At 65.0% G+C, this 230,686-nt stretch carries 196 protein-coding genes and 2 tRNA genes (1 of these 198 running past the window's edge); 95 read left to right on the top strand and 103 right to left on the bottom strand.

Annotated elements, in window-relative coordinates; genetic code table 11:
* Nucleotides 1-126: 126 nt before the first annotated feature.
* From ctrA to AC3WJR_RS05250, 3 genes are all read left to right on the top strand, one after another.
* On the top strand, nucleotides 127-831 hold the full coding sequence (gene ctrA / locus AC3WJR_RS05260) for a response regulator transcription factor CtrA (RefSeq protein WP_354281618.1): 705 nt from the start codon (nucleotides 127-129) through the stop codon (nucleotides 829-831).
* Nucleotides 832-1,078: 247 nt separating this feature from the next.
* Nucleotides 1,079-3,244, top strand: a complete 2,166-nt coding sequence (locus tag AC3WJR_RS05255) for an alkaline phosphatase family protein (protein ID WP_492722891.1) — start codon at nucleotides 1,079-1,081, stop codon at nucleotides 3,242-3,244.
* A complete protein-coding gene (locus AC3WJR_RS05250; protein WP_492722890.1) occupies nucleotides 3,244-3,900 on the top strand; it encodes a hypothetical protein in 657 nt (218 codons plus the stop codon). The genes AC3WJR_RS05255 and AC3WJR_RS05250 overlap by 1 nt, the downstream gene beginning before the upstream one ends.
* Nucleotides 3,901-3,903: 3 nt before the next feature.
* Here the strand turns inward: AC3WJR_RS05250 and AC3WJR_RS05245 are convergent, their stop codons facing one another.
* Both AC3WJR_RS05245 and AC3WJR_RS05240 read right to left on the bottom strand, forming a co-directional pair.
* Nucleotides 3,904-4,911, bottom strand: coding sequence for an SGNH/GDSL hydrolase family protein (locus AC3WJR_RS05245; protein WP_492722889.1), 1,008 nt, complete (start codon nucleotides 4,909-4,911; stop codon nucleotides 3,904-3,906).
* 71 nt (nucleotides 4,912-4,982) lie between these two features.
* Entirely contained in the window at nucleotides 4,983-6,674 is a 1,692-nt protein-coding gene (locus AC3WJR_RS05240; protein WP_492722887.1) for an amidohydrolase, read from the bottom strand.
* Between the two features lie 149 nt (nucleotides 6,675-6,823).
* On the opposite strand from AC3WJR_RS05240, the gene AC3WJR_RS05235 reads away from it, so the two are divergent.
* Together AC3WJR_RS05235 and AC3WJR_RS05230 are read left to right on the top strand one after the other, a co-directional pair.
* On the top strand, nucleotides 6,824-8,071 hold the full coding sequence (locus tag AC3WJR_RS05235) for a threonine ammonia-lyase (protein WP_492722885.1): 1,248 nt from the start codon (nucleotides 6,824-6,826) through the stop codon (nucleotides 8,069-8,071).
* A 175-nt stretch (nucleotides 8,072-8,246) separates the two neighbouring features.
* The gene (locus AC3WJR_RS05230; RefSeq protein ID WP_492722884.1) at nucleotides 8,247-9,050 is read left to right on the top strand and encodes an arginyltransferase; all 804 of its coding nucleotides are present in this window, start codon (nucleotides 8,247-8,249) and stop codon (nucleotides 9,048-9,050) included.
* A gap of 27 nt (nucleotides 9,051-9,077) precedes the next feature.
* Here the strand turns inward: AC3WJR_RS05230 and AC3WJR_RS05225 are convergent, their stop codons facing one another.
* The 5 genes from AC3WJR_RS05225 to AC3WJR_RS05205 form a co-directional block, all read right to left on the bottom strand.
* Complete coding sequence (locus AC3WJR_RS05225; RefSeq protein ID WP_354281631.1) at nucleotides 9,078-9,887, bottom strand: transglutaminase family protein; 810 nt, start codon at nucleotides 9,885-9,887, stop codon at nucleotides 9,078-9,080.
* Nucleotides 9,887-10,822, bottom strand: a complete 936-nt coding sequence (locus tag AC3WJR_RS05220; protein WP_354281633.1) for an alpha-E domain-containing protein — start codon at nucleotides 10,820-10,822, stop codon at nucleotides 9,887-9,889. The genes AC3WJR_RS05225 and AC3WJR_RS05220 overlap by 1 nt, the downstream gene beginning before the upstream one ends.
* Nucleotides 10,822-12,336, bottom strand: coding sequence for a circularly permuted type 2 ATP-grasp protein (locus AC3WJR_RS05215; protein ID WP_492724173.1), 1,515 nt, complete (start codon nucleotides 12,334-12,336; stop codon nucleotides 10,822-10,824). Before AC3WJR_RS05215 ends, AC3WJR_RS05220 begins: the two co-directional genes overlap by 1 nt.
* 104 nt (nucleotides 12,337-12,440) lie before the next feature.
* Nucleotides 12,441-13,292, bottom strand: coding sequence for a subclass B3 metallo-beta-lactamase (bla, locus tag AC3WJR_RS05210; protein ID WP_492722882.1), 852 nt, complete (start codon nucleotides 13,290-13,292; stop codon nucleotides 12,441-12,443).
* The gene (locus AC3WJR_RS05205) at nucleotides 13,289-15,361 is read right to left on the bottom strand and encodes a protein-disulfide reductase DsbD family protein (protein ID WP_492722880.1); all 2,073 of its coding nucleotides are present in this window, start codon (nucleotides 15,359-15,361) and stop codon (nucleotides 13,289-13,291) included. The genes bla and AC3WJR_RS05205 overlap by 4 nt, the downstream gene beginning before the upstream one ends.
* 96 nt (nucleotides 15,362-15,457) lie before the next feature.
* Here AC3WJR_RS05205 and AC3WJR_RS05200 point away from each other — a divergent pair, with 96 nt between their 5' ends.
* Entirely contained in the window at nucleotides 15,458-17,110 is a 1,653-nt protein-coding gene (locus AC3WJR_RS05200) for an alkaline phosphatase family protein (protein WP_492724171.1), read from the top strand.
* Between the two features lie 96 nt (nucleotides 17,111-17,206).
* Nucleotides 17,207-17,584 carry an avidin/streptavidin family protein gene (locus tag AC3WJR_RS05195; RefSeq protein WP_492722878.1) on the top strand — a complete coding sequence of 126 codons (378 nt, stop codon included), beginning with the start codon at nucleotides 17,207-17,209 and terminating at the stop codon, nucleotides 17,582-17,584.
* 66 nt (nucleotides 17,585-17,650) lie between these two features.
* Here AC3WJR_RS05195 and metH read toward each other — a convergent pair whose 3' ends face one another.
* The 4 genes from metH to AC3WJR_RS05175 all read right to left on the bottom strand — a co-directional run bounded on the left by metH (nucleotide 17,651) and on the right by AC3WJR_RS05175 (nucleotide 23,597).
* Nucleotides 17,651-20,362, bottom strand: coding sequence for a methionine synthase (gene metH / locus AC3WJR_RS05190; protein ID WP_492722876.1), 2,712 nt, complete (start codon nucleotides 20,360-20,362; stop codon nucleotides 17,651-17,653).
* A gap of 151 nt (nucleotides 20,363-20,513) precedes the next feature.
* The gene (locus tag AC3WJR_RS05185; protein WP_492722874.1) at nucleotides 20,514-21,560 is read right to left on the bottom strand and encodes a homocysteine S-methyltransferase family protein; all 1,047 of its coding nucleotides are present in this window, start codon (nucleotides 21,558-21,560) and stop codon (nucleotides 20,514-20,516) included.
* 133 nt (nucleotides 21,561-21,693) lie between these two features.
* Complete coding sequence (gene metF / locus AC3WJR_RS05180; protein WP_354280547.1) at nucleotides 21,694-22,632, bottom strand: methylenetetrahydrofolate reductase [NAD(P)H]; 939 nt, start codon at nucleotides 22,630-22,632, stop codon at nucleotides 21,694-21,696.
* Nucleotides 22,629-23,597 carry an ArsR/SmtB family transcription factor gene (locus AC3WJR_RS05175; RefSeq protein WP_354280545.1) on the bottom strand — a complete coding sequence of 323 codons (969 nt, stop codon included), beginning with the start codon at nucleotides 23,595-23,597 and terminating at the stop codon, nucleotides 22,629-22,631. The genes metF and AC3WJR_RS05175 overlap by 4 nt, the downstream gene beginning before the upstream one ends.
* A gap of 172 nt (nucleotides 23,598-23,769) precedes the next feature.
* Here AC3WJR_RS05175 and AC3WJR_RS05170 point away from each other — a divergent pair, with 172 nt between their 5' ends.
* The 3 genes from AC3WJR_RS05170 to AC3WJR_RS05160 are packed head-to-tail and all read left to right on the top strand — an operon-like array spanning nucleotide 23,770 to nucleotide 25,261.
* Nucleotides 23,770-24,105, top strand: coding sequence for a hypothetical protein (locus AC3WJR_RS05170; RefSeq protein ID WP_492722871.1), 336 nt, complete (start codon nucleotides 23,770-23,772; stop codon nucleotides 24,103-24,105).
* Entirely contained in the window at nucleotides 24,102-24,314 is a 213-nt protein-coding gene (locus AC3WJR_RS05165; RefSeq protein ID WP_354280541.1) for a hypothetical protein, read from the top strand. The genes AC3WJR_RS05170 and AC3WJR_RS05165 overlap by 4 nt, the downstream gene beginning before the upstream one ends.
* On the top strand, nucleotides 24,311-25,261 hold the full coding sequence (locus AC3WJR_RS05160; protein WP_492722869.1) for an aldo/keto reductase: 951 nt from the start codon (nucleotides 24,311-24,313) through the stop codon (nucleotides 25,259-25,261). The genes AC3WJR_RS05165 and AC3WJR_RS05160 overlap by 4 nt, the downstream gene beginning before the upstream one ends.
* A gap of 40 nt (nucleotides 25,262-25,301) precedes the next feature.
* Here AC3WJR_RS05160 and AC3WJR_RS05155 read toward each other — a convergent pair whose 3' ends face one another.
* The 3 genes from AC3WJR_RS05155 to acnA all read right to left on the bottom strand — a co-directional run bounded on the left by AC3WJR_RS05155 (nucleotide 25,302) and on the right by acnA (nucleotide 31,709).
* Nucleotides 25,302-26,897 (bottom strand): isocitrate lyase, encoded by a 1,596-nt coding sequence (locus AC3WJR_RS05155; RefSeq protein WP_492722867.1) that lies wholly within the window; start codon nucleotides 26,895-26,897, stop codon nucleotides 25,302-25,304.
* Between the two features lie 285 nt (nucleotides 26,898-27,182).
* The gene (locus tag AC3WJR_RS05150) at nucleotides 27,183-28,571 is read right to left on the bottom strand and encodes a helix-turn-helix domain-containing protein (protein ID WP_492722865.1); all 1,389 of its coding nucleotides are present in this window, start codon (nucleotides 28,569-28,571) and stop codon (nucleotides 27,183-27,185) included.
* 465 nt (nucleotides 28,572-29,036) lie between these two features.
* Entirely contained in the window at nucleotides 29,037-31,709 is a 2,673-nt protein-coding gene (gene acnA, locus AC3WJR_RS05145) for an aconitate hydratase AcnA (RefSeq protein WP_492722863.1), read from the bottom strand.
* A 409-nt stretch (nucleotides 31,710-32,118) separates the two neighbouring features.
* On the opposite strand from acnA, the gene AC3WJR_RS05140 reads away from it, so the two are divergent.
* From AC3WJR_RS05140 to AC3WJR_RS05130, 3 genes are all read left to right on the top strand, one after another.
* Entirely contained in the window at nucleotides 32,119-33,102 is a 984-nt protein-coding gene (locus tag AC3WJR_RS05140; protein ID WP_492722861.1) for a ferritin-like domain-containing protein, read from the top strand.
* A gap of 40 nt (nucleotides 33,103-33,142) precedes the next feature.
* The gene (locus tag AC3WJR_RS05135; protein WP_354280530.1) at nucleotides 33,143-34,153 is read left to right on the top strand and encodes a ferritin-like domain-containing protein; all 1,011 of its coding nucleotides are present in this window, start codon (nucleotides 33,143-33,145) and stop codon (nucleotides 34,151-34,153) included.
* A 140-nt stretch (nucleotides 34,154-34,293) separates the two neighbouring features.
* Nucleotides 34,294-34,830, top strand: coding sequence for a superoxide dismutase family protein (locus AC3WJR_RS05130; protein WP_492722858.1), 537 nt, complete (start codon nucleotides 34,294-34,296; stop codon nucleotides 34,828-34,830).
* A 33-nt stretch (nucleotides 34,831-34,863) separates the two neighbouring features.
* Here the strand turns inward: AC3WJR_RS05130 and AC3WJR_RS05125 are convergent, their stop codons facing one another.
* Nucleotides 34,864-36,435 carry a spinster family MFS transporter gene (locus AC3WJR_RS05125; RefSeq protein ID WP_492722856.1) on the bottom strand — a complete coding sequence of 524 codons (1,572 nt, stop codon included), beginning with the start codon at nucleotides 36,433-36,435 and terminating at the stop codon, nucleotides 34,864-34,866.
* Between the two features lie 281 nt (nucleotides 36,436-36,716).
* On the opposite strand from AC3WJR_RS05125, the gene AC3WJR_RS05120 reads away from it, so the two are divergent.
* From AC3WJR_RS05120 to AC3WJR_RS05105, 4 genes are all read left to right on the top strand, one after another.
* Nucleotides 36,717-37,451: a Bax inhibitor-1/YccA family protein gene (locus tag AC3WJR_RS05120; protein WP_492722854.1), complete on the top strand. Its 735-nt coding sequence runs from the start codon at nucleotides 36,717-36,719 to the stop codon at nucleotides 37,449-37,451.
* 99 nt (nucleotides 37,452-37,550) lie between these two features.
* Nucleotides 37,551-38,330 (top strand): transglutaminase-like domain-containing protein, encoded by a 780-nt coding sequence (locus tag AC3WJR_RS05115; RefSeq protein WP_492722851.1) that lies wholly within the window; start codon nucleotides 37,551-37,553, stop codon nucleotides 38,328-38,330.
* Nucleotides 38,331-38,386: 56 nt separating this feature from the next.
* Nucleotides 38,387-38,686, top strand: a complete 300-nt coding sequence (locus tag AC3WJR_RS05110; RefSeq protein ID WP_354280521.1) for a hypothetical protein — start codon at nucleotides 38,387-38,389, stop codon at nucleotides 38,684-38,686.
* Nucleotides 38,687-38,914: 228 nt separating this feature from the next.
* On the top strand, nucleotides 38,915-39,454 hold the full coding sequence (locus tag AC3WJR_RS05105; protein ID WP_492722847.1) for a hypothetical protein: 540 nt from the start codon (nucleotides 38,915-38,917) through the stop codon (nucleotides 39,452-39,454).
* A gap of 6 nt (nucleotides 39,455-39,460) precedes the next feature.
* Here AC3WJR_RS05105 and AC3WJR_RS05100 read toward each other — a convergent pair whose 3' ends face one another.
* The 4 genes from AC3WJR_RS05100 to AC3WJR_RS05085 all read right to left on the bottom strand — a co-directional run bounded on the left by AC3WJR_RS05100 (nucleotide 39,461) and on the right by AC3WJR_RS05085 (nucleotide 42,929).
* Nucleotides 39,461-40,216, bottom strand: a complete 756-nt coding sequence (locus tag AC3WJR_RS05100) for an NUDIX hydrolase (RefSeq protein ID WP_492722844.1) — start codon at nucleotides 40,214-40,216, stop codon at nucleotides 39,461-39,463.
* The gene (locus AC3WJR_RS05095) at nucleotides 40,216-41,061 is read right to left on the bottom strand and encodes an oxygenase MpaB family protein (RefSeq protein WP_492722842.1); all 846 of its coding nucleotides are present in this window, start codon (nucleotides 41,059-41,061) and stop codon (nucleotides 40,216-40,218) included. Before AC3WJR_RS05095 ends, AC3WJR_RS05100 begins: the two co-directional genes overlap by 1 nt.
* 67 nt (nucleotides 41,062-41,128) lie before the next feature.
* Nucleotides 41,129-41,797, bottom strand: coding sequence for a hypothetical protein (locus AC3WJR_RS05090; RefSeq protein WP_492722840.1), 669 nt, complete (start codon nucleotides 41,795-41,797; stop codon nucleotides 41,129-41,131).
* A gap of 130 nt (nucleotides 41,798-41,927) precedes the next feature.
* Nucleotides 41,928-42,929, bottom strand: coding sequence for a sterol desaturase family protein (locus AC3WJR_RS05085; RefSeq protein ID WP_492722838.1), 1,002 nt, complete (start codon nucleotides 42,927-42,929; stop codon nucleotides 41,928-41,930).
* Between the two features lie 473 nt (nucleotides 42,930-43,402).
* On the opposite strand from AC3WJR_RS05085, the gene AC3WJR_RS05080 reads away from it, so the two are divergent.
* Complete coding sequence (locus AC3WJR_RS05080; protein WP_492722836.1) at nucleotides 43,403-45,955, top strand: TonB-dependent receptor; 2,553 nt, start codon at nucleotides 43,403-43,405, stop codon at nucleotides 45,953-45,955.
* Between the two features lie 69 nt (nucleotides 45,956-46,024).
* On the opposite strand, the gene AC3WJR_RS05075 is transcribed toward AC3WJR_RS05080, so the two are convergent.
* Nucleotides 46,025-47,593, bottom strand: a complete 1,569-nt coding sequence (locus AC3WJR_RS05075; RefSeq protein ID WP_492722834.1) for a sulfotransferase family protein — start codon at nucleotides 47,591-47,593, stop codon at nucleotides 46,025-46,027.
* Nucleotides 47,594-47,789: 196 nt separating this feature from the next.
* On the bottom strand, nucleotides 47,790-48,137 hold the full coding sequence (locus AC3WJR_RS05070; RefSeq protein WP_492722832.1) for a UrcA family protein: 348 nt from the start codon (nucleotides 48,135-48,137) through the stop codon (nucleotides 47,790-47,792).
* A gap of 222 nt (nucleotides 48,138-48,359) precedes the next feature.
* Here AC3WJR_RS05070 and AC3WJR_RS05065 point away from each other — a divergent pair, with 222 nt between their 5' ends.
* The gene (locus tag AC3WJR_RS05065) at nucleotides 48,360-48,749 is read left to right on the top strand and encodes a hypothetical protein (RefSeq protein WP_492722830.1); all 390 of its coding nucleotides are present in this window, start codon (nucleotides 48,360-48,362) and stop codon (nucleotides 48,747-48,749) included.
* A gap of 258 nt (nucleotides 48,750-49,007) precedes the next feature.
* Complete coding sequence (locus AC3WJR_RS05060; protein WP_492722828.1) at nucleotides 49,008-49,895, top strand: Vgb family protein; 888 nt, start codon at nucleotides 49,008-49,010, stop codon at nucleotides 49,893-49,895.
* Nucleotides 49,896-49,953: 58 nt separating this feature from the next.
* Here the strand turns inward: AC3WJR_RS05060 and AC3WJR_RS05055 are convergent.
* Nucleotides 49,954-50,029, bottom strand: a tRNA-Ala gene (locus tag AC3WJR_RS05055).
* A gap of 245 nt (nucleotides 50,030-50,274) precedes the next feature.
* Here AC3WJR_RS05055 and AC3WJR_RS05050 point away from each other — a divergent pair.
* Nucleotides 50,275-51,324, top strand: coding sequence for a DUF2171 domain-containing protein (locus tag AC3WJR_RS05050; protein WP_492722826.1), 1,050 nt, complete (start codon nucleotides 50,275-50,277; stop codon nucleotides 51,322-51,324).
* A 136-nt stretch (nucleotides 51,325-51,460) separates the two neighbouring features.
* On the top strand, nucleotides 51,461-52,450 hold the full coding sequence (locus tag AC3WJR_RS05045; RefSeq protein WP_492722824.1) for an NADP-dependent oxidoreductase: 990 nt from the start codon (nucleotides 51,461-51,463) through the stop codon (nucleotides 52,448-52,450).
* Between the two features lie 190 nt (nucleotides 52,451-52,640).
* Here the strand turns inward: AC3WJR_RS05045 and ypfJ are convergent, their stop codons facing one another.
* Nucleotides 52,641-53,549 (bottom strand): KPN_02809 family neutral zinc metallopeptidase, encoded by a 909-nt coding sequence (gene ypfJ / locus AC3WJR_RS05040; protein WP_492722822.1) that lies wholly within the window; start codon nucleotides 53,547-53,549, stop codon nucleotides 52,641-52,643.
* Between the two features lie 159 nt (nucleotides 53,550-53,708).
* Between ypfJ and AC3WJR_RS05035 the strand changes: the two genes are divergently transcribed.
* From AC3WJR_RS05035 to AC3WJR_RS05025, 3 genes are all read left to right on the top strand, one after another.
* Nucleotides 53,709-54,869, top strand: coding sequence for a patatin-like phospholipase family protein (locus AC3WJR_RS05035; protein WP_354280499.1), 1,161 nt, complete (start codon nucleotides 53,709-53,711; stop codon nucleotides 54,867-54,869).
* 30 nt (nucleotides 54,870-54,899) lie between these two features.
* Nucleotides 54,900-55,685, top strand: coding sequence for a 3-hydroxybutyrate dehydrogenase (locus tag AC3WJR_RS05030; protein ID WP_492722820.1), 786 nt, complete (start codon nucleotides 54,900-54,902; stop codon nucleotides 55,683-55,685).
* 105 nt (nucleotides 55,686-55,790) lie between these two features.
* Nucleotides 55,791-56,447: a DUF4893 domain-containing protein gene (locus tag AC3WJR_RS05025; RefSeq protein WP_492722818.1), complete on the top strand. Its 657-nt coding sequence runs from the start codon at nucleotides 55,791-55,793 to the stop codon at nucleotides 56,445-56,447.
* A gap of 16 nt (nucleotides 56,448-56,463) precedes the next feature.
* Here the strand turns inward: AC3WJR_RS05025 and AC3WJR_RS05020 are convergent, their stop codons facing one another.
* From AC3WJR_RS05020 to AC3WJR_RS05000, 5 genes are all read right to left on the bottom strand, one after another.
* On the bottom strand, nucleotides 56,464-56,652 hold the full coding sequence (locus AC3WJR_RS05020) for a hypothetical protein (RefSeq protein ID WP_354280494.1): 189 nt from the start codon (nucleotides 56,650-56,652) through the stop codon (nucleotides 56,464-56,466).
* A 78-nt stretch (nucleotides 56,653-56,730) separates the two neighbouring features.
* Nucleotides 56,731-58,149, bottom strand: coding sequence for a sensor histidine kinase (locus tag AC3WJR_RS05015; protein WP_492722816.1), 1,419 nt, complete (start codon nucleotides 58,147-58,149; stop codon nucleotides 56,731-56,733).
* On the bottom strand, nucleotides 58,146-59,261 hold the full coding sequence (locus AC3WJR_RS05010) for a DUF2336 domain-containing protein (protein WP_492722814.1): 1,116 nt from the start codon (nucleotides 59,259-59,261) through the stop codon (nucleotides 58,146-58,148). Before AC3WJR_RS05010 ends, AC3WJR_RS05015 begins: the two co-directional genes overlap by 4 nt.
* Nucleotides 59,262-59,323: 62 nt before the next feature.
* Nucleotides 59,324-60,484 (bottom strand): hypothetical protein, encoded by a 1,161-nt coding sequence (locus AC3WJR_RS05005; protein ID WP_492722812.1) that lies wholly within the window; start codon nucleotides 60,482-60,484, stop codon nucleotides 59,324-59,326.
* 111 nt (nucleotides 60,485-60,595) lie between these two features.
* Nucleotides 60,596-60,889, bottom strand: a complete 294-nt coding sequence (locus AC3WJR_RS05000) for an Hpt domain-containing protein (protein ID WP_354280488.1) — start codon at nucleotides 60,887-60,889, stop codon at nucleotides 60,596-60,598.
* An 83-nt stretch (nucleotides 60,890-60,972) separates the two neighbouring features.
* Between AC3WJR_RS05000 and AC3WJR_RS04995 the strand changes: the two genes are divergently transcribed.
* A complete protein-coding gene (locus AC3WJR_RS04995; RefSeq protein ID WP_492722809.1) occupies nucleotides 60,973-63,315 on the top strand; it encodes a hypothetical protein in 2,343 nt (780 codons plus the stop codon).
* A gap of 186 nt (nucleotides 63,316-63,501) precedes the next feature.
* On the opposite strand, the gene AC3WJR_RS04990 is transcribed toward AC3WJR_RS04995, so the two are convergent.
* From AC3WJR_RS04990 to AC3WJR_RS04955, 8 genes are all read right to left on the bottom strand, one after another.
* Entirely contained in the window at nucleotides 63,502-63,888 is a 387-nt protein-coding gene (locus AC3WJR_RS04990) for an Hpt domain-containing protein (protein ID WP_354280620.1), read from the bottom strand.
* A gap of 237 nt (nucleotides 63,889-64,125) precedes the next feature.
* The gene (locus AC3WJR_RS04985; protein ID WP_354280485.1) at nucleotides 64,126-64,473 is read right to left on the bottom strand and encodes a glycine zipper 2TM domain-containing protein; all 348 of its coding nucleotides are present in this window, start codon (nucleotides 64,471-64,473) and stop codon (nucleotides 64,126-64,128) included.
* Nucleotides 64,474-64,550: 77 nt separating this feature from the next.
* Nucleotides 64,551-65,372, bottom strand: a complete 822-nt coding sequence (locus AC3WJR_RS04980; RefSeq protein ID WP_492722807.1) for an SDR family NAD(P)-dependent oxidoreductase — start codon at nucleotides 65,370-65,372, stop codon at nucleotides 64,551-64,553.
* On the bottom strand, nucleotides 65,369-66,355 hold the full coding sequence (locus tag AC3WJR_RS04975) for an aldo/keto reductase (RefSeq protein ID WP_492722805.1): 987 nt from the start codon (nucleotides 66,353-66,355) through the stop codon (nucleotides 65,369-65,371). The genes AC3WJR_RS04980 and AC3WJR_RS04975 overlap by 4 nt, the downstream gene beginning before the upstream one ends.
* Nucleotides 66,356-66,585: 230 nt before the next feature.
* Entirely contained in the window at nucleotides 66,586-66,846 is a 261-nt protein-coding gene (locus AC3WJR_RS04970) for a hypothetical protein (protein WP_492722803.1), read from the bottom strand.
* A gap of 89 nt (nucleotides 66,847-66,935) precedes the next feature.
* Complete coding sequence (gene fghA, locus AC3WJR_RS04965) at nucleotides 66,936-67,796, bottom strand: S-formylglutathione hydrolase (protein ID WP_492722801.1); 861 nt, start codon at nucleotides 67,794-67,796, stop codon at nucleotides 66,936-66,938.
* Nucleotides 67,796-68,905, bottom strand: coding sequence for an S-(hydroxymethyl)glutathione dehydrogenase/class III alcohol dehydrogenase (locus AC3WJR_RS04960; RefSeq protein WP_242137124.1), 1,110 nt, complete (start codon nucleotides 68,903-68,905; stop codon nucleotides 67,796-67,798). Before AC3WJR_RS04960 ends, fghA begins: the two co-directional genes overlap by 1 nt.
* A 90-nt stretch (nucleotides 68,906-68,995) precedes the next feature.
* A complete protein-coding gene (locus AC3WJR_RS04955; RefSeq protein ID WP_492722796.1) occupies nucleotides 68,996-70,303 on the bottom strand; it encodes a spinster family MFS transporter in 1,308 nt (435 codons plus the stop codon).
* Between the two features lie 123 nt (nucleotides 70,304-70,426).
* Here AC3WJR_RS04955 and AC3WJR_RS04950 point away from each other — a divergent pair, with 123 nt between their 5' ends.
* From AC3WJR_RS04950 to AC3WJR_RS04940, 3 genes are all read left to right on the top strand, one after another.
* Nucleotides 70,427-71,392 (top strand): LysR substrate-binding domain-containing protein, encoded by a 966-nt coding sequence (locus AC3WJR_RS04950; RefSeq protein WP_492722792.1) that lies wholly within the window; start codon nucleotides 70,427-70,429, stop codon nucleotides 71,390-71,392.
* 90 nt (nucleotides 71,393-71,482) lie between these two features.
* Complete coding sequence (locus tag AC3WJR_RS04945) at nucleotides 71,483-71,620, top strand: hypothetical protein (RefSeq protein ID WP_492722788.1); 138 nt, start codon at nucleotides 71,483-71,485, stop codon at nucleotides 71,618-71,620.
* Nucleotides 71,617-74,730, top strand: a complete 3,114-nt coding sequence (locus AC3WJR_RS04940; RefSeq protein ID WP_492722787.1) for a helicase-related protein — start codon at nucleotides 71,617-71,619, stop codon at nucleotides 74,728-74,730. Before AC3WJR_RS04945 ends, AC3WJR_RS04940 begins: the two co-directional genes overlap by 4 nt.
* 101 nt (nucleotides 74,731-74,831) lie before the next feature.
* Here AC3WJR_RS04940 and AC3WJR_RS04935 read toward each other — a convergent pair whose 3' ends face one another.
* Nucleotides 74,832-76,166 (bottom strand): MFS transporter, encoded by a 1,335-nt coding sequence (locus AC3WJR_RS04935; RefSeq protein ID WP_354280475.1) that lies wholly within the window; start codon nucleotides 76,164-76,166, stop codon nucleotides 74,832-74,834.
* Nucleotides 76,167-76,291: 125 nt separating this feature from the next.
* Between AC3WJR_RS04935 and cyoA the strand changes: the two genes are divergently transcribed.
* The 13 genes from cyoA (at nucleotide 76,292) to AC3WJR_RS04870 (ending at nucleotide 90,586) form a co-directional block, all read left to right on the top strand.
* Nucleotides 76,292-77,398: a ubiquinol oxidase subunit II gene (gene cyoA / locus AC3WJR_RS04930; protein WP_492722784.1), complete on the top strand. Its 1,107-nt coding sequence runs from the start codon at nucleotides 76,292-76,294 to the stop codon at nucleotides 77,396-77,398.
* A 12-nt stretch (nucleotides 77,399-77,410) separates the two neighbouring features.
* Nucleotides 77,411-79,414: a cytochrome o ubiquinol oxidase subunit I gene (gene cyoB, locus AC3WJR_RS04925; RefSeq protein ID WP_492722782.1), complete on the top strand. Its 2,004-nt coding sequence runs from the start codon at nucleotides 77,411-77,413 to the stop codon at nucleotides 79,412-79,414.
* Nucleotides 79,411-80,034: a cytochrome o ubiquinol oxidase subunit III gene (cyoC, locus tag AC3WJR_RS04920; RefSeq protein ID WP_354280469.1), complete on the top strand. Its 624-nt coding sequence runs from the start codon at nucleotides 79,411-79,413 to the stop codon at nucleotides 80,032-80,034. The genes cyoB and cyoC overlap by 4 nt, the downstream gene beginning before the upstream one ends.
* Nucleotides 80,031-80,426, top strand: a complete 396-nt coding sequence (cyoD, locus tag AC3WJR_RS04915; RefSeq protein WP_492722780.1) for a cytochrome o ubiquinol oxidase subunit IV — start codon at nucleotides 80,031-80,033, stop codon at nucleotides 80,424-80,426. Before cyoC ends, cyoD begins: the two co-directional genes overlap by 4 nt.
* On the top strand, nucleotides 80,423-81,127 hold the full coding sequence (locus AC3WJR_RS04910) for an SURF1 family protein (RefSeq protein ID WP_492722778.1): 705 nt from the start codon (nucleotides 80,423-80,425) through the stop codon (nucleotides 81,125-81,127). The genes cyoD and AC3WJR_RS04910 overlap by 4 nt, the downstream gene beginning before the upstream one ends.
* Entirely contained in the window at nucleotides 81,124-82,425 is a 1,302-nt protein-coding gene (locus AC3WJR_RS04905; RefSeq protein ID WP_354280465.1) for an ATP-binding protein, read from the top strand. The genes AC3WJR_RS04910 and AC3WJR_RS04905 overlap by 4 nt, the downstream gene beginning before the upstream one ends.
* Before the next feature lies 1 nt (nucleotide 82,426).
* The gene (locus tag AC3WJR_RS04900) at nucleotides 82,427-82,960 is read left to right on the top strand and encodes a response regulator transcription factor (RefSeq protein ID WP_492722776.1); all 534 of its coding nucleotides are present in this window, start codon (nucleotides 82,427-82,429) and stop codon (nucleotides 82,958-82,960) included.
* A 336-nt stretch (nucleotides 82,961-83,296) separates the two neighbouring features.
* Nucleotides 83,297-84,961, top strand: coding sequence for a ShlB/FhaC/HecB family hemolysin secretion/activation protein (locus tag AC3WJR_RS04895; protein WP_492722775.1), 1,665 nt, complete (start codon nucleotides 83,297-83,299; stop codon nucleotides 84,959-84,961).
* 52 nt (nucleotides 84,962-85,013) lie between these two features.
* Entirely contained in the window at nucleotides 85,014-87,506 is a 2,493-nt protein-coding gene (locus tag AC3WJR_RS04890; RefSeq protein WP_492722773.1) for a two-partner secretion domain-containing protein, read from the top strand.
* A gap of 1 nt (nucleotide 87,507) precedes the next feature.
* Nucleotides 87,508-88,155 (top strand): L,D-transpeptidase, encoded by a 648-nt coding sequence (locus AC3WJR_RS04885; protein WP_492722771.1) that lies wholly within the window; start codon nucleotides 87,508-87,510, stop codon nucleotides 88,153-88,155.
* A 68-nt stretch (nucleotides 88,156-88,223) separates the two neighbouring features.
* Nucleotides 88,224-88,607, top strand: a complete 384-nt coding sequence (locus AC3WJR_RS04880; protein WP_492722769.1) for a ribonuclease H family protein — start codon at nucleotides 88,224-88,226, stop codon at nucleotides 88,605-88,607.
* Nucleotides 88,608-88,609: 2 nt separating this feature from the next.
* Nucleotides 88,610-89,230, top strand: a complete 621-nt coding sequence (locus tag AC3WJR_RS04875) for a glutathione S-transferase (RefSeq protein WP_492724168.1) — start codon at nucleotides 88,610-88,612, stop codon at nucleotides 89,228-89,230.
* Between the two features lie 51 nt (nucleotides 89,231-89,281).
* Complete coding sequence (locus tag AC3WJR_RS04870; RefSeq protein ID WP_492722767.1) at nucleotides 89,282-90,586, top strand: Hsp70 family protein; 1,305 nt, start codon at nucleotides 89,282-89,284, stop codon at nucleotides 90,584-90,586.
* A gap of 4 nt (nucleotides 90,587-90,590) precedes the next feature.
* Here the strand turns inward: AC3WJR_RS04870 and AC3WJR_RS04865 are convergent, their stop codons facing one another.
* The 6 genes from AC3WJR_RS04865 to AC3WJR_RS04840 all read right to left on the bottom strand — a co-directional run bounded on the left by AC3WJR_RS04865 (nucleotide 90,591) and on the right by AC3WJR_RS04840 (nucleotide 96,650).
* Nucleotides 90,591-91,181: an NADPH-dependent FMN reductase gene (locus AC3WJR_RS04865; protein ID WP_492722765.1), complete on the bottom strand. Its 591-nt coding sequence runs from the start codon at nucleotides 91,179-91,181 to the stop codon at nucleotides 90,591-90,593.
* Between the two features lie 101 nt (nucleotides 91,182-91,282).
* On the bottom strand, nucleotides 91,283-92,092 hold the full coding sequence (locus AC3WJR_RS04860; protein WP_492722763.1) for a TorF family putative porin: 810 nt from the start codon (nucleotides 92,090-92,092) through the stop codon (nucleotides 91,283-91,285).
* A 170-nt stretch (nucleotides 92,093-92,262) separates the two neighbouring features.
* Complete coding sequence (locus tag AC3WJR_RS04855; RefSeq protein WP_492722762.1) at nucleotides 92,263-93,792, bottom strand: SulP family inorganic anion transporter; 1,530 nt, start codon at nucleotides 93,790-93,792, stop codon at nucleotides 92,263-92,265.
* Complete coding sequence (locus AC3WJR_RS04850; RefSeq protein WP_492724166.1) at nucleotides 93,789-94,484, bottom strand: carbonic anhydrase; 696 nt, start codon at nucleotides 94,482-94,484, stop codon at nucleotides 93,789-93,791. The genes AC3WJR_RS04855 and AC3WJR_RS04850 overlap by 4 nt, the downstream gene beginning before the upstream one ends.
* 145 nt (nucleotides 94,485-94,629) lie before the next feature.
* A complete protein-coding gene (locus AC3WJR_RS04845; RefSeq protein WP_492722760.1) occupies nucleotides 94,630-95,937 on the bottom strand; it encodes an ATP-binding protein in 1,308 nt (435 codons plus the stop codon).
* Complete coding sequence (locus tag AC3WJR_RS04840; protein WP_354280444.1) at nucleotides 95,937-96,650, bottom strand: response regulator; 714 nt, start codon at nucleotides 96,648-96,650, stop codon at nucleotides 95,937-95,939. Before AC3WJR_RS04840 ends, AC3WJR_RS04845 begins: the two co-directional genes overlap by 1 nt.
* 185 nt (nucleotides 96,651-96,835) lie before the next feature.
* Here AC3WJR_RS04840 and AC3WJR_RS04835 point away from each other — a divergent pair, with 185 nt between their 5' ends.
* From AC3WJR_RS04835 to AC3WJR_RS04820, 4 genes are all read left to right on the top strand, one after another.
* Nucleotides 96,836-97,090 carry a hypothetical protein gene (locus tag AC3WJR_RS04835; RefSeq protein WP_492722758.1) on the top strand — a complete coding sequence of 85 codons (255 nt, stop codon included), beginning with the start codon at nucleotides 96,836-96,838 and terminating at the stop codon, nucleotides 97,088-97,090.
* 206 nt (nucleotides 97,091-97,296) lie between these two features.
* Nucleotides 97,297-97,983, top strand: coding sequence for an NAD(P)H-dependent oxidoreductase (locus AC3WJR_RS04830; RefSeq protein ID WP_354280441.1), 687 nt, complete (start codon nucleotides 97,297-97,299; stop codon nucleotides 97,981-97,983).
* 248 nt (nucleotides 97,984-98,231) lie between these two features.
* Nucleotides 98,232-100,055 carry a methyl-accepting chemotaxis protein gene (locus tag AC3WJR_RS04825; protein WP_492722755.1) on the top strand — a complete coding sequence of 608 codons (1,824 nt, stop codon included), beginning with the start codon at nucleotides 98,232-98,234 and terminating at the stop codon, nucleotides 100,053-100,055.
* Nucleotides 100,055-100,813 (top strand): TorF family putative porin, encoded by a 759-nt coding sequence (locus AC3WJR_RS04820; protein WP_492722752.1) that lies wholly within the window; start codon nucleotides 100,055-100,057, stop codon nucleotides 100,811-100,813. Before AC3WJR_RS04825 ends, AC3WJR_RS04820 begins: the two co-directional genes overlap by 1 nt.
* A 204-nt stretch (nucleotides 100,814-101,017) precedes the next feature.
* Here the strand turns inward: AC3WJR_RS04820 and AC3WJR_RS04815 are convergent, their stop codons facing one another.
* From AC3WJR_RS04815 to AC3WJR_RS04800, 4 genes are all read right to left on the bottom strand, one after another.
* Nucleotides 101,018-101,845 carry a hypothetical protein gene (locus AC3WJR_RS04815; RefSeq protein ID WP_492722750.1) on the bottom strand — a complete coding sequence of 276 codons (828 nt, stop codon included), beginning with the start codon at nucleotides 101,843-101,845 and terminating at the stop codon, nucleotides 101,018-101,020.
* 1,024 nt (nucleotides 101,846-102,869) lie between these two features.
* Nucleotides 102,870-105,635, bottom strand: coding sequence for a TonB-dependent receptor (locus AC3WJR_RS04810; protein ID WP_492722747.1), 2,766 nt, complete (start codon nucleotides 105,633-105,635; stop codon nucleotides 102,870-102,872).
* A 233-nt stretch (nucleotides 105,636-105,868) separates the two neighbouring features.
* Nucleotides 105,869-107,731, bottom strand: coding sequence for an acetyl/propionyl/methylcrotonyl-CoA carboxylase subunit alpha (locus AC3WJR_RS04805; protein WP_492722744.1), 1,863 nt, complete (start codon nucleotides 107,729-107,731; stop codon nucleotides 105,869-105,871).
* 1 nt (nucleotide 107,732) lies between these two features.
* Nucleotides 107,733-108,224: a nuclear transport factor 2 family protein gene (locus AC3WJR_RS04800; RefSeq protein ID WP_492722740.1), complete on the bottom strand. Its 492-nt coding sequence runs from the start codon at nucleotides 108,222-108,224 to the stop codon at nucleotides 107,733-107,735.
* A gap of 95 nt (nucleotides 108,225-108,319) precedes the next feature.
* Between AC3WJR_RS04800 and AC3WJR_RS04795 the strand changes: the two genes are divergently transcribed.
* Nucleotides 108,320-108,664: a GIY-YIG nuclease family protein gene (locus tag AC3WJR_RS04795; RefSeq protein WP_492722736.1), complete on the top strand. Its 345-nt coding sequence runs from the start codon at nucleotides 108,320-108,322 to the stop codon at nucleotides 108,662-108,664.
* 172 nt (nucleotides 108,665-108,836) lie between these two features.
* Here the strand turns inward: AC3WJR_RS04795 and AC3WJR_RS04790 are convergent, their stop codons facing one another.
* Nucleotides 108,837-110,438 (bottom strand): carboxyl transferase domain-containing protein, encoded by a 1,602-nt coding sequence (locus AC3WJR_RS04790; protein ID WP_492722734.1) that lies wholly within the window; start codon nucleotides 110,436-110,438, stop codon nucleotides 108,837-108,839.
* Between the two features lie 137 nt (nucleotides 110,439-110,575).
* Between AC3WJR_RS04790 and AC3WJR_RS04785 the strand changes: the two genes are divergently transcribed.
* A complete protein-coding gene (locus tag AC3WJR_RS04785) occupies nucleotides 110,576-112,639 on the top strand; it encodes a M13 family metallopeptidase (protein ID WP_492722732.1) in 2,064 nt (687 codons plus the stop codon).
* 147 nt (nucleotides 112,640-112,786) lie between these two features.
* Here the strand turns inward: AC3WJR_RS04785 and AC3WJR_RS04780 are convergent, their stop codons facing one another.
* Nucleotides 112,787-113,953 carry an isovaleryl-CoA dehydrogenase gene (locus tag AC3WJR_RS04780; RefSeq protein ID WP_492722730.1) on the bottom strand — a complete coding sequence of 389 codons (1,167 nt, stop codon included), beginning with the start codon at nucleotides 113,951-113,953 and terminating at the stop codon, nucleotides 112,787-112,789.
* 86 nt (nucleotides 113,954-114,039) lie between these two features.
* Here AC3WJR_RS04780 and AC3WJR_RS04775 point away from each other — a divergent pair, with 86 nt between their 5' ends.
* The 5 genes from AC3WJR_RS04775 (at nucleotide 114,040) to AC3WJR_RS04755 (ending at nucleotide 120,984) form a co-directional block, all read left to right on the top strand.
* Complete coding sequence (locus AC3WJR_RS04775; protein WP_354280421.1) at nucleotides 114,040-114,222, top strand: hypothetical protein; 183 nt, start codon at nucleotides 114,040-114,042, stop codon at nucleotides 114,220-114,222.
* 133 nt (nucleotides 114,223-114,355) lie between these two features.
* On the top strand, nucleotides 114,356-115,558 hold the full coding sequence (locus AC3WJR_RS04770; protein WP_354280419.1) for an efflux RND transporter periplasmic adaptor subunit: 1,203 nt from the start codon (nucleotides 114,356-114,358) through the stop codon (nucleotides 115,556-115,558).
* 6 nt (nucleotides 115,559-115,564) lie between these two features.
* Nucleotides 115,565-118,780, top strand: coding sequence for an efflux RND transporter permease subunit (locus AC3WJR_RS04765; RefSeq protein ID WP_354280417.1), 3,216 nt, complete (start codon nucleotides 115,565-115,567; stop codon nucleotides 118,778-118,780).
* Nucleotides 118,777-120,369: an efflux transporter outer membrane subunit gene (locus tag AC3WJR_RS04760; RefSeq protein WP_492722728.1), complete on the top strand. Its 1,593-nt coding sequence runs from the start codon at nucleotides 118,777-118,779 to the stop codon at nucleotides 120,367-120,369. Before AC3WJR_RS04765 ends, AC3WJR_RS04760 begins: the two co-directional genes overlap by 4 nt.
* A 90-nt stretch (nucleotides 120,370-120,459) precedes the next feature.
* Nucleotides 120,460-120,984, top strand: a complete 525-nt coding sequence (locus AC3WJR_RS04755; protein ID WP_492722726.1) for a GNAT family N-acetyltransferase — start codon at nucleotides 120,460-120,462, stop codon at nucleotides 120,982-120,984.
* A gap of 65 nt (nucleotides 120,985-121,049) precedes the next feature.
* On the opposite strand, the gene AC3WJR_RS04750 is transcribed toward AC3WJR_RS04755, so the two are convergent.
* From AC3WJR_RS04750 to AC3WJR_RS04725, 6 genes are all read right to left on the bottom strand, one after another.
* A complete protein-coding gene (locus AC3WJR_RS04750) occupies nucleotides 121,050-121,385 on the bottom strand; it encodes a phasin family protein (RefSeq protein ID WP_354280412.1) in 336 nt (111 codons plus the stop codon).
* A gap of 136 nt (nucleotides 121,386-121,521) precedes the next feature.
* On the bottom strand, nucleotides 121,522-122,937 hold the full coding sequence (locus tag AC3WJR_RS04745) for a hypothetical protein (RefSeq protein WP_492722724.1): 1,416 nt from the start codon (nucleotides 122,935-122,937) through the stop codon (nucleotides 121,522-121,524).
* A 1-nt stretch (nucleotide 122,938) separates the two neighbouring features.
* The gene (lpdA, locus tag AC3WJR_RS04740; protein ID WP_492722722.1) at nucleotides 122,939-124,333 is read right to left on the bottom strand and encodes a dihydrolipoyl dehydrogenase; all 1,395 of its coding nucleotides are present in this window, start codon (nucleotides 124,331-124,333) and stop codon (nucleotides 122,939-122,941) included.
* Nucleotides 124,326-124,724, bottom strand: coding sequence for an acyl-CoA thioesterase (locus AC3WJR_RS04735; RefSeq protein WP_354280408.1), 399 nt, complete (start codon nucleotides 124,722-124,724; stop codon nucleotides 124,326-124,328). The genes lpdA and AC3WJR_RS04735 overlap by 8 nt, the downstream gene beginning before the upstream one ends.
* A complete protein-coding gene (locus AC3WJR_RS04730; protein WP_354280406.1) occupies nucleotides 124,717-124,938 on the bottom strand; it encodes a hypothetical protein in 222 nt (73 codons plus the stop codon). The genes AC3WJR_RS04735 and AC3WJR_RS04730 overlap by 8 nt, the downstream gene beginning before the upstream one ends.
* A 1-nt stretch (nucleotide 124,939) precedes the next feature.
* Nucleotides 124,940-126,307 (bottom strand): pyruvate dehydrogenase complex dihydrolipoamide acetyltransferase, encoded by a 1,368-nt coding sequence (locus AC3WJR_RS04725; RefSeq protein ID WP_492722719.1) that lies wholly within the window; start codon nucleotides 126,305-126,307, stop codon nucleotides 124,940-124,942.
* A gap of 128 nt (nucleotides 126,308-126,435) precedes the next feature.
* On the opposite strand from AC3WJR_RS04725, the gene AC3WJR_RS04720 reads away from it, so the two are divergent.
* Nucleotides 126,436-126,891: a universal stress protein gene (locus AC3WJR_RS04720; protein WP_010163162.1), complete on the top strand. Its 456-nt coding sequence runs from the start codon at nucleotides 126,436-126,438 to the stop codon at nucleotides 126,889-126,891.
* Nucleotides 126,892-127,218: 327 nt separating this feature from the next.
* Here AC3WJR_RS04720 and AC3WJR_RS04715 read toward each other — a convergent pair whose 3' ends face one another.
* A complete protein-coding gene (locus tag AC3WJR_RS04715) occupies nucleotides 127,219-127,839 on the bottom strand; it encodes a glutathione S-transferase family protein (RefSeq protein ID WP_492722717.1) in 621 nt (206 codons plus the stop codon).
* A gap of 27 nt (nucleotides 127,840-127,866) precedes the next feature.
* Nucleotides 127,867-129,276, bottom strand: coding sequence for a dihydrolipoyl dehydrogenase (locus AC3WJR_RS04710; protein ID WP_492722715.1), 1,410 nt, complete (start codon nucleotides 129,274-129,276; stop codon nucleotides 127,867-127,869).
* 152 nt (nucleotides 129,277-129,428) lie between these two features.
* Between AC3WJR_RS04710 and AC3WJR_RS04705 the strand changes: the two genes are divergently transcribed.
* The gene (locus AC3WJR_RS04705) at nucleotides 129,429-130,742 is read left to right on the top strand and encodes a M20/M25/M40 family metallo-hydrolase (RefSeq protein ID WP_492722713.1); all 1,314 of its coding nucleotides are present in this window, start codon (nucleotides 129,429-129,431) and stop codon (nucleotides 130,740-130,742) included.
* A gap of 207 nt (nucleotides 130,743-130,949) precedes the next feature.
* Here the strand turns inward: AC3WJR_RS04705 and AC3WJR_RS04700 are convergent, their stop codons facing one another.
* Together AC3WJR_RS04700 and AC3WJR_RS04695 are read right to left on the bottom strand one after the other, a co-directional pair.
* Nucleotides 130,950-131,360, bottom strand: a complete 411-nt coding sequence (locus AC3WJR_RS04700) for a hypothetical protein (RefSeq protein WP_492722711.1) — start codon at nucleotides 131,358-131,360, stop codon at nucleotides 130,950-130,952.
* Between the two features lie 65 nt (nucleotides 131,361-131,425).
* The gene (locus tag AC3WJR_RS04695; RefSeq protein WP_492724163.1) at nucleotides 131,426-131,911 is read right to left on the bottom strand and encodes a GAF domain-containing protein; all 486 of its coding nucleotides are present in this window, start codon (nucleotides 131,909-131,911) and stop codon (nucleotides 131,426-131,428) included.
* Nucleotides 131,912-132,039: 128 nt separating this feature from the next.
* Between AC3WJR_RS04695 and arfB the strand changes: the two genes are divergently transcribed.
* Nucleotides 132,040-132,462: an alternative ribosome rescue aminoacyl-tRNA hydrolase ArfB gene (gene arfB, locus AC3WJR_RS04690; protein ID WP_131528881.1), complete on the top strand. Its 423-nt coding sequence runs from the start codon at nucleotides 132,040-132,042 to the stop codon at nucleotides 132,460-132,462.
* Nucleotides 132,463-132,644: 182 nt separating this feature from the next.
* Here the strand turns inward: arfB and AC3WJR_RS04685 are convergent, their stop codons facing one another.
* The gene (locus AC3WJR_RS04685; RefSeq protein WP_492722709.1) at nucleotides 132,645-133,319 is read right to left on the bottom strand and encodes an RluA family pseudouridine synthase; all 675 of its coding nucleotides are present in this window, start codon (nucleotides 133,317-133,319) and stop codon (nucleotides 132,645-132,647) included.
* Nucleotides 133,320-133,390: 71 nt separating this feature from the next.
* Here AC3WJR_RS04685 and AC3WJR_RS04680 point away from each other — a divergent pair, with 71 nt between their 5' ends.
* Nucleotides 133,391-134,197, top strand: a complete 807-nt coding sequence (locus tag AC3WJR_RS04680; protein ID WP_492722707.1) for a M15 family metallopeptidase — start codon at nucleotides 133,391-133,393, stop codon at nucleotides 134,195-134,197.
* Nucleotides 134,198-134,302: 105 nt separating this feature from the next.
* On the opposite strand, the gene AC3WJR_RS04675 is transcribed toward AC3WJR_RS04680, so the two are convergent.
* Nucleotides 134,303-136,699 carry a TonB-dependent receptor gene (locus tag AC3WJR_RS04675; RefSeq protein WP_492722705.1) on the bottom strand — a complete coding sequence of 799 codons (2,397 nt, stop codon included), beginning with the start codon at nucleotides 136,697-136,699 and terminating at the stop codon, nucleotides 134,303-134,305.
* 194 nt (nucleotides 136,700-136,893) lie between these two features.
* Here AC3WJR_RS04675 and AC3WJR_RS04670 point away from each other — a divergent pair, with 194 nt between their 5' ends.
* Nucleotides 136,894-138,084 (top strand): molybdopterin molybdotransferase MoeA, encoded by a 1,191-nt coding sequence (locus AC3WJR_RS04670; RefSeq protein ID WP_492722703.1) that lies wholly within the window; start codon nucleotides 136,894-136,896, stop codon nucleotides 138,082-138,084.
* Between the two features lie 56 nt (nucleotides 138,085-138,140).
* The gene (lexA, locus tag AC3WJR_RS04665) at nucleotides 138,141-138,815 is read left to right on the top strand and encodes a transcriptional repressor LexA (protein ID WP_492722700.1); all 675 of its coding nucleotides are present in this window, start codon (nucleotides 138,141-138,143) and stop codon (nucleotides 138,813-138,815) included.
* Here lexA and AC3WJR_RS04660 read toward each other — a convergent pair.
* Nucleotides 138,806-141,001 carry a ComEC/Rec2 family competence protein gene (locus AC3WJR_RS04660; RefSeq protein ID WP_492722698.1) on the bottom strand — a complete coding sequence of 732 codons (2,196 nt, stop codon included), beginning with the start codon at nucleotides 140,999-141,001 and terminating at the stop codon, nucleotides 138,806-138,808. The genes lexA and AC3WJR_RS04660 overlap by 10 nt on opposite strands.
* 136 nt (nucleotides 141,002-141,137) lie before the next feature.
* Between AC3WJR_RS04660 and gltX the strand changes: the two genes are divergently transcribed.
* From gltX to AC3WJR_RS04645, 3 genes are read left to right on the top strand one after another with little or no spacing between them, the layout of a single operon-like run.
* Nucleotides 141,138-142,592, top strand: coding sequence for a glutamate--tRNA ligase (gltX, locus tag AC3WJR_RS04655; RefSeq protein WP_492724161.1), 1,455 nt, complete (start codon nucleotides 141,138-141,140; stop codon nucleotides 142,590-142,592).
* An 18-nt stretch (nucleotides 142,593-142,610) separates the two neighbouring features.
* The gene (gene gltA, locus AC3WJR_RS04650; RefSeq protein ID WP_354280383.1) at nucleotides 142,611-143,897 is read left to right on the top strand and encodes a citrate synthase; all 1,287 of its coding nucleotides are present in this window, start codon (nucleotides 142,611-142,613) and stop codon (nucleotides 143,895-143,897) included.
* Nucleotides 143,894-144,079, top strand: coding sequence for a hypothetical protein (locus AC3WJR_RS04645; protein ID WP_492722695.1), 186 nt, complete (start codon nucleotides 143,894-143,896; stop codon nucleotides 144,077-144,079). Before gltA ends, AC3WJR_RS04645 begins: the two co-directional genes overlap by 4 nt.
* 759 nt (nucleotides 144,080-144,838) lie before the next feature.
* On the opposite strand, the gene AC3WJR_RS04640 is transcribed toward AC3WJR_RS04645, so the two are convergent.
* Together AC3WJR_RS04640 and AC3WJR_RS04635 are read right to left on the bottom strand one after the other, a co-directional pair.
* On the bottom strand, nucleotides 144,839-145,786 hold the full coding sequence (locus AC3WJR_RS04640) for a cation diffusion facilitator family transporter (protein WP_492722692.1): 948 nt from the start codon (nucleotides 145,784-145,786) through the stop codon (nucleotides 144,839-144,841).
* A gap of 27 nt (nucleotides 145,787-145,813) precedes the next feature.
* On the bottom strand, nucleotides 145,814-147,226 hold the full coding sequence (locus tag AC3WJR_RS04635; protein ID WP_492722688.1) for an amino acid permease: 1,413 nt from the start codon (nucleotides 147,224-147,226) through the stop codon (nucleotides 145,814-145,816).
* A 352-nt stretch (nucleotides 147,227-147,578) separates the two neighbouring features.
* Here AC3WJR_RS04635 and AC3WJR_RS04630 point away from each other — a divergent pair, with 352 nt between their 5' ends.
* The gene (locus AC3WJR_RS04630; protein WP_492724159.1) at nucleotides 147,579-148,778 is read left to right on the top strand and encodes a multidrug effflux MFS transporter; all 1,200 of its coding nucleotides are present in this window, start codon (nucleotides 147,579-147,581) and stop codon (nucleotides 148,776-148,778) included.
* A 177-nt stretch (nucleotides 148,779-148,955) separates the two neighbouring features.
* Nucleotides 148,956-150,134: a zinc-dependent alcohol dehydrogenase gene (locus AC3WJR_RS04625; protein WP_492722685.1), complete on the top strand. Its 1,179-nt coding sequence runs from the start codon at nucleotides 148,956-148,958 to the stop codon at nucleotides 150,132-150,134.
* 109 nt (nucleotides 150,135-150,243) lie between these two features.
* Here AC3WJR_RS04625 and AC3WJR_RS04620 read toward each other — a convergent pair whose 3' ends face one another.
* Entirely contained in the window at nucleotides 150,244-150,519 is a 276-nt protein-coding gene (locus AC3WJR_RS04620) for a hypothetical protein (protein ID WP_492722683.1), read from the bottom strand.
* A gap of 614 nt (nucleotides 150,520-151,133) precedes the next feature.
* On the opposite strand from AC3WJR_RS04620, the gene otsB reads away from it, so the two are divergent.
* Genes otsB through otsA form a run of 3 tightly spaced genes read left to right on the top strand, consistent with a single transcriptional unit; the run spans nucleotide 151,134 to nucleotide 155,058 of the window.
* Complete coding sequence (gene otsB / locus AC3WJR_RS04615; RefSeq protein ID WP_492722681.1) at nucleotides 151,134-151,886, top strand: trehalose-phosphatase; 753 nt, start codon at nucleotides 151,134-151,136, stop codon at nucleotides 151,884-151,886.
* Nucleotides 151,883-153,664, top strand: a complete 1,782-nt coding sequence (locus AC3WJR_RS04610) for a glycoside hydrolase family 15 protein (protein WP_492722679.1) — start codon at nucleotides 151,883-151,885, stop codon at nucleotides 153,662-153,664. Before otsB ends, AC3WJR_RS04610 begins: the two co-directional genes overlap by 4 nt.
* Complete coding sequence (gene otsA / locus AC3WJR_RS04605; RefSeq protein ID WP_492722678.1) at nucleotides 153,661-155,058, top strand: alpha,alpha-trehalose-phosphate synthase (UDP-forming); 1,398 nt, start codon at nucleotides 153,661-153,663, stop codon at nucleotides 155,056-155,058. Before AC3WJR_RS04610 ends, otsA begins: the two co-directional genes overlap by 4 nt.
* A gap of 246 nt (nucleotides 155,059-155,304) precedes the next feature.
* On the opposite strand, the gene AC3WJR_RS04600 is transcribed toward otsA, so the two are convergent.
* On the bottom strand, nucleotides 155,305-156,240 hold the full coding sequence (locus AC3WJR_RS04600; protein WP_492722676.1) for an ROK family protein: 936 nt from the start codon (nucleotides 156,238-156,240) through the stop codon (nucleotides 155,305-155,307).
* A gap of 421 nt (nucleotides 156,241-156,661) precedes the next feature.
* Here AC3WJR_RS04600 and AC3WJR_RS04595 point away from each other — a divergent pair, with 421 nt between their 5' ends.
* From AC3WJR_RS04595 to AC3WJR_RS04585, 3 genes are all read left to right on the top strand, one after another.
* Nucleotides 156,662-157,942, top strand: coding sequence for an MFS transporter (locus AC3WJR_RS04595; protein ID WP_492722674.1), 1,281 nt, complete (start codon nucleotides 156,662-156,664; stop codon nucleotides 157,940-157,942).
* A 166-nt stretch (nucleotides 157,943-158,108) separates the two neighbouring features.
* Entirely contained in the window at nucleotides 158,109-159,260 is a 1,152-nt protein-coding gene (locus tag AC3WJR_RS04590) for a DUF3182 family protein (protein WP_492722673.1), read from the top strand.
* Nucleotides 159,257-160,015: an alpha/beta hydrolase family protein gene (locus tag AC3WJR_RS04585; RefSeq protein ID WP_492722671.1), complete on the top strand. Its 759-nt coding sequence runs from the start codon at nucleotides 159,257-159,259 to the stop codon at nucleotides 160,013-160,015. Before AC3WJR_RS04590 ends, AC3WJR_RS04585 begins: the two co-directional genes overlap by 4 nt.
* Before the next feature lie 22 nt (nucleotides 160,016-160,037).
* On the opposite strand, the gene AC3WJR_RS04580 is transcribed toward AC3WJR_RS04585, so the two are convergent.
* The 3 genes from AC3WJR_RS04580 to AC3WJR_RS04570 are packed head-to-tail and all read right to left on the bottom strand — an operon-like array spanning nucleotide 160,038 to nucleotide 165,787.
* A complete protein-coding gene (locus AC3WJR_RS04580; RefSeq protein ID WP_492722669.1) occupies nucleotides 160,038-161,450 on the bottom strand; it encodes an efflux transporter outer membrane subunit in 1,413 nt (470 codons plus the stop codon).
* Nucleotides 161,437-162,600 (bottom strand): efflux RND transporter periplasmic adaptor subunit, encoded by a 1,164-nt coding sequence (locus AC3WJR_RS04575; RefSeq protein WP_492722667.1) that lies wholly within the window; start codon nucleotides 162,598-162,600, stop codon nucleotides 161,437-161,439. Before AC3WJR_RS04575 ends, AC3WJR_RS04580 begins: the two co-directional genes overlap by 14 nt.
* Entirely contained in the window at nucleotides 162,593-165,787 is a 3,195-nt protein-coding gene (locus tag AC3WJR_RS04570; protein WP_492722665.1) for an efflux RND transporter permease subunit, read from the bottom strand. Before AC3WJR_RS04570 ends, AC3WJR_RS04575 begins: the two co-directional genes overlap by 8 nt.
* A gap of 187 nt (nucleotides 165,788-165,974) precedes the next feature.
* Between AC3WJR_RS04570 and AC3WJR_RS04565 the strand changes: the two genes are divergently transcribed.
* Entirely contained in the window at nucleotides 165,975-166,883 is a 909-nt protein-coding gene (locus tag AC3WJR_RS04565) for a LysR substrate-binding domain-containing protein (protein WP_492722663.1), read from the top strand.
* A gap of 173 nt (nucleotides 166,884-167,056) precedes the next feature.
* Complete coding sequence (locus tag AC3WJR_RS04560; RefSeq protein ID WP_492722661.1) at nucleotides 167,057-168,052, top strand: M48 family metalloprotease; 996 nt, start codon at nucleotides 167,057-167,059, stop codon at nucleotides 168,050-168,052.
* Nucleotides 168,053-168,116: 64 nt separating this feature from the next.
* Here the strand turns inward: AC3WJR_RS04560 and AC3WJR_RS04555 are convergent, their stop codons facing one another.
* Nucleotides 168,117-168,374 carry a hypothetical protein gene (locus AC3WJR_RS04555; RefSeq protein ID WP_492722659.1) on the bottom strand — a complete coding sequence of 86 codons (258 nt, stop codon included), beginning with the start codon at nucleotides 168,372-168,374 and terminating at the stop codon, nucleotides 168,117-168,119.
* A gap of 282 nt (nucleotides 168,375-168,656) precedes the next feature.
* Here AC3WJR_RS04555 and AC3WJR_RS04550 point away from each other — a divergent pair, with 282 nt between their 5' ends.
* The 3 genes from AC3WJR_RS04550 (at nucleotide 168,657) to AC3WJR_RS04540 (ending at nucleotide 173,829) form a co-directional block, all read left to right on the top strand.
* On the top strand, nucleotides 168,657-169,544 hold the full coding sequence (locus AC3WJR_RS04550) for an alpha/beta hydrolase (protein WP_492722657.1): 888 nt from the start codon (nucleotides 168,657-168,659) through the stop codon (nucleotides 169,542-169,544).
* A 104-nt stretch (nucleotides 169,545-169,648) separates the two neighbouring features.
* Entirely contained in the window at nucleotides 169,649-170,092 is a 444-nt protein-coding gene (locus AC3WJR_RS04545) for an NIPSNAP family protein (protein ID WP_492722655.1), read from the top strand.
* Nucleotides 170,093-170,943: 851 nt separating this feature from the next.
* A complete protein-coding gene (locus AC3WJR_RS04540; RefSeq protein ID WP_492722653.1) occupies nucleotides 170,944-173,829 on the top strand; it encodes a TonB-dependent receptor in 2,886 nt (961 codons plus the stop codon).
* A gap of 316 nt (nucleotides 173,830-174,145) precedes the next feature.
* Here AC3WJR_RS04540 and AC3WJR_RS04535 read toward each other — a convergent pair whose 3' ends face one another.
* The 4 genes from AC3WJR_RS04535 to AC3WJR_RS04520 all read right to left on the bottom strand — a co-directional run bounded on the left by AC3WJR_RS04535 (nucleotide 174,146) and on the right by AC3WJR_RS04520 (nucleotide 180,900).
* On the bottom strand, nucleotides 174,146-175,660 hold the full coding sequence (locus AC3WJR_RS04535; RefSeq protein WP_492722647.1) for a tryptophan halogenase family protein: 1,515 nt from the start codon (nucleotides 175,658-175,660) through the stop codon (nucleotides 174,146-174,148).
* Between the two features lie 123 nt (nucleotides 175,661-175,783).
* The gene (locus AC3WJR_RS04530) at nucleotides 175,784-178,717 is read right to left on the bottom strand and encodes a TonB-dependent receptor (protein WP_492722645.1); all 2,934 of its coding nucleotides are present in this window, start codon (nucleotides 178,715-178,717) and stop codon (nucleotides 175,784-175,786) included.
* A gap of 893 nt (nucleotides 178,718-179,610) precedes the next feature.
* A tRNA-Gln gene (locus AC3WJR_RS04525) sits at nucleotides 179,611-179,685 on the bottom strand.
* A gap of 63 nt (nucleotides 179,686-179,748) precedes the next feature.
* Nucleotides 179,749-180,900 (bottom strand): branched-chain amino acid aminotransferase, encoded by a 1,152-nt coding sequence (locus AC3WJR_RS04520; protein ID WP_492722643.1) that lies wholly within the window; start codon nucleotides 180,898-180,900, stop codon nucleotides 179,749-179,751.
* Nucleotides 180,901-180,972: 72 nt separating this feature from the next.
* On the opposite strand from AC3WJR_RS04520, the gene AC3WJR_RS04515 reads away from it, so the two are divergent.
* Entirely contained in the window at nucleotides 180,973-181,461 is a 489-nt protein-coding gene (locus tag AC3WJR_RS04515) for a MarR family transcriptional regulator (RefSeq protein WP_492722641.1), read from the top strand.
* Nucleotides 181,462-181,483: 22 nt separating this feature from the next.
* On the opposite strand, the gene proC is transcribed toward AC3WJR_RS04515, so the two are convergent.
* The 5 genes from proC to AC3WJR_RS04490 form a co-directional block, all read right to left on the bottom strand.
* Entirely contained in the window at nucleotides 181,484-182,263 is a 780-nt protein-coding gene (gene proC / locus AC3WJR_RS04510) for a pyrroline-5-carboxylate reductase (protein ID WP_492724156.1), read from the bottom strand.
* A 34-nt stretch (nucleotides 182,264-182,297) separates the two neighbouring features.
* On the bottom strand, nucleotides 182,298-182,801 hold the full coding sequence (locus tag AC3WJR_RS04505; protein ID WP_492722638.1) for a type III secretion system chaperone family protein: 504 nt from the start codon (nucleotides 182,799-182,801) through the stop codon (nucleotides 182,298-182,300).
* Nucleotides 182,802-182,906: 105 nt separating this feature from the next.
* On the bottom strand, nucleotides 182,907-183,194 hold the full coding sequence (locus AC3WJR_RS04500; RefSeq protein ID WP_354280330.1) for an accessory factor UbiK family protein: 288 nt from the start codon (nucleotides 183,192-183,194) through the stop codon (nucleotides 182,907-182,909).
* Between the two features lie 19 nt (nucleotides 183,195-183,213).
* On the bottom strand, nucleotides 183,214-183,798 hold the full coding sequence (locus AC3WJR_RS04495) for a TspO/MBR family protein (protein WP_492722635.1): 585 nt from the start codon (nucleotides 183,796-183,798) through the stop codon (nucleotides 183,214-183,216).
* Nucleotides 183,799-183,875: 77 nt separating this feature from the next.
* Entirely contained in the window at nucleotides 183,876-184,664 is a 789-nt protein-coding gene (locus tag AC3WJR_RS04490) for a TlyA family RNA methyltransferase (RefSeq protein ID WP_492722633.1), read from the bottom strand.
* Between the two features lie 262 nt (nucleotides 184,665-184,926).
* On the opposite strand from AC3WJR_RS04490, the gene AC3WJR_RS04485 reads away from it, so the two are divergent.
* Nucleotides 184,927-185,598 (top strand): RBBP9/YdeN family alpha/beta hydrolase, encoded by a 672-nt coding sequence (locus tag AC3WJR_RS04485; RefSeq protein WP_492722631.1) that lies wholly within the window; start codon nucleotides 184,927-184,929, stop codon nucleotides 185,596-185,598.
* A gap of 10 nt (nucleotides 185,599-185,608) precedes the next feature.
* Here AC3WJR_RS04485 and AC3WJR_RS04480 read toward each other — a convergent pair whose 3' ends face one another.
* Nucleotides 185,609-186,346 (bottom strand): Crp/Fnr family transcriptional regulator, encoded by a 738-nt coding sequence (locus tag AC3WJR_RS04480; RefSeq protein WP_492722629.1) that lies wholly within the window; start codon nucleotides 186,344-186,346, stop codon nucleotides 185,609-185,611.
* Nucleotides 186,347-186,385: 39 nt separating this feature from the next.
* Here AC3WJR_RS04480 and AC3WJR_RS04475 point away from each other — a divergent pair, with 39 nt between their 5' ends.
* Together AC3WJR_RS04475 and AC3WJR_RS04470 are read left to right on the top strand one after the other, a co-directional pair.
* Nucleotides 186,386-186,574, top strand: coding sequence for a hypothetical protein (locus AC3WJR_RS04475; protein WP_492722627.1), 189 nt, complete (start codon nucleotides 186,386-186,388; stop codon nucleotides 186,572-186,574).
* 47 nt (nucleotides 186,575-186,621) lie between these two features.
* Nucleotides 186,622-186,828, top strand: coding sequence for a hypothetical protein (locus AC3WJR_RS04470; protein ID WP_492722625.1), 207 nt, complete (start codon nucleotides 186,622-186,624; stop codon nucleotides 186,826-186,828).
* An 8-nt stretch (nucleotides 186,829-186,836) separates the two neighbouring features.
* Here the strand turns inward: AC3WJR_RS04470 and AC3WJR_RS04465 are convergent, their stop codons facing one another.
* The 3 genes from AC3WJR_RS04465 to AC3WJR_RS04455 form a co-directional block, all read right to left on the bottom strand.
* Nucleotides 186,837-187,547 carry a hypothetical protein gene (locus tag AC3WJR_RS04465; protein WP_492722623.1) on the bottom strand — a complete coding sequence of 237 codons (711 nt, stop codon included), beginning with the start codon at nucleotides 187,545-187,547 and terminating at the stop codon, nucleotides 186,837-186,839.
* Between the two features lie 138 nt (nucleotides 187,548-187,685).
* Nucleotides 187,686-188,036, bottom strand: coding sequence for a DNA primase (locus AC3WJR_RS04460; protein ID WP_492722622.1), 351 nt, complete (start codon nucleotides 188,034-188,036; stop codon nucleotides 187,686-187,688).
* Nucleotides 188,037-188,132: 96 nt separating this feature from the next.
* Nucleotides 188,133-189,365: a multidrug effflux MFS transporter gene (locus tag AC3WJR_RS04455; RefSeq protein WP_492722621.1), complete on the bottom strand. Its 1,233-nt coding sequence runs from the start codon at nucleotides 189,363-189,365 to the stop codon at nucleotides 188,133-188,135.
* Between the two features lie 197 nt (nucleotides 189,366-189,562).
* Between AC3WJR_RS04455 and AC3WJR_RS04450 the strand changes: the two genes are divergently transcribed.
* Nucleotides 189,563-190,516, top strand: a complete 954-nt coding sequence (locus AC3WJR_RS04450) for an isopenicillin N synthase family dioxygenase (protein WP_492722619.1) — start codon at nucleotides 189,563-189,565, stop codon at nucleotides 190,514-190,516.
* A 95-nt stretch (nucleotides 190,517-190,611) separates the two neighbouring features.
* Complete coding sequence (locus tag AC3WJR_RS04445) at nucleotides 190,612-191,898, top strand: homoserine dehydrogenase (protein ID WP_492722617.1); 1,287 nt, start codon at nucleotides 190,612-190,614, stop codon at nucleotides 191,896-191,898.
* Between the two features lie 122 nt (nucleotides 191,899-192,020).
* Here AC3WJR_RS04445 and AC3WJR_RS04440 read toward each other — a convergent pair whose 3' ends face one another.
* From AC3WJR_RS04440 to AC3WJR_RS04430, 3 genes are read right to left on the bottom strand one after another with little or no spacing between them, the layout of a single operon-like run.
* On the bottom strand, nucleotides 192,021-192,557 hold the full coding sequence (locus AC3WJR_RS04440; RefSeq protein ID WP_492722615.1) for a hypothetical protein: 537 nt from the start codon (nucleotides 192,555-192,557) through the stop codon (nucleotides 192,021-192,023).
* A gap of 33 nt (nucleotides 192,558-192,590) precedes the next feature.
* On the bottom strand, nucleotides 192,591-193,019 hold the full coding sequence (locus AC3WJR_RS04435) for a CoA-binding protein (RefSeq protein WP_492724154.1): 429 nt from the start codon (nucleotides 193,017-193,019) through the stop codon (nucleotides 192,591-192,593).
* Nucleotides 193,016-193,978: an Mrp/NBP35 family ATP-binding protein gene (locus AC3WJR_RS04430; protein ID WP_492722613.1), complete on the bottom strand. Its 963-nt coding sequence runs from the start codon at nucleotides 193,976-193,978 to the stop codon at nucleotides 193,016-193,018. The genes AC3WJR_RS04435 and AC3WJR_RS04430 overlap by 4 nt, the downstream gene beginning before the upstream one ends.
* A 71-nt stretch (nucleotides 193,979-194,049) precedes the next feature.
* On the opposite strand from AC3WJR_RS04430, the gene hflK reads away from it, so the two are divergent.
* The 4 genes from hflK (at nucleotide 194,050) to AC3WJR_RS04410 (ending at nucleotide 199,497) form a co-directional block, all read left to right on the top strand.
* Nucleotides 194,050-195,207 (top strand): protease modulator HflK, encoded by a 1,158-nt coding sequence (gene hflK / locus AC3WJR_RS04425; RefSeq protein WP_492722611.1) that lies wholly within the window; start codon nucleotides 194,050-194,052, stop codon nucleotides 195,205-195,207.
* Between the two features lie 38 nt (nucleotides 195,208-195,245).
* Nucleotides 195,246-196,061 carry a protease modulator HflC gene (hflC, locus tag AC3WJR_RS04420; protein WP_354280604.1) on the top strand — a complete coding sequence of 272 codons (816 nt, stop codon included), beginning with the start codon at nucleotides 195,246-195,248 and terminating at the stop codon, nucleotides 196,059-196,061.
* Between the two features lie 110 nt (nucleotides 196,062-196,171).
* The gene (locus tag AC3WJR_RS04415) at nucleotides 196,172-197,710 is read left to right on the top strand and encodes a Do family serine endopeptidase (protein ID WP_492722609.1); all 1,539 of its coding nucleotides are present in this window, start codon (nucleotides 196,172-196,174) and stop codon (nucleotides 197,708-197,710) included.
* Nucleotides 197,711-197,817: 107 nt separating this feature from the next.
* Entirely contained in the window at nucleotides 197,818-199,497 is a 1,680-nt protein-coding gene (locus AC3WJR_RS04410) for a helicase HerA-like domain-containing protein (RefSeq protein WP_492722607.1), read from the top strand.
* 184 nt (nucleotides 199,498-199,681) lie between these two features.
* On the opposite strand, the gene AC3WJR_RS04405 is transcribed toward AC3WJR_RS04410, so the two are convergent.
* From AC3WJR_RS04405 to AC3WJR_RS04375, 7 genes are all read right to left on the bottom strand, one after another.
* Nucleotides 199,682-201,514: a M2 family metallopeptidase gene (locus tag AC3WJR_RS04405; RefSeq protein ID WP_492724152.1), complete on the bottom strand. Its 1,833-nt coding sequence runs from the start codon at nucleotides 201,512-201,514 to the stop codon at nucleotides 199,682-199,684.
* Between the two features lie 56 nt (nucleotides 201,515-201,570).
* Entirely contained in the window at nucleotides 201,571-202,332 is a 762-nt protein-coding gene (locus tag AC3WJR_RS04400; protein WP_492722605.1) for an alpha/beta fold hydrolase, read from the bottom strand.
* Nucleotides 202,313-202,759, bottom strand: a complete 447-nt coding sequence (locus AC3WJR_RS04395) for a GFA family protein (protein ID WP_492722603.1) — start codon at nucleotides 202,757-202,759, stop codon at nucleotides 202,313-202,315. Before AC3WJR_RS04395 ends, AC3WJR_RS04400 begins: the two co-directional genes overlap by 20 nt.
* A gap of 188 nt (nucleotides 202,760-202,947) precedes the next feature.
* Nucleotides 202,948-203,976, bottom strand: coding sequence for an aspartate-semialdehyde dehydrogenase (locus AC3WJR_RS04390; RefSeq protein WP_354280295.1), 1,029 nt, complete (start codon nucleotides 203,974-203,976; stop codon nucleotides 202,948-202,950).
* Nucleotides 203,977-204,037: 61 nt separating this feature from the next.
* Complete coding sequence (locus AC3WJR_RS04385) at nucleotides 204,038-204,754, bottom strand: MgtC/SapB family protein (protein WP_492722600.1); 717 nt, start codon at nucleotides 204,752-204,754, stop codon at nucleotides 204,038-204,040.
* A 150-nt stretch (nucleotides 204,755-204,904) separates the two neighbouring features.
* On the bottom strand, nucleotides 204,905-207,139 hold the full coding sequence (locus AC3WJR_RS04380; protein ID WP_492722598.1) for a S9 family peptidase: 2,235 nt from the start codon (nucleotides 207,137-207,139) through the stop codon (nucleotides 204,905-204,907).
* 92 nt (nucleotides 207,140-207,231) lie between these two features.
* Nucleotides 207,232-208,569 carry a DUF418 domain-containing protein gene (locus tag AC3WJR_RS04375; RefSeq protein ID WP_492722597.1) on the bottom strand — a complete coding sequence of 446 codons (1,338 nt, stop codon included), beginning with the start codon at nucleotides 208,567-208,569 and terminating at the stop codon, nucleotides 207,232-207,234.
* A 113-nt stretch (nucleotides 208,570-208,682) separates the two neighbouring features.
* Between AC3WJR_RS04375 and AC3WJR_RS04370 the strand changes: the two genes are divergently transcribed.
* Together AC3WJR_RS04370 and AC3WJR_RS04365 are read left to right on the top strand one after the other, a co-directional pair.
* Nucleotides 208,683-209,372, top strand: coding sequence for a pentapeptide repeat-containing protein (locus AC3WJR_RS04370; protein ID WP_492722595.1), 690 nt, complete (start codon nucleotides 208,683-208,685; stop codon nucleotides 209,370-209,372).
* Between the two features lie 74 nt (nucleotides 209,373-209,446).
* Nucleotides 209,447-210,151 (top strand): hypothetical protein, encoded by a 705-nt coding sequence (locus AC3WJR_RS04365; RefSeq protein ID WP_492722593.1) that lies wholly within the window; start codon nucleotides 209,447-209,449, stop codon nucleotides 210,149-210,151.
* Here the strand turns inward: AC3WJR_RS04365 and AC3WJR_RS04360 are convergent.
* From AC3WJR_RS04360 to AC3WJR_RS04340, 5 genes are all read right to left on the bottom strand, one after another.
* Nucleotides 210,135-210,527, bottom strand: a complete 393-nt coding sequence (locus tag AC3WJR_RS04360) for a SpoIIAA family protein (protein ID WP_492722590.1) — start codon at nucleotides 210,525-210,527, stop codon at nucleotides 210,135-210,137. The two genes, AC3WJR_RS04365 and AC3WJR_RS04360, sit on opposite strands and share 17 nt — an antisense overlap.
* A 1,002-nt stretch (nucleotides 210,528-211,529) precedes the next feature.
* Nucleotides 211,530-211,922: a 50S ribosomal protein L19 gene (rplS, locus tag AC3WJR_RS04355; protein ID WP_010164172.1), complete on the bottom strand. Its 393-nt coding sequence runs from the start codon at nucleotides 211,920-211,922 to the stop codon at nucleotides 211,530-211,532.
* 1 nt (nucleotide 211,923) lies between these two features.
* Nucleotides 211,924-212,655 (bottom strand): tRNA (guanosine(37)-N1)-methyltransferase TrmD, encoded by a 732-nt coding sequence (gene trmD, locus AC3WJR_RS04350; RefSeq protein ID WP_492722587.1) that lies wholly within the window; start codon nucleotides 212,653-212,655, stop codon nucleotides 211,924-211,926.
* A complete protein-coding gene (locus tag AC3WJR_RS04345; protein WP_492722585.1) occupies nucleotides 212,652-213,026 on the bottom strand; it encodes a type II toxin-antitoxin system VapC family toxin in 375 nt (124 codons plus the stop codon). The genes trmD and AC3WJR_RS04345 overlap by 4 nt, the downstream gene beginning before the upstream one ends.
* Nucleotides 213,023-213,295, bottom strand: a complete 273-nt coding sequence (locus AC3WJR_RS04340; protein WP_492722583.1) for an AbrB/MazE/SpoVT family DNA-binding domain-containing protein — start codon at nucleotides 213,293-213,295, stop codon at nucleotides 213,023-213,025. Before AC3WJR_RS04340 ends, AC3WJR_RS04345 begins: the two co-directional genes overlap by 4 nt.
* A gap of 82 nt (nucleotides 213,296-213,377) precedes the next feature.
* On the opposite strand from AC3WJR_RS04340, the gene AC3WJR_RS04335 reads away from it, so the two are divergent.
* Nucleotides 213,378-214,283 (top strand): NAD(P)/FAD-dependent oxidoreductase, encoded by a 906-nt coding sequence (locus tag AC3WJR_RS04335; protein WP_492722581.1) that lies wholly within the window; start codon nucleotides 213,378-213,380, stop codon nucleotides 214,281-214,283.
* A gap of 30 nt (nucleotides 214,284-214,313) precedes the next feature.
* On the opposite strand, the gene AC3WJR_RS04330 is transcribed toward AC3WJR_RS04335, so the two are convergent.
* From AC3WJR_RS04330 to AC3WJR_RS04310, 5 genes are all read right to left on the bottom strand, one after another.
* Complete coding sequence (locus AC3WJR_RS04330) at nucleotides 214,314-215,252, bottom strand: sensor domain-containing diguanylate cyclase (RefSeq protein WP_492722579.1); 939 nt, start codon at nucleotides 215,250-215,252, stop codon at nucleotides 214,314-214,316.
* A gap of 214 nt (nucleotides 215,253-215,466) precedes the next feature.
* Nucleotides 215,467-217,830, bottom strand: a complete 2,364-nt coding sequence (locus tag AC3WJR_RS04325; protein ID WP_492722577.1) for a ribonuclease R family protein — start codon at nucleotides 217,828-217,830, stop codon at nucleotides 215,467-215,469.
* A gap of 123 nt (nucleotides 217,831-217,953) precedes the next feature.
* Nucleotides 217,954-220,734, bottom strand: coding sequence for a TonB-dependent receptor (locus AC3WJR_RS04320; RefSeq protein WP_492722575.1), 2,781 nt, complete (start codon nucleotides 220,732-220,734; stop codon nucleotides 217,954-217,956).
* A gap of 215 nt (nucleotides 220,735-220,949) precedes the next feature.
* The gene (locus AC3WJR_RS04315) at nucleotides 220,950-222,017 is read right to left on the bottom strand and encodes an acyl-CoA dehydrogenase family protein (RefSeq protein WP_492722573.1); all 1,068 of its coding nucleotides are present in this window, start codon (nucleotides 222,015-222,017) and stop codon (nucleotides 220,950-220,952) included.
* Between the two features lie 106 nt (nucleotides 222,018-222,123).
* On the bottom strand, nucleotides 222,124-223,341 hold the full coding sequence (locus AC3WJR_RS04310) for an acyl-CoA dehydrogenase family protein (RefSeq protein ID WP_492722571.1): 1,218 nt from the start codon (nucleotides 223,339-223,341) through the stop codon (nucleotides 222,124-222,126).
* 369 nt (nucleotides 223,342-223,710) lie between these two features.
* Here AC3WJR_RS04310 and AC3WJR_RS04305 point away from each other — a divergent pair, with 369 nt between their 5' ends.
* From AC3WJR_RS04305 to AC3WJR_RS04275, 7 genes are all read left to right on the top strand, one after another.
* A complete protein-coding gene (locus tag AC3WJR_RS04305; RefSeq protein WP_492722569.1) occupies nucleotides 223,711-224,937 on the top strand; it encodes a TCR/Tet family MFS transporter in 1,227 nt (408 codons plus the stop codon).
* A 43-nt stretch (nucleotides 224,938-224,980) separates the two neighbouring features.
* Entirely contained in the window at nucleotides 224,981-225,673 is a 693-nt protein-coding gene (locus AC3WJR_RS04300) for a glutathione binding-like protein (RefSeq protein ID WP_492722567.1), read from the top strand.
* Nucleotides 225,674-225,885: 212 nt separating this feature from the next.
* Nucleotides 225,886-227,403, top strand: a complete 1,518-nt coding sequence (locus tag AC3WJR_RS04295; RefSeq protein WP_492722565.1) for a class I adenylate-forming enzyme family protein — start codon at nucleotides 225,886-225,888, stop codon at nucleotides 227,401-227,403.
* Entirely contained in the window at nucleotides 227,400-228,185 is a 786-nt protein-coding gene (locus AC3WJR_RS04290) for a thioesterase family protein (RefSeq protein WP_492722563.1), read from the top strand. Before AC3WJR_RS04295 ends, AC3WJR_RS04290 begins: the two co-directional genes overlap by 4 nt.
* Nucleotides 228,186-228,350: 165 nt before the next feature.
* Nucleotides 228,351-228,827 carry an EF-hand domain-containing protein gene (locus AC3WJR_RS04285; protein WP_492722561.1) on the top strand — a complete coding sequence of 159 codons (477 nt, stop codon included), beginning with the start codon at nucleotides 228,351-228,353 and terminating at the stop codon, nucleotides 228,825-228,827.
* Nucleotides 228,828-228,914: 87 nt separating this feature from the next.
* Nucleotides 228,915-229,634 carry a response regulator gene (locus AC3WJR_RS04280; RefSeq protein WP_354280257.1) on the top strand — a complete coding sequence of 240 codons (720 nt, stop codon included), beginning with the start codon at nucleotides 228,915-228,917 and terminating at the stop codon, nucleotides 229,632-229,634.
* Nucleotides 229,635-229,663: 29 nt separating this feature from the next.
* Nucleotides 229,664-230,686, top strand: the 5' portion of a protein-coding gene (locus AC3WJR_RS04275; protein ID WP_492722558.1) for a sensor histidine kinase. The gene runs 282 nt beyond the window's last position; 1,023 of the gene's 1,305 nt are visible here — the first part of the coding sequence; its start codon is at nucleotides 229,664-229,666; the stop codon falls past the right edge of the window.

The following is a 230,686-nucleotide window of genomic DNA, read 5'->3' as shown; positions in this document are numbered from 1 at the left end:
ATCGGGTAATGCCCCGGATTAATTGCAAATTAACCTTTTGCCTTCATTGATGTTGAGGTTAATAGTTACTGCGAAGGTTGGTCGGGCCAAGGGAGGTACCGAAGCCTTGGAACGGGGAACAGCAAGATGCGTGTGCTGCTGATCGAAGACGAGCCGACGACCGCCAAGGCGATCGAGCTCATGCTGACGACCGAAGGCTTCAATATTTACACTACCGATCTTGGCGAAGAAGGCCTCGATCTTGGCAAATTGTACGATTACGACATTATTCTGCTCGATCTCAACTTGCCCGACATGCACGGCTACGACGTGCTCAAGCGGCTGCGAGTCGCACGCGTGCAGACCCCGGTGCTGATTCTCTCAGGCATCAACGAGATGGACTCGAAAGTCCGCTCGTTCGGGTTCGGCGCGGACGATTATGTGACCAAGCCGTTCCACCGCGAGGAACTGACGGCGCGGATCCATGCCGTTGTGCGGCGGTCGAAGGGTCACAGCCAGTCGGTGATCCGGACCGGCAAGCTTGCGGTCAACCTTGATGCCAAGACGGTCGAGGTGGACGGTTCGCGCGTGCATCTGACGGGCAAGGAATATGCGATGCTCGAGCTGCTGTCGCTGCGCAAGGGCACCACGCTGACCAAGGAAATGTTCCTCAACCACCTGTATGGTGGAATGGACGAGCCCGAACTCAAGATCATCGACGTGTTCATCTGCAAGCTTCGCAAGAAGCTCAGCATGGCATGCGAAGGCGAAAACTACATCGAGACCGTCTGGGGCCGTGGCTACGTACTACGCGAGCCCGATGAGATGATCAGCTCGGCCGAAGTCGCTTAACGTACCTTTTCAGTTTCAACGGGACGGCCAGGCCGGAAGATGATCGCATCATCTTCCGGCAGCGACTTCCCGCGCGCCCCTGAGACGTCTGCTTATCCGCCAGGTTTATGACGCGAAAACAGCTGTTTGCGTGACATTCCGTTTACCATACGTCCCGCTTTGATCATGTCCGCAACCTAGCATGTAAAAATCGGCGGCCGCGCATCGACTGCGGCCGACCAGGAATTTTTGGGGCTATCCTATGAAGATGCAATCCGCTTGGGCCGCATTGTGTGCGACCAGTCTCGTCCTGTCGGGCTGCGGTGGCGGCGGTGAGAGCGACGCTACACCCGCCCCGGCCCCCGCGCCTGCCCCTACGCCGACACCGACCCCAGCCGCGGGTGCGGTCCGCACGATCGTGATGGTATGGGATGGGCTGCGTCCCGACGACGTGAATGCAACCGATACGCCCAACCTGCTCGCGTTGCAGCAGGGGGGCGTCAACTTCCAGGACAACCACTCGACCTATCCGACGTTCACGATGATGAACGGATCGTCGTTCGCGACCGGGTCTTTCCCGAAGACGTCGGGCTTCTTCGGCAACACCGTCTGGACGCCGCCGCAGGGCACGGGCAACACCATCCCGGCCGGCAAGACCGCCACCGGCGCCACGCAAAGCTACAGCGACCCCGTCTTTACCGAGGATTATCAGGTCCTCTCGACGCTGAACGACTATTACGGGGGTCAGCTGCTGCTGGTGAAGAGCCTGTTCGCGACCGCACAGGCCGCCGGGCTCACCACGGCGGCGATCGGCAAGTCGGGGGCAGCCTTCATCCAGGATCTCGGCAAGGGCGGGCTGTTCCTCGACGAGAATACGGTCATGCCGCGCAGCCTCGCAACCGAACTGCAGACGGCGAACATCCCGCTGCCCGCGAACGTCGTCAACACCTACGCAGGCGGCGAAGCCGTCACGCTCGCCGGGACCAACGGCAACCCGACCGGCCGCGCAGGCTACGTCACGTTCGACACCACCGCGTATGATCCCGGCGGCTCGATCGCCATCGCCGCGCGCGACTCGAGCGACGAGACGCAAGGCGCGCCCGAGGATGCCGCCAACAAGTACATGCTCAACGTCTTCACGTCGTACATCCTGCCGCAGAAGAAGCCGATGCTGTCGGTGATCTGGTTCCGCACCCCCGACAATGTCGAGCATGGCTATGGCCCCGGCAGCGCGAACGGGAACGCGGGTCTGCGGTCGCAGGATGCGCGGCTCGGTGAGTTGATGGCGGCGCTCAAGGCGCAGGGTCTCGACACCACCACCAACATCGTCGTCGTGTCCGATCACGCGCATTCCAGCGTGTCTGGCCCGCTCAACCTGTATCCGCTGCGGACGATCAATCCGTCGGCATCCGCGCCCAACGGTCCCACGGTCAACGGCGCGACCAGCGGCACCAGCGCGGCGAGCCTCGGCGGGATCAATCCGTCGGGATATTCCTTCTCGGGCGACGTCCGTTCGGCCGATCTGCTGACCTATCGCGGCTTCCGCGCGTATGACGGTGCAGGCTGCTCGACCAGCGCGATGTACGGCATCTCGGCGACCGGCACGCCCACCGTTCCGGTGCGGCTCGATACGTCCGGCTCGGTCTGTGGTGCGGCCAACACCCGATATCAGGCGATCAGCGCGACGGGCACGTTCCGCGTCCCTGCCCCCGGCAGCCTGCCGACCAACGGCATCGTCGTCGCAGCGAACGGCGGATCGGATTACTTCTATGTCCCCAGCCACGACCTGACGACGATCCGCAACCTCGTCACCTTCCTGCAGCAACGCGAGGAATATGGCGCGGTCTTCGTCGACAGCCGCTATGGCGCGATCCCCGGCACGCTGCAGATGAACCAGGTCAATTTGGAGAACGCCAACCGCAGCGGCAACGGCCAGCCCGATGTCGTCGTGTCGTTCAACTGGGACGATCAGGCGGTCGTCCACGGCAAGACCGGAATAGAGTTCTCCAGCGTCGGCGGACAGCGCGGGATGCACGGCAGCTTCAGTCCGGTCGACGTGCGCAATACACTAATCGCGTCGGGTCCGTCGTTCCGCAAGGGTGCGACCGTGACGACGCCGACGGGTAACGTCGACGTCGCGCCGACCGTCGCCTATCTGCTGCGGCTGGCGATGCCGCAGGCCGACGGGCGCATCATCAACGAAGCGTTGTTGTCCCCCGCAAGCGGCGCGACCCCGACCGTGGCAGCCTCCTCGATCTCGCCGAGCGCGCCCGCGACCGGCCTCTCGTTCGAGACCCCGCTCGATCCGACCGGACGGACCCGCGACACATCGCTGCCGCTCGGCACCTATACGATCACGTTGCAGGTCAAGGACCTCACGATCGACGGCAAGACCTATCGCTACTTCGATTACGCGAAGGCGACGCGCCAGTGATGTGCGTTTCCCGCATCGTTCCCCTGCTTGTGTTGATCCCGGCGCTGGCTCAGGCCGCCCCGCCCCCGCGTGCGGGGTCGTTCGACGCTACCTTCGCGGCAAAGGGCGAGCCCGCGTCGCTCCATTATCAGGTGCTGTACGTTTCCAACGGCGCACTCCACCGGATGGACGTGTGGCGCGACGGCGACCGCCGCATCAAGCGCGTCACGGATGGCGCGATTGCCACATATGCCACGCGGAAACCGGGAGAGGTCGGCTACACGCTCAAGGTGCTCGACCTGAAGCGCCGGATCAGCACGGTGATCGACCGGACCAACCTGTACCGGATCGGTCAGTTCACCGACTGGTACGATCTTGGCCACGGGTTGCGCCATCCCAAGGGTGCGTACCGCCTGGTGGCGTCTGGCGCTGCGCCTGCGGGGATGCCGCGGATCGGACGGGCGTGTCGCTGGTACGATCTGGTCGAAGGCCCCCGGACGACGCACATTTGCTGGGACAATGCGGTAAGGCTGCCCCTGCTCATCGCCCCTGCTGGCGGCGCGCCAATGTGGCGAGTGCGAGCGATCGATCAGGGCAAAATTCCCGCCGCGACCTTCGTCGCCGATGACCGCGGCTTCATCAGGAACGATGCAAACCGCGATATCGAAGCCGACTGATCGCTAGGCAGCAGCTCGCGCAATCCGGAGCCGCGGCATGCGACGCATTGCCCCGCCGACCAGCGCGAACCCCAACAGCAGCATCGTCCAGGTTGCCGGTTCGGGCACCGCCGCCTGCATCGCGATCCGATTGGCGATGACCGCGTGGATCTGCGTCGTCGGGTGCAGGTCGTCGAAGTAAAGATACCCCGAACATCCCTCCGCCACCGCGCCCGCAGCGACACAGGACGTATCGCGGATCAGCGTCGATGGCAGCCCGAACGCCGTGGGATCGGCGGTGAGCGACGCTTCCAGGCCCAGCAAGTCGAAGAACTGCACGTTTGCGCCGGTGGCTTGCGCCACGGTCGCGCTCGTCGTTTCAAAGGCGCTGCTCAGTGCCGCCGAGCGTTCCGTAGCCAGCGTGAGGATCGAGGGATTGCCCAACGCGTCGGCAACTTTGCGCGACCCCGGCAAGTCGCCGATGTCGGGGACGCCCGTCACGACGATATTGCGCGCGCCCGCGGAGATCAGCGCGCTCAGACCATTGCTCAGTGCCGAGATCGACGCGCTGAAGTCGGCGTTTCCGGTATTGCCCAATGTCGCACGAACATCATTGCCGCCGAACGTGACGAGTACCAGGGCTGAGCTTGAGATCGGCTGGTTGAGGCTGCCGAAGATCGCAAGTTGCTGGGCGAACCCTGGAATGGCACCGCCGGCCGTATATGCCTGCGCGCCGCCGACCCCGAAGTTGGAGCCGCCTTGCAGATAGGGCGACGACAATCCTCCACCGATACCGGCGGAAAGGATGTCCGCAAAGTTCGCGCCGTTGGAGAAGCGCCCGTTGAAATACCCGACCGATGCCGGAGCAGGATCGGGCAAACCGGCGGCGAGCGATCCGATCTGCGCGTTCCCCGTATCGACCAGACTGTCGCCGAACACCAGGAGGCTGGTGAAGGTCGCCGCCGAGACCGGCTGCGCGGTCAGCGCCGCCATTGTCAGCCCAAGCGCAACGGCACGTTTTGCGATCATCATGGCAACTCCCCCATATACTGTACGTCACGTTTACCATGTTCGGTATGCGTGCCAAGATGAAACACAGGGTGTCAGGGTCGCGTGAACACCTTCTCACCCCCTACCCAGGTCTGCTCGACCTTGGTCGCACGCAGGTCGGTCGGGCTTGCCAGCAACGGATCACGGTCGACGATGATAAAGTCCGCGCGCTGGCCGACGCCAAGACGCCCGAACTTCTCCTCCGCGAATCCGGCATAGGCCGCGGCCCCGGTAAACGCCCACCACGCTTGCTCGCGCGTCACACGTTCCTCGGGACGCCAGCCGCCATAGGGCTGCCCGTCGGCACCCTGCCGCGTGAACGCCGCCGCCCAGCCGGCGAAAGCGTCGGGCTGCTCGACCGGATAGTCTGATCCGAACGCAAGCGTCGCGCCGTTGCGCAGCATCGATGCCCAGGCATAGGCCCCTGCGAGCCGTGCGGACCCTAGCCGGGCTTCCGCCATCGTACGGTCGCTCGTCTCGTGCGTCGGCTGCATCGAGGCGATGATGCCGTTCTTCCCGAACCGGGGAAGATCGACCGGATCAACAATTTGCGCATGTTCGATCCGCCAGCGTCGATCGCCCTTGTAGGTATCGACCATGTCGTCGATCGCGCCCAACACCTCTGCATTGGCGCGGTCGCCGATTGCGTGGACCGCGACCTGATAATGGTCGACCGCCGCCCGGCTCATCAGGTTGCGCATCACGTCGTCCGACATGAACCCCGCGCCCGTCTGCCCTGGCGCGTCACTATAGGGCGCTTTGAGCCACGCGCCGCGCGACCCCAATGCGCCATCGGCGTAGAGCTTGACCCCGCCCATCCGCAGCTTGTCGGCATAGAGCCACGGGGTCGGCCCGGAGCCGCCGATCCGGATCGCGGTATCCACCCCGAACGCATAGCTCATGATCCGTACGCGCAGCGCGCCGCTATCGCCCGCCCGGCGATAGCTCAGCCAGTCGTCCATCGAACTGCCCATGTCGCTGGTCGCGGTGATGCCGTGGCTGAGCAACGCCTCCTGCGCTTTCAGGAACGCGAAATCGCGTTCCTTGGGCAGCGGCTGCGGTGCGGCCTTCTCGACCAGTTCGCGCGCGGAATCGACGAACACGCCGTTCGGCACCGTTCCGGTCTTCTCGATCCGTCCACCTGCGGGGGCGAGCGTCTTGGCGGTGATACCCGCCGCCTTCATCGCGGCACTGTTTGCCCATCCCGCATGACCATCGGCACGCTGCAGCCAGACCGGGCGATCGCTGACCACCGCATCCAGATCGGCGGCGGTCGGGAAACGACCGAGCGCCCACGCTTCCTGGTTCCATCCGCCCCCGACGATCCATTTGCGATCCGGGTTCGCCGCGGCATAGGCGGCGATCCGTGCCTTGGCTTCTTCGAGCGACGTCGCGCCCGACAGGTCGAGCTCCAGCGCGCGAAAGCCCAGTTCCATCACATGCCCGTGCGCATCGATGAACCCCGGCAACAACACCTTGCCATGCTCGTCCGCGCGCCAGTCGAGCTTTGCTGGGCGCTTGTCGTTCTCGGCAAGCAGCTTCACGACTTTGCCGTCGGGCGACATCAGCAACCCGGTAAAGCGGACCACCTTGCCGTCCTTGTCGAGCGTAATGCCGTTGACGTTGTCGATCAGCGCGTCGGCGCCGGCAATGCCGGGCAGGATCAATGCGGAAAGCGCAACGGCATAAAGAGTCGGCGCGGAAAGCAGCGACGTGGCGAGGCGGGCACGGGATGTGGTGAGCATGGCTCCCGCGATAAGGCTTGTTCCTTCATCGCGCCAGATGGTCTAGGCGACGGACGCTCCCGCGTGCCGAGCCTGTCGACGCACCGCCCACCCGTGGCGAGGGAAAGCAAGGCTGCCCCCTCCAGGCTCAGGGCGAACGGAAGTGAATGATGGCGACGCAAGCGAAGTCCGAAACCCTCCCCGTCATCCTCGCAGACGTCGAGGCGGCCCATATGCGGATTTCGGACAAGATCGTCCGCACGCCCTGCTTCATCAGCCGCACGCTGTCGGAACTGACCGGCGCGACCGTCTATCTCAAGTTCGAGAATCTGCAGTTCACCGCGGCCTATAAGGAACGCGGCGCGCTCAACACGTTGCTGCAACTGCCGGCCGACACCACCGGCGTCATCGCCGCGTCGGCGGGCAATCATGCGCAGGGGCTGGCCTATCACGCCAACCGGCTGGGCATACCGGCCACGATCGTGATGCCCACCAACACGCCGATCGTGAAGGTCACGCAGACCGAGGGACACGGCGCGACGGTCGTGCTGTACGGCGACACGTTCGACGCGGCCTATGCCCATGCGCGCGAGCGCGAAGCCGAATGCGGGCTGACCTTCGTCCATCCGTTCGACGATGCCCGCGTCATCGCAGGCCAGGGCACGGTTGCGCTCGAAATGCTCGAGGACGTGCCGCAGATCGACACGTTCCTGACGCCGATCGGCGGGGGCGGCCTGATCTCGGGCATGGCGGTCGTCGCGGAAGCGTATAGCCTCAAGCCCGGCGGGCATCGCATCGAAGTCGTTGGGGTCGAGGCCGAGCTGTTCCCCTCGATGTACAACCGCATCAACGGGACGACGATGCCGTGTGCCGGTGACACGCTGGCGGAAGGCATTGCGGTCAAGGAACCGGGCGCGATCACCTCGCAGATGGTCGAGGCGCTGGTCGACGACATCGTGCTGGTCAGCGAGCGCAGTCTCGAACAGGCGGTCAGCCTGTTGCTCCAGATCGAGAAGACCGTGGTCGAAGGCGCTGGTGCCGCAGGGCTGGCCGCGTTGCTCCAGCATCCGGAGCGCTTCGCCGGGCGGACCGTCGGTGTCGTGCTATGCGGCGGCAATATCGACACGCGCCTGCTGGCAAACGTCCTGCTGCGCGATCTGGCGCGGTCGGGACGGCTGGCCCGGCTGCGCATCCGCCTGCAGGATCAGCCCGGCGCGTTGTTCAACGTCGCCCGGATCTTCGATGCGCAACGCGTCAACATCCTCGAACTGTCGCATCAGCGGATCTTCACGAAGCTCCCGGCGAAGGGGCTGTTCCTCGACGTCGAATGCGAGACGCGCGATCGTGCCCATCTCGACCGGTTGACCGATGCGTTGCAGGTCGCCGGATACACCGTGACGACGGTCGAACTCGCCTGAGCCACGTCCGTTAAGAAGATGGAGGGAATTGGTACGTATACGCGTTCGAGGCCGGTCGGGCAGGATTGACCGGAATATTCGTATACGACCTTTTCAACGCGACCAGGACCCATCATAACTAATGCCAAGCCGGGATCGCAGACCGCACTTTCCCGCTTCAGAGGACTCCCGCTCGGTGACTGCGCCCTTCCGCTTCCCGCGTTTCTTCGTCACCAGCCCTGCCCCCTGTCCGTATCTTCCGGGCCGGCAGGAGCGAAAGGTGTTCACCGAGTTGCGCGGAGAACAGGCAAGCGATTTGAACGACGCGCTCGGGCGGATCGGCTTCCGGCGCAGCCAGTCGGTCGCCTACCGCCCCAGTTGCGCAGGGTGCACGGCCTGTGTGTCGGTGCGCGTCGTCACCGCCGACTTCGAGGCCAATGCGACCCAGCGCAAGCAATTGCGCCGCAACCGCGATCTTGAGGTCACCGCCTGCCGCCCTTGGGCGACCGACGAACAGTTCCAGTTGCTCAGCCGCTACCTCGGATCGCGCCATCCCGGCGGCGGCATGGCCGAGATGGACGAAGGCGATTATGCCGACATGGTCGAGCATTCGCCGGTCAACAGCTTCATCGTCGAATATCGCGAACCCTCCCGCCACGGCGAGCGCGGCAAGCTCGTCGGCGCGTGCCTGACCGATCAGCAGGCGGACGGGTTGTCGATGATCTATTCCTTCTTCGACACCGAGCATCCCACCCGCGGGGGCCTTGGTAACCTGATCATCCTCGATCACATCCTGCGCGCCCGCGCGGTCGGCCTGCCCTATGTCTATCTCGGCTATTGGGTGAAGGGATCGCCGCGGATGCAGTACAAGATCCGCTATCGCCCGATCGAGGCGCTCGGGCCAACCGGCTGGAGCTTGCTGATCGACGAGAACGCGAAGTTCGCGCCCCCTGCAGAGAAGTATGCGGTGATGGCGGAGCAACTGATCGAGACACGGTAAGAACACGCAGCGCGTTCCTTTAGGCGCTTACTGCCCGTTCCGGCCGACGTGCAGATCCACGTCGAGCGTTTCCTCGCCCTCGCCCAACCGCGATCCCGCCACCGGGGCTGCGCCCGCCGAATCCAGCGCAACCGCCACGCGGACATACGCCGTGTCGGCGCTGAGCCCGGTCGAGGGATCGAACGCCACCCAGCCGAGCCGGTCGACATAGGCTTCGGCCCAGCCATGCGGCGCGGGACGCCCGTCGGCCTCGGCCTGGCATACCGGGCTGTATCCGGACACATAGCGCGCAGCGACACCCAGCGTCCGGGCCGCCGCAATAAAGACCTGCGCCATGTCGCGCGAACTTACCGACCCTTCGGCAAACGCTTCGATCGCGGTCCGTCCGGCGATCGGGCGGCCATGATCCAGCGCGAACCGCCGCTTGATCGCGATGTTGAGCGCGTGCAACCGCGCGACCGGATCGGTCTCTGCAATATCGGCGGCGAACGCGTGGATTTCGGCGTCTGCCCGCGTCAGCGGCGTATCCCGCAGAAACAGCGCGGGGGGCAGCGGCTCCTGCGCACCGTGGACGATCCCATTCGACGGATGGGTCAGCACCTCGCCCGAGACCGCGATCTCAATGTCGGAGATGGGACCGGCGACATACAGCATCGTCACCCGGTTGCCGAACCCGTCGCGCCCGTGCCGCATTCGCGCATCGCAATCGACATGCAGGTTCCAGCCCGTCACCGATTGGTCATGGGTATCTTCCGGAATGAGCCGAAGCAGTTGGGTTAGTCGCGCTTGCGGCGCGGAAAAGCGATATATCGTCCGATGATCGACCGACAGGCGCATCAACTGAACTTGAACTGGCGGCCGACGGCTTCGTGAAGCCGGTCGTTCTCGCCGATGAAGCCCTGCAGATACTGGTGCAGCCCGCCCGCGATCACCTGACCCGATCGGGTCCGTGCGATCCGTGTGTGGCGCGCGCGCGCCATGCGGTCCGCTTCGCCGTGAAGACCGGTACGCTTCGCCAGCAAGTTCAGGATGTCGACCGCTTCCTCGACCGAGGCCGCCAGACTGCGGGGGAGTTCCGAGCGCGCAATGAGCAAGTCGATGACGTTGGCGGGGCGCAATCCTTCCGAATACAGCCAGCGATACGCGGTTACTGCAGATACCGTCTGCAGGATCGTCGTCCACTGGTCCCGGTCGACCACGCCACCCACCCGCTCACCCTCGGGCAGCAAAATATGGTATTTGACGTCGAGCAGCCGGGCAGTGTTGTCCGCACGCTCGATTGCCTGGCCCAGCCGGATGAACCACGTCGTCTGGTTGCGCAGCATCCGGTGGATCGCGCCTTCGAACCCGCGCGTCTCCGCCTTGACCGCCTCGACGAGGTTCAAGGTCGCCATCGCACTGCCCGCGCTCGCGCGGCGGTCGAAGATCAGCCACGCGCCGTTGATCGCGGTCCAGGACTCACGCGTCAGCGCGGTGCGCACCGCGCGCGCATTGTTGCGCGCCATATCGAGCGACCGGACGATCGATCCCGGATGGCTCGAATCGAGCGTCAGGAAACGTGCGACGTTGGTCTTGCTGATCTGCTGACCGGTCTTGGCAAAAGCGGCATCGGTCTCGGTCACCGCCAGCGCCGAGGCCCACGCCGCCTCACCAGCGGGACGTGGCGACAATACGTCGAGCCGCACCGTCGCCTCAACGAGCCGCGCGATGAAGTCCGCACGCTCGACGTAGCGCCCGAGCCAGTACAGAGCGGAAGCGGTCCGACTGAGCATCAGAGTGCTCCCCCGAACGTCTGGCTCTGCGTCTGCTCCTGCGCCTGGCCCAGTGCCTCCAGCCCTTCGCCAGGCTCGCCCGCGCCATTGTCCATCAGCACGAAGCTGTCCTTGGTACCGCCGCCCTGTGATGAATTGACCACGAGCGACCCTTCCTTGAGCGCGACCCGCGTCAGTCCGCCGGGCACGACCTGCACGCCCTTGGATCCGGTCAGCACGAACGGCCTGAAGTCGACGTGGCGCGGCGCCAAACCTGCTTCCGCCAGCGTCGGAACGGTCGAAAGCGCGAGCGTAGGCTGTGCGATATAGCGGTGCGGTTCGGCAATCAGCGCCGCGCGGAAGGTCTCGATCTCCGCCTTGGTCGCGGTGGGGCCAACGAGCATCCCATAGCCGCCTGAGCCGTCGACCAGCTTGACCACCACGTCCTTGAGATTGTCGAGCACGTACTTCAACGCCTGCGGCTCGCGGCAACGCCACGTCTCGACGTTGGGCAATTTCGGCTCGCCACCGGAATAGAACCGCACGATCTCGGGCATGTACGAATAGATCGCCTTGTCGTCGGCAATCCCGTTGCCGGGCGCATTGAGCAAAGCGACATTTCCGGCGGCATAGGCTGCGATCAGACCGGGCACGCCGAGCATCGAATCCGGCCGGAACACCAGCGGGTCGAGATAATCGTCATCGATGCGACGATAGATCACGTCGACCTTCACCAGCCCCGCGATCGTCCGCATCCAGACGATGTCGTCATCGACCACCAGATCGGCCGCCTCGACCAGTTCGACGCCCATGGAGTCCGCGAGGAAACTGTGTTCGTAATACGCCGAATTATAATGCCCCGGCGTCAGGACCACGCACACCGGTGCCGCCACGCCCACCGGCGCGACCGACTTCATCGTCTCTAGCAACTTGTCCGGGTAGGAATCCACCGCCGCGACCCGGAATGAGCGGAACAGCTCGGGACAGAGGCGCAGCATCGCCTCGCGGTTTTCGAGCATGTAGCTGACACCCGACGGCGTCCGCGCATTGTCTTCGAGCACGTAAAAATCATCCGGCCCGGTACGCACCAGATCGATCCCGCAAATATGCGCCCAGATGTCGTGCGGCGGACGGATCCCGGCGATCTCGGGACGGAATTGCGGATTGCCGAAAATTAGGTCGGCCGGCAGCACGCCCTCCGCCAGGATGCGACGCTCGCCGTAGATGTCGTGCAGGAAGGCGTTGATCGCCTCGACCCGCTGGACGAGTCCCTCGGAAAGCCGGGTCCATTCATCCGCTAGGAAGATGCGCGGCACGATGTCGAATGGAATGATCCGCTCACTCGCATCGCTGTCGCCGTATACCGCGAAGGTAATGCCGAGTTGGCGAAACGTCGCTTCCGCAGACTGCTGCCGACGGCGCAGTTCGTTGGAGGGCGTGCTTTCGATCCACTCGCCGAGGGCGGCAAGCTCCGATCGCGGGATCATGCTCCCGCCCTTGCCCATGATTTCGTCGAACGCCCGCCCTATCCCCATGTGACGATAAAGCCTCCAACTGCGTCCGGGTTCCATGCTGCGATGGATTGTTGCGTCGCACAAGCGGATATTGTTGTCGGGATGTTAACCGTCCCGAACTGTGGCTAGTGCTTGCGCTGCGATGCCAATGCCACGGCATAGTCCTTGCGCGCCGCCGCCACGATCCGCGGCAACACCGTCGGATCGATGAAGGCACGCGCATCCCCGGCGTCGCGGCGCTCGGCACGTTCCAGCACATCGGCGATCTCTGGATGCATCGGCAGCACGATATCGGCATGTACCGCCGCAAGCCGCGTGAAACTACGGCGATAATCTGCGTCGATCGTGGGGTAGGCGCGGTTGCCGTACAGATGATTCCCCGCGACCGTGATGCTGCACGGGAACACAACCCGCAGCGTTTTACGCCCCTCAGTCACAGGGAGCAGCCACGTTGTACAGCCCGCGGTATGGCCCGGCGTCAGCAGAGCGGTAACGGCGAGTGTTCCCGTGCGCACCTGCTCCCCGTCGCGGACGATGCGATCCACCGCTACGGGCGGAAATCGGGTAAAGCCGTTGTCGTTGTCCGCTTCATGCCGCCCGCGCCGCAAAGCACTGGCGTCGCCCGCCGACGCGACCAGCTTGGCACCGCTCCATCGGCGCAATTCGGCGAAGGCGGCGGCATGATCGAAATGCGCGTGCGAGTTGAGGATCCACTTCACCTGCCGCGGCTGCACGCCGATCGCCGCGAGGTTGCGTTCCACCTGCCCCGCCTCGCCCGCCATCGGTCCGCTGATCAAGATCGTGCCCTCGCGCGCGACAATCGCATAGGCCGCAAGTCCGCGTGTCCCGACATACCAGACCGGTCCGGTGATGTGGAACGGCTTGATCGGCTGCGACCAGGACGGCGGCGCGTCGATGGCGCCCCCGGTCAGCAACAGCAACGGCGCGACGAGCGCGGCAAGGATGCGGCGTTTCATAATCCGGACAGCATTGCAGAGGTCAGCACCTGCGGCAACACGCGTGGCTCGGCAGCATTTGGTGCATAATAGAGGTACAGCGGCACCCCCGCGCGGTTATGCTGCTCGATGAAGCGGCCCATCACGGGATCGCCGTTGGTCCAGTCGCCGATCAGCACCGCGACCTTGTGGTCCGCAAACGCCTTGCGCGTCGCCTCTGTTTCGATCGCAGCCTTCTCGTTGACCTTGCACGTCAGGCACCAGTCCGCCGTGAAATAGACGAATACCGGCCGCCCCGCCTGTCGCAGCGCTGCCAGGCGCGCCTCGGTGAACGGCTCAGCGCCCCCCGGCACCGTCGCCATGGCGGCGCTCTCGGGACGACGCCCGGCGATCAGCCAGACGCTTGCGGCAACCGTCGCCAGCAACGACACGACGATTACCGCGCCAATCGCCCGCCCTTTCTTCTGCCGCACACCGCCAACCCATAGCAGCACCGCGAACAGCAACGCGACGACAAGGCCGATCGCCATGCCGTCGACACCCGCCTCATGACCGAGCACCCACGCCAGCGCGATCGCTGTCAGCCACATCGGGATCGCAAGAACGCGCCGGAACGTCTCCATCCACAAGCCCGGCTTGGGCAAGCGACGCCGCAGCGCCGGGACGAAACCGAGCGCGAGGAACGGCAACGCAAGTCCGATCCCCAACCCGGCGAACACCGCCAGCGCTGCCACCCACGGCAGCACCAGCGCCGCGCCCAATGCCGCCCCCATGAACGGTCCCGTGCACGGCGTTGCGATGAACGCCGCCAGCGCGCCGGTCGCAAACGCCCCGCCGGCACCGCCGCTGCGATTGACGAAGGCGGGCGTCGGAATCTCGAACAGCCCGCTCAAATTGAGCGACAGCGCAACCGTCAACAGCAACAACACGACGATCGCGCGCGGATCCTGCAACTGGAACGCCCAGCCGACCGCGGTTCCGCCCGCGCGCAAGGCAAGGATCACCCCGCCCAGCCCGACGCAAACCGCGACGACGCCCGCAGCATAAGCCAGGGCCTCCTGCCGCGCATGTCGCTCATCGAGATGCCCGCGCGCCAGGCTCAACGCCTTCAGGCTAAGGATCGGGAAGACGCAGGGCATGATGTTAAGGATCAACCCGCCGAGCATCGCGCAGGCAAAGGCAATCAGTGTCGCGCTCAGCACGCCGGCTCCGCCAAGGCCTGCCGCCGTGGCGGACGTACCTGCCGAAGCGGCAACCGTCCCCGCGCCCGCCGTCACGACCAGCCCCTGTTGTGCGCCGATCTGCAATACCCCCTGCAACGGTCCCGTACCCGCCGCCGGACTCGCCGCTGCCTTGGTCTCGATCACGATGCGGTCGCCGTCCTGCGTGACGGTCTGCGCGGCGGCATAATCCAGCGCACCCGTGGTGATCGGATAGAAATACGCCTGCCCCAGCGCAGCTCCGGCTGGATAGGGAATCGCGATCCGAATGCGCCCGTTGCTCGACTGGAACGTCGCTTGTGCATCGAGCGGCTTGGGCACCGCGCGGCGCCATGCATCGAACCGCGCCCGCATTTCCGGTGAGATCGTGCCGTCGCCAACCACCAGATCGATCGCAAGCTCAGCCGATTCGGGGACGCATACTTCCGCTGAACAGACGAGGTAGTTGGTCTTCAACCGAACCGGCAACGCCGTGCCGACCGCCAATCCGGCAGGAATCTTGAGCGTCACGAGCGGCGCATACGGTTTTTCGAAAACGTAATTCATCAAATCCGCGACGATCAGCCGTCCCGGCACCGGATAGGCAGGCTCGCTCGCAGTCACGCCCTTCGGCAGCGTCCAGTCGAGCTTCGCGGGAAAGCCCGCATCGCCCGGATTCTGCCAGTATCCGTGCCATCCGGGCGCGGGCACGCTCTGCAGTGCGAGCGTGACGGTCTGCCCTGCGGCTGGCGTGCGACTTTCGGCGACCAGGGTGATCTTCAGGTGCGCGCCGGATCCGACGGGATCGAGGGTCGCCGCACTGGCTTGCGCGCTGCTCCCCAGAAGAAGCAGTGCGAGCAGCGTAACAACGACGTCATGAAACCAGCGCATCGCACATCCTTGTCGAGCTCGAACCCTCGGGCCATAGCGGCGAAATCGGCCCGCCGTCCAACTCGGAGAATTCGTTTGAACCGCTACGCGTCCATCCTGGCGATCGCTTTCAGCCTGGCCAGTGTTCCGATCGCCGCAAAGACCGCGCCAGCCCCCGCCCCGCAGGCGGTTGCAGCCGCAACTCCCGCGCCTAACACCGCGCCCAAACTGATCGTCGCGATTTCGGTCGATCAATTCTCCGCCGACCTGTTCGGCGAATATCGCGGCACCTTCACGGGGGGCCTGGCAAGGCTGCAGAAGGGCGCGGTGTTCCCGAGCGGCTATCAAAGTCATGCTGCAACCGAGACGTGCCCCGGCCATTCGACGATCCTGACCGGTTTCCGCCCCGAGCACACCGGCATCATCGCCAACACCTGGACTGACCTTGGCATCGCGCGCGAGGACAAGCAGGTTTACTGCGCCGAGGACGAGACCGTTCCCGGTACCACCCACGCTGGCACCTACACGGTATCGGACAAACACCTGCTCGTCCCCACGCTTGGCGAACGGATGAAGGCCGCGAACCCCAAGGTGCGAGTCGTATCGGTCGCGGGCAAGGACCGCGCCGCGGTGATGATGGGCGGGCACAATGTCGACGAGCTCTGGTGGTGGAACGGCAAGGCGATGGTCAGCTACGCCGGGCGCGCGACCCCGCCGGTCGTCGCACGCGCCAACGCCGCGATTGCCGCGCGCATCGCAGCACCACAACCCGCGCTCGACGTTCCACAAGTCTGCAAGGCGCATGACGTCGCGGTGTCGATCGGCGAAGGCAAGAGCGTCGGCGCAGGCCATTTCGCGCGCGAGGGCGGCAACGCCAGCGCGTTCCGTGCGTCCCCCGCCTTCGACGGCGCGATCGTCGCGCTTGCGGCGGGGCTCGTCCAGGACATGAAGCTCGGCCAGGGCGACACCACCGACATCATCGACGTCGGCGCTTCCGCCACCGATTACGTCGGCCACACCTTCGGCACCGAGGGCGCGGAAATGTGCATCCAGCTCCAGCAGCTCGATGCCACGCTCGGCTCGTTCTTCGACCTGCTCGATTCGACCGGCGTCGATTATGAAGTCGTGCTGACCGCGGATCACGGCGGCAACGACATCCCCGAACGCGAGATCAACGCGGGTCTGCCGGGCGCCCAGCGCGCGCGGATCGCACTGTCCCCCACCGTGGCGGGCAAGGCGATCGCAGCGAAGCTTGGGATCGCCAAGTCAGTGCTGTTCGGCGACATGCCCAACGGGGACATCTACATCGCACGCGATCTGACCCCGGTTCAGCGCAAGGCGGTGCAGGACGCCGCGGTCGCCTATTACAAGGCCGACCCGCAAGTCGCCGAGGTCTTCACCGCTGCACAGATCGCCGCCACCCCGACGCCCAAGGGCCCGCCCGAAGGCTGGACGATGCTGCAGCGGGCGCGGGCTTCGTACAAGGCGGGCCGTTCGGGCGAGATGCTCGTCCTGCTCAAGCCCCGCATCACGCCGATCCCCGACCCCACCAAGGGCTCGGTTGCGACCCATGGCAGCCCGTATGATTACGACCGCCGCGTGCCGATCCTGTTCTGGCGCAAGGGCATGACCGGGTTCGAACACCCCGCCGGGATCGAGACCGTGGATATCGCCCCGACGCTCGCCAGACAGATCGGGTTGAAGATCGTGGCGCCGCAGATGGACGGGAAGTGCCTCGACCTCGCCGACAACGGGCGCCCCTGCCGCTGACGTTCCTACCCGCGCCGTCCGTTTTAGGGGACATCCCCTAATCGCGGAAACGGACGGCGCGCTTATACTTGCGCTACGGATCGCAGGAGCATCGTCATGGCCTATCAACCGCCGCTGCATGCCGCGCTGTCCGGCACCGGGCCGACGATCGATGTCTCGGGACGATGGGTCAACGAACTCGGGTCGATCATGGTAATCGCGCAAGCCGGAACGCTCCTGACCGGGATTTATACCAGCGCAGTCAGCGGGGGAACCTCAAGCACGTCAGGCGCACTACAGGGTTCGGCCGACGGTGCGTTGATCGCCTTCGTGGTGCACTGGGACGACTTCCAGGCCATCACCGCCTGGGTCGGGCATCAGGATACGACCAGCGGCGCACTCGCCACCTTGTGGCAAATGACGAGTGCAACCGATCCGGGTGATGAATGGAGTTCGATCAACGCGGGAGCGGATACCTTTACGCGCCTGCCGTGACGCGACGGGGGATCCGCCCTCCCCAGTCTCCTTGCGAGAGCGCTTCCCGGAAACGCGAGGCGTGCGTCAGTCCAGGTTGGGCCGCAACCAGCGCGTCGCGGTCGCCAGATCGACCCCGCGCCGCGTCGCATATTCGTGCAACTGGTCGGGCCCGACGCGCGCCACGCCGAAATACTCCGCCTGCGGGTGCCCGAAGTAGAAGCCCGACACCGCCGCGGTCGGCAGCATCGCGAAACTGTCGGTCAGCGTGATGCCCGTCGCCGCGGTCGCATCGAGCAACTCGAACAGCATCGGCTTTTCGCTGTGATCGGGGCACGCGGGATACCCCGGTGCGGGGCGGATGCCGCGATATTGCTCGCGGATCAGCGCCTCGTTGGTGAGCTGCTCGCCCTCGGCATAGCCCCATAGCGTCGTGCGGACATGCTGGTGCAGCCGCTCGGCGAACGCCTCGGCGAGACGGTCGGCGAGCGCTTTCAGCAGGATGTCGGAATAGTCGTCGTTATCCGCCTTGAAGCGCTTGAGATGCACGTCGATGCCGTGGCCGGTGGTGACCGCGAACCCGCCGATCCAGTCGCCTGCGGGATCGATGAAGTCGGTCAGGCACATGTTCGCCCGCCCCTCGCGCTTCGCGATCTGCTGGCGGAGGAACGGCATCCGAACTTCCGATAGCCCCTCCCCTTCAGGGGAGGGGTTGGGGTGGGGCAGTCCAGCAGACACGCCGTCGGAGGCAGGCACGGCCCCACCCCCAACCCCTCCCCTGAAGGGGAGGGGCGTAGAAGAAATCACCACATCGTCCCCCTCACGCCGGCAAGGCCAAAGCCCAGCCACACCCTTCGCCGTCAGCCACTTCTCCGCAATGATCTGGTCGAGCATCTTCTGCGCATCGGCAAACAGCGACCGCGCGCTTTCCCCAACGATCTCGTCGTCCAGAATCGCTGGGTAATTCCCCGCCAGCTCCCACGCCCGGAAGAACGGCGTCCAGTCGATCAGCTCGCGCAGATCCGCCAGATCCCAGTCGTCGAACACATGCACACCTGGCTGCAAAGGCGCGGCGGGCTTCAACGCCATGTCGGCCACGAACCCGTTCGCCCGCGCGACCTCGATCGGGACGAGCTCGCTTTGCCCCTTGTTCGCGCGCGCCACGCGCACCGCCTCATATTCATCCGACGTCTTCTGCACGAACTCGTCGCGGATCGTGTCGCTGACCAAGGTCGACGCCACCCCGACCGCGCGGCTCGCGTCGAGCACGTGCACCACCGGCCCCTTGTACGCGGGCGCGATCCGCAAAGCGGTGTGGACCTTGGACGTCGTCGCGCCCCCGATCAGCAGCGGCATCGTCATGCCCGCCCGCTGCATCTCCTCGGCGACCGTCACCATCTCGTCGAGCGACGGCGTGATCAGCCCCGACAGGCCGATCATGTCCGCGTCATTCTCGTTCGCGGCTTTCAGGATGTCCGACCACGGCACCATCACCCCCATGTCGACCACGTCGAAGCCGTTGCACTGGAGCACCACGCCGACGATGTTCTTGCCGATGTCATGCACGTCGCCCTTCACGGTCGCCATGATGATCTTGCCCTTGCCGCGTGCGCCGGGCTCCTTCGCCGCCTCGATGAAGGGGAGCAGATGCGCCACAGCCTTCTTCATCACGCGCGCCGATTTCACCACTTGCGGCAGGAACATCTTGCCCGATCCGAACAGGTCGCCGACGACGTTCATCCCGTCCATCAGCGGGCCTTCGATGACCTCGATCGGGCGTCCGCCCTTGTCGAAGATCGCCTGGCGCGCTTCCTCGGTGTCCTCGACCACGTGCATGTCGATGCCCTTGACGAGCGCATATTCGAGCCGCTTGTTGACCGGCAGCCCCCGCCATTCCGCCGCTGCCTTCTCGGCCACCGCATCGGTGCCCTTGAAACTCTCGGCGAGCGCGATCAGCCGCTCGGTCGCGCCATCGTCGCTGTTGAGGATGACGTCCTCGCACGCCTGCCGCAGCTTGGGGTCGATCTGGTCGTAGATGTCGAGCTGCCCGGCATTGACGATCGCCATGTCGAGCCCGGCGGGGATCGCGTAATAAAGGAACACCGAGTGCATCGCGCGGCGCACCGGCTCGTTGCCGCGGAAGCTGAACGACAGGTTCGACAGGCCGCCCGAGATATGCGCGTGCGGGCAGCGTGCCTTGATGTCGCGGCAGGCCTCGATGAAGTCGACCGCGTAATTGTTATGCTCCTCGATCCCCGTCGCGACCGCGAAGATGTTGGGATCGAAGATGATGTCCTCAGGGGGAAAGCCGATCCCCATCAGCAGGTCATAGGCGCGCCCGCAGATCTCGAGCTTGCGCGCGCGCGTGTCCGCCTGCCCGACCGTGTCGAACGCCATCACGACGACCGCTGCGCCGTAGTGCATGACCTTCCTGGCCTGCGTAAGGAACTGCTCCTCGCCTTCCTTCATGCTGATCGAATTGACGATCGGCTTGCCGCTGACGCACTTGAGCCCCGCCTCGATCACCGACCATTTCGAACTGTCGACCATGAACGGGATGCGCGCGATGTCGGGCTCGGCGGCGATCAGCTTGAGGAAGGTGACCATCGCATATTCGGCGTCGAGCAGGCCCTCGTCCATGTTGACGTCGAGCACCTGCGCGCCGCTCTCGACCTGCTGCCGCGCGACCTCGACCGCGGCGGGATAATCCCCCGCCATGATGAGCTTCTTGAAGCGCGCCGAACCGGTGACGTTGGTGCGCTCACCGATGTTGACGAAATTGGCGGTGGAGGTGGTCATAATGGTTTCGTTCTTCTTCTCCCTCTCCCCGCTTGCGGGGAGAGGGTCGGGGAGAGGGGCAGTGGGAAGAGGTGGCGCTCGATACTGCCCCTCTCCCGACCTCGCTGCGCTCGGCCACCCTCTCCCCGCAAGCGGGGAGAGGGAGAAAAGATCACGCCGCCATCGTCATCGGCTCGAGCCCGGCAAGCCGCGTCACCACCGGCGGCACCGGCAACGCGCGCGGCGTCAGCCCGCGCACCCCGTCCGCGATCGCCTTGATGTGCGCTGGCGTCGATCCGCAGCAGCCGCCGAGCACATTAACCTGCCCCGCGGTCGCCCACTCGCCGACCAGCCCGGCGGTCGTCGCGGGCATTTCGTCATACTCACCCAGTTCGTTGGGCAGCCCGGCGTTGGGATAGACCATGATCAGCGTATCACAGATATCGGAGAGCGTGCGCACATGCGGCCGCAACTGCTCCGCGCCGAACGAGCAGTTGAGCCCGATCGTCACCGGCTTGGCATGCCGCACCGCGTGCCAGAACGCCTCGACCGTATGCCCCGACAGGTTGCGCCCGGACAGATCGGTCAGCGTCATCGACAACATGATCGGCACGTCGCGCCCGAGCGCCTCGCCCGCTTCGAGCGCCGCCATGATCGCGGCCTTGGCATTCAGCGTATCGAACACCGTCTCGACCAGGATGAAGTCCGCCCCGCCCTCGATCAGCGCGTCGGTCTGCTCGCGGTAGACACCCTTCAGATAATCGAAGTCGATCTCGCGGAAGCCCGGATCGTTGACGTCGGGGCTGAGCGACAATGTCTTGTTGGTCGGCCCGATCGCGCCGGCGACGAAGCGCGGGCGGCCGTCCTTCGCCTGATATTCGTCCGCCAGCGCACGCGCGAGCTTCGCGCTCTCGACGTTGATCTCGCGCACCAGATGCTCGGCGGCGTAGTCGGCCTGGCTGATGCGGTTGGCCGAGAAGGTGTTGGTCTCGGCGATGTCCGCGCCTGCCTCGAAATAGGCGCGGTGGATCGCTTCGGGCACTTCGCGCTTGGTCAGCGCGAGAATGTCGTTGTTGCCCTTCTGGTCCTTGGCGAGGCCGAGGTCGCCGGCATAGTCCGCTTCGGACAGCTTCCAGTTCTGGATCTCGGTGCCGAACGCGCCGTCGGTGATGAGGATGCGCTTGGCCGCTTCGGCAAGGAATGTTTCACGGATCGTCATACTACAGGTCCACTATCTAAAGCCCCTCCCCTTCAGGGGAGGGGTTGGGGGTGGGGAAGTGCCTCGCAGAGAGCGCGCCCCCGCTGCACGGCCCCACCCCAACCCCTCCCCCAAGGGGGAGGGGCTAAGAAAATTACGCCGCCGCCGCTTTCGCCGCGGTCTTCGCCCGCAGCCCCAGCAAATGGCAGATCGCGAAGCTCAGTTCGGCACGGTTGAGCGTGTAGAAATGGAAGTTCCGCACGTCGCCCGCATACAGCTTGCGGCACAGCTCGGCCGCCAGCGTCGCCGCGATCAGCCCGCGCGCGCCCGCATGATCCTCGAGCCCTTCGAACAACCGCCCCATCCACGCCGGAACCTCGGTGCCGCACATCGCCGACATCTTCACGATGCTCTGAAAATTGGTGACCGGCATGATCCCGGGCACCATCGGCGCATCGATCCCCGCCGCCGCAGCGCGATCGCGAAAACGGAAGAAGGTCTCGGGTTCGAAGAAGAATTGCGTGATCCCGCGCGTCGCGCCTGCATCGAGCTTGCGCTTGAGATTGTCGAGATCGTCGCTGTGGCCCTGCGAATCCGGATGGCATTCAGGATAGGCCGCGACCGAAATCTCGAACGGATGGAGCCGCTTGAGCCCCGCCACCAGATCCGCCGCATTGGTATAGCCATCGGCATGCGGGACGAAGCCCCCCGCCCCCGGCGCATCCCCGCGAAGGGCCACGATATGCCGAACGCCCGCCGCCCAGTACTGCTCGGCGATCTCGTCGATCTCGCCGCGCGACGCCTCGACGCAGGTCAGATGCGCCGCCGCCGGCATGCTTGTCTCGCGCTCGATCCGCGCGACGGTGGCGTGCGTCCGGTCGCGCGTCGTCCCGCCAGCGCCGTACGTCACCGAGACGAACTCGGGCGCAAAGGGTTCGAGCGTGCGCACCGTCTCCCATAGCGCCTCTTCCATCTTCTCGGTCTTGGGCGGGAAAAATTCGAACGACACCGCCGCGTCGCCCGCCAGATCCGCGAACAGCGGCGCTTCGAGCGCGCGCCGCGCCTCCTCGAGCTGGTTTACCGAAATCGTCATGCCGCCATCGCCTCTCGTATTCCGGAACGCTCTGCACCGCGCTTGCGCGCGAGCCACAATTTCACCGTCAGTTCGCCGCCCTGCAGCGTCTCGATCCGCGCCGGCACCAGACCGGCAGCGGCGAACCACGTCGCCATCTGCTCATCGGCAAAGCCGAGCCGGGTGTGCCCGTCCTGCGTGCGCAGTTCCTCGCGGTCGTGTGCCGCGAAATCTGCGATCAGCAGCCGCCCGCCGACCGTCAGCACGCGCGCGGCCTCCGCAATGGCGGCCCCCGGCTGCTGCGCGAAATGCAACACGTGATGCACGATCGCGACGTCCGCCGCACCGTCGCCGAGCGGCAAGGCGTACAGGTCCGCTTGCCGCAATTCGGTATTGGTCAATCCGCGCTCGGACAGTTTGGCGCGCGCGAGCCGCAGCATTTCGGACGATCGATCGATCCCGAGCGCCTGATCGGCGCGCCCGGCAAACAGTTCGAGCATCCGTCCGGTGCCCGTCCCGATGTCGATCAACTGCCCGATCGCGGCGTCGCCCAGCACGGCGGAGATCGCCGCCTCGACTTCGCTTTCCGCGATATGCAGCGACCGGATCGCGTCCCACTGCCCCGCGTTCGCCTCGAACCAGCTCGCCGCCGACGCTGCACGATCCGCGCGCACCGCCGCAAGCCGCGCCGCATCCGCGACTGCCCAGTGGTCCGGCGACAGCGCCGCCCATTGGTCGAGCGCGGCCAGCACCGGTCCGACCGTCGCGCCTTCCCCGAGCGCGACAAACACCCAGCTGCCTTCTTTCCGCCGTTCCGCCAACCCCGCGTCGCACAGGATCTTGACGTGCCGCGACACCCGCGGCTGACTCTGCCCGAGCACCTGCGCGAGTTCGCCGACGGACAGCTCCATCGATCGCAGCAACGCCACGATCCGCAGTCGGGTCGCGTCCGCAAGTGCGCGGAAGATGTCGAGGGCGATGGTCATCGTCGATGGGATATAAAGATATCTTTATATGAGGTCAACGACCGACACCGCTCTGTGCGACTTTCGCAACGTATCGCGTGATCCGATCCGGTCGTCTCGTGCACGGACCTTTGCACGATTGCGCGGGTTAGACCCCTTCGATACCTTCCACGTCTGTTTCACGGGAGTTCTTATGACCAAATCGATCCTCCTCCTGCCGATCCTCGCGATCGCCGCGACGGGCATGTCAGCCTGCAGCGAAAAGGCGCAAAACGACGCCAGCACCGCAGCAAACTCGATCGCCGGCGACGTCAACGAGACCGCGCGCAAGGCGCGGGACGACACGGACGCAGCGCTTGGCGCGGCAGAATCCCGCATGGACAATTTCGGGGATACGGTGGACGCTAAGGCAGGCCGGTTGAACGAAGACGCCGACCGTGCGGCCCAGCGTATCGGCGACAAGGCAGATCGCGCGGCCGATCGCGCCGGCGAAGCCGCCCGTGACATCGGCAACGAGATCGACAATTGATCCGCTGGGGCGTCCTGCTGGTGGCGGCGCTGCTCGCGGCGTGCTCGAGCGGCACGCCCAGCGGTGGCAATACGGCAGCAAGTGAGGATCTTGCGTCCAATGCCGCTGCCGTATCGCTGGACGAGAATAGTGCCGACATGAACGCTGCCGAGATCGTCCCCGACGATGAGGGCGGCACCGAAGAAGAGCCTGGAGCCAAGCCGCAATGATCGAACACCGTCGCCTCGGCGCCACCGACCTCCGTATTGCGCCGCTCGTCCTGGGCGGCAACGTCTTCGGCTGGACCGCGGACCAGACCACCAGTTTCGCGGTGCTCGACGCCTTCGTCGCGGGCGGCGGCACGATGATCGACACCGCCGACGCCTATTCCGCCTGGGTACCGGGGCACAGCGGTGGGGAATCGGAAAGCGTGATCGGCGCGTGGCTCAAGCACAGTGGCAAGCGCGACCAGGTCCAGATTGCCAGCAAAGTCGGCATGTTACCCGGCGACGGTGGCGAAAAGCTGGCGCCAGCGCGGATCGCGGCGGCTTGCGATGCTTCGCTTCGGCGGCTTGGGGTGGAGACGATCGACCTGTATTTTGCGCATCAGGACGATGAGGCGGTGCCGCAGGAGGAGGTGCTGGCGGCGTTCGGAAAGCTTGTGGATGCGGGCAAGATCAGGGCGTTAGGGGCGTCGAACTTCCATGCCAGGCGGCTGAAATCGGCGAACGACGTTGCGCGGGAGATGGATTTGCCGCGGTATCATGTGCTGCAGCCGGAATATAATCTGGTCAGCCGCCACAAATTCGAGGGCGAATTGCAGTCGTTTTGTGTCGAAAACAACATCGGCGTGGTGCCATATTATGGCCTTGCGTCCGGTTTCCTGACCGGAAAATACCGGAATGCAGACGATTTCAGCAAGAGCGTCCGCGGCGGGCGGATGCAGGAATTCCTCGATGGCAATGGCCCCGCCGTGCTTGCCGCGATGGACTCGATCGCCGAGGAAACGGGTGCGAGCCTCGCCCAGATCGCACTGGCGTGGCTCAAGGAGCAGCCAGCCGTTACCGCGCCCATCGCGAGCGCTACTTCGGTGGAGCAGGTCGAGGACCTGCTGGGCGCGATGAGCCTGACGCTGACCACCGAGCAACTGGACCGGCTGACGGTCGCGGGCGCCTGAACTTCCCTTCCCCGGCCTTCGCCGGGGAAGGAGGTTTGCGTCACGCGGCGAACTGGTTCATCGTATTGTGCGCGCCGCCGGCCTTGAGCGCGGCCTCGCCTGCGAAATACTCCTTGTGATCGTCGCCGATGTCGCTGCCCGACATGTTCTGGTGCTTGACGCAGGCGATCCCCTCGCGGATTTCCTTGCGCTGGACGCCCTTCACATAGCCGAGCATCCCCGCCTCGCCGAAATACTCGCGGGCGAGATTGTCGGTCGAGAGCGCCGCGGTGTGATAGGTTGGCAGCGTGATGAGGTGATGGAAGATCCCCGCGCGCGCCGCTGCATCGCGCTGGAAGGTCCGGATCCGCTCGTCCGCCTCGTCCGCCAGTTCGGTGCCGTCATAGTCGACCGACATCAGCTTCGCCCGGTCGTACGCCGACAGGTCGCGGCCTTCCGCAGCCCAGGCGTCATAGACTTGCTGGCGGAAGTTGAGCGTCCAGTTGAACGAGGGCGAGTTGTTGTAGACCAGCTTGGCGTTGGGGATGACCGCGCGGATACGATCGACCATGCCGGCGATCTGTTCGATGTGCGGCTTCTCGGTCTCGATCCACAACAGGTCCGAACCGTGCTGGAGCGAGGTGATGCAATCGAGCACGCAGCGATCCTCGCCCGACCCGGCACGGAACTGGAAGAGGTTGGAGGGCAGCCGCTTGGGGCGCAGCAGCTTGCCGTCGCGGTTGAGGATGACGTCGCCGTTGCGCGCGGTTGCGGGGTCGATCTCCTCGCAATCAAGGAAACCGTTATACTGGTCGCCGAGGTCGCCCGGCTCCTTCGACACCGCGATCTGTTTGGTGAGGCCAGCCCCCAGCGAATCGGTGCGCGTGACGATGATGCCGTCGTCGACACCCAGCTCGAGGAAGGCGTAACGGCATGCGCGGACCTTCGCGAGGAAGTCCTCGTGCGGGACGGTGACCTTGCCGTCCTGATGGCCGCACTGTTTCTCGTCACTGACCTGGTTCTCGATCTGAAGCGCGCACGCCCCCGCCTCGATCATCTTCTTCGCAAGCAGATAGGTTGCCTCGGCATTGCCGAAGCCGGCGTCGATATCGGCAATGATCGGAACGACATGCGTCTGGTAATTCTCGACCGCGTTGAGCAGGCGCTGCTCCTCGATCGCATGGCCCGAAGCGCGGGCCGCATCGATGTCACGGAACATCATGCCGAGCTCGCGGGCGTCGGCCTGGCGCAAGAAGGTGTAGAGTTCCGCGATCAGCGCGGGGACGCTGGTCTTCTCGTGCATCGACTGGTCGGGCAAGGGGCCGAACTCGCTGCGGAGCGCCGCGATCATCCAGCCCGACAGGTACAGATAGCGCCGCTCGGTCGAGCCGAAGTGCTTCTTGATGCTGATCATCTTCTGCTGCCCGATGAACCCGTGCCAGCACCCGAGCGACTGCGTATAGTTCGCCGGATCGGCATCATACGCCGCCATGTCCTTGCGCATGATCGCCGCCGTATAGCGCGCGATGTCCAGCCCGGTCTTGAACCGGTTCTGAAGCCGCATCCGCGCGACCGATTCGGCCGAGATGCCGTCCCAGGTGCCATTGTGGCTGCGGATCAGCGCGTTGGTTTGAGCGATGCTGGACTGGTACGTCATCGAGGACCTCACTGTGTAGCGATTTCCACGGAATAGCGTTCTTTACACGAACTCGGACGCAAAACCCGCGACGCACAGCGTCACGGCGTCAAATCTTCCGCCGAACATTTGTAACATTGTGACTATTTTGACAGGCAAACGTGCCCGATCGCAAAGGAAGGGGCGGGCAGAATGGCATCTTGTTGCCCCCTCCCTCCGCGGAACCGATGCCCGGCCCTGCCCACCTTACGCTATGGACGCCTCGCCAGATACGGCAAAGCTCCCTTGGCCCAGGCTGCACACGGCCTAGTCGCCACCGAACGAGAAGCCGCTGATCCCGCGCTCCCGTTCATTGACGATCAGCGCGCGACCCGACGGCGGCAGCGACCGTTGCGGGCATTGCCCGCGCCCGCACGCGCGGCATCCCAGCCCGATCGGTGTCGCCTCCCCTGTGAGGTCGACTCCGCGCGCCGCGGCGAGCGCGCCTGCGTGCCCGGCGGCAACGCCGACCCCGACGACGAACTCCGCGGGTACCGTCCCATACCGCCGCCCTTGCGGGGTGACGGTGCGCGCGATCGTGAACCAGCGCGAACCGTCCTCCAGCGCCACCAGTTGCACCGCGAGCGTTCCCGGACGCTCGAACGCGGCGTGGAGCCGCCATAGCGGGCAGCGTGCCTCCGCCTCGGCGAGCGGCGACGCGCTCGCGCCCGAGAAACGCTTCGACGCCTGCCCCGCCCGGTCGATCCGCACTAGAAAGAACGGCAGCCCACGCGCGCCGACGCGTTGCAGCGCGGTCATACGATGCGCGACCTGCTCGAACCCCGCGCCGAAGCGGCGTTGCAACAGTTCGATGTCATAACCCGTCGCCTCGCATGCGCGGAGAAACCGGGCGTAGGGCATCATCAGCGCAGCGGCATAATAATTGGCGAGGTGGCGGCGGTAGAGCCGCTCGGCGGCGCGGTCGGCAAAACCTGCGCCCTTGGCCAGCGCCTCGATCTCGTCGCGCGCCTCGATCTGCGCGAGCTGGACCGCCACGGCAAACGTGCGGCTGGCGGGGTCGAGCACCTCCGACAATTGCACTTGCCGGGCGTGCAGATCGGTGCGGCGCAGCAGCTCGGGCATCACGTCGACCGGCAGGACACGGATCGTCAGTTGGTGCTTGACCCGCAACCGTTCCGAGATCGCGCCGTAGAGATCCCCCGCGCCCATCCGCAATTCGTCCGCGAGCGCCTCGGCCGCCGCATCGAGGTCCGGGAAATGGCCGCGCCAGCGCTCGATCTCGCGGCGGACCTCGCTGATCGGATCGACCGCGGCGGGATCGTCGGGCGTCCCGCCCGCGCGGATCCGGTCGAAGGCGCGCGCAAAGGCTTCCGCGCCGCCGGGTGCGCCGGCGAGCCACTCCTCGATCTCGTTGCGATCAATCTCGAGGTCGGCGAACATCGGGTCGGCGAGCCTGCGCCTGAGCGCCGCCTCGCCGCCGCCGGGTTCGCCTGCCGCCAGTGCGCGCGGATCGAAGTCGAAGGTCTCGGCCAGCTTGACCAGCAGCGACGCCGACAGCGGACGCTGGTTCTTCTCCACGAGGTTGAGATAGCTGGGCGAAATCGTCAGGACTTCGGCCATCGCGGCCTGGGTCAGTCCCGCCCCGCGCCGCAAGCGACGCACTGCGTGTCCGGCGAACAGCTTGCGATCGGCCACTTCCTGACTCCATTCCGTCAATACTTTACAAATGTACGTACGCTTGACGACGGAACGTTACAAGCCGACCGCACTGCGATGCGATGCCCCGTTACGCGCGTGAGATTCGCCGCCTAGGGACGGGTCAAGAAAGTTTCCTGGGGAGGAAAGGATGCCCGCCACACGCAAGTGTGGCGGGCATTTCCCGTTCTGGGGCAATGGGTTGTGCCTCACCGGGGACGCTGCTCCCTCGCCACGAAAGCGCTTCCCCGGCGCAGGCCGGGGCCCAGTGGTGAAGGTCGCTGTAACCGAGCGCTGCCGCCGCCATCTACCGCCCGCTACTGGCCCCGGCTTTCACCGGGGAAGCGCCAGCGTGGATACCAGCGTGGACAACGGCCAACTCTGCCACGCATAGAAAAAGGGGCAGGTTTCCCCGCCCCTTCTTGCACCTCACAAAACCGGCGGGCCGAAGCCCGCCCGCCCCGCTTACGCGGCGAGCTTGCGCAGCACGTATTGCAGGATGCCGCCGTTGAGGAAATATTCCAGCTCGTTGACGGTATCGATCCGGCAGCGCGTCATGAACGTCTCGACCGTGCCGTCGGCGCGGGTCATCGTCACTTCGACGTTCTGGCGCGGGCGGATTTCGGAGACCTTCATGATCGTGAAGCTTTCCAACCCGTCGAGGTTCAGCGTCTTGCGATCGACGCCCTCGGCGAACTGCAGCGGGAGCACGCCCATGCCGACGAGGTTCGAGCGATGGATCCGCTCGAAGCTCTCGGTAATGACGACGCGGACGCCAAGCAAATTGGTGCCCTTCGCCGCCCAGTCGCGCGACGAGCCGGTGCCATATTCCTTGCCCGCGATGACGATCAACGGAACGCCGTCTTCCTTGAAGCGCATCGCCGCATCATAGATCGGCATCGTCTCGCCCTTATAGGACGACATGCCGCCCTCGACACCCGGGACCATCTCGTTCTTGATGCGGATGTTGGCGAAGGTGCCGCGGACCATGACATTGTCGTTGCCGCGACGCGCGCCATAGCTGTTGAAGTCCGCACGCGCGACCTGGCGCTCCATCAGCCAAGCACCCGCCGGGCTGTCCGCCTTGATCGAGCCGGCGGGCGAGATGTGGTCGGTCGTGATCGAATCGCCGAGGATCGCGAGCGGGCGTGCCTCGATGATGTCCTGCACCGGTGCCGGGGTCATCGACATGCCCTCGAAATACGGCGGGTTGGCGATGTAGGTCGAGCTTGCCGGCCACGCATAGGTGTCCGACCCGTCGATATCGATCGCCTGCCACTTGGCGTCGCCCGTGAAGACGCTGGCGTAGCGCGACTGGAACATGCCGCGGTCGATGTTGGCGTCCATCACTTCGCGGACTTCGGCATTCGTGGGCCAGATGTCCTTGAGATACACGTCCTCGCCCGCGGTCGACTGGCCGATCGGCGTGGTGGTGAAGTCCTCGGTCACCGTGCCCTTGAGCGCGTAGGCGACGACGAGCGGCGGCGAGGCCAGGAAGTTCGCGCGCACGTCGGCCGAGACGCGGCCTTCGAAGTTGCGGTTGCCCGACAGGACCGAGGCCGCGACGATGTCGTTGCCGTTGATCGCTGCCGAAATCGCAGGCGCGAGCGGGCCCGAATTGCCGATGCAGGTGGTGCAGCCATAGCCGACAAGGTTGAAGCCGACCGCGTTCAGGTCGGTCGTGAGACCGGCCTTGTCAAGATAGTCGGTGACGACCTGCGAACCAGGGGCAAGCGACGTCTTGACCCACGGCTTGGGCTTGAGGCCCAGCGCGTTCGCCTTGCGCGCGACCAGCCCTGCGGCGACCAACACCGACGGGTTGGAGGTGTTGGTGCAGCTGGTGATCGCCGCGATCACCACGTCGCCGTCGCCGATGTCATGGTCACGGCCTTCGACGGGGACGCGAATGGCGTTCGAATGGCCATAGACCTTGGCGAGATCCGCGTTGAACGTGTCGTCGACCTCGGTGAGGATGACCTTGTCCTGCGGGCGCTTGGGACCGGCGAGCGACGGAACGACGTTCGCCATGTCGAGGCCGAGCGTGTCGGTGAAGACGGGGTCGGGCGCATCCGCCAGACGCCACATGCCCTGTGCCTTGGCATATGCCTCGGTGAGCGCGATCTGCTCTTCGCTGCGACCAGTGAGGCGCATGTAGTCGAGCGTTGCGTCGTCGACCGGGAAGAAGCCGCAAGTCGCGCCATATTCGGGTGCCATGTTGGCGATCGTCGCGCGGTCAGCGAGGCTGAGCGCATCGAGGCCCGGGCCGTAGAACTCGACGAAGCGGCCGACGACGCCCTTGGCGCGCAGCATCTGCGTGACGGTGAGGACGAGATCGGTCGCGGTGATGCCCTCGGCGAGTTCGCCGGTGAGCTTGAAGCCGACGACTTCGGGGATCAGCATCGAGACCGGCTGGCCGAGCATCGCGGCTTCCGCCTCGATCCCGCCAACGCCCCAGCCGAGCACGCCGAGGCCGTTGACCATCGTGGTGTGGCTGTCGGTACCGACGCAGGTGTCGGGATAGGCGATCGTCTTGCCGTCGGGTGCTGTCGAGGACCACACCGCCTGCGCGATGTTCTCGAGATTGACCTGGTGGCAGATGCCGGTGCCGGGGGGCACGACCTTGAAGTTGTCGAGCGCCTTCGAGCCCCACTTGAGGAACTCGTAGCGCTCGTTGTTGCGCTGATATTCGAGCTCGACGTTATCCTCGAACGCCTTGGGCGTGCCGAATTCGTCGACCATGACCGAGTGATCGATGACGAGGTGGACGGGGACGAGCGGGTTGATCTTGACCGGGTCGCCGCCGAGCTTGGTGATCGCGTCACGCATCGCCGCGAGATCGACGACGCACGGGACGCCGGTGAAATCCTGCATCAGCACGCGCGCGGGGCGATACTGGACTTCGCGGTCCGACTTGCGCTCCTGCTGCCAGTCGATGATCGCCTGGAGATCCTCGGTGGTGACGGTGACGCCATCCTCGAAGCGGAGCAGGTTCTCGAGCAGTACCTTCATCGAGAACGGCAGGCGGCTGATATCGCCCAGTTTCTCGGCGGCGGCGGCGAGGCTGTAATAGTCGTAAGCGGTGCCACCAACGTCGAGCGTGGTGCGCGTGCCGAGTGTGTCCTGGCCAATGGCGGTCATGTGCAGCGGGTCCTTCCCTATGCGTCGGGCCGCGGCGGGGAGGCGAAACCGTTTGGGCTCCGCGCGGGCGCGACCGACTGTGCGAATGCAAGAGTCGGGGTGCCCTTAGCAAGGGGGCTGCGCGGGGGAAAGGGCGCGTCTGCGTTCGCCTGCTGTTCGCGTGCAACCAGACCCCGAGCGATACATTCTATTACCGCGAAGAAACACGACGTAATTTTTCATCGGACGTGCGTCCCTTGCGAAATACAGATCGTACCTGCGCCACGACGGGAGAGGGTTCGGTTCATGCGGTTCCGGGCACCGTCTGCGCGTGCCTTGGATTTCGGTTTTTCCCTTTATTCTCAAGGGGTTGGAACCGTTTCCCGATGTACGGGTTAGCGAAGTACCATCCACAGGGAGGTCGAGTTCAATGACCGAAGATGTAAACCAGCAGTTGATCGAAGCCCTCGATCGGCGCGTAGAACGACGCAACGATCGTCGCGCCTTCTTCAAATCCGCATTCGGTGCAGCCGCGGTGGCCGGCATCGCAGGCGGTGCCGCCATCGGCCTCGCGGGCCGCGCCGAGGCGCAGACCGCACCGAGCGATGCCGACGTGCTCAACTTTGCGCTCAACCTCGAATATCTCGAGGCGCAATTCTACAGCTATGCCGCCAACGGTACCGGCCTTGCCGCGAACCTGCTGACCGGCGTCGGCACGCAGGGCGCCGTGACGGGCGGTCGCAAGGTGAACTTCACTGATCCGATCGTTGCCGCCTACGCCAAGGAAATCGCGGGCGACGAGCTTGCGCACGTTACCTTCCTGCGCACCCAGCTCGGCACCGCTGCGATTTCGCAGCCGGCGATCGACATCGACGTGACCGCGACCTCCGCCTTCAGCAACGCCGCACGCGCGGCCGGTCTGATCGGCGCGGGCGAGGCGTTCGACGTCTATGCGAACGACAACAACTTCCTGCTCGGCGCGTACATCTTCGAGGACGTCGGCGTCACTGCCTATAAGGGCGGCGCGACGCTGCTGACCAACAAGACGTATCTGGAAGCCGCAGCGGGCATTCTTGCGGTCGAGGCCTATCATGCCGCGCTCGTCCGGACCGTGCTGTACCGCAAGGGCGTCGAAACGCCGGCATTGCGGACGTCGGCCGATGCGATTTCGAATGCACGCGACAGCCTCGATGGCACGACCGATCTGGACCAGGGTATCTCGCCGACCACGGTCAGCGGTGCGCTGGTATCGAACATCGTACCGCTCGATGCGAACGGGATCGCGTTCTCGCGCACCGTCGCGCAGGTTCACAACATTGCGTACCTCACCAACGCGCGCGTGATGGCAGGCGGCTTCTTCCCCAACGGGACGAACAACCCGAACGCCGATCTGCGGTTCAGCGGCGCCAATTGAGCCGCTTTCAACATCACGCCTTCTCCAAGGGAGAGTAGCAATGGACTCTACGAATATTCTCACGCAGGTGCTGGAGGCGAGCGACCGTCGCCGCGACGAGCGCCGCAACTTCCTCCGTGTCGCCGGTCAGGCGACCGTCGCAGCGGGCGGGCTTTCGCTGCTGGCCGCATGCGATGACGGGCAGAAGGGCTTCAACCCGACGCCGACACCCACCCCTACCCCCACGCCAACCGCAACGGCTGCAACCGATGCGGACATCCTCAACTTCGCGCTCAACCTCGAATATCTCGAAGCGCAATTCTACTCGTTCGCGGTGTACGGGACCGGCCTCCCCGCGTCGCAGTTGACGGGTGTCGGAACGCAGGGTGCGGTTACCGGTGGTCGTCAGGTGACCTTCACCGATCCGATCGTGGCGCAATATGCGCGTGAAATCGCGGCGGACGAGATCGCCCACGTCGCCTTCCTGCGCACCGCGCTCGGGTCGGCTGCGGTCGCAATGCCCGCGATCAACATCGACGGAAGCGCAACGGGTGCCTTTACCGCAGCCGCACGTGCAGCCGGTGTCGTCTCGGCGACAGGGACGTTCGATCCCTATGCCAGCGACAACGCCTTCCTGCTCGGCGCGTTCATCTTCGAGGACGTCGGCGTCAGCGCCTATAAGGGCGCGGCACCGTTGCTCACCAGCAAGACTTATCTCGATGCTGCAGCAGGCATCCTTGCGGCAGAGGCGTATCACGCGGGTTTGATCCGTACGATCCTGTACGGCAAGGGCTTCGACGCGGGTACTGCCTCGGGTTCGATCTTCGATCAGGTCCGGATGATCAGCGACGCGCGTGACAGCCTGGACGGCTCGACCGACGATGACCAGGGAATCGCGGGCGCAGATTCATCGATCTCGAACATCGTCCCCACGGACGCGTCGGGCATTGCCTACAGTCGTACTGCGGCGAACGTGCTCAACATCGTCTACCTGACCAAGTCCGCCACGGTCGGCGGCGGGTTCTTCCCCAATGGCGTCAACGGGTTCATCAAGACCAGTAACGCCAACTGACACGCCAACGCGTGACGGTTACATTATGGGGGTCGCGCGATCACACTCGCGCGACCCCTTTTTTTGTGCCCCGTCCGGGTCCGCTTGTGGCGCGACGCGTTAATGGGCAACACGATACCGAAACAATCAGGAGACTTCCCATGCGCGTACCAATCCTCGCGGCGGCAACCCTGGCGGCGCTCAGCCTGTCGGCATGTGACAAGTCTGGTCCCAAGACCGGCGCACCGATGGCGAACGGCGCGCGTTCGGTGGCGATGTTGCGCACCGCGGACGGCGCGGACGTCGGTCGTGCAACTGCTACCGAGGTTGGCGGCGGCCTGCGTGTCACGGTCGACGTGACCGGGATGCCCGCAGGAACGCACGGCGTCCATGTCCACACGGTCGGCAAGTGCGACGCACCCGACTTCGCAACGGCCGGCGGACACTGGAACCCCACCTCGACCAAGCATGGCGCGATGAACCCGCAGGGTCCGCACACCGGCGATCTGCCCAATCTGATCGTCGGGGCCAACGGACGTGGCACGATCGGCATGGTCCTGCCGGGTGCTACGATGGCGGGGCTGCTCGATACCGACGGATCAGCCTTCGTGGTTCATGCCAATCCGGACGACCTGATGACCGATCCGTCGGGCAATAGCGGCGGACGGGTTGCCTGCGGCGTGTTCGCCACCAGCTGAGCCGAAGCGCGCGGGCGGCAGGTCAGGGACGGATCAGATATCCTCCCCCGCCGCCCGCGCCCAGACTTCGCGCTGCGCCTCGGCGCGCGGGACGAGCCGGTACGCTGCGATTCCCGCTGCGATCGTGATCGGTGCCGCAAACAGCAGCGACAGCACGCCGACCGACAGGCTCCCCGACAGAGTCGAGATGCGTCCCGCAAGATATGGCCCCATCGCAAGGCCGAGCAGCGTCGTTCCGATGAAGAAGGTTCCCGTCGCGGTGCCACGCATCCGCGGCAGGACGAGATCCTGCATCGTCGCCCCCGCAGCGCCCAAGGCGGTGCTCGCGAAGATGCTGGAGATGAAGAAGCACGGGAAGAACACGGCGGTCGTCGTCGCGGTGAACGCCCCGATCACGAACGGGATCGGCGCGATCGCGCCGAACAGCACGACGATCACGCGCCCGGCCGGATTGCGGCGGCGCAGGCGATCCGCGACCAGACCCCCGAGCATCACGCCGAGAAAACCCGCCAGCGCGCCGGTCGATCCGACCAGCAGCCCCGCCATCGCCGGCGTAGCACCCAGCGTCCGCAACACGAACGGTGCCGCCCAGAAGCTGATGGCGTAGGCCATGAATGCGTTAAGACCGTAGGCCACGACGATGCACAGGAATGCAGGATTGCCGACAATCAGCCGATAGGTCGGCGGATCGCGGCGCTTGAGGGCCGCGGCCCACGAAAACACCGCATAGACGCCCACCCCGATCGCGATCCACTGCGGCCACGGCTCACCGACCGCGTGCAAGCCGAGGACTGCGGCGACGACGATCCCGAGCGCGAGGATATTGACGAGAAATGCCTGAATCCCCCCGCGCGCCGCACCGATCAACGTCAGCGGCGGCAGGATGGTGAGCAGTTCTGACAGGAACGCGCTGAACGGCGCGGGATGACGTTCGGGCCGCGGAAGCCCTTCGACCGCGCCGCGGATCGGCTCGCGCAGCGTCGCGACCACCGCCGCCAGCAACAGCCCGGGGATGCCGACGATCATGAACGCCGCCTGCCAGCCGTGCAGCCCGAATGGCCCGCCATCGGGATAGGCCTGATTCCACCGCTGGACGATCAGCCCGCCAACGCCGAGCGACAATCCGCCACCGACGTACAGCCCCGACGAATAGATCGCGAGCGCGGTCGCGCGAAGACGTTTGGGGAAGTAATCCGAGATCAGCGAATAGGCCGAGGGACTCGCGGTCGCCTCCCCCACCCCCACGCCGATCCGCGCACCGGCGAGCGCGCCGCCACTTTGCGCCAGCCCGGAAGCCGCAGTCATCGCCGACCACAAGCCTAGCCCGAGCGTCATCAACCGAACGCGATGCCATGTATCGGCAAGCCGGCCGAGTGGGATGCCAAACAGCGAGTAGAACACGCCGAACGCGGTTCCGTACAGGAAACCGAGATCCTCATCCTTCAAATTGAGGTCGCGCTTGATGTCTTCGGCAAGGATCGAGATGATCTGCCGGTCGACGAAATTGAGCACGTACACCAGAAACAGGATCCCGAGCACAAGCCACGCATAGCGCGACACACGCGCGGATTCGGACGTGTCGGTGATCGCCGGACCGGTGTGCATATGCTGGCTCCTCTCGGACTTTTCTGTTCTTGGCCGGAGCGTAGCAGAGCATACCCTGATTACGAAAGCGATTTAGCAGTGGCCTGCATCCACGGTCGTACGGGCCGTTCGGCCACGCCGGACGCCGTGTCGGCGCGGCTGTTCCTGGCCCCGCGGCCAGCATACGCATGTTACGCTATGTTGCTGGTGCAGGAAGCGGCCCGGATTCGCTTGAAATACGCCTGCCGTGCGCCGATATTCCAGGCAACCGGCACACGGCCGGCTGCAAGGAGCTTTTCGTAATGGCAAACTGGTCTGATCCCCGTCCGAACGCCTCCGCGTTCCAGACGGCCGGGACCACCCGCTCGGAAGCGTATGACGCCGGTCTGCGGCGGTACATGCTGTCCGTCTACAACTACATGGCCTCCGCGGTGCTGTTGACCGGCATCGTCGCTCTGGGCTTCGTGGCCAGTGGCGCAGCGGCGACCGTGTTCGGCGGCCCCGGCATCCTCAAGTGGGTGATTACCCTCGCCCCGCTCGGTTTCGTGTTCGGCATGAGCTTCGGCCAGGCACGGATGTCGGATTCCACGCTGCAGATGATGTTCTGGGGCTTCGCGGTCGCGATGGGCCTGTCGCTCTCGACGATCTTCCTGGTCTACAGCCCAACCGCGATCGCACAGTCGTTCTTCGCGACGGCAGCGGCGTTCGGTGGCCTGAGCCTCTACGGCTACACCACCAAGCGTGACCTGTCGGCGTTCGGTACGTTCCTGACGATGGGCCTTGTCGGCCTGATCGTGGCGAGCCTGCTCAACCTGTTCTTCCAGTCGAGCGCGATCACCCTCGTCATCAGCTTCGTCGGCGTCCTGCTGTTCGCAGGCCTGACGGCCTATGACACGCAGCGCACCAAGGCGCTGTACGCACAGGTCGCGGGCACCGACATGGAACAGCGCGTGACGATCATGTCGGCGCTGAGCCTGTACCTCGACTTCATCAACATGTTCCTGTTCATCCTACGCCTGTTCGGCAACCGCAACTAAGCGCAGACCAGATCTGGACTTTTCCGGGAAGGGTCCGATGGTGAAAGCCATCGGGCCCTTTTTGGTTTGACCGCTCTCCCATCCCTTCAAAGGACCATCATGCGCATCGCGATCGAGGCCATGCTCGACTATACCATCGACGGGGCGGCGGACGTTCTACTGCTGATCGAGGCGGCAAAACAGCCCGATCAACATCTCGAAATGCAGGACCTCCGCGTCTATTCGCCCGAGCCGCTGCGCGCGGTGCGTGGCGAAGACGGGATCGGACAGCGTTGCTGGGCGCGCGGCGAAGGGGCCTTCCGCGCGGACTATCGCGCGATCGTGCGGATCGACCGGCCTGCCATCGATTTCTCGATCCTGCCCGACACGCCGGTGCGCATGATGCCGCCCGAGACGATCCCGTATCTGTTGCCCAGCCGATATTGCGAGTCCGATCGCCTGGAAGGGTTCGTCGATCAACATTTTGGGGGATTGCGCGGCGGGCCGCTTGCCGCTGCGCTGGTCGACTGGGTTGCCGGACACCTGCGGTATGAAGGCGGCGCGTCGAACGGCACGACCACCGCGATGATGACCTTCGCGGAACGGCACGGCGTGTGCCGGGACTATGCGCATTTGCTGGTGGCGCTCGCGCGCGCGGGCGGCATTCCGGCACGGTGCGTGTCCGCTTACGCCCCGGGCGTCGATCCGCCCGACTTCCACGCGGTTGCGGAACTCTGGGTCGGCGGCGGCTGGCATCTGGTCGATGCGACCAGGATGGCGTGCTGTGCGGATCTCGTACGGGTCGCCGTGGGACGCGATGCGACCGACATTGCGTTCATGACGGTGTTCGGACGCGCAGCCTTCGTTGCGCAGCGGGTTTTGGTAACGCGTCTGGAATGAGGGAACAGGCGAGCGGGTCGGGTCGTTCTCCTATGCTAACGATCAGGAGTGACATAATGACCGACGACCCCAAGCTGATCGACGACAAGGCGCTCGACAGCCTTTCGGTTGCCCCCGGCGATCCCGACGAAGAGCCGACCAGCGGCAAGCAGGACGCCGGCCAGGACGCGTCGATCGCGCACCGTCTGGAGCGCAATCCGTCGAGCCCCGATGCCGCGCGTGACAATGCGCTGGACGAGTCGATGGACGCGTCCGACCCGCCCTCGACGAGCCGCCCGGGCGATAACAGCGAGCCGCCGCGGTCTTCGGGCTATAACGAAGACGACGAAGCGAAGCGGTCCGCCGAAAAGCACTGATCGCCGTCAGCACCGCCCAGCCCCGCGCAACCCCGGTTGCGCGGGGCTTTTTCGTGCGGGATCGTTTCAACGCATTTTCTGCGCTCGGTCGCATCGGATGTTGCGTTGCAACACGAATTATGGTCGCTTCGTGTCGCGGCGGTGATCGGCGTTAACCACGGAGTAATTCCAGGAGCGCATGATTACCGGACTGCAAGACCGTAGTGGAGTGGCGCGATGGGTTCTCGGATGAAAGCTGCCAACGGCACGATGACGCTGGCCGAGATGAAGGAATTCGCCGGGTTCGCGGCATCGACCCAGCGCTATATCCGCCGCTCGCTCGACATCGGCCTCGACCGCGACGATGCGATGCTGCGGTGGTCACGCGACGTGATCGAAGCCGCGAGCATTCGCGCGCAGGCCCGGTTGTATAGCCGCCTCCCCGACATTCGCATGACGATGCCCGATGGGGGCGGTCTCGAATCCGTCGAGCCGGTGTTGGGGCCTTTGCTCACGCTTTCGGCGTTCGATCTCGGCCAGGGGCGGCTGACGACCTTCGCGGCTTATCGCTTTCTCTATGAGCGGCTGATCGGCGCCGAAGTGCGACCGTGGTTGCCCGCCGCCTTCTGCTCGGCTGCGGCTTTACCGCATCTTCACCCTGAGCTGCGCCGCACGTTGCTCCAGTCGATCAGCGAAGCGGCGGCGACGGCTTCGGGCTGGTCCAACCGGCAGCCGGGGTTTTTCCCGAAATGGGTCGAGAAGGTCGAAGCCGCCGCGCTGCCGCACTGATCCGCGTCAGCCGCGGACCACGTCCGTCATGGGTTCCTCGGTTATAGGATAGCCGAGGTCGGTCGGGATACACAGGTGCGGCACGCCGTCGCGCTGCTCGGTCCACGGGGTGATCGTGCGGATCGGATGGTTGGCGGCGTCGGCCTTCGCCGCGTCGAAGCTGTCGAATTGCGCGAGCCGTTCCAGATTGCGGCGCGTCGGGAAGATCAGCGTGGCTCTCCCCGCATCGGCCATGTCGAGCACGGCCTGCGCGGTCGCCCAGAAGACGCGAACGTTCTCGGTATCGTCTACGATCGGGTCGGGCGCATGCGGTGAAACTTCGGCGAGATAGAAATGCGTATCGAAGATCCGCGCCGGGACATGGGATGGGCACCAGCGCGCGAACGGGACCAGGTCCGCGATCGACAGATCGAGGTCGTGGGCAGCAAGCACGGTACCCAGCGGTTCCCCGGCACTCAGCGCCCGACGCACTTCCGCGATACTGTCCGCCGTCATCGCGCCTAGCCCGACCGGTACGCCGACTTCCTCGAGCGTCTCGCGGATCGCAGCGATCCGGCCCGCGACGTCCTCCGGATCGCCGTCGTACCGTGTCGCCAGCGCGTGATCGCCCGGATCGACGCGCCCGCCGGGAAACACCAATGCACCGCCCGCAAACGCCATCGCCTTGGAGCGTTCGACGAACAGTAATTCAGGCTTTCCGGCGCGCTCGCGGAACAGGACGAGGGTTGCCGCGGGGATCGGCACCGTGGAACGCTCCGCCATCACCGGAACGCCCAGCGCAGCGTGCTCGCGACCCCGAAGGTGCCCGCACGCAACAGAGGTAACCCGACGCCGGGCTGTTCCAGGCCATGCATCGTCCGCGCCCAGCCGGGCAGCAGGTCGATCGCGGCCTGCATCGTCATCGTCTGAAACGGGCGCGCGGCAAACGACGGCGAGGGTTGGTTGAGCAACACCCCCGCCACGTCACGCGTCCGCGCATCCACCCGCAGGCTCGGCCGCATCGCGCGCTGGATCGCTTCCGCCTCGGCGCGGGTCGTCGGGATCGGATCGACACCCAGCGGCTCCGCGATCCGCGCCATCTCGGCGACATAGCGGTCCTGGTCCGCGCGGCTCATGCCGGGTTCGCCGTAGCGGATCCAACCGTCGAGAAAGCTCAGCACTTCGCTGACATGCACCCAGGCGAGGAGATCGGGTTCGCTCGCACGATAGGGCGTGCCGTCGGGGAGCGTTCCGCCGATGTGATCGTGGATCTTCCGGACCTTTGCCAGCAGCGCGCGGGCATCGTCCGGCGCACCATAGGTCGTGACGGCGATGAAGCGCGCGGTGCGCCGCAGCCGCCCCTGCATGTCGTCGCGAAAACCTGAATGATCCCAGACACCTGCAAGCACAGCCGGATGCAGCATCTGAAGCATCAGCGCCGCCACGCCGCCGACCAGCATCGACGTCACGTCGCCGTGCACCCGCCATGCCACCGAGTCCGGCGGGAACAGTGCGTCCTGCCGCCGCTGGACGGGTCGTTCCCCACGTGTCTTGTCGTTGAACAAGGCCCGCACCTGCCCGACGATCAGACCTTTGAGCGGACGAGCAAGACGATCGGCGGGAGACATCGGGTTCATGATGCCGCAACGAAGCGCGCGGTGCTAGGCTCCAGCACCGCGGGAGATTAGGGTAGCCTTATTCCGGCGCAAACACGCCACGCCGAACGTCCTCCGGGTTCGCGACGGTGCCGGCGGTGCTCTCCTCCGCCAACATCGTGCGGAACCGCCGATGGATCCGGACGTGCTCGAAGATGCGGCCAGCGACCCACAAGGCGAAGAAGATGCCCATGAAGACATAGGCAGTCGTCATCGTGGGCTTCCGGTTTTTCTTGCCGGGCTCCTCGTCGCCCTTTTTCTTCTCGGGCTTGGGGGCGCCGAGGAACTTGTCTACCGCGCTCATCGGCACGGTCTCGGGCTTGATCCGCGATCGCTTCTTTGCGGCTTCGGCCTTTGCCTTGACCACTTCGGGCGGGTTGCGCCACTTGTCGAGCGCGACACCGGCATGGCCGACCGCAAAGAACAGCAGCGGCGCAAGGAAGCACGCCAGCAACGCGCGGCTGATCATATCGTACCGCAGCACCCCGTCCGCGACATGCAACGTACCGGAATCGAAGACCGACATCCTGTCCTGCGGAAGCTGGTCCTTCTTGGTGAACGTCAGCGTCTCTTCACCAACGTCGTAGGTGGTGTTCTTTTCCTGAAACAGGCTGTCGAGCTTGCCGAAGACGGTCTCTGCGGATTGCGGCGGATCGATCGGGACCGTTCCCCTGATCCGCCAGATCCAGTCGATGAAACGAAACGTCACACGATGTTCCCCTGAGTAACGCGTCATGCAATGGGGACTTCACGATACGTCCTGGAACTCCGCGGAGCCCCCGCCCCCTGCCAACCAATCCGCAACGCGGGCGTACCGGTCGCGACCGGTACGTCCCTGATCATTCCGCCGGGACTGCGACCATCGGCGGCTGGCTGCGGCGGCGGGCGAATTTCGACCGGAGCAGCTTGTAGGGCTCGGTGAACGTGTAGTGCAGCGTTTCCCAGACCGACATGCGACGCCCGCCTTCCTGACCCAGCAGCTCCGCCTCACCATCCTTGCAAGTGCCGTGGATGCGATCGATGAAGATCCACGTGCCCGAATAATTGCTGCGCGTGCTTTCGTAATCCTGCGCGTGATGCAGGCTGTGATGTTCGGTCGTGTTGAAGATCTTGAACCACCATTTGGGCGTGTTGAAACGGATGTTGCAGTGCTGATAGCTGCTGACCGCCAGGCCGAAGGCCCCCGCCAGCAGCGCGGCGCGCGGGAGGAAATCGAACAGACCGCCGACGCCGAGGCCGATCAGGAAGATCTCGACCGGGTTTCCCACGCTGCCTTTCTGGACGTTGAGCTGGGTGAGGTAGTGGTGCGGTGCGTGCGCAACCCACAGCGGATACCAGTTGTGCATCCCGCGGTGCATCCAATATTGGAAATAATCGCCGATGAAGGAGATCAAGAACGCTTGGATCAACAGCGGCGCGCCGATGAACCAGGCGAACTTGGCAATGTCGAAATTGTCCTGGAACCAGCCGATGATCGCGTCGCTGTTGATCGGGCCGAACACTACCCGGACGATCATCATCCCCATCGCGACGTAGAAGGTGTCGCAGACGAGCTCCTTCCACGTGTGCTCCCAGCTTTTGTAGCGGGGGCTGATCCATTCCATGCCCAGCATCATGAACTTGACGATCAGGCCGATCCACAAGGTCACCGACGGTTTGATCCACGCCGATGGGGCATAATAATAGAAGCCGATCACCGCGATCAGGAACACCGGCTGAAAATGGGTGAAGAACGCCTGTTTGAAAGGTCCACCCTCAACCCGGCCAAGGTTGTCGAGTCCCTCTGTGATAGGGGCGCTCACCATATAGGAGGGTCTTTCGACCGCGACCGTTCCAGTCATTGGCAGATCTCTCGATGAAGCTTTTGGAGCCGTTTCTTGCGTGTCTGTTGCTTTGTATGAGAGATGCGCGATTCTGCCGTTACGTCGTTTAACGTAGGCAAGCGTCTCGACACGCTCGATTTCCCAGCTGACGGCGCTGAACGATCGTCGACGCCGCGCGGCACTTTCGCCACGGACCCGCATCATCCCCAGCACTATTCAACGAATGCAGCCACTAAGCCGCGACACGAAGCCTGACCCTGCGGGGTATGACCGCAGCGAACGCGCAAGCTGACCAGCGTTCGATCGTCAGGACCGCTGGCAGCCCTACGTCAAACAACCCATTTGTTACAGTCTGCCCGCCCCATAGCCTGAATGAACAAGACCGAGACGCTGCGCCAAGACCCACATGCGGCATGGAGCCGCAAACACCGGCACATATCCCGGGGGGGACAGCCAGTCAGGCAAATCAGGCGGGCAAAAGGGGTACTATCGTGATCGATCGCGCACGGATGCGGCTACGGCTGCTATCTGCTACTATTCTCTCGGGCGTCGTCATGAGCCCGGCATACGCGCAGCAGCAATCTGCGGCCGAGACGCCCAGCGCGACGGCGATCGCGGCGGAAACCGAGGAACCGCAGGGTTCGAACGATATCGTGGTCACCGCGACACGGCGCGCCGTGTCGTTGCAGACCGCCCCGATCAACATCTCGGCAATCGGTGGGGCGGCACTGGAGAGCAACCGGCTCGACGACGTCGGCGACCTCGGGCTCTATACGCCTGGGCTGACCGTGCCCGACACCGGCCCGCGTACGGCCAACAGCATCGTGATGCGCGGCATCACGTCGGGTGGTCCGGGCGGCAGCAATCGCAGCACCGCGGTCGGCGTGTATCTGGGCGAGATCCCGCTCTACGTCGACTTCAAGTTCCTCGACATCAACCGGGTCGAAACGTTGCTCGGGCCGCAGGGGACGCTGTACGGCCTCGGTACACTGGCGGGCGCGATCCGCTACATCCCCAACCGCCCCAACTTCAGCAAGATCGAAGCCACAGGTCATGCGCGGATCTACGACGTCGCGCATTCCGACGGCGTCGGCGCGGTCACCGATGCAACGATCAACCTGCCGATCATCCGGGACAAGGTCGCGCTGCGTGTGACCGGCGGCTATTACCGCGATCCGGGGTTCATGGACTCCCCCTATCTGGTCAAGACCCTCGGCGTGTCGTTGCCGCAGCCTGACTTCAACGATCCAGCGGCGGTGGCGGCCAACCTGCGCCGCGGCAAGGATCTGAACGACGAGAATACCTATTCCATCCGCGCACAATTGGGCTTCGACTTCGGCTGGCTGCGCCCGACGTTCAGCTACATCCGGCAGGACACGAAGACCCACGGAACGCAGACCAACGGCGGCTTCGGCGCGAAGTACACGCTGAACAGCAACGGCGTCGCCTTCCCTGACGGGCAATGCGTCTATGCCAATTGCCAGGGCGTGCTCGGGACCGGAAGATACGAAAATGGCGGGCGCGTCGAGCAGCCGTCACGCCGCACGCTCGACATGTTCGCAGCCGAAGTCGAAGTCGACATCGGAAGCGTTGCGCAGCTTGTCTCCGCCACCGCTTATTCCAAGCAGCATCTCTCCAGCCAGAGCGACATCGCCGACCTGCTGCTCGATCTCGATTATGATTACGAGCTGTTCCCGGCCTTTGCGGGCACGACCACGTCGGACAGCGACCCCAAGCAGTTCAACCAGGAACTCCGGCTCGTTTCGACCCACGGCGGGCCGATCAACTGGATCCTCGGAGGCTTCTACAACCACTATAAGAGCTACACGTTCAGTGCCGAGCGGATCCCCGGTTTCCCCGAGTTCGGCGCCGCCAACTCGACCGGTCGCGGCAGCCTGTACGGCACGCTGTACCGCGGGCTGGTCCGGCCGGACGGGCTGGAATACATCTCGTTCACCGACACCTATACCAAGGAATATGCGGCGTTCGGCGAAGCGACGTGGCACATCACGCCCAAGCTGCAAGTCACCGGCGGACTGCGCTACTACACGTACAAATCCTACATCTCCGGCGCGACCGACACGCCGCTGCTGTCGGGCGGCCGCCGCCGCACGCCCTATCCGCTGATCCAGTTCGATCCCTCGCGCGTGCGGACCGGGTCCACCACGGACGACGGGTTCGTCTACAAGGCAAACGTCTCCTATCAGTTCAGCCCGACGGTGTTTGGCTATGCGACCTATTCGACCGGCTACCGCATCGGCGGCGTCAATCGCGTTGCCCCTTGCATCGTACCGCTCCCGCCCGGCCAGAACGTCTGCGCTCTTCCGAACGAACTGGCCTATGGTCCTGACAAGACTACCAATTATGAAGTTGGTCTGCGGTTCAGCCTGCTCAACCGGATGCTGCAAGGCACGATCGACATCTACAACATCGACTGGTCGAACCTCCAGTTGGGCAGCCAGACCGCGAACGGTGCGGTGGGCATTACCGCCAATGCCGGCGGCGCGCGCAGCCGCGGCGTAGAGGGAACGCTGTCGTTCACACGCGGCAAGTTCAACCTGTCAGGCAATTACACCTATCTCGATGCCAAGCTGACACAGGACGCACCCGGGCTGATCGGAGGGTTGAGCAACAATTTCAACGTTCCGGGCGCGGGCGATGCGTTTTCAGGGGATCGTCTGCCTGGGTCGTCCAGACACGCCGGGTCGCTCACCGCCACCTATTCGGTGCCGATGGCGAGCGGTGCCGATCTGGGCTTCGTGTGGAGCACGGCGGCGCGTAGCGACACCTATTCCACCACGGGTCTGCGTGGGTATGGCGAGGCGATCCCGGGATATTCGACCAGCCGTGCGTCGATCACCTACAAGAAGGATAATTGGGAAGCGTCGATCTTCTCCAACAACATCTTCGACAAATATGCCGTCACCAGCGTGGCGAACGACTACACAATGGCGCGCCAGAACGATGGTGTGCAGATCCGTTCCTACGGCTTCGGCGTGATCCAGCCGCGTACCGTCGGTGCGGAGGTCCGCGTCCATCTCTGAGAAAGCGTGACGAGACACGGCGCCACTTGATCGGTACGATCAGGTGGCGCTTTGCCGTCCATGGGTACGTCAGTCCACGACGATGCCATTCGCCTCGAAGAAGCGGCGCACGGGTTCCAGCGCCTCGGCGTGGACTCGCCAGCGTCTGACCGCGTCGGCGTTGATCGGGCGGCGGACCTGGGCCGCGCTCGGTGTCGCGACGGCGGCGGTGTTTGCGTGGAAGGCGAGCGTTGCGGCGTCCCAGCCGAGACCGCAATGGTCGAGCAACCGTCGTGTCTCGCCCTCCTGATCGGCGACGAGCGCCTCATAGCCGAGTTCGAGAATGCGGCCGGGGAAGCGGGACTGCCAGAACGCAACCAGCCGATCGAACCGCGCATAATAACGCGCGATGTCCATCAGATCGTTGGAATAGAAGTAGTAAGGCGAGCCCGGCGCGAACAGATTCTTGAAGTTGCTCCACACCGTGTCCATCGGATTGCGGCGCAGGCAGACGATCCGCGCATGCGGCAGTGCGCGGGCAATATGGCCAACATACAGCATGTTGGCGGGTAATTTGTCGACGAAGTGCAAACTGCCCGCAGGCCAGTGCGGGGTTGCGCGCGCCATGTAGCGTTCGCCTAATACGCGCGGGTCCGCTGTCAGCGACGCAGCAATCGTGGCCGCGTCCACCACGACGCGCGACGGGGTGGCGGCAGCTTCCTTCACCGCGAGCGGCATCGCCTGCAACTCGCCCGCCGACGCCACGTCTGGGTGCGACGACAGGATCCGGTCGACCAGCGTGGTGCCGGTGCGCGGCATGCCGACCACGAAGATCGGGGCACGCGTGTCCAGTCCCTCCCCCGGCAGGACATCCGCCGCAAAGCCCGTCTCCAGCGCATCGAACAGTGCTGCATCGCTCGCGAAGTCATAGCCGAGGTCGTGCTTCCGCGCGGCGTTGGCGATGGCGAGGTGCGCATAGGCGTCGTGGTGGCAGCCGAGGTCCTCGAGTTCCTTCGCCAACGCATAGCGCAACCGCATCATATCGAGCGGGTCATTCGTGCTTGCCAGCACCGCGCGCAGCCGATCGATGTGGTTGCTGCTGGCAGTCTGCCGCTCGAGGATCGCGAGCGCGTAATGCGCGCGGGCGTAGCGCGGCTCGCGGTTGAGCAGGACTTCGTAATGGTCGCGCGCCTCGGCAATACGACCGGTGAAGCCGCACGCCGCCGCGAGGTTATAGCGAAAGCCGATATCGCCGGGCTCGCGGGTCACCGCCGCCTTGAAGGGGGCGATCGAACCCTCGTGATCGCCAAGCCGCGCCAGCACGCACCCGATCGTATCGAAGCTCAGCGCATCTTCCGGACCTGATGCGAGTGCCTCGCGCGCCGTGCGCCCCGCCTCGCCGTCCCGCCGCCCGAGGCTAAGCAGCCGTGCATATTGCGCGAGCCGTCGTGGCGTCGGTGCCTGCGCGACCGCACGCTGCACCAGCGGAAGCCCACGAGAGACACGGCCGGCAGCGGCTTCGGCCAAACCAAGCAAATACCAGCCGTCGGGAAGATCGGGTCGCTGGTCGCACAGCGCCGACGCCAAAGTGACGGCCTTGGCAATATCACCGCGTTCGAGCGCCGCTTCCGCCGCGGCGATACGGGGGTCGTGGCTCACATCGACCCGACGCGCGTGCCGACTTGGGGACGATGACAGACGATAGCTCTACCTCCAGAACCGCGAACGGTCTTGAGGTCTGCCACGGGGTGCTCGATGGGTATACGCACAATGACGCATCCGGCGCATCGGACGCCTCCCCGACATGCTCCCCGGGATACGCCCGTATCCGCGGGGAGCAATCATCGACGCCCGATTAGCGCAGCGACGCCAATGCTGTGCGCGATGGCAGCGATGCATTGGCAACGGTCGAGGCACCGCGCGCCTCGATCCGCGAACGGACGTCGGCGACGACTTCTGCGCGGCACGTGCGCGCTTGCTCCTCGAGTGCCAGATGGATCGTGGCGAGGCCCGAGCCGCATACCGCGCGCGCCGCCTGATCCATCCGGATCGCAAGGCGCCGCTGACCGCTTACCGTCGCCAGATCGATGTTCTTAAGATCGAGAACCACGGCATCCTTTACCAATGGGTTCTCCGGGACCGCGGCCGAAACCGCGGGCACCATCGCGAGGGTCGCAAGCGCGCCCAGAGCCAACTTCAACATCACAATCTCCTACGGTGTATCAAGATCGTTCTGCGACGACCTTGCAAACGCTGTACACCACCTCACGCTTCTCGCCAAACAACGCGTCAGTTCTGCGAAAGCTCACATCTCGTGGCAAAAGAACGATTTGCCGGGGATCAAGCAACGAGCAACGCCCATCCGCCCCGCCCTACGTCAAAAAGCGTATGGGCTGTTTGGACACGCTGTTCGATCACCGTGCGCATGGCACCACCCCCCATCCGCCTCCTCTGTACGCTTGGCGTGTCGTTCCTGGCGGGCGGCGTGGCGGACGCAGCACCGCGCGTCGAGGCACGGACCTATCTGCGACACTGTGGTGCCGAGACGTGCCTGATGGTGACGGGACGGCGGCCCGATACCAAGGCGGCGGTTACCCTGGGCGATCATCTCGTCCCTGTTTCGGGGGCGCGCACCTGGCGTGTGGCTGTGCCGCTGCAGACGGTCCGCACTTGGTTTCCACCGTTGACGCGGACGATCACGGTGCACGTCGGCGAGACTGACGGCGGGACCGGCGGGGAAGCCATCGTACCTCTGCCGATCGGGCTGCTCTTTTCGGGCGTTCAGCTCGCCTCTCTCGAAGTACGGGCCCGCTAGGCGTCCATCATCTTTCGACGCGAACCGCCCATCTCATTGTCACGACGGCATAGCGGCGATCGACGCTCAGACGCGAGACCATTCACCGCGCCAGAAATCCAAAAGGACCAAACCGTGATCGCCCTTCAATTCCGCCGCCGCACGATCTGCACGACCCTCGCCATGCTCGCCGCCGTTACGAACGCCGGCGGTGCGAGCGCCCAGAACGGAACCGCCGCAACAGAGGGGCAGCGGCCATCCCCGCCCATCGTCAGGCCGATGACAGACCTTAAGATCGCCGCAACGATCCCGATCGGAAAAACTGCGGACTGGGTGGCGATCACCGCGGACGCCGTGTGGGTCGGCAGCAGTGGGCCTAACTCGGTCAATGCGATCGATCCCCGCACCAACCGCGTCACGACGATCGCGCTGCCGGGTCGTCCGTGTGCGGGCATTACCGCGGACGCGGACTTCGTGTGGGTGCCATTGTGCGGACCGATGCCGAAACTCGCTAAGGTCGACTTGAGGAAGCGCGTGCTCGATCGCGTGTTCGACGTGGGGCCGGTGCGGGGCGAACAGAGCATCGCGGTCGGCGCGGGCAGCGTCTGGCTGGTCACCGACAAGACCGGTTCGCTCGCGCGGATCGATCCCGTCAGCGGAGCGGTTCTCAATGTGATCCAGCTCCCGCCGGGCTCCTATAACCCGGTATTCAGCGACGGCTTTGTCTGGGTCACCCGGGTCGAGGGTGGCGAAGTGACGGTCGTTGATGCGCGCACGTCCAAGATCGTGGGGTCGATCCCCGTCGGCAAGGCTCCGCGTTTCGTGACCGCCGGTCATGGCGCGGTGTGGACGCTCAACCAGGGCAACGGCGACGTGAGCCGGATCGACATCGCGACACGCCGGACGACGGTGACACTCCCGCTCAACACACCGGGCCCCGGCGGGGACATTGCATTCGGCGCGGGACGGGTCTGGACGACGATGATGAAGACCCCGCTGACGGTCGTCGATGCCGCCACCGCGACCGTGCTGTGTCAGTGGACCGGGGATGGCGGGGATTCGCTGTCGGTCGGCCACAAGGCTGTCTGGCTGACCAACCTGCGCTCCGGGACGGTATCGCGCATCCCGCTGAAAGCCTTGCCGAAAGATTGCCGCGCCCGGCGCTGAAGCGCCGTTTGGGCCTACCAAGGCTGTACTCGGACATTCTTTCGGGCGGCAAGTGGCGTGGTGGAGCTGAGCGGAATCGAACCGCTGGCCTCTGCAGTGCGATTGCAGCGCTCTCCCATCTGAGCTACAGCCCCGCACCACGCCTCGTCCGCCTTGTGGGCGGTGCTGCCGCCTTAACCGCGGTTTGCGCGGCACGCAACGACAATGCGACGGTGCCATACGCAATCTTCGGAAATGCTCCGGGCGCGCGGCGACGACGTGCCCCAAGCCTGCGGCAAAGAGCGGAACCGGTTCGGTTTTTCCCGAGTTTATCCCCCTGTCAATGCGACGCGACAAACGCCGCGCCATTTGATGACCATTGTCTCAGGAGGACGCTATCATGGTAGATGAACGCTATCCCCGGTCGTATTCGGACCGTACCGGCAACCGCGACCAGAACGACGGCTACGGCCAGAGCGACTATGGCGACCGCGGATCGTACGGACGCGGGTCCGACCGATACCAGAATTACGGATCGTCCGAAAACAACCGCGGTGACTACGGTCGTGAGCGCGGCGGATACCAGGGCCAGGGCGGCAACGATCGCTATGGTGCAGGCGGCTACGGTGACCGGTCCTACGGCCAGGATGATGGTCGTGGTTATGGTGCGAACCGCAGCAGCGGTGATCGCTTCCAGGGTCGTTCCCAAGGCCAAGGCGACAATCGCGGCGATTATGGTCGACAGCAGTCCTATGGCAACCGTGGTGCCAGCCAGGATTATGGTCGGGGCCAGCAGTCCGGCGGTGGCCAGCAAGGCTACGGTCGCCAGCCGCAGGGCTATGATTATGACGACCGCGGCTTCTTCGATCGCGCAGGCGATGAGGTTCGTTCGTGGTTCGGCGATGACGAGGCACAACGCCGTCGTGAATTCGATGCGCGTTTCGACGACCAGCGTTACGGCAACGAGCGGAGCCATAACGACGATCACTACACTGGCTGGCGCCGGTCGCAGATCGACGCGCTCGACCGCGACTATGACGAGTATCGCCGCGAAAACCGTACCAAGTTCGAGTCGGAATTTGGCTCGTGGCGCAGCAATCGTCAGACGCAGCGTTCGTCCCTGTCCAAGGTCACCGAGCATATGGAAGTCGTCGGTTCGGACGGCGCGCATGTCGGCACGGTCGACAAGGTGCGTGGCGACCGGATCGTGCTGACCAAGACCGACTCGGATGCAGGCGGACGCCATCATTCAATCCCGTCGAGCTGGCTGCAGACCGTCGACGACAAGGTGACGATCTCGAAGACCGCCGACGAAGCCAAGGCGCATTGGCGTGACGAAGAGCGTAACCAGGCACTGTTCGGCGATGACGACAAGAAGCCCGGCACGTCCGACACCAAGACCAGCGATGGCCCGCACACGCTCAACCGGAGCTTTGGCGGGACCTACTAAGGTCTTTGTAACGCCAGCAAACTTTGGCGTCGCTTCGAAGGCCCCTTCCCCGCCATCGCGGGGGAGGGGTTTTTTCGTTGCCAGCCGCGCTTGCACGGCATACCTCCCGTTCGAAATCACCAAGGAGTAAGTAACAATGCCCCGTTCCTGGACCTTGAAAAGCCGCCCGGCAGGGATGCCCACTGCGGACAACTTCGCGCTCAGCGAAACCCCGTCGACCGCGCTCGGCAACGGCGAAGTGCGCGTCGCCAATCGGTGGTTGTCGGTCGATCCCTACATGCGCGGCCGCATGAACGACACGAAGTCCTACGTTGCCCCCTTCGCGCTGGGCGAGCCGATGCAGGGCGGCGCGATCGGCGAGGTGGTCGAGAGCAATGCGGACGCGATCAAGGTCGGCGACATGGTCCAGCATATGCTTGGCTGGCGTGACGAAGCAGTGCTGCCAGCATCGCAGGTGCAGAAGCTCCCTGATCTTGGGGTGCCGGTGCAGCAGTTCCTCGGGATGCTCGGGATGCCGGGGACGACCGCTTATTGGGGGCTGCTCGACGTGGCGTCGGCAAAGGCGGGCGAAACCGTGTTCGTGTCGGCGGCAGCTGGCGCGGTCGGATCGACCGTGGTGCAGGTCGCCAAGGCCAAGGGCATGACCGTGATCGGTTCAGCCGGCGGCGCGGACAAGTGCGCATGGGTCAAGTCGCTCGGGGCGGACCATGTGATCGATTACAAAGGCGACGTGCCACTGGTGAAGGCGCTCGGCGCAGCGGCCCCCGACGGGATCGACGTCTATTTCGACAATGTCGGCGGCGACCATCTCGATGCCGCGCTCGCGCATGCGCGCGACGGGGCACGGTTTGCGATCTGCGGAATGATCGACGGGTATAACAGCAGCACGCCGACGCAGCTCAAATATCTGATGCGGGTGATCGCTGCGCGCATCCGGATCCAGGGGTTCCTCGTCACGCCATATTTCGCGCGGGCGAGCGAGTTCTACGAGGACATGGCCGCGATGGTGAAGTCCGGGGCGCTGCAGAGCCAGGATACCGTCCACGAGGGTCTGGATGCGACGCCGGATGCGTTCATGGGGCTGTTCAGCGGGGGCAATACCGGCAAGATGCTGGTGAAGTTATAAGCGGTTGGACGGGAGCTTCGCGGTGCGACGCTCCCGTTCTTCCCCTTTCTTTTTTCGCTTCCCCGGCGAAGGCCGGGGCCCAGTAGCGGAACGATGATGATCGTCGGATCGCGCTTCGTTACCCCCCTTCTCGCTACTGGGCCCCGGCCTTCGCCGGGGAAGCAGAAGAAAGATAAAAGTCAGCGATCGCTCAGATCGCGCCCTCGAATGTGTTGCACGCATTCGGATCACCGCTTTCCATGCCGACCCGCAGCCACTTCATCCGCTGTGCCGACGTACCATGCGTGAAGCTGTCGGGAACAACGCGCCCCTGTGACTGCTTCTGCAGCGTATCGTCACCGATCGCGCGAGCGGCGGTCATGCCTTCCTCGATATCGCCGGGTTCGAGCCGATCACGGTTTTGCGCCGCCCATACGCCCGCATAGCAATCGGCCTGCAGCTCGAGCTTTACCGACGCCTGGTTGCCCTCGACTTCGCTGCCGCTGCGCTGGATGCGCGACACCTGATCGGACGTACCCAGCAGGTTCTGGATGTGATGCCCGAATTCATGCGCGATGACGTAATATTGCGCGAAGTCGCCCTTGGCACCGAACTTGTCGGCCAGTTCGGCAAAGAAGCTCGTGTCGAGATAGACGCCCCGGTCACGCGGGCAATAGAACGGCCCCATCGCGCTTTGCGCCGCGCCGCAGCCCGACTGGCCGTTGCCGCCGTAGAAGACGAGCTTGGGCTGCTGGAACTGCTGTCCGTTGCGCTGGAAGATCGCGGCCCAGGTCTTGTCCGCCGAGCTGAACGCATTGCACGCGGCCTTGCTCTCCGGGTTGACCGAGCACATCGACTGCGTGTCGGTGCCCGCGCGGGGCTGGCCGACTTGCTGCGTCGGTGCGCCGCTTTGCCCGCCGCCACCGCCGAGCATCCCGAGACCACCACCCAAGAAGAACATCACCGCCAGCAGGACCGCGACCCCGCCGCAGCCGAACCGGCTGAAGATCATCGGCACCAGCCCGAACAACAGGCCGCCGCCACCGCCGAAACCGCCGCCGCCGCCCTGCCCGCGCTGGTCCTCGACGTTGATGTTGGGATCGAAATCATCAAGACGCATGGCGGGAGTATTCCGAAAGTCGTTGCCGTTGCGGCATGAATGCGCGGCGGCCCGGCTTGTTGCAAGCGACGTCGCGCGCAGCGTTCTTTTGTAGCCGGTTATGCCACGTTCACCGCAACCGGCGTTGATCCCGCACTGCAACAGCCCCATGTCTCGTGCATGGCGGATATCGAATCGATCAGACCGAAACGGCGGGCAAAGTCGTTGCCGTTACCCGAATGCGTCGCCCTGGTGTTGCAGGGCGGCGGCGCGTTGGGGAGCTATCAGGCCGGGGTGATCGAGGGGCTCGCATCGAGCGGGATCGAGGTCGACTGGGTCTCGGGCATCTCGATCGGCGCGATCAACGCGGCGATCTTCGCGGGCAACCCACCCGAAAAGCGTGTCGAGAAGCTTGCGGCATTCTGGGACACGATGACCGGGTCGTTGCCCAGTTTCCCGATCTTTCCCGATGACCGGATTCGCGAATTTCTCCACGAATGGTCCGCCGCGACGGTGATCGCCGGCGGCGTGCCCGGCTTTTTCTCGCCGCGTTTCGTCCCGCCGACGCTCGCGTTGCCCGGTACGCCGGAAGCGACGAGCTTCTATGACAGTTCCCCGCTCAAGGCGACGCTCGACGGGCTGATTGACTGGGATCTGCTCAACACCGGTCCGGTGCGTCTGTCGGTTGGCGCGGTCGACGTGGAGAGCGGCAACTTCGCCTATTTCGACACCACCGAGACGCGGATCGATGCGCGCCACATCATGGCGTCCGGCGCATTGCCGCCGGGCTTGCCCGCGGTCGAGATCGACGGGCGGCTGTGGTGGGATGGCGGGCTCGTCTCGAATACCCCGCTGACGCATGTGCTCGAGCATCAGCAGGGCGAATTGCTCGCCTTCCAGATCGATCTGTTTCCCGCCGCGACCGAGCGCCCGCGTACGATCATGGACGTGATGGCGCGCGAGAAGGAGATCCGCTTCTCGAGCCGCACGCGGCAGGTGTCGGACATGATGATGCGCGACCGCAAGGATCGCGAGCTCGCGCGTCGGGTGCTCGCGAAGCTGCCCGCCGAGATGCGGGACGATCCCGACGTCATGGCGCTGGCCGCACGGACCAATGCGGATCCGGTCAACCTCGTCCACCTCATTCACCGCGCCAATGCTTGGGAGGGCGGGAGCCGCGACTTCGAATTTTCTGCGCGGACGATGCGCGAGCATTGGAATGCGGGCATGAAGGCGGTTGCCGAGACGATGGCCAACGCGCAATTGATCGCGCAGAATATCGAGACCGGCAAGAGCGCCGCTTTCGACCTGACCCAGCCGATCACGCCCCGCCCGATCTGACCCTTCACCGCACCATCGGAGACCCCCGCTATGTTCCTCAAGGGTAAAACCGCGATCGTGACCGGATCGACCTCCGGCATCGGACTGGAATATGCGAAGGTCTTCGCCGCCGAAGGCGCGAGCGTAATAATCAACGGGTTCGGCGACCCCGCCGGAATCGAGGCCGAACGCGCCAGACTGGAAGCGACCAGCGGTGCGAAGGCACTGTACGACCCCGCCGACATGACCAAGCCCGACCAGATCGCTGCGATGGTCGCGCGGTGCCATGCGGAACTCGGCGGACCCGACATCATCGTCAACAATGCGGGCATCCAGTATGTCGCACCGATCGAGGACTTCCCCGTCGACAAGTTCGAGGCGATCATGCAGATCAACCTGCATTCCGCCTGGTACATGATGCAGGCCGCGGTGCCGCACATGAAGGCCGCGGGGTGGGGCCGGATCATTTCCACCGCATCGGCGCATTCGCTCGTCGCAAGCCCCAACAAGTCGGCCTACGTGATGGCCAAGCACGGGCTTGCCGGCCTGACCAAGACGATCGCGCTCGAAACCGCGACCCACGGCGTCACGGTCAACTGCATTTCGCCCGGTTATGTCTGGACCCCGCTGGTCGAGGCGCAGATCCCGGACACGATGAAGGCGCGTGGACTGACCCGCGAGCAAGTGATGGACGACGTCCTGCTTGCCGCGCAGCCGACCAAGGAGTTCGTCACGATCGAACAGGTCGCCGCCCTCGCCTTGTTCCTGTGCCGCGACGAGGCGAAGGCGATCACCGGCGCGAACCTGTCGGTCGACGGCGGCTGGACCGCCGCCTGACCGCTGCGTAACGCGCGGGGATAACGGAAGTCCTTGGCATTGCTGGAACAGCGTGGTTGATGGGGGTCATGTCCCATCGGTCCGCAAGATGCCCAACATGACCCTATGCCGGTGAACGGCCTGGCCCGCGTATCGGGGCTGATCCTGTGTACGATGGTCGGCGTGTTCGGCGGCTGTGCACGACAGGCGCCCGCGCAGCCCGCGCTCGTCCCGCCCGCGGACCGGCAAACCGACTGGCGCCGCGTGGCGACCCCGCCCGACCGAGCCCGGTTACGATCGTGGCGCGGTGCATGGCTCGAAGCGCTGGCCAAGGTCCGGGGTGCCGGGCTGATCGCGTCGATCGAGGCCGATCCGACGCTGTTCGACCCTGACCACGCCTTGCCCAACCCGACGCCCCCGGCGGGACGCTATCGCTGCCAGATGATCAAACTGGGGGCGAACGGCACCGCGATGCGCGACCTGACGCGCTATCCCCCGGTTGAATGCCGGGTTGAGGTCGCGGACGGTGCCGTCTGGCTCTACAAGGTCGATGGGGCACAACGCCCCGTCGGGACGCTGTATGATGACACGTCGACGCGCGCGGTGTTCCTCGGGACGATGCTGTTCGCCGATGAGCAACGCCCGCTTGCCTATGGGCGGGACGGCAACCGCGACCTTGCGGGGTATGTCGAACGGATCGAGCCGGAACGATGGCGGATGGTCCTGCCCTCGCCCCGGTTCGAATCCTTGCTCAACGTCGTCGAGATCGTGCCTGCGCCGTAAAGCGCGTTAAAGGCCGTCAGGCAGGCTTCGCACCCGGCGTCCCGCACTTCGCGAACTTGCCATTGAGGCGGCATTTGCCGGCCTTGGGCGCTACCGTCGGGCATTTGGTAAACCGGCCCTTGGCATCCTTGCACGGTGCCGCCACGGCTGGCGCGGTGCCGACCGCGAACGCCAGCACGGACGCTGCCAGAATAAGCTTACGCATACGAACACTCCCAAAACCAACCGCCCGTACCTGGGCAGCGTCGAAGCTACCCAGCAGACGCGCCGCGTCAATTGACGATTATGTCATGTCCGACGCATCGCGCGGCAGGGTGAAGACGAACCGTGCCCCCTGTCCGGGTGCGCTGTCGACCGTCACGTCTCCCCCCATCGCCCTCGCCAGTCTCCGTGCGATGTACAGGCCAAGGCCGGATCCGCCCGCTTCGTGCGGATCGACGCGTTCGAACTTGTTGAAAATCCGGGCCTGATCCACCGCCGCGATCCCCTTGCCCTGATCGCCGACGATGATCGCGGCGAAATGCCCTTCGCGTTCGACCCGGATCCAGATCATGCCATCGAGCGGCGAATAGCGCACCGCATTGGCGATGAGATTGACGACGATCTGCAACCCCCGGCGTGCATTCCCCATCGCGCGCACCGCCTGCTCCGCAGAAGGCCCGTCGATCTGCACGCGCGCGGACGACGCACGCATCCGCAACATCCCGGTCGCTCGGCGCGCGATCTCGGCAAGGTCGACGGGCTGCGGCAGGATCGTGAACCCCGGAAGTTCGATCGTCTGAAGGTCGACCAGATCGTCGACCAGACCGACCAGGTGGCGTCCTGCATTGGCGATATCGGCCGCATAATCTGCATAGTCCGGGCGCAGCGGTCCGTCCGCCTGCGCCCGGATCGTTTCCGCCGTCGCGATGATCCGGCCGAGCGGTACGCGCAGCGTCCGGTCCAGCCGTTCCGCGATGGTGCCGGTGAACCCCGCGAGATCATGTGGTGTCGGAGGCAGCAGCGTATCGGTGACGGCGCGGTCGGGTGCGTCGTCGCAATTCGCCGTGCCCATGAAACCGCAGAATGCCCCTTGCGCATCAGTTCGCGGCATCGCCGACAGCAGCACCGCCTGCCCGGTCTGGCGAACCGTGGCGCGCTGCCGATCGAACGGCTGACGCAGCGCCAGACCGCTGAGGATCGGCAAGGCGCGGACGTCGTCCTCGGCAAGAGCGAACAATCGGGTCAGCGGCTGACCAAGAACCGTGGTCCCGTCGAAATCGGGCGACACGGGTGAGCGCGCCGACAGATGCGTCAGCGCCAACGCAGAGTCGGTTTCCCACACCCAGTGCGCGGCGCTACGCAGGAAGTCCTCGTCGCGGGTCTCCTGCGATGCAGCGGGCTGCCACGGATCGCGCAACCGCCACCCGACCAGTATAAGGTCGACCCCCTTGCGGTCACCATCCGCGATGGGATCGGCGCGCGCCCAGAGATCGAGATCGTCCCCGCCGTCCGCGACGATCACCGTCCGCGCCACCGGAATGCCCAGACGCAACGCCAGCCGCACCAGCTTGGCCAGCGCGGGAACCGCAAGGGGCGCTCCGACCATGCCCCCCGCCCCCGCATTCAGTGCGATCAGCCGCCGGTCCGCGGCAACCAGCCGGCCCGCGGCATCCAGTGTCGCGTGCACCGTCGTTGATAGCACCGGGTCATCGAGGCTCACCCCCGCGTGCCTGCCGAAGGCCAGGCCCGCCGCACGCCGCGCTCTATCGCGCTGAGCGCCGCACGATACTCGCGGTGCAGCAGCAATGGGGCCAGCGCCTTGGACGCCGCGACGTGATCGGTGGCCATGATCTCGTCGAGCGCGTCGGCGAAACCGTCCACGTCGCGCCGCGGGTCCGCCTCCGCCATCGCCAGACCGATCCGCGCCACCGTCGTGCGGTCCAGGTCGAGCGCGCGCAACGCCAGCCACAAGCGCTCGCCTTCCGGATCGAGGACGATCTCGCGCATGTCGGCATAATCGAGCCCAAGCCCCTGCGCGAGCAACGCGATCACCAGCGACAGGCGACGATCGGACAATGCCTCGACCAGCAACCGTGCGCGGGCTTTCGCGTCGGGGTCCAGGGCGCCCGCCAGCCGCATCGCGACCGCTTCGAGCCGATCCTCCTCGACATGCGCGGCAATCTCGTGCGCGGCCGCCTCGGCGAGCGCGCGATCGAGCGCCCACAGCGCTCCGTCCCCGGCATCGGCCACCGCGATCCGCAACGCCGCCGCGCTCCACCACACGAGGTGGTGGTGGAGGTCCGCGGGCAAGTCGCTCGATTGCGGCGTGCCGATCGGCATATGGCTGCGTCGTTGGCTTTCGGCAGCGAGCAACGCCCCCGACGCTGCGCCGACCGCCGGGTTCACATGGTGCAACAGCCGGGGCAGCAGGCTCGGCTGGTCCGGGTCGTCGGGCGCACGGATGGGCAGCGCGTCGGCCATCAGATCCTGACGCACCCGCCCGAGCAATTCCCGGATCAGCGCGGGATCGCGCAGCAGGCCGCTCGCATTCAGCCGCGCGAAAACGGGGGCCGCGGTGATGCGCAACCGTTCGGCAAGGACTGCTTCGTCCCGCACGATCAGCAATCGTGCAGCGTGGCTACGCAACGCCGCCTCGATCCCGCCGGCCAGCTGCGCCAGTACGGCGCGCATGCGCAACCGGGTGCGATCATCCAGCCGGACGGCGTCGTCCATCAACACATCGTCGATCGCGCCGTACAGCCGATCCGTCGTGCGTGTTTCCGCGGCACTCGCACGCGCCAGCAACACCGCAACGCCTTCCGTGGCTCCCAAATCCTTATCGCGACCGTCAATCGACATGACTGCGGCTTACGCGGTTTGCCGCGACGGGTGGACTACGGCTTTTGGCGAAAAGCCTCGATTGCGGCCGCAAGTGTCCCAGCGCCGTACAGTGCGGCCACCGCCAGGCCGACCAACGGCCACCCCACGAGCACCAGCGGCAGCAGGATCACGAGATAGGCGGTCGGGCTCGCCCACCAGCGTCGCAGCAGCGCGGGCAAGGCGGCGCGTTCGAGCAACGCCCCCGCGACAACCAGCGCACCCGCCAGTGCCGTTCCCGCTACGGGGTCTGCGCGTATCCCGACGGCCAGTGCGACGCAGGCGACGATCCCGGAGCGCGCATGGGTCGCGATCGTCGCGATGCGGTTCTCCTCACGGATCCAGCCAAGCGCCGACGCGATGCTGACGCTTACCAGCGCAAGTGCCGCGAGCAACAGCCCGATCACGGGATGCTTTGCCCAGATCGCCGCCACCGCACCGATGCTCAGCGCGCCACCGATCGCAAGCGGCGCCAGCGTCGAGACGAGGCGCGCCATCAACGGCGGCAAGGCGAACCGGACCAGGGGAGCGAGCAGGAAACGTTCGGCCCAGCGCACCGGTTTGGCGACGAGTGCGGCAACCGTGCTGGTCCCGCGCCGGATCAGCGCGTCCGCGCTGCGTTCGATCGCATGTTTGGGGGCGTCGTGCGGATCGAGACGGACTTGCTCCGCCCCGGCCTGCGCCGCGACACGCAAGAGCGTCGATTGGAAATTATAATCGCGGGGCATCGCGGCGACTTCGCTGACCCGCTTGCATTCGAGCAGGGCGAGACCCGCCCACGCCGCTTTGGCGCTGACGCGTTCGTAGCGGTGATCGTCGGGATCGCAGATCACCAGCGTATCGTGCCCGGCGGATGCGAGGCTCTGAATGATGTCGCCGCTCGTCACCACGCCGTCCGCTACGATCAATACGCGCGCGAGCGGGTGAAGCTTGGCGACCGCCTCCTGCGCGGTTCGCACCGCATCAACCGATCCACCGCGCCGTCCAATCCGCCCGATCACGCCGAGCAACTCGGGCGTCATCCGCGATACGACGAGGATGATCTGCGTCGCCCCCGCCGCTGCCAGCAGCCGCGCCTGGAATTCCACCAGCGTCAACCCGCCAAACGGCAAGGTACCCGCAAGCGTCCCAGGCCGATCATCGGCGTCTTCGGTCGTGAAAATCAGTCCAGCCAGCATGGTCGCGCTGTTACGGCGTTCGGATGAGCTTGGCAAAGGCCGCGCACGGTTGTGCGATGCCCATGACGCACAAAGCATCGCGCACGACGGGTGCGCGCCATGAGATCACGATTAAAGCCGCTCGACCGCGCGTCTCAAGCGCCGCATCAGTGTCGGATCCTGCACATCGCAATCAGCCGCCTCGGTCGCGAGCGCCATCAGCCGCACCGCGCCGAAACTCGCCGCGAGCCCGCGCAGCCGCCAAGCCGCGCTTGTCCATTCCGCCTCGTCCGTCGCGATCTCCAGCCCCTGGAGCCCGCGACGAACACTTTCCAGAAACGCGACCCGCAATTCAGCGATCAGCATGGGCTCGTCGCCCACTGCCGCCGCCAGCGTCGCATCGATTGCACCCGGTTCATACGCCATGAATCGGACCGTATGGAGCAAGGACTTAACGTCGGGTTTCGCTATTCGCTTTGCGTCAGCGCTTTTCATGATAAACGACCCTTATGAACGGGGGTTCTCGCATCATCGATCTTCGGCCCAATAATCGTCCGAAACCCGGCTCCGCGCCGCACGGCGATCTGCTGCCCGACCCGCAAGCCCTGTCGTCCGACGCGGAAACCGTGCCCATGCAAAATCCTTCCCGCCCCGAAGCCTTCAGCGAAGTGATTTCGGACGAAGACGAGGTTCCCGGCAAGCCTTTTCCGTGGCTGATGGTCGCTGGCGTGGTGCTGTCGCTCGGCTGGATCGTCACGATGCTGCTGTTGTCTGGGCCGTCGCTGTCCAACATGACCGCTCCCGAGCTGGTGAGCTTCGTCGCGGGCCTGTGTGTGCCCCCTGCCCTCATCGGTATCCTGTTGCTGCTCGCGCTGCGCACCAGCACCGCGGAAGCGCGCCGTTTCGGGCGGACCGCCCAGGCGATGCGCGCGGAAGCCGCCAACCTCGAACGGACGATCAACCGGCTTTCTACCCGGATAGACGATCACCGCATTCAGCTTACCGAACAGAGTGAATGGCTCGGCACGCTGGGCGACAGCGCGGTTGCGCGGCTCGCAGGCGTCGGCAACGGTCTGCGCGACCACATCGCCTCGGCAGACTCGCATGCGACGACGCTCGCCAAGGCCGCGGAGAATGCGCAGACCCGGCTCGACGTCCTGCTCGCGCTCCTGCCACGCGCAAATCACGAAACGGACGCGCTCGCGCAATTGCTTAAGGCGACGGGTGTCACCGCCACCGAACATGCTGCAGCGCTCGACGCGCAACTGGCGGCGCTGGCCGAACGCGGACGCGAGGCAGATGCGGTCGCCAATGGTGCCGCGCAGAAGCTCGCGGCACATATCACGCGGATGGAAGCGACCAGCGAGACCGCCGGAGCGCGGCTCGAGCGGGTGACCGGCGACATGTCGCTCGCGGTCGACGGGCTGCTCGGCCGGACCGCGGACGCGATCGACGAAGCGCGCCGCGGGATCGCCGCGCAGGGCGACGCACTGCTCGCGATGCTCGGCACCAACCAGGCGGCGCTCGAACGGGTCGCGCATGACAGTGCCGATGGCCTGGCCACGCGGATCGTCGAGATCGAGGGGCTGATCGAGCATGTCGCCGCCCGGCTCGACGCACAACGCGGTACGGGCAGCGAAATCTTCGCCGAGCTCGACCATCACATCGTCCACGTGTCGGGTCGGTTCGATGCGCTCCATGCACAAGGGATCGATCGCAGCCAGGCGCTTGCCGCGTCGATCGGCGCGCTCGGCGGCTCCGCCCATGCGATGACCGAAGCGCTGCGGATGGGTGACACCGTCGCGCAAACCGCGATCGAGACGACCGAGCGCCTGCTGCTGGCGCTGGACGCCGCCGCACGCGAGATCGACGAGACGCTGCCCGATGCGCTGACCCGGCTCGACACCAAGGTCGGCGATACGCGTCGTCATGTCGGTGCAACCAAGCCCGAACTGCTTGCGCTCGTCACCGCTGCCGAAAGCACGCACGACGCGATCGAGGCGATCGCGCATGTCGTCGCGACACAGCACGATACGGTCGAGAAGCTCGCGGGTACGCTGATCGACACGTTGAGCGACGGCAAGCTCAAGGCGGATGCGCTCGGCCAGATCGTCGATGACACGATCGGCCAGACCAACCGCTTCGCCGACGAAGCCGCACCGCGACTGGTCGAGGCATTGCTGCGCGTTCGCGACACCGCCAATGCGGCGGCCGAGCGCGCGCGCGAAACGCTTGCCAGCGTCATCCCCGATGCGGCGCTGGCGATCGAGCAGCATAGCGCTGCCGCCGTCGAGCGCGGCGCAACGCATGCCGTCCAACAGCAGCTCGCGGCGATCGCCAGCGCTGCCGACACCGCTGCGGAATCGGCTGCCCGCGCGTCCGAGCGGCTTGTCGACCGCATCACCGCACTGGCCGATGCCTCTGCGGTCCTGGAAGCCCGGTTCGAGGACGACCGGCTTGACCGCGAGGAAGCCGACCAGAACTCGATGGCGCGCCGCGTCTCGTTGCTGGTCGAGGCGCTCAACTCGGCGTCGATCGATATCGCCAAGACCTTCTCGGCGGACGTATCCGACAGCGCGTGGCCAGCATATCTCAAGGGCGATCGCGGCGTCTTCACGCGGCGCGCGGTGCGGTTGCTCGAGACGACCGAAGCGCGTGAGATCGCCTATCTCTACGACGACGACGCGGCATTCCGTGAGCATGTGAACCGCTACATCCACGATTTCGAATCGATGCTGCGCGCGATCCTGTCGGGTCGTGACGGATCGCCGCTCGGCGTGACGCTGCTTTCGTCGGACATGGGCAAGCTTTACGTCGCGCTGGCACAGGCGATCGAGCGTTTGCGGACCTGATCACACAGCTCTTCCCCGGCGAAGGCCGGGGCCCAGTCGAGGGCGGCTGGTGGCGAAGGCTGCTCGCTGTAATATAGGACATCACGACTGGGCCCCGGCCTTCGCCGGGGAAGCGCAATTCTTTCAGCGAGAGTGCGTGTTACCGATCGCTTTCCGCGTCACGTGTATTCGCCCCGCGATTATTCGTCAGCCGATCCGGCGCCCAAACCCCTGCCGACGCGGGACGACCGGGTTCGCCTCGGCCTCGAGGATCGCGAGCGTCCGACCGAACAGTCCGCGAAGCGCCGCAACGTCCGCCATCGCCTGATCGGGGGTGTCGTGACTCTCCACGCAGTCGCGCGCGACGATTTCGATCTTCTCGGCAAGCTCACCCAGCGGTTCCGCCCCGAACTGGCGCGCCTCGCCCTTGAGCGTATGCGCGGGGATGACCAGCGCCGCTGCATTCTGCGCCCGCATCGCCGCCTCGATCGCGGCGACCGATTTCACCCCGTCCTCCCGGAAATAGCCGAGAATCCGTACGAATCCCGCACCGAGTTCACCACGCGCGCGGGCAAATACGGCCCAGTCGATCAGGCTTCTGTCGTCGAGTGGCACGGTCGTCTCCAACAATCCCGTCCCACGCGGACGGGAAGGTCCTGACGCAGGTGTAGCGGGAGATCGTAAACGAGCGATTGACACACACCGTAATATTGCCCGCGGATGACCGTTTCGCGCCGCGTTGAGCACGAAAAAACCCCGCTCCCACAATGGGGAACGGGGTCTTCGAGAGAAATTTCGCGCGCATCGCTGTGATGCGCGCGGAAGATCCGATCAGCAACCGTTCTTGCGGTTCTGCGAGGCGTCATGCTTCTTGTCGAGATGACGTCCGAGCAATGCGCCACCGACGCCGCCGGCTACCGTCCCCAGCGTTCCGCCACCGAGCACGTTACCGAGCACGGCACCGCCAGCACCACCGGCCAGCGTACCGGTCGTGCCGCTGCTGCGCTTGCAATCCTGGTAACGGCGCGAGTCACGCCCGCGATAGTTGCGGCCGCGGTCGCGATAGTCACGATCGCGATAGCCATCACGATACCCGTCGCGATCACGATCCTGCGCCGCGAGAACCGGACCTGGCAGTGCCACTGCAGCCATCATGACCGCCATCATCAACTTCTTCATGGTGTCGTCCTCTGTCTTTAAACCCTGTGGCCGATCAACCATCGACCCCTTCGAAAGTTCATTTGGACCGCATCGGCTTAGCCGCGCATGAACGTTTCGAATTGGTCCTTCCAATCCGGATGCCACCGCGACAATGCCGGTCGGTTCTCGGCGACGTCGCCCGCCGTCCACAGGATCCGTTTGCGATCCTGTTCGGGGGTGGTCTCGTTATCCGGGCACAGCAGATAGAAATCGCCCGCCCCGATCCCCTCCAGCATGAACGCTACCACCTGTTCCGCAGACCATGCGGCGTCAGGCTTGTCCGGCGTGTTGGCGGCGGTCATCCCGGTGAACGTATAGCCCGGGATCAGCAGATGCGCGGTTACCCGGTCGCCCGCTTGTTGCCGGAGCGTGTGCGCCAGCCCCTCGGTCAACGCCTTCACCCCCGCCTTGCTGACATTGTACGCGGTGTTCCCCGGCGGCTGCGTGATGCCCTGCTTCGATCCGGTGTTGATCACGATCCCGGGTTGTCCGCTCTCGATCATCGCAGGGACGAAGCTCTGGATGCCGTGGAGCACACCCATCAGGTTGACACCCAGCACGCGCTCCCATGCGGAAGGATCGGCAAGCACATCCCCGCCTGCCCCGACCCCGGCGTTGTTCATGAGGACCGACACCGGGCCATAGTGTTCCGCGACGGTAACGGCGAGCGCCTCGACCGCGATCCGGTCGCTGACATCGACCGCCATGCCCACCGCCTGGTCGCCGCACGCCGCGACGGTGCTGTCCAGAGAATCGCCGGGTTGGTCGACGATGACGACGCGCATTCCCATGCCTGCGAAGGCTTTCGCCGCCGCAAGTCCAATCCCGCTCGCGCCACCGGTGACGATCGCGAGGTTACCCGATGACAGCGCGCTCATAAGTCGAGTGCTGCCATCTGCGGTGCGGCATAGCGCGTTCCGGTCGCCGCACCCGGCGGCAGGATCGACTCGATCCGTTCGAGATCGGCGCTGGTCAGCGTCACGTCGAGCGCGCCGAGATTGTCCTCGAGATAGCGGCGACGCTTGGTGCCGGGGATGGGGACAATGTCATCCCCCTGCGCCAGTACCCACGCAAGCGCGAGTTGCGCGGGCGTGCACCCCTTGTCCTTCGCCATCGCGCCGACCGCCTCCGCGAGCGCGAGGTTCTTTGCGAACGCCTCGCCCTGAAAGCGCGGGTGATTGCGCCGGGTGTCGCCCTCGGGAAGATCGTCCGGCGTCTTGAACTGCCCGGTCAGGAACCCGCGCCCTAGCGGCGAATAGGGAACGAAGCCGATCCCGAGCTCGCGCACTGTCGGGAGCAGCGTGTCTTCGGGATCACGGCTCCACAGCGAATATTCGGTCTGGAGCGCGGTGATCGGATGGACCGCATGCGCACGCCGGATCGTCTCGGGCGCGGCTTCTGACAGGCCGAGATACTTGACCTTCCCCGCCTTCACCAGTTCGGCCATCGCGCCGACGGTTTCCTCGATCGGCACGTCGGGGTCGACGCGGTGCTGATAATAGAGGTCGAACAGGTCGAGCCCGGTCCGCTTGAGGCTCGCGTCGCAGGCCTGGCGGACGTATTCGGGGCGGCCGTTGATGCCCTGGAAGCTCCCGTCCGCGCCACGAACGTTGCCGAACTTGGTGGCGACCTTGACCCATTCGCGCCGCTCGCGAACGACGCGGCCGACGAGTTCTTCGTTGCGCCCGACGCCGTACATGTCGGCGGTGTCGAGAAAGTCGACACCCATATCGATCGCACGATTGATCGTGGCTGCGGACTCGACGTCGTCCTGCGTGCCGTAAAAGTCGGACATGCCCATGCAGCCCAGGCCGAGTGCGGACACCTCCAGGCCTTGTGATCCGAGTTTGCGCATTTTCATTAGCGATCTCCTTGGCCGGGCATTGCTAGCGTGCCCGTTGCCACCGATCGCCCAATGTTCCGCCGGGGAAAGGGTTGCAGTACGCAGTGGGGTGGGAAGGAGCCCTTCTTCCTTAGCCCCCCCCTTCAGGGGAGGGGTTGGGGCGGGGCAGTCCAGCAGAACCTTGCTCTCTGCGAGGCACTGCCCCACCCCCAACCCCTCCCCTGAAGGGGAGGGGCTTTACATTTGCATCACCCCTCGGTCGCTACAACCTCGACAATATCCAGCGCGAAGCCCCGCCACCCGCGCATCTTGGATGCCTCCCCAGCCGCTGCGGTCTTGCGCTTGGCCTCGGCGAGCGACTTGGTATGCCCCCAGAAAACCTCGGTCTTGCCGTTCTCCAGCGTTGCGACGATCCGCCAGTAATGCGTAAAGGCAGTGGTCGTAGGCCCGATCGTCTTGACGTACCCGTCGGGGAGCGTTGCGGTAAGGTACGTGCGCTTCTTGGCCATGAACTACCCGCTTAGAATTCTCCCTGTTTTCCCGCGAAGGCGGGGATCCAGAGTTGCAAACCAACCACCCTGGAACCCTGGACTCCCGCCTACGCGGGAGAACGCAAGCGCAATTGCTCCGCATGCCACGCGACATGGTCCGCCATGAACGTCGAGATGAAATAATAGCTGTGGTCATACCCCGGCTGCATCCGCAGCGTCAGGTCGATCCCCGCCTCCTTGCACGCCGCCCGCAGCAATTCCGGACGGAGTTGTTCCGCCAGGAAATTGTCCGCCTCCCCCTGATCGATCAACAGCGCCGGTACCCGCGCGCCATCCTCGATAAGCGCAACCGCATCATGTCGCCGCCACGCCGCCCGGTCCTCGCCAAGATACCCGCCGAGCGCCTTCACGCCCCACGGCACCTGCGACGGCGCGACGATCGGCGCGAACGCGGACACGCCCGCGAAGCGATCGGGGAACGTCAGCCCGATCGTCAGCGCGCCGTGGCCGCCCATCGAATGCCCCATGATCCCCTGACGGCCCAGGTCCGCCGCGAACGTCTCGCCGATCAGCGCCGGGAGTTCCTCGGTGACATAGGTCCACATCCGGTAATGCTCGGCGAACGGTGTCTGTGTCGCATCGACGTAAAAGCCCGCGCCCAGCCCGAAGTCATACGCGCCGTCCGGATCGTCCGCCACGCCGTCCCCGCGCGGACTGGTATCGGGCGCGACGAGGATCACGCGATGCTCCGCGCAAGCCGCGCGAAACTCGCCCTTCTCGGTCACGTTCGCCTGGGTGCAGGTCAGCCCCGAGAGGAACCACAGCACCGGCAGCGTCTCGCCCTCGGCATGCTCCGGCACAAACACCGAAAAGGTCATCTCGGTCCCCGTCGCGGTCGAGGCGTGGCTGTAGACGCCCTGCACCCCGCCATGCGCCTTGACCTCGGAAACGGTCTTCACCGTCGCCATCAGAACAGCACCACGCTGCGGATGCTCTCGCCCGAATGCATCAGGTCGAACCCCTTGTTGATCTCGTCGAGCGTCAGGACGTGGGTGATCATCGGGTCGATCTCGATCATCCCGTTCATGTACCAGTCGACGATCTTGGGAACGTCGGTCCGCCCCTTCGCGCCGCCGAACGCGGTCCCGCGCCAGTTGCGCCCGGTGACGAGCTGGAACGGCCGCGTGCTGATTTCCTTGCCCGCTTCCGCCACGCCGATGACGATCGAGGTGCCCCAGCCGCGATGGCACGCCTCGAGCGCCTGCCGCATCACGGTCGTGTTGCCGGTGCAATCGAACGTATAGTCCGCGCCGCCATCGGTTAGCGCGACCAGATGCGCGACGAGATCGCCGCTCACGTCCTTGGGGTTGACGAAGTCGGTCATGCCGAAGCGCCGACCCCATTCCTCGCGGTCCGGGTTGATGTCGACCCCGACGATCTTCGCCGCGCCCGCAAGCCGTGCGCCCTGGAGCACGTTAAGCCCGATCCCGCCGAGCCCGAACACGATCACCGTATCGCCGACTTCGACCTTGGCGGTGTTGACCACCGCGCCGACGCCCGTCGTCACGCCGCAGCCGATGTAGCAGCTCGTCTTGAACGGCGCGTCTTCGCGAATCTTCGCGACCGCGATCTCGGGCAGGACGGTGAAGTTCGAGAAGGTCGAGCAGCCCATATAATGGTAGATCGGCTGGCCCTTGTAGGAGAAGCGCGTCGTCCCGTCGGGCATCAGCCCCTTCCCCTGCGTCGCGCGGATCGCGGTGCACAGGTTGGTCTTGCCGCTGAGGCACGACTTACACTGGCGGCATTCGGGCGTGTAGAGCGGAATGACATGGTCGCCCGGCTTGACCGAGGTGACGCCCGGCCCGACCTCGCGGACGATGCCAGCGCCCTCATGCCCCAGCACGCTCGGGAACAGCCCCTCGCTGTCGAGCCCGTCGAGCGTATAGGCGTCGGTATGGCAGATGCCCGTCGCCATGATTTCGACCAGCACTTCACCCGCCTTCGGGCCTTCCAGGTCGAGTTCGACGATCTCAAGGGGCTTCTTCGCTTCGAACGCGACGGCGGCACGGGTCTTCATGGCATACTCCGGTCTTTGGGCTCGGCGCTTATAGGCCGGCCTTCCATTGCATAAAGCGCAGAGTGGCCGAACGGTCCCGCCAAATGATCCCTAAGCGGCGCCGGGTTTGCCCGGATGCCCCAGGCGCACGTCGTCGCTGTCGAACGTCCGCACGCTCGTCAGATAGTGATAGCCCGCCCAGAAGCCGGTCAGCGACAGCGCGAGCAAAGCATAGCGCAGCGACTCCGCATTGCTCCCCAGCCCAGGCGCAAGCGTGTCGCTGATCCAGCCGACGACCGTGGGCGCGACGATCAGGTTGCAGACGTTGGCAGCGAGCAGGCTGATCGCCATCCCTTGCGCGCGCATCGTCGGCGGCAGGAAGTTGAGCAGCAGCGCCATCGTCGGCCCCATGTAGAGATAGACGCACGGGATCACGATCCACAGCATCGCGGTGGCGACGTTCAGCGAATGCGTCCAGAAGATCAGGAAGGACGGGATCGTCGACAGGATCACGATAGCAGCGAGGAACCAGGCGATCCGCTTCACGTCCTGCATCTGCGGCAACGCTAGCAGCGCGCCGGTCGCGATCGTCGCTAGCGTGCCTGCCCAGAAATAGATCGTCCCCAACCGCGCGCCCGCCTCCGAGGTCGAAAGGCCATAGGCGCGCTCGAAATAGGTCTGCATCCAGAACAGCATCCCCCAGCCCCACAGGCAGATCACCGCGCCTGCCGCATTGATGTGCCACGCCGATCGCTGGGTCCACAGGAAGCGGCACGTCTCGACGAAGGTCGCCGCGTCGTCCGCCGTGCCGCGCAGCTCGAACCGCCCGCGCACCGGCTCGCGCACCGTCAGGAAGATGATCGCCCCGAACAGCACGCCTGGGACACCCAGCGCGATGAACGCGGCACGCCAGCTATGGAAGTGGTCGACGATCGCCCCGGCGACGCTCGATCCGAGCCACGCGCCGAGCGGAAGCCCCAGCGCCCAGAGGGTCAGCGCGAACGCGCGCCGTCCGCGCGGGAAATTGTCCGCGATGATCGAGGTGGAGGGCGGCGTGCAGCCCGCCTCGCCGATCCCGACCCCGATCCGCGCGAGCAGGAACTGCCAGAAATTGTGTGTCAGCCCGAGCAGCGCGGTCATCCCCGACCACGTCACCAGCGCAACCGCGACGATGTTGCGCCGGTTGCCGCGATCGGCATAGCGCGCGATCGGAAGCCCGGCGATGATGTAGAAGAACGCCAGCGACACCCCCGTCAGCCAGCCGACCCCGGTATCACTCAGCCCGAATTCCTTGCGGATCGGCTCGAGCACGGTCGACACGACATAACGGTCCGCGATGTTGAGCGCATAGACCAGGGCGAGGATCGTCACGACATACCAGCGCGCGGGGGACAGGGTTGGCGTCGTCTCGCTACTCAAAAACCGATCTCCGCGGACGTCGTGTCCGCGCATCCTCAATGTTCGCGTCGACGGGGTTGTGCAAGAGCGGGACCAGAGCAAAGCGTGCTCGTGGGGATTGCCTTTCGCCGACAAACCGGATTGATGCGCGCGGGCATCCACCGCCCGCCCGCGTCCGGAGTACAGGCGATCGCCGCGTCCAAGACCATCAACCGTCGCTGGCTCCCGCTCAATGCGCTGCGCGCGTTCGATGCGGTCGGGCAGCGGATGAGCTTCACCGCGGGCGCGCAAGACCTCGACGTCTCGCAAAGTGCGGTCAGCCGGCACGTCATCAGCCTCGAGGACGTGCTGGGACAGAAACTGTTCGACCGTTCCGGCCAGCGTCTTGTCCTGACCGCGGCGGGTGCGGCGCTGCTGCCCGAAGTGCGTCGCGCGTTCGACCTGCTCGAACAGACGATGGCCGCGGTCAGCCAGGATCCCCTCAACGGCCGCCCGATCCGCATCCACATCCCGCCGTCGCTGTTGCAACAGGTCGTCATGCCGATGATCCGGGACTTCCACCGCGCCTATCCCGACGTTCGCATCGATGTGTCGAGCTCGCCCGTCACCGGCATGCCGAGCCACGAGACCGACATGGCGATCGTGTTCGACCGGCCCAACATCGATGACCGCATCACCGACCTGTTGTGGCTCGTCCGTGTGGCGCCAGTCTGCTCCCCCGCCTTGGCGCAGGCGAATGCGGGCAAGTCGCTCGAAGCCTTCCTGTCCGACAACGACTTGCTCCACGTCACGCTGGAGGGCGAGGAGCGCGGACTGTTGTGGAGCACGTTCGCGCAGACGATTGGTATTTCGCTCGATACCAACCGTGGTCATGCCTTCGACACGGCATCGTTGGCCGCGCATTATGCGATCCAATCAGGTGGCGTTGCGCTCGCCGACGTCGCGATGTTCGCGCCCGAGATCGCCGGCGGGCAGTTGGTCGTCCCCTATGATGCCGCGATCGACGACGGGTTCGGCTATTATCTGAAACTGCGCGCCGACGATCTCGCCGATCCGACGGTGAGCCTGTTCCGCAGCTGGCTGATCGCGCAATTCGCCGCCCGGCAATAGTTGCTCTGGAGTTGCTCTGGATCAGGCGGATATTTTCCGTCTCGGCATGCCACCATCGTCCGTCGGTGCGTTCTCCTTCTCGCTGGTAGAATGACGAAGGACACCCCGCTGGAACATATTGCCCAATGGATCGCGCCCGTAGCGGCGATGATCGACCGATCCGGGACGGATCCGCGCACGCCCGCACGGCAGGAATTGCCCCCGCAACAGGGCGGCAAAGCCATATGAACATCGCCTATCTCGCAACCCGCATCGCCGAAGTGCTGCGGAAGGACGATCTGATCTTCCTGGCCAACGATGATCAGCAAGCCGAGGCGATAAGCTGCGCGCTCGAAGCGGTCGTAGCCAGATCGCGCGTTTATTTCGTGCCGTCGAGCGACACGCTTCCCGGCGATGTCGCCCCCCCATCGCCTGCCAATGCGGGCCGGCGGGTTGCCGCGCTCCATGCGCTGCGGGTGGCGCAGTCGGAAAAGAAACGGGAGCGGATCGCGCTCATTCTCAGCGGCGAGGCGGCGGCGCGACGCTATCCCGCCCCGCCCGCGTTCGACCGCGCACCGCCGACGCTGCGGATCGGCGATGCCGTCGATGTCGCGGCATTCGCACCGATGATCGCAGACCTGGGCTATGTCGCGGACGACCGTGTCGATGAACCGGGCGAAGTCGCCGTCCGTGGCGAGGTCATCGATATCTTCCCCGCAGATGCCAAGCGGCCTGCGCGTATCGATATCGTGGACGGCAAGATCACGGAGATCCGCTGCTTCGACCCGGCAACGCAGCGCACGCTGGACTCGCTGGACTTCCTCGAAGTCGGCCGTGCGGCGGAACCGCCGATGAGCGATCCCGTGGCCATCCTGATGCATCTCAAGCCCGGCCAGATCGCGCTGGCGGACAAGGCCGACCAACGCCGTCTGCGCTTCGTGCAGCTTGCTGGCGACGTCGCGGCACGCGGAACCGGCAAGGTGGATGCGATCGAGGATGCCGACTGGCAGGCAGCGCTCAAGGACTGGCAGGCGATCGCGTTCGACGACGCGGTGGACGCGGTTCCCCGGTTCGCCGAGGTCAAGGCCCCGCTGGCCAAGCTGGTGCGGTTCACCAAGCCGTTGCTCGCAGACCATGCGCTGGTGTTGGCCGGCAGCCGCCGTGACCTGCGGTTTCTGCGCGGCCGGGTGGCGAAGCGCCTGAGCGTCGAATTTACGACCGTTCAGGACTGGAGCGACCTCCGCGACCTGGCCCCGGGGGAGGCCGCAATGGTCGAAATGCCCGTCGATTGCGGGTTCGTCGACGACAAGCTCGTCCTCATCACGGCGTCCGATTTGCTCGGCAGCCGGGCGATGCTCGACGATGTCGAAGCGGGGAGCGCCAATCCGCTGGCCGGAGGTGCCGAAATCCGCGTCGGCGATGTCGTGGTGCATGAGGATCATGGCGTCGGCCGCGTGCTCGGGCTCGAACCCGCGCCGAGCATCGGGGCGACCTCGGGCGAGTTGATCGCGCTCGAATATGCAGGGGGCGCGCGGCGTCTGGTCGAGATCGACGACGCCGACCGGATCTGGCGCTACGGTGCCGATGCCGATGCAGTTACGCTCGACAAGCTCGACGGATCGTCGTGGCTGAAACGCCGTGGCGATATCGATGCGGCCATCGCCCAAAGTGCGCGTGGCCTGACCGAACTCGCCGAAACCCGCGAGACGCTCGAGGCACCCGTGCTCGCCCCTGATCCCGCTGCGTATGAACGGTTCGCCAACGGCTTCCCGTTCAATGAAACAGCCGATCAGGCCCGCGCAATCCATGCGGTGCGCGACGATCTCGCACGCGGCAAGCCGATGGACCGGCTCGTCGTCGGCGATGTCGGCTATGGCAAGACCGAAGTCGCGCTGCGAGCGGCCGGCATCGCCGCGCTCGCGGGCTATCAGGTCGTTGTCGCAGCCCCGACCACGGTGCTGGTCCGCCAGCATCTCGAAAGCTTCCGTCGCCGGTTCGAGGCGGCAGGGATCAAGGTCGCGGGTCTCTCGCGCCTGTCGAGTGCTGCCGAGAAAAAGGCGACCAAGGCGGGCCTTGCGGACGGGTCGATCCGGGTCGTGATCGGCACCGGCGCGGTCATGGCGAAGGGCGTCAGCTACGCCAATCTCGGGCTCGTCATCATCGACGAAGAACAGCGCTTCGGTGCGGCCGACAAGGTGCGGCTTCGCGGATCAGGCAACGTCCATTTGCTCACGCTGAGTGCCACGCCGATCCCCCGCACGCTTCAGATGGCGTTGGTCGGCTTGCAGCAGATTTCGATCATCGCGACCCCGCCCGCGCGCCGCCAGCCGATCCGCACGAGTCTCGACCAGTATGACGAAGGACGTGTCCGTACCGCGCTGCTGCGCGAGAAGGGCCGCGGCGGGCAAAGCTTCGTCGTCGTCCCGCGGATCGAGGACATGGCGGGCGTGGGCGAGAAATTGCGGCGCGCGGCCCCCGACCTCAAGATCGTGGAGGCGCACGGCAAGATGCCCGCCACCGACATCGACGAAGTCATGGTGGCGTTTTCGGACGGCGACGGTGACGTGCTGCTCGCCACCAACATCATCGAGGCGGGGCTGGACGTGCCGCGCGCGAACACGATGGTGGTGTGGCGCGCCGACCGGTTCGGGCTCGCGCAATTGCATCAGTTGCGCGGGCGCGTCGGGCGCGGCAACCGGCGTGGGCAGGTCATCCTGCTCACCGATTCCGAGGACGCGATCGCCGAGCGGACCGTCAAGCGGTTGCGTACCCTTGCGACGTTCGACCGATTGGGTGCCGGGTTCGACATCAGCGCGCAGGATCTCGATATGCGGGGTGCCGGCGACCTGCTCGGCGAAACCCAGGCCGGGCATACCAAGCTGATCGGGATCGACCTGTATCAGCATCTGCTGGGCGGTGCGCTGCGCCATGCGCGGGGCGAGGATGTCGAACGCTGGACGCCGCAACTTCATCTCGGTGCCGCTGGCGGTTTCCCGGCCGACTGGATTCCCGAGGACGATGTCCGTTTGTCGCTCTACATCCGGCTCAGTCGGGTGACCGACGATTCCGCGCTCGATGCGTTCGAGGACGAGTTGGTCGACCGGTTCGGGGCGTTGCCGGACGATGCGGTCGCGCTGCTCGCGCGGGCGCGGGTGCGCTTGCTTGCGCGCGATGCGCGGGTGGAGCGGATCGACGCGGGCGCGGCGGCAATCGCGCTGACGCCGCGGCGGGGTTTCATCGCGGATACGGCGGATGCCGGATTGGTCGAGAAAAACGGCCGCTTCCTGCTGACGGAGCCAACCGAAGATGCTGCGCGGACCGGCCGGGTGCAGGCACTGCTGGAGGAACTGGTCGCCTGATACCGAACGGCCCAACGGTCCGATCTGACCTGGCCTGAATCAAAAACGCCCCCGGCACGGATGCCGGGGGCGTTTCGTTTGATGGTCTTGGACGACCCGGATCAGGAAATCCGGCGACCCAGTTCCTTGTTGACGCCCAGCGCGATCAGCGTGGCGAGTGCGCCCGACAGCAGGTATCCGCCGGCCGCAATCAGCCCGAAGTTGCTGGCGAGCAGCAAGCCGACCAGCGGCGCGAACCCTGCCCCGACCAGCCACGCCAGATCCGACGTCAGCGCGGCACCGGTATAGCGGCGCGTGCTGCCGAAGTTCGCCGCGACCGCGCCCGAGGACTGACCGAAAGCCACACCAAGCAGCGCGAAGCCGATCAGCACGAAGGTCAATTCACCGGTATACCCTGCCGACAGCAACTGCGGCGCGAAACCGCTGAACGCTGCGATCCCGGCCGCCGTGACACCGAGCAGATAACGACGCCCGACGCGGTCCGCGATCAACCCCGACGCGATCACGCCGATGACGCCGACGATCCCGCCGAAGATCTCGATCGAGAGGAATCGCTCCGGGTTCTGGTTGGTGAACAGATGCACCCACGACAGCGGGAACACCGTGACCATGTGGAACAGCGCAAAGCTTGCCAGCGGCGCGAAGGCACCGATGACGATGTTGCGCCAATCGCTCTTGATCGTCTCCATGACATGCGACGGCTCGAGCTCGCGGCTCTCGAACATCGCGGCATAATGCGGCGTCGACACCATACGCAGACGCGCGAACAGCGCGACGACGTTGATCGCGAACGCGACGAAGAACGGATAGCGCCAGCCCCAATCGAGGAAGTCGGCAGGCGACAGCGTGGTCAGGAAGAAGGCGAACAGCGCGCTCGCGACGATCAGCCCAAGCGGCGCGCCGAGCTGCGGGATCATCGCATACCAGCCGCGCTTGTTCTCCGGAGCATTGAGCGCGAGCAGCGAGGCAAGACCGTCCCATGCCCCGCCGAGCGCGATGCCCTGCCCGATGCGGAACAGCGCGAGCAATACGATTGCCCAGCCGCCGATCGTCTCATAGCCCGGCAGGAACGCGACCGCCGCGGTCGACCCGCCAAGCAGGAACAGCGCGATCGTCAGCTTCGTCCCGCGACCGAGCACCTGGTCGACCGAGAGGAAGATCAACGACCCGATCGGGCGCGCGACGAATGCCAGCGCGAAGATCGCGAACGAATAAAGCGTACCGGTCAGCCGGTCGACGAACGGAAAGATCAGCGCCGGGAACACCAGCACCGACGCGATCGCGTAGACGAAAAAGTCGAAGAATTCGGAGGTACGGCCGATGACGACGCCGATCGCGATTTCATTCGGATCGACATGGCCATCGCCGTGCGCATGGCGCGCGTTGATCGCACGCGCATCGCGTTCGGCATTATGGGATGCGGTTTGTACAGTCATCGTTGGCGTCTTCCTGGACCGCGGGACGATCGGTCATTGCAGCTTCTATGCCTCATACCATGTCGCGATGGCATTGGACAAAATGTCCAATGTCGCAGCGCAGCATCTGTGTATAGCGCGCCGCTATGCCCTCCCTACGTCACACCCCGATTCCCCGTCGCCCGATTCGCAATACGCTGGCCGCGGGCGCGCTCGCGCTGCTGCTCGGCGGTTGCAACATGGTCGTCATGAACCCCGCCGGCGACGTCGCCCTTCAGCAACGCGATCTGGTCATCTTCTCGACCGCGTTGATGTTGCTGATCGTGCTGCCGGTGATCGGGCTGGTCTGCCTGTTCGCGTGGAAGTATCGCGCGAGCAACGAGACGACCGACTATGATCCTGACTGGGATCACTCGTCGCAGCTCGAGTTGCTGATCTGGGCAGCGCCGCTGCTGATCGTGATCTGCCTCGGTGCGGTGACGTGGACGGGGACGCATCTGCTCGATCCGTATCGCCCGATCGGTCGCATCGCGGCGGGCAAGCCGCTGGTGGCGAACGTCAAGCCGCTCGAGGTCGAGGTGATCGCGCTCGATTGGAAGTGGATGTTCGTCTATCCGGAATACGGCTTCGCGACCGTCAACGAGCTCGCGGCACCGGTCGACCGGCCGATCCATTTCCGCCTGACCTCGTCGTCGGTGATGAACGCTTTCTACATCCCGACGCTCGCCGGCATGATCTACGCGATGCCGTCGATGGAGACCCAGCTCAACGCGGTGATCAACAAGCCCGGCAATTACGCAGGGTTCTCGTCAAACTACTCGGGTGCCGGTTTCTCCGACATGCGCTTCCGGTTTTACGGGATGACCGATGGCGACTTCAACGCCTGGGTCGCGCGGAACAAGGCGGCGGGTGGAAACCTGACGCGGGCTGACTATCTCAAGCTTGAAAAGCCGTCGGAGAAGGTTCCGGTGATGCGCTTCGCCAACGTCGACCCGACGATCTACAGCGCCGTCGTAAACCAGTGCATCCGCCCCGGCACGACGTGCATGAGCGAGATGATGAAGAAAGACATGCAGGACAGCGCGGCGATGGAAGGCAAGCCCAACAGCGGCAACGCTGAAGGCAAACGGACCTCGTCCCCGCTGACGACGCGTGACGCCGGGCAGGCACCGCCGAAAAGCCCGTCCGACGTCCCGCAACGCGGGCCTTCGAAACCCGAAGACTCCAATACGCCCAAGCAGCGCCCCCTCTAAATGGCCAGTACCATGCAAGCTTCACCCCTCAACGTCAGTCCGATCCTCGGCCGCTTTACGCTTGAGTCGCTGCCGCTCCATGAACCGATCGTCGTCGCCACCTTCTGTGGCGTCGCACTCGGCGGGATCGCGCTGCTCGCGGCACTCACCTACTTCAAACTGTGGGGCTATCTCTGGAAGGAGTGGTTCACCAGCGTCGATCACAAAAAGATCGGGATCATGTACATGGTCCTCGGCATCGTCATGCTGCTGCGCGGGTTCTCCGACGCGATCATGATGCGTGCACAGCAAGCGATGGCGTTCGGCAACGAAGGCTATCTCAACGCACATCACTATGACCAGGTGTTCACCGCGCACGGTGTCATCATGATCTTCTTCGTTGCGATGCCGTTCGTGACGGGCCTGATGAACTACGTCGTCCCGCTCCAGATCGGTGCGCGCGACGTGTCCTTCCCCTTCCTCAACAACTTCAGCTTCTGGATGACCACTGCAGGCGCGGTGATCATCATGATGAGCCTGTTCGTCGGTGAGTTCGCACAGACCGGCTGGCTCGCCATGCCGCCGCTGTCGGGGATCGGCTACAGCCCGGGGGTCGGTGTCGATTATTACATCTGGTCGCTCCAGATCGCGGGTGTCGGCACGCTGCTGTCGGGCGTCAACCTGATCGCCACCATCGTCAAGATGCGCGCGCCGGGCATGACCATGATGAAGATGCCGATCTTCTGCTGGACCGCTCTTTGCACCAACATCCTGATCGTCGCAGCCTTCCCGGTCCTGACCGCGGTGCTCGCGCTGCTCAGCCTCGACCGTTACGTCGACACCGCGTTCTTCACGAACACGCTCGGCGGCAACCCGATGATGTACGTCAACCTGATCTGGATCTGGGGTCACCCCGAGGTTTACATCCTAATCCTCCCGATGTTCGGCGTGTTCAGCGAGGTCACCTCGACCTTCTCGGGTAAGCGCATCTTCGGCTACACCTCGATGGTGTATGCGACCATGGTCATCACCCTGCTCGCCTACCTCGTCTGGCTGCACCACTTCTTCACCATGGGGTCGGGCGCGAGCGTCAACTCGTTCTTCGGCATCACCACGATGATCATCTCGATCCCGACGGGCGCGAAGATCTTCAACTGGCTGTTCACCATGTACCGTGGCCGGGTGCGCTTCGAGTTGCCGATGATGTGGACGATCGCGTTCATGATCACCTTCACGATCGGCGGCATGACCGGCGTCCTGCTCGCAGTGCCGCCAGCCGACTTCGTGCTCCACAACTCGCTGTTCCTCGTCGCGCACTTCCACAACGTCATCATCGGCGGCGTGGTGTTCGGTGCCTTCGCCGGGATCAACTACTGGTTCCCCAAGGCGTTTGGGTTCCGCCTCAACGACTTCTGGGGCAAGGTGTCGTTCTGGTGCTGGGTCGTGGGCTTCTACCTCGCGTTCATGCCGCTCTACGTGCTCGGCCTGATGGGCGTCACGCGTCGCCTGCGGACCTTCGAGGATCCGAGCCTGCAGATCTGGTTCATCATCGCAGGGATCGGCGCGTTGCTGATCGCCGCAGGGATCGGTGCCATGCTGCTTCAGTTCGCGGTCAGCATCCGCGATCGCGAGAAGCTGCGCGACACCACCGGTGACCCGTGGAACGGCCGTACGCTCGAATGGGCAACCTCGTCGCCGCCGCCAGATTACAACTTCGCCTTCACCCCGGTCATCCACCAGGGCGATGCGTGGGCGGACATGAAGACGCGCGCCTATGAGCGTCCGATCACGGGCTTCAAGGACATCCACATGCCTTCGAATACCGGCTCGGGTGTCATCCTCGCGGGTCTGTGCGTCGCCTTCGGCGTCGGCATGATCTGGTACGTCTGGTGGCTTGCGGCGATCAGCTTCGTCGCCATCCTGGGCGTCTCGATCGGCCACACGTTCATCTACAAGCGTGACTATTACATCCCGAAGGCGATCGTCGCCGCAAAGGAGGACGCCCGAACGGCGGCCCTCGCGGAGGCAAAGGCATGAGTGCGTCCACGTCCGATTACGATATCGACACGTTCCACCTGGCGGAGGAGCCGCATCATCCGGAGGGGTCGAGCACGATGCTCGGCTTCTGGCTCTACCTGATGAGCGACTGCCTAATCTTCGCGATGCTGTTCGCGACCTACGGCGTGCTCGGCACCAGCTACGCGGGGGGCCCCGGCCCCAAGCAGCTATTCGAGCTGCCGCTGGTCGCGGTCAACACGGCGATGCTGCTGTTCTCGTCGATCACCTACGGTTTCGCGATGCTCGCGATGACCAACGGGAAGGTGCGTTCGACCCAGCTGTGGCTGTTCGTCACTGCGCTGTTCGGCATGGCGTTCATCAGCATCGAGCTCTACGAGTTCGCCAACCTGATCCATGAAGGTGCGACCCCGCAGAAGAGTGCGTTCCTGTCGTCCTTCTTCACGCTGGTTGCGACGCACGGGCTCCACGTCACCTTCGGGCTGATCTGGCTGTTCACGCTGATGGTGCAGATCCAGGTCAAGGGCCTGATCCCCGCCAACCAGCGCCGCCTGATGTGCCTTAGCCTGTTCTGGCACTTCCTCGACGTCATCTGGATCGGCGTCTTCACCTTTGTCTATCTGCTGGGAATGCTGCGATGAGCGCTGACCTCCACCACGCCGCGCACGATCACGCAGGCCATGACGATCACGACGCGCATCTGCACGAAGAGTCGCATGGCTCGTACAAGAGCTACTTCATCGGCTTCGGCCTGTCGGTCATCCTGACGGCGATCCCGTTCTGGCTGGTGATGACGCGGACGCTGACCAACCAGGCGACCGCGCTGATCATCATGGCGTTTGCCGCGGTGCAGATGGTCGTCCACATGATCTTCTTCCTGCACATGAACCGTCGTGCCGAAGGCGGCTGGTCCATCATGGCGCTGATCTTCACGATCGTCATCGTCGGGATCGCGCTCAGCGGGTCGCTCTGGGTCATGTATCACATGAACGCGAACATGATGCCGACCGAAGACATGAGCCAGATGGGGTGACCACGTCCGGGCAGCGGATCCGACGCGGCGCGGTCATCACCGCGTGGCTGCTCGTGATCGTGGCGCTGCTCGGGCTTGGTACGTGGCAGGTCCAGCGGCGTAGCTGGAAGCTGGACCTGATCGCGCGGGTAGAAGCGCGCATCCACGCTCCACCGGTCGCCGCGCCGGATACCGCGGGCAAAAACGATTCCTATCTGCGGGTCCGGGCCACAGGGACCTACGTCGCGGGTAAGGACACCTTCGTTCAGGCCTCCACCGTGCGGGGTCCCGGCTATTGGGCGATGACCCCGTTACGGCGCGCCGACGGATCGGTATTGCTCGTCAACCGCGGCTATGTCCCGGACCGCAAGGCGCTCCCTCCCCCGACCGGTGTGGTCGGCGTAACCGGATTGCTCCGGCTGAGCGAACCCGGTGGCGGGTTCCTGCGCAGCAACGCGCCCGCGGCCGACCGCTGGTATTCACGCGACGTTGCGGCGATTGCTGCGCACCGGGGGCTCGGCCCCACGCAAAGCTATTTCGTCGATGCCGACGCCGGCGATAAACGCCCTGGTGCGCCGGTGGGCGGGCTGACCGTGGTGCGCTTTCCCAACAGTCACCTTGTTTATGCGGTGACATGGTTCATTCTGGCCCTCATGTGCGCCGCCGGATTCGTGTATTGGATACGCCAGGAACGGCACCGGCCCGACGATCGCGCGGCATGAGCGCGACCGTGGCGAACTGGCGCGGTGTGCCGGTCTCGCAGACCGCGGGCCACGCCAACATGCTGCAACTCGTCGAGCTGCGCTGGATGGCGGTTGCAGGACAATTGGCGACGATCCTGCTGACGCATCTGGTGTTCGGCATCCGCCTGCCGATGATGCCGATGCTCAGTGTGCTGACCGGGCTGGTCATCCTCAATGCCGCCAGCCTGCTGCGCCTCCGGCGGGAATCGCCGATCACCAACGGCGCGTTGTTCGGTGGCCTGCTGCTCGATGTGCTCGGCCTCAGTGCGCAACTGTATTTCAGCGGCGGGGCGACCAACCCGTTCGTCTCGCTGTTCCTGTTGCAGGTCGTCCTTGGATCGGTCTTGCTGGCAAGCTGGTCCGCCTGGACGATCGTTGCCGCGACGAGCCTGTCGTTCATTTTCCTGACGGCATTCTATCGGCCGATCACCCTGCCCCACGACTTCGACCGGTCGTTGTTTGCGTTGCACGTCCAAGGCATGTGGGTCTGCTTCGCGCTTGTCGCCGTGCTGCTGGTGGCCTTCGTCGGCCGGATCAACACCAACCTGCGGGCGCAGGACAGTCGGCTGGCGGATATCGAGCGGCAGGCGGTCGAGGAAGAGCATATCGTCCGGATCGGCATGCTCGCGTCCGGGGCCGCGCACGAGCTGGGAACGCCCCTGTCGTCGCTGTCGGTGATCCTCGGCGACTGGCGCCGCAACCCTACCGTCGCCCGCAACGCCGAACTGATGCGCGACATCGAGGAAATGCAGGCCGAGGTCCATCGCTGCAAGGCGATCGTGACGAGCATCCTATTGTCGTCGGGCGACGCGCGCGGGGAGCAATCCGCCGCGACGACGGTGCGCGGGTTCGTCGACCGCGTGGTCGCCGACTGGATCGCCGCGCGGGGCTTCGCCCACGCCACCTATGACGACCGCTTCGGCGCGGACGTTCCGATCGTATCGGATCTCGTTCTGCAGCAGGCGGTGTTCAACATGCTCGACAATGCCGCGGAATATTCGCCGCAGCGGATCGACATCACGCTCGCCCGCGATGACGACGACGTGGTGCTGACGGTCCGCGACGCCGGCCCCGGCTTCGCAGCGCAACAGCTCGGCAACATCGGCAAGCCGTACAACAGCACCAAGCCCGAGCTTGGCCGTGGCATGGGCCTGTTCCTCGCCAGCAATGTCGCGCGCAAACTCGACGGCGCGCTGACGGCGCGCAACCAGCCGCGCAGTGGGGCCGAGGTCACGTTCCGGCTGCCGCTGGCAGCAATCGCCCTGGGAAGGGACTGACATGTCCGGCAATCCATTGTTGCTCATCATCGAAGACGACGCCGCGTTCGCGCGCACGTTGCAGCGATCGTTCCAGCGCCGCGACTATGAGGTCGTCGTGGCGGAGGGCCCCGCCGAACTCGCCGATGTGCTGACATCGCGCACGCCCGACTATGCGGTCGTCGACCTGAAGCTCGCGAGCAGTTCGGGGCTTGCCTGCGTCGAGACATTGCGCGCGCACGATCCCGACACCGTCATCGTCGTCCTGACCGGCTATGCGAGCATTTCGACCGCGGTCCAGGCGATCAAGCTCGGCGCGACATCGTACCTCGCCAAGCCCGCCAACACTGACGACATCGAACGCGCGTTCGGCATGACCGTCGGCGATGCGGACGTTCCGATCAGCAATCGGCAGACGTCGATCAAGACGATCGAATGGGAACGGATCAACGAAACACTGGAGGCGACCGGCTTCAACGTGTCGGAAACGGCGCGGCGGCTGGGGATGCACCGTCGGACACTGGCGAGAAAACTGGAAAAACGCCGGGTCGTTTAGGCAGTCGAGCCGCGACCGACGTTATAAGGCCGGTGCCGTGATCACTTGGCGGACCTGGACTCGCGCCAGTTGTAGCTGGCCAACTCAAAATGTTTCCAGACAAAATCTCCGAACCTAACAAATGTACATGACAGGCTATTTATCGCCTGATTTTTAACCAAACCTACACGACTCACGGCCGATCAGTACCGTGATGGCAATTACTGCCACGGGTAGTTGTTACCCTGTCCCGATACGAAAATCGGACAACCTGCGAAAATCCTGATGTTTACGGCGTGCCTGTCCATTTGGGAGCGGCGCGTCCGGCGGTTGTCCGTCTTGTATGAGGGCGTGTGTATGAAGTTTGGTTATCTGACGCTGACTTTGGCAGCGAGCACCGCCTCCCTGCAGGCGCAACGAGTTCCGACGGTCGGGGGTCAGCTCCAGCAGATCCCGCCGGCACCGATGACCTCCCGGGACGATCCGGGCCTGGAGGTCGCTGTTCCCGCCAAACCCGCAGCGGCCGATCCGACGGGCGTCCGCATCCGCGTCGCGCAGCTGCGTATCAGCGGGCAGACGCTGTACGACGAAGCAACCCTGGTCCGCGCGAGCGGTATCACGACCGGGTCAGACCTCAACCTTGCCGATCTTCGCGCCGCTGCGGCGCGCGTGGCTGCCTTCTACAAGGCGCGCGGCTATTTCCTCGCGCAAGCCTATCTGCCCGCGCAGGACGTGCAGGGCGGATCGGTGACGATTGCGGTCCTGGAGGGACGCTACGGCGCGATATCGGTCGACAATGCGACGAACCTCAATGCCGGAGTCCCGCGCCGCATCCTGCGCGGGATCGATACGGGGGATGTCGTCGCCGCCGCACCGCTCGAGCGTCGTCTGCTCCTCCTGTCCGATATTCCGGGGGTGGCGGTCCAGTCGACGCTCTCCCCCGGTACCGACTTCGGCGCATCCAACCTCAACGTCGCGATTGCACCGGGACGGCGCATCACCGGGGACGTGTCGGTCGATAACGCCGGCAACCGCTACACCGGCGCGTATCGCGGCGGCGGGTCGGTCAACCTCAACAATGCGACGGGGCTTGGCGACACGTTCGGTGTTCGGGTGCTCGCGTCGACCGAAGGCATGGCCTATGGGCGTGCATCGTGGCAGGTGCCGGTCGGCAACCTGACCGTCGGGGCGGCTTTTGCGCACTTCCGCTACGATCTCAGCCACGAATTCGAAAGCCTCGACGCGCACGGGACCGCCGACATTGCGGCGCTGTACGCAAGCTACCCGCTAATCCGCACCCGCGCGGCCAATCTCTATGCGGTCGGCGAACTCGATGCGAAATGGTATGACGATCGCATCGACCTGACCGATGCCCGCTCGTTCCGGATGAGCAAGACCGCAACGCTTGGCCTCAACGGCAACAGCCGCGATGGCCTGGGCGGGGGTGGCGTCAACGTCGCCTCGATCGGCTGGACGATCGGCAACCTCGACCTGCGCACCCCGCTCGATCGCGCCGCGGATGCCCTTGCGGCGCGCAGCGACGGGACGTTCAACAAGTTCAACTTCAGCGTTGCACGACTGCAAAGCGTGTCCGGACCGTTTTCGCTGTACGGTGCGGTGCGCGGACAAGTCGCGCTCGACAATCTCGATCCGTCGGAAAAGATGGAATTGGGCGGTGCTTATAACGTCCGCGCCTATCCCGAGGGCGAAGCGTTCGGTGACCAGGGCTATGTCGCGACCGCCGAAGCGCGGCTGACGCTAGACGACTGGACGCGCGGCGTTCCGGGGCAGTTCCAGCTGATCGGGTTCGTCGACACCGGCCACGTCCAATATGCCAAGAACAAGTGGTTTTCCGGTCGAAACCACCGGCAGCGCAGCGGCTACGGCGTCGGGCTGGCGTGGATGGGACCGCAGAACATCACGCTGCGCGGCACGTACGCGCGCAAGATCGGCGACATCGCGGCAACCTCCGCCCCCGATCGTGACGGCCAGTTCTGGTTCCAGGTCGCCAAGACCTTCTGACGCGCGCGCGTCCTCGCGGCGCCGTCTGCTCCTTCTTTCCGGGATATCGTTCATGACCACCATCGGACATGCATTCACCACACGCCACTGCCGCCAACGCCTGCTCGAGACGACGGGGCTTCGCGGGATCGTCCGCGCCACCCTACTCGGTTTCGCCGCCACCATCGGTCTAGCCGGACAGGCCCATGCGCAAACGCAACCGTTCCCGACCGGGGGCACCGTCACCGCGGGCAGTGCTGCCATCGCGACGGGTACGAACGCCGTCACCGTCACCCAGTCGAGCAACGCCGCCGCGATCAACTGGCAGAGTTTCGACATCGCTGCGGGCAACACCGTCACCTTCGTCCAGCCGAACAGCCACGCCGTCGCGCTCAACCGCGTTACCGGGCCGGATGCTTCGCAGATCCTCGGCAACCTGAACGCCAACGGCAAGGTGTTCCTGATCAACCCGAACGGCGTGCTGTTCGGCGTGGGGTCGCAAGTCAACGTCGCGGGGCTGGTCGCCTCGACGCTCAACGTCTCGGACGCGGACTTCATGGCGGGCCGATATGCCTTCAGCGGATCGGGCAAGGGCTCGGTGCTCAATCAGGGGACGATTACCGTCGGCGATGGCGGCTATGTCGCCTTGCTGGGCGGACACGTCGGCAATGACGGCACGATCAGCGCACGACTGGGTACGGTTGCGCTGGCGGGCGGGGAAGCAATTACGCTCGACGTCGCGGGCGACGGCCTGCTCAACGTCGTGGTCGACGCCGGAACCGTCGGCGCACTGGTCCGCAACGGCGGGTTGATCCGCGCGAACGGCGGGACCGTGCTGATGACCGCGCAAGGTACGGGCACGCTGCTCGGTACCGTCGTCAACAACAGCGGAGTCGTCGAGGCGCGCACGATCGACACGCGCGGCGGGACGATCAAGCTTCTCGGCGACATGCAGAACGGGTCGCTGGCGCTGACCGGAACGCTCGACGCGAGCGCACCCGACGGCGGCAATGGCGGCTTCATCGAAACGTCCGCCGCGACCGTGACCATCGCCGACTCTGCGCGGGTCACCACCGCGGCACCGTCGGGCACCACGGGGTTGTGGCTGATTGATCCGCAGGACTTCATCATCGGCGCGGGCGGCAATATTTCCGGATCGACGCTGTCGGCGTTGCTGGTGACCAACAGCGTCACGATCAGCACGCTGCCTACCGGAACGGTCACCACCCCGGGCACGCCACCGACGACCGAGATCGGCACGACCGCCCCCGGCAATGGCGACATCATCGTCAACGACGCGATCGCCTGGACGGCGACGCCCAGCACGACGACGCTTCGGCTCAACGCGGAACGCGACGTCGTCTTCAACAATTCGGTCTCGGCGACGAACGGCAACATCGTTGCCTGTTGCGGACGCGACGTCGTCGTCAACGCCGCGCTTACGACGACCAACGGCAGCATCCTGCTGAATGCCGGACGCAACGTGAACGTACTCGCCGCGATCACCACGACCGACGGCAACATCGCGCTATGTGCGGGGGTCGATGCGTTCATCGCGGCATCGATAACGCTGACGCGCGGCACCACCATTCCCGCGCAAAGCCTCGGGCTGGATCCGGGGTTGCTGATCATCGCGGGGGCTTCGGGCACGGGGCCCGGCGTAGGCGGCGGCACGCTGAGCTTCGCTCCGGGTACAGCGCCGGTCACCGTCACCGGTCCCAACGCGGCGGTGGCGATCAACTACAACCCAGTCTCCTATTCGGCACCGACCGACTATTCGGGGTTCTTCACGCTCAGCCTTGGCGCGTCGGTGACGCAACGGATGCTCGTCTTCCCCGGCAGCACCAAGGTTGCCGACGGCACCACCGCCACCACGCTCGCCGGGTTCAACGGCACGACGGTTACCGGCTTGCCGGACGGTATCACCCTGCTTGCAGGACCTGATTCCAGCGCGGTCTATGACAGTGCGGATGCCGGCAGCAACATCGGCATCACTTTCTCGGGCTATTCGCTGGGGGGTGCCAATGCCGCGCAATATGCGCTTGCAGGATCGTGCTGCGTTTCGACGTTCCGGACATCGGGAACGATCACGCCGGCCGCGGTGGTAGTCCCGCCGGTCGAAACGCCGCCCGTCGTCGTCGTTCCGCCGGTGGAGGAGACGCCTCCCGTCATCGTGGTCCCGCCGGTCGTCGAAACACCACCCGTCGTTGTCGTCCCCCCGGTGGTCGAAACCCCGCCCATCGTTGTAGTCCCCCCGGTCGTCGAAACCCCACCCGTCACCGCCGTCCCGCCGGTCACCGAGACGCCGCCGTTCAATGTACCGTTGATCCCGGTCATACCCGGCCGCCCGACTGCACCGCCGATCCTGCTCCAGCCGGTCCAGCCGCCCCTTCGCCCGTACGTACCGTTCATACCGCCCGTCATCATCCCCCCGCTCCTGCCGCCGACGTTGGAGACGTTGTCGCCGCCGATCCCCGTCGCGCCGCCGCAACCCACCGCGCCGCTGCCTGCACCGCCCGCACCGCGGCCGACCGTCGTTCTGCCACCCAAGCAGGCCCGCAACTGACGTGCATTGGGGTCGATCGCATCGCGTCGGCACGTACGTCGCGCTGCTGCTCGCCGTAACGGCGGGCAGCGCCGAAGGAGAGCAAATTTCCGTTCCCGTCGGGACGAATGCGATCCAAGCGCTCGCCGTGCAGATCGTCGCGTCCGGGGATACGCATGGCCGCCCCTTTCTGATCGTCGACAAGGTGGCGGCGCGGGTGGTCGCGTACGACGCGGACGGAACCGTGCGCGGCGGCACGCCCGCGCTGCTCGGGGCGGCGCGTGGCGACGTGCCGCCGGCAGGCATCGGATCGCGGACCCTCGCGCAGATCGGCCCGGCCGACCGCATCACCCAAGCGGGCCGGTTCGATGCCCGGATCGGACGGGACCTGCACGAAGACGTGCTGTGGATCGACTATGACACCGGCCTGTCGCTGCACCGCGTCGTCACGACGAGCCGCATCGAGCACCGCCTGACGCGGCTTGCGACACCCACGCCCGACGACAATCGCGTGTCGTTCGGCTGCATCAACGTTCCGCGTATCTTCTACGAGACCGTCGTCGCGCCATTGTTCAGGCCAGCCGACGGGATCGTCTACATCCTGCCCGAGCAGCATACCCCCGACGAAACCTTCCCGACCCTTCGATCGCCACCCGCACCCCGCAGCTGACTGGCACTTTCGGGACGACCCCGGTATCGGGTTCCTGCCGCAACCAACCCGGACAGAACACCGCCACCATGCCCGCCCGTATCAAGATCTTCTTCGATGGCGGTTGCCAACCGAACCCGGGGCGGATGGAGATTGCGGTCGTTGCGCGGGGGCAGACGCGCATCCACCGCGATCTTGGAGAAGGATCGAGCATGACGGCGGAATGGCTGGCGCTCATAGCGGCCGAGCAGCTCGCCCGCGATTTGGATCTTGCCCGTGGTGCCTATGTCCTGCTCGGAGACGCCGCCGCCGTCATCGCGCAGGCTTCGGATGCGCACCGCTGCCGCGGCCCATCCGCCGAGCATCGCGCTGCCCTGCTGGCGCTGGCGGGCGGCACCCTGCCCCCGATCCGCTACGTCCGACGCACGCAGAACCTCGCAGGCATCGCGCTCGCGCGGTTTCATGCGCGGTGACGATGGTCGATACGCTCTACACCTTCCGCCGTTGCCCCTATGCGATGCGGGCGCGGCTCGCGCTTGCGGTGAGCGGCGTCCGGGTCGAAGTGCGGGAGATCAGGCTTCGCGCGAAGCCGGAGGCGATGCTTGCGGCCTCCTCCAAGGGGACCGTACCTGTGCTCCTCCTCGCCGGAGGTGGCGTGATCGACCAGAGCATCGATATCATGCGGTGGGCATTACACCGGCACGATCCCGAAGCCTGGCTCGATGGCGACGATACGGCGCTAATTGCGGACTGCGACGACCGGTTCAAACACCATCTCGACCGCACCAAATACCCCGAACGCCACGCGTCCGATCCCGTCGCGCACCGCATCGCCGCGGTCGAATGGCTCGGTCTGCTGGAGCAGCGTCTGGCGGGGCACGATAACCTCTGCGGGACCCGGCGTTCCCTGACGGACGCTGCGATCATGCCGTTCGTCCGGCAATTCGCCGCGATCGACCCCGACTGGTTCGCGCAACAGCCCTTACCGCGGGTACAGGACTGGCTCGCGCGCCACCTGCAATCGGCGCTGTTCGAGACCGTCATGGTCCGTTTCGATCCGTGGTCGCCCAACGACGTCCCGATCCACTGGCCGTGATCCACCGCTCAGGCTTTGCGCTATTGCCCCGTCCTGTGTAGCGGCACGCGCATGTCCGATCCGCGTTCCTCCCCCGCCCCCTTCACGCTAGGCCTCGATTTCGGGACGACCAACTCGGTCGCCGCGATCGCGCGTGGCGGTGTGTCCGACCTGCTCTCGCTCGAGGCACCTGACGGACCGGATGCCGCCTTCCGGTCCGCCCTGTGCTTCTGGGAAGACGATACCGTCAAAGGCGGGATCGCCGCGGAAGCCGGACCGTGGGCGATCGCCGAATATCTGGAATATCCGCAAGGCAGCCGTTTCCTGCAATCGTTCAAGTCGGTGGCGGCCAACCCGACGTTCGAGCACGCGACGATCTTCGATCGGCGGTATCGCTTCGAGGATCTCGGCCAGACGTTCCTCGACAAGATGGCGGCGCGGTCGAACGGGATGCTGGAGCGCGCGTCGCGGATCGTGGTCGGGCGTCCGGTCGAATATGCCGGGCACCGCCCCGACGCGGCGCTGGCGCGGCAACGCTATGACCTGATGTTCGGCAAGCTCGGCGCGGAAGTGCATTACGTCTACGAACCGCTCGGCGCGGCGTTCAGCTATGCGTCGCGGATCAGTGATCCTGCGACGATCCTCGTGGCGGATTTTGGTGGCGGGACGAGCGACTTTTCGGTCGTGCGGATTGAAGCACCCGGCGCGGCGCGGCGCTGTGTACCGCTCGGCCATGCCGGCGTCGGGATCGCGGGCGATCGGTTCGACGCACGAATCGTCGAACAGCTCGTCATGCCGTTGCTCGGCGAAGGCGGTTCGTATCGCTCGTTCGACAAGATCCTCGAAATCCCACGCGGCTATTTCGCCGATTTCGCGGACTGGTCGCGGCTTGCGCTGATGCGCAACCGCCGGACCATTGCGGAGCTAGAGAAGCTGCGTAAGTCGGCGCTCGACCCGGACGCGATCGGGCGGATGATCGCGGTGATCGAGGAAGAACTCGGGTTTCCACTGCACGAGGCGGTCGGGCGCGTGAAACGCGACCTTTCGCGCAACGAACACGCGCATTTCCACTTCGAGGGCGGGGGCTTGTCGATCGAGGCAGATGTCACCCGCGCGCAATTCGAAACGTGGATCGCCCCCGATATTGCGCGGATCGAAACCGCGGTCGATCACGTGCTCGAAATGTCGGCGACCACCGCGGCCACCATCGACCGCGTGTTCCTCACCGGCGGCTCGTCATTGACGCCGCGCGTGCGGCGCATGTTCACCGAGCGCTTCGGCGATGATCGCATCGCAAGCGGTGGTGAGCTGACGTCGATCGCGCATGGCCTCGCGCTGATCGGGGAACAGGACGATCTGGCGGCCTGGGCCGCCTGACGCATCAATAGGGCGGATCGCGCCGCTCGCGTTGCGCGCGGGCGGCTTCGGTCCACCAGACGAGATCGTCGGCAAACCGCGGGAACGCCTTGGCGGCGGCTGCACCGCCCTCCCCAACCGGATTACCCTCGGCATCGAACGCCTTGCCGATCCCGCCGACCGCGAGCGGGGTCGAGGTAACGACCATGCCCATTTCCGACAGGATCCCGTGCCATGCCGTCGCCGAACGCGCACCCGCCAGGCGCCCCGCCGAATAGCTCGCGATCGCCGCCGGACGCCAATACCATTCCTCGAGGAAATGGTCGGTGAGGTTCTTGAGACCCGGCTGGACGCTCCAGTTATACTCCCCCGCGACGAACACGAACGCATCCGCCGCACGGATCTTGGCCGCGAGTGCCTCCATCGCCGCGGGTGCGGTCCCGGTCGGATATTCCTTGTACATGCGATCGAGCATCGGAAGGTCGACCGCCTTTGCATCGATGAGTTCGGGGCTCGCGCCACGCGCACGGAACGCCGTCACGAGGTACTCAGCCAGGCGAATGCCCAGGCGATCCGACCGGTAGGAGCCGTAGAAGATCAGGATGCGGTCGCTCATACGTCAGTTCTCCGGGAAACATCGCTACACATACAAAACGCGCGGGTGTCGTCACACCGCGCGCGTCCGTACCCGGCTTTCGCCGATCCGTTACAGTATCATCAGAAAGCCGCTGAGATCGAGAACAGGATTTTCCCGTTTGCGATCGATTCGCCGTTCTTGGTCCGCGAGAAGTTCGGCTGCAGGTAAGCGGCCTCGCGGTTGCTGATGTCGGTATCGACATAGGCCGCACCGAAGGTCAGCGGCCCGACGACGTAGTCGAGTCCCACCAGCCAGTCCCAATATTCGCCCGTCGGGGTCACGCTCGTACCGTTTGGCCCAAGGCCGGGATTGCCCTTGGAATATCCGATGTGCGCCTTGGCCGTCATCTTGGTGGTGGGAATGCCGACACTCGTATCGCCCCACAGGTACAGATTGTCCTGGCTCTGGCCACGGCTTTCCGGCGTATTGGAGAAGTTGCCCAGCGCCCGCTGCTTGGGCGCATAGGCGACGCCGGCCAGCAACGTTGCCGGACCGAGCGTCCCGCTCACCTTGGCATAGGGTTCGGCAAAGTCGGTATTGGCTGCGCCACCCGGGTACATGTACCAGGTGAGTCCGACATCGACCGTGCCGTTGCCGATCGTGCGTTTGTAGCCGCCAATCAGATCCAGTTCGATATTGGCGCCGCCGAACGTGCCCCAGCCGGACAGGTTCGATCCCCAGAAGCCGCCGTAAAAGCCGCTCTCATGCGTGATCGTGACGCCGCCCTGGACGGCAATCTCTTCATCAGATTGGGAAACGCCGCGGAAACGATAGTCCGATACCAAGGCAACATTGCCGGTGACCGTCACCGGCGGAGGTGGCGCGGTTTCCTGCGCGGCAACCGGAACGGCGGCGAGACACAGCGTTGAGGCAATACAATAGCGCAACATGGGATACCCTTCTGATCCAAGGAAAGGTTCCCGCCTGGGGCCGAGCTGCCGCCCCTCTCACTGCCCGAAGGCAGTGGTGGACGGTCGACTCGTACCAGCATCCTCTATCAGCCACTTCCTCAATGACACATTGCTACTCTGTAACAAAGTATTGCTGAGAGGTGGGGTCGTTAGGCCATCATCGCTGCCAGCTTGGGAGACGCGCCAGTGAGTTCGACCGGGTTGCCGCCTGCACGACGCCGCGACATGAACTCCTTGAGCAATTCGGCACAGGTATGGTCGACCTTGGTCAGCCCGGATACGTCCATCCGCACGATCCCGTGATCGGGCCCGCGCAACGGAAGCGATTCCAGCGTGTCCGACAGTTTGGGCAGCGTCACGAAGGTCGCGCTGCCCGACAAGGCCATGTCGGTCCCGTTCGTGCCCGCCGTCCGGTCGACATTGAGGCCAAGCCGACGCGCATGGGGCAAGAGCTCCAGCACCGATAGCGCGATACCAATCAACACGCCGGTCAACAGGTCCTGCGTCACCACGGTGACGAGCGTTACGAACCAGATCAACGCGGGGAGCACGCCGTAGCTGTGGAACAGATGCTTGACGTGCGCCAGGCTGACCAGACGGACGCCGGTGATCACCAGCACCGCGCCGAGCGCCGCCATCGGGATCTCGCGCAGCAACCACGGCAGCAACGCAACGAAGCCGAGGATCCAGACCCCGTGCAGCATCGTCGAGAGACGCGATGTCGCCCCCGCCTGGACGTTCGCCGAACTGCGGACAATCACGCCCGTCATCGGCAGGGCCCCTGCGACGCCACAAAGCAGGTTGCCGATGCCCTGTGCCCGCAATTCCTTGTTATAGTCGGTGCGCACACCGTCATGCATCCGGTCGACCGCCGCCGCCGACAGCAGCGTTTCCGCGCTGGCGATGAACGCAATCGCGATCGCCGCGACGATGATCGAAGGATCGACCCATTTGGCAAGGAATTCGGGTCCCGGCAGCGCGATCGCCGAGACGATCGACTGCGGGACGTCAACGCGGTTGATCTGCAGCCCGAGCGCGAACGCGGTCAGCGTTCCGATTAGCACGCCGATCAGCGCGGCAGGCACCTGCTTCAGCGCAGCGGGACGAAAACGTTCCCAACCGAGCATGACGAGGATCGTCAGCACGCTGATCATGAACGCATGTTCGACGTTGGAGACGTTGAGCGGCGACAGACCCATCAACCGTTCGGGCGCTGCCACAAGGTTCTGCAACCCGCTCGGCAACGGCCGCGCATCAAACAGGACGTGGAACTGGCCGACGACGATCAGCACGCCGATGCCGGCCAACATGCCGTGCACGACAGCCGGCGAGATCGCGCGGAACCATCCGCCGAGTTTGGCGATGCCGGCGATCAGCTGGATCAGCCCGGCAAGAATGAGGATCGGACCAAGCGCCGAAAGACCCTTGTCGCGGACGAGCTCGAACACGACAACGGCAAGCCCCGCTGCCGGTCCGGAGACCTGCAACGGGGAGCCTGAAAACGCACCGACGACAATGCCGCCGATAATACCGGTGATCAGCCCCTTTTCCGGCGGAACGCCGGAAGCGACCGCGATGCCCATACAGAGCGGCATCGCCACGAGAAACACGACGATCGACGCCGTGAAATCGCGCGTTGCCACCGCCATCGTGGGGAGCTTCACACCGAATTTGGTCATTCCGCAGCCTCCAGAAGAGGCTCACCAGCGGCAAACCGCTTCTGTGCAGCCAAGGCGACCGGCATCGGGTTGCCTTCACTGATCTCTTCGAAACGACCACTCACACCATCAAGTGCCAGCACGACACCGTTGTGGATGTCGAAGAACCAGCCATGCAACGCGATCTCGCCGCGCGCGATCCCCGATGCGACCGACGGATGCGTCCGCAGATGCGCGAGCTGCACCACGACGTTCTCGAGCGCGGCGGCACGTGCCTGCTCCGGTCCCGACAATTCCGAGTAACCGTCGCGAACGACGCTGAACGCGGCATCGCTGTGGCGCAGCCAGGCGGCGACGTTGGGCATGGTTTCGAGCGAACCCGGCTTCATCAGCGCCTTCATCGCGCCGCAGTCGGAGTGACCGCAGATGATAATGTCGCGCACGCCAAGCACCATCACCGCGAATTCGACCGTCGAGGTCACGCCGCCATTGGCGTTGCTGAACGGCGGGACGATGTTGCCCGCGTTACGGCAGACGAACAGGTCGCCCGGTGCGGCCTGGAGGATTTCCTCAGGGACGACCCGCGAATCCGAGCATGAGATGATCAGCGCCTTGGGGCTTTGCCCATTGGCAGCGAGATTCTGGTAGAGCGCGCTCCTCTGTGGAAAAACGTTCTTCTGAAAGTCGAAGACGCGACCGATGAGCTCGTTCATGCACTGTGCTCCTGCTGTTGGCTCCGCAATATGGATTTCGCGGATTTCACAGGAAACGGTACGGGTGGCGCCTTGCTGCAACGCGGCACGTTTGTAAAAAAGGATTGCCGTTCAAAGGCAAACCCGTGGCACGATCCCGGTCCTGTCAGCGTGTGCGTGGCAGCTGGATCTCGGCGCGCAACCCGCCCTCAAGACGGTTGCTGAGGGTGAGGTTGCCCTTCTCGAGCTCGACCGCGCGGCACACGATCGCCAGGCCCAGCCCGAGCCCCAGCGTATCGCGCCGCCGGGCGGTATCGAGCCGGACGAACGGTTCGAGCACGCTGCGCAGCTGTTCTTCGGGAATGCCGGGACCGTCGTCCTCGACCCGCACGATCACCGCATCGGGTTCGAGACTGAGCGCGATCGTAACGTGCTCGCCATGATGCAGTCCGTTCTCGACCAGGTTCGACAGCGCCCGCTTGACGCCGAGCTGCCGGAAGACATGCTCGAGATGATCGGGTCCGACATAGGTCACCGCGCGCCCGTGGTCGGCGGCGTCGTCAGCGAGCGTGGCGCACAGCACACCCAGATCCGCGAGCACAGGCTTCTCCGGATCGTCCTCGCCGCCGAGGAACGCGAGGAGCGATCCGACCATCGCGTCCATCTCCGCCACGTCCTCGAGGATCTCGTCGCGGACCGGTTCGGTGGGAATGCTTTCCGCGCGCAAGCGCAACCGCGCGAGCGGGGTCCGGATATCGTGGCCGACCGCTGCCAGCGCCTGCGTGCGATCAGTGATGAGTTGCTGGATGCGCGCCTGCATCCTGTTGAACGCGGTGATCACGCGGCGGACCTCGGTCGGCCCCTCCTCCGCAAGCGGCGCGGCTTCGGCGGTCCCGAACCGATCCGCCGCACTTGCGAGCAGCCGCATCGGTCGCAACGTCCGCCCGATCAGCCCGCCGCCAAGCGCCATCACGACGCCGGCGATCCCGAGTGCGATCAGGATGCGATTGCGCGACTGGTCGAGGCTGTCGATCGCCTCGGCCGTGCGGAAATAGAGCCAGCTGCCATCGGGCAACCCCGCCGCGCCCGAGACGTAGGAGCCCGTCACCGCAGGCTCGAGCCGCATCCGCAGCGGCGAGGACTGGAGCACCGGCTCCCAGGCAAGCACCTTGGCGCGCATTTCGGACAAGGCCGGGTCGCTCGGCGGTGGCGCTTCGGTGTGCCACGCCATCGCATAATGCGCGGTAGAGACCGAACGCGCCATCGCCTCCCGCCCGGAGCGCGGATGGTCCGCCATCAACCGCCGCGCGATGACCAGATGTTCGGCGAGCCGTCGCCCCTCGTCGTCGCGGACCGAGAACTGGCTCGCGCGCTCGTACAACACGGTACTCATGCCGAACTCGACCAGGGTCGCGAACAGCAGGATCGCGACGACCCGCCCGATCAGCCCGAGCGAGGGTCGCGTGAACGTCATTACGACCGCTCGACGGTCGCGTTGAACATGTAGCCGACGCCGCGCACCGTCACGATCGGCGGCGGCTGATCACCCACCGACAGCTTGCGCCGCAACCGGCTGACCAGCACGTCGACGCTGCGATCGGTGCTGTCGCCCATCCGGGTGCGCGACAATTCGATCAGCCGCTCGCGCGCGATCACGCGACCGGCATGGTCGAGCAGGCTGGTCAGCAGGTCGAATTCCGCCCCCGTCAGATCGACCACCGCACCGCTGGGCGCGCGCAATTCGCGGCGCGGCAGGTTCACTGTCCAGCCGTCGAACGCGATGAGCCCCTGCTCGCGATCCTTCATCTCGCGCGGCGCATCGACCCGGCGCAGCACCGCCCGGATCCGCGCGGTCAGTTCGCGCGTGCCGAACGGCTTGGCGAGATAATCGTCCGCGCCGAGTTCGAGCCCGACCACCCGGTCGGTCTCGCTGCCGCGCGCACTGACGAAGATGATCGGCACGTTGCTTTGCTGGCGCAGCTTGCGGCACAGCTCGATCCCGTCGGTGCCGGGCAGCATGATGTCGAGCAGAACCAGATCGACCGGCCCCGCCTCCATCGCTAGCCACATCTCGGGCGCGGAAGCCGCGGGTCTGACGAGATAGCCATGCTCTTGCAACGCGCGGGTGGTCAGCGTGCGCAGAGCGGGGTCGTCTTCGACCAGCACGATCGTGGGGGGAGTTGTCATAAGCAGCACGTCTAACCTTAGGGGTTGGAAGGGCTTCGGTACGGATGCCAGCCTGCGCGGTCAACGCGCCGGCACAGCGTGCCGTAAGGGCGCCGCAAGAGCAACGTTTCATCACAGTCTGGCGAAAGGCGGGAAAATGACGCGTCGTATATGATGCTCAACTAACTCTATCGGAGGCTGCATTCATGCTACGCACCGCATTCACGGTCGCCATCGTCCCCGCACTCGCTCTGGTTGCAGCCCCGGCTTCCGCTGGCGGCGCGAGCATGAGCCGCGCCGAGCAGGCCGCCTTTGCGCGCTGCCAGCTTCGCCAACCCCATATGCAGTCCGGCAAGGGCTTGATCTTCCAGCCGCAGAATTGCCGCCAGATCGCCCGCATCGAGACTGCCCAGTATTCGCCGAAGCTACCCCTGGCTTCGCGCGGAGTCGGGATCGACTGAGCGACGCTCAGCGACCCAATGGACCGCCGGCCCCCCACCCTGATCTTCGGCGGTCCACCATACACTTGAAAGCCCCGGGAAACCGGGGCTTTTTTTTGGCGTGGTGATACCGGGCACACGGCGCAGGCTGCGTAACTCTACGGATGGCGATCGCTGCAGGGCGGCGCGTAAACCTAGTACATCCACGGCGTTACCGGAGATTTGCGATGGTCCAGTTCAACAGCACGGCGCATCCCCTCCGGCACGTCGTCATCCTTGGCCACCCCGCCGAGAACAGCTTCAATCATGCAATCGCAGACCAATATTGCACCGCGGTGCGCGCGTGCGGGCAGGAAGCGGTCCTGCGCGACCTGTACGCGCTCGATTTCGATCCGCGGCTGCGCGCGACCCACCGTCCCGGCGCGATCGGCAATCACCTGACCAGCGACGTATCGCGCGAACTGGGGTTCCTGCGCGAGGCGGATGTCGTAGTCTTCGTCTATCCCTTGTGGTTCGGCATGCCGCCCGCGATCATCAAGGGCTATGTCGACCGCGTGCTGGGGGCCGCACTGACCCCGGATTCGATCGTGCGGAATATTCCCGATGCCGTCCTCGACGGTCGGACCTTCGCGACCTTCTCGACCTCGGCCACAACGCGCGCCTGGCTCGAGGAACAGGGCCAGTGGGTAGCGCTGCAGCACGCGTTCGATCGCTACCTGTTGTCGATCTTCGGGATGCAGGACGGCGGGCATACGCATTTCGAGGCAGTCGTCGAGCATCTCGATCCGCAATATGCGCGTGAAATGCTGGACAGGGTGGAGCAATCCGCGCGCAAACTGTGCAGCACGCTCTCCGCCGCGCGCCATGCGCTTACCGCACGGGAAGCGATGGGGGCCTTCGCGATCCCGGAATAACCGTTCGCGCAAAGGTGACGCCGTGGTATCGAACTTCCGTTTGCCGCTGGTCTGCCATCAGGCTCGAACACTATCAGCGCGAGAGTGCCGTCATCCTGTCGAAGCCGATTCAGGCAGTTAGTGTCGTCTTAAGAGTCGCGATCTAGACCAAGCCGATGCGATCGGCTCGAAGGGACAGGCGGGAATCAGGGAGTGACGCCCCCCTTCCGAGCTATCGAAGCCATTTCGTCTACCCGTTATGCGCCGCCTTGGCGGCTGCCGGCATCATCATGGTCACGTTGCTGATCTGGTTGACGGTCCAGTCTGACAGGCAAGAAGCCGTCCGGGAAACGGAACTGGCGAAGCTGGTCATCTCGAACCGCCTCGACTTCATGGTCCGCAACCAGAGCGATTACGCAACATGGGATGATGCCGTCGCCAAGCTGGTGCTGACGATGGATCGCGACTGGGCCAACGACAACATTGGCCCCTACCTGTTTCACACCCAGGGCTACGAACACAGCTTCGTCATCGATGCCCATGATCAAGCGATTTATGCCAGTGATCGTGATCATGCGGCCAGGCTGGACCCGTTCACCCTGATGGGCCCAACGCTCAAACAGGTGATAGGGGAATTGAGGAAGACGCCGACGGGCGAGGATCATCGTATCCGCGGTTTGATCCGCATCGGTAACCAACCTGCCGTCTTCAGCATTGCCGCGATCATCCCCGATCCGGGCAAGGTCAAGCTGCCTGCCGGTCCTGCGTCATACCTCCTGTTTATCGACGTGCTGACGCAGGATCAGATCGCCTCCCTCGGTGCCGATCGTCGCCTTGAGCAGATGCGCTTTCTCCCTTCCGGCACGCAGGAAGACAGCCGCCTGGGTAAAGTTGAACTCAGGGGGTACGATGGTGCGTTCATCGGCGAGCTGGTCTGGACCCGCCAGCTTCCCGGAACCGCGTTGCGTGACATCGCCTTGCCGATCCTGCTGCTGATCATGGTGGTACTGGGCCTGATCGGTGCGCGTATTCTGCGGCATTGTCGTCGTGCCATCCAGCAGACCAATGCAGCAATGCTGAGGTCCGCCGCGGATGCAGATGACGCGCGAAACGCGCTCGACGCGCTCACCCTCGCCCGTGCTGAAGCGGCAGACGCGGACGCTGCGGCCCGTGTGCGTCTGGAGACAACCGTCGGCGAAGTCCGACGGGACAATGCTGAACTGAACGAGCGGCTGAAGGCCGCCAGACAGGCAGCATTGATTGATGCCAGAATGCGGCTCGAGCAACGGCTCGGACCTGCCATCAAGACAATCCGGCACCAGGGGCGGGTATTGGAAACCGCTTCGAAACGGGTGCGGGATCAAGCCGGCGGGCTTCAGGAGCTGGTAACCGTCGCCACCAGCGCGGCAGCGCAGACCGATCTGCACATGACCGAACTGGTACCCAAGGCGGTTGCGTTCGCCGAGGCAGGACAAGAGATCCAGCATAAGACCGGCTTCGCGCTGAGCGAAGTAAAGCGCGCGAGTTGCGACGGCCAGCAAGTGGGTGCCAGTGTTGCCGCTCTGGCCAAGGCATTGGGTGAGATCGAAACCGTCGTCGATGCCATCGATCGCGTCTCGAAGCAGACGAACCTGCTGGCGCTCAATGCCAGCATCGAAGCGGCCCGGTCGGGCATGGCAGGCGCCGGTTTTGCGGTTGTCGCCAACGAGGTGAAGGCACTCGCCAATCATACGGCCGAGCTGACACGCCAGGTCGCCGGACAACTCGATGAGCTTCGTGTGCAGACGGTCACCACTTCGACCTCGGTCGACACGATCGTGGCGGCCCTCGGCCGAACAGAAGCGGCCTCCGGTGTGATCGCGACGGCGGTCCATCGTCAGGTCGATGGTGTCTTGATGATCCGTGGTGGCATTGAGGCAGTCGCTGACGAAAGCAGGGCCACTGCCGCGGCGGTTACCAACGCGAGCTCGGCAATCGCAATTGGGAATGCTGCCGCTGACCAGATGGACGCAGCCGTTACCGATCTGTCCAGCACCCTTTCCGACCTCGGTGACGACATCAACCGCTTCCTCCGTCAACTGGAGGCGGCCTGATGCTCGACGCCAGACCTGCGCTCGTCGCGTCTTTCGCACCCACGCCGGGCACCGCGGAATCCGCGGAGGCATCCGGTCCCCGCCCGAACCGGAACCCGGATGCCATTCCCGATGGCAAGGCGACGAACGACACCAAGATCAACATCAGCGTGAACGCTTCGGTGGTAAGCGATTACCGCTTTCGAGGGGTTACCCAATCGGCAGGCCGTGCAGCCGTGCAGGGATCCGTAGAAGTCGCCAGCCCCGTCGGTTTGTATGCCGGTACATGGGGATCGAGCATTGCCGCGTATGAGGGTGCGCACGCCGAACTCGACTTCTACGGGGGTTACCGCGCGAACGTGTCCAGCATCGATCTCGACATCGGTGTCATTTCCTATCTGTACCCGGGTGCGAACGGGGTCAGCAGTGCGGAGGTGTACCTGGCCGGTGTCAAGGACGTGGGCGATGCGACCCTGAAGTTGGGGATCAGTTACACGCCCCATCAGGACGCGCTTGGCCCCGGCAATGGCGTGTACATGTTTGCCGAAGCCGAGAAGCCATTGCCAGGACTACCCCTCAAGGTGCGAAGCCATATTGGTCGCGAAACGGGCGTGAACACGGTGACCGGCACCCCCAAGCTGGACTGGTTACTGGGCGCCGACGCCCGCACCGGCCCGGCCACGATCTCGCTTGCATGGGTCGATGCGCGTTACCGCGGACGCAATAGCCAGGATCATCACGGCGGAAGCGTCGTCGCAGCCGTGGCTTTCGATTTCTGACCCCGCGAGGATTGCTCGGGGTGCGCGGCACTCAAGATACACACCACGATGCCTGACGCAGGCTGTAGTTATCAGCGCCAACTGCCACGGTCTGTCAGCGCCGAATGGCGCGATATACGTCACAGTTTGGTGGAAACCGGACCGTCGGCTTTCGGGTGCGAGACAGGCGATAGCTGCCGTCCGAGGGAAGTACAGTACGCGCTCCTATTTGGCTGAGGACAATGTGATTTTACTTCCCTGAACTTCCCAAACTCGCTTGTCCGGCGTGGCAACGAACACGGGCATGCGAAGGCTATAAGACGCAAAAACATGTATTTCGGTAGGTACCGGGTCGAGAAGGTGATTGACCATGAACCCAACCGGCTTTGCCCCAGCCGGCAGTTTCGGAACCGTTAAGCTGAGACAACTGACGCTGTATGGGCGAGAAGCTAAGACTGTCCCATCCGGCGCAACAATCACACGATAGTTTCCACCCATTGGATACGTCCCCGCATCTTGCTGAGCCGACAAGAGGTAGACCGCAACAGGGTCGCCGTTGCGCGATGGCACCACAACTGTATTGAACGGAAGTGGGGTACATGGCTTGTACGATCGCTCGCGAGCCCTCTCCGCCGCGACATCGCGAGCCCGCGCGAGAGCGACTTGATTAGCGGTTAGAGCAACGGATGTCGCGAACAGTTCCTTGCGCACGACCTTCCCCTCGCGCACATCTGCCACAAAGAATGCTTGGGCAGCCGCCGCACTCCCGCGATAATAAGTGACACGCAGCGTCTGAACATCAGCCGGCTCAACGATATACCCGCCGATGCCGCCCAGTTGATCCTTGGGAACGGTAGCGGTCAACGCGTCAGAACTTACCCATGCCGCCCGATCGAACGTATAGATTAATCGTCCAAGGCTGGCTGCTTCGATGAGACGCTGTTCGTTGGAAGAGATGCTCGGCGCCGTGTCGGGAGCCGGTAAGGCAGGTGGCGTGGCGATAGGCCCCTGAATGCTCACCGTCGACATCAATGCGACAATCACCCTAAACATAGTGTTCCCCTCTGAATGCCAAGAGGCTGAACGAACGCCCGCTAAGAGGCAATGGCCAAGCCAGCCTGTCGCGCAGTAAGCTGGCACCCAGCGTCGACCTGCTGCCACTTCGATCCTGATGGAAAACTTTTGATGTTTGCATCAAGAGCGACCGGGTTTGTGGTCAGCAGACCGACCGCTTTTGTGCCTCAAGATAGGAATTGGCACCAGATGGCCGCGTGAACCACATCCGATTTTGGCAGCGGTAGGTTACACAGTTTCCAACGCTCTTCGATGCAATATCCTGTCGAGTTCGTAACGAGGCGGGAAGTTAGGCGAACGTCATCGAAATGGCGTCGATGCTGGCGGGGGCGGTGCCGGTTCTGGTATGACGGTGCATGCCCAGCTTGGGCAACCGCCCGTCTCATACTGAATACTGACGATGGCATGCGGCCGGATCGACCTTCTTCCTGCGTACTCAGATTGGACGCGAAAGAAGTTCGATAGTTTAAGGGCGATGTTTCGCGCTTCTCTCGAACTAGGGGTATCGTCAACGACCTTACATTTGGCCAGGCGATCCCTTACAACCGCACAGTCCAGCATTACGCTCCAAGTTTCGGTAAGCATTTTAACACTGTCAAAACCCTTTATTGATTCGGAAACCTTGAAACGTAGACTAGGACCTAACTGGCGCGTATTTGACCGGCATCCTTCGCCATTGCAAGACCACCCAATCGCATAAAAGCTTCGGTTTTGAACGGTTTCGGACACGTCGTCAGCATGAGGGGTTGAGGCCGCCACAGCCGCGAGTACTAGAGACGTGATCATTGTGACGATCCTCGAAGACTGTCAGATCCTACGCGTCAGCAGGCGGCATATGCAAATGACCGGACAACGAAGTCTGACGCAAAGTATTCTATCTGCATCCGCGAATGGCCCGGATAGCAAAGTCGCGCTTGACGAATGTCCGTTATAGAGAGTCAGGATCGCCGGCCTGAACGGCAAGATGTGGGCGAAACAGAACAACCGCTCGCCAAACCTGCGCCTACAGAAACAGCTTGCGGACCGACAGGCGCACGGTCCGCCCCAACGGATTGAGATACCCCGGCTGATACGCGACCGGCGTCGTGCCGTTGGCATCGGTCACGCGCTGACGCGTGTCGAACAGGTTGTCGACCGACACCGCGACCCGCATCCCGCGCATCCACGGGTGCGCCTTGACCAGATCGAGCCGCTGCCCGAGATCGCCGAACAACCGCACGCCGACCGTCCCCAGCCCCGAGAAGCGCAGCGATTGCGGATTGCCGATCGTCCCGCCGTTGACGTCGGTCGCGCTCTGCCAGTTGGCCGAGAAGCGCAGGCCGATACCGTTGTTGTTATAGCCCGCCTGCCCCTCCAGCTCGTGCCGCGGCTGCCCGCCGCTCGATCCGATCGCGTCGCCGTTGAGCAAGTCGAGCGCGGGGCCGTTCTGCTGCACCAGCACGCGGTTGGTGAAGTGCCAAGTGTGATACAGAGCGAACTGCAACCGCCCGCCGGCATTGCCACGCCCCCCGAAGCCCCGACCACCGCCGCCGCCGCCGCCGCCGGGACCACCCCCGCCTCCAGGCCCACCCCGACCAGCACCCGCGCCAGGGCCACCCGGCCCGCCCTGCTGATCCGGCCGCGCACCGCCCGGCGGGCGCAACCCGGCGAACGGGTTGGGTCCGGTGCCTGCGCGAAACGCCTCGATCTGCTTCTGGATCTTCGATTTCAGCGGCGCCGAGAAGTTCACACCCCAGCGCAGCTCCGACCGGCTTGTCTCTGCGAAGTTTATTGGCCGTGTATCAAGGCGTTGCAAAACACCTCCGGTATCGCGTGTGAAGCGATCCGGGAACGCTTCCTCGATCGCGGCGGTCGCGGTCGGGAAGGCGACGATCGGGTTTTCGACCCGCGCCTGAACGTAATTGGCGGACAGCGCGAATTGCTTGGCGCTCCACGGCTTGAGCGTCACCCCCACCTTGACCGTGTGGCTGCTGCTCGCGCGCAGATTGGGGTTGCCCCCCGACAAGGTCGTGACGACCGCATTCTGGCCGAGCACATAATCGAACACCGCGATATTGGGCGTCGTGATCTGCGGATTGCCGAGTTGCTGCGGCGTCGGCGCGCCGTCCTGATCGGTGACCGAGGCGATGATCCGCAGCGGCACCACCGGCGACCAGTTGACGCCATAGCCGATCGTCTTGAGCGTGCCGAAGTCGGAGAGATGGTCGAGCGAGAGATTGCCGTTGACCGACAAAGTACCGACCGCAGCGAGCACGTCCTTCGCCCGGCTGGTCAGGGGCACGTCGACGTTGAGCTGACCGTTGACTGTCTGGCGCGACACGTTTCCGCTCGACGTCAGCCCGGCGCGGAGCGAACGGCTGCTGAAGTCGGTAAGGTCGCCGCCGACCCGGACGCTGGTCGTCACTTCGCCCGCCGGGAGCCGCACCACGCTGCCGGTCAGCAACGCGTCGATCTGCGTCTCGTTCGACACCGAATAGCCGAAGTTCGACGGCAGCGGCCCGATCGCCCCCGGGGTGAGAACCCCGAACGGATTGGCGCTTGGATCGTTCGCGAACAGTCGCGCCTGGAACGCAGCGGTATCCAGCCCGGTATCGGTGAAGGTCTTCGCTTCATTATGGTCGTAGGCACCCGTGACCGACCATTGCCAACCGCCGAGCCCACCGTTGAGCACCGTGCCCAGATGCGTCGCCACGGTCGATCCATGCTGCGCGATCGGCAGATAGTCGCCGGTCAGCGCACGATCGACCACCACCGTGTTCGCAAAAGGCGAGAACGGATTGCCCGCGGGCAAGGTCAGCGCGACCGTCGGCAAACCGAGCATCGCGTCGCTGCTCGTTGTGCCCAGCGTCGCATTGACCGTCGCGGAAACCTTGCCGAAGGTGCGCGCATAGGTCGTGTTGGCATTGAACGTCCGCGTCTGCGGGAGCAAAGTGCGATACGGCGTCACGTCGGTCGTATTCGCCTTGCCGGCGGTGCCGACGAAATCGCCGAGCGTTGGGGTGGTGCCGGTCACGCCCGCGATCGTCGCGCCCCCCAGCGCCGGATCGATCGCCGCGCCGTTGACGCCGACGACATTGCCGCCGATCGCAAAAGGCGTCGGCGTCCGCACGATCCCGCGCTCGTCCTCGGTCAACGCGGCGGCACCCTGATATTGCAGATGCAGATTGAGCCGCCCGCCCTTGGCGATCTGGAGCAGGTCGAGTTCGGCCTGTGGCTGGTTACGCCCGCCTGCGGTCGCAACGCGATCGGCCAGTTCGACCGTCGCCGCCTTGAAGCGGCGGCGGAGCACGAAATTGACGACCTTCTGGTCCGCGCGATAGCCGTATTTGAGCGCGACTTCTTCGGGCAGGATGTCGACCCGCTGGATCGCCTCGGTCGGCAGGTCGCGGATCTCCTGGAACCCGGAAATGCGCTTGCCGTCGATCAGCACCACCGGCGCGCCGCCGCTGCCGCGGTCGCTGCGGATCTGCGGGCTGAGTTCCGCCAGCAATTCGGTCACCGATCCGACGCCGTAGGAGCGGATGTCGGCCGGGCTCAACTGCTGTTCGGGCGGAATGTCGCCGACGACCGAGCCGGGCGGCCGCGAACCCTGCACGACGATGTCGGGGCCGTCCTCGCCGACATCGGTCGCGCCCCCGCCCGTCTCGGGCTCGGCGGTCGCGGGGGTCGAGGGAGTCACTGGTGTCGCGGGCGGAGTCGCCTGCTGCGCGAAAGCGAAGCTCGGGGTCGCTGCGAGCGCGAGCGTTAACAGGACAGTCGATCGCGTCATTGGGGTTCCGGTAGGTTACGGGGGCGCAGGGTGAACGCTGCGGTACTTTGCAGTTGTCGCAAGATTGTGCCGGTCGCCGCCCGCGCAGGAAACATTTCCCCCGTGGATCCCGGCGCTGGGCCGGGATCCGCGGGGATCGTTACCGGACCTGACGCAACATGCCCGGCACGGTGAATGCCAAGGCTTGCCCGGCATACCGGAAAGATTTGATGAAGGGCCGCGCAAACAGGGGCTTACGCCGCGTCGCTCCGCGTGATCCGCACCAGCACCGTACCCTCGCTCACTTGCCCGCCGCTTGCCGCCGAAAGCTCGGCGACGGTGCCGTCGAACGGCGCGGTCAGGCTGTGTTCCATCTTCATCGCTTCGAGCGTGACGAGCTTCTGCCCCTTAGTCACGACATCCCCCGCCGCAACGTCGACCGCGATGATCCGCCCCGGCATCGGCGACAGGATCGCGCCGTCGCCCGCCGCCCCCGCAGCGGTGCCATAAGGCCGCCACAACCGATACGACCGCGCCTCGCCCAGCGCGAACAGCGTAATCTCGTCCTCGGCCAGATCGTCGTCGGGGGTAACGTCGTCGATCGCATGAACCGTGCCCGTCTGGTCGACGATCCGGACGGTCCGACGCGCTGCACCGTTTAGCCGGAACCCGCTCCCCGCCGTCCACGGCGCGCCCTCGTCCGCGCTGATCAGCGCGGCGGCGACGGCTTGCAACGCGGCCGGCTCGGTTTCCGGCGGCTGGGTCAGCTCATCCCCGCGCCGCGCGATCAGCCCGGTGTCGACGGCGCCCGACCGGAAATCGGGGTCGCTGCACAACCGCCCGAGGAACCCAGCGTTGGTCTGGACCGGCCACACCTCGACATCGGTCGTCGCGTCCCACAGCCGGTCGATCGCGGCGACGCGCGTGGCTGCGTGGACGATCAGCTTGGCGATCATCGGATCGTAGAAGGGCGACACCGCCCCCCCCTGCTCGACTCCCGTCTCGACCCGCGCCTCCTCGGGGAGCACGAGATGATCGAGCGGCCCGGTCGACGGCAGGAAGCCGGTCGACGGATTCTCGGCATAGAGCCGTGCTTCCATCGCCCAGCCATTGATGCTCAACTCGTTCTGCTGCCGCGGCAACGGCTCGCCACTGGCGACGAGAAGCTGCCATTCGACCAGATCGACCCCGGTGATTTCCTCGGTGACGGGATGCTCAACCTGCAGCCGCGTGTTCATTTCCATGAACCAGATGCGGTCGGCGCGCAGCCCTTCGCTCGCGTCCGCGATAAACTCGATCGTGCCAGCGCCGACATAATCGACCGCCTTCGCCGCCCGCACCGCCGCCGCACAAATCGCGTCACGCGTCGCCGGCGTCATCCCGGGGGCCGGCGCTTCCTCGATCACCTTCTGGTGGCGGCGCTGGAGCGAGCAATCCCGCTCGAACAGATGGACGACATTGCCGTGGCGGTCGCCGAACACCTGCACCTCGAGGTGGCGCGGCGACAGGATGTACTTTTCGATCAGCACGCGCGCATCGCCGAATGACGACGCCGCCTCGCGCTGGCACGACAGCAGCCCGTCCGCGAACTCGGCTGCGCTTTCGACCCGCCGCATCCCCTTGCCGCCCCCGCCAGCGACCGCCTTGATCAGCACCGGATAGCCGATCGCATCCGCTTCGGCACGGAGCCGCTCGGGCGACTGATCCTCGCCGAGGTAGCCGGGCGTCACCGGGACACCCGCTTCGATCATCCGTGCCTTGGCCGCATCCTTCAGCCCCATCGCACGAATGCTGTCGGGGTTGGGGCCCACCCAGATCAGCCCCGCGTCGATCACGCTTTGCGCGAAGTCGGCATTCTCCGAGAGGAAGCCGTAGCCCGGATGGATCGCCTCCGCGCCGGTCTGGCGTGCCGCCGCGATGATCTTGTCGCCGACCAGATAGCTTTCGCGCGCCGGGCTCGGCCCGATGTGGACCGCCTCGTCCGCCTCACGAACGTGCAATGCGCCCGCATCGGCGTCGGAATACACCGCGATCGTCCGCACGCCCATGTGGCGTGCGGTGCGAATGATACGGCAGGCGATCTCGCCACGATTGGCGATGAGCAGCGATTGGATCACGTCAGTTCTCGCAACCCGTCGTCCGCGACGACCAGGTAATGTTCTGCACCAGCCAGCGCCCGTTCTCGCGGACCAGATCGAAATGATCGTAGCCGCAGTGATGGAGCACGCCGTTGATGCTGAAGGTATAGGGTGCCCACACCATGGCGATGTCGCCGTCGATCTCGATCGCGGGGGTGGCGATCTTCTCGTCGTACCGCTCCGCGCCGGGGGCGAAGCGCGCGAGCAGTTCGGCGCGAGTCATGTGCTTGACGGTGCGTGAGCCGTCGGCGTTCTCGGTCGCGGCGGTAGCGGTCGCATCTGGGCGCATCGCCTCGCCGATTCGCGCAGCATCGCGCGCGCCGATCCCGGCGAGCAGCGCGGTGACGGGGGCGAGGACCTGCCCTTCCTCGGTCGCGGGGGGCGGCAGGCCGGTGCCCTTGGGCATCGGTTGCACCGGCGTCACTTGCGACGACATTTGCGCGGCGAGCGCGAGCAGCAATGGCGCGATCATTGTCATTTCCTTCCGACTTCCAAACCCAACCCGCCGTCATGCTGAACTTGTTTCAGCATCCACCGTGCCACGTACTCATGCTATGCTACTGCACGATGTCCAAGCAGCCTTGCGTCTACATCCTGGCAAGCAGCCGGATCGGCACGCTGTACATCGGCGTAACGTCCGATTTGCTTGCCCGCCTCTATCAGCACCGCAACGTCGATGGTCCGGGCTTCACCAAAAAATACGGCGTGATGTGCCTCGTCCGATACGAATTCCTCGCCGACATGCCCACCGCCATTGCGCGCGAGAAGCAACTCAAACGCTGGCACCGGGAATGGAAGATGAACCTGATCGAGCAAGACAATCCCGACTGGCTCGACTTGGCACCGGGGTTGGGCCTGCCGCCACCGTCCGCCCCCGGCGGCACGGTAGATGCTGAAACGAGTTCAGCATGACGGCGGGGCGCAAAGGCGTAGCCTCTGTTTCTCAACGACCGCCCTCGCACCCACACCCCGTCATCCTGAACTTGTTTCAGGATCCAGCCCTCCACGAGTCCGGACCGGGCCAGTCGCTCGGTGGATGCTGAAACGAGTTCAGCATGACGGAGTGTTGCGGACAACACCCCCCTCACATCCGGAACACGCCAAACGCCGGCCGTTCCGGGATCGGCGCGTTCAGCGTTGCAGCGAACGCCAGCCCCAAAACGTCGCGCGTCTGCGCCGGGTCGATGATCCCGTCGTCCCACAACCGCGCGGTCGCATACCAGGGATTGCCCTCGTCCTCGTACTTCTGCCGGATTGGTGCCTTGAACGCCTCCGCTTCCTCCGCGGACCAACCCTCCGCATCGCGGTGCACTGTCGCCAGCACCGACGCCGCCTGCTCGCCCCCCATCACCGAGATCCGGCTGTTGGGCCAGCTGAACAGGAAGCGCGGCGAATAGGCCCGCCCGCACATCCCGTAATTCCCCGCCCCGAAGCTCCCCCCGATCAGCACGGTAATCTTGGGCACCGTAGCGGTAGCAACAGCGGTAACGAGCTTCGCGCCATGCTTGGCGATCCCCTCCGCCTCGTACCGCCCGCCAACCATGAACCCCGAGATGTTCTGCAGGAACAACAGAGGGATCTTCCGCTGGCACGCCAGCTCGATGAAATGCGCGCCCTTCTGCGCGCTCTCCGAAAACAGCACACCGTTGTTGGCGAGGATCGCGACCGGAATCCCCCAGATATGCGCGAACCCGCACACCAGCGACGTCCCGTACAACGCCTTGAACTCGTGGAATTCCGACCCGTCGACCAGACGCGCGATGATCTCGTGCACGTCATACGGCGCGCGCACGTCGGCGGGCACGATCCCGTACAATTCCTCGGGCGCGAACTTCGGCAACCGCGGCTCGGCGTAATTGACCGCACCGTCTGTCTGCGGCGGCAGCATCGAGACGATATCGCGCACGATCGTCAAAGCATGATCGTCATCCTCCGCGACATGATCGACCACGCCCGACTTGCGCCCATGCGTATCCGCGCCGCCCAGTTCCTCGGCCGAAATCACCTCGCCCGTCGCAGCCTTCACCAGCGGCGGCCCGGCGAGGAAGATCGTCCCCTGCCCCCGCACGATGATCGTCTCGTCCGACATCGCAGGCACATACGCGCCGCCCGCGGTGCAGCTCCCCATCACGCAGGCGATCTGCGGAATGCCCTTCGCCGACATGTTCGCCTGATTGAAAAAAATCCGCCCGAAATGATCGCGGTCGGGGAACACCTCCGCCTGATGCGGCAGGTTCGCGCCACCGCTGTCGACCAGATAGATGCACGGCAAATGGTTCGCCTCGGCAATCTCCTGCGCGCGCAGATGCTTCTTCACGGTCAGCGGATAATAGGTCCCGCCCTTCACGGTCGCATCGTTGCACAGGATCATGCACTGCCGCCCCGACACGCGCCCGATCCCGGCGATCACGCCAGCCCCCGGCACCTCGTCGTCATACAGGCCGTTCGCCGCCAGCTGGCCGATCTCGAGGAACGGCGACCCCGGATCGAGCAACCGCTCGACCCGGTCGCGCGGGAGCAGTTTGCCACGCGCGGTATGGCGCTCGCGACTTTTCGCATTGCCCCCCAGTGCGGCGGCCGCGACGTCCGCCTCAAGCCGCTCAACAAGCGCACGATTGTGCGCGGCATTGGCGTGGAACGCGTCGCTGTCGACGCTGATCTTCGTATCTAGGACGGGGGCGCTCAAGGGCGGTTTCCTGCTTGCAGTATCCGTTGCATTTGAAACTGCCTAGCGACCCCGGACAGCGAAGGAAAGCCGATTGGCAGAACCGCGGCGCAGGTATATCGCGGCATCAAAGCGATAGTTGCAGAGGATACTTGTCCATGAAACGCCTGACCGTATTTTCCATCGCGCTGCTCGCGACGTCGGCGATTGGCACCGGGCTTGCGGCGCAGGCGATCGGCTCTCAGTCGGGCGTCGACAAGGCGCTGGTCGACCAGAGCGTCAAACCAGGCGACAATTTCGACGATTACGCCAACGGCACATGGCGCAAGACCGCCGAGATCGAACCCGCACGTTCCTCCACCGGGGTCGGGATCGAAGTCTCGAAGGTCGCCGAGATGCGCAACGCGACGATCATTCAGGATGCAGCCAAGGCGAATGCCGCACCGGGGAGCAGCCAGCGCCTGATCGCGGATTATTACGCCGCCTATAACGACACCGCCGCGATTGAGGCGCGCGGGGTGGCACCCCTCAAGACGCTGATCGCGCCGTATTACGCGCTGCGCGACAAGGCGGCGCTCGCGAAGGTGATGGGCGCGCAGATGCGCGCCGACACCGACCCGTTCAACGTCAACAATTACGCCAGCACGACCAACCTGTTCGGCCTGTTCGTGTCGCAGGATCTCAACCAGCCAAAGCGCAACGTCCCCTATCTGATGCAAGGCGGCCTGGGGATGGCCGACCGGGATTTCTATTTGTCGCCGTCACCGCAAATGGCGGAACTGCGCGAAGGCTATAAGGCGTATCTCGCGCAGATCTTCGGCCTGGCCGGGCTGAGCGACCCCGCCGCCCGCGCCGCGCGCGTGTTCGCGCTGGAAATGAAGATCGCCGCGGCGCAGACGGACATCGAGGCGAGCCAGGACGCGAGCAAGGGCGACAACCCGTGGACCCGCGCCGACTTCGCGCGCAAGGCCCCCGGGATCGACTGGGCGGCATATTGGACCGCTGCGGGCATCCCCGCCGGTCAGCAGGACTTCATCGCGTGGCAGCCCGAAGCGATCACAAAACTGTCCGCGCTCGTCGCCAGCGAACCGCTCGATGCGTGGCAGGACTGGCTCACCGCGCACCGCATCTCGGCGGTCGCTTCGGTCTTGCCCAAGGCGTTTGACGACGCGCGCTTCGCCTTTTACAGCAAGCAACTGACCGGCACCACTGCGCAGCAAACCCGCGACAAGCGCAGCATCGCGGCGGTCAACGCAGCGCTCGGCGACGAGGTCGGGCGGCTGTACGCAGCGCGCTATTTCTCGGCGCAATCGAAGGCCGAGATCCAGACGATGGTCAAGAACATCGTCGGCGCATTCGACCAGCGGATCAGTAAGCTCGACTGGATGGCCCCCGCAACCAAAGCGGAGGCGCGGCGCAAACTGTCGGTGCTGTATGTCGGCGTCGGCTATCCCGATCACTGGCGCGCCTTCCCCAAGTTCGCGGTCGATGCGAAGGACCCGATCGGAAATCTCGAGCGCGCCGATCTCGCGATCTACCGCTATCAGGTCGGCAAGCTCGGCAAGGCCCCCGACCGGACCGAATGGTGGATGACCCCGCAAACGGTGAATGCGGTCAACCTGCCGCTGCAGAACGCGCTCAACTTCCCCGCGGCGATCCTGCAGGCGCCGTATTTCGACGCGAAATATGATGCGGCTGCCAATTACGGCGCGATCGGCGCGGTGATAGGGCACGAAATCAGCCACAGCTTCGACAATCTCGGCGCGGATTTCGATTCGACCGGCAAGTATCGCAACTGGTGGACGCCTGCCGATCTCAAACGGTTCGAACAGGCTGGCGCGGCACTGGTCGCGCAATATGACGGGTATGAGGCGCTCCCGGGCCTCAAGCTCAAGGGCCGCCAGGAACTGGGCGAGAATATTGCAGATACCGCTGGCCTAACAGCAGCTTACGAGGCGTATCGCGCATCGTATGGCGGCAAGGAACCGCCGGTCATCGACGGCATGACCGGCGACCAGCGCTTCTTCCTCGCGTTCGCGCAGAGCTGGCGCACCAAGATGCGCGACAAGGCGCTCCGCGCGCGGATCGCGACCGATGTGCATGCACCCGCGATGTTCCGCGTGCTGACGGTGCGCAATCTCGATGCGTGGTATCCGGCCTACAAGGTGCAACCTGGCGACAAATTGTACCTTGCGCCGGCCGACCGGGTCCACGTCTGGTAGGACGCGGCCCCTTTTTCAGCTCTTCCCCGGCGAAGGCCGGGGCCCAGTCGAGGGCGGCCAATGGCGACGGCTGCCCTACCTAATATCGGACATCACGACTGGGCCCCGGCCTTCGCCGGGGAAGTGCAACAGGTTTAGAGAAATATATCACTGCGCGTTCGGCGCGTCGTGCCCGATCAACTCCCGCCCGATGAGCATGCGGCGGATCTCGTTCGTCCCCGCCCCGATGTCGAGCAACTTGGCATCGCGGTAGAACCGCTCGACCGGCCAGTCCTTGGTATAGCCAGCGCCACCCAACGCCTGCACCGCCTCGTTCGCAACCCGCACCGCATTCTCGCTAGCGAGCAGGATCGCCCCCGCCGCATCGAACCGCGTCGTCTTCCCGGCATCGCACGAGCGCGCGACCGCATAGACATAGGCCCGCGCAGAATTGAGCGCGACGTACATGTCCGCGATCTTCCCCTGCATCAGCTGGAACGCGCCGATCGGCTTGCCGAACTGCCGCCGCTCACGGACATAGGGCACCACCACGTCGAGACACGCCTGCATGATCCCGAGCTGGATCCCGGCCAGCACCGTCCGCTCATAATCGAGCCCCGACATCAGTACGCCGACCCCGCCATTCACCGGCCCCATGATATTCTCTTCGGGCACCTCGCAATCGGTAAAGACGAGCTCGGCGGTCGGCGAGCCGCGCATCCCCATCTTGTCGATCTTCTGCCCGATCGCGAACCCCGGCATGTCCTTCTCGATCAGGAACGTCGTGATCCCGCGCGATCCCTCGCCGGTCTTGGCATAGACGACGAGCGTATCGGCATAAGCCGCGTTGGTGATCCAGAATTTCGTGCCGTTGAGGACATAGCCCCCCTGCACCTTCTCCGCCTTGAGCTTCATGCCAACGACGTCGGACCCCGCGCCCGCCTCGGACATCGCCAGACTGCCGACATGCTCGCCCGAAATCAGCTTGGGGAGATACTTCGCCTTCTGTCCAGGCGACGCCCAGCGCGCGATCTGGTTGACGCACAAATTCGAATGCGCGCCATAGCTGAGGCCAACCGACGCCGATGCGCGCGACACTTCCTCGCACGCGATGACATGGTCGAGATACCCGAGCCCGAGCCCGCCATCTTCCTCGGCCACGGTTATCCCGTGCAACCCCAGTTCGCCCATCTCCGGCCAGAGTTGTTGCGGGAACCAGTCCTCGGCATCGACCTTCGCCGCCAGCGGCGCGATCCGGTCGGTTGCAAAACGCTGCGTCGTATCGCGAATCATGTCCGCGGTCTCGCCCAGCGCAAAGTCCATTTCGGCGATCATATCCTGCTCCTTTTCCGCTTCGCCTAGCGCCCGGTCGGGCATCGGGCAATGGCGTGCGGCGCCGCGATGCGATACGCCTGCCAGCCATGAGTGAAGATCGATTCGAACGCCATCGCCAGCCCTGGACGACGGATGAAATCCAGAAGCTGCACACGCTTGCCAAGAAGGGCATGGCGCTGAAGGCGATTTCCAAGGCGCTTAAGCGCAGCGAGGAATCGACCAAGGATCGGGCGAAAGTAGACGGGCTTACGATCGCCAAGTTGCGCTAGCGTTGCTGTACGGTGATAGGTCCGTACCGAGACAGTTGATCGGCCGCCGGAACAAGCCTTATGTGGCGACGTTTGTTGACGGTTGCGCAGGGTATTCTCCTGTGGCGCATTCCCCTGCGGAGCAGCGGCTCGAATGAAATTGCGGTCTTTTCCCGTGGGCGTGGTCGGCGCGCTTGGCATGGTGGCGCTGGCCATCGGCGGATGTGCACAAAAGACCGAAACGAAGGGTGGCCGCGGCGGACCAAAAGGCCCGCCCGAAGTCGGCTATATCGAGATCCAGACGTCCAGCGTTCCATCGGTGACCGAACTCGCCGCGCGAACCTCCGCCTATCAGATGGCGGAAGTCCGCCCGCAGGTGACCGGGCTGATCACCAAGCGGCTCTTCACCGAAGGGACGATCGTCAAGAAGGGCCAGGCGCTCTACCAGATCGACCCGCGCCTGTACCGGGCATCCGCCAACCAGGCCGCGGCGAACCTCGCCAGCGCCGCCGCCAACGCGACCGCGACCAAGGCAAAGGCGGACCGGTACAAGCCGCTCGCCGACATGCAGGCGGTCGCCGCGCAGGATTACACCGACGCGCAGGGTCTGGCGCGGCAGGCCGCCGCCTCGGTCCAGCAGACCCGCGCCGCGCTTGAGACCGCGCAGATCAACCTCAAGTTCACCACCGTACCCGCGCCGATCACCGGCAAGATCGGTCGATCGCTCTACACCGAGGGCGCGCTTGTCACCTCCAGCCAGACCGATCCGCTGACCGTCATCCAGCGGCTCGATCCGATCTTCGTCGATATCCAGCAGGCAAGCGCAGACCTGTTGCGCCTGCGCCGCGCACTGGCCGGCGGAGGCTCGTCCGCGGCTGGCCGTGCAGACGTGCGCCTCACGCTCGAGGACGGCAGCGACTACGGCCAGGTCGGCGACGTGCAGTTTTCCGAAGCGATGGTCGACGCGACCACCGGGACGGTGACGCTCCGCGCGCGCTTCCCCAATCCGCAGGGCCTGCTGCTGCCCGGCATGTTCGTCCGCGCCCGCTTCGCGCAGGCGATCGACAACAATGCGTTCCTCGTCCCGCAGCAATCGGTGTCGCGTGATGCCAAGGGCAATGCGACCGTCTTCCTCGTCGGCCCCGGTAACAAGGCGATCCAGCGCAACATCACCGCCACGCGTACCGTCGGGACCAACTGGGTCGTGACCAGCGGGCTCAAGCCTGGCGACAAGATCATCACGCAAGGCGTCGGCAAGGTGAAACCCGATCAACAGGTTCGTCCGGTCCCCGCCAACGCGCCGCAACAGATCCGCAAACCGGGCAAAGACACCGCCGCCGACCAGAAAAAGAACTGACGCGACATGCTCTCGCGCATCTTCATCGACCGGCCGATCTTCGCCTGGGTCATCGCGATCATCATCATGCTGGGCGGGATCGGGGCGATCTACACGCTCCCGGTCGAACAGTTCCCCGACATCGCGCCGCCGCAAGTCAACATCCGCGCCACCTACCCCGGCGCAAATGCGCAAACGCTGGAGAATTCGGTCGCACAGGTGATCGAGCAGCAGCTCACGGGCATCGACGGGCTGTTGTATTTTACGACCAGCTCGTCGTCGCGCGGACAGGTAACGATCGCCGCGACCTTCTCCAAGGGCACCGATCCCGACATCGCGCAGGTGCAGGTCCAGAACAAGGTCCAGCAGGCGATCTCGCGCCTGCCACAACAGGTCCAGCAACAGGGCCTGACCGTCACCAAGTCCAACCCGGACTTCCTGCTGATCGCCGCGATCTACGATACGACCGACAAGACGACCAACCAGGACGTGTCGGATTATCTCGTCTCCAACCTTCAGGATACGATCGGCCGCATCAAGGGCGTCGGCGACATCAACGTTTTCGGCGCGCAATATGCGATGCGGATCTGGCTCGACCCGAACCGCCTCGCCAGTTTCAGCCTGATACCGGCGGACGTGACCACCGCGATCCAGGCGCAGAACGCCGAAGTCGCGGCGGGCGAGATCGGTGGCGTCCCCAACACCCCCGAACAGGTCCTCAACGCCACCGTTACGTCCCAGTCGCGCCTGTCGACCCCTGAACAGTTCCGCAACATCGTCCTCAAGACCCAGACCGACGGATCCACCGTCCGGCTTTCGGATGTCGGGCGGATCGAGCTCGGCGCGGAAAGCTACGCCGTCACCAGCCGCGTCAACGGCCATCCCGGCGCAGGCATCGCGGTCAGCCTGGCACCCGGCGCGGACGCGCTGGGCACCGCCGAACTGGTCAAGGCCGAGATCGAACGCTCGTCCAAGGCGTTCCCGAATGGTTACGCCTACAGCTTCCCGCAGGATTCCACCGCGTTCATCAAGCTGTCTGTCGAAGAAGTCGAAAAGACGCTGTTCGAGGCGATCATCCTCGTCGTCATCGTGATGTTCGTCTTCCTGCAGAACTGGCGCGCGACGCTGATCCCGACGATCGCAGTCCCCGTCGTGCTGCTCGGCACGTTCGGCGTGTTCGCTTTGGCGGGCTTCTCGATCAACACGCTGACACTGTTCGGGCTGGTGCTCGCGATCGGCCTGCTGGTCGACGATGCGATCGTTGTGGTCGAGAACGTCGAGCGTCTGCTCGAGGAAAACCCCGAGATGTCGCCGCGCGATGCGACGATCCAGTCGATGAACGAGATCACCGTCGCGCTGATTGCGATCGCGCTCGTGCTGTCGGCGGTGTTCCTCCCGATGGCGTTCTTCGGCGGGTCGACCGGCGTGATCTACCGCCAGTTCTCGATCACGATCGTCTCGGCGATGGTGCTTTCGGTCGTGGTGGCGCTGATCCTGACCCCCGCACTCACCGCGACGCTGCTCAAGCGGAAAAGCGAGCACACGTCCGACAGCTGGTTCGGGCGCAAGTCGCAGCGCGCCAAGGACTGGTTCAACAACGGGTTCGACCGCACCGTCGATCGCTACGGCCATATGGTCGAGAAGGTGATCAACCGGAAATGGCTGTTCCTGCTGATCTACGCTGGCACGATGGCGGTCCTCGTGCTGCTGTTCGTCCGATTGCCGACCGGCTTCTTGCCGACCGAGGACCAGGGGATCGCGCAGATCCAGTACAACCTCGCCCCCGGTGCGACGCTCAACCAGACGCGCGTCGCGCAGTTGCAGATCGAGAAATACTTCAAGGAACAGGAAGGCGCCAACGTCGAGGGCTATCTGACCGTTGCGGGCGGCGGTGGCGGTAGCGGCGGATCGAACGCCGGCCGCGGGTTTATCGCGCTCAAGGACTGGGCGGATCGCAAGGGCGTCGAGAATGGTGCCGACGCCATCACCTCACGGGCTACCAAGGCGCTGAGCGGGCTGCGCGACGTCGAATTCTACGCGACCGTCCCGTCGGCGGTGCGCGGTCTTGGCCAGTCCAATGGCTTCACGATGGAGTTGCAGAATTCGGGCGGCCTGACCCGCGAACAGTTCAAGGCGGCACGCGATGGCCTGCTCGCCGCGGCGCGTGGGGATGCGACGCTGGCGGCGATCCGGCCGACCGACCTCGAGGATCAGCCGACGCTCAAGGTGGAACTGGACTCGCAGAAGCTCAGCACGCTCGGGCTGACCCAGGCGAACGTGAACTCGACCCTGTCGACCGCATGGGGCGGTTCCTACGTCAACGACTTCAACGATCGTGGCCGCGTCAAGCGCGTCTATGTGCAGGGTGATGCGCAATATCGGTCGTCGCCCGACGATCTGTCGAAGTGGTTCGTCCGCGGCACCACCGGCACGATGGCGCCCTTCTCCGCCTTCTCGACCATCTCGTGGAGCAAGGCTCCGCCGTCGCTTGCGCGCTTCTCGGGGATTTCGTCCTATGAAATCTCGGGCCAGGCCGCTCCCGGCCAGAGCTCGGGCCAAGCGATGGACCGAATGACCGAACTCGCCGCGAAATACCCCGGCACCAGCGTCGCCTGGGCGGGCCTGTCGTATCAGGAACGCCTGTCCTCGGGTCAGGCACCGTATCTCTACGCGATCTCGCTGCTCGTCGTGTTCCTGTGCCTCGCCGCTTTGTATGAAAGCTGGTCGATCCCGGTCGCGGTGCTGTTGATCATTCCGCTCGGTCTGATCGGTGCGGTGTTCGCGGTGACGCTGCGCGGGCTGCAGAACGACGTGTATCTGCAGATCGGGCTGCTCACGACGATGGGTCTTGCCGCCAAGAACGCGATCCTGATGATCGAATTCGCCGAGCAATCGGAGAAGTCGGGCAAGCGTGTGATCGAGGCGGCGCTCGAAGCCGCGCGGATCCGACTGCGCCCGATCCTGATGACCAGCTTCGCGTTCATCTTCGGCGTGCTGCCGCTCGCGATCTCGACCGGCGCGGGTGCCAACAGCCGCATTGCGATCGGTACCGCGGTGATCGGCGGGATGCTGACCGCGACGATCCTCGCGATCTTCTACATCCCGTTGTTCTTCGTGCTGATCCGCCGCGGCACGCGCGACGTGCTCAAGCACTTCCACCACGACAAGCCCGACGAGACGACTGCGGAGCCATACGGTCCGCCCGCCCCCAATGCGTCGAACCGCCCGGAGGCAACCGCATGATCCGCAAACTCCTGCTGGGCGTATCGCTTGCCGCGGTCTCCGCTTGCTCGATGGCACCGAAGTACGTGCAGCCCGAACTGCCGGTCCCGCCGAGCTGGCCGACCGGCGACGCCTACCTTCGGCAAAGCGAAGCGACTTTGCCCAGCGTCACCTACCGCGACATCTTCCGCGACCCCCGGTTGCAGTCAATCATTGCGCAGGCGTTGGTCAACAATCGCGATCTGCGCGTCGCGGCGGCGAACATCGAATCCGCCCGCGCGCAATATCGCATCCAGCGCGCCGAGCTCTTTCCCGAAATCGGCGCCACCGCGAACTATCAGCGGCGGGACAATGGATCGGGCGGGGTCATCAACAACACCGGCACGGGCACCGGAAACGGTGGCGGCGTCGGCACAATCGACCCGACCACCGGCACTGGCACCGGCACCGGTACCGGTACGGGGGTCGGAACCGGCAATACCGGCACCAACATCACCACCGGGAGCGGCGCACGCAGCAGCTTCTCGGTCAATGTCGGCATCACCGCGTTCGAAGTCGATCTGTTCGGCCGGATCCGGTCGCTCACCACCGCAGCGCAGAACCGCTACTTCGCGACCGAAGCGACCGCACGCGCGACCCGGCTGACGCTGGTCGGCGACATCGCCACCGCCTGGCTGACCTACGCGTCGGACCAGAGCCTGTTACGGATCGCGCAGGAGACCGCCGCCAGTGCACAGCGCAGCGTCAGCCTCACCAAGATGCGGCTTGACGGCGGGGTCGCACCGCGTACCGATCTGGCGCAGGCGCTGATCGTGCTCCAGACCGCGCAGTCGGATCTCGCGACACAGACGACGCTGGTCGCGCAGGACGTCAACGCGCTCCAGCTGCTGGTCGGCGCGCCGGTCGATCCCGCGCTCCTCCCCAAGTCGATCGAGGAAGTCGCCCCCACCATCGCCGAACTGCCCGCCGGGCTCAACTCGACGATCCTGCTGCGCCGCCCCGACGTGCTCGAAGCGGAATATGAACTGCGCGCGACCAATGCCGAGATCGGGGCCGCGCGCGCCGCCTTGTTCCCGCGCATTTCGCTGACCGCGCTCGCCGGCCTTGCCAGCACGTCGTTGTCGAGCCTGTTTACCGGAGGCGCGTTCAACTATTCGGTGTCGCCGAGCGCAAACTATTCGATCTTCCAGGCCGGTGCCGCGCGTGCCGGCGTGGCGCAGACGCGTGCGCAGCGTGACGCAGCCCTCGCGACCTATGAGAAAGCGATCCAGACCGCGTTCAGCGAAGTCGCCGACGGTCTCGCCCGGCGTGGTACGATCGACCGGCAACTGGCCGCGCAAGTCGCGCTTTCGGCGGCAGCAACCGACAATTACCGGCTATCCGATGCACGATACCGTGGCGGCATCGACACGTTCCTGCAGAGTCTCGACGCCCAACGGTCGCTATACTCGGCACAGCGGACGCTGGTGACGACCCGGCTGACCGGCGCGACCAATCTCGTGACGCTGTACCGCGTGCTGGGTGGCGACTCGCTGCTCGACCCGACCGCAAACGGGCCGCGTCCCGTTGCAGAACAGGCGACCAGCGGTGTCACGCCAACGATAAGGTGACTTTACAGGCTGCTGCTGTAAGGATTGCACCGGGGCGATAGTGACCGGGCGGTACTGGCCACTCGGTGGATCGGCTGGGATACGACCGATATGAGCCACCGCATCCGCCGTTTTACTGCCGCTGATCAACCCGCGATGATCGCCTTTGCCGAGCAATTACCGGAACATGACCTGCTGTTCCTGGGGCGGGATCTCAAACATCCGCGCGTCGTTGCCGCCTGGGTCGAGGCGATGACTCAAGGCTATATCGATGGCCTTGTCGCAGAAGAAGACGGCACGCTGGTCGGCACCGCCGCGCTGGTCTGCGACCCGCTCGGATGGAGCGCACATGTCGGGGAGGTCCGCCTGCTCGTCACCCCGACACGGCGGGGCGCTGGCGTCGGTCGCGACCTGCTCGAGGGGATCTATGTCATCGCGCGCGATCGCGGCCTGACCAAGCTGATCGCCAACATGACGCCGGACCAGATCGGGTCGGTCATGCTGTTTGAAAGCCTCGGGTTTCGGGCGGAAGCCTTGCTACGTGATCATGTCCGTGACCGAGAAGGCGTCTTCCACGACCTCGCCGTGCTCAGCGCAGATATCACGCGTGACAGTAGCCCCCTCGAAAACGACTGATCAGACCTGCAGGGTACCAGGGTAACGGACAAAACCGTCCTCCCTGGATCCCGATGTCCGCTTCCTCAGCCCTTGTTGCCGCGCACCATGCCCACGGTGTCGCGCCCGAACTGCATGATCAACTCGCCGATCTCGCGGGCCTGCGTCATGTTGCGAGTGCTCTGGTCGCGGATGAAGTCGCCCTGGATCTTCATCACCTCAGACAGATCCTTCGCCGCCGCCGCCGCACGCATCGCGTTGAACGCTTCGCGGGTGTTGGTTTCGGCCTGGTCCAGCATCTTGAGGCTGACGGTCGATCCGTTCTCGGCCATCTTGCCGCCGGCGTCGCGGAGTGCTTCGCCGGCCTTCTTGGCGGGATCGACGACCTTCTCGTTGAAAGCGTCTCGCATATTGTCGCTCATGCCTTGGGTCCTCTCCTTGGATACCGCTGTCCGAACGGCCGGTGCCGACGAAAACCGTCGGTATGATGAAAAGGCGCCGTCGGTATGCCCGACAGATCACCCTTAACTTTAACGCGCGAAACGGTTTTTCGTCGCGTTACAACAGTTGCGCGGCGTAGCTCGCCGGTGCCGGAGGCAGAACGTTTCGGGCAATCGTCCCGCTCGCGGTGATGACCATCAGCGCGACGCCACCCGCCAGCCATTCGCGCCGCGTCGGCGTCTGGTCCGCCACGAGCAGGACGACCGCAACCGCCGTCGCGACCATCGACCACAAATGATAGCGCAAGTCGGACGCGATGCTCAGCATGAGGAAGCTCGTTTCGAGCAACACCGCCGACACCAGCAGCGCCAACGCCAGGTCCCGCGCCGCCCCCGCGCGCCGTCGCATCGCCACCACCAGACTGACGACCGCGACCGACAGGAATGCGAGCGGCCAGCCGAGCGGCGTGTCGACGGTGATCTGTTCGAACTGCCGCCATTGCCGCGCAAGCGGCGCGGGGCTTTCAAGCCCCAGTGCGTTCGCTTCGCTGGTGACCGGCGGAAGCGCACCCGGCCCCCCTGCCCCGACAAGCCAGCGCTCGGTCGAGTTCCAGTGCGCCAACCGGTGCGCGAGATACGCCCCCGGCGCACGAACGATCGCCGCCGCCAGCATCCGGTACAAGGTCCCGGTCGGATAGGCGTGCAACGGCTCAACCTCCGCGGCGCAGCGCGACGGCTCACCGAGCGGATCCCAGAAATAGGGTTTGACGCAATGCCGTGCCGCAATCGTGCGGACCGCCGCTGCGGACAATCCGGTCGGGACCCCGGGCGCGCGCACCGCAATCGCCGACAGATCGTAGATCGCCTCGGTTTGTTCGACACCGCTGTCGCTCGCACCGAGCAGACCATGATTGATCCATGGCGAAACCGCGAGCACCGCCCCCACGCCAACCAGTGCGACGACCCCGCGCGCCCACCAGTCGCGGGGCCCGACCAGCATCACGATCAGCGCAACCGTCGCAAACACCGCATTCGCGCGCACCAGCGTTGCGTACCCGAGCAACACCGCGACGAGCAGCCACGCCCAACCGGGAACGCGCAATGCGCGCAATCGCCACCAGCCGACCACGCCGACCGCCGCGAGCATGGCGCCGAGCATCTGCGCGTCCTTGAGCACCGTCCCCTGCCAGCCGAGGAACAGCGGCATAGCGCCGATCCCGAGCACCGCGACGCCGCACCCCGTCTTCCCGGTCCGCGCAAGCGAAGACGCGAGCAGCCCCAGACCGCCCCAGTACAGCGCCATCTGCAGGACGAGCATCGGCGCGGCGGCCCCGCCGAACGTGGCGTGCATCACCCGCCACAGCCGCGCCATGATCGGGGGATGCCAGTCATCGAACTGCCCCGACACGACCTGGCGATATTGCGCGACGGTATCGTAAAGTGCGACGCCCGGCCAGAACAGGCCAAGCGCCGCCACGCACAGCACCAGCGCCACCCCGGCCAGGAACGCGGGGCGGTACCGGTCAGCGATCATATCAGAAGTGGATCGCCCGCCCGTAGGCACCCAGCACGCTCTCGTGCATCATCTCGCTGAGCGTCGGATGCGCGAACACGGTTTCCATCAGTTCGGCCTCGGTCGTCTCGAGCTGACGCGCGACGACATAGCCCTGGATCAGCTCGGTCACTTCCGCGCCGACCATGTGCGCACCCAGCAGCTCGCCGGTCTTGGCGTCGAACACCGTCTTGACGAAGCCCTCGGCCTCGCCGAGCGCGATCGCCTTGCCGTTGCCGATGAACGGGAATTTCCCGACCTTGAGCTCGTAACCCGCTTCCTTGGCCTTCGCCTCGGTGAAGCCGACGCTCGCGACCTGCGGGCGCGAATAGGTGCAGCCCGGGATGTTCCACTTCTCGAACGGATGCGGCTTCAGCCCCGCAATCGCCTCGACGCAGACGATGCCCTCATGGCTCGCCTTGTGCGCGAGCCACGGTGCGCCGGTCACGTCGCCGATCGCGTAGATCCCCTCGACGTTAGTGCGCGCATAGCCATCGACCTTGATGTGCCCGCGCTCGGTCTCGATCCCGAGTGTCTCGATCCCGATGTTCTCGGTATTGGGAACAATCCCGATCGCGACGATGACATGGCTATACTCTGCCGAGGTAACCGTACCGTCCTTGCCCTTGATCTTGGCGGTAACGCCCTTGGCGGAGGTCTCGATGCCCTCGAGCCCGGTCCCGACCAGCAGCTTGATCCCCTGCTTCGTCAATGCCTTGTCCATGAACGCGGAGACTTCCTCGTCCTCGACCGGCAGGATCCGCGGCAGCATCTCCACGATCGTAACGTCCGCGCCCATGTCGTTGTAGAAGCTCGCGAATTCGACGCCGATCGCGCCCGATCCGATGACCAGCAGCTTGGTCGGCATTGCGGGCGGGACCATCGCGTGACGATAGGTCCAGATCCGCTCGCCGTCCGCCTTGGCGAACGGCAGGTCGCGCGCGCGCGCGCCGGTCGCGACGATGATGTGCTTGGCTTCGAGCTCGGTCGTCTTGTCGCCTTGCTTGACGGTCAGCTTGCCCTTGCCCGTCAGCGCGCCGACGCCCTCGAACACCTGGATCTTGTTCTTCTTCATCAGGCCTTTGACGCCCGCGTTGAGCTGGCCCGCGACCTTGCGGCTGCGCTCGACCACCTTGTTCAGATCGAACGACACGTTGTCCGCGCTGAGGCCGTAGCTCTCGGCGTTCTGCATGTAGTGATAGATTTCAGACGTGCGCAGCAGCGCCTTGGTCGGGATGCAGCCCCAGTTGAGGCAGATGCCGCCCAAGCGCTCGCGCTCGATGATCGCGGTCTTGAGGCCAAGCTGCGCCGCGCGGATCGCGGCGACGTAGCCGCCGGGGCCGGAGCCGAGGATGACGAGATCGAACGTATCAGCCAAGGGAGGATCCTTCTTCTTGCAAGGGTTGCGGACGATCGTCCGCGCCCATCGAAACCAGGGTAAAGCGCCCGCTCGCGGCGCGCTCGGTATGTTCGCCGTGCCGGTCGCGCCGCCACACGGCAACCGCGACCGTCATCGAGGTGCGCCCGGTGGCGGTTATCTCGGCGTGGAAACTGACTTCGTCACCGATCGCGACGGGGGCCGTGAAGCTGAACCCGTCCGCTGCGACGACCGGCGCGCGCCCGCCGCAACGGCGTGACGCGACCGACCCGGCGGCCAGCGCCATCTGCCCCATCAGCCAGCCCACGAAGATCTTGCCATACGGATTGGCATCGCACGCCATCGCGGTCGCGCGGATCGCAGGAGCAGAGCTGGGGGGAGCCTCAGCCATGCCGCGACGGGTCCCGCGCCGCCCGATCCCGGGCAACCGCCAGACGGATCGGACGGATTCCCATCAGCACCAGCACGATCATCGAGACATAAGCGACCGCCCAGATCGAATCACGGGCCGGAGGGACCGACCAGGTCGCGAGCGATGCGAACACCACCGCGCCGATCAGCCCCGCCACGACCCACAGCGCCTCGATCAGGGTGCGCCACATCATCTCAGGCCAGCATCCCCAGCGGCGATTCGACCAGCGACTTGAACGCCTGCATCAACTGCGCGCCGTCCGCACCGTCGATCGCGCGGTGATCGAAGCTGCCCGTCGCCGACATCACGGTGGCGACGCCGAGCTGGTCGTCGACGATATACGGACGCTTCTCGCCCGCGCCGATCGCCATGATCATGCCCTGCGGCGGGTTGATGACCGCCTCGAACTGCTTGATCCCGTACATACCCATGTTGCTGAGCGACGCCGTACCGCCCTGATATTCCTCGGGCTTCAGCTTGTTGTCGCGGGCCCGCGCGGCCAGGTCCTTCATCTGGGTCGAGATCGCGGCGACGCCCTTGGTGTCGGCGTGCGAGACGATCGGCGTGATCAGGCCCGACGGGGTCGACACCGCGACCGAGATATCCGCGCGCTCGAAGCTGATCAGCTGGTCGGGCGTGAACATCACGTTGCACTTGGGCACCTGCATCAGGCTGGCGGCGAGAGCCTTGATCAGCAGATCGTTGACCGACAGCTTCACGCCGCGGCTTTCGAGCCCCTTGTTCATGTCGCCGCGCAGCTTGAGCAGCGCGTCGAGCCGGATATCGACCGTCAGATAGATGTGCGGAACGGTCTGCTTCGATTCGGTCAGGCGACGCGCGATCGTCTTGCGCACGTTGCTGAGCTTCTCGGCGGTGTGCGGAATGTCCGGGATCGCGGCGGGCTTGGGCGCTGCGGTTGGAGCAGCAGTGGTCGGTGCCGGTGCGGCAGCAGCTTCGCTCGACGCAGGCGCAGCGGCCTTGGCCGAACCGGCCTTGGCGCCTTCTAGATCGGCGCGGACGATCCGGCCGTTCGGGCCCGAACCCTGCAACGCCGCGAGATCGATGCTCTTTTCAGCAGCGATACGGCGCGCGAGCGGGCTTGCCTTGACGCGCTCGCCATCCTGGCGCGGTGCTGGGGTCGGCGCAGGCGCGGCCGACTTCGGTGCAGCACCGCCCTCGGGGTTGCCGTGATCCTCGGCCTGCTCGGTCGTGCGCTCGACGGGCTTGGCTTCGCTGCCGGTCTTGTTGGGATCTTCCGCCGACGGCTTGGGCTCGGATTCCTTCGCCGCGGGCTCTGGCGTGGTGTCGCCCGCGCTCTCGCCGTCTTCGAGCAGCGTCGCGATGACCGTGCCGACCTTCACATTATCGGTGCCCTCGGCAACCAGGATCTTCCCGATCGTGCCTTCGTCGACCGCTTCGAATTCCATCGTCGCCTTGTCGGTCTCGATTTCCGCCATCAGGTCACCCGATTTGACGACATCGCCCTCCTTGACCAGCCACTTGGCCAGCGTACCCTCCTCCATCGTCGGGGAAAGCGCAGGCATTTTGATCTCGACCGGCATCGACACGTCCTTGTTTTGACCGAATCCTATGGTCGCAGTCCTTCGCGCCCGATCACCGCCCGGTCAAGACCGACGCTTGCGTCATGCGGCAGTTAGCCCCACTTATCGGCAGGGGAGAGCCGGCGAAAATGCGCATTTATCTGGTGGTGATCGACGAAACACCTGAAAGCAGCATCGCGCTGCGCTTCGCCGCCCGGCGCGCGGTCAAGACCGGCGGCGGGGTGGAAATCCTGGCGTTGGTGCCCCCTACCGAATTTACGCCGTTCGGCGGCGTCCAGGCGACGATCGAGGACGAAGCACGCGATCACGCCGAGGCATTAGTGACCGGCGCAGCGGGTACGCTGATCCAGGAATCGGGCCTGCGACCCTCGATTACCGTCCGCCAAGGCGAAGGGCCGAAGGTCATCCGCGAGATGATCGCGGCAAACCCGGACATTGCAGCCCTCGTGCTGGCGACCGCAGCCTCGGGCGCGCCGGGGCCGCTGGTCGCGCATTTTGCGGGGCAGGATGCGGGCGGATTGCCGATCCCGCTGATGATCGTGCCGGGCTCGCTGGACCGCGAGGCGATCGATCGTCTGAGCTGACCAAGCCTTTTTGCCCGCGCCGATTTCAGCCTCGTCTGCCTTTTCCTGCCAAGGCGGGAACGGACGGCAAAGCAACAACACCTTACAATCCCGAACAGTCCTCTCCACCCGCCTTAACATGGCCGCTGCGAAACCATCAGCGTTCTCCCGCGAAGGCGGGAGTCCAGGAGTCGCGAGAACCGTCAGTCGCAGCTTTGCTTGGCTCTGGGTTCCCGCCTTCGCGGGAAAACAGCAAATGACGGGTCTGCAACCCAACCTTTGCAGAGGTTTTGCTTTGGCGGGAGAACGGGCAAGGCTTCCGACCAGTCTCCACACATCCAAGAGCCGTCAGAACTTGTCCGGCATCATCGGTCCGCCCCGCGCTTGCGCCCGCAGGAAGCCCGGCTGTGCCTCGAGCCGATCGAGATAGGCGATGAGCGTCGGATATTCGTCGAGCAGCTTCGCCATCCGCGCCATTGCGAGAAAATAGCTCATCTGGATGTCCGCGAGCATCGGGCGCTGCCCCATCAGGAATGGCTTCTCGCCCAAACCGTCCGCGATGTAGCCGAGCGTGGTCTGCACCATCGGCAACGTACGGTCGACGGTGGCCTGATCGCCCCCGCGCTTGGCCAGCAGCACCGTCACCACGGGACCTGCCGCGGTGCTCTCGACGAAATCGAGCCACTCCTCGTGCAGCGCGTGTTCCGTCGTCCCGGCTTCCGGGGAAAAGCGGCTCTGGCCATAGCGACCGTCGATATGGCGCAGGATCGTCGCCGATTCGGCGAGCATCAGGTCGTCGTCCATGATGACCGGCGACTTGCCGAGCGGATGGACCGTCTTGAGCTCGGGCGGCGCCCGGAATTCGGCAGTACGCTCGTACCGGATGAGATCGACCGGAAGCCCCAGCTCCTCGATCAACCACAGAATACGCTGCGAACGGGAATAGGCGAGATGGTGGAGAGTCAGCATTGGTAAATTCCTTCGAGAAGGGGAAAATCAGGCGCCGGGTGGCACGCCCTGATCGCGCGGCGACACCGGCGCGTGGACCTCGTGACAGATCGCGCGGAGCCCAGGCTTGAGCCCTTCCTCCAGCGTCGGATGATAGAAGGGCAGTTCTAGCAAGCTCGTCGCGGTCTCCCCGCGCATGATCGCCAGCGCGAGCAGATGCGCGATGTGATCCATTCCCGGACCGATCATCGCGGCCCCCGTCAGCTTCCCGTCGGGCTTGCTCGCGAAGATCCGCACCATGCCCTCGGCCTGCGCCATCACGCGAGCACGCCCCTGATCGTCATAGGGCGCACAGCCGATCACGCTGTCCTCGTCGGCTGGCGCACCCAGCGCCGCGACCGGCGGGTCGGTAAAGGTGATCGTGAACGGCAGATCGCGCTCGACCGGCACGACATTCGGGAAGCGCGCAGCGTTGCGGCCGGCGATGGTTCCCTCATTCGACGCCTCGTGCAGCACCGGCCGATCCGCATCCGCGTCTCCGGCGATGAACACCGGCGCATCGCCGCACTGGAGCGTGGTCTTGTCGAAGCACGGCACCGCGTGATCATCGAGCGACAGCCCCGTCTGATCGAGTCCCAGCCCGTCGAGCATGGGCGCGCGCCCGGTCGACACCAGCACCCGATCGAACCGCTCCCGACCGCCATCCCAGCTAAGCACGACACCCCCCTCTTCCGCCGAAGGCGACGCCTCGACGCCAAGATGCACCGTCATGCTCGTCCGCAGGATCCGCAGCAGTTCGTCGTGTACCACCGGGTCCTTGACCCCGCCGATGCGCTCCCCGCTCTCGAACACCGACACGGTAACGCCGAGGCTCGCAAAGGCCTGCGCAAGCTCGAGCCCGAGTGCGCCACCGCCGACCACGCCCAGCGATTTGGGCAGCGTTTCGCGTTCGAAGATCGTCTCGTTGGTATCGATCAGATCGCCCAATGCGCGAAACGGCTCGGGCACGATCGGCCGCGATCCCGTCGCGATCACCACCGCACGCGCGGACACGGTTCGCCCGTCGTCCAGAGTCAGCGTGGAAACGCCGCTGAACCGTGCCCGGCCATGCACGGCTACACCCTCCGGCAGATCGTCAAACCCATTCTTGGTCGCCGCCACGAAATGATCCCGCTCCCGCCGCACCCGCGCCATCACGCGCGCACCGTCGATTTCCGGCGTAGCGTCGATCCCGAACACCGAAGCACGCCGGACCGACTTCGCGGCCATCCCGGCCGTCACCAGCAGCTTGGATGGCATGCACCCGACGGTCGCGCAGGTCGTCCCGACAAAGCCTTCGTCGATCAGCAGCGTCCGCGCGCCCTCTGCGCGCGCAACGCGCTCGGCGGCCAACCCCGCGGTCCCCGCGCCGATCACGGCGACGTCGCACGTCAGGTCGGCTGTTTCGGTGTCTGCCATCGGATGTCCTTGAAAAGCCATTGCGACCTGCACAACGCCGGGCGCGCCGGATGGGGCCGCGCTCCTTCGGAATAATGGCGTCGCGGGTCGTGCGTCGCATCTTGCCGTCACAAGCCCTTGATGCGCGGCCGCTTCCCCGCCACCATACCCCGATGCGCACCCTTCCCCTGCTCGCTCTCGCGATCCTCGCCACCCCCGTCTTCGCCCAGAACGCCCCCTCGCAGGCCCCCGACCCGGCCCGTTTGAAGGCCAGCGTCGAGAAGCTCGTCAGCTTCGGCACCCGCCACACGCTCTCGTCGTCCGACGACCCCGTCCGCGGGATCGGCGCGGCGCGCAAATGGGCGGGCGGCGAACTCACCCGCATCGCGGACAGCTGCAACGGCTGCATCACGGTCGCCAACATCGCGCAGACCGTCACCAACGCGCGCGCGCCGAACGGTGCCAACATCGTCGACGTGCTCGGCTTCCAGCAGGGGCTCGACCCCAAGCGCGTCGTCATCGTCGGCGCGCATATCGACAGCCGCGTCACCGACGTGATGGACATCACCAAGGACGCCCCCGGCGCGAACGACGACGCGTCGGGCGTGGCGCTGGTGCTCGAGGCGGCGCGCCTGCTGTCGAAGGAGAAATTCCGCGCGACGATCGTCTACGCGGTGTTCACCGGCGAGGAACAGGGCTTGCTCGGCGCGACGCTGCTCGCCGACACCGCCAAGCAGCGCGGCTGGACCGTCTCGGCAATGCTCAACAACGACATCGTCGGCAACACCGTCGGGCAGAATGGCGTGCGCGTCGCCGACCGGGTCCGCGTCTTCTCGGAAGGCATCCGCGCGTCGGAGGACCTCCCCGCGCAGATCGCCCGGCGCGGCAACGGCGGCGAGGACGACGGCCCTTCGCGCAGTCTCGCAAAGGCGATCGACGGCGTCGCGCAGGGGATCCCCGGCGGGCTCGACGTGATGCTCGACCGCCGCCCGGATCGCTTCGGGCGCGGCGGCGATCATGAGCCGTTCCTGAAGCTCGGCTATCCCGCGGTGCGCTTCTCGGTCGGGGCGGAGAATTACACCCAGCAACATCAGGACCTGCGCACCGAGAACGGCGTGGTCTACGGCGACACCGTCGACAAGATGGACTTCCCCTATCTGGCGAAAGTCACCGCGATCAACGTCGCGACAATCCGCCGCATCGCCGCCGCCCCCGCCGCGCCGACCGGCGTCACGATCGCGGGCGCGCTCGCGACCGACACGACGGTCAAGTGGGAGCCGGTCGCCGGCGCGGTGCGCTACCGCGTGCATTACCGCCGCAACGACGTGCAGGACTGGCAGAAAATGGTCGAGGTGGCCGCGCCCGCCGTCACTGCTGTACTGAAAGACGTGATCGTCGACGACACGTTCGTCGGCGTCGGCGCAGTCGGCGCGGATGGCGCGGAGAGCCTGGTGACGTTCGCCGGGCCGGAGCCGCGCAAGCGCTGAGGCTGGGTTTTTGCGAACTGACGTTATTGCAGGAACCGCGTCATTTTAGGGACCGCTTCCCCGGCGAAGGCCGGGGCCCAGTAGCGAAGGCCGTGGTAACGAAGCGCAACCGCCGCCATCCGCCGCCCGCTAATGGGCCCCGGCCTTCGCCGGGGAAGCGCAAGGGTTTAGGAAAGCTCAAGGGCTCAAGCGAAGCGCAGGCTACCGCTAGCGCCGCCGCGATCGGCTGCTGTGGCGGCTCCTGCGCCGCACCCGTGAGGAGACGATCTCGTCCGGATAGCCATAAGACGCGCCGCTCTGCACCGTAACAACGCTGCTCCCCCCGGCGTCATACCGCCGCGCAGCCCCGCCGAGATACGCCCCGTTGGTCGCATAACTGGTCACGCCACCGCGCGACACGACCGGCGGCATCACGACCACCGGCGGCTCGTCCACCGTGCCATAGCCGCCATTCCGCTCGGCACGGTCGGCCGCATCCCGTACGATCTCGCCCGCATCCACATACACCGGCGGCGCCGCATCCTGTTGCGGCGCCGGTTCGCGCGTCCGTTGCGCCTCGCCCGCGGTCGCGCCGAACACCGCCACAATCGTCACTGCCAAAACACCCAGACGTACCATCACATTACTCCCAGCAAGGCCTGCCTGCCGGAGGAACGTGAAACTTCGGTAAACCCCAGCCCCGGTCAGCCCGCGATCCGCGGCGCGAGCAATGCCATCAGCGCCTCGCACCCGGCGGCATCCTGCGCGTCGAACCGCGCCGCGCTCGGGCTGTCGAGGTCGAGCACGCCGATCAACCGGCCCTCATGCACGATCGGCACGACCAGTTCGGACCGGCTCGCCGCGTCGCATGCGATATGCCCCGGGAACGCATGGACGTCCTCGACCAGCTGCGTCTCCAGCGTCTTGGCCGCCGCGCCGCACACCCCGTCACCGACCGCGATGCGGATGCACGCGGGCTTGCCGAGGAACGGTCCGACGACCAGCTCGCCCGCGACCAGCCGGTAGAAGCCCGACCAGTTGAGATCGGGAAGATATTGCGCGATCAGCGCCGCCGCATTCGCCATGTTGGCGATCGCATCGTGCTCGCCATCGGTCAGCGCGTCGAGCGCAGCGTGCAGGTCGCGAAAGAGGTCGGCCTTGGAGTCCGCGGACACCGCAAATTCGTACATCGTCTTCTCCGTCGCGCGGCTCGCCTTGCGCGCGCGTCCGCTCTTGGCAAAGCGCGGTGCCCGGAACAACCCGCCAAACCCGTCGTCAGCCAATCGACCCGCCCGCGCCTTTGGATTAGGAGCAACCCATGGTCGCCATCCCCGTCACCCGCTCTATCAGCATCGACAGCGAAGAATTGCAGGAATCGTTCACCCGCGCGGGCGGTCCGGGCGGGCAGCACGTCAACACCACCGACAGCGCAGTGCTGCTCCGGTTCGACGTGGGCGCGTGCCCTACGCTCCCCGATGCGGTCAAGAACCGGCTCGCGGTACTCGCGGGATCACGGCTGACGCGCGAGGGGGTGCTGGTCCTGCGCAGCGAAGGCGCGCGATCGCAATTGCTCAACCGCCAGGAAGTGCGCGAGCGGCTGCTCGACATGATCCGCGAAGCCACGATCGTCCCCAAGCGCCGCCGCCCAACCAAACCGTCCAAGGCCGCCAAGACCCGGCGGATGGAGGGAAAGACCAAGCGCGGGACGGTCAAGTCGCTGCGGGGCCGGGTGACGGACTGATCGGGACCCTCGACCGCCCGAACACCCCCCACCCGTTCGTGCTGAGTAGCGACCGAGTAGCCCCCCTTGGGGCGTATCGAGGGCGCGTATCGAAGCACCGTTCCGCGCGGCACCTATGCTTCGATACGGGACGAACGGAAGGTTTGGGCCACGGCTTCGCCAAAAGACAGAACCGCCAGCGTTTAGCCCTCGCTGAACCCCGCCGCCAGGAACCGCTCGGGCAGCGGTGCCTTCGCCACGATCGGCTCCTTGCCCGCCCGCGGGATCGCCAGTTCGGCGGCGTGGAGCAAGGTCTGCCCCCCGCCCTTGCCATAGACCGGATCGCCCACGACCGGCGCGCCGAGCCCTTCCAGCGCATGCACGCGGATCTGATGCGTACGACCGGTTTCCGGAATGAATTCAACGAAGCTGCGACCGTCCTTTACAGACAATAGCCGCCATGCCGTGCGCGACGGCTTGCTGCCCTTCGCCGCCTGCGGGTCACCGACCATGCGCCAGCCGTCCTCGACCGTGCTGACCTTGGCCAGCGCCAGATCGATCAGCCCACTGGCCCCCTCGACCCCGTCGCCAACCACGCCGTCGAGCACCGCGAGATAGCGTTTGCGCACCAGTCCCTGCTCGAACGCCTGTTGCAGCTTGGCGTGCGCCTTGGGGTTGCGCGACAGCAACAGGCAGCCCGACGTATCGCGGTCGAGCCGGTGGACCGGAACCGGCCAGCGCTTGAACCCGAAGGTCAGCCCGTCGAGGTGGTTTTCGAGGCTCAACGAACCGTCGCGGGGACGGTCGACCGGGAGCCCGGCGGGCTTGTCGATGACGAGCGCCTCGCCGTCGAGGAAGAGTACATGATTTACCAGCATGCGCGCCTCTTGCCACCGCAAGCCCCGTCATGCCAGTGCCGCCGCGGCACCGGGCAGCGAGAAGACGTGTTTTGCGGAAGTTGAAGTCGGCGGTGATCGCCGCAGCGGCGCTCGCGCCGGTCGTTGTCCCCCCGTCCGCAAGCGCGGCTCCGCGCGCCCCCGAACCCGCCGTGCTGGTCGCGGCGGCGGATGGCCGGATGCTCGGGCATTTGCCGTATGGCGATGTTCCGACGGGAGAATTGGTCGCGGTGCCGGCAGGGTTCTCGGTCGGCGCGACCTGTCGCCTTAACCGCGCGGTGCTGCCCGATTTGGAGCGGCTGCGCACCGCCGCCGTCGATACCCCCGGCGTCGGCAACACCCTCCGCGGAATTTCCTGCCATCGCAGCATCGCGCACCAGACCGCGGTTTTCTGTCACGGCGCGCATCACGCGGCGTGCGTCGACGCGATCGACCGGGCTCGTTCGGTCGCGCCGCCGGGGTATAGCGAACATGCCACGGGCTATGCGATCGACTTCGGCCTCCGCCCGACGCGCACGTGTCCCGACGTCAATTACTGCTTCGCCTCGACCCCCGCGGGGCAATGGCTGCTTGCGCATGCGCCCGATTACGGGTTCGAACTGTCGTTTCCCGCGGGCAACGCGCAAGGGGTGACGTGGGAACCGTGGCATTGGCGCTGGGTCGGAACCGGTCCGGACGTTCCCGGAGCCGCCGCCGCGCGATCGCTGTTCGCGCGGGCGCGCAGTACGTTTCCCGCACGCCCTGCGGTGCGCGACGTCCGGGCGGCCAATGCCGCGGTCGTGCCGGTGCCAGTCAGCAGACTCGCCCCCGCCGCCCTGCCCTTGCCCGACATCAGTCGAGCAAGGGTCCGCCGGCGCTGACGTATCCCTGCGAAAGCAGGGATCCAGGGTAACGAACGCTGCGGCCCGCAACCCTGGGCTCCTGCTTTCGCAGGCGAACATATGATAGTAACCTACGCGTTAAGCTCAGAACTTTCCGGCCAACGAGACGCCGATGATGCGCGGATCGTTGTACACGGCGGCGTTGTAATTCTCGATCACGCCCTTCAGGTTCTTCTCATTGGTCAGGTTCCGCACGAACACCGCGAGTTCGTACTTGTTGTCCGGCGCGACATAGCCCGCCTTAAGGCCGGCCTCGAACGTGCCGTCCGAGGTGAACTCAGCGGTCTTGTACAGGACGAAGCTGGTGTACCCCTGCACATTGGCATCGCCCGCCAGGAACAGCGACCCGCCATTGCCGAGCGGCACGTCGTAGCGTGCGGTCCCGTTGAGCTGATATTTCGGCGCGTTGGGCAATGGGTTGCCGTCGATCTGCGCAAAGGTGTTCGCCCCCACGCGGATCGTCGGGTCCTGCACCGTGCAGGTGATCACACCACCGAGGATGCAGACCTGCGCATAGACGCGCGGATCGTTGATCTCGGAATGCAGCACGCTGCCGCCGAGCCCCAGCGTCAACTGGCGCACCGGACGCCACGTCAGTTCGGCCTCGCCGCCCCACGCCTTCGCCTTGTCCGCGTTGAACAGCACGCCGTTGCCGAACGAGTCGTTGCCGTTCAGCTGGATGTCGCTGACTTCATAATAGAAGCCGGTCGCGTTGAAGCGCAGCGTGTTGCCGAACAGGTTCGACTTCACGCCCGCTTCATACGACATGATCGTTTCGGAATTGGCGGTGGTGAAGTCCGCGTTGAACACCGCCGACCGGCCCTGGATCGTCGGCCCGCGGAAGCCGCGCGCGACGCGCGCATAGACGCTGACGTTGCGGTCGAACTGGTACAGCGCGCTCGCATCCCAGCTCGGCTGCGTGTCCGACAGGCGGACGTAGCGGCGCCCGGTGTAGCTCGACACGCCCGCCGCATTGGCGTTGGCGACGAGCAGCCGGGTCGACTTGGTATCGTTGGTGACGCGCACGCCGCCGGTGAGCGTCAGCTTCGGCACAATCTCGTAGCTGACCTGCCCGAAGCCGGCGTAGGAGGTGTTGATGTCGCGCAACAACACGCGGTTGTTGGGGTTGGGGCGCGTGCCGTTGAGGTCGGGCTGCGTCAGGAACACCCCGCGCTGCGCGAATTCGGTGATGTCGCGGGAGTCGAAGTACATGCCGCCGATCTGCCACTTGAACCGCCCGGTGCCGTCGTCCGACAGCCGGACTTCCTGCGTCAGCTGGTCGAGATCGCGGATCCGGCCCTGGCTCTCGCCGTAGAAGCGCGCGCCCGCGAAGTTGGTCGCGGCCCCGCCGTCGGTATCGCCACGGCTGTAGCCCGACGTCGTCTCCCACGCGCTGATCGAGGTCAGCACGACGCCGCCGAAATCGTTCTTTAGGTTCAGCGAGCCGCCATAGGTCTTGTACGCCTGCGGGTTGTTCGCCGCCTCGTCGAGCGCGACCGACGCGCGCGGCGCGTCGCTGACGTCGTTCGATCCGCGCTTGAGGGCACCGCGATGGAAGATCGTCGAGGTACCGCTGTAATCCCGCGCATGTGCCGACAGCAGGCCGGTGAAGCCGGTGTCGGGTGGGGTCAGCATCAACTGGACGCGGACGTCGCGCTCATCGAACCCGCCGAGCTTGTCCTTGCCGCCGACCGTGCCGTCCGCGCTGACGCCGGTGTAGGTGTTGTCGACCCAGTTATCGCGGTGCTGGACCAGCCCCGAGACACGGAACGACAGCACGTCCTTGACGATCGGCCCGCCGACGCCAGCGTCGAGCGTCGCGGTATTGTAGCTACCGTAGGACGCCGATGCACGGCCGTGGAAGTCGTTGGTCGGGCGGTTGGTGTCGAACTTGATGATGCCCGCGGTCGTGTTGCGACCGAACAGCGTCCCCTGCGGGCCACGCAGCACTTCGACCTGGCGGACGTCGAACACCGGGTTGGACTTGAGCACGACATGCTCGAGCACGACGTCGTCCTGGATGATCGACACCGGCTGCGATGCGCCAAGGTAGAAATCGATGTTGCCGAGGCCGCGGATATAGAAGCGCGGGAAGATGCGCCCGGTGGTCGTCTCGGCGTACAGGCCGGGCACGCGGTTGGCGAGTTCGAGCACGTCACCACCGCCGCTCTGGAACGCGCGCAGATCGTCACCGCCGACAACGCCGACCGAGATCGGCACCTTCTGCAAATTCTCGGTGCGGCGTTCGGCGGTCACGACGATGTCGCCCAGACCTTCCTCGGTTGCAGCGGCACCCACCGTCGCGGTCGCAACGGGATCGCTCGCGGTCTGTGCCAACGCGGATCCGGTGGCAAACAGGGCGGTGCCTGCGGCTCCCGCCAGCAGCAGCGACTTTACGACGGTCTTGTTCACAAATAGTCCCCTTGATCGTACCCGGAGCACCGCCGACCGACATCCGTGCGAACACCAGCGGTGTCGCATCTAGGTCTGTTCGTTCAGAGTGGCAGCGCTTCCCCGTCGGCGGCGCTAGGGACGGATTGTTGCTGATTCATGACAAAGCATGGCCAAACAAGGGCATAAGCTCAGGTCTGCGATCAACTGTTGCCCGGATGCACCACCCCAGCTTGGCCATGAGGGGTCGACGCGACCGGACCGGTAACGATAGAGACCAAGCGATGACCGAACGCCCTGCCCTGCTCGCCGTCGACGACGCGCTCACGCGCCTGCACGCCCTTGCGCCGAAAATCGCAGCTGAAACTGTCCCGCTGCGCGCCGCCGCGGGGCGCTGGGCGGCGGCGGACGTCGTCGCGCGCCGGACCCAGCCCGCGCGCGACCTGTCCGCGATGGACGGCTATGCGGTTCGCTTCGACGATCTCGGCGGCCCCCTGCGCTTGGTCGGCGAGAGCGCCGCGGGGCACCCGTTCGACCACCCGATCGGCGCCGGCGAGACGGTCCGCATCTTCACCGGTGCAGCCCTTCCGCCCGGGGCGGACGCCGTGCTGATCCAGGAGGAAGCCGCACGCGAGGGGGACGAGGTCCGTCTCGCAGGCGACGGTCCGGTGCGCGGCGGCAACATCCGCCGGGCCGGGATCGACTTCGCGCAGGACCAGACGCTGATCGCGACCGGCGACCGGCTGACCCCGGCGCGGATCGCGCTGGCGGCGAGCGGCGGTTACGGGACGCTCAGCGTCGCGCGGCGGATCCGTGTCGCGATCGTCGCGAGCGGCGACGAACTCACCCTGCCGGGTGCGCCGCTGAGCGACCGGACCTTGCCGGAATCGAACGGCGTGATGCTCGCGGCGATGCTGGCGGACCTGCCCGTCGACGTCGTAGATCTCGGCATCCTGCCCGACCGGCTGGACACGATCACCGAAGCGTTCCGCACCGTCGAAGCCGACATTCTCGTCACCACCGGCGGCGCATCGGTCGGCGATCACGACCTGATCCGCCCCGCGCTGGCGGCGGCGGGCGGATCGATCGACTTCTGGCGGATCGCGCTCCGCCCGGGCAAGCCGATGCTCGCGGGCAAGATCGACGAGATGCTCGTGCTCGGCCTGCCGGGCAATCCGGTGTCCGCTTATGTTACCGCGGCCATCTTCCTCAAACCCGTGATCGCCGCCATGTCGGGCGCGCGCGACCCGTCGCCGACCGCCTACCCCGCGATCCTCGGCGCGCCGCTGCGCGCCAACGACCGCCGTCAGGATTACATGCGCGCCGTCACCCGCGACGGGCGCGTCTATGTTGCCGACAGCCAGGATTCGTCGCTGCTCGCGACGCTCGCCCGCGCGGACTGCATGATCGTGCGCGCACCGTTCGCCCCGGCGGCCGATGCGGGCGACTCGGTGGAAATCCTGCCGATCGCTTGACGTCCATCTTTATGTTCCGTATAGGTTCGTCGTCTGTTCCGACGAAAGGGCCCGGAATGCTAACGCGCAAACAGCATGAGTTGATCTGCTTCATCAACGACCGGCTGGAGGAGACGGGAGTCTCGCCCTCGTTCGAGGAAATGAAGGAAGCGCTCGACCTGAAATCCAAGTCGGGCGTCCACCGCCTGATCAGTGCGTTGGAAGAACGCGCATTCATCCGCCGCCTGCCCAATCGCGCGCGCGCGCTCGAAGTGCTCAAGATGCCCGAACGGGGCACCAATGCCCCGGTAAAGGCGACGCCGGACGCCGCACCGGCCAGCCCGCGTGTCGTCCCGCAGCCCGCAAATGACGTGATCGAAATTCCGCTCCACGGCCGGATCGCCGCCGGTGTTCCGATCGAAGCGTTCGAGGGCGCGTCGATGCTGTCGGTGCCTGCCGCATTGCTCGGTGGTGGCGAACATTATGCGCTCGAGGTCGCAGGGGATTCGATGGTCGAGGCTGGCATCCTCGATGGCGACTATGCGCTGATCAAGCGTCAGGAAATCGCGCGCGACGGGGAGATCGTCGTGGCTTTGATCGACGACAGCGAAGCGACGCTCAAGTTCTTCCGCCGTGAAGGGGCGATGGTGCGGCTCGATCCGGCCAACCGCGCCTATGATCCGCAGCGGTACAAGCCCGCGCAGGTCCGCGTGCAGGGCAAGCTGGCCGGGTTGCTGCGCCGCTACGACTGATCGCTGGCGCGTTGCCGACGATCGGACCGGTGCCAGCGTTTGGCCCGTCGCTGCCGAGGATCGACAGGCGTGATCCAGGGGTGCGCATCTCCTGGCGTGCGCACCGTTCGGATGCTGGGGGAGCGGTGGCTCGCGACCGTCGACCAAATGCTCGGTCTTGGTAAAGTGATCGCCACCCCGCCGGTCCGCGCCAGCAAGCTCCGGTCGAGCCGCAACCAGCGTGGACGACAGCGCCGCGGCAACCAGCGATCGCTGATCACGATATCCGCGGCAGCACAGGCCCGGACCAGATCTTCGATCGGAACCGCATAAGCGCTCCGCGTCGCCAGCACGGTCCATCGCCGTGTTCCGACGGTTCTCACCGCCATGCACAGGTCCCGGCTGCATCGCGCATCCCGCTGATCCGACCACAACACTGGCAACCCTGCAACGCCCCCGCCCTGCGCCAGCATGTCCGCGGTATAGTCGCCCGTCCTGTCGCGCAGCAGCGCAACGTCACCCGCTCGCGTCCGGATCGCCACATGGCGTCCGTCCCCGGTCACCAGCAGATCCGGCGCAGGCGTGGCGATCGCCCACGCCGCACCGATCACGAACGGGCCGATCCCCAGCCGTCGCCATCGCGTCCGCCACAGCGCGATCCAGATCCCGCCGATCGCCATCGCGGCAAATGCGCCCCCCGGCATCGCCGGCAACGGCGCGACCGAACCAGGGATCGCCGCCGTCGTGCGCGCAATCCACAACAGCAGCTCGAGCGACATCCGCGTCGCCCACCACAAGGGTGCCCCCAACCCGACCGTGTCGAACAACAGCGCCGCTGCCTCCAGCGGCATGATCACGAACGTCGTCAACGGGATCGCACAGATATTGGCGACCGCGCCGTAGATGCCCGCCTTCTGGAAATGGTAGAGCGAGATCGGCAGAAGCGCGGCCTCGACGACCAGTCCGGTCAGCAGCAGCGCACCGATACTGCGCGCAACACGGTTGAGGCGCGGTTCTTCGCGCGGCGCGACCAGCGCACGGATGCCGGGGTGGTCGTTCCACGCGATGATCGCCGCAACCGCCGCGAACGAAAGCTGGAAGCTCGGCCCGGCGAGCGATTCCGGGTATAGCAACAACACGACGAGCGCGCCCGCTGCGACCAGGCGCAGCGTCAGCGCTTCCCGTCCCAGCGCGAGGGCAATCAGCACGCACAGCGCCGCGACGCACGACCGGATCGTCGGCACCTCCGCCCCGGTCAGCATCGTGTACCCGATCGCGACCAGCGCCCCCGCCGCGCCCGCCACCAACGGCAACCGCCAGCGCAGCGCGAGCCACGGGATTAATGCGAGCAACCGCGTCACGACGATCATCGTCGCGGCGACCGCAGCCGTGATGTGCAACCCGCTGACCGACAGGAGATGCGCCAGCCCGGAACGGCGCATCGCCTCGGTATCGGCGAGCGGGATCGATCCCTGGTCCCCCGTCGCGAGCGCCGCCGCGATGCCCCCCGCCCCACCGCCACCGGCGCGCGCCTGGATATGCCCGGACAGGTCCACGCGCAGCCCGGGAAGGATCGACGGTCGCCCCGGTGCGACGATCGTTACCGGCGCAAAACCGCGGCCGGTCGCGCCGATCCCGTCGAACCATGCGGTGCGCGCATAATCATACGCCCCCGGCACCGAAGGCTCGGGCGGCGGCAACAGGCGGGCCGACAGCCGCAACACCGCACCCGACGCCAGCCCGGCGGGGACGTCGACCGTGGCGAGATTGATCCGGAGATGCTTCGGCAGAACCGGCAGCGGCCGACCGCTCGCATCGGGCCGCGCGATGACGGCAAGCGGCGCCAACCGAAACCGCACCAGATCCCGCGCCGGCAACGGCTCGATCCGTTCGACGCGCGCGACGAACGTCGCGATCGTCGGACGCTGGAGGACGGGATGCGTGACGCGCTCAGACCGCCACCAGATCAGGCCGATTCCCAGCGCCACGGCAAGCGCCGCGACCCCAAGGCTGCGTGCCGCGCGTCCGTACCGCCCGAGCGCTGCACAGCCGAGGCCGGCCGACACCGCAACCAGCATCGCGATCTGCCAATCCGCGCGGCTCGGCAACAGGAACCACAAGGCGATCCCGGCCCCCAGCATCACCGGCAACCACAAGGGAAGCTGGTCGCGTTCCGCCTCCAACCATCGTTCGAACGTGTCCGCCATACCGCGTCCAGCAACGAAAAATTGCGACAGCCACCAGCGCACCCCGGTTTGAAGCGTGGCAAAGCGCGTGCTAGGGGCGCTGCAGGCTGATCCGGCCATCGAATTTCTAGTCTGGGAGTATGCGCGGTTGAGCGCAATCACTGAAACCACCACAACGACCGACGGCACGCCCGACGTTTCCGCCGGTACCGTGGTCACGCGCTTCGCGCCGTCGCCGACCGGCTTCCTCCACATTGGCGGCGCGCGCACCGCGCTGTTCAACTGGCTGTACGCACGCCATCACGGCGGCCGCTTCCTGCTGCGGATCGAGGATACCGACCGCGCGCGCTCGACCCAGCCCGCGATCGACGCGATCCTCACGTCGCTGCGCTGGCTCGGGCTCGATTGGGACGGCGACGAAGTGTATCAGTCGGCCCGCGCCGATCGTCACGCCGAAGTCGCGCACCGCATGGTCGAGCATGGCCACGCCTATCGCTGCTACCTGACGCCCGAGGAACTCGCCGCGATGCGCGCCGAGGCCGAAGCCGCCAAGAAGCCGCTGCGCGTGCGCAGTCCATGGCGCGACAAGGCCGCCGAAGCCGACGACAGCCGTCCGTTCGTTGTCCGCCTCAAGGCACCGACCGAAGGTGCGGTCACGATCGAGGATCGCGTTCAGGGGTCGGTCACGGTCCAGAATGCGGAACTGGACGATCTCGTCCTGCTGCGCTCGGACGGGACGCCCACCTATATGCTCGCGGTCGTCGTCGACGATCACGACATGGGCGTGACGCACGTGATTCGCGGCGACGATCATCTCAACAACGCTTTCCGCCAATTGCCGATCATTCGCGCAATGGATGCGATAGAAGGCGGCTGGCCCGATCCCGTTTATGCACACATCCCGCTGATCCACGGGTCGGACGGCGCGAAACTGTCCAAGCGCCACGGCGCGGTCGGCGTGGAATATTATCGCGACGAACTCGGCATGCTGCCCGAGGCGCTCGACAATTATCTGCTGCGTCTGGGGTGGGGGCATGGTGACGACGAGATCATCAGCCGTACCCAGGCAGTCGAGTGGTTCGATCTCGCCGGAGTCGGCAAGTCGCCGTCGCGCTTCGACTTCAAGAAGCTCGAGAACCTGAACGGCCAGTACATTCGCGTCGCAGACGATGCACGGCTTGCCGCGCTCGTCGCCGATCGGCTTGATTTCAAAGCCACGGACGCGCAGCGCGACCTTCTTGGCCGAAGCATGGCATCGCTCAAGCCACGCGCGGCCGATCTTCTGGATCTGGCGAACGGGGCCGCCTTCCTGTTTCGAAAACGTCCGCTGGAAATGGATCGGGATGCCTCCGCGCTCGTTTCCGGTGATGCTCCCAAGCTCCTCGCCCGGCTGCACGCAGCGCTTGACGCGCTCGAACGCTGGGATACGGAGAGCCTCGAAACTGCGGTACGGCAGGTCGCCGATGACGCAGGGGTAAAACTCGGGCAAGTCGCGCAGCCGCTGCGCGCTGCGCTCACCGGGCGCAAGACCTCGCCTGGAATCTTCGATGTGCTCGACCTGCTCGGGCGCGACGAAAGTCTTGGTCGGATTGCCGACCAGATGATCGCTTAAGTCACGAAAGGACAACCGATGACCGACACCGCCAAGCTGAGCGCCGCCGGCAAGGACCTCGATCTCAAGGTCATGCACGGCAGCGTCGGTCCCGACGTGCTCGATATCCGTAAGCTCTATGCGCAAACGGGTATGTTCACCTACGATCCGGGCTTCACCTCGACCGCAAGCTGCGATTCCGCGATCACCTATATCGATGGTGACGAAGGCGTGCTGCTCCACCGCGGCTATCCGATCGGCCAACTGGCCGAACAGTCGAGCTTCATGGAAGTGTGCCACCTCCTCCTCAACGGCGAACTGCCGACCCAGGACGAGCTCGACAAGTTCAGCTACACGATCAGCCGCCACACGATGCTGCACGAGCAGCTCGCGACCTTCTATCGCGGCTTCCGTCGCGATGCGCATCCGATGGCGATCATGTGCGGCGTCGTCGGCGCGTTGTCGGCTTTCTACCAGGATTCGGCGGACATCACCGATCCGCAGCAGCGCATGATCGCGAGCCATCGCCTCATCGCCAAGATGCCGACGATCGCTGCGATGGCGTATAAATATTCCATCGGCCAGCCGTTCATGCACCCCAAGAACAACCTGAGCTACACCGGCAACTTCCTGCAGATGACGTTCGGCGTCCCCGCGGAAGAGTATGTGGTGAACCCGGTCGTCGAAAAGGCGATGGACCGGATCTTCATCCTCCACGCCGATCACGAGCAGAACGCGTCGACCTCGACCGTTCGTCTCGCCGGCTCGTCGGGTGCCAATCCGTTCGCTTGCATCGCGGCGGGCATCGCCTGCCTGTGGGGCCCGGCGCACGGCGGCGCCAATGAGGCGGCGCTGAACATGCTCCGCGAGATCGGCACCGTCGATCGCATCCCCGAGTATATCGCGCGCGCCAAGGACAAGAACGATCCGTTCCGCCTGATGGGCTTCGGTCACCGCGTTTACAAGAACTACGATCCGCGTGCGACCGTGATGCAGCAGACCGTGCGCGAGGTGCTCGGCGAGCTCGGCGTGACCGATCCGGTGTTCGACGTCGCGATCGCGCTCGAGGAAATGGCGCTCAGCGACCCGTACTTCATCGAGAAGAAGCTGTTCCCGAACGTCGATTTCTATTCGGGCGTGATCCTCTCGGCGATCGGTTTCCCGACGACGATGTTCACGGCATTGTTCGCGCTCGCCCGCACCGTCGGCTGGGTCGCGCAGTGGAACGAGATGATCTCGGATCCGGAGCAGAAGATCGGCCGTCCGCGGCAGCTCTACACCGGCCCGACGCAGCGCGATTACGTTGCGCTCGGCGACCGTAAGTGAAGACCCTGGTGGCCCTTGTCGGCGTGCTTGCCACGCTGATGGGGCTGCTGTGGATTGGTCAGGGGCTCGGGGTCGTGCATTGGCCGGCGTCGAGCTTCATGATCGCGCAGACCCAATGGGCTGTGTACGGCGCGATCCTCGCGGCGATCGGCGTGGCCGCAATCTGGTGGTCGCGCCGCTAGAACCCTCTTCTTAAGCCCCTCCCCTTCAGGGGAGGGGTTGGGGGTGGGGCAGTCCAGCAGAAACCAACCTGCGTATTCGCGGCACGGCCCCACCCCAACCCCTCCCCTGAAGGGGAGGGGCTAATCGGCCAGCGTCACTCCTCCTCCGCCACCTTCAGCGTCGCCACATTCTTGCTTTTTGTGGATCGGTCAGGGGCTCGGCTGGTGCATTGGCTGGCATCGAGCTTCACGATCGCGCACACCCAATGGGCTGTGTACGGCAAGATCCTCGCGGCGATCAGTGTGGCCGCACTCTGGTGGTCGCGCCGCTAGAACCTTCTTCTCAAGCCCCTCCCCTTCAGGGGAGGGGTTGGGGGTGGGGCCGTCCAGCAAAAACCAACCTGCGTATTCGCGGCACGGCCCCACCCCAACCCCTCCCCTGAAGGGGAGGGGCTAATCGGCCAGCGTCGCTCCTCCTCCGCCACCTTAAGCGTCGCCGCATTCTTGCTTTTTGTGGATTGGTCAGGGGCTCGGACTGGTGCATTGGCCGGCATCGAGCTTCACGATCGCGCACACCCAATGGGCTGTGTACGGCGCAATGCTCACGGCGATCGGTGTGGCCGCACTCTGGTGGTCGCGCCGCAAGAACCCTCTTCTCAAGCCCCTCCCCTTCAGGGGAGGGGTTGGGGGTGGGGCCGTCCAGCAAAAACCAACCTGCGTGTTCGCGGCACGGCCCCACCCCAACCCCTCCCCTGAAGGGGAGGGGCTATGTGACCAACGTCACTCCTCCACCACCGTCAACGTCGCAGCGTTCTGGCTCTTCTCCGGCCGGATATAGATCGAAGACAACATCGGCTCCGCCGCCTTCAGCGCGGTCTCGATCGTCTCGATCAGCGTCTCCGCCTCCCCCAGCGTCAAAGAATCGCGGAAATCCGCGCTGATCGCCACGAAGATGCTCTGCGGCGCGGTATGGATCGTGCGGACATGGTTCACCGCGGTAATGTCGGGATAATTGGCAACGATCGCCTCGACCCGCGCGACGATCGCCGGGTCGGCCCCCTCCCCGATCAGCAATCCCTTCGCTTCACGCGCGAGCAGCGTCGCAACCACGCCGAGAATGACCCCGATGACGATCGACGCGATCCCGTCGATCCGCGGGTCGTTGAAGGCATGGCTCGCCCAAACGCCGATCGCGGCGACGACCAGCCCTGCCAGTGCCGCCGAATCCTCGAACAGGACGATGAACCCCGTCGGATCCTTCGACCGGCGCACCGCCTGCCACCATCCGCGCCCCCGGTTCTCGCTCGCGAAACCGCGCATCGCAAGGAACCAGGACCCGCCTTCCATCAGGAAGGCGACGCCAAGCACGACATAATTAACCAGCGGGTCCCGCAGCGGCTCGGGTTCCTCGATATGCACCCAGCCTTCGTAGAGCGACACCCCCGCGCCGACCCCGAAGATCAGGATCGCGACCACGAAGCTCCAGAAATACAGTTCGCGACCATAGCCGAATGGGTGCGCGGTATCGGGCGGCCGCTTCCCGCGGTGCTTGCCGTAGAGCAGCAGGACCTGGTTGAGACTGTCGACGACCGAGTGGAACCCCTCGGTCAGCATCGACGACGACCCGGTGATCGCCGACGCGATGAACTTCGCCACGGCAATGCCGAGGTTCGCCGCGAGGGCGGCGAAGATCACCAGATTGGATTCGCCTCGTTTGGCAGCGGACATCGTTTATTATTCCTGTTCCGGCGCCGATCAGACGACCATCGTCGCGCGCGCACGGCCGTAGACGAAGTACACCACCAGACCCAAGGCGTTCCAACCAAGGAATGATAGCTGCGTCACCACCTGCAGGCTGGTGAAGAGATAGACGCACCCCAGGATCGCGAGCGGCGCGATGACCCAGGCAATCGGCATCCGGAACGGCCGCCGCGCATCCGGCGACCGTCGCCGCAACACCAGCACACACGCCGCCACCGCGACGAACGCGCACAGCGTGCCCGCATTGGCGAGGCTCGCGATCACGTCGATCGGCATCAGCGCGGCGATCACCGCGACGAACAGCGCAGTCACCATTGTCACCCGCGCGGGCGTCCCGCGCTTCGAGACGCGTGCAAGCGCGGGCGGCAGGAAACCGTCGCGCGCCATCACCAGGAAGATCCGGCTCTGGCCGTACAGGAAACCGAGCAGCACGGTCGGCAGCGCGATCGCGGCGGCGGCGGCGATGATCGTCGCGATACCGGGCTGGCGCAACTGGACGAGGATCAACGCGAGCGGCTCGGCGCTCTTGCCGAACACGCTGTAATGGACCGCGCCGACCGCGGCGAGCGCAACAACGATATAGATGATCGTGCAGGCGACCATCGATCCGACGATCCCGATCGCAAGATCGCGCTCGGGGTTCTTGGTTTCCTCCGCCGCGGTCGAGATCGCGTCGAACCCGTAGAACGCGAAGAAGATGATCGCGGCGGCGCCCATCATCCCGTACTTCACGCCGTCCGCACCCGCGACGCTGCCATAGCCATAAGGCGCGAACGGCGTCAGATTGGCCGCGTCGAAATGCGGCAGCGCGACGATGACGAACAGCGTCAGCGTGACGATCTTGAGGATCACCAGCGCGCTGTTGATCCGCGCGCTCTCGCGCGTGCCGAGCGAAAGCAACCCCGCAACGACCGCGATGATGAATACCGCCGGCAGGTTGATCCCGAACGCGCCGGTGGCGCTGGGGCCGTGCGTCAACACATCGGGCAGGACGATCCCCACGCCCGCCAGAAACCGCACCGCATAACTCGACCAACCGACCGCGACCGCCGAGACGACCAGCGAATATTCGAGGATCAGGCTCCACCCGACCACCCAGGCGATGATCTCGCCGAGCACCGCATAACTGTAGGTATAAGCGCTGCCCGAGGCCGGGATCATCGTCGCCATCTCGGCATAGCATAGCGCCGCGCACGCACAGATCGCGCCCGCCACGACGAAGCTCAGCAACACCGCAGGCCCCGCACGGTCCGATGCGACCCCGATCAGCGTGAGGATGCCGGTGCCCACAATCGCGCCGACGCCAAGCGCGACGAGATGCGGCCAGGACAGCGTTCGTGCGAGCTGGTGTTCGGCGGGCTGTTCCGCGCCGGTCTTGATGATCTTGCGGCGCAACAGACTGGCCATGCTTCCCCCGGGAGTGTTTTATCGTTGAACGCGCGCCTTACCGCGGGATCGTCGCGCGAGGAAAGCCCTGCCGGTGCGACGAGCGGACGAGCGCACCTGCACCCCCCTGCCACTTCCCCGGCGAAGGCCGGGGCCCAGTCGCGCGCCGTGCATGGCGGTGGCGGCACGCAATGACATCGACCGTCGCTACTGGGCCCCGGCCTCCGCCGGGGAAGCAACAAGGAAGAACGGGGCCACACGCGCCAGGCGGGCACACGCCTTTCCATTCTTGCTTAGGCACCGACAAAGATAGCCTATCCCGCCGCACCACACTAAGCGGGCGCGCATGACAACGACCACTCCCGCCCCAGCCATGCATCGCCATGAATTCGTGGCGTTCGTCGCGGCGCTGATGGCGGTCAACGCGCTCGGCGTCGACCTGATGCTCCCCGCGCTCGCCGACATGGGCCGCGACCTGGCGATCGCGACCGCCAACCACCGGCAGTGGATCATCACCTTCTACATGCTCGGCTTCGGAGTCGGGCAGCTTGCCTATGGCCCCCTCACCGATCGCTACGGACGCAGGCCGATCCTCCTGATCACGCTGCTCGGCTTCGTCGCGGCGAGCATCTTCGCGGCGAGTTCCGCGACCTTCCCCGCGCTGATCGGCGCGCGCATCCTGCAAGGGTTGATGTCGGCGGCAACGCGGGTCCTCGCGGTGGCGATCGTGCGGGACAATTTCTCCGGCCGCACGATGGCGCGGACCCTGTCGGTCGCGCAGATGATCTTCTTCCTCGTCCCGATCCTCGCGCCCAGCCTCGGGCAGATGCTGCTCCTGATCGGGCCGTGGCGCTTCATCTTCTACGCGCTGGCGGGGTTCGCGGCGTTCGTGCTCGCCTGGACGTTCGCGCGGCTCCCCGAGAGTCTTCCGGTCGAACGGCGCGTGCCGATCTCGATCGCGACGCTCACCGCTTCCTATCGCCTTACGCTGACCAACCGCTATTCGGCGGGCTATGCGGTCGCGGCGTCGCTGACCTTCGGGGGAATCATCGCGTTCGTCGCATCCTCGCAGCAGATCTTCGTCGAGGAATTCCATGCCGGTGACCGGTTCACCGTCCTGTTCGCGGTGTGCGCCTTCTCGATGGGCTGCGCATCCTTCGCCAACAGCCGGCTGGTCGAGCGGCTCGGCACGCGGCTGATCTCGCAAGTCGCGGTGTTCGGGTTGATTGGCCTGTCGCTGCTGCATCTCGTGGTGATCGGCGCAGGCGACGAAACGCTGGTGACGTACATGGCGTTTCAGGCGTTGAGCATGACGTGCATCGGGCTGTGCGGGTCGAACTTCGGCGCGATGGCGATGGAGCCGGTCGGGCATATCGCGGGGACGGCCTCGTCGGTGCAGGGGTTCATCACCAGCGTCGGCGCGGTGCTGGTCGGGTCCGCGATCGGCCAATCGTACAACGGCACGACCTTCCCGCTCGCGATCGGCTATCTCGCGATCGGTGTTGCGGTGCTGGTGCTGATCCTGATCGTCGAAAACGGCAAGTTGTTCCAGCCGCGCATGCAAGACGAATAGATCATCTCCGGGCAAGTATCGCAAATCGCGGTCAATTCGTCGACCGATGGGATAACCGTCCGGGCTATACTGATGTAGATCATCAACGTCCGTGGGACCTTTTATCCTACCGCTCGTTAACCGTGCAGGATGGTTTGCTGACAGCGGCAGACCCGATATCCCCAACGGAGATCAACAATGCGCGCATTATGCTGGCACGGCAAAGGTGACGTTCGCGTCGACACCGTAGCAGACCCCGAGATCAAGCATCCGCGCGATGCGATCATCAAGGTAACCGCTTGCGCGATCTGCGGGTCGGACCTGCATCTGCTCGACGGATACCAGCCGACGATGGAATCGGGTGATATTCTCGGCCATGAGAACATGGGCGAAGTCGTAGCCCTCGGCTCCGAAGTGACCAACCTCAAGATCGGCGACCGCGTCGTCGTGCCGTTCACGATCAGCTGTGGCGAGTGCTGGTTCTGCAAAAAGGGGCTGTTCTCGGCCTGCTCGACGACCAACCCCAATGCCGAGATGGCGATCAAGGCGATGGGCCATTCGCCCGCCGGCCTGTTCGGCTTCAGCCACATGCTCGGGGGTTATTGCGGTGGTCAGGCGGAGTATCTGCGCGTGCCGATGGCCGATTTCGGCCCGATCAAGGTGCCCGATAGCGTCACCGACGAACAGGCGCTGTTCCTCTCGGACATTTTCCCGACCGGCTATATGGCGGCGGAAAACGCACAAATCGAGCCCGGCGACACGGTCGCGATCTGGGGCTGCGGCCCGGTCGGCCAGTTCGCGATCCGCTCGGCGCTGATGCTCGGCGCAGGCCGTGTCATCGCGATCGACGAAGTCCCCGAGCGGCTGCGCATGGCGGAAGCCGGCGGCGCGGAGACGATCGACTTCAGCGAAGTCGAGAACGTCTATGACGAGCTGCAATATCGCACCAAGGGCCGCGGCCCCGACAGCTGCATCGACGCGGTCGGCGCGGAAGCCTCGGGCCACGGCTCGGCGGACGCAGTGCTCGACAAGGCCAAGGCGACGATCGGTCTCGCGACCGACCGCGTCCATGTGCTGCGCGAAGCGATCATGAGCTGCCGGATGGGGGGAACGGTCTCGATCCCGGGCGTCTATGTCGGCATGGGCGACAAGATCCCGATCGGCGCGCTGATGAACAAGGGCCTGACGATCAAGGCGGGCCAGACCCACGTCCAGGCGTACACCAAGCCGCTGCTCGCCCGCATCGAGGCAGGCGACATCGACCCGAGCTTCGTCGTGACGCACCCTGCCTCGCTCGAGGATGCGCCGGAAATGTACCAGAAGTTCCGCGACAAGGAAGACGGCGTCATCAAGGTGGTGATGCGCCCGCACGGGTAATGCCGGGTCGGGGTGGCGGCGGTGCCGTCACCCCGGCGACGGTAGTGGCCCGTAGACCCCTAGATGCGAATGTCGTGGTTTGGTGGAAAGCTGCCGTTCGATACGTGCTTCAGGCGCGAGCTTTCTTCGCAATCATCCATTCGACTGCCGTAAGCGCGAGCAGCGTCGTCACGAGGCAGATCATGACGCCTTTTTCGAGGGCCGGGCCAATATGAATGAGTTTCCAGTAGGATGCAGCAAATATCGCGGCAAAGATCAGCCCCGTCGCACCGACGATTTGCCGAACCGCTTGCATACCCAGTCTCCCCGTTGCGTTTTCCGCGAAGAGGTTGAGTGATTGCGCGAAGGTCTGCAAGTGGGCGTTAGCGGTCGTCCAGTCGATCACCGGACCGAACGTCGCTTTGTGGTGGAGAACTGCCGCTAGCTTGCTAGCCTGGCGAGCATGGCCTCGTATGCAGAAACCGCGTCGCGGTAGGCCGCGTGTTTTTGGGCAAGCGCATTCTGACGCCAGAGGGCGATAACAGTGAACAGCACCGCCCCGAGCGCCATCTGCGCCGTACCGTCCAACTCATTCCAATTTAGGTAGTACGCGACGGCCCCAACTAATGAAACAGCGGCCGAGCCCCAGGCGGTCCACGTGATTAGCCGCTCAGCTAGCCACGACATGTGGGGCTGGGGCCGGCCGCTGCGCGGATCCGTCGTATGATCGTGAAAGCCGAACACTCGTTAATGATGCATCACGTTGCCAACGTCTGCAATTGGGCGAGAGCAGTCGCGTCCTATGAAGGGTTCACGACCCAGCCCAAGTCTATACCAACCGCCGTCATGCTGAACGTGTTTCAGCATCCACCATTCAGCGGGCACAGACCGGACTTGATCCGCGGTCGCCCCTGAAACACGTTCAGGGTGACGCTGGGTGTAGGGTCCACAGCCCCCCCGCCGAAGCAACGAAGGTGGTTTGGGGTGACGCCAGCCCCCCCGCCTTGCTATCGGGCGCGCATGACGACCCCCTCCCCGGATTCGCTCCCGCCCGTCACGCTGTTGCGTGGCGCGGCGCTGTTCCTCGATTTCGACGGCACGCTCGTCGAGCTTGCCGCGCGCCCCGAACTGGTCAGCGTCGACGAGCGGCTCGCCAGCCTGCTCGACCGGCTCCGCACGAAGCTCGACAACCGCGTCGCGATCATCAGCGGCCGATCGGTCGACGGCATTCTTGCCATGTTCGGCCCGCTTCCGATCACGATCGCGGGAAGTCACGGCCTTGAGGTGCAAACGCACGACGGAATGCGTTCGCTGCCGGAACGACCCGCGGCCCTCGATCGTATTCTGAACACAATGAAAGATTTTGCAAAAACAACACCTGGCCTGCTGGTCGAGGAAAAGCCCTTTGGCGCGGCCCTGCACTATCGCGGTGCCCCCGCGATGGAACCGCAAGCCCACGCGCTTGCCCGCACCCTCGCCGATGAAACCGCGCTGCATCTCCAGACGGGCAAGATGATGGTCGAGCTCCGCGTCGGCGGCGGCGACAAGGGGTCGGCGCTGCGACGGCTGATGGCATCGCCACCAATGGCGGGCTTCACACCGGTGTTCCTCGGCGACGACGATACCGACGAGCCCGCAATGGTCGCCGCGACCGACCTCGGCGGTGCAGGCATCCTGATCGGCGCCCCCCGCGATAGCAGCGCACGCTATCGCCTTCCCAATGTCGACGCGACGCTTGCTTGGCTCGAACAGGCTTGCGAGGTGGCAGCATGAGTTCGTTGGATCTCTGGCCGATCGGCAATTGCCAGGTCAGCGCGCTCGTCGATCGTGCGGGCAGCTTCGTCTGGGGCTGTGTCCCGCGGATCGACGGCGACCCGCTGTTCTCCGCGCTGCTCGGCGGCGATGAACCGGAACGCGGCTATTGGGGGATCGCGATCGAGAACAGCGTCTCGGTCGAGCAGCATTACATTCGCAACACCCCGATCCTGATCACGCGCCACACCGACAACGCAGGCAATGCGATCGAGGTGATCGATTTCTGCCCGCGCTTCATCAGCAACGGGCGCAGCTATCGCCCGGTGTCCTTCGCGCGGATCATCCGTCCGGTCGCGGGCAGCCCGCGCGTCCGCATCCAGCTTCGCCCGACCTGCGGCTGGGGCGGCACGTGCAACGAGAAGATCGGCGGATCGAACCACATCCGTTTCCTGCTCGAGACGATGGCGCTGCGCCTCAGCACGACCGCGCCGGTCGGCATGATCCAGAACGAGCTTGCGTTCCGGGTCGAGCGTCCACTGCACTTCTTCCTCGGGCCGGACGAGAGTTTCGCGGGCGACCTCGCCGAGACGCTCGACGCGATGCTCGCCAAGACCACATCGCATTGGCAGGAATGGGTCCGCGGTCTCGCGGTCCCGCTCGAATGGCAGGATGTGGTGATCCGCTCGGCGATCACGCTCAAGCTGTGCCAGCATGAGGAAACCGGCGCGATCGTCGCCGCGATGACGACGTCGATCCCCGAACATGCCGGATCGCAGCGCAACTGGGACTATCGCTACTGCTGGGTCCGCGACGCTTATTATACGGTGCAGGCGCTCAATCGCCTCGGCGCGCTCGACGTGCTCGAAGGCTATCTCGGATATTTGCGCAACATCGTCGATGCGGCCGCGGGTGGCCACATCCAGCCGCTATACGGCGTCCTCGGCGAAGCGCAGCTCGAGGAGCGCGAGGAGCCTGCACTGCCCGGCTATCGCGGCATGGGCCCGGTCCGCGTCGGCAACCAGGCATATGAGCAGATCCAGCACGACGCCTATGGCCAGATCGTCTTGTGCAGCGTCCACGCCTTCTTCGACACCCGCCTCTTCCGCCTCGCGGGGATGGAGGATTTCGAATCGCTCGAACATGTCGGCGAGCGTGCCTGGGCAAATTACGACCAGCCCGACGCCGGCTTGTGGGAGTTGCGCACGCGTCAAAGCGTCCATACCTACTCATCGGCGATGTGCTGGGCGGCGTGCGATCGGCTTGCGAATGCCGCGCACAAGCTCGGGCTGACCGAACGTGCTGATTTGTGGCAGGAACGCGCCAAAACCATCCGCGAACGGATCGAAACCGCTGCCTGGCGGCCTGAAACCAGGCGGATGTCGGCTACTTTTTCGGGTGACGACCTCGACGCGAGCCTGTTGCAGTTACTCGACCTGCGCTTCCTCGAGCCCGAGGATCCGCGCTTCATCGACACGCTCAACGCCGCCGAAGCGGGTCTGCGACGCGGGTCCTTCATGCTGCGCTATGCGATCGAGGACGATTTCGGGATGCCCGAAACCGCGTTCAACGTCTGCACCTTCTGGCTGATCGAAGCGCTGCACTTCACCGGCCGCAGCGAGGATGCCCGCGCGTTGTTCGAGGAAATGCTCGCCCGCCGGACCGCTGCTGGCCTGTTGTCCGAGGACATCGAACCGGAAACCGGTGAATTGTGGGGCAATTATCCCCAAACCTATTCGCTCGTCGGCATGATCAATTGTGCCGCCTTGCTGAGCAAACCGTGGAGCTCAATCCGATGACACGGCTGGTTATTATCTCAAATCGCGTTTCCGCTCCCAAGGGGTCGGAATCGGGCGCGCAGGGTGGCCTCGCGGTCGCCCTCCAATCCGCGCTTCGGCAATATCGCGGCGTCTGGTTCGGCTGGTCGGGCGAACGCACCGACCATTTCACCGGCGACATCAACTTTCATCGCAACGATGGCGTGACCACCGCGACGATCGACCTGGAAGACCAGGACATCGACGAATATTACAACGGCTACGCCAACCGCACCTTGTGGCCGTTATTCCACTACCGCGTCGATCTCGCTGAATATGAACGCGATTTTGCGGGTGGCTATCAGCGCGTCAACGAACGGTTCGCCGACACCGTCCAGCCGCTGATCGAGGCCGAAGACGTCGTGTGGATCCAGGATTACCACATGTTCCCGCTCGGCGACGAGTTGCGCAAGCGCGGGTGCAACAACCGGATCGGCTTCTTCCTCCACATTCCGTGGCCACCGCGTCGACTGCTGTCGATCTTGCCCGAAGCGCAGGAACTCGTGCGGCGGCTGTTCGCCTATGACGTGATCGGCTTCCACACGGAGGAATGGCTCGAGAGCTTCCTCGATTTCGCGCGTTTGGAGATGGGCGCGACGATCGCGGACGGCGTCGTCACGCTCGGCGATCGCAGCGTCCGCGTCCTCGCCTGCCCGATCGGGATCGACGCGCCCGAATTCGCCGAGCAGGCGGGAAGCGTGGTTGCACGCCTGACCTATCGCCGGATGCGCGACAGCGCGGACGGGCGCGACATGATCGTCGGCGTCGACCGACTGGATTATTCCAAGGGGCTGGAAGAGCGCTTCCTCGGCTACGAACGGTTCCTCGTCGAGCATCCGGAAGAGCGCAAGGAAGTGTTCCTGTTGCAGATCGCTCCGCCATCGCGTGGCGCAGTGGGTAGCTACCAACGCATTCGCAATACACTGGAAAGTCTGTCGGGACGGATCAACGGCGCTTATGCCGACGTCGATTGGGTGCCGATCCGCTACGTCAACCAGGGTTATGGCCGCGATACGCTCGCCGGCATCTATCGCGCGTCGAAGATCGGGCTGGTCACGCCGCTCCGTGACGGGATGAACCTCGTCGCCAAGGAATATATCGCCGCGCAGGATCCGGAAGATCCCGGCGTGCTGATCCTCTCACGTTTCGCCGGTGCCGCCGCGCAGCTGACCGAGGCGCTGCTGGTCAACCCGTACAGCGCAGAGGAGATGGCGGACGCGATTCAGAAGGCGTTGCGCATGGACCGCGACGAGCGGATCCGGCGCTGGCGCGCGTGCATGGACTCGATCGAGCAGCAGGATATCAACTGGTGGCGCGAGACGTTCCTGGGGGCGCTGATGGCGACCGATGCGGACACGACGTCCGCCGCCGCCTGACGGGGCAGCAAGATCGCCGGTGGTCTTATGCAGACCGCCGGTCGATTATGCCAAACCCCGTACAAACCGACGCGAAAGCCGCGATGCATGCGGCGCGACGCTCTGGTCCGTCGGCAGGGATAAGCCGAACAGCGTTCAGCGCGCCTTCGTCCTGACACGCGGTCCTGGAGTCAGCCGCTTGCCGCCCTATGCGGCGTTCCCACAACGCTACACGCGCGCGTCAATGACGCGCGCGCAGCGCAAGGATCAGGCGGCCGCGAGCGCGAGGTTGGCGACCGCGATGGACCCTAGCGGCCCCGCTTTGTCGCCGAGCGCGGGTGCTACCACATACGGACCTTTCGCTGGCAACCGCATATAACCGTTGAGGCTGGCAACAAGCGTTGCCTCGATCCGAGCGAGCAGATGCGGCTGGCCGGTAACGACCCCGCCCCCGATCGCAATCCGGTGCGGTCCGGTCGCACAAACCAGCGTGTGGCACAGAACGGCGAGCGTATGCACCATCGGCTCCCATACAGGATCGTCGCCGGGAATGTCGGCAGCGGATCGCCCTGCCAGCCGCAATGCGAGCGCCGACCCGGACGCCAGCCCCTCGACGCAATCATCGTGGAAGCGGCAGAAGCTCGGGACCCGGTCGTCCGGCAAGCGCGGAACGCGGATGTGACCAAGTTCGCTGTGCCCGATCCCGCGCGTCGGCAGACCGTGCACGACGAGGCCGACACCGATCCCGGTCCCTACGGTGACATAAGCGAAGTCGTCCATCCCGACCGCGCAACCCCATGCCATTTCGGCAAGCGCAGCGCCGTTGACGTCAGTGTCAAACCCGGTCGGGACGTCGAACGGCGCCGACAAGATGCCGCGAACGTCGGTTCCTGCCCAGCCCGCCTTCGTCGTCGCGCCGATCTGCCCATAGTGGTCCGACTCAGGGTTCAGTTCGATCGGCCCAAACGATGCGATACCAAGCGCCGCGAAGCCATGCGTGTCCCACCATCTCTGCAGGATCGCTACGATCGCCGGCAGGGTCTCGTCGGGATGCAAGGTGGGGACGGTGGTCTGGTCGAGAACTTTTCCGTCTTCATACCCGAGCGTGCAAACGCACTTGGTTCCCCCAAGCTCGATCCCGGCGCGCAGCATATCCGCTTCCGAACGGGCTTCCGTCTCCTGAACCTCCAAAACGGAACTCATGTGCGTAGAATCACTTGCATAGACCATCCCCGTCCAGTGCGGTTGGCGTAGCGCCGAACCTGCTTGGAATGACTATTAATAATTTAATTTAAGTAATTCAATCATCCAGATGGACGATGGTATTAAATTGGTACCTAACCCGCGTTCTCAATCGATGCAGTCCCGGTGGGGCATTGCCGCGTTCCCCAATGCGGCCCAGCCGTCGGACCAACAGATACAAACAGTTCATTTCGGCCGGAATCAGCGTGCAAAGGACACGCCTCGTCAGCAGGCGCGCCGTTGACGATGCGACCGGAAGACGGACGCAAGCAGTCTCGGTGTTCGGGCAGCGTCGCAAACGCCCCGCGCCGCCAGACGCTAGGTCATCACTGCAGTGCAACGATCTTCGACACGGTTCATTTGGCACGGTAGACCCTTGCAAATGAAGACCGCTCCTACGCCCGGCACCGCGCCTGCCCCGGCATCGACCCGCCGCATCCTGCTCGCCAGCCTGATCGGCACGTCGGTCGAATTCTACGATTTCTACATCTACGCGACCGCCGCGGCGCTCGTCTTCGGGCCGTTGTTCTTCCCCGCCGAAGACCCCGGCGTCCAGTTGCTCGCCTCCTATGCCAGCTTCGGTCTAGCGTTCCTTGCGCGCCCCCTCGGCGCGGCGGTGTTCGGGCATTTTGGTGATCGCCTCGGGCGAAAGTCGACGCTGGTCGCATCGCTCATGCTGATGGGCGGATCGACCGTCGCGATCGCGTTCCTGCCGGGATATGCGCAGATTGGCTGGGTCGCGCCGTTGCTGCTGTGCATCTTTCGTTTTGGACAAGGGCTGGGACTTGGCGGCGAATGGGGTGGTGCCTCGCTGCTCGCGGTGGAGAATGCGCCAAAGGGGCATGAGAACCGCTGGGGCATGTTCCCGCCGCTGGGCGCGCCGATCGGGTTCATCGCTGCCAACGGCTTCTTCCTGTTGCTCGGCACGATTCTGAGCGATCAGCAGTTTCGCGACTGGGGCTGGCGCTTGCCGTTCCTGGCGAGTTCGGTGCTTGTCCTCCTCGGCCTGTGGGTGCGCCTCAAGCTGACGGAGACACCCGCGTTCCGCGAAGCCGCCGCACACAATGCGCTGCCGCGCGTCCCGATCGCGACGCTGTTCGGGTCGCATCTCCGCGCGACGGTCGCTGGGACGACGGGCGTCGTCGCCTGCTTCGCGCTGTTCTACCTCACCACCGCCTTCGCGCTGAGCTACGGGACGACGACCTTGGGCTATGGCCGCCAGGCCTTCCTCGGGGTGGAGATCGGCGCAATCCTGTTCCTCGCGCTCGGGGTGATCGTCGCCTGTACGTTGGCGGACCGGACGGGGGCGACGCGGATGCTACGCTGGGGTTTTGTCGGCTGCGTCCTGTCGGGGTTGCTGATGGGGCCGATGCTGGGGTCCGGCTCCTTGTGGATTGTGTTCGTCTGGCTGGCCGCATCGCTGTTTGCGATGGGGTTCGCTTATGGTCCGCTCGGGGGATGGCTACCGTCGCTGTTCGAGCCGGGTGTGCGCTACACGGGCGTTTCGATCACCTTCAACCTTGGTGGCATCATCGGCGGCGCACTCGCGCCGATCGCGGCGCAGGCGCTCGCCGCGCGCGGGGGGCTTGGCCTGGTCGGGGTGTATCTGGTCGCAGCCGGGATCCTCAGCCTTGGCGGTCTGATGCTGCTGCGACGGCGCTGAAAACCGATCGCGATATTTTCGGTCGCCTGAAACGCGTTTAACGGTGAACAACGAGGGCGCACTCGATCCAGATCAATCATAAATGTCGCGCAAAGAGACGACCGTTACTGAACCACTTAGATGAACAGACGTTCAGCTTGTTCCTCTCTACGGCAAGGTATTCGATATGCTCGGGACGACATCCGTCGGTACGGACCGGCCTTTTTCACGCCAATATCCTGACCCGTTCGCGCCGCGATACACTGGCGTCGCTGCGCTTGCCGACGGCGATCAACCGTCGGGCAACGAGCATGACCGCGTCGGTCGCGAACGTCTGCTGGCGAAGATCGCGGACTATCTCGGGGTCGCCCCCCTGACGCCGAAGACGCCCGACGCGGTGCAAGGCGACACTATTCTCCTGGTACCGGGCGATACGCTCGATCGATCGCAGCATGACGCGGCGCTTGATACGACGCCGGTTCTCGGCGGGATCGTGCCAGCGGTCTTCGTGGGCACGAAGGCGATCACGCACCCGCTGGTCGATGCCGCGGCGGATCGTCCGACGCTCTGGTCCGACATGATGGCGGACATGATCGGCGATGCCGCGCTATCGGGCTATACCGCGTTCAGTCGTGATGATGCGGCTCGAGCGGGACGGCTGCTGTTGGCGAACGGTTCGGTGCGGATCAAGGACGTCTGTGGCAAGGCCGGCCTTGGACAAAGCGTCGTCCACGACGAGACCATGCTCGACGCCGCGCTGGCGCTGGAAGATCCCGAGACGCTCGCGCATCATGGCATCGTGCTCGAAGCAAACCTGACCGACGTCGTCACCTACAGCGTAGGGTCGGTACAGCTTGGCGACGACAGCATCAGTTACTGGGGCAGCCAGAATCTCACGACCGATCATCACGGTCGCGAAGTCTATGGCGGGTCGGATCTGTGCGTCGTTCGTGGCGATCTGGACGCGCTCGCGGCGCTTGATCTTCCGCCGTCCCTGGTCCGCGCGATCGAATGCGCCGCGATGTTCGATCATGCCGCGCATTGCGCCTATCCGACGGTGAAACTGACGCGTCGCAACTACGATGTGATCGAAGGGACCGACCACATGGGAACCCGCCGGATCGGCGTGCTCGAACAGTCATGGCGCGTGGGCGGTGCCAGCGGTGCGGAAATCGCCGCATTCGAGGCGCTCCGGGCCGAACCACATACCCACTCGGTCCGCTGCTCGACGGTCGAAGTCTATGACCTGATCACGCCGCCGACCGGTGCGATCGTCTATTATCACGGGACCGACCCGGTGGTGGGGGCGATGACCAAATATGCGGTGCGCCTCGCATGAGCGACCCGAGCGAGGTCGACGAAGGCAAGGTCGCGTTGCAGGTCGGCGGTCAGAAAATCGCCGGGACGTTGCTCAAACCCGAGGCACCGGTGCCGGGCTTCCTGTTCATCCACGGCTGGGGCGGCGATCAGGCGGAGGACCTCGGGCACGCCGAGGAACTGGCACGGCTTGGCTGCATCTGTTTTACCTTCGATCTGCGCGGCCATGCCGACAGCGGCGCCGACAAGGATACGGTGACGCGGCAGGACAGCCTCGACGATGTCCTGGCGGCCTACGATTATCTCGTCGCCCAGCCGATGATCGACCGGTCGGCGGTCGGTGTGGTGGGGACGAGCTACGGCGGATATCTCGCGATGCTGCTGACCGCGTTACGGCCGGTACGGTGGCTCGCGATGCGGGTGCCCGCGCTGTACCCGGACGAACATTGGGACACCCCCAAGGCGAAGCTCGATAAGCAGGTCGTGCGTGCCTATCGCCAGCAGCCGCACGAGCCCGGCAACGATCGCGCGCTGGCGGCTTGCACTGAATTCCACGGCGACGTACTGATCGTCGAATCGGAGAAGGACGAACAAATCCCACGCGAGGCGTTGCTGTCGATGCAGGCGGCGTTCCGGCAGGCGAATTCGCTCAGCCACCGCATCATCCAGGGCGCAACGCACGCGATGCGCGACCCGCAGCATCAGCGGATCTACTCGACGTTGTTGACCGGATGGATCGCAGAAATGGTTCGGGCGAGCCGTCTGACCTATCGCTAAACCGCCGCCGCAACCGACCGCATCACCACGTCCCGCCAAGCGCGCGGATCAGGTCGGTCGCGGTCTGGAGTTGCCGACTGCGGACATCGAGCAACGCCCGCTCGGCATCGAGCGCCGCGGTCTGCGCGGTCACGACCTCGAGATAGTCCGCCGCACCATCACGATACCGGATCAACGCGAGTTCGCGCGTATGCTCCGCCGCGGCGGCAGCCTGGCTTTGTTCGCGCTCCTGCGCGGCGAGGAAGCGCTGGCTCGCCAGATCGTCCTCGACTTCACGGAATGCGACCAGGACGGTCTGGCGATAGGTAGCGGCCGCTTCGTCGAACTCCCCCCGCGCGACCTGGACGCCGCCACGGCGACGGCCCCCGTCGAGCACCGCCACCGCCGCCGACAGCGGCCCGAGCGCCCAGAAACCGTTCGCCGCGCTGAACAGCGCGCCGCTCGCAGCCTCGAACCCGCCGGAAGCCCCCAGGGTAATGCTCGGGAACAGCGCAGCCCGCGCGACCCCGATCCGTGCGTTCGCCGCCGCCACCCGGCGCTCTGCCGCGGCGATGTCGGGACGGCGCTCGAGCAGGGCGGAGGGTAGCCCGGCAGGCACAACGGGCGGTTTGGTCTGCGCCTCGACCACCCCGATCGCGAAGCCGGCTGGTGCGTCGCCGACGAGCACCGCGATCGCATGTTCGTCGCGCTGGCGGTCGACCGACACCGCTTCCAGTTCCGCCCGAGCGCTCGACAACAGGTTCTGGGACCGGCTGACGTCGATCCCCGACGCGATCCCGCCGGTGTGCCGCGTGTCGGTCAGCGTGAACGCACGCTGGAATGCATCGACCGTTTGGCGCAACAGCACGATCCGCGCATCGAGCCCGCGCATCTCGAAATAAATGCTGGCGAGTTGCGCTTGCAACCCGAGCCGCACGCCGGCAAGGTCCGCCGCGCTCGCCGCGACGTTCGCCCGCCCCGAACGGATCGAGTTCCGCACGCGCCCGAACAGATCCACCTCATAATCGACCGAGGCGCCGACCGTACCGAGCGTGTAGGTCGCTGCGTTGCCAAGCGACAGCGGACGTCCGGCCGAAAGCCGCTGGCGGCTGACGTCGGTCGACGCGGTGACTTGCGGGACGCGGTCCGCGCGGGCCTGCCGCAGCAATCCCTGCGCCTGGTCGTAGCGCGCGACCGCTGCGGCGAGGTCCGCATTACCAGCCTCTATCCGGCCCTCGAGCACGCTCAGCACGGGATCGCCAAACGCCTCCCACCAGCGTCCCGCCGGCGGCACGGCGACGCCGGCATTCTGCCAGCCGGGGACGACAGCTTCCTTGTACGCGGCCGGTGGTGCAACAGCGGGGCGCGCGTAATCGGGCGCGACCGAACAGGCCGCGGTCGCCACGAGCGCTGCCGACGCGACCGCCGTGCGCAGCCAGACCTTAACGCGCCGCATGCGCACCACCCGCGCCTCCCCGCGCCACGCTGACTGCATCGCCGTCGGCCAGCGCATCGGGCGGATTGTCGATCACGCGGTCGCTCGCCTTGAGCCCGGCGTTGATCTCGACCGTCTCGCCGTGGTCCTGGCCGATCTGGATGCTCTTGAGATGTGCCTTGCCATCCTGCCCGACGAGCGCAACCTGCGTGCCGCGCTGCCCCGTCATCAAAGCACTGGCCGGGAGCGTCATCGCGCCGCTCGCCCCCATGACCGGGAAACTCGCCTGTGCGTAACTTCCCGGCTTCAGTGCGCGGTCCTGATTGTCCGCCTGCACCTCCACAAGCACCGTGCCGGATCGCTGGTCGACCGCACCCGCGGTCCGCGTGAGCACCGCATCGAACGTCCGCCCGGCATATTCGGGCAGCGTCAGCGCAACATGCTGGCCGGGATGGACCTGCGCGGAATAGGACTGTGGTACGCGGACATAGGCGCGCATCCGGCGGACATCCGATACGGTAAACAACGGCGTCGACGCCGCCGTGCCCGCGGTGACGAGCGCACCGATGTCGGTCGACCGCGTGGTGACGACGCCGCTGAACGGCGCGATCAGCCGGGTGAACCCCTGCGTGAAGCGAAACCGCGCAACGTTGGCGCGCGCCGCATTGGCAACCGCGACCTTGGCCGCAAGGTCGCCGATCTTCTCGTCGGTCTCCTGCTTCGACACCGCGTCCTTGCTCAGCATGTTGCGCCAGCGCGTTGCGGTCGAGGCGGCGAGCTGCTGGTTCGCCTGCGCGGTCTGCAGGTCAGCCTGCGCCGCAGCGAGTTGCTGATCGACCTCGGGTGCGTCGAGCACCGCGAGCGTCTGCCCGGCGCGGACGCTGTCGCCGATGTCGACATACCATTTGCGCACGTAACCGCTCGTCCGCGCATAGATCGGCGCGGTGTTGAGCGCCTGGAGCGTGGCGGGCAGCGTCAGCGCGGTGCTGCTTCCGGCGGCCTTGGGGTGGATGACCGCGACCGTTGGGGTTGCCTGCGCGCTGGTCCAGCCCGCGAGCTTCTTCTCCGACTGTGACCGCGTCGCGATGCCGGCACCGACGACGCCGACCGCCACCACCGCCGCGACGATCCCGACGGTCTTCAGGGACCGACCCTGGCCGCGCTCAGACATGCACACTCTCCAAATGCGGGTTCGATGGCGAAGCCGCAGCATTAGCCTTCTTGCGGTGCACCAGACTGAACACCACGGGCACGAACAGCAGCGTCGCGAACGTTGCTACCAGCAGCCCGCCGATCACCGCGCGCCCGAGCGGCGCATTCTGTTCGCCGCCCTCGCCCAGCCCGAGTGCCATCGGCAACATGCCGATGATCATCGCGAGCGCCGTCATCAACACCGGACGGAAACGAGTCATCCCCGCCTCGAGCGCGGCGGCGGTCGCATCGCCAAGGTCTGCGAGCCGCTCGCGCGCAAAGCTGACCACGAGGATCGCGTTCGCGGTCGCCACGCCCATGCACATGATCGCGCCGGTCAGCGCCGGGACCGACAGCGTCGTCCCCGTCGCGAACAGCATCCACACGATCCCCGCAAGCGCGCCAGGCAGAGCGGTGATGATCACGAACGGATCGAGCCAGCTCTGGAAATTGACGACGATCAGCAGGTAGATCAGCACGATCGCGCCGAGCAGCCCGAACCCGAGCCCCGAGAACGCCCCGTTCATCGTCGCATATTGCCCGCGCAGCGTGACGGTAGCACCCTTCGGTGCCTGCCCCTTCAGCTCCCTAAGGACCTTGTTGATGTCCCCAGCAACCGCACCCAGATCGCGCCCGGCGGGCGTCGCGAAAATGTCCGTCACCGGCGCGATGTTATAGTGCGAGACGACGGCCGCGCCGTTGGACCGGACGATCGTCCCGATCCCGCCCAGAACCTGCGAACTCCCGTTGGCGCCCGTCACCGGAATGCTCGCAAGATCGTCCATCGACCCGACGCGATACTCGGGCGCCTGCGCGACGACCGGGTAGGACACGCCATTCTCCGGGCTGAGGAAGAACACCGGCGCGGTCTGCGACGTGCCCGCCAGTGAACTCGCGACGCTGGTCGTGACGTCCCGCTCGGTCAGGCCGTACTGGCCGATCCGGCTGCGATCGACCGACACGTTGAGCTGGGGATAGCGCGCGGATTGCTGGATGCGTGCGTCGGCGACGCCGGGGATCGCAGCGATTCGCCGCAGGATCTTGCGCGCATAGGCCTGGTTCGCGGTGGCATCCTTCCCCGAGATCTGGATGTCGATCGGCGCGGGTGCGCCGAAGTTGAGGATCTGGCTGGTGATGTCGGCGGGCAGGAACGAGAAGGTCGAACCAGGGAAATCGCGCGGCAGGCGCTCGCGCAATTGCCGGACGTAATCCGCGGTCGGCGCGTGCTCCTTGGACAGCTGGATCAGGATGTCGCCGTCCTGCGGGCCGACCGTGCCCGAGTTGTTATACGTCGTGTTGATCGAGCTCACCGGCAGCCCGATGTTGTCGACCACCGAGACCAGTTCGTTCGCGGGGATGATCTGCCGGATGCGTCGCTCGATCAGGTCGAACTGCGCGGAGGTTTGTTCGATCCGCGAGCCCACCGGCGCGCGGACGTGGAGCGCCATCTGCCCCGCGTCGACCGCCGGGAAGAAGTTCTGCCCGAGGAACGGCACCAGCAGGAACGACAGCAATACGACTGCAAGGAAGCCGATCACGAACGGCTTGGGGCCCGCGAGCACGCGCTCTAGCATCCCGCCATAGCTGAGGCGGAAGCGTTCGAAGCGATGCTCGAACCCGCGCTGGAAGCGGACCAGCGGATTGCGCGATGCGGGCGTCCCCGCCTCATGCTCATGCCCCTGCGCGTGCGGTTTCAGCAGATACATCGCCATCGTCGGCACCAGCGTGCGCGACAGGATGAACGACGCGATCATCGCAAACACCACCGCGAGCGCGAGCGGCACGAACAGGAACCCCGCCACGCCCGGCAAGAAGAACATCGGCACGAACACAATACAGATGCACAGCAGTGAAACGAACGCCGGGGTGACGATCTGCGCCGCGCCGTCGAGGATCGACTGCGTCACCGACTTGCCCTGTTCGAGATGCCAGTTGATATTCTCGATCGTCACCGTCGCATCGTCGACCAAGATGCCGACCGCAAGGCTCAGCCCGCCCAGCGTCATCGTGTTGAGCGTATTGCCCGTAACCGCCAGCCCGATGATCGCCGCAAGGATCGCGAGCGGGATCGAGATCGCAATGATCACGGTCGACCGCCACGATCCCAGGAACAGCAGGATCATCAGCGACGTCAGCGCCGCAGCAATGATGCCTTCCTTGACGACACCCTCGACCGCGGCCTTCACGAACAGCGACTGGTCGCCGATCGGCACGATCTTGAGCGCCGCGGGCAGCGTCTCCTGGATCTTGGGGAGCGTGTCCTTGATCCCCTGCACGATCGCCAGCGTCGAGGTGGCACCGTTCTTGAGCACGGTCATGATCACTGAGCGCGATCCGTCGACATGGACGACGTTGGTCTGCGGCGCGGACCCGTCGCGGACGTGCGCCACGTCGCGCATGTAGATCGTCGCGCCATTGTCGATCTTGACCGGAATGTTGTTGAGTTCCTCGATCGATCCCGGCGCGTTGTTGAGGCGAACGCTGTACTGGAAACCACCGATCTTGGCGAAGCCCGCCGGGTTGATCTGGTTCTGCGCGGCGATCGCATTGCCGACGTCCTGCGCGGACAGACCCTTCGATTGCAGCGCTTCCGGATCGAGATCGATCTGGATCTGGCGCGTCCGTCCCCCCGACGGATACGGGATCGCCGCGCCCGGCACCGTGACCAGCCCCGGCCGGACCTGATTGACCGCAAGATCGAACATCTTGCCTTCGGACAGCCCCACCCCCGACAGCGCGAGCTGGACGATCGGCACGGTCGACGCGCTGTAGTTAAGCACCAGCGGCGGCGTGACGCCTGGCGGCAACTGCTTGAGCACCGTCTGCGAAACGGACGTGACCTGCGCGGTCGCGGTGCGAACGTCGGCGCCCGGCTGGAAATAGATCTTCACCACCCCGATGCCGGGGAGCGACTGGCTTTCGATATGGTCGATATCGTTGACCGTCGTGGTCAGCACGCGTTCGAACGGGGTGATGATCCGCCCCGACATCTCGTCGGGGGAAAGACCGCTATACTGCCAGGCGGTCGCGATCACGGGCACGCGAATGTCGGGGAAGATGTCGACCGGGGTCCGCACCGCCGCAAGGATGCCGACGATCGCGATCAGGATCGCCATCACGATGAAGGTCAGCGGGCGTGCCAGCGCGACGCGAACGATACCGATCATGCGGTGCCTCTATCGTGGATCTGGCCCGCAAAGGACCCGCGCTGGGAGCGATCGGTCATGCCTGGGGAGGACGCCTGGTGAAAGGTTGCACGCCACCGGTTGCGATGACGCACCGCACCATTCAATCTTTGTTTCCACCAAGTCTAATATTGTTTCTAGGCCGATTGAGACGTTATAGATATTAATCATGGAATTGCGACATTTGCGGTACTTCGTCCAGGTAGCCACCGATCTACACTTTGCGCGGGCGGCGGCACATCTCGGCATATCCCAACCACCACTCAGCCAGCAGATCCGATTGCTCGAGGACGAATTGGGAGTCGTGCTGCTCGAACGCACCAGCCGACGGGTCGCGCTGACGTCGGCAGGGTCGCTGTTTCTGGATGCAGCACGGCGGACGCTTGCGGAGGCCGACCGCGCGGTCCTCATCGCGCGTCGCGCCGGGAATGGCGAACTCGGCGAGCTGAACATCGGCTTCAACGCCTCCGCCCCGTTCATCCCCCAGGTGGCGACCGCCTTATACGCGTTCCGACAGCGCTATCCCGACGTTCAACTGTCGTTGAATGAAGTCGCCGGGACCGCACAGATTCCTGCCATCCGGGACGGCGACCTCGACCTCGGATTCCTGCGAAGCTTCGACCGCCCGGTTGTGCCGCACGGTCTCACCGCGACGCTGATCCTGCGTGAACGGCTCGTCGTCGCGACACGGCCCGATCATCCGCTCGCGACGCGCGCGGGGTTGCACCTGTCCGATTTGGGCGACCAGTCGCTGGTGGTCTACGCAAGCGATCGCAGCGGCGGCTTTACCGAGGCTCTGTTCGACCTGATGCGCGACGCCGGCGTCGAACCCCGGGCTGCACAGCATGTTCGCGAAGTCTCCACGCTGCTCGGCCTGGTGGCCGCCGGCATTGGCGTGACGATCATCGCGGAATCGCTTGCGTCGCTGCAGTCGGCGGGTCTGGTCTACATCCCCTTGCGAGATGATCGCGCGACATCGGCGATGTGGCTGGTCCACGCAGACGCGCCACCGCTACTGACGCGCAACTTTCTGAGCGTCGTCGGAGGTTTGCCAGCGTTCACCCCAACGGGTTGCTGACGCATGCTGCTGATTGACCGATGCAATACGTGCATGGAAGCGCGCGATGCATCGACCGCCATCGTAAGGACGGATTATTCGGCATAACCAGCGTCACAGGAGTTTTTCCTTGTTCTTTCAGCCCAATGGCAATTTAGAATAGCCATCCACCACCGCGGACAAGAGGACATAGTATGAAGCTGGCCATGGCAAGCCTGCTCGTGGGACTGAGCATCGCAAACCCGGCGAATGCGCAACAGGCGAACCGGTCGTCCTCCATTTCGGCAACGGACCGACAGCAGGGCGCTGCTGCCAACCCGCAACTGATCGCGCAGTTCGGCGGGGCCTATACAGGGCCGCAGGCAGCGTTCGTCGAACGCGTCGGCAAGCGCGTGGCGACCCGGTCCGGACTATCCAACGCCACCGGCGATTTCGTCGTCACCACGCTGGACTCGCCCGTGGAAAACGCGTTCGCGATCCCCGGCGGTTACATCTACATAACGCGTCAACTGCTCGCGCTGATGAATTCCGAAGCGGAGCTGGCCTCCGTGCTCGGCCATGAGGTCGGCCATGTCGCGGCACGCCATGCCAACAGTCGCAACACACGCTCGACGATCGGCGCCCTGCTGGCGGCGGGCGCGGCGGCTGTCACCAAGAGCGATGTCGCCAGCCGTGTCGTCGGCACGGGTGCGCAACTCTACACGCTGCGGTACGGCCGTAACCAGGAGTATGAGGCGGATGCGCTCGGCATTCGGTACATGACGGCCGCAGGCTACGACCCCTTTGCCGCCGCCGACATTCTCGGGGCGCTCGATGCCTCCACCAGCCTCAGCGCACAGGCAACCGGGACACCCGCCCGGTCGGTTCCCACCTGGGCGTCGACCCATCCCAATGGCGAAGATCGCGTGCGTCGCGCCGTCGAACTCGCAACGGCGACGGGTAAACCGGAAGTCCAGCCTGTTCAGGACACGGCATTCCTCCGGATGCTCGACGGACTGCCCTATGGTGCAGCGACGGATCGCAAGCTGATCCGCGTCGTCACTGTCCGCTCGGGTGACACGATCGCCTCGCTGTCCGCGCGCATGGCCTTTCCCGACCTGAGGGAGGATCGGTTCTCCACCCTCAACGGCTTGAATCCGGACCAGCCCCTGAAGGTTGGGACGCTCGTGAAGATCGTGGTTGCTGCCTGAGGGACGAGCATGGGGACGCAGCCGCAGGGTGCGGCTGCGTCCCGTTCCGGCCCGCCGGTACCGCCTAGTCGGCCACAGCGTTGACGACGGTCCGGGCGACATCCCGCGCGATCGCGGTGTCGTGCTTCCGCGCGCCGGGTTCGAGATGGAATTTGACCGAAACGATCACGGCGGCAGCGGCCATGGCATTCAGCGAGCCTCGGACGATCGACGCACGCTTCGGACCGCTCAGATGCAACATCGCTTCTACGCCGAGTGCCAGCCCGACGAAGGCAGCGATCTGCCAACGCGTTTCGGTGGCCCGAAGGCTATAGCGAGACACGGCACCTCCAGCGGCGAACGCGGGAACCGATATGGCTAGGGTCGCAAGGGTATGTCGGCCTATCATTCGATCGGTCGTTATCGCATTGCCTGGCCCCTGTCAGGGACTCATCGCGAACGGGCAGGCCGGTTCTAAGGTCGGTTCGTCCGCGCCGCCGCAATTGCCGTGATCCCGAACACGCGCACGAACAGCCTTGGTCGGACATCGCAGTATTGTTCCCGATTGCCGCTTTCCAATGTGACAATACTCCGACAAAACCTGAGTCCGCAGGGAGAAGGTTAGATGGGTATCGAACGCCTGATGGTGGCAATATTGGCCACGTCGCTATCGCCGGTCGCCTTCGCGCAACAGGTAGAACATGGCAGCGGCCCCTACCCCGCACTGATGGAAGAGCGGACGGACCTGCCGGATCACGTGGTTTATCGGCCGGCGGACCTTGCACGATTGGGCCGCAAATCCCTCCCCGTCTATGTGTTCGGCAATGGCGGATGCAGCGCCGACGGCACGAGTTCGCGGAACCATCTGCTCGAAATCGCGTCGCGCGGCTATCTTGTCATCGCGTCGGGCACGTTCCCACGCCCCACGCGACCGGCGCCAACGCCCCCTGCTCCCGGCAAACTCACGGTGGAAACCGAAACGCGGCTGCTGACCGATGCGGTGGATTGGGCACAACGCGAGAACGGACGCGTTGGCAGCCCCTTCCGGGGGCGCATCGCAACGACCAGGATCGCGGTTTCCGGCTGGAGTTGTGGCGGATTGCAGGCGCTGACCGCGGCACAGGACCCGCGAGTCACCACCGCCGTCGTCATGAACAGCGGCTTTTTCAAAGACGGCCCCAACCCGCTCAACGGCGTCGTCTCGGACAAGGCACTGCTCGCCACACTGCACGGATCGATCCTGTATGTGTTGGGAGGCCCGACCGACATCGCCTATGCCAACGGCACCGACGATTACCGGCGGCTAGGCACGATCCCGGCGGCTCTGGTGAACATTCCGGTAGGGCATGGCGGCACCTACATGCAGCCCCACGGCGGCATCGCTGCGGAAGTCGTGACGGCGTGGCTGGACTGGAAGCTCAAGGGCTCGAAAAGCGCGAAAACACGGTTTGTCGGTGCCGCTTGCGGCTTCTGCCGGGACAGCAGGCTTACGCTGGAACGTAAAAACCTTTGAATCCCATTTGCCTCGTTCGACCGTTGCCGTGCTTCCCGAACCCCGGCGTTGCGGAGAACACACGAGCGGGGTACGCCAAGGCCTTCTTGATCAAGGACACATTCATGCGCTTTGCCCTCGCCTGTCTGGCGCTCTGCGTTTCCACCGTCCCGGTATCTGCGCAGGTGACTGCAGCAAACGCCGCTGCGGCAGATTCGAAGGCGCTGATCTACGAACTGCGCACCTATTATCCCGCGCCGGGCAAACTCGCCGCTTTGAATGCGCGTTTCCGCGAACACACGCTCGGGCTGTTCAAGAAGCACGGGATGCGCAACGTCGCTTATTGGAACGAGATGCCCGCCGAAGCCTCGCCCGAGGGCCGTGTGATCTATGTGCTGGCCTATCCCAGCCGCGCCGCGCGCGACGCCAGTTGGAAGGCGTTCACCGAAGATCCGGAATGGCGCACGGTGGCTGCAGCCTCCGAAGTGGGCGGCAAGCTCGTCACGAAGGTCGACAGTGTGTTCATGACGATGACGGACTATTCGCCGCCGCTCCCGTTGGCGCGCTGACCGCCACGATTGGCGGTCCTACAGTACGGCCGTGCCAGGCTCGGCGCGGCCGTTAGACGGTTTCGACCATGCGAGACGTCGCGGGCAGACGTGCGCTTCGAGGCCACTCCATCCGAAACCGCAGCGGCGTCGGTTCCACAAACCCGTCGCTCTGCGGCGTGGTATCGATCGATCGCGGTTCGGGAGCACCTGATCCCCCTGCATCACAGAGCCTCCACAACGTCCGTCATGCCCCCGAAACGCCCCACCGCGTCGGCAAAAGCAGCGCGATATGTAATCCTTTACATTCTTAATAAACGTACATACTCAGTCACTAACGGCGGCACGAAGAGGTCGCAAAAGGAGGGGCTGGCATGGTCAGAACAGACGCTGCTATCAGATGCACATGCGCGATCGCGCGCCGCAACCGACCGGGTTCGGTCTATCGATCGCGCACGGCGTGCATGCCATTTCTGACAAAGCCGTCTCTCTGGATGGGCGCCGCAAACGTCGCCGCACCAGAACCCGCATGTTTAGCAGCCCCCCGCACTAATCCGATGCCACCATACGCGCGAATGGCGTGGCTGTGCGATCGCGCGCGTGCGCGCTCGTTGCCGATCAACACGGCAAGGTAACCAGCCGCCGCGGCGGCGTTTTCCTACCCCGGCATCGTGCGGGGCAAATATGGAACTTCGCCATCTCGTTCATCGAAGAAACGCTGGGCAGCGACAAAGCTGTCAAACCGACAATCAGTACAGGCATTGGATTGATTACGACTGCGTGACTTCGAAACAACCGATCATCGAGCAACCATAAGCTCGGGATAACTAAAAACCGAATGGGCTTGTTTTGCCCTACACTGGGAGAGGATTATGAAGTTTCGTTCCGCACGAGCCTGTCTGCTGCTCGGCAGTGCGCTTGTCACCATGCCGGCGTTTGCGCAGGATGTGACCGCGCCGACCCCCGGATCTGTCCAGGACAACCCCACCGGCCAACCGCAGGAACCAACCTCGACGGCCGCCGAACCGGGCCAGGACGCCCCTGCCCCTGGTGAGGATATCGTCGTCACCGGCATCCGCAGCAGCCTTGCCAATTCGGCGCGTGTGAAGCGCGACGCACAGCAGATCGTCGACAGCATCAGCGCAGAAGACGTCGGCAAATTTCCGGACTCCAACATCGCTGAATCGCTCCAGCGCATCACCGGCGTCGCGATCGACCGATCGGGCGGCGAAGGACAGTTCATCACCGTTCGCGGTCTCGGGCCGGAATTCAACACCGTCCTGGTCAATGGTCGCGTCATGGCAACCGACAATCCGGGACGTGAATTCTCGTTCGACGTCCTGTCGTCCAACATGATTCAGCGGACCGACGTGTTCAAGTCGAACGTCCCCGAGCTTCAGGAAGGCGGCATCGGGGCCACGGTCAACATCATCACCGCACGCCCGCTCTCGGGGCGCAGCGGGTTCCACTTCGCAGCGTCGGCCGGTGCGATTTACGATACGCTGCGCAAGAAGGCGGGCCCCGATACATCGGCCACGGCGTCGTGGACCAATCCCGACAAGACCTTTGGCGTTGTGCTGTCGGGCTCGTACACAAATCGCAAGAACCAGGACGATTCCATCGCGATCGACGGCTGGATCAACGGGCGGCCCGACATCATCTCGGTGATCGGCGGCACCCCCACCCTGATCACCGGCGCTGACGCGCGATACCCGCGCTCGGGCAACGTCAACGTCCCCCAGAGCCTGTATTACCAGCGCACGCAGGAACAGCGCGAGCGGATCAACCTTGCGGGGGCCGTCCAGTTCAAGCCGACCGACACGCTCGAATTAACGGTCGACGGCGTGTATTCGAAGTTCAACGTTTCGGGGGAAGTCCGCCGGCTGGATAACTTCCTGGCTGCCCCTTATTACCAGCCGACCTTCGACGGGAACGCAACCGCGACCGGGCTCGGCATGATCGGCGCCGACTTCATTGCGCAGAACCCGCAGTTTCTGGCGGACAACCGCGACCGGCTGACCAACAACGGCCTTAATGCCAAGGTCGACCACGTCTACAACCTGACGAACCGCCAGTCCGAGAGCTATCAGATCGGCGGCAACGTCAAGTGGAACCCGTCGAGCAACATCGAAGTCCGGCTCGACGCGTCGGTCACCGGCGCCAACCGGATCTCGCCCAACCAGTATCTCGTGATCGGCGCGTTGCTGCCGTACAGCTACCAGTTCAACCTGAATCCCGGCGCGCTGCCGACCGTGTCGTTCGACAATTCGATCATCAACGATCCCAACCGGATGCGCCTGCATTACATGGGCATCGACACCAATCGCTCGCGGGATCGCGGCTCGGAATATCACCTCGATACGAAATATCAGGTCGAAGGTTCGATCCTGAAGTCCGTCCTGATCGGCGGCTCCTATACCGAGCGGCGCAAGATCAACCGCTCGTTCAACAACAGCGATTCGAGCTGCACCTATTGCGGATATCAGACCCCGATCGCCGCAGGACTGCTGGAATCCTACGACTGGCGTAACTTCCAGGGCGGCGGCCGGAACATCCCACCCTCGCTGTTCCAGTTCGACCCGCAGGCGTTCCTCGCCTATCTCAATGACCCGGCGACCTTGTCGATCCCGACCAACGGCCGCACGCCCGCGCAACAGGCTGCGTTCGCACAACAGGCGCTCGCGCTACCGGGCGGACCGTTCGGAGTCCGCGAGCAGCTTCGCGGCACGGTCAACGTCCAGGAGCGCCTGACCGCGGGCTATATCAACATGCAATTCGGCGGCCCGCGCTGGTCGGGCAACGTCGGCGTCCGCGTCATCCGGACGCAGGTGACGTCGTCGGGCTTCGACACCCCCGTCACGAGCATCGCCAACACGCCGGGCGACGACACGCTGCAGTACACCTATGGGCCACCCACGGCGGTCTCGGTAAGCAACAGCTACGTCAACGCGCTGCCCTCGGCGAACATCCGGTACAACGTCTCCGACAAGCTGCTCGCGCGTGCTGCGTTCTCGCAGACGGTCACCCGCCCGACGCTGACCGATCTTGGCGTCAACAACGACTTCGGTGGCCGCATCTCGGTGCCGCAGTCGAGCGGCGGCAATCCGAACCTGCTGCCATTCCGCTCGACCAACTACGACGTCTCGGTCGAATGGTACGTTACCCCCGTCAGCTATTTCAGCGTCGGCGCATTCTACAAGGAGCTTAGCGACTTCCTCGAACTCCAGACGCTCCCGGTCAATCGGTTCGGCCGTACGTTCCAGGATACCCGCACGCAGAACGGCCAAACCGGCTACATCCGCGGCGTAGAAGTGGGCGCGCAATATGCGTTCGACTGGCTGCCGGGCTTCGCATCGGGCTTCGGCGTCACCGGCAACTACACCTACGTCAACAGCAAGGTGGAACGCGACCAGACGCTCGCCGACTATGACTGCGGTTACAACGGCCTGTCCCCGCATTCGGCCAACGGCAGCGTGTTCTACGAAAAGTTCGGCATCTCGGCGCGCACGTCCTACAACTGGCGGTCGGATTATCTGCGGCAATGCCGGTCGAGCCAGGGACGCCCGCGCAACCGGTCGTCCTACGGCCAGCTCGACTTCAACGTGGCCTATGACCTGACCCGCAACTTTCAGGTCTATGTGCAGGGCGTCAACGTGACCAACACGAAGGTCGACGAATGGTCGGCAATCGAGGACCGGTTCCTGCTGCTCCAGGAAACGGGTTCGCGCTACAACTTCGGCGTGCGGGTGAAGTTCTGACGCCGCGTAGCTGATTAAGCCGATGGGGTCCCGACCGGCGCTTCTCGTGCGCCTGGTCGGGACTATTCGCGCCACGCCGTAGCCAATCTATTTGGAGCGCCCAACCGTCACGCTGCGGATGCGAAATGTTACCCATCCAGTTAAACATCGATCCGTCCAAGGCCTTCAACTCCTGCGTGGTACAGGCGAGCTTGAAGCGGTCAGCTTGCGCCCGTGACAGCGCCTGACCCGGCGTCGGCCCGACCTGCAGGCAATAGCGTCGCCGTCGCTGGGATCGCCAATCCTGCCCCGACGAGCATCCGGCGCGTCAGCTTCGTCATCGTTTCGGCTCCCGGCGCGCGGGGGCGGCACGCGCGCCGGTCAGGAAGTCGGCATGGCTCGGCAGCGTCGCGCTGCCCTGCCACAGCACCGCGCGCATCCGCTGCAGCTGGGTACGGACGTGATCCTCGGGCAGCATGTCGGCGAGCGGATCGTGTCCGCGCGGCACCAGCCCCTGGCCCAGCATCACCGAAACCCAGCTCGTGTCGCGGAACAGCTCGCCGGGCTCGAGGATGACCCGCCCGAGATTGGCGAACACCGCCATACGCTCGCTGAGGCTGTCGGGGATCGCCATCGCGCGGGTGTGCCGCCAGAACGGCGTGTCGTCGCGCCGCGTCTGCTTGTAATGCAGAATGACGAAATCGCGCACCTGCTCGACCTCTTCGCGCATCAGCCGGTTATAGAGATCGATCTCCGGCTGCGCGAAGCCGTTGCCGGGGAACAGCGACATCAGCGTGACGATGCCGCGCTGGATCAAATGGATACTGGTCGACTCTAGCGGCTCGATGAAGCCTGACGCCAGCCCCAAAGCAACGACGTTCTTGTTCCATGACAGACGTCTGCGTCCGGTAGTGAAGTGGAGTTTGCGCGGGTCGGCAAGTGTCGGCGCATCGAGCCCGGCGCGCAATTGTGCCTCGGCGGTGTCGTCGTCGATGAAGTCGCTGCAATAGACGTGGCCGTTGCCCACGCGGTGCTGCAGCGGGATTCGCCAGCGCCAACCCGCACTCTCGGCATGCGACCGGGTGAAAGGCGGCGGCGGCCCCACGACCTCGGTGGGCACCGCAAGCGCGCGGTTCATCGGCAACCAGTGCGACCAGTCAAGATAGCCGGTGCCAAGCGCCTGTTCGATCAGCACCCCGCGGAACCCCGAACAGTCGATATAGAGATCCGCCTTGAGGCTTCGGCCATCAGCCAGCTCGACGCGATCGACGAAGCCGCTTTCGGGGTCGAGCGGCGCGTTGATGATCCGACCTTCGACCTGCATCGCGCCATTGCCCAGCGCCAAGTCACGCAGCAGCGCGGCATACAGCGCTGCGTCGAAGTGCAGCGCGTAGGATATTCGCGATAAAACGTTGCGCGGGTCGTCGCTCGGGCGACCGAACTTGCCGGCATAGGCTGCGAGCGTGCAGAGAGAATAATCGGGCAGAGCGCCTTCTTGGGTGCGCAGCCAGTGCTGGTGGAACGCGACCCCGCCAAGATCGGCACCATGGCTGCCGAACGGATGAAAATAGCGCTCGCCAAGCGCCCCCCAGTCGGAAAATTCGATCCCGAGCTTGTAGGTAGCCTGGGTCCGGCGAACGAGCTCATCCTCGTCCAGTCCAAGCAGCGCGTTAAGCTGGAGGATCGGCGGGATCGTCGCCTCGCCGACGCCGACCGTGCCGATCTCGGCGGATTCGACCACGGTTACCGCCACGGCTTCGGGCGCAAAGCTCCTTGAGATAACCGCCGCCGCCATCCAGCCAGCGGTTCCACCGCCGACGATCAGCACGCTCCTCACCGGCTGATCATGCATCGCTTCCCCCGTCTCGTTTGCGTCCCAATCATTGACGTCACATCGGAAAGAGTCGGCGACCACGGGTCTTGTGGCCGCCATGAAGAGAAAGCGTTCATCCGTCCGTTCGGTCACTGCAAGCCATCACAGCCCCACGCGCAATCGCAGCGATACACGTCGATCGTTGATCTGGTAATTCCGCAGATACTGCTCCTGGCTTTGGTAGCTGTAGTTGACGGTATCGATAAGGTTCTGTCCGTCCAGGGTCAGCGATATCCGCTTAGTGAAATCGTAACTGATCGATGCGTCGAGCGATCCGTATGCCTTGAAGTAGATCGGCAATGTCGCCGCGCCCACTTCACTCAGGGAATCAAGGAACTTGTCACGCCAGTTATAGGCAACACGCGCATTGATGCCATATTTGTCGTACAGCGCGATCAGATTATAGCTGTTGCGGGACAGGTTGATCAGTGGAACCGCGGTCTGCGTTTGCGCGCCGAGCGACCCTGAAGTGAAGTTCCCTGCATTGCTGTCCGCCAGCGTGTAGTTCGCAGCCACGCCAAGTCCGGAGAGTGCTCCCGGCAGGAAATCAAAGAATTTCTGCCCGGCGATTTCGAAGCCCTGGACATAGCCCTTGGTGACGTTGGTCACCGCCGATACGTTGAACTGCACGACACCAACGGTCTGCACCGTTTCCGTCCGCAAAAACGTCCGCGTCGCAATGAGATCGCGCAGGTCCTTGCGGAACCCGGTAATCGAAATGAAACCCGCCCGCTGGAAATACCATTCGAGCGCCGCGTCGAACGAGGTGACCCGCTCTGGCTTCAGGTCGGGATTGCCGGATACCGAGCCTGATCCCTGATACGGGTTGGTCGTCGCGTTATAAGGCTGGCCGGGATTGATCGTCTGCGGCGTCGCGTCGGACCCATTGTACGTTGGGGACAGCGTGAAGCTGGGGTTGAGTTGGTTGAAGGTCGGCCGGAAGATATTTTTGGAGAACGCCAGGCGCGCCTGCAGCTTCGGCGACAAGTGGAAGCGCAGGTTGAGGCTGGGCAGCCAGTAGGAATATTTGCGCCCGCCATTGAACGCCTGAACCACTGATTCACTGGTCGGGTTTTCGCCGCCGGAAGTACGATAGCTCAGGACCTGAAAGCCTTGCCCGCTTTCGCTGGTGCGGACGTACCGTACGCCCGCGTTGCCATCGAAGTCGAGCCCAGCCAGCGACGTCCCGAAGGCCGCGCGGAGATAGCCCGCATAATCGTCTTCCTCGACCGAACTCGTGGTCGACTTGGTCGGATCGTCGAGCGAGGCGAACCCGATGGTTTGCCCGCTGATCTCTTTGATATGCGCAAACGCGGACTCGGGGTGGAGCGCATCGTACAGGTTCCATTGCAGCACCGACCCGAAGACCGAATTGGCGCCGGCCCCGCGCAATAATGTAGCCTGTGCGGGGTTGACCTGGACGAACTGCGAAAAATCCGAAACCTTGTAGCAATTCGCCGCGCTCGACCAATTGGCGCACGTGCCGCCGATCGTCTGCCAGTTGTTGATGTTGGTCTCGCGGTTGATTGCGGTCTTGCCGCTATACCGGCCACCTGTTGTCAGCGACTTCAGGAAGCCGCCGTCGTCGAAATCCCATGTCAGGTCGGCACGGACGCTGTCGCCGGTGGCGGTGTTCTTGGTTCGCGTCGGCTGGACCGCGGTGAAGCCGTAGTTGGCCGGATTGGCAAAGAAATCGGAAGGCTTGCCGGTTGCCGGATCGGTCGCAAGCTGGGTCGGGAACTTGCCGCGATTGTCGAAGGTGTAATTGTAGGTCGAATTGAACACTCCGGCCGCGCCCGTCGTCGTGGTGTAGGGGTTGATCGTCAGGTTCAGCGAGTCCTGATCGACTCGCGCGTCGATGTGCTGATAATCGACACCGAGATGCAGCCGCTGCGTGATCGTCCATTTTGCACCGGTCGAATAATCGGTCGTACGGGTTTTACGGTTGGCACCATAGGTGACCGTGGAGCCGCCCGGGCTGACCAGCGAGCCAGACGTCGCCACGCCATTCTCGACGGTGTAGGCGCCCGTCGGGACGGCGCCATCGTCGGTCGCGAAGTAGGATACGCCGGTGTCGGTGAAGTGGTAATCGCTCGTGAAAACCTGGGCATAGGCCTCAAGATTGGCTGACGGTCGCCATTGCAGCACCGCCGAGCCGCTGATCCTCCGGCGGTCGCCTTCCGCAACGTTGAAGCCACCGCCCTTCTGAACCTGGACGTTCTGGGTAGCATATCCCGGCACCGGCGAGGATTGGACCGGCGAACCGTCCGGGCTCGGGTTCGGCCCGTGATACAAATATGGCTCGACCTGATCGAGATCCTGTCGGAACGCCGTCGTGCCATAGGAACCGTTGAGCAGGAAGCCGATCTCGCCAAGTCCGGTCTGCCAGCGATTGCTATATAACCCGGATCCACCGTAGCCATATTTCTTGGCGAGGTCGAAGCGCGTTACCGACGCCGTTGCCGAAGCGATCTGTCCCGGCGCGTCGAACGGACGGCGCGTGCGCAAGTCGATCGTGCCGCCCAGCGATCCTTCGATCAATTCGGCCGAAGCGTTCTTGTAGACATCGATGCGGGATAGAAGATCCGGCCCGACGTCCTCGAACGACAGCCCCACGCCACCGTTAGCGGAAAAGATGTCGTGACCGTTCAGTTCGGTACGCACTTCGCTCAACCCACGGATCGCAACGGCGCTGCCCTCGCCAAGGTTGCGTTGGATCTGGATGCCGGGGATGCGCTGCAGGGATTCCGCAATGTTCGTATCGGGGAACTTGCCGATGTCCTGAGCGGTGATCGAATCCACGAGCTGCTCGGAATTCTGCTTGATCGCCTGCGCGGAGGCGAGGCTGCCACGCAATCCGGTCACGACAATATCATCGGGTTCGTCAGTCGGCTCGACCTGTAATGCAGTTGCCGGCGTTGCGGTGGCGTTGGCCTGCGAAGCGGGCTTAGTCTGTGCCCGTGCCGGGGCGGCAAGACCGCAAATCGCCATCGCAAGCCCAGAGACGCCAGCCAATATACGTGAGTCGTTCCTCATCGGATCCCCTCCCCCATTGTCCCTTTACGGGCTCAGGGACTTTATACTCGACATCCTCACCTATGAAAACATGAATTTATAAGTGCTAAACAGAAGAAGAAAGACAATGTAAGCAGCCATCTACATACAGAACCGTACACTACGTAGATTTTAATTGTGGAACTCCGAACCTACGTGTGAAAACGAAGTGGCTATTGGATCGGCGCGCGATGTGGTCGGGGCGTAGCAGACGGCGAGGACGCAACGCGACTTGTGCGTCAGCACGACGGAACATCTTGGCGTACATTCTACTGAGAGCACCCCCGTCATTACGACGACGAGTTCTATCCAAAGCTCGACATTCCCATGACGGCGCAATCCGGCCTGCGCTGACCTCTAACGCTACAAACGCACCGAGCCGTTCGTCTATACGCGCCGAACTGGTACATCACCGCCCCGCCCTGTCATCAGCGTGGCTGAAGCGGACCCGCAACCCCCATCGACGGCTATTCGCCCGTTCTGCTTTAGTCGCACGGCCGCGGCCGATACGTGACGTCGATCACAGCTTCGTCGCGCAGTCACGACGGCTCGAGGCGGTTTACCACTGTGAGAATCGCGGGACCGAAGCGTTTCCCCGAAAAACAATTTAGTGCAGCTTCAGCAAGGCGTGCTCAGGGGCTTCGACTTGCTTCCCTGGCGAACCTATACTTCGCGCGATACCTGGTTTGCGCGTTCACCCTCGGCGAGCGGACAGATCGGTCTTTCGAAGACTAGGTCCTATCGTCATAGACTTACCATCGTGAACGCACAGCGTGCAGCGCCAGTAAATAGCAGTGCCGCGTCGTCGACATTCTGAATGGCCGAATCCGGCAGATCTCTTGATCTATCGAATACCATCAATGCGATAGGAAAACTGGCTGGGGCGGCAGGGTTCGAACCTGCGAATGGCGGCATCAAAAGCCGCTGCCTTACCACTTGGCGACGCCCCAATCCGGGAGCGCAGGCCTTTAAGCTGCGCGTGCCCCGTTGCAAACCGAAAAAACGCTTCAGCCCTAGATTACCCGCTCCAGCCAGCCATGCGGATCGGGCGCGACGCCGCGTTGCAGGTCGATCAACGCCTGGCGCAAGCGACACGTCGTCTCCCCCGCCCCGCCGTCCGCGATGTCGAACGCACCGTCGACCAGCTTCATCGTGCCGATCGGCGTGACGACCGCAGCGGTCCCACACGCGAATGCCTCGCGCAGCCGCCCGCTCGCCGCATCGGCGCGGCACTGGTCGATCGCATAGGGCTCCTCGCGCACCGTCAGCCCCATGTCGCGCGCGAGCGTGATCAGCGAATCCCGCGTAATCCCGGGCAGGATCGTGCCGGTCAGCGGCGGGGTCTGGATCGTGCCGTCGTCGAACACGAAGAAGATGTTCATCCCCCCCAGTTCCTCGATCCAACGCCGCTCGACCGCGTCGAGGAACAGCACCTGATCGCACCCCTGGCGCGTTGCCTCGGCCTGCGCGATCAGACTGGCGGCGTAATTGCCGCCGCACTTGGCCGCCCCGGTGCCGCCGGGCGCAGCGCGCGTGTAATCCTGCGAAACCCACAGCGTCACCGCAGGAGCCCCGCCCTTGAAATAGGCACCGACCGACGAGGCGATCACCGCGTACAGATATTCGGTCGACGGCTTGACGCCGAGGAACACCTCGCTCGCGATCATGAACGGGCGCAGGTACAGCGCACCGCCGTCGATGTCCGGGATCCAGTCGGCTTCCTGCCGGACGATCGCGCGCACCGACTCGACGAACAGATCCTCTGGCAGCGGCACCATCGCCATCCGCTCCGCCGACGACCGGAAGCGCGCGGCGTTGGCGGTCGGGCGGAAGAGCGCGGCCCCGCCGTCGGGCAGCCGGTACGCCTTCATCCCCTCGAAGATCTCCTGCGCATAATGCAGCACCGCCGACGCACTATCCATCGTGAAGGGCGCGCGTGCGGTGATCTTGGCATCGTGCCAGCCTTCCGCTTCGCTGTAGCGGATTGTCACCATGTGATCGGTGAAGACCTTGCCGAACCCCGGGTTGACGAGCTGCGCGGCGCGCTCGTTTGCCGCGATCGGGGCTGCGTTGGGTTCGAAGGCGAATTTCGGCGGCGATGCCGACGCGCCATCGGACGACGTATCAGCAAGCGGCGCGTTGGCGAGCGTATCGGTGTGCGACATGATATCCTTGCGACATATTGCGACAATTTGGGGGTTGAAGGGGTGTACGGGACGCGTCAAACGCGGTCAACAATGGCCACCGCAATCGCTTCTGCCTCGCCGCTCTTCCTCCGCGAACCCGAAATTCGTCGCGGCATGGAATTGCTATACTTCGCACAAAGCACGCTTGCCCGCGCGACCGAGGCGCGTCTCGGCGAAATGGGTCTGGGTCGGGCGCATCACCGCGCGATGTACTTTATCGCGCGGCATCCGGATCTTACCGTCAGCGCATTGCTGAGCCTGCTCGGCATCACCAAGCAGTCGCTCGGGCGCGTGCTCAACGAACTGGTCGACCGCGAACTGGTCGAGACTCGCGTCGGCGAACGCGATCGTCGCCAGCGACTGCTCCGCTTGTCCGCAACCGGCGCGGCACTCGAACAGGAACTGTTCGAGATGGTGCGCGAACACTGGTCGCGTGCCTATGCGCGCGCCGGGCAAAATGCGGTGACGGGGTTCTGGTCGGTCATGGAAGGCATGATCGGCGAAGACGGCCTCACCCGCCTCTCGGGACCTCAGGAATGATACCGCATCCCTAGCGCGGACGTCAGGTCCGTGCCGCCGCCGCCATTTCGGCGTTGCGCCGCGTCGCGGCCGCGATGGTCTCGCGTAAAAGATGATCTAGCGCGGCATCGGCATCGAGCACGTCGAGCCCCTTGCGGGTCGACCCACCGGGGCTAGCCACCTGATCCGCCAGTGCCCCCGGCGCTACGGTCGCTGCCGCCGCGAGCAAACCCGCCCCTTCGACCGTCGCGAGCGCAAGCCGTTCCGCCTGATCTTGCGGCAACCCCTGCGTGACCCCTGCGGCCGCGAGCGAGTCGATGAAGCGATACAGGAATGCAGGCCCGCTTCCGGCCAGCGCGGTGACCGCGTCGAACTGCGCCGGCGCGACCCACTCGACCAGACCGAGCGGCTGCATCAATTGTTCAACCTGCAGGCGCACGGATGCTGATGCGCCGGCACTGTCGAGCGCAACGACACCCTTGCCGATCGCCACCGGCAGATTGGGCATCGCCCGAACGATCGCGCCAGCCTCGAACCGCGCGGACAAGGCCGCTTCCTCGACCCCGGCAAGGACCGATACGATCACCCCCACCCCCGCCAGGCGTGTGGCAAAGCGCGCAGCGATGTCATCGACCTGCTGCGGCTTCATCGCGAGGATCACGACATCGGGTAAAGGCCCGTCCGGCAGATCGCGTGCCTGCCGCACCCCCTCGGGGAGCGCGCGATCGGACCGGTTGACCACATCGACGTCGCTACCCGCCACTACGCCGCTCGCGATCCAGCGGCGCAGCATCGCACCGCCCATATTGCCGCATCCGATCATCCAGATCCGGCCCACGCGGGTCTCGCTCACAGGCTCAGGCTTCGCCCTGGGTTTCGGTCATCGCCGCGGCGAGCGCTTCCTTGGGGGTCTTGCCGCCCCACAGGATGAACTGGAACACCGGGTAAAAACGCTCGCACTCGTCGATCGCGCTTTCCACCATCAGTTCGGCCGATCCCAGCGACAAGGTGCCGCCATCGCCGTCGATCATCGCGGCGTGACGGTACAGCAGAATGCCGCTCGACGACCACAATTCGAAATGGCCGACCCACAGCTGCTCGTTGATCAGCCCGATCGCCTCGTACATCGCCGCGCGCTTGTCGTCGGTAACCTTGATGTCCGGGAACGCGAGGAACTGGATGACGCCGTCCTCGTCGCGCCACAGCGCGCGCAACTCATATTGCGCCCAACTGCCCTTGACCTTGGCGATGACCTCGTCGTCCTGCCGCTCGTAATCCCAGCCGTGTGCCGCGAAATAGCTCTCGAGCATGTCGATCGGGGCCGCATCGTCACGGTCGAAATCGGCTTCATCCAACACCATTACGAGCCCTCCGTCCGCGTTACGGTCGAAAGGGTGGCCGCTCGGGCGCGACGACACAAGCGATAGGTGGGAACGCCCGGCGAATTTCCTGTGGATAAAATGAGGTCAGACTCCGGTTGCGGGGCTCGAAGGCGGCGTGGTCGTGGTGCCAGCCGACTTGGCCTCGAGCGCATCAAGCCGCGCGCGGAGTGCATCGGCTTCGTCACGCGCGGCGGTCGCCATCGCCTTCACCACTTCGAACTCGTCGCGCGAGACGAAATCGAGGCCACCGATCCATTCGCGCGCGCGCGACCGTGCACCGGCCTCGGCTTCGCGCCCGACGCCCGCGAGAGTGCCGGCCGCGCCGTTGATGAACTTGGCGAAATCATCGAAGATCTTGTTGTCGGCTTGCATCTGGGGATTCCAATCGAACTTATGTCGCAATAATCTGGGTGGTCGTCGAACCCGGTGCAAGGGTTTCCACCCCGGGGTTGAGCGCCAGAATCTCGTAGTTGAGATACGCCGCGAACAGCAACCAGGCAAGATACGGGACCAGCAGCACCGCGGCGAGCCCGCGCACCTGCGAGAACAGGATCGTCATCAGCATCGTCACGCCGAACATCAGGCCGACCAGCACGAGCGCGAACACCACCTGATGCAGCCCGAAAAACAGCGGCGACCAGGACAGGTTGATCACCAGTTGCGCAAAGAACACGATCAGCGCGGGGGTCCGCAGCCGCGCCCCGCGCGCATTGAGGATCATCGCCAGCGCGATTCCCAGGATCACGTAGAGCAACGACCAGGCGACCGGGAAAACCCAGTCGGGTGGATTGAACGCCGGCTTGTTCAGCGCGGCGTACCACGCATTGCTCTTGCCGGTGGGCGCAAGCTGCGCCGCACCAAAGCCGAGCAGCAGCATCCCCGGCACCGTCAACGCGGTCCAGCGCAGGAAGGACGCGCGCAACTGTTTCTGCGACACGATGCTGCCCGCCATGTTCCCCGCCGTGTTTGTGGCCATCTCGCGCCCTCTCCTCGTTCAACCTCACCGACCGGACGTGCTGTAAGCTAGCGCTCCATCCAGGCCATACCCCGCCGCTATAGGGGAAGTCGCGGGGCCACGTCGGCATTATTTGCGGGCATGTCCGGAGCGGCGCCCCGTTCCGCAGCGATCAGGAATTCGACATTGCCTTCGGGGCCGGTGATCGGGCTTTCGACCAGCGTGACGATCCGCCACCCCTGCCCGGTCAGCCAGGCGGACACCTCGTCGCACACACGTGCATGGATCACAGGGTCGCGCACGACGCCCCCCTTACCGACCTCACCGCGCCCCGCCTCGAACTGCGGCTTGATCAACGCCAGCAGCTTCCCGTCGGTTTTGGCAAACCGCAGCGGGACCTCCAGTACCTTGGCGAGCCCAATAAAACTCGCGTCGCACACGATCAGGTCGATCGGCTCGGGAATATGCACCGAAGTCAGGATGCGCGCGCTGGTCTGTTCGTGGACGATCACGCGGTCGTCCTGTCGGATCTTCCACGCAAGCTGGTTGGTCCCGCTGTCGACCGCATAGACGCGCGCCGCGCCGTGCTGGAGCAGCACATCGGTAAACCCGCCGGTCGATGACCCCACGTCGATCGCCACCATGCCCGCGACGGGCCACCCGGTTGCGTCGAGCCCGTGCGCCAGCTTGATCCCGCCGCGCGAGACCCAGGGATGATCCCGTCCGCGCACGTCGAGCAGCACGTCGTCGGCCACCGCCTGCCCCGGCTTGTCGATCTTGCGATCGCCCGCGAACACCAAGCCCGCCATGATCAGCGCCTGCGCGCGCGTGCGACTCTCGACAAGGCCACGATCGACCAGCAGTTGATCAGCCCTGATCTTGGGCATCGGTACAACGGAATTGGGAAAAGGGGGCCATCGCCACCCCCTAACAAGCTTCGCCCGAGACCCCAAGCGCCCTCGAGTCGCGCCGTCGTGATCGGCCGATCGGGGCGGCGGCATCGGTCCGGCGCATACGGTCGTCATTCTGGCGCAGGCCTATTGCCTACCATCCCAGTAGGAATAGCTTTGGGGACCGGAAGGCGTGGCCGCACGGTGTCCCCCTAGAGCAACGCCGGTCACGTCTTCCTACCCCTGTGGGAGAGCAACGATGGGCAGCTTTTCAAGTTTCGACCCCGTGCAACCGACCATATTGACGGTCCCCGGCCTGGGTGGCTCGGGTCCGTCGCACTGGCAGACTCTCTGGGAGTCGGCACGGCCAGATACCGTTCGCGTCGAACTCGGCATGTGGCACACGCCACACCGCAACGCCTGGGTGACCAAGCTCGATCAGGCGATCCGCCAGGCCAAGGCCCCGGTGATCCTCGCTGCGCACAGTCTCGGTTGCCTCGCGGTGGCGTGGTGGGCCGAAATGACGCGCCAACCCTATGGCTGGCCGGTCGCGGGCGCGCTGCTGGTGGCACCCGCCGATGTGGACCGGGCCGATGCGTGCGCGGAACTCGCAACGTTCGGCCCGACGCCGACCGCACCGCTCCCCTTCCCGTCGATCGTTGTCGCAAGCCGGGACGACCCTTGGATCGCGATCGAACGCGCGCACAGCCTTGCGGTCGGCTGGGGAAGCCATTTCGTCGACGCGGGCGAGCAAGGCCATCTCAACGCAGCGAGCGGGATCGGCTGGTGGAAGGAAGGCCAGGAACTGTTAAGCCGCGTGATCGGTGCCTCGGTCGATCGGGAGGGTCGCCCGCTGCCGATCAGCGAGGCGCGCTCGATCCTCGCGATCAACGCGACCGACGCCGCGCAGACGCATTACCTGCCGCGATGACGCGTAGGCGTCAATCGAGAAACAGATAGGAGGGGTCGAATTCGGCGAACGCGCGCAGGCGGTCCCAATCGACGATCTCGACCACCCCCTGACGGAACGTCACCAGCCCGTCCTCGCGCAACTGCCGCAACATGCGGTTGGCGTGGACGGCGGTGAGTCCGGTCGCATCGGCCAGATCCACCTGCGTCAGCGGCAAGTCGAACCTGGTGCCCGACGCCATGCCTGCACGTTCCAGCCGGAGGAACATCTCGCAGAACAGATGCGCCAGCCGCACCGCTGCGCCGCGCGCGCCGATCGAAACGATCCATTCGCGGTTGATAGCCGCGTCGATCATCGTCGATTTCCACAGCAATTCGGTGATCGTCGCCGATCGTGCGGTGAGTTCGCGGATGCCCGCATGCGGGAACAGCACGACCTTGATATCGGTCAGCGCCGCGACCGAATGCTCCAGTCGCTTGAGCGGATAGCTGTGCAAGTCCACGAAATCGCCGGGAACATGGATCGCCAGGATCTGCCGGCGGCCATCGGGCGTATCCTTGAACCGTTCGACGAACCCGTCGAGCAACAACGTGCATTGCGATAGCGGCGTGTGTTGCCGGATGAAGATCTGGCGTGCGTTGAACGTCGTGGTCCGCGCGGCGCTCGCGTCGATCGCCGCCACGTCCTCCGCGTCCAGAACGGGCGTCCGGTGCGTTTTCAGAAACTTGTCGATATACATGCGTGCGATCGGACCCCTTGCGCGGAACATGGCCGGGAAGTTCGCGTTTTGTCTATAGGAGACGTTATCTTGGCCAAGAATCCGCACGACAAACCGATCGATGCTGTCGAGGAAGACGGAGAGATCCTGCTCGACGGGCCGGAAGGCATGGCCGAGTCCTTCACGCCCGACGCGGCCAAGCAGTCGGCCGAGCATATCGCCAAGGCGGTCGAGGAAGCGGATGCGAAAAAACCGAAGGCGGATCGCACGCACCATTAAGCATAGCCGTATGCGCGACGTTAACGCTGTCGGCCGATACCGATCATATGCCGTACCGCAAACTTTTCCTGAGCCGGTGGTCCGCGCTGATGTGGGCAGCCGGCATCATCTACATGGCGGTCGACACGGTCGGTTTCGCGCCAGCCAACCAGGCTGAGACGCCACCCGGACAAGCGACGGTGACGGACGCTACCGGCGCAACGCTCACGCCATCCGACGTTTCGAATTTTGCGAACGTCGCCAGCGCGTTATAAGCGTTGCTTCAGCGTTTCGGCACGGCCTTATCGACCGGCGCAAGTGCAACCTTGGCAATCTTCCACTGCTTTTGGTCGGCGGTTGCGCCATCGATGTCGCCAGCGCGGTGCAGCGTGACCGTCCCGATCGCATAGTCGGGGGCTCGATCCGCCTTCAGCCGGGCATAGACCTGCACCGGCACGGTCACATAGCGCTGCCCTGCCCCCGCGTCGATCCGGCCCGGCGCACCGACGTTGGCGTGATATTCGCTATACCGATCGAACGTCGCGGCGAAGGCAGCAGGATCGCGCCCCGCACCGTCCGCCCCTGACTGCCATAGCGCCCGCGCATCGACGAACCGTCGCGCACCGAGCAACCCGAAATAGGTCTGCACCACAGAGGCGGCACCCTGCGCGCTGTCGGGGGTGAATTTGGCCTCGGATACGGGCGTCCGGTCATCCGGCAGCCCGCCCGGCGTGCCGGGTGCCGGCGGGTCGAGCGGCATCTCGCCGTTCGACATGGCGCCGTTCACGCTCGCATCGGCGGCATCGGCTTCGTCGTCGGCTGCCCCCATCGCGCGCGCGTCTTCGGCGTCGAGCGCCAGCGCATTCTGCTCGTCCGCGTCCGGCGCGCCCACGATCGCAGTGTTGTTGCCGATCATGCTGTTATCGACCGGTTCGCTCTGCGCGCACCCTGCGACCAGGATCAGGGATACGGGGAGGATCAGCTTGGGGGACATGATGGTGCTCGAACGCTGGAAACGGGAAAGGCTAATGATGCGTAACGACCCGCCCCCGGCACCGTTCCCGGTGCCGCGTGCGGGTCGGCGGTCGCGAGACCGGTACGGCGGACCGGCAAACCGGTCCACCGCATCCGTCTAGGGTCGGAGCGCTGCGTCGTCGCGGTCGGTCAACTCTTCGTCGTCGATCGCGTCGCCATCGACGTCGTCCTGCAGATCGTCCTCGTCGAGATCGTCCTCATCCTCGTCGGCATCGTCGTCTTCCTCGCCGACCTCGCCGTCCTGCATATCGAGGTCGTCCTCATCCTCATCATCGTCGTCGTTTTCCGAGGCGATGTCGGGATTGAGATCGGTCAGGATCGTGCCGTCGGTCGGACCGTCGCGCGTGACCTCAAGGATCTCGGCACGCTGGCTCTCGTCATAGCCTTCTTCGTCGAACCCGTCGTCGCCCGAGCCTTCGCCGGGCACTTGATGGCCACCAATGCTCATGTCGTGTCTCCCGTCCGCCCCGGCCCGATGCGGGGTGCGGTCATACAAGCGAACCTAGCAGCACTCGATCGGTTCCGCATCCCGGCCCCGAAACGATCAGCTCGGACGAAACAGCCTTCCCCGCTCGACAATCGCTGCGATCACCAGTCCCGCGACTCCCGCGATGAAGAAACCGAGATGCAACGGCACCGTCGTCCCGTCGAAGCTCCGCCCGATCGCCCAACCGATCAGCCCGCCGATCGTGATGCCGAAAAACCCCTGGACGCTCGAGGCCGTGCCCGCGATCGCGCCCATGTTCTCCATCGCCATCGCCGACATGTTCGACGTTGCCAGACCGAAGCACGCCATCGTGATCGCCTGCAACAGCACGAAGACGAGCAGCGGTTCGTCCCCCGCCTGTCCGATGATCAGCCCCGCGCCCGACGACAGGATCATCACCACCAGCGCGGTCTGCGAAATGCGTCGCATCCCGATCCGCATCACGATTTTGGAGTTGAGCAGGTTCGCCACCGCCATCGTGCCCGCCGATGCCGCGAACACGCCGCCGAGCAGCGCAGGCCGGTGGAAGACGTGCTGCATGATCGGCTGGATCGACCCGAGGTACCCGAAGATCGCCCCCTGTGCGATCATCGCCGCGGCGGTGTAGCCGAGCGAATAACGGTCGGACAGCGTCTGCCGCCACCCGCGCGCGAGTGTCACGACGGAGAGTGGGATATGCCGTTCGCGCGGCAGCGTCTCGGGCATGCGGATCGCGAACCAGATCAGGCACGCGAGCGCCGCCGCGGCGATCACCTCGAAGATCAGCCGCCACGACCCGACCAGCAACACCGCCTGCCCGAAGCTCGGCGCGACGATCGGCACCGCCATGAACACCATGAACGCCAGGCTCGTCACCTGCGCCATCGCACGTCCCGAGAAGCAGTCGCGAATCAGCGCGATCGTCACCACCCGGCTCGATGCGATCGCGAGCCCTGTGATGAAGCGGACGATCAGCAACAGCGTAAAGCTGCTCGCCAACCCTGCGAGCAGATTGCCGAGCGCATAACAGATCAACCCGCAGATCAGGATCGGCCGGCGCCCGAACCGATCGGTCAGCGGGCCGTGGATTAACTGCCCGACACCTAGCCCCACGACAAACACGGTGAGGATCAGCGGTCCGTCCAGGATGGCATCGACGTGCAGCCGCCGCGAGATATCGGGAAGCGCCGGGAGCATCGAATCGATCCCCAGCGCACCCAGCGCCATCAGCGCCGCCACCAGCGGTACGAACTCCGCAAGCCGAATGGGCGGGCCATCGACCCGTTCGAGCGGAACAACACGATCGGACATGATCTCGACATGCCCTAGCCAGTCGGGAAGGTCACCCTGCAAAACGCGCTTTTTCCGTAGCGTCGCGTGATATCTTGCCAGATTACCTGCCCGCAGAATCTGCGGCGACGCGCTTCGGGTTCATCACGCGCCAATTGTCCCGCGGCCCCAATTGGCGGTATGGCGGCCCAAATTCCCCGTGTGATGGACGCTTGACCATGTCTGATTTCCCCGCCGCGCAGGTCCCTGCGCTTTCGCTCGCCGACGAAGCGAAAGATCCCGATGCCTTTGCCGCCGCGCTCGGTGGTTCGTTCGAACGCTATGGCTTCGCGGTCGTCTCGGACCACGGCGTCCCCGCCGATCTCATCGCGCGCGCCTGGGCGATGACCGAAGCGTTCTTCGCGTTGCCCGAGGAAACCAAGCGCCAATATCTCGTCGAGGGCGGCGGCGGTGCGCGCGGCTACACCCCGTTCAAGACCGAGATCGCCAAGGGCGCGACGCATGTCGACCTCAAGGAATTCTGGCACGTCGGCCGCGAACTCGCGAAGGGGCATCGCTTCGAGGGGCAGATGACCCCCAACGTCTGGCCCGACCAGCCCGAAGGATTCCGCGACACCTTCATCGAACTGTTTGCGGCATTCGACACCGCAGGCGACCGGCTGCTGTCCGCGATTGCACGGCATCTCGGGCTTGCCCCCGACTGGTTCGATCCCGCGGTCAAGGACGGCAATTCGGTGCTGCGCCTGCTTCACTACCCCCCGATCCCGGCTGACGCACCCGGCGTCCGCGCAGGCGCGCATGAGGACATCAACCTCATCACGCTGCTGCTGGGCGCGGAGGAAGCCGGGCTCGAACTGCTCGACAAGGACGGCAACTGGCTCGCGATCAAGCCGCCGGAGGGCGCGATGGTCGTCAACGTCGGCGACATGCTGCAGCGGCTGACCAACCACGTCCTGCCGTCGACCACGCACCGCGTCGTCAACCCGCCGCCCGAGCGTCGCGGCCATTCGCGCTATTCGATGCCGTTCTTCCTGCATCCCGCACCCGATTTCCTGATCAAGACGCTGCCGCAGACGATCACCGCCGGAAACCCGGATCGCTACCCGACGTCGATCACGTCGCACGATTATCTGTACGAGCGGCTCGTTGAAATCGGGCTCATCAAGAAATAATCTGTCGCGCCGGGGTTGTTTTACGGTCTATTCCTCCGCTAGCGCGCATCGCCAGGGAACCCCGGAGCCGGTCCGGGGCGACGGGGTATATTGAAATGACCGAACCTCTTCGCATCGCGCTCGCCGGGCTCGGCACGGTTGGCGCGGGCGTGATCCGCTTGCTCGACACCAATGGCGCGTTGATCGCGCGTCGTGCGGGACGACCGATCGAGATCGTCGCAGTGTCCGCACGCGACCGGTCGAAGGACCGCGGCGTCGACATCGAACGCTTCGCCTGGGTCGATGACACCACCGCGCTTGCCCAGTCGGGTGCGGACGTGGTGGTCGAGCTGGTCGGCGGTTCGGACGGGCCTGCGCTGACGCTTGCACGCGCGACGCTTGGCGCGGGCAAGAGCTTCGTCACCGCGAACAAAGCGATGCTCGCGCATCACGGGCTGGAACTGTCGCGGCTCGCCGAAGGCGCTGGCGTCGCGCTCAAGTTCGAGGCGGCGGTCGCGGGCGGCGTGCCCGTCATCAAAGGGTTGCGCGAAGGCGCCGCCGCGAACGTGATCGAGCGGGTTTACGGCATTCTCAACGGGACGTGCAATTTCATCCTGTCCAAGATGGAAGCCGAGGGCCGTGATTTCGCCGAAGTCCTCGCCGAGGCACAGGCGCTTGGTTTTGCCGAGGCAGACCCGAGCTTCGACATCGACGGCGTGGACGCCGCGCACAAATTGTCGCTGCTCGCCAGCCTCGCGTTCGGGACGCAGCCGGCGTTCGCCGACGTCGCCGCGAGCGGCATCCGCCACGTGCTCGCCGCCGACATCGCCGAGGCTGCCGCGCTTGGCTATCGTGTACGATTGCTCGGCATTGCCGAGGCTGACGAAGCGGGGCTGTTCCAGCGCGTCCATCCGCATCTCGTGCCGGTCGATCATCCGCTTGCGCACGTCACCGGCGCAACCAACGCGGTCGTCGCCGAGGGCAATTTCGTCGGACGCCTGCTGTTCCAGGGCGCGGGCGCAGGCGACGGACCGACCGGAAGCGCAGTCGTCGCGGACCTGATCGACATCGCCCGCGGGGAATTCGGCCCCGCCTTCGCGATGCCCGCGGATTCGTTGACCGAGCAAGCCCCCGCCGACACCGACGATCGGCGCGGCCGCGCCTATGTCCGCTTCACCGTCGCGGACCGGGTCGGCGTGCTCGCAGAGATCGCGGCGGCGATGCGTGATGCAGGGGTCTCGATCGAGAGCCTGATGCAGCGCGGCGCGATGGCGGACGGATCGGTGCTGGTCGCAATCGTCACGCACGAGGGGCCGGAGCGCGCGGTCGCGCAGGCACTGGAGCGACTCCGCGGGTCGCAGAGCCTGGTGGGGCAACCGCTCTGGATGCATATCCTAGGATGAGTTCTTTAAGCCCCTCCCCTTCAGGGGAGGGGTTGGGGTGGGGCAGTCCAGCAAGGCGCGCTCTCTGCGAGGCACAGCTCCACCCCCAACCCCTCCCCCGAAGGGGAGGGGCTTAAGTAAGTTTAGGGCAAAATCACCGACTCATGCGTCGGCTCCTCAAGCGCAATCGCCAAGCGCCCGGACGTGTCCGGCTTGTTCCGAAACACCCCGCCAACCCCGTGCGCAACATCCTGCCCAAGCTTCATCATGTTGCGCGACTCCCCCGGCTCCTCGCAACAGCTGCCGGGCGAAACCAGCTTCTGCACCAGGCGCACAACCTGCGTCGCGCCACCAAACAGGTCCACCCCCGTGGTACACCCCCGCTGGACGGCAGAGCACGGCGTGCTGTCCTCGACCGCCAGCGCCCCAGCCCCCGTCATGTTCGGATTGGACGGCTTGGATCGATCCAGCACGACCTCATTCGGATAAGGCAGCTTCTGCGACGGCAAGGGTCGCCCGCAGACGACGATATCCTCCCCCTTGGCCTTCACCTTGCCCTGCGGAACGCACGGTTCGGTCCCGACCGGGTCGAGGATCGACCACGCAGCCTTCGCTGGCTCAGGCGGCGGCGCGGCGGGCGGGGGTGTCGCGACCTGCGCGGCGAGGATCAGGAGCAACATGCCCGCCAAGCTGCGGCGCGATCATGGCGAATTTCAGGCGACGCGCGGAATCGCCAGTCGGGGAATGTCGATTGCGGGGCAGCGATCCATCACGACGTCGAGCCCGGCCGCCTCCGCGCGCGCCGCAGCCTCGGAATTGATGACGCCCAGTTGCAACCACACCCCCTTCGCACCCACCGAAATCGCCGCGTCGACCGCCTCCCCCGCAGCCGCCGAATTGCGGAAGATGTCGACCAGATCGATCGGTCCGGCAATGTCCGAAAGCTCGGCGACGACCATCTCACCGTTGATCGTGCTCCCGGCAAGCTGCGGATTGACCGGGATCACGCGGTAGCCATGCGCCTGCAGCGTCTGCATCACGCCATAGGACGGCCGGTACGAACGATCGGACGCGCCTACGAGCGCGATCGTCCGCGTCTCGGTCAACAGCCGTGCAATCTCGTCATCCTGCGTCAGCATCAGCGCTGCTCCTTGATCCAGTCCGCCACACGATCGGCAATCGCCCCGAACGCCACCGCCTCGGTCCCGTCCGCCGAAACCGGCGGTCGACCCGCATCCGACGCGATCCGCACCCGCATGTCGAGCGGAATCCGCCCGAGGAACGGCAGCCCGAGCGTTGCGGCAGCAGCTTCCGCGCCCCCGCTGCCGAACGGATCGGACACGTCGCCGCACGACGGGCAGACATAGCCCGCCATATTCTCGACCAGCCCGATGATCGGCACGCCTGCTTTGACGAACAGGTCGATCGCGCGCTTAGCGTCAATCAGCGCGAGATCCTGCGGTGTGGAGACGATCACCGCGCCCTGCGGCCGGTATTTCTGGATCATCGTCAGCTGGACGTCGCCCGTCCCCGGCGGAAGATCAAGCACCAACGTATCCGCATCGCCCCAGTTTGCGTCGAGCATCTGCTGCAACGCACCCGCGGCCATCGGCCCGCGCCACGCGATCGCCTGATCCGCCGCGACGAGCATCCCCATCGACAGCATCGGCACGCCAGAGGGTGTATCGACCGGCTGCAACACTTTATTACGAGCGGTCGGCTTGGCGTCCTCGACCCCCATCAGCTTGGGCTGCGACGGTCCGTAGATGTCCGCATCGACCAACCCGACGCGCCGCCCCCGTGCAGCCAGACCAATAGCGAGATTGGCCGAGACGGTGGACTTGCCAACCCCGCCCTTCCCGCTCGCCACCGCGATCGAAAGCCGCGTGCTCCGCTGGCTGGTGAGCGCAATCCGTACCGTCGCGACCCCCGGCAACCCGCTTGCCGCCGCGCGAACCGAGGCCTCGAGCGTATCGCGTTCGCCCTCGTCCAACCCGCTGACGTCGATCACGATACTGGCGCGGTCGCCTTCGATACGGCCGGTGGCGCGGGTGCCCGCAAAGGGGGCGAGCATGGCATCAAGCGAAACTGGATCGGTCATCCGCGTGCAGATAGGCGTCCGCCGTGCGCTTGCCACTGTTTTTCGTAAGTCTTGCCCCCTATAAAGGCATCATGACGATCCTATCGGGCTGGTTCCGCCGCCTCTCCATCCTTACCGCCGACAACAAGGGCCCCTGGGGCGGTGCGGGCGGCTCCGACGACGACGGCAAGGCCACGCCCGGCAACGGCGGTGGCCCCCGCAACCCTTGGGCACAACCGCCCAGTGGCACGCCGCGCGGAAAACAGACCGGGCCGAGCGCGCTCGACGAATTCCTCAAGCGCGCGCGCACGTCCGGCGGCGGTGGTGGCGGCAATGGCGGGTTCGGGGGTCGCCCCCGCATTCCCGGTACGCCGTCGCCCGCGCAATTGTGGGGAATCGGTGTCGGCATCATCCTGGTGCTGTGGCTCGCCTTCACCGCGATCCATTCGATCGGGCCGCAACAGCGCGGCGTCGTCACCTTCCTCGGCCGCTATGCCGGTACGCTCGAGCCGGGCATCCGCCTGACGCTCCCCGCGCCGCTGTCGTCGGTCGCCAAGGTCGACGTCAGCCAGATCAGCACCGACACCTTCCCCGAAGAGGGTTCAGGCGCAAACCTGATGCTGACGCGCGACCAGAACGTCGTCGATCTCGATTATTCGGTGCGCTGGATCATCAGCAACCCGCAGGACTTCGCGTTCCAGATCAAGGACCAGAAGTCGACGCTCCGCGCGACCGCTGAAAGCGCGATGCGCGCGATCGTTGCGACCGTGTCGCTCGATCAGGCGCTCGGCGGCGGACGCGCCGCGATGGAAGTTCGCGCGCAGCAGCTGATGCAGTCGATCCTCGACCGCTACAATTCGGGCATCCGCATCCAGGGCGTCGCGATCAAGAACGCCGCCCCGCCCGCGCAGGTCATCGACGACTTCAAGGCGGTCTCCGCCGCGCAGCAGGAAGCCCAGGGCAACATCAACCGCGCCCGTGGTTACGCCCAGCAGACGCTGGCACGCGCGCAAGCCGATGCGACCTCCTTCGACGTGCTCTACGCGCAGTATCGTCTGGCGCCCGAAGTGACCCGCCGTCGTCTCTATTACGAGACCATGGAGCAGGTGCTGGCGCGCAGCGACAAGACGATCGTCGAAGCGCCGGGTGTCGTTCCGTATCTCCCGCTTGGGCGTAACAAGCGCTTGCCCGATCCGGTCGCCCCCGCCGCCCTCGCCCCCGAAACGCCCGCCGCCGGAGCAGCCCAGTGAATCTCGCCCGTAACCCCATCGCGCTCGGCGCGGCAGCGATGGCCGCGCTGATCGTGCTCGCCAGTTCGCTGACGATCGTGCCCGAGACCAGCCAGGCGGTGATCCTGCGCTTCGAACAGCCGTACCGGACGATCAACCGCTGGAAGCCCAACGAAGTGTTCGGCAACACCGGTGCCGGTCTCGCCGCGCGCATTCCGTTCGTCGATCGGCTGATCTGGGTCGACAAGCGCGTCCTCGACGTCGAGCTCGACAAGCAGCCGGTCCTGTCGACTGACCAGCTTCGTCTCGAGGTCGATGCCTATGCACGCTTCCGCATCGTCAACCCGCTTCAGGCGGTGACGTCGACCGGCAGCACCTCGGTCACCGAACAGCGCGTAATCGACCAGCTTCAGCCGCTGCTAAGCTCGGCGCTGCGCAACGAACTCGGCCGCCGTCCTTCGGCAGCCCTGCTCAGCCCCGAGCGTGGCCAAGTGATGGACAACATCCGTGCCGGTCTGCAGAAGCTCGCGAGCCAGTATGGCGTCCAGATCATCGACGTCCGGATCAAGCGGACCGACTTGCCGCAGGGAACCCCGCTGCAGAGCGCGTTCGACCGGATGAAGACCGCCCGCCAGCAGGAGCGCCTGACGATCCAGGCCAAGGGCCAGCAGGACGCGCAGATCATCAGTGCCGAAGCCGATGCGAAGGCTGCGCAGATCTACGCCGAGGCGTTCAACAAGGACCCCGAGTTCTACGACTTCTATCGCGCGATGCAGTCGTACCGGACGACCTTCGGGTCCGAAGCAAAGGGCGAGACCTCGATGGTCCTGTCGCCCGACAATGCTTATCTGCGCCAATTCGAGGGTCGCAAGTGACGAAGTGCATCCAAATCGCCTGATCGGCGGTTCATGTTCAAACGTCGTTCAGCAACGTGTCCTATGACTATTGATGTTGCCGTTCACGGTAGACGAGAGGAAAGACCCTAGTGCGTTACGCCTACGCCATCACCGCCGCCCTGCTTCTGAGCGGCACTGCGACTGCCATCGCTCTCCCATCGATGAGCGGTGCGCAAACTGCGCAGAACGAACCTGCCGCCATGGCCGCCACTGCCCCCAAGGCAGGCGCGCCGATGAGCTTCGCCGACCTCGTCGCGAAACTTCAGCCGGCGGTCGTCAACATCTCGACCACGCAGCACATCACCCAGGCACAGCAGCCCAACCCCTTCGCCGGCACACCGTTCGAGGGTCTGTTCAACCAGAGCCAGGGTGGCGGCGGTGGCGCGGCTCCGGTCACGCGTCAGGCGACGTCGCTTGGTTCGGGCTTCATCATTTCCCCCGACGGCTATGTCGTCACGAACAACCACGTCGTCGCGGCGGGTGCCAAGGGCGCGACCGTCGACTCGATCACCGTCACGATGACCGATCGGAAGGAATATGTCGCGAAGCTGATCGGGCGTGATCCGACGTCGGATCTTGCACTGCTCAAGATCGAAGCCAAGGCACTGCCGTTCGTAAAGTTCGGCAATTCGAACAATGCCCGTGTCGGTGACTGGATCGTCGCGATCGGCAATCCGTTCGGCCTCGGCGGCACCGTCACCGCGGGGATCGTGTCGTCGCTCCACCGCGTCACCGGCGGCGGCGCCTATGATCGCTTCATCCAGACCGATGCCGCGATCAACCAGGGCAATTCGGGCGGACCGATGTTCGATCTGGCGGGCAACGTCATCGGCATCAACTCGCAGATCTTCGCCGGCCAGTCGGGCGGCAACATCGGGATCGGCTTCGCCATTCCGGCGGATGACGCCAAGCCGGTCATCGAGAAGCTGATGAAGGGCACGACGATCGCACGTGGATATCTCGGCGTCGGCCCCCAGCCGATCGACGACGATCTCGCCAGTTCGTTCGGCCTGCAGAAGAACCAGGGCGAATTGCTCCGCCAGATCGAGCCGGGCCAGCCCGCCGAGAAGGCCGGCTTGAAGGTCGGTGACGTCGTGCTGCGCGTAAACGGCAAGCCGGTCAATCCGGACCAGTCGCTCAGCTATCTGGTCGCCAACATCACGCCGGGCTCGCGCGTTCCGATCGATATCATCCGTCAGGGTCGCCCGATGACGATCGCCACGGTGATCGGCACGCGTCCGTCGGAGGAAGCGCTCCAGGCGAAGGCAACCGGCGCCGACAATGACGACATGAGCGACGACGACGATACGCCAACGGTCGGCAAGATCGCGCCGAACGCGCTGGGCGTTACTGTCCAGACGTTGACGCCACCGATCGCGCGCAACTTCAGCATCGACTCGTCGGTGCAGGGTGTCGTGATCGCAATGGTCGATCCGGCGAGCGACGCGGCGTCCAAGGGACTCAAGCGCGGTGACGTGATCATCTCCGCGAACGGCACCCCGACGCCCACCCCGGCGGCACTCGGCGCAGCGGTCACCCAGGCGAAGTCTTCCGGGCGCACGCAGGTCGCCCTGTATGTCGTGCGCGGCCGTCAGCCCGCGTTCTTCATCGGCGTCAAACTGAAGTAAGATCCTTCCCTGTCTCGTCCGGCGTACCCGGACGAGACAGGTTTTCTGCTTCCGCATCCGGTGCCTTCGGCGATAAGATCTCGGCGACAACGCTCGCGGGAAGATCGATGACCGAAACCACCAACGCTGCCTCCCCTGCCTCCGCCGGAATCTTTATCGGTGCGAATGCTGGCGGCGCGAAACCCCAATATCTCGATCTCAAGCGCGCCAATCGCCACGGTCTGATCGCCGGCGCGACCGGCACCGGCAAGACCGTCACGGTTCAGGGCATCATTCAGGGCCTGTCGAACGCTGGCGTCCCCTGCTTCGTCGCCGATGTGAAGGGCGACCTGTCCGGTCTCGCGATGGCCGGTTCGCCGACCGCCAAGACCCACGCCCCCTTCGCCGCACGGGCCGCCGAAATTGGCGACACCGCCTGGGCCTATGCGGACACCCCCGTGCAATTCTGGGACCTATATGGCGAACAGGGCCACCCGATCCGCACCACCGTCACCGAAATGGGCCCGCTGTTGCTCGCGCGTCTGATGGACCTCAACGAAGTGCAGGAGGGCGTGTTGACGATCGCCTTCCACGTTGCCGATCAGGAAGGGCTGTTGCTGCTTGACCTTGACGATCTGCAGGCGATGCTGATCGATTGCGCCGGGCGCGCTTCCGAACTGTCGACCACTTACGGCAATATCTCGAAACAGTCGGTCGGGACGATCCAGCGCGCCTTGCTCCAATTGCGCAGCCAGGGCGGAGAGTATTTCTTCGGCGAACCTGCGCTCGATCTCGACGATTTCATCGGGATCGACGATCGCGGGCGCGGCATCGTCAACGTGCTCGCCGCCGACAAACTGATGGCGAGCCCGAAGCTCTACGCGACCTTCCTGCTGTGGCTGCTGAGCGAGCTGTTCGAAAATCTCCCCGAAGTCGGCGATCCGGACAAACCCGTGCTCTGCTTCTTCTTCGACGAGGCACATCTGCTGTTCGATGCCGCCCCCAAGGCATTGCTGGAGAAGATCGAGCAGGTCGTGCGCTTGATACGCTCAAAGGGCGTGGGCATCTATTTCATCACGCAGAACCCGATCGACATTCCCGATACCGTCGCGGGCCAGCTTGGCAACCGCGTGCAACACGCGCTCCGCGCCTTCACCCCGCGCGATCAGGCGGCGGTGCGTGCCGCGGCGACCACCTTCCGCGCCAATCCCGGCGTCGACGTCGCGACCGCGATCACCGAACTGAAAGTCGGCGAGGCGCTGGTGTCGCTGCTACTCCCCGACGGTTCGCCCTCCCCGGTCGAACGCACGCTGATCGCACCGCCGGGCTCGCGCGTCGGTCCGGTGACGCCGGTGGAGCGCGGCGTGTTGGTAGAGACCGATCCGATCGGTGAAAAATACGATGTGCTGATCGATCGTGTCTCCGCCGAGGAGATCCTGACCGGCAAAGCACAGGAAGCCTCCGCCGCCGCTGCCGAAGCGACTGCCAAGTCGGACGCCGACAAGGCCGCCGCCGCGCAAGCCAAGGCCGACGCAGTCGCCGCCCGCGTCGCGGAAAAACAGCGCATCGCCGAGCAACGCGAAGCCGACCGTCTGGCCAAGCAGAAGGCCGCCGCGGACCGCGCCGCGGCCAATTCGCCGTGGAACCGCGTAGCCACCTCGGCCGCGCGGTCCGCATCCTCGGCGGTAGGGCGTCAGGTCGCCAACGAAGTGTCCAAGGCGGTATTCGGATCCTCTCGCGGAGCCGGTGCCGGGATCGTCGGCAGCCTGGTACGCGGCGTCCTGGGCGGCCTGTTCAAAGGGCGGTAGCGCGCAATCAAAAGCCCCTCCCCTTCAGGGGAGGGGTTGGGGTGCGGAAGTACAGCTAGCCAACCTTTCTGCGAGGCACCCCCCACCCCCAACCAGTGTCGGGTGAAGGATGCCCCGCATCCTTCAGGCCATACCGGGGGCATGGCCGACCCGACACTCCTAAAGGGGAGGGGCGAGGAAAGCCTCACCAACCGCTCGGCTTCCCCTTGTTTTGCTTATCCAACCAGGCCTTCAACGGCGCAAAATACGCCACCATAGCCTGCCCCGACATCTCCCGGCTCCCGGTAAACGTCTCCAACGCATCCGGCCAAGGCTTCGACTGCCCCATCGCCAGCATCGCGTTCAGCTTCTCGCCCACCGCCTTATTGTCATAGAACGAGCACCGATGCAGCGGCCCCTTCCAGCCCGACTGCTTGCACGCCGCCTGATAGAATTGGAACTGGAGCAACCGCGCGAGGAAGTAGCGCGTGTACGGCACGCTCGCGGGCACGTGATATTTCGCCCCCGGATCGAACCGCGTCTCGTCGCGCGCGACCGGCGGCACGACGCCCTGATACTTCAGCCGCAGGTCGTCCCAGCCCTTCTCATACTGGGTCGCCGGGATCGCCCCCGAGAACACGCCCCAGCGATATTTGTCGATCAGCAACCCGAACGGCAGGAACGCGACCTTGTCCATTGCCTGTTTGAGCAGCAGCCCGATATCCTTGTCCGCGCTCGGCACCTTGGCCTTGTCGAGGAGACCGATCCGCACCAGATAGTTGGGTGTGATCGACAAAGCGACGGTGTCGCCGATCGCTTCATGGAACCCGTCATTCGCGCCATTTTTGTACAAAAACGGCTGCATATTGTACGCGCGCTGGTAGTAATTGTGGCCCATTTCGTGGTGAATCGTGACGAAATCGTCTGCATTTACCTTGGTGCACATCTTGATCCGCAGGTCGTCCATGCTGTCGACATCCCAGGCCGAGGCATGGCAGATCACCTCGCGGTCGGCAGGCTTCACGATCTGCGACCGCGCCCAGAACGTCTCCGGCAGCGGCTTGAACCCGAGTGAAGAATAGAAACCCTCGCCTGTTTTGAACATCTTGACCGGGTCATAGCCCTTCGCCTTGAGCAGATCACCCGTGTCGTACCCGACATTGCCGGCACCCGCCGGGGCGACCACGTCGTAAATATTGCCCCATTCCTGCGCCCACATGTTGCCAAGCAGATCCGCGCGGATCGGACCGGTCTTCGCCTGCACCGCATCGCCGTATTTTTCGTTGAGTTTCCAACGCACATAGGTGTGCAGCGCGACATACAGCGGCTCGACCTGCTTCCACAATTTGTCGGTCAGCGCAGCGAACTGGTCCGGCTCCATGTCATAGCCCGAGCGCCACAAAGCGCCGACATCAGAATACCCTAGCTCCTTCGCCCCCTGGTTCGCGATCACGACTTGCCGCGCATAATCCTTGCGCATCGGCGCGCCGACATTGTCGTGCCAGCTGACCCACATTTCCTTCGACTTGGCGGGGTCGCGCACCTCGCCCATCGCCGCCTCAATATCGCTGCCGTTCAAGGGCTTGCCGTCAAGCGTTCCCTTGCCCTTGCCATACCCCGAGGACATCCGCGTCACGATAGTCGACAGCTCGGTCGCGGCACCCGGGGTGGTCGGCGCAGGCAGCGTCAGCCCGCTGCGGAGCAGGTCGATCTTGCGCTTGGTGTCGAACGACAGGCCCGGAATCTTCGCGTACTTCGCCGCTTCAAGCGCATATTTGACCGACATTTCCGTACTTTCTGCGCCGTATTTGGCGGCGATCGCATCGGTATCGTCGGTGATGTAGGTCGCGTTGATCCATGAGACTTGCGCTGCCGGGGTCGAGAAGGCCTCGATCGCCTTCTCCGCACGCGCGACGAAGGCGTCAGCGGCGGCAGGGGTGGCGGCGTCAGCGGCGGCGGGTACCGCCTGCTGCGCAAGAGCGGGTGTGGCGGCGAGTGCGAGAGTGAAGGCAAGGGTAGAAATGCTGGTGCGCAAGATGCGACTCCCCCGGGAATATGGTGAAGGCGGCAACCTGTGCCGCCCGGAATGGATGGTCAAGCCGCGAGAAAGTCAGCGATTGTGCTACCAAGTTCGGGCTTCATCACCGCGCTCATGTGGTTGCCCGGAATGCTCGCATAGCGACCATCCGGCAGCGCGGCGGCGAGCGCCTCGCCCGAGCCATTGTCGTGATCGTCGACCCCGTTGACGACCAGCACCGGCGGCCGGATCGTCGCCAGTGCCTCGGCCGGAGTGTCGACGAACGTGTCGAGCACCCGCAGCAATGCCAGCGGATCACCCTTGGTGGTCTTGAGGAACGCCTCGGTCAGCCACTCGCTCGTGCCCTGCTTGAAACTTCCGAGGTTGGTCAAGACGTTATGGAAATACGCGCCGCGCCCTTGCGTATGGACGATCCCGTCGAGCCCCATCCCCGAAACCGCCACCCGCCGCGGCGTCGCCCCATTGACGAGCATCCGCATCACGGTCCGCCCGCCGAGCGAATAGCCCGCGAGATCGTAATCGGTAAGGCCGAGATGCGCGATCAGCGCGGTGCCGTCCTGCATCAGCGCGTCGGGCGGATAGGAGGCGGCGTCATGCGGTTTCGCGCTCGACCCGTGCCCGCGCAAGTCGGGCATGATCACCCGGAAACCCGCAGCGGCGATCTTTTCGGCGTGGCCGTATTTGATCCAGTTGGTCGTTGCGTCGGAGAAATAGCCGTGGATCAGGACGACCGGGCGCCCCTCCCCCAGTTCGCGCCACGCCAGCCGCGCGTCGTCGATGCTTTCGAAAAACTGCGGTTCAATCGGGGAGTTTGCCAAGTGCCTTGATCCATCGATCTGCGGTCGACGGATTATCCGCGACCCGCGTTGTCGGGAGATCCTTAGTGTCCAGCCATGCCGCGTGCCAAGTCTCGGGCGAGAAATGATGTCTGGGCACGAACCGCCCGGGCTCGTCGAAACTGCCGACCGTCAGGTCCATGGTCTTGCCGGGCTCGAGGAATTCAAACGTCAGCGGGGTGCCGCATACGCTGCAAAAGCCCCGCTGCGCGATGGGGGAACTCCGGTAGCGATCGGGTTCGCGTTCCCAAGTGACGTTGGCGATTTTTACGCTCTTAAACGCGATCGACACGCCGCCGGTGGCGCGCTGGCACATCCGGCAATGGCAGAGGTACGCGTCGTCGTTCTCGATCGCGACGCTGTAGCGGATGCGCCCGCATTGGCAGCCGCCGGTCGTGGTTTCTGTCATGGCTTGGCTCCCCACAAAGACGAGGGGATCATCGCGCGGGCTCGCGGCTGGCGCAAGAGTCGCCTCCCCACTGCGTCATTCCCGCGTAGGTGGAAATCCATTAGCGCTGACGCCCCTAATTGCAGATGTCAGCCACTATGGATCCCCGCCTCCCCGGGGATGACGGATGTGGCGAGGCCAGGCCCGCCTCAGTCCCCCTTGTTCAGATACCGCCGCCCGAGCAGCTCCGCGATCTGCACTGCGTTGAGCGCCGCGCCCTTGCGGAGGTTGTCCGACACGCACCACAGCGACAGCCCATTCTCCACGGTCGAATCCTCGCGCACGCGGCTGATGAAGGTCGCATATTCGCCGACGCATTCGACCGGGGTCACGTATCCACCGTCCTCGCGCTTGTCGACGAGCATCACGCCGGGCGCTTCGCGTAGGATCTTCTGCGCCTGGTCCGCCGAGATCTCATTCTCGAACTCGATGTTGATCGCTTCCGAATGGCCGACGAACACCGGCACGCGGACGCAGGTCGCGGTGACCTTGATCTTGGGATCGAGGATCTTCTTGGTCTCGACCACCATCTTCCACTCTTCCTTGGTCGATCCGTCGTCGAGGAAGCTGTCGATGTGCGGGATCACGTTGAATGCGATCTGCTTGGTGAACTTCTTGGCTTCCGCCGAATCCCCGACGAAGATATTGCGCGACTGTTCGAACAGCTCGTCCATCCCCGCCTTGCCCGCGCCCGACACCGACTGATAGGTCGCGACGACGACGCGCTTGATCTTGGCGAAATCATGCAGCGGCTTGAGCGCCACGACCATCTGCGCGGTCGAGCAGTTCGGGTTCGCGATGATGTTGCGCTTGGTATAGCCCGCGATCGCATCGGGGTTCACTTCGGGCACGATCAGCGGCACGTCCGGGTCCATCCGGTACAGCGACGAATTGTCGATCACCGTGCAGCCAGCGGCGGCAAAGCGCGGCGCATGGATCTTGGTCCCTTCCGAGCCGATCGCGAACAGCGCCATGTCCCAGCCGGTCGGATCGAAATGCTCGATATTCTGGACCTTGAGCTTCCTGCCCGTCTCGCCGAAATCGACTTCGTCGCCCTGGCTGCGCGACGATGCGACGACCGCGATGTCGTCGAGCGGGAATTCGCGCTCCGCAAGAATGTTGAGCATCTCGCGCCCGACGTTGCCCGTCGCGCCCGCGACCACGATCCTGTAACCCATGTCTTCCTCCAATTCGGAACGCGCCCGTAGCGTCATTACGCGGGCACGTCCAATCGCTTTGCTAATCGTGCGTGCGCGCCTGCCAGGTCGCATGGGTTATTCCATGCACCCTTGCCAGATGATCGGTCAGCGCGTCGAGCTCGCTGACCGCTATATTGGTACTGACGAGCTTGGCCACAATCTCGACGCGGTCCTCGCCGCGGTTGATGATGTCGAGCTCGGCGACCGGGAGTTGCGCGTCCTCCAGATGCTCGGTCAGCAGGTCGCCCATCGGCCCGGCCTCGGCGGCGTCGGTGGTGATCGTGACGGTATAGGTCGCCTCGACGCTGCGCCCCTCCAGCGGGATGCGGTTGATCGCGTCGACGAGCGGGCGCAGCATCGTGTTGGCGAGGATGACGAAGCCGGTGAGCAGCACCGCCTCGGCGACCATGTCGCTCCCCGCGATCGCCCCGACCGCGGCCGAGCACCAAAGCGTCGCGGCGGTGTTGAGCCCGCGGACGTTCATCCCCTCCTTCATGATCACGCCCGCGCCGAGGAAACCGACCCCCGACACGACATAGGCGATGATCCGGATCGACTCGACGTCCCCGCCGAGCCGCTGGCCGAGATCGACGAACGCGGACGAGCCGAGCGCGACCAGCGCGTTGGTGCGCAGGCCCGCGGTGCGCTGGCGATACTGCCGCTCCGCGCCGATAAGCGTGCCGAGCACGAACGCGACGAGATAGCTGACGACCGTGTCGAGGAACGGCCACAAATGGAAGGTGGTGAGGAACCGCATGATGGTGGCCGCCCTAGCCAAATTGTCTCTCTACCGCTTCCCCGGCGAAGGCCGGGGCCCAGGAGCGAAGCTGGAGGTAACGGAGCGCAGCAACTCGCAGTCTCTCGTGCCTCTCCTGGGCCCCGGCCTTCGCCGGGGAAGCGGGTTGGGTCACTTCGTCGGCTTATCCTTCACGTTCCGGTCCAGGAACGTCAGGATCGTCCCCCACAGATGCTCGCTGATCCCCGGCCCGCCGACACGGTGCGTATAGCCGGGATAGAACATCATCTCGAACGGCGTAGCGGTCGCCTGCATCCGCGCGGCGAAGGCGGTCGAGTTGGTGAACACGACATTGTCGTCCGCCATCCCGTGGATCAGCAGCAGCGGATCCTTGATCGCGGGCGCCTTGCCGAGCGCATCCGAAGAAACATACGCCTGCTTGTCCGCGACCGGCGAGCCCATGTAGCGCTCGGTATAATGGGTGTCGTACAGGTCCCATTGCGTCACCGGCGCACCCGACACGCCCGCGGCATAGACTCCGGGGTTCGCTTCGAGCATCTTGAGCGTCATGTAGCCGCCGTACGACCAGCCATAGATCGCGACCTTCGCCGGATCGACGAACGGCTGGCTCTTGATGAACTTCGCGCCCGCCAGCTGATCGGCGACTTCGACCGTCCCCATCGCGCGGTAGATGTGATCCTCGAACGCCTTGCCGCGGTTGTACGAGCCGCGATTGTCGATCTGGAAATAGATATAGCCGTGCTGCACGAGGTATTGCGGCAGCGCCCCGCCCCAGCCGCGCGTGACCTGCTGCCCGGTGCCGGGGCCGCCGTAATGCTGGAAGAAGACGGGGTATTTCTTCCCCGGCTCGAGCGGCGGGGTGATCATCTCATAATAGAGATCGGTCCCGTCCTCGGCCTTGATCGTGCCGAACTTGGTCTGCTGATGCGCCGCCAGATAGGGGTAGTAAGGATGCCCCGGGACGACCGCATTCTCGTTGATCCACGACAGCCGCTTGCCGCCAGCATCCGCCAGATAGACCTGCGTCGGCTGAGTCGGGCTCGAGCGCGAGACGATCATCCGCGTCGCGGCTTCGTCCATCGTGCCGTTGTTCCACCAGCCCGCCTCGGTCAGGCGCGTGATCTGGTTCGGATGCGCGATGTCGACCGAATAGAGATGCTGCTCGAGCACGCCGTCCTTGTTGCCGGTGAAGAACAGCCGGCCCTTCGCTTCGTCCACGCCGAGCAACGACTGCACGACCCAGTCGCCCTTGGTCAGCGCGGTCCACTTGCCGCTCGCGAAGCGGTAGAGGTGGCCGAAGCCGGTCCGCTCCGAACGCCAGATCAGGCTCCCGTCCTTCATCGGGCGATAGGCGTCCGAGAGGTTCAACCAGCTGCGCGTGCCCGACTTCTCGGTGAACAGCACGGTGGCCTTGCCGGTCGCCGGATCGACGCGGAGCATGTCGAGCGTCTTCTGGTCGCGGCTCTCGCGCTGGACGAGCAACGCGCTGCCATCGGGCGTCCAGTCGACGCGCGCGAGATAGATGTCGGAATTGCTGCCGAGGTCGACCTTGACCTTCCCCGACCCGTCCGCCTTCATCACATACAAAGCAACCGCGACGTTGGGCGTGCCCGCGGCGGGATAGCGCTGGTCATAGACCTTGGTCCCGTTCGCGCCGATCGCGGCGCGCGTGACGACGCCGACCGGGGCCTCGTCGAACCGCTCGACCGCGATATAGCTGTCCTGCGGCGACCACCAATAGCCGGTGCGGCGGTCCATTTCCTCCTGGGCCACGAACTCCGCCTCGCCCCAATGCACCGTCCCGCCGCCATCGCTGCTGACGGCGCGCGCATCGCCGCCGCCGAGCGGCTGGACGAACAGATTCTGCCCGCCCACGAAGCTGACGAAGCCGCCCTTGGGGCTGATGATCGGGTTAAGCGCGCCGTCGCCCGGCGCGTTGGTCAGCCGTCGCGTGGCGCCGTCGAGGCCCGCCAGATACAGGTCGCCGTCGATCGGCACGAGGATCGTCTTGCCGTCGGGGGCCCAGTCATAGGCGACGATGCCCTTCGACCCGGCGATGCGCGCGCGTTCGCGCTGCATCTTCTCCGCTTCGGACAATTCCGCGCCCGAGCCGACCTTCTTGGAATCCACCAGCATCCGCTCCTGCCCGGTACGCGTGTCGCGCGCCCACAGGTCGAACCGCTCCTTCTCGTCGGCACGCGGACGCAGCGACGTCAGCAACGTCCCGTCGGGCGAAAGCTTGACGCCGCGCGGCTGGACGCCCGACAGGTCGGGGCTGCCGAACACGGCTTTCAGCGTCAATTGGGTGGGCGCAGGATCAGCAGCCATCGCAGGCACCGCAGCACAGGCGAGCATCACGCCCGCAAAAGCCCAACTCGCCCGCATCCCGCATCTCCACTCTCTCGATTGTGCTGGCCCGACCATGGCGGGCGTTGCGGGCTTATCGCGGTGCGCGGCGCTGGCGTAAAGCCCTGCGATCAGCCAGCTACGACAGCGTGGCGGGCGCCTTCCCGCCACGGCAGCATCCGCCGCTCGGCCAGCGAGCGCCACGCCCATTCGACCGGGGCGATCCGGAACCTGCGCACCCACAGGTTCGCCCCCACCAGCAAGGCGGCGTCAATCCCCACCGCGGTCAGCATCAGCCCGGTCCAGCTCATCGTGCCGTACAGCCCGAGCATGAACGGCGGATACAGCACCCACAGGCAGATCAGCGTCTGCGCGACATAGATCGACAGCGCGGTCCGCCCCGCCGCGACGAACGGGCGCAGCAGCCGCGCACCGAGCGCGGTCGTCACCAGCAGGTTGATCAGACCCAGATGCCCGAGCGTCATCGCCAGCCGCGCGATCTCGCTTGTCGCCATGCTGAAGTCCGGCGACCCGTCGAACCGCGTTCCGGCATAGGCCTCTAGCAACCGCAACGGCACGCCCAGGGCATAGCTCCATAGCGTCAGCCCGACGTAGAAGCGCCGCGATCGCGCGCCCTGCAACACCCCCAGCCGGTACAGCCCCGCACCGATCAGCATCGTCGCGGCGGCCTCCCATACGAACAGCGTCTCGAACCCCTGCCCTTCGGTATAGGTGAACGTCGCCCATTGCTGCGTCACCCAAGTCTTGAACGTCCCCGTCCGCGCCGTGTCTTCGGCCGCAATCCGCGCTTTCACCCCCGCCATCAACGTCACGCGTGCCTTGGTTCGTTCGGCTTGGTCGGTCAGGATCGTCCTGTCGGTTTGTGTCAGCCCCTGTCCCGAACGCTGCCGCGCCTCGACGCGCTGGACGTCGGCGGCACCGGAAACGCTAGCGCTATACGTTAGCGCGCCGCCGATCAGGAGGAACACCGCCATGCTGGACCCGAGAAACAGTAGCGCCCGCGGCCGCAATTCGCGGAACAGGAATGCGACCATCGCCGCCAACGCATAAGTGTGGAGGATATCGCCCGGCCACAGCAGTACAGAGACATGCCCCAGCCCGAACAGCAACAGGATGATATTGCGGGTGAAATAACGCCGAAGCACGGCCGATTCCTCAGCCTCGGTGGCGAAACGGTCGGTCAGAATCACCATGCCCGCGCCGAACAGCATCTCGAGCAGCGCCCGCGCGGTCCCCATCGCGAGCACTTCGCGCACCCACCAGACGACCTGATCGATTGCCGACCAGCCAAGGTGCCGCACGTCGTCGAAGGATGCGTGGAGCGATTGCCCCATGTCGTTGATGTTCATGAACAGGATCCCGAGGATCGCGATCCCGCGGAGGATATCGAGCACCGCGATCCGCGGCGCGCCATCGGGTTCGACGGAGGTTGAGGCGACGTCGACCATGGCATTCCTGGAATAGCGGGCGTGTACCCCTAGCAGGCGCACCTTCCCCCTGCCAAGATCGCGCCGCTGCATGCCGGATGGCCAAGCCCGTGCGGGCTCCCTACGAGGAACAGATGACCTCAGCCGCTTCGTCCCCGCTTGCCGGTCAAGCCCTTGTTAGAGGCGACCTTGAAGGCCTGTCCCGTACGGCTGGCCCGCACCATCTCGTTGACTGCGATATCGATGGCGCTGACCTGTCCGGTCTGAATTTGGCACACTGGACGTTCGACCGTTGTACTGTTCGCCGCGGCGACTTCACCGGTGCGCGGCTGGAGGGCAGCGTCTGGACGTCGTGCCGCGGGGCGTTCGCGCGTTTTCTGCGCGCGGACTTGAGCGATGCGCGGTTCGAGGCCAGCGACTTCAACAATGCCGTATTCCGCAACGCAACGCTCACCGGCGCACGCTTCGCCCGCAGCAAGCTGACCGGCGCGGACCTGTCGGACGTGAAGGCGTTCGATCTGCTGCTCGACGAAGTACTGCTGATCAACGCAAAGCTGCCCGGCTTCTCCTTTCGCAAACAGACGTTGCGCAAGATCGATTTCGGCCAGGCCGACCTGCGCAAGACCGACTTCCGCGCGACCGTCTTCGAGGATTGCAGCCTGCGCGACGCGGGCGTCGCCGGATGCCGTTTCGACGGTGCCGATCTGCGCGGGGCGGATCTGGGCGGGATCGCATTGGTCGACGCGCGCCAGTTCCGCGGGGCCACGATCTCGCGCGAACAGGCGGGGCAGTTGCTTAGGGAATTGGGATTGCGGGTCGTATGACCGCTGCGCCAGGCGTCAGCTCGCGTTCACCCAAGCGCTATCAGTCTTGGTTTCCTCCTCGAAAGGGCATCACGTTGTTCACCCGGTTCCTCGCCGTCACGTTCATCGCAGCCGGCATCGCAGCCGCCATCGTGCCGATCGAAGCCCGCGCCGACGCGCTGCAAGGCAAGCTGCTCGCGTCGATCAAGGCCACGCGGCCGGATGGCTACAGCTTCCAGCGGACGCTCGTGATCGAGCGCAGCGGAGCACCCCGCAAGGTGTTCGTGGAACGCTACGATCCCCGCCGCCCGACCGCCGACCGGTGGTCGCTGGTGAGCGTCGACGGAAAGGCACCGAGCGCGAAGGACGTGGCGCAATCACGCAAGGCAAAGCGCGGACCGACGCCGTCTTATGCGGAGCTTGCCGAGTGGTTCGGCGCGCCCGCCACGCGCAGCGACACGGCGCCGGGCTATGCCACCTACCACTTCGCCCGCCTGCCCGCAGGCGTGCTCAAGATCGGATCGCACGATGCTTCTGCCGACACGCAGGCGGAGGCGCTGGTCAATCTGAAGGGGGCGACCCCTTATGTCGAACGGATCCGCTTCTTCTCGACCAAGGGCTTCCGGATGATGATGGTCGCCTCGATCCAGAGCCTCGACATCACCGGCCGCTACCGCCTGCTACCGAACGGCGCGCCGATCCCGGACGGATCGGCAAGCGTCATGGCGGGATCACTGATGGGTAAAAGCGGACAGATCAAGACATCGGTGACGTTCGACGCGGTCAGGCCGGTCGACTAGCATCGTCGGCGAACAGCCAGGCTTCCGCCTCTGCTGCATCGGTGAAGACGCGCGCGCCGCGGCCTGCCGACGCGCGTTCGAGCTGCATGCGCGCAAGCGTGGAGCCGGTTACGAACGCAAGACGCCGCGAGCGGTGCGCAGGATTTGCCAGGAACTTGCCCCAGCGGCTCACGACGTCCTGACTTTGGATGGACATCCCCGTAACGTCGGTGACCGTCAGAGGCCCCCCCTTGCGTCCGCAGCCCATCCGCTGGTGAACCCGCAATAGCTCGGCTTCGAAGCGCTCGATGTCGTCCACGCTGAAGAAACCAAACAAACGGATCCGGATAAACTCGCGTGCGACATCGGGGTCGATTGAAAATCCGGCGATGGTCACCGGGGCACCATGCAGCTGTAACGTCTACGACTCTGTTAACGCGCTGAAAAATCGGTCTGAGGCTAGCGTAAGCCGCACACTACGCGTCAGTCGCTTACGATGCGTTGCGGGCACTTTCCGCCATCATCCAACTGTCGTGCGACGGGCCCCTTTCTGCGTTACCGCGCGTCGGTTCCGGGATGAACAGGCCGGAACGTCGCGACCTGGTGGCAAGCGGACTGGCTGCTTTCGCCATGACTCGTTCCAAGATGCCGCGCCTTAATGCTGTTTGATCTCGTCCGACTTGCCACGGCTTGCCCACCATCGACAAAGGTCAACAATAATCGCAAGGCCGAAAGCTATGCCATTTCTGGCGTAAATTTCACGGCTTGGGGGCCAAGTAGCCAAACCTAGAAGCGCCGAAACGACATAGCCGGTTGAGCTCGCGAGAACGAAGATTGGCGAAAACCATTTAAGAAGATGCATGATAAGTGCCTTGGGCATGTCTTCTTTAGCAGTGCTAATGCTCGGTCGGAATGGCGGCAAGTGGGCGTGTGCGAACTGGCAGCTTTCCCGCCTGAGAGCGGTCAGTCGGCTTTCGGGCACGATAGATGCCCGCGAAGGGTCTGAACGGCAACAGGTGGTGGTCAGCGGACCTTCGTGCTTCGCGCCTGTATCCGATATTTAAGCCGTCCAAGCACCAGGCCAATCGGGATGGAGACGATAACGAGTGCGACAATGGATACAGGCCACGACCAATCGCGCGCCCTTGCGAACACAAGAGATAGGTAAGCGAGCAGCGCGCCCAATGCGTGGAAGCCGTAGTCGTATCGGTCGGGCTGTCGTCCTCGCATAACCCATCATGGCCAGCTCATCGAATGTCCGCAACTGGGCGACAGCGGCCATACGCGTTTAAGTTGACCCCCTACGTGCCCCCGTCCCGCGCCACTCCCAGCCCATCAAAAAGGGCGCGGAAACCGAAGTTTCCGCGCCCCCTTCGAGCCTGATCGAGACGCCGTCCGATTACTCGGCTGCGGCAGTGCCCTTTGCAGGACGCGTGTCGCGACGCTCTGCGATACGCGCCGACTTGCCGGTGCGGCCACGCAGATAGTACAGCTTCGCACGACGCACCGCGCCCTTGCGGACGACGACGATGCTGTCGATGTTCGGCGAATACAGCGGGAAGACGCGCTCCACGCCCTCACCGAACGAAATCTTCCGTACGGTGAAGTTGCTGCCCATGCCCTTGTTCGAACGCGCGATGCACACGCCCTCGTAGTTCTGGACGCGGGTGCGCTCGCCTTCGACAACCTTCACGCCGACCTTGAGCGTATCGCCAGGGCGGAATTCGGGGATCTGCTTGGTTTCGAGAAACTTGGCAATGTTCTCGGCTTCGATCGTCTGGATGAGATTCATCTCATGCGTCCTTCGTCTGTCGTCGCGCGCCAGAGGGCGGTTGGACCCGAGCACCCTCATGGCGCTCCCACAGATCCGGCCGCCGTAGCCGTGTATCGGTCTCGGCCATGTGCTTGCGCCATGCCGAAATCCTCGCATGATCCCCCGATCGCAACACTTCGGGGATCGTGCGCCCTTCCCATTCAAATGGTCGGGTGTACTGCGGATATTCGAGAAGACCGCTTTCGAAGCTCTCGTCATCACCGCTAGAAGCCGCGCCCATTACGCCGGGAAGCAGCCGAATGCAAGCGTCGAGCAGCACCAGCGCACCCATCTCGCCGCCCGACAGGATATAGTCGCCGATCGACACTTCCTCGATGCCCCTCGCTTCGAAGATGCGTTCGTCGAACCCCTCGAACCGGCCGCACAGCACGGTGACGCCGGGGCCTTGTGCGAGGTCGCGGACGCGTGCCTGCGTGAGCGGGCGCCCGCGCGGGGTCATCGCGAGGATCGGCGCGCCGGTCGCGACGCTGTCGATCGCCGCAGCGAGGACGTCGGCCTTGAGCACCATCCCCGCGCCGCCGCCCGCCGGAGTCTCGTCGACGGTGCGATGCTTGTCGGTCGCGAAGTCGCGGATGTTGCGCGCGTCGAGCGACCATTTCCCCTCCCCCAGCGCGCGCCCTGCGAGCGATACACCGAGCGGACCGGGGAACATCTCGGGGTAGAGGGTGAGGACGGTGGCGGCGAATGTCATAGCGTCCAATTCTCTACGCGCAGATTGGGGATGTCGGCAAAGTCGCGTTCGTTGTTGGTTACGAGGGTCAGATCGAGCGCTAGCGCGTGGGCAGCGATTAACCGATCGAAACTGCCGCGCCGGAAAGGCAGTTCGGCATATTGACGCGCCGCCGCCGTGTCGAACGGAACTGGTGGGACGTCGCGAATGAAGGCTTCCAGAACCTTGAGCGGAGGCATCTTTCCGTTCCGGCTACCAAAGGCAATCTCGGCGAACGTAACGGAGGAAACCGCCAGATCGCCTTCGACACAATCGAGCACGCGAGCGCGAAGACGATCAGCCTTCGTTGCCAGCAACAGAATACAGATATTCGTATCGAGAAGATAGATCACGCCGCCGATGGCCAGTCAGGGTCGTCCCACGGTCGAGGGCTGTGGTCGAATTCGCGATCGTCCGACGTAACGGGCGACAACCAGGGCAACGCCCCCATCCACCCATCCCCGGTGATCTTTCGCTGCGTGTTCGCAGGCTCGAAGGTGAACGTGCCGCGATCTTCTCGAACGATCATTTCTGTTCCTTCGATCGCACCGAGCCCCTTCGGCAGCCGCACTGCCAACGAATTCCCTGATTTGAATACCTTGGCGCGAAATTCCTGTGGCATGCCAATCTCCGTATATACGAGATGTATATACGGCCCGACAGATCGTCAAGGAACGATGCGACCGTGCAGACGTATCGCAGCCATGGACGACTGTATCATCATCGGCGCCGGCCCCGCTGGCCTCACCGCGGCGATCTACCTTGCGCGGTTCCATCTGAAGATCCGCCTGTTCGACTGCGGCAGCAGCCGTGCGGCGCTCATCCCGCGAACGCACAACCACGCGGGTTATCCCGGTGGGATCAAGGGGACCGACCTGCTCGGGCTGATGCTCGACCAGGCCGAGGAATTCGGCGCGGTGCGCGAAGCCGCCGAGGTGACTGAGATCCGCCCGACCGGCGACGACTTCGACGTCCACGTCGGCGACCGCGTGTTTCCGACGCGCGCGGTGCTGCTTGCTACCGGGGTCGTCAACATCCGACCGGAGATGGACCGCACCGTGCATGACACGGCGCTCGCACGCGGGCTGATCCGCTACTGCCCGATCTGCGACGGCTACGAAGTGACCGACATGCGCGTAGGAGTGATCGGCACCGGCGACCACGGGATGAAGGAAGCGCTGTTCTTGCGCGGCTATACGCGCGACGTGACGCTCATCGCGCCCGGCGCGCATCACGAGTTGGACGACACCTGCCTAGCCAAGCTCGACGATGCCGGGATCGGCCATCTCGACGGGCCTTGCTCCCCCATGCGGATCGAGGGTGACCGGATGGTGGTGACGACCGCAAGCGGCGATCTTGCGTTCGACAGCGTCTATCCCGCGCTTGGTTCGACGATCCGCTCGAAGCTGGCTGTAGCCGCGGGGGCGCGTGCCACCACGGAGGGATGTCTCGAAGTCGACGACCACCAGCGCACCTCGATCCCCGGGCTGTTCGCGGCAGGAGACGTGGTGAAGGGCCTCGACCAGATTAGCCACGCCATGGGGGAAGCGGGCGTCGCCGCAACCACGATCCGCAACCTTCTGGACGAACGGGGGCCGCTGCGACGGTAAACCCGGGCACAACGGGAACGAGACCAGCGATCAGCCCGGAAAATTCTGGTCCGGCATGATCGGCCTCAAGTCGCCCGCAACCATCGCGCGTCCCTTGCCCAGCGCCTTTGCATTGTAGAGCGACAGGTCGGCGCGGCGAAGGATATCACTCCGCGTGGTGATCCCCTCGTCGAGCAGGCACGCCCCCATCGTCGCCCGGACGGTGATCGTTCCGGCATCACCGCTGACTGACATCGACAAATCGTTAAGCAAGGTCGCCAAAAAGCCGCGGAGCCGTTCGATCGTTTCCTGAGCGGTGATCGCGAGCACGAACTCATCCCCGCCTAGGCGCGCCGCGAAACCGATCTCCTGCGCGTGGCCGGCCAGCGTCGCCGCAGTCCTCTGCAACACGTCGTCGCCGGTATGATGCCCATAGGTGTCGTTAACCGACTTGAAATTGTCCAGATCGAGCAAGACGACCGCAAATCCACCCAACGCCCGTCGCTTGTCGACCTTATCGTTCAGATACTGGTTGAGTGCCGCACGGTTGGCGATCCCGGTGAGTTCGTCGATGAGCGCGCTACGCTCGAGCGCGCGCTCGATCTCGCGTTGCGCGGTAACGTCCTGACATACCCCGATCAGGCACCCCGCCTCGCCATCGCCCGGATCGATCTTGCCGACATTGCGGATACGACGGCGTTCGCCCCCATCGGCGACGATGTCGGTCTCGACCTCGAACGACTTACCTGTATCGATCGACCGATCGATTGCCTGCATCAGGATCATGCGGTCGTTAAAAGGATAGAAGGTGAGGAAGCGGTCCCACGGCGGACCTTGCGCGTCGGGATCGAGTCCGAACAGGCACCGCGCCTGCCGGCTCCACTCCATCGTCGCGCTCGCCAGATCGAGTCGCCACGATCCCATCCCGGCCAACGCCTCGACATCGTCGAAATGTCGCAGCCAGTTCGATTGCGGCATGACACGTTTCACGATTGCTTACCGCTTGATCGGACGACGCGTGGATGATGTGCGCAGCGAGCCAACCCTAACTTTTCGCGCTGCGGCCACGTTCCCACCCTTGTCCCGCACCGTCACGGCGTCCGGAATATCTGCATATCATAGAGGCGTGACGTGGAGTTTCGGCCTTTTGCACCGAACGGACAGACGGCTTTTAGGATGAGATTGGCGGAAAAGGTGCGCTTTTCTAACGTTTCTTGCCCTGGTGCCGAATGTTCGCAGGTCGCCCACGCCGCTTGAGCACGCGCCCGGCGGGTTTGCCGGACGGCTTGCCGCGGTCGTCGCGGACCGGTGCGGCACCGCGCCCTTCGACCATCTCGAACCGCAAGGCACCCGTCACCGGGTTGGCTTCGGCAAGCCGCAAGGGCAGCTTCTGGCCGCTGGCGTAGACCGTGCCGGTCTGATCGCCGGTCAGCGTGCGCGCGGCTTCATCGAAGCGGAAATATTCGCCGCCGATGTCGCGGACCGGCATCAGGCCGTCGCCGCCGATCCCCTCGACGGTCGCGAAGAAGCCGAAGTTGGTGACACCGGTAATCCGCGTCTCGAGCACTTCACCGACCTTCTCCGACAGGAATGCCGCAACGTAGCGATCGATCGTGTCGCGCTCCGCCTCCATCGCGCGGCGTTCGAACTGCGAGATCGACTGGCCGATCCGCTCCATCCCGGCGGTTTCGCCGTCCGTCAGGCCACCCGGCCCGAGCTTGTAAGCAGCAACGAGCGAGCGGTGGACGAGCAGATCGGCATAGCGCCGGATCGGCGAGGTGAAATGCCCATAGCTACCGAGCGCGAGTCCGAAATGGCCCATGTTGGCGGGGGAGTAATAGGCCTGCGTCTGGGTCCGCAGCACCTGCTCCATGATCTGCGGGCGCATGTCGTCATCCGCGAGCTTGGCGAGGATCTGGTTGAACGTCCGCGGTTGGATCACTTGCCCTAGCGCGAACTCGATCCCGAAGGTCTTGAGATAGTCCTTGAGCGCGACGATCTTCTCGCGGCCCGGCTGTTCGTGGACGCGGTACATCACCGGGGCCTTCTTCGCCTCCAGCGCCTTGGCCGCCGCCACGTTGGCGGCGATCATGTAATCCTCGATCAGCTTGTGCGCATCGAGCCGTTCACGCGGGGCGACCGACAGGATGCGTCCCATTTCGTCGAGCATCACGCGGCGTTCGGGCAGGTCGAGATCGAGCGGCGCACGTGCCTCGCGCGCCTTATTGAGCGCGCGCCAACAGTCCCAGAGGGGAAGCAGCGCGGCAAGGATGGGATCAAGCCCCTGACCTTCCGGCGAAGCGCCAGATCCACGTTCAAGCCCCTCCCCCTCGGGGGAGGGGTTGGGGTGGAAGAGTGCAGTAGACACACCGTCTGAAACAGGCACGGCCCCACCCCCAACCTGATGAGCGTCTACCATCGCCTGCGCATCCTCATACGCCAGGTTCGCCGCAAGCCGCACCACCGCGCGAGTGAAGCGCCACGACAGCAGCGTGCCGTTCTTCGCGATCCGCAAATGGCAGACTAGCGCAGCGCGATCGACGCCTTCCTTGAGCGAACACATTTCTGCGGACAGGCTCTCGGGCAGCATCGGCACGACGCGATCGGGAAAATAGACGCTGTTCCCGCGCCGCCGCGCCTCGCGGTCGAGCGAAGACCCCGGACGAACATAGAACGACACGTCGGCGATCGCGACGATCGCCTTCCAGCCGCCACCATTCGCAGGATCGTCGTCGGGCATCGCCCAAACCGCATCGTCATGGTCGCGCGCGTCGGCAGGGTCGATCGCGACGATCGGCAAGTGGCGCAAGTCCTCGCGGTCGTCGCCCAGCGGTTGCGCCGCAACGTGTACCGCCTCGTCGAGCGTTTCGGACGAGAAGACGTCGGGAATGCCGAGTTTATGGATCGCGATGAGCGAGAAGCTGCGCGGCGCGAATGGGTCGCCCAGCACCTGCGTCACGCGTACCGTGACCCGCGGCGGTCGCCCTGCGCGTTCCGCCAGCACGAGATCGCCCGCCTGCGCGCCGCCGGCGTCCGACACCAGGAACTCGGACCGCTCCTTCTTCTCCACGCCTTGCAGCCACATGCCGCCGGGCTCCTGCCGCAGTACGCCCAGCACGAGGTCTTCGCCGCGCGGCAGCACTTTCATCGGGAGCGCTATCCAGCCCTGCCCTGCTTCCTCGGTCCGCGCGAGAATACGATCGCCGACACCCAGCGCTCCGTTCTTGCGATCGCGAACGCGCAGCTTCGGGGCCGGGGCCTCGGAATCCCAGCGTTCGGGCACGGCCCAGATGTTGCCGCCGTCGTCGACGTCCATGATGCGCAACACGGTCACCTTGGGAACGCCGCCCATCTTGTGAAACGCGCGGCCCGGGGCACTGTCGATCAGGCCCTCATCGGCCATATCCTTAAGCAAAGCCTTCAACAGGATCTTGTCCTGAGCGGTCAGCCCGAAGGCGCGCGCAATCTCGCGTTTGCCGGCAGGCACATCCGACGTGGCGATGAAATCGAGGATCTGTTCACGGGTCGGCAGACCCTTGAGAGTGCTGGTGCTGATACGCTTTGGCATCGCACGACCATAGGGCAGCACGGGCGCGATGCCATCCATGAAAAAGCCGCCACCCGGGGCTTACGCCAGGCAGCGGCTTGAAGGTTGGCGGATTTCGGGCCGCCTGCCTGTCGCGTTACGCGATCAGAACTTGCCCCGCAGGGTCACGCCGTAGGTGCGTGGCTCGGCAAGGAATTGCGAGAAGAGCTGTCGACCGCCGGGATAGCGCGGATCGACATAGGGCGCGCTGGTCGTACCCGCCTGGAACGGCGAGTTGAACGCGACCTGCGCATAGTTCTTGTTGAAGATGTTCTGCCCCCAGAATTCGATCGCCCACCGCTCCTCGCGGCCACGCAGGCCGACGCGCGCGTTGAACAACGCAAAGCTGTCCTGCCCCTTCTGTGGGAACAGATCCGAACCCGTGTTATAATTGTCGCTCAGGCGGCTATCGACATAGAATAACGCCGAAAGGCCGCTGTCGCCAAGCCGCGGGGTCCAGGCGACCGAACTGGTTACGACAATCTTGGGCGCGTTCGACAGCTGTTTGCCCGGCAGCACGCGGAGCGCGGGATCGAGCGGCGCACCGCTGCTGTTGCCGACCACGTTCTCGCGATATTGTGTTGATTGGTAGGTCCCGCCCAGATTGACGCGAAGATCGCGCATCGGGACCAGCGACGCTTCCAGCTCGACACCCTGCGACAGTACGCCGTAGCTGGTATCGCCGCTCGCGCACCGTCCGGTGGTGGCGCTGAGATCGCGGTCCCCGCCGTTCAGGCTGGTGGTGCAGCCGTTGACGTTCTGGACCAAGAAAACCGTGCCATTGAACGTATTGAGCTGGAAGTTGCTGAATTCCTGCCGGAACGCCGCCGCCGACAGCGTGAACGGGCCAGTCCCGTATTTCGCGCCGATTTCGTAGGACGTCACCGTCTCGGGGTCGAACTGAAGGTTGCCGACCAGCGCCTGCGCACCGCCGACCGCTGCGAAGGTGGTCGTCGGAGCACCGTTAAACACCTGAATCGGGTTCTTGAGCGCGGACCGATCGAGGTTGAACCCGCCCGCCTTATACCCGCGCGAATAGCTGCCATAGAGCAGCATGTGGTCGAACGGACGCCACGACAGGATGCCCGTGCCGCTGAAGCGATCCTCGTGCCGCTTGCTGTTGATCGACACGCCGTTCAGTTCGGCGGTCGAATTGCCCTGACACGACAGGCCGATGATCCCGCCCGCGACCGCCGACAGCGCGGCGTTGGTCAGGAACGGCGTAAGCGCGGCCTGGTTGGCGACGCAAGCGGTGTTGTCGTTGCCGAAGGTCGCCGCGAACTTCTTGGTCTCGTTGGTGTAGCGCACGCCAAGCGTGACATCGAGCCGGTCAGTCAGGTGGATGATGTTGTGGGTGAAGGCCGCAAAATTGCGGCTGTTCTGGGTGTAGCGATCGAGCGTCGAACCCTTGTCATTGATCCCGTCGAGCCGGTCAAATGCGGCATAGATCAGCGGCGATGCGGCCCCGAACGCCGCTGGTCGCGCACCAAGGCACGCAGGGGATGTCGGAGAATACAATGCCGCGAGGCCACCACCAGATACGATGCGACAGGTCGCGAAGCGGCCGTACTGGCTGCCGAACCGCAGATTATCCGTCACGGTCAGATCTTCGTTTGCGAAGTAGCCGCCGACCAGCCAGTCGAGCTTGTTGTCGAACAGATTGCCCTGCAACCGCAATTCCTGCGTGAACGTCTTGAACTGCCGCAGCGAATTGCCATCGGCGGCACGGTACAGGATATCGACCGAGCTATAGTCGGTGTCCGACCCCTGGTCGCTCTTATACTCGCGGTAAGCGGTGATCGAGGTCACATTAATCCCGCCGAGTGCCCAGTCGATCTGGCCCGAAATACCCTTGTCGGTCGTGATCCCCGCAAAGCTCCGGCCGCGGCTGACGCTGACATCCCGGCTGTATCCGGCGTTGTTGATCCGGGACAAGGGCTGGCCGAGATCGCGCAGCACGTTGACGATGTTGTTGCCCGTCCCCTGCAACGGCGCGAGCGGGGTGGATGGGTTGTTGAGGTTGCCGACGAACGAATTGACCGAATTGTCGACATAGGTCGCGGCGCAGCATTTTTCGTCGCGATGCGTATAGTCGGCGATCAGCCGAAGCGAGAAATCTGCGCTCGGCTGATACAGGATCTGCCCGCGAACGAAGTAACGGTCGCGGTTGTTGATGTCGGTGTCGTTGGTCGTGTCGCGGTAAAAGCCGTCGCGCTTGACGTACACCGCATCGACGCGTGCCGCGATCGTCTGCGTGAGCGGCACGTTGACCGCGCCGGCAAGGCGGTAGAAATCATAATTGCCGTAGGTCGCCTCGGCGTTGCCACCAAAGGTGAAGCTTGGTTTCTTCGAGAAGACGTTGATGACGCCTGCCGAAGCATTGCGCCCGCCGAGCGTGCCCTGTGGGCCGCGCAGCACTTCGACCCGGTCGATTTCACCAAGCTCGTTAAGCCCGATGCCCGCGCGCGACCGATACACGCCATCGATGAACACCGCGACCGAGCTTTCGAGGCCGGGGTTGTCGCCAACGGTACCGATACCGCGAATGCGCGGCGACCCATTGGCTTCCGATCCGGTCGACGACACCAGCAGCGACGGTGCGAGCTGGCTCAACTGGCGAATGTCGTTCGCGCCTGAATTGGCAAGCGATGCCGCCGACACCGCCGACACCGCTACCGGCACATTGGCGAGCAACTGTGCACGCCCCTGCGCGGTGACGATGATGTCCTGGCCGGTATCGTCCTGGCTTTCGTTGACTTGCGTGGTGGTGGGTGCGGGCGCTGGCGTTCCCGCCGGTGGGGTCGCTTGCTGGGCGATCGCAGGACTGGCCGTCCCGATCGCCAGAGCCGAAAGCGCACACGCCACCAAATACCGCGTATTGGGCATCTTTATCTCTCCCCGGATCGGAACGCTGATCGGCTCCGTACCCTATCCTCGAATGCTCCTAGAGAGGACCGTCGTCAAGCACCAGAAACTGCGTATTGACGCGACATGACGTCAGTGTTGCAGAAAAGTCATAACAGCCGTTCTGTCCGTAACGGCCAGAACGAATCTTCTAAAATATCGATAAAGGATCGATCATCCAAACGGATGACGCACGGTCAATACCCGTTCAGTCGCGCAAACCGCTCGCGGTGGTACGCCGCATTGCCCCACATCGCTTCCAGCACACGTGCGCGCTTGATGTAGAAGCCCGCATCATAATCGTCGGTCATGCCGATCCCGCCATGCAGCTGGATCATCTCGCGACTCATTAGGTTGAGCGTGTCGCTTGCGATTGCCTTGGCGAGGCTGACCGACTGGTCGAGGTCCGACCGCCCCGCGTCGATCGCCTCCAGCGCCCCTTCCACTGCCGAGCGCATCAGTTCCAGTTCGGTAAACAGCTTCGCCATGCGGTGCTGCAAGGCCTGGAACGTCGACAATTGCTGCCCGAACTGGACACGCGTCTTGAGATAATCGTTGGTGGTATGGAACGCCTGTTCCGCCATGCCGAGCATTTCTGCGCACACGATCGCGGTCGCACGGTCGACGACCTGCGCGGTCAGCGTTGCATCCCCAAGTCGGATCGCGGGAGCCGCAACGAACCGAACTTCGGCATGGCTGCGCGAATCCGCCATCGCGCGCGACGCGCGGGTCACGCCTGTGTCGCCGGAAACGAGATAGAGCCCGTCCGCCGCAGCGACCACGAACAGCGTCGCGCCATCGCCCTCAGCGACGAACATTTTGGTTCCGGTCAGTGCGCCGTCGACGACCTGCGTGGCGAGCCCGGTCTGCGCATGGACCGGCCCCTCGTCGACCGCGAGCGTCGCGACGACCTCACCGCTTGCGATCCGCGGCAGCCATTCTGCACGCGCCGCATCCGATCCGCCCATCACGATCGCGCTTGCCGCAGCCGCGCTCGCCGCCAGCGGCGAGGCCGCGAGGTTGCGCCCGAGCTGCTCCAACACCAACCCGAGCGACAGATAGCCGAAACCGGTGCCACCGAATGCTTCCGGAATGACGATGCCACCAAGCCCCATCTCGGCCAGCGTAGCCCAGGTGCCCGGGTCATACCCCTCCGCCGGGGCGGCGGCGCGCATCTTGCGAAAGGCAGCGACCGGGGCTTCATTGTCCGCCCACTCGCGCACCATGTCGCGCAGCATCGTCTGTTCGTCGTTGAGTACGGCCATGTCGCTATCCCCGCTTTTGGTTGGGAGAAAACGGGGGAGAATGGCTTCAGCCATCCTTCACCCCGCCCCTCTCCGGCGCGCCGCGGTCGCGGCCGCCTGTCTGTTGTTACTGGTGGTCGAGCATCCCGAGGATGCGCTTGGAAATCACGTTGTTCTGAATCTCGGTCGAGCCGCCGTAGATCGACACCGCCTTGCCCCACAACCAGGTGCGGGTCTGCTCGAGCTCCGCGTCGGTAAAGCCGTCGCCTTCCCAGCCAAGCCCCGCCATCCCCATGATCTCGATCGACAATTCGGCACGATCCTGCGTGATCCGCGCGCCGACGTTCTTCATGATCGAGGTGGCGGCGGACGGCCCCTGGTTCGACTTCGCCTCGAGCGCTGCGCGCCGCAGCGTCAGCGCGAAGGCGCGCGCGTCCATCTCGTGCCGCACGATCCGCATGCGCAGGTCGCTATCGTTGACCCGGCCCTGCTCGTCGCTGCCGCGGTAATCCTTGGCGAGCGCGTTGACCGGCTTGCCCGCGAACAGCCGCGAGGCGGACCCGCCGCCCGACAGGCTCGAGCGCTCATGCTGCAACAGCCGCGTACCGATTTCCCAGCCCTGCCCCTCACGCCCGACGAGATTGCCCTTGGGCACCTTCACGTCGGTGAAGAAGGTCTCGCAGAACGGCGACTGACCGGAGATCATCCGGATCGGCTTCACGTCGACACCCTCGGCGGTCATGTCGAGCAACAGGAAGCTGATCCCGCCGTGCTTCTGCGATTTGTCGGTACGAACGAGCGCGAAGCATTTGTCCGCCCACTGCCCGCCGCTGGTCCAGGTCTTCTGCCCGTTGACGAGGTAATGGTCGCCCTTGTCCTCGGCATAGGTCTGGACGTTGGCGAGATCGGACCCGGCATTGGGTTCGCTATACCCCTGGCACCAGCGCACTTCGCCCTTGGCGATCGCGGGGATATGCTCGCGCTTCTGTTCCTCGGTGCCATATTCGAGCAGCGTCGGGCCGAACATCATCACGCCCATCCCGCCGATCGGGTTCCATGCGCCGATCCGCGCCATTTCTTCCTGCAGCACGCGGATCTGCGCCTTGTCGAGCGCGCCCCCTCCATAGGCCGCGGGCCATCCAGGGACGCCCCAGCCCTTCTCGCCCATCGCCTTTTGCCACGCGACTTCGTCGGCGGACGGGTCGCTCGGACCCTCGAGCGCGGACATCGCATTGTCCTTGCCCTTGAGCGCGGGCGGAAAATTTTTGGCAAGCCAATCCCGCGCCTCTTCGCGGAAGGCGTCGAGCGCAGTCGCTGGAGTGTCGAGTTCGGGCGCGGTTGCCATGAAACCTGTCCTTGGTTGCAAAAACTGAAGATCGGGTATGGCGGCGCGATGCCATAGATCGGGTCGGATTGGAAGCGCAAAGACGGTACGTGGAAGGGCATTTGCTGCCGTCCATGCGAAACTGAACGCGGCCCGGCCATCACCCCCCGTTCGGGCTGAGCGAAGTCGAAGCCCTCTCTTCCCACAAAGCTCGGTAGAAGACGCGAGCGGCCCTTCGACTTCGCGCAGGGCGAACGGTAATGGGTGGGTATCGCTGAATTGCGTGCCCGGCTTTGAAGGGGCGCGAAACCGTCGGGTGCGTACCGCGACAAAAAGAGTCGCGCCCGGTCAAACTCCGCGTAAACTCGTTATCCCGGGGGGGACCGTCCAATGCCAGCTACCAGTCGCGCCATGCCGATCGTTCTCGCCGCCGTGCTGATCGACACGATCGGCTTCGGCATCGTCATGCCGGTGTTTCCCACGCTGCTTCGACACCTCGGCCACATCGACCTCGAAGCGGCGACGCGTGTCGCCGGCTATATGCTCGTCGCCTTCGCGCTCGCGCAATTCGTCGCGGGGCCGGTGCTCGGCAACCTCAGTGACCGCTTCGGGCGTCGCCCGGTACTAATCGCGTCGATGCTCGCATTCGGGGTGGATTACGCGCTGATGGCGGTCGCACCGACGCTTTCGTGGCTGTTCCTCGGGCGCACCGTCGCCGGGATTGCGGGGGCGATCTATAGCCCCGCAAGTTCGGTGATCGCCGACGTCACCCCGCCCGAGCGCCGCAGCGCCGCCTTCGGCTATATCAGCGCAGCCTTCGGGATCGGCTTCGTGATCGGCCCTGCGATCGGCGGACTGCTGGCAGGGTTCGGCCCGCGCGCCCCGTTCATCGCCGCGGCGGTGCTCGCGCTTGGCAACGCCGCGGTGATGGCGGTCGCGATGCCCGAAACCCATGCGCGCGAGAACCGCCGCGCCTTCCGCTGGCGCGACGCGCATATCATCGGCGCGTTCAAGCCGCTGTTCGCCATGCGCATCGCGGTACCGCTGCTCGTTACATGCTTCGTCTACCAGCTCTCGCACATGATTTATCCCGCGACATGGGCGTTCTGGGCGACGATTCGCTTCGACTGGAGACCGAGCGCGATCGGGTGGAGCCTGGCTTACATCGGGCTGATCATGGCGTTGGTGCAGGGCCTGGTCGTCGGCCCGGTGATCGCGCGGATCGGCGACCGGCGCGCGCTGGTGATCGGGCTCGCGGCGGATGCGGCGGGGTTTCTCGCGTTCGCCTTCATCGGCGCAGGGTGGCAAGCCTATGCGATCATGCCGATCGCCGCGCTGTCCGGCTTCGTCGGCCCTTCCGTCAACGGCCTGCTGTCGCGGATGGTCGGCCCCGATCGACAGGGCGCGTTGCAGGGCGGGATGGGGAGCCTCGGCAGCATTGCCTCGATCATCAGCCCGCTGTTGATGACCCAGGCCCTCGCCGCCGGAGTCAGCCAGGGCTTCGTCGGTGGTGCGTTCCTGCTCGCCGCCGCGCTGGCGCTCACTGCGCTCGTCATCGTCCTGTGGAAAGTGCTCGACCGTTTCCCGACTGCGGCGAGCGCGATTGCGGAGGTGTGACCGCTACCCCATCTCCCGGGCAACATCATCAGGAGCCGCGCGCATGATCGACCTGTATTACTGGCCAACGCCCAATGGCCACAAGATCACGCTCTTTCTTGAAGAAGCCGGGGTCGAGTATCGCATCATCCCGGTAAACATCGGGACAGGCGAGCAATTCCAGCCAGACTTCCTTAAGATCGCCCCCAACAACCGCATGCCCGCCATCGTCGATCACGATCCGGCCGGCGGCGGCGAACCGATCACGATCTTCGAGTCCGGTGCGATCCTGCTGTATCTGGCCGACAAGTACGGCCAGTTCATCCCCGCCGACGTCCGCGGGCGGACCGGGACGGTGCAATGGCTGATGTGGCAGATGGGCGGGCTCGGGCCGATGCTTGGACAGAACCATCATTTCAGCGGCTATGCGCCCGAGAAGATCCCCTACGCGATCGACCGCTACGTCAAGGAAACCAATCGTCTGTACGGCGTGCTCGACCGGCGGCTGGAGGGGCGGGAGTTCGTTACCGGGAGCTATTCGATCGCCGACATGGCGGCCTATCCGTGGATCGTGCCGCATGAGCGGCAGGGGCAGAAGCTTGAGGACTTCCCCAATCTGAAGCGCTGGTTCGAGGCGATCGCGGCGCGCCCTGCGACGGTCACGGCCTATGCCAAGGGGGCCGAGGTGAGCGAACAGAAGCCGATGACCGAGGAAGCGAAGAAGATTCTGTTTGGGCAGACCGCAGCAGCGCGGTAACGCGCTTGCCCTTCCCAACCCGTTCGCCCTGAGCGAAGTCGAAGGGCTTGCGCTGCGCAAGGGGCTTCCACTTCGTTCAGCCCGAACGGAAGTGGGAGATACGTGAACTCGACCAGATCGGTCCGCCCACCTCCTTTTCGAACGTCCCGTATGGCATTCTACCCCTATCTCCCTTAGCAGACTCGAACTTCCGGATTCCGAAACGAGACTTCATGACCGCAGCAGATCTCCTCGCCAGCGACTTCGCCACCCTCCCCGATCTCGTCCGCGCCCATGCGCAGGAAAACGGCGACAAGGTCGCGCTGGCCGAGTCCGACGGGGAGATCGATTACGCCGCGCTCGATGCCCTGATGGACCGGATCGCCGCCGCGCTGCAACGCGATGGCGTCCGCAAGGGCGACGCCGTCGCGATCGTCGGCGCGGCCACGATCGACTATGCCGCTGTCTTCCTCGGCGCGCTTCGCGTCGGCTGCGTTGCCACCCCGATCGCTCCCTCGTCCACGCCGGCGGCGATCGTCGCGATGATCGAGGACTGCGCCGCGCCGATCACCTTCGTCGACGCGGACGCCGCCGCCGCGATGGGCGGGCACCGCATTCCCGGCAAGCTCGTCCACCTCAAGTCGCTCGGCCACTGGATCGCCCCCGAAGGCGCGCGGGCGCAGCCGGTCGCGATCGCACCGGAAGACTCGTTCAACATCATCTATTCCTCGGGTACCACCGGCACCCCCAAGGGCATCGTCCAGAGCCACGCGATGCGCTGGGCACACATCAACCGCAACGAGGCCGCCGGGTTCGCGCAAGCCGTCACGATCATCGCGACGCCGCTCTATTCCAACACCACGCTCGTCAGCTTCCTGCCGACGCTCGGTTGGGGCGGAACGGCCGTGCTGATGAAGAAGTTCGACGCGCGCGGCTATCTGCAACTCGCCGAACGCCACCGCGCGACGCACACGATGCTCGTCCCCGTCCAGTACAGCCGGATCATGGGCCTCGCCGATTTCGACCGCTTCGACTTGTCGAGCTTCGTGTTCAAGACGTCGACCAGCGCCCCCTTCTCCGCCGCGCTCAAGGCCGACGTCGTCGCGCGCTGGCCCGGCCTGCTGGTCGAATATTACGGGATGACCGAGGGCGGCGGAACTTGCCTGCTCGTCGCCAACGCGCATCCCGACAAGCTCCACACCGTCGGCCGCCCGATCGAGGGACACGACATCCGGCTGATTGACGACGACGGCCACGAAGTCGCGCCGGGTGAAATGGGCGAGGTCGTTGGCCGTTCGCCCGCGATGATGACCGGCTATCACGGTCGCGCCGAAGCGACCTCGGCGGCGGAATGGTTCGATGCGACCGGCAACCGCTTCATTCGCCACGGAGATGTCGGGCGGTTCGACGAAGACGGGTTCCTCACCTTGCTCGACCGCAAGAAGGATCTGATCATCTCGGGCGGGTTCAACATCTACCCCACCGACATCGAGGCGGTGCTGTCGCAGCATCCTGCGGTCGCCGATTGCAGCATCGTTGGCATAACCTCGGAAGCCTGGGGCGAGACCCCGGTCGGGTTCTATGTGCCGCATACCGGCGTCGACGCCAGCATTGATGACATCCTCGAATGGACCAACGCGCAGCTCGGCAAGACGCAGCGCTTGTCCGCGCTCCATGCGATCGCGGAACTGCCGCGCAGCGCGATCGGCAAGGTGCTCAAGCGCGACCTGCGCGAGTTGCTCTCCGCATGACGCCGATCTCCGATATCATCGCTGCCGCGACTCCGGTCGAGCACGGGTTCCGCGCCCAGGTACCAAGTGACTGGCTTCAGGGGCGGACGGCCTATGGTGGCCTGTCGAGCGCGCTCGCGCTCCACGCCGCGCAGGCCATCGAACCGGACCTCCCGCCGCTGCGTTCGGCGCAAGTTGCGTTTATCGGTCCGCTTAGCGGCGACATCACCGTCACCGCAACCAAGCTGCGGCGCGGACGCAATGCCGCGTTTATTCAGGCGGATATCACGTCGGACGCGGGGCTCGGTTACCGGGCGACGTTCGTCTTCATGGACGGGCACCCGTCGCGGGTCGACTTGCAGGGGGCCTTGCGCAAACCGCTTCCGCCGCCTGCCCCGGACGTCACGCTCTACACCGGCCCGGACGAGTTTTTTACCGGCAACTTCAACTTCCTGGATCTCAAGCAGGATGGCGACCGCGCGCTCGGCGAGGCGGAGTGGCTGCGCTGGGCACGGTTGCGCGACCACACGGGCATCGACGCCATGGTGGAGCTGATGGCGATCGGCGATGCGCTTCCGCCCGCCGCTTTCAAGTTGTTTGGCAAGGATTTCGTGCCGCTCAGTTCGCTCACCTGGATCGTCAACCTGCTCACCCCCACGCCGCGCACTACGGATGGGTGGTGGCTGCTGTCGGCCCGAACCGATCACGCGGTCGCCGGAGGATCGAGCCAGACGATGATAGTGTGGAACGCAGACGGCGAACCCATCGCTCAAGCCATGCAAAGTGTCGCAATTTTCGGCTGATCGCAGCAGTTCTGCGTCGGTATCAAGTCCATATTAAGCCGGTATCGCGCGCTTTGGCGACACTTTGATACAGTTTCGCGCATTGCCGACACATCCGGGGGACAGCTACGCTCGATAGGCGTACCTATGGTGACACGGGCATCCAGCCCCGGGAGGGAACCGGTAATGCACAAGCAACTGTTCGTGGTCGTCGCGGCGATCCTTGCCGCACCGCTCGCCATGCCCGCTTCCGTCGCCGCGCAGCACCCCCCCGCCGCCAACCCGAAGGCCGGCATGGCCCGCGCCGACGCCAACATGGACGGCAAGATTTCGCGCGCTGAGGCCGACGGCCAGGCAAGCCAGCGGTTCGACCGGCTTGATGCCAATCACGACGGCTTCCTCACGCCCGACGAAATGCCGGGGCCGGGCGCGCGGATGATCGGTCGGGCGGACGCGGACCATGACGGCAAACTGTCGCGTCCCGAATTTCTGGTCCAGTCGGGCAATCGCTTCGACCGGATCGACGCCAATCGCGACGGACAGATCACCGCCGACGAAATGAAGGCCTGGACCGAAAACGCTCGCGCCGCGCAGCGCGCCTCCCGCACCGACCCGGCCGATGCGATCGCCCCCGCCCAACCCGCGCGCCCGCCTGCCCAATAAGCCCCCGCGCGACCGGGCCGGAGAAGCGCCCCGCGCCTGTACAGCCCTCGCTTCCCTGATCGGAGCATCATGCTACACCCCGACCCCATGGGAGACACGCCACACCTGCTGCTCGTCGATGACGAACGCTCGATCCGGGAACCACTCGCGCAATATCTGACGCGGCAGGGTTTCCGCGTGACGCAGGCGGGCGATGCCGAAGGGGCGCGGGCGCGGATGAACGCCTATGCGATCGACCTCGTCATCCTCGATATCATGATGCCGGGCGAGGACGGCCTCAGCCTGACCCGCCACATCCGCGAGACCGGCGAGATTCCGGTGATCCTGCTCACCGCGCGGACCGAGGAGACCGATCGTATCGTCGGGCTCGAGATGGGCGCGGACGATTATGTCGTGAAGCCTTTCTCCCCGCGCGAACTGGCCGCCCGCGTGAAGGTGATCCTGCGCCGCGCGGCGGCGGGTGGCGTGCGGCAGCATGCGCCCGAAAGCGGATCGTTCGCCTTTGCCGGATGGGTGCTCAAATCGGGCGAGCGCACGCTGGTCGATCGCGACGGCGTGTCCGTGCCGCTGTCGACCGGCGAGTATAACCTGCTCCACGCGCTCGTCACGCGCCCGCGGCAGGTGCTTACCCGCGACCAGTTGCTCGATCTTACGCAAGGCCGCGAAGCCGCCGCGTTCGACCGCGCGATCGACAATCAGGTCAGCCGCCTGCGCCGCAAGATCGAGGCCGATCCCAAGGTTCCCGACCTGATCAAGACGGTATGGGGCGGCGGCTATACGCTCGCCGCCGAAGTCACCCGGCTTTGAGGCTGCTACCCCGCAACCTTTCGGGCCAGATGGCGCTGCTGATCGCACTCGCGCTGTTCTTCGCGCAGGCGATCAATTTCACGCTGTTCCTGCAGGAGCGCCGCCAGGCCCGGATCGAACAGGCGACCGGTCCCGCGGTCGCGCGGATCGTCGATGCCGAGGAACGGATCGCAGCGGGGCGGCTGCTCAGCACAAACAACCGCCGGATGCGGCTGGTCGCCGCCTCGCCGATCCGGATCGATGATACGCGCCGGCCCGAGATCGAGGTGGCATTACGCACGGCCCTGCATGATGTCGGGATTACCCCCAGACAGATTGAAACCCAGGTGATCCCGCTATCACCGAATAATCCGCGGCTGCGCTTTGTCCGGCGCGACCGGCTCGAACGGATGCTGCGCGACGGCGGCGAACTCGTGATCGCGGTCGAACGGAGCGATCATCGCTGGCTCGCGCTCAACCTGCCGTGGTCGCGCAACGAAAACTGGTTGCTGTGGCGGCTCGTGGCGCAGACGCTGATCCTGTATGCGATCGTGCTGATCCCGTTGCTCTGGGCCGGGCGGCGGATCTCCCGCCCGCTGCAAAGTCTCGCCCACGCCGCACGCAGCTTCGTCCCCGGCGAAGTGGACGTTCCCGTCGTCGAGGGGGGGCCGCAGGACGTGCGCGACACGATCGTCGCGTTCAACGCGCTGCGGCTCCGCGTCACCGCGATGCTCGACGAGAAGGACCGGATGCTCGGCGCGATCGGGCACGATTTGCGCACTCCGCTAGCGGCGCTGCGCGTGCGGATCGAGTCGGTCGAGGACGATACCGACCGCGAGAAGATGGCCGAGACGATCGCCGAAATGAACAGCACGCTCGACGACATCCTGTCGCTCGCACGGCTGGGCCGACCGAGCGAGCCGCCGACCGAGGTCGATCTTGCCGCGCTGGTCGATGCGGTGGTCGAGGATTTCCGCGACCTCGGCAACGACGTCGTTTTCGAGGAAGCTGCACGGCTGCGGATGCGGCTGCGCCCCGGGTTGATGCGGCGCGCGGTGCGCAACCTGATTGAA

The organism is Sphingomonas sp. FW306-05-A, assembly GCF_058782275.1.
Note: the sequence above shows the minus strand (reverse complement) of the source record. Positions and strands in the feature narration are given on the sequence as shown.

Bases quoted from the DNA above. Each gene is read 5' to 3' on its own strand.
- ctrA (WP_354281618.1), top strand. From the start codon at position 127: ATGCGTGTGCTGCTGATCGAAGACGAGCCGACGACCGCCAAGGCGATC.
- AC3WJR_RS05255 (WP_492722891.1), top strand. From the start codon at position 1,079: ATGCAATCCGCTTGGGCCGCATTGTGTGCGACCAGTCTCGTCCTGTCG.
- AC3WJR_RS05250 (WP_492722890.1), top strand. From the start codon at position 3,244: ATGTGCGTTTCCCGCATCGTTCCCCTGCTTGTGTTGATCCCGGCGCTG.
- AC3WJR_RS05245 (WP_492722889.1), bottom strand. From the start codon at position 4,911: ATGATGATCGCAAAACGTGCCGTTGCGCTTGGGCTGACAATGGCGGCG.
- AC3WJR_RS05240 (WP_492722887.1), bottom strand. From the start codon at position 6,674: ATGCTCACCACATCCCGTGCCCGCCTCGCCACGTCGCTGCTTTCCGCG.
- AC3WJR_RS05235 (WP_492722885.1), top strand. From the start codon at position 6,824: ATGGCGACGCAAGCGAAGTCCGAAACCCTCCCCGTCATCCTCGCAGAC.
- AC3WJR_RS05225 (WP_354281631.1), bottom strand. From the start codon at position 9,887: ATGCGCCTGTCGGTCGATCATCGGACGATATATCGCTTTTCCGCGCCG.
- AC3WJR_RS05220 (WP_354281633.1), bottom strand. From the start codon at position 10,822: ATGCTCAGTCGGACCGCTTCCGCTCTGTACTGGCTCGGGCGCTACGTC.
- AC3WJR_RS05215 (WP_492724173.1), bottom strand. From the start codon at position 12,336: ATGGGGATAGGGCGGGCGTTCGACGAAATCATGGGCAAGGGCGGGAGC.
- bla (WP_492722882.1), bottom strand. From the start codon at position 13,292: ATGAAACGCCGCATCCTTGCCGCGCTCGTCGCGCCGTTGCTGTTGCTG.
- AC3WJR_RS05205 (WP_492722880.1), bottom strand. From the start codon at position 15,361: ATGCGCTGGTTTCATGACGTCGTTGTTACGCTGCTCGCACTGCTTCTT.
- AC3WJR_RS05195 (WP_492722878.1), top strand. From the start codon at position 17,207: ATGGCCTATCAACCGCCGCTGCATGCCGCGCTGTCCGGCACCGGGCCG.
- metH (WP_492722876.1), bottom strand. From the start codon at position 20,362: ATGACCACCTCCACCGCCAATTTCGTCAACATCGGTGAGCGCACCAAC.
- AC3WJR_RS05185 (WP_492722874.1), bottom strand. From the start codon at position 21,560: ATGACGATCCGTGAAACATTCCTTGCCGAAGCGGCCAAGCGCATCCTC.
- metF (WP_354280547.1), bottom strand. From the start codon at position 22,632: ATGACGATTTCGGTAAACCAGCTCGAGGAGGCGCGGCGCGCGCTCGAA.
- AC3WJR_RS05175 (WP_354280545.1), bottom strand. From the start codon at position 23,597: ATGACCATCGCCCTCGACATCTTCCGCGCACTTGCGGACGCGACCCGA.
- AC3WJR_RS05170 (WP_492722871.1), top strand. From the start codon at position 23,770: ATGACCAAATCGATCCTCCTCCTGCCGATCCTCGCGATCGCCGCGACG.
- AC3WJR_RS05160 (WP_492722869.1), top strand. From the start codon at position 24,311: ATGATCGAACACCGTCGCCTCGGCGCCACCGACCTCCGTATTGCGCCG.
- AC3WJR_RS05155 (WP_492722867.1), bottom strand. From the start codon at position 26,897: ATGACGTACCAGTCCAGCATCGCTCAAACCAACGCGCTGATCCGCAGC.
- acnA (WP_492722863.1), bottom strand. From the start codon at position 31,709: ATGACCGCCATTGGCCAGGACACACTCGGCACGCGCACCACGCTCGAC.
- AC3WJR_RS05140 (WP_492722861.1), top strand. From the start codon at position 32,119: ATGACCGAAGATGTAAACCAGCAGTTGATCGAAGCCCTCGATCGGCGC.
- AC3WJR_RS05135 (WP_354280530.1), top strand. From the start codon at position 33,143: ATGGACTCTACGAATATTCTCACGCAGGTGCTGGAGGCGAGCGACCGT.
- AC3WJR_RS05130 (WP_492722858.1), top strand. From the start codon at position 34,294: ATGCGCGTACCAATCCTCGCGGCGGCAACCCTGGCGGCGCTCAGCCTG.
- AC3WJR_RS05125 (WP_492722856.1), bottom strand. From the start codon at position 36,435: ATGCACACCGGTCCGGCGATCACCGACACGTCCGAATCCGCGCGTGTG.
- AC3WJR_RS05120 (WP_492722854.1), top strand. From the start codon at position 36,717: ATGGCAAACTGGTCTGATCCCCGTCCGAACGCCTCCGCGTTCCAGACG.
- AC3WJR_RS05115 (WP_492722851.1), top strand. From the start codon at position 37,551: ATGCGCATCGCGATCGAGGCCATGCTCGACTATACCATCGACGGGGCG.
- AC3WJR_RS05110 (WP_354280521.1), top strand. From the start codon at position 38,387: ATGACCGACGACCCCAAGCTGATCGACGACAAGGCGCTCGACAGCCTT.
- AC3WJR_RS05105 (WP_492722847.1), top strand. From the start codon at position 38,915: ATGAAAGCTGCCAACGGCACGATGACGCTGGCCGAGATGAAGGAATTC.
- AC3WJR_RS05100 (WP_492722844.1), bottom strand. From the start codon at position 40,216: ATGGCGGAGCGTTCCACGGTGCCGATCCCCGCGGCAACCCTCGTCCTG.
- AC3WJR_RS05095 (WP_492722842.1), bottom strand. From the start codon at position 41,061: ATGTCTCCCGCCGATCGTCTTGCTCGTCCGCTCAAAGGTCTGATCGTC.
- AC3WJR_RS05085 (WP_492722838.1), bottom strand. From the start codon at position 42,929: ATGACTGGAACGGTCGCGGTCGAAAGACCCTCCTATATGGTGAGCGCC.
- AC3WJR_RS05070 (WP_492722832.1), bottom strand. From the start codon at position 48,137: ATGTTGAAGTTGGCTCTGGGCGCGCTTGCGACCCTCGCGATGGTGCCC.
- AC3WJR_RS05065 (WP_492722830.1), top strand. From the start codon at position 48,360: ATGGCACCACCCCCCATCCGCCTCCTCTGTACGCTTGGCGTGTCGTTC.
- AC3WJR_RS05060 (WP_492722828.1), top strand. From the start codon at position 49,008: ATGACAGACCTTAAGATCGCCGCAACGATCCCGATCGGAAAAACTGCG.
- AC3WJR_RS05050 (WP_492722826.1), top strand. From the start codon at position 50,275: ATGGTAGATGAACGCTATCCCCGGTCGTATTCGGACCGTACCGGCAAC.
- AC3WJR_RS05045 (WP_492722824.1), top strand. From the start codon at position 51,461: ATGCCCCGTTCCTGGACCTTGAAAAGCCGCCCGGCAGGGATGCCCACT.
- ypfJ (WP_492722822.1), bottom strand. From the start codon at position 53,549: ATGCGTCTTGATGATTTCGATCCCAACATCAACGTCGAGGACCAGCGC.
- AC3WJR_RS05035 (WP_354280499.1), top strand. From the start codon at position 53,709: ATGGCGGATATCGAATCGATCAGACCGAAACGGCGGGCAAAGTCGTTG.
- AC3WJR_RS05030 (WP_492722820.1), top strand. From the start codon at position 54,900: ATGTTCCTCAAGGGTAAAACCGCGATCGTGACCGGATCGACCTCCGGC.
- AC3WJR_RS05025 (WP_492722818.1), top strand. From the start codon at position 55,791: ATGCCGGTGAACGGCCTGGCCCGCGTATCGGGGCTGATCCTGTGTACG.
- AC3WJR_RS05020 (WP_354280494.1), bottom strand. From the start codon at position 56,652: ATGCGTAAGCTTATTCTGGCAGCGTCCGTGCTGGCGTTCGCGGTCGGC.
- AC3WJR_RS05005 (WP_492722812.1), bottom strand. From the start codon at position 60,484: ATGCTGGCTGGACTGATTTTCACGACCGAAGACGCCGATGATCGGCCT.
- AC3WJR_RS05000 (WP_354280488.1), bottom strand. From the start codon at position 60,889: ATGGCGTATGAACCGGGTGCAATCGATGCGACGCTGGCGGCGGCAGTG.
- AC3WJR_RS04995 (WP_492722809.1), top strand. From the start codon at position 60,973: ATGAACGGGGGTTCTCGCATCATCGATCTTCGGCCCAATAATCGTCCG.
- AC3WJR_RS04985 (WP_354280485.1), bottom strand. From the start codon at position 64,473: ATGAAGAAGTTGATGATGGCGGTCATGATGGCTGCAGTGGCACTGCCA.
- AC3WJR_RS04980 (WP_492722807.1), bottom strand. From the start codon at position 65,372: ATGAGCGCGCTGTCATCGGGTAACCTCGCGATCGTCACCGGTGGCGCG.
- AC3WJR_RS04975 (WP_492722805.1), bottom strand. From the start codon at position 66,355: ATGAAAATGCGCAAACTCGGATCACAAGGCCTGGAGGTGTCCGCACTC.
- AC3WJR_RS04970 (WP_492722803.1), bottom strand. From the start codon at position 66,846: ATGGCCAAGAAGCGCACGTACCTTACCGCAACGCTCCCCGACGGGTAC.
- fghA (WP_492722801.1), bottom strand. From the start codon at position 67,796: ATGGCGACGGTGAAGACCGTTTCCGAGGTCAAGGCGCATGGCGGGGTG.
- AC3WJR_RS04960 (WP_242137124.1), bottom strand. From the start codon at position 68,905: ATGAAGACCCGTGCCGCCGTCGCGTTCGAAGCGAAGAAGCCCCTTGAG.
- AC3WJR_RS04950 (WP_492722792.1), top strand. From the start codon at position 70,427: ATGCGCGCGGGCATCCACCGCCCGCCCGCGTCCGGAGTACAGGCGATC.
- AC3WJR_RS04945 (WP_492722788.1), top strand. From the start codon at position 71,483: ATGACGAAGGACACCCCGCTGGAACATATTGCCCAATGGATCGCGCCC.
- AC3WJR_RS04940 (WP_492722787.1), top strand. From the start codon at position 71,617: ATGAACATCGCCTATCTCGCAACCCGCATCGCCGAAGTGCTGCGGAAG.
- AC3WJR_RS04935 (WP_354280475.1), bottom strand. From the start codon at position 76,166: ATGACTGTACAAACCGCATCCCATAATGCCGAACGCGATGCGCGTGCG.
- cyoA (WP_492722784.1), top strand. From the start codon at position 76,292: ATGCCCTCCCTACGTCACACCCCGATTCCCCGTCGCCCGATTCGCAAT.
- cyoB (WP_492722782.1), top strand. From the start codon at position 77,411: ATGCAAGCTTCACCCCTCAACGTCAGTCCGATCCTCGGCCGCTTTACG.
- cyoC (WP_354280469.1), top strand. From the start codon at position 79,411: ATGAGTGCGTCCACGTCCGATTACGATATCGACACGTTCCACCTGGCG.
- cyoD (WP_492722780.1), top strand. From the start codon at position 80,031: ATGAGCGCTGACCTCCACCACGCCGCGCACGATCACGCAGGCCATGAC.
- AC3WJR_RS04905 (WP_354280465.1), top strand. From the start codon at position 81,124: ATGAGCGCGACCGTGGCGAACTGGCGCGGTGTGCCGGTCTCGCAGACC.
- AC3WJR_RS04900 (WP_492722776.1), top strand. From the start codon at position 82,427: ATGTCCGGCAATCCATTGTTGCTCATCATCGAAGACGACGCCGCGTTC.
- AC3WJR_RS04895 (WP_492722775.1), top strand. From the start codon at position 83,297: ATGAAGTTTGGTTATCTGACGCTGACTTTGGCAGCGAGCACCGCCTCC.
- AC3WJR_RS04890 (WP_492722773.1), top strand. From the start codon at position 85,014: ATGACCACCATCGGACATGCATTCACCACACGCCACTGCCGCCAACGC.
- AC3WJR_RS04880 (WP_492722769.1), top strand. From the start codon at position 88,224: ATGCCCGCCCGTATCAAGATCTTCTTCGATGGCGGTTGCCAACCGAAC.
- AC3WJR_RS04875 (WP_492724168.1), top strand. From the start codon at position 88,610: ATGGTCGATACGCTCTACACCTTCCGCCGTTGCCCCTATGCGATGCGG.
- AC3WJR_RS04870 (WP_492722767.1), top strand. From the start codon at position 89,282: ATGTCCGATCCGCGTTCCTCCCCCGCCCCCTTCACGCTAGGCCTCGAT.
- AC3WJR_RS04865 (WP_492722765.1), bottom strand. From the start codon at position 91,181: ATGAGCGACCGCATCCTGATCTTCTACGGCTCCTACCGGTCGGATCGC.
- AC3WJR_RS04860 (WP_492722763.1), bottom strand. From the start codon at position 92,092: ATGTTGCGCTATTGTATTGCCTCAACGCTGTGTCTCGCCGCCGTTCCG.
- AC3WJR_RS04855 (WP_492722762.1), bottom strand. From the start codon at position 93,792: ATGACCAAATTCGGTGTGAAGCTCCCCACGATGGCGGTGGCAACGCGC.
- AC3WJR_RS04850 (WP_492724166.1), bottom strand. From the start codon at position 94,484: ATGAACGAGCTCATCGGTCGCGTCTTCGACTTTCAGAAGAACGTTTTT.
- AC3WJR_RS04845 (WP_492722760.1), bottom strand. From the start codon at position 95,937: ATGACGTTCACGCGACCCTCGCTCGGGCTGATCGGGCGGGTCGTCGCG.
- AC3WJR_RS04840 (WP_354280444.1), bottom strand. From the start codon at position 96,650: ATGACAACTCCCCCCACGATCGTGCTGGTCGAAGACGACCCCGCTCTG.
- AC3WJR_RS04835 (WP_492722758.1), top strand. From the start codon at position 96,836: ATGCTACGCACCGCATTCACGGTCGCCATCGTCCCCGCACTCGCTCTG.
- AC3WJR_RS04830 (WP_354280441.1), top strand. From the start codon at position 97,297: ATGGTCCAGTTCAACAGCACGGCGCATCCCCTCCGGCACGTCGTCATC.
- AC3WJR_RS04820 (WP_492722752.1), top strand. From the start codon at position 100,055: ATGCTCGACGCCAGACCTGCGCTCGTCGCGTCTTTCGCACCCACGCCG.
- AC3WJR_RS04815 (WP_492722750.1), bottom strand. From the start codon at position 101,845: ATGTTTAGGGTGATTGTCGCATTGATGTCGACGGTGAGCATTCAGGGG.
- AC3WJR_RS04810 (WP_492722747.1), bottom strand. From the start codon at position 105,635: ATGACGCGATCGACTGTCCTGTTAACGCTCGCGCTCGCAGCGACCCCG.
- AC3WJR_RS04800 (WP_492722740.1), bottom strand. From the start codon at position 108,224: ATGATCGCGCCATTGCTGCTCGCGCTCGCCGCGCAAATGTCGTCGCAA.
- AC3WJR_RS04795 (WP_492722736.1), top strand. From the start codon at position 108,320: ATGTCCAAGCAGCCTTGCGTCTACATCCTGGCAAGCAGCCGGATCGGC.
- AC3WJR_RS04785 (WP_492722732.1), top strand. From the start codon at position 110,576: ATGAAACGCCTGACCGTATTTTCCATCGCGCTGCTCGCGACGTCGGCG.
- AC3WJR_RS04780 (WP_492722730.1), bottom strand. From the start codon at position 113,953: ATGATCGCCGAAATGGACTTTGCGCTGGGCGAGACCGCGGACATGATT.
- AC3WJR_RS04775 (WP_354280421.1), top strand. From the start codon at position 114,040: ATGAGTGAAGATCGATTCGAACGCCATCGCCAGCCCTGGACGACGGAT.
- AC3WJR_RS04770 (WP_354280419.1), top strand. From the start codon at position 114,356: ATGAAATTGCGGTCTTTTCCCGTGGGCGTGGTCGGCGCGCTTGGCATG.
- AC3WJR_RS04765 (WP_354280417.1), top strand. From the start codon at position 115,565: ATGCTCTCGCGCATCTTCATCGACCGGCCGATCTTCGCCTGGGTCATC.
- AC3WJR_RS04760 (WP_492722728.1), top strand. From the start codon at position 118,777: ATGATCCGCAAACTCCTGCTGGGCGTATCGCTTGCCGCGGTCTCCGCT.
- AC3WJR_RS04755 (WP_492722726.1), top strand. From the start codon at position 120,460: ATGAGCCACCGCATCCGCCGTTTTACTGCCGCTGATCAACCCGCGATG.
- AC3WJR_RS04750 (WP_354280412.1), bottom strand. From the start codon at position 121,385: ATGAGCGACAATATGCGAGACGCTTTCAACGAGAAGGTCGTCGATCCC.
- AC3WJR_RS04745 (WP_492722724.1), bottom strand. From the start codon at position 122,937: ATGATCGCTGACCGGTACCGCCCCGCGTTCCTGGCCGGGGTGGCGCTG.
- AC3WJR_RS04735 (WP_354280408.1), bottom strand. From the start codon at position 124,724: ATGGCTGAGGCTCCCCCCAGCTCTGCTCCTGCGATCCGCGCGACCGCG.
- AC3WJR_RS04730 (WP_354280406.1), bottom strand. From the start codon at position 124,938: ATGATGTGGCGCACCCTGATCGAGGCGCTGTGGGTCGTGGCGGGGCTG.
- AC3WJR_RS04725 (WP_492722719.1), bottom strand. From the start codon at position 126,307: ATGCCGGTCGAGATCAAAATGCCTGCGCTTTCCCCGACGATGGAGGAG.
- AC3WJR_RS04720 (WP_010163162.1), top strand. From the start codon at position 126,436: ATGCGCATTTATCTGGTGGTGATCGACGAAACACCTGAAAGCAGCATC.
- AC3WJR_RS04715 (WP_492722717.1), bottom strand. From the start codon at position 127,839: ATGCTGACTCTCCACCATCTCGCCTATTCCCGTTCGCAGCGTATTCTG.
- AC3WJR_RS04710 (WP_492722715.1), bottom strand. From the start codon at position 129,276: ATGGCAGACACCGAAACAGCCGACCTGACGTGCGACGTCGCCGTGATC.
- AC3WJR_RS04705 (WP_492722713.1), top strand. From the start codon at position 129,429: ATGCGCACCCTTCCCCTGCTCGCTCTCGCGATCCTCGCCACCCCCGTC.
- AC3WJR_RS04700 (WP_492722711.1), bottom strand. From the start codon at position 131,360: ATGGTACGTCTGGGTGTTTTGGCAGTGACGATTGTGGCGGTGTTCGGC.
- AC3WJR_RS04695 (WP_492724163.1), bottom strand. From the start codon at position 131,911: ATGTACGAATTTGCGGTGTCCGCGGACTCCAAGGCCGACCTCTTTCGC.
- arfB (WP_131528881.1), top strand. From the start codon at position 132,040: ATGGTCGCCATCCCCGTCACCCGCTCTATCAGCATCGACAGCGAAGAA.
- AC3WJR_RS04685 (WP_492722709.1), bottom strand. From the start codon at position 133,319: ATGCTGGTAAATCATGTACTCTTCCTCGACGGCGAGGCGCTCGTCATC.
- AC3WJR_RS04675 (WP_492722705.1), bottom strand. From the start codon at position 136,699: ATGCGACACCGCTGGTGTTCGCACGGATGTCGGTCGGCGGTGCTCCGG.
- AC3WJR_RS04670 (WP_492722703.1), top strand. From the start codon at position 136,894: ATGACCGAACGCCCTGCCCTGCTCGCCGTCGACGACGCGCTCACGCGC.
- lexA (WP_492722700.1), top strand. From the start codon at position 138,141: ATGCTAACGCGCAAACAGCATGAGTTGATCTGCTTCATCAACGACCGG.
- AC3WJR_RS04660 (WP_492722698.1), bottom strand. From the start codon at position 141,001: ATGGCGGACACGTTCGAACGATGGTTGGAGGCGGAACGCGACCAGCTT.
- gltA (WP_354280383.1), top strand. From the start codon at position 142,611: ATGACCGACACCGCCAAGCTGAGCGCCGCCGGCAAGGACCTCGATCTC.
- AC3WJR_RS04640 (WP_492722692.1), bottom strand. From the start codon at position 145,786: ATGTCCGCTGCCAAACGAGGCGAATCCAATCTGGTGATCTTCGCCGCC.
- AC3WJR_RS04635 (WP_492722688.1), bottom strand. From the start codon at position 147,226: ATGGCCAGTCTGTTGCGCCGCAAGATCATCAAGACCGGCGCGGAACAG.
- AC3WJR_RS04630 (WP_492724159.1), top strand. From the start codon at position 147,579: ATGCATCGCCATGAATTCGTGGCGTTCGTCGCGGCGCTGATGGCGGTC.
- AC3WJR_RS04625 (WP_492722685.1), top strand. From the start codon at position 148,956: ATGCGCGCATTATGCTGGCACGGCAAAGGTGACGTTCGCGTCGACACC.
- otsB (WP_492722681.1), top strand. From the start codon at position 151,134: ATGACGACCCCCTCCCCGGATTCGCTCCCGCCCGTCACGCTGTTGCGT.
- AC3WJR_RS04610 (WP_492722679.1), top strand. From the start codon at position 151,883: ATGAGTTCGTTGGATCTCTGGCCGATCGGCAATTGCCAGGTCAGCGCG.
- otsA (WP_492722678.1), top strand. From the start codon at position 153,661: ATGACACGGCTGGTTATTATCTCAAATCGCGTTTCCGCTCCCAAGGGG.
- AC3WJR_RS04600 (WP_492722676.1), bottom strand. From the start codon at position 156,240: ATGAGTTCCGTTTTGGAGGTTCAGGAGACGGAAGCCCGTTCGGAAGCG.
- AC3WJR_RS04595 (WP_492722674.1), top strand. From the start codon at position 156,662: ATGAAGACCGCTCCTACGCCCGGCACCGCGCCTGCCCCGGCATCGACC.
- AC3WJR_RS04590 (WP_492722673.1), top strand. From the start codon at position 158,109: ATGCTCGGGACGACATCCGTCGGTACGGACCGGCCTTTTTCACGCCAA.
- AC3WJR_RS04585 (WP_492722671.1), top strand. From the start codon at position 159,257: ATGAGCGACCCGAGCGAGGTCGACGAAGGCAAGGTCGCGTTGCAGGTC.
- AC3WJR_RS04580 (WP_492722669.1), bottom strand. From the start codon at position 161,450: ATGCGGCGCGTTAAGGTCTGGCTGCGCACGGCGGTCGCGTCGGCAGCG.
- AC3WJR_RS04575 (WP_492722667.1), bottom strand. From the start codon at position 162,600: ATGTCTGAGCGCGGCCAGGGTCGGTCCCTGAAGACCGTCGGGATCGTC.
- AC3WJR_RS04570 (WP_492722665.1), bottom strand. From the start codon at position 165,787: ATGATCGGTATCGTTCGCGTCGCGCTGGCACGCCCGCTGACCTTCATC.
- AC3WJR_RS04565 (WP_492722663.1), top strand. From the start codon at position 165,975: ATGGAATTGCGACATTTGCGGTACTTCGTCCAGGTAGCCACCGATCTA.
- AC3WJR_RS04560 (WP_492722661.1), top strand. From the start codon at position 167,057: ATGAAGCTGGCCATGGCAAGCCTGCTCGTGGGACTGAGCATCGCAAAC.
- AC3WJR_RS04550 (WP_492722657.1), top strand. From the start codon at position 168,657: ATGGGTATCGAACGCCTGATGGTGGCAATATTGGCCACGTCGCTATCG.
- AC3WJR_RS04545 (WP_492722655.1), top strand. From the start codon at position 169,649: ATGCGCTTTGCCCTCGCCTGTCTGGCGCTCTGCGTTTCCACCGTCCCG.
- AC3WJR_RS04540 (WP_492722653.1), top strand. From the start codon at position 170,944: ATGAAGTTTCGTTCCGCACGAGCCTGTCTGCTGCTCGGCAGTGCGCTT.
- AC3WJR_RS04535 (WP_492722647.1), bottom strand. From the start codon at position 175,660: ATGCATGATCAGCCGGTGAGGAGCGTGCTGATCGTCGGCGGTGGAACC.
- AC3WJR_RS04530 (WP_492722645.1), bottom strand. From the start codon at position 178,717: ATGAGGAACGACTCACGTATATTGGCTGGCGTCTCTGGGCTTGCGATG.
- AC3WJR_RS04520 (WP_492722643.1), bottom strand. From the start codon at position 180,900: ATGTCGCACACCGATACGCTCGCCAACGCGCCGCTTGCTGATACGTCG.
- AC3WJR_RS04515 (WP_492722641.1), top strand. From the start codon at position 180,973: ATGGCCACCGCAATCGCTTCTGCCTCGCCGCTCTTCCTCCGCGAACCC.
- proC (WP_492724156.1), bottom strand. From the start codon at position 182,263: ATGATCGGATGCGGCAATATGGGCGGTGCGATGCTGCGCCGCTGGATC.
- AC3WJR_RS04505 (WP_492722638.1), bottom strand. From the start codon at position 182,801: ATGGTGTTGGATGAAGCCGATTTCGACCGTGACGATGCGGCCCCGATC.
- AC3WJR_RS04500 (WP_354280330.1), bottom strand. From the start codon at position 183,194: ATGCAAGCCGACAACAAGATCTTCGATGATTTCGCCAAGTTCATCAAC.
- AC3WJR_RS04495 (WP_492722635.1), bottom strand. From the start codon at position 183,798: ATGGCCACAAACACGGCGGGGAACATGGCGGGCAGCATCGTGTCGCAG.
- AC3WJR_RS04490 (WP_492722633.1), bottom strand. From the start codon at position 184,664: ATGCCCAAGATCAGGGCTGATCAACTGCTGGTCGATCGTGGCCTTGTC.
- AC3WJR_RS04485 (WP_492722631.1), top strand. From the start codon at position 184,927: ATGGGCAGCTTTTCAAGTTTCGACCCCGTGCAACCGACCATATTGACG.
- AC3WJR_RS04480 (WP_492722629.1), bottom strand. From the start codon at position 186,346: ATGTTCCGCGCAAGGGGTCCGATCGCACGCATGTATATCGACAAGTTT.
- AC3WJR_RS04470 (WP_492722625.1), top strand. From the start codon at position 186,622: ATGCCGTACCGCAAACTTTTCCTGAGCCGGTGGTCCGCGCTGATGTGG.
- AC3WJR_RS04465 (WP_492722623.1), bottom strand. From the start codon at position 187,547: ATGTCCCCCAAGCTGATCCTCCCCGTATCCCTGATCCTGGTCGCAGGG.
- AC3WJR_RS04460 (WP_492722622.1), bottom strand. From the start codon at position 188,036: ATGAGCATTGGTGGCCATCAAGTGCCCGGCGAAGGCTCGGGCGACGAC.
- AC3WJR_RS04455 (WP_492722621.1), bottom strand. From the start codon at position 189,365: ATGTCCGATCGTGTTGTTCCGCTCGAACGGGTCGATGGCCCGCCCATT.
- AC3WJR_RS04450 (WP_492722619.1), top strand. From the start codon at position 189,563: ATGTCTGATTTCCCCGCCGCGCAGGTCCCTGCGCTTTCGCTCGCCGAC.
- AC3WJR_RS04445 (WP_492722617.1), top strand. From the start codon at position 190,612: ATGACCGAACCTCTTCGCATCGCGCTCGCCGGGCTCGGCACGGTTGGC.
- AC3WJR_RS04440 (WP_492722615.1), bottom strand. From the start codon at position 192,557: ATGTTGCTCCTGATCCTCGCCGCGCAGGTCGCGACACCCCCGCCCGCC.
- AC3WJR_RS04430 (WP_492722613.1), bottom strand. From the start codon at position 193,978: ATGACCGATCCAGTTTCGCTTGATGCCATGCTCGCCCCCTTTGCGGGC.
- hflK (WP_492722611.1), top strand. From the start codon at position 194,050: ATGACGATCCTATCGGGCTGGTTCCGCCGCCTCTCCATCCTTACCGCC.
- hflC (WP_354280604.1), top strand. From the start codon at position 195,246: ATGGCCGCGCTGATCGTGCTCGCCAGTTCGCTGACGATCGTGCCCGAG.
- AC3WJR_RS04410 (WP_492722607.1), top strand. From the start codon at position 197,818: ATGACCGAAACCACCAACGCTGCCTCCCCTGCCTCCGCCGGAATCTTT.
- AC3WJR_RS04395 (WP_492722603.1), bottom strand. From the start codon at position 202,759: ATGACAGAAACCACGACCGGCGGCTGCCAATGCGGGCGCATCCGCTAC.
- AC3WJR_RS04390 (WP_354280295.1), bottom strand. From the start codon at position 203,976: ATGGGTTACAGGATCGTGGTCGCGGGCGCGACGGGCAACGTCGGGCGC.
- AC3WJR_RS04385 (WP_492722600.1), bottom strand. From the start codon at position 204,754: ATGCGGTTCCTCACCACCTTCCATTTGTGGCCGTTCCTCGACACGGTC.
- AC3WJR_RS04380 (WP_492722598.1), bottom strand. From the start codon at position 207,139: ATGCGGGCGAGTTGGGCTTTTGCGGGCGTGATGCTCGCCTGTGCTGCG.
- AC3WJR_RS04375 (WP_492722597.1), bottom strand. From the start codon at position 208,569: ATGGTCGACGTCGCCTCAACCTCCGTCGAACCCGATGGCGCGCCGCGG.
- AC3WJR_RS04370 (WP_492722595.1), top strand. From the start codon at position 208,683: ATGACCTCAGCCGCTTCGTCCCCGCTTGCCGGTCAAGCCCTTGTTAGA.
- rplS (WP_010164172.1), bottom strand. From the start codon at position 211,922: ATGAATCTCATCCAGACGATCGAAGCCGAGAACATTGCCAAGTTTCTC.
- trmD (WP_492722587.1), bottom strand. From the start codon at position 212,655: ATGACATTCGCCGCCACCGTCCTCACCCTCTACCCCGAGATGTTCCCC.
- AC3WJR_RS04340 (WP_492722583.1), bottom strand. From the start codon at position 213,295: ATGCCACAGGAATTTCGCGCCAAGGTATTCAAATCAGGGAATTCGTTG.
- AC3WJR_RS04335 (WP_492722581.1), top strand. From the start codon at position 213,378: ATGGACGACTGTATCATCATCGGCGCCGGCCCCGCTGGCCTCACCGCG.
- AC3WJR_RS04325 (WP_492722577.1), bottom strand. From the start codon at position 217,830: ATGCCAAAGCGTATCAGCACCAGCACTCTCAAGGGTCTGCCGACCCGT.
- AC3WJR_RS04320 (WP_492722575.1), bottom strand. From the start codon at position 220,734: ATGCCCAATACGCGGTATTTGGTGGCGTGTGCGCTTTCGGCTCTGGCG.
- AC3WJR_RS04315 (WP_492722573.1), bottom strand. From the start codon at position 222,017: ATGGCCGTACTCAACGACGAACAGACGATGCTGCGCGACATGGTGCGC.
- AC3WJR_RS04310 (WP_492722571.1), bottom strand. From the start codon at position 223,341: ATGGCAACCGCGCCCGAACTCGACACTCCAGCGACTGCGCTCGACGCC.
- AC3WJR_RS04305 (WP_492722569.1), top strand. From the start codon at position 223,711: ATGCCAGCTACCAGTCGCGCCATGCCGATCGTTCTCGCCGCCGTGCTG.
- AC3WJR_RS04300 (WP_492722567.1), top strand. From the start codon at position 224,981: ATGATCGACCTGTATTACTGGCCAACGCCCAATGGCCACAAGATCACG.
- AC3WJR_RS04295 (WP_492722565.1), top strand. From the start codon at position 225,886: ATGACCGCAGCAGATCTCCTCGCCAGCGACTTCGCCACCCTCCCCGAT.
- AC3WJR_RS04290 (WP_492722563.1), top strand. From the start codon at position 227,400: ATGACGCCGATCTCCGATATCATCGCTGCCGCGACTCCGGTCGAGCAC.
- AC3WJR_RS04285 (WP_492722561.1), top strand. From the start codon at position 228,351: ATGCACAAGCAACTGTTCGTGGTCGTCGCGGCGATCCTTGCCGCACCG.
- AC3WJR_RS04280 (WP_354280257.1), top strand. From the start codon at position 228,915: ATGGGAGACACGCCACACCTGCTGCTCGTCGATGACGAACGCTCGATC.